The organism is Williamsia maris, from assembly GCF_024171815.1.
GTDB classification, from domain to species: Bacteria; Actinomycetota; Actinomycetes; order Mycobacteriales; family Mycobacteriaceae; genus Williamsia_A; species Williamsia_A maris.
In genome coordinates this window covers 850,718-1,081,403 of sequence record NZ_JAMTCJ010000002.1, presented here as the reverse complement: position 1 = coordinate 1,081,403, position 230,686 = coordinate 850,718, and the positions used below count along the sequence as shown (strand labels likewise).

The window sequence follows — 230,686 nt, the reverse complement described above, 5'->3', positions numbered from 1 at the left end:
GGTGGTGGAGCCGGAATCGGCTGCTGCGCTGGCGATCCTGCTGAACCTGCACGGTGGTGATCTCGGTGGGGCGCAGGCGGTGCTCAACCGTGTCCACGAGACCAACGACGGTTACGTGGTACGTCTGGACCTGCTGCGTGCCTGGACCGCGATGATGGCCGGCGATCTCGCCGAGGCCACCGCCGTTGCGACCGCTGCGACCGCGCGGTCACACCGGGATCTGCTGCTGCGTCACGCACTCGCGGTCGGTATCGCCCGACGTCGTGGCGATTCGGGGGCGCTGAACAATGCCTGGCGCGACGCCCAGGCGGTCGTCGCCGAGGCCGAGGTCGACCTCTTCGCACTGCTCCCACTCGGCGAGTTGTGGCTCGCCGCCATCCGATGCGGCGACGTCGCGCGGGTGGCGCATCTGGCCGCCGACGCGGGCCGGTTGCTCACCGATCTCGGCGATCCGTCGGTGTGGTCGGCGGCGTGGCACTGGTACGGCGTCCAGGCCGCGATCCTCTCCGACGACCCCGTCACGCTCGTCCCGCATGCACGCGCTCTCGGGGAGGCGTCCGAATCCAGCTCGTACGCGGCCGTTCTCGCGCAGGCCGGCCGTGTGTGGCTGAAGGTCCTGCAGGGTGAGGACGCGCAGACACCGGTCGTCGCGGCCGACATCGACGTGGCGGCGCGCAGCCTGCAACGGGTCGGACACGCATTCGACGGTGCCCGACTGGCCGCCGAAGGGGCACTGCGAATCGGCGACACCCGATCAGCCACCGCCCTGCTGCAGACGGCCCGGACCATCGGTCCGACCGCGACCACCGCGCCGGTCGGCGCCGGCGATGTCGGTACACAGTCGGCGCTGTCCGACCGCGAGGCCGAGGTCGCCGAACAGCTCGTCCTGGGGCTCACGTACCGCGAGATCGGTGCAACGCTGTACATCTCGGCCAAGACCGTCGAACACCACGTGGCACGGATCCGTCGCCGCCTCGGTGTCGGGTCGCGGTCGGAGTTGATGTCGGCGTTGCGCGCCGCGGGATACGGAGCAGGCGCGAGCTAGGCATTCCCCCGTTGGTTGGGCAGATACGGACGTTGGTTGGGCACTGTGGGCATCGGCGCAACGACCACCGATGTCGGATCCATGTGCCCCATGACGCCCGCGGGCGTTCGCAACCGCCTAGTCGTAGTCCACAACTGCCCACTCGATGGGTTCACGTGCCCAACTGACGGCTGTACGTGCCCAACTGACGGCTGTACGTGCCCAACTGGTGGCTGCACGTGCCCACTGGCGGGTCAGGTGCGCTTACGGCGTGGTTGCCACACCACCAGTGCGCTCGTACGGGGCACGGGCACCAGCTCGGTCCCGCGCCGTCCGCGCGCGGCTCGCTCGGCGACCAACTCGTTCTCGAGCTCACGCACCCGCTGGGCGAGCGCGTCGACGTGATTGGTCAGGTCGATGATGCGCTTGATGCCCTCGAGGTTGACGCCCTCGTCCTGCGACAGCCGCTGCACCTCGCGCAGCAACTCGACGTCGTGGGACGAGTAGCGTCGGCCGCCGCCTGCGGCGCGCTGCGGACTGACCAGCCCGAGCCGGTCATAGGTGCGCAGTGTCTGGGCGTGCATGCCCGCGAGCTCGGCCGCGACCGAGATCATGAACATCTCCTCGCGACCCTCCATCACGCACCGCCCCAACCGGCGCGGGGCGCGAATCCACCGGCGCGCTCGGCTTCTGCGTACTCACGCAACTTCTCGGTGGCGTTCTCGTCGAGCTTCGACGGGACCGACACCCGCACCGTCACCAGCAGGTCGCCGGATCCGCCGGATCGCTTGGTGACGCCGCGGCCACGGACCCGCAGAGTCCGCCCGTCGGAGGTGTTCGGCGGGATCTTGACGCCGACGTTGCCGTCGAGAGTCGGCACCGACACCGTCGCGCCGAGCACGAGTTCACCGAAGCTGACCGGCAATTCGACCTTGAGGTCGTTGCCGACGCGGGTGAACACCGAGTCCGCGCGGACGTGGACGACCACGTACAGATCGCCCGACGGCGCTCCGCGCAGGCCGGCCTCACCCTGGCCCGCGAGCCGGATCCGTTGTCCGTCCTCGACTCCCACGGGGATACGAACGTTGATGGTGCGGGTACGCACGGTGACACCGTTGCCCGAGCAGTCGGGGCAGGGATCGTCGATCCGCGAACCGGTGCCCTGGCAGTCGGTGCACGGCTCGCTGAAGCCGAACGCGCCCTGGTTACGGCTGACGACACCGGCGCCGTTGCAGGTGGAGCACACCCGGGGACTGGTCCCCGGCTTCGCGCCGCTGCCATGACAGGTCGTGCAGGGAGCCGGACTGGTCAGCGACAGCGACACCGTCGTGCCGAGCGCGGCATCCCGGAAGCCCAGGGTCGTCTCGGTCTCGAGGTCGTTGCCGCGCTTGGGGCGTGAGCCACCGCGCGGCGCGCGGTTGAACAGCCCGCCGAACAGGTCGCCGAAGTTGCCCGCGTCGGCGCCGCCGCCCGCGTTGCCGAACAGGTCGCCGACGTCGAACTGCTGACCGCCCGCGGGACCGCGTCCGGTGGTGTAGCCGCCGGGGCTCGAACCGTAGGGGAAACCACCGCCCGTGCTGTTGCCACCGCCTCGGAAACGACCGCCCGCGAACATGCTCCGCGTCTCGTCGTACTCCTTGCGCTTGGCGGCGTCGGACAGCACGCTGTGCGCCTCCGACACCCGCTTGAAACGCTCTTCGGCCGCGGCGTCACCGGGGTTGGCGTCGGGATGCAGTTCCCGCGCCAGCTTGCGGTAGGCCTTCTTGATCTCGTCGGCCGAGGCGTCCGAAGCGACGCCGAGGTCCTTGTAGAAGTCCTGTTCGAGCCATTCGCGTTGGGGAGCCATCAGGCGTCACCTCCTCACGTGAGAAACATCGTCATGAGATCCAGACGGACCGCACATCGTCGGCACGAACCATTGTCGCAGTTCGCGCCGACGATGTGCGGCGTCCGTCGGGGTGGGTCGCGGGCCTAGGACCCGGCGTCCGCGTCGGCCGCGTCGGTCACGGTGACCATCGCGGTCCGCAGCAGTCGCTCGCCGAGGCGGTAACCCTGCCGGTACACATCGCCGATGACCGGGTTCGCGCCGTCACCGTCGTGCTGCACGGCCTCGTGCAACGCGGGGTCGAAAGCATCGCCCTGCGCACCGAAGGTGTTGAGCCCCTGCGACTTCAGCGTGTCGACGATCTTGTCGGCAACACCACGCAGCGGCCCCGCCTCGAGATCGCCGTGTGCACGCGCGCGGTCGAGGTCGTCGAGCACCGGCAGCAGCGAGCTGATCAGCGTCGCCTTGCCGGTCTCGACCGCACCCTGACGCTCGCGGTCGGCACGCCGTCGGTAGTTGGCGTACTCGGCCTGCAGTCGCTGCAGGTCCGCGAGCAACTCGGCCTCCTTGGCCGATTGCGCCTCCTCCGGCGTGAGCTCGGTCGCGGCGGGACCGTCGGCCTCCCCCGCCTCTGCGGGTTCGGCGTTCGCGGCCGCCTCGGCCGCTGCGGACACGTCCTCCGGGTTCACCTCCCCGAGGTCGACCGGATCGCCCGGCTCCTCGGGTGTGCCCGGCTGATCAGCCGTCACTTCTTCTCACCGGAATCGGCGTCGGTGGGCTCATCCACGACCTCGGCGTCGACCACGTCGTCGGCCCCGTCAGACGAACCGGGTGCACCGTCGGCGCCGGCCTCGGCCGCGGAGTTGGCGTAGATCGCCTGCCCCAGGGCCTGCGACTCGGTGGACAGGGTCTCCACCGCGGACTTGATCGCGGCGAGATCGGTGCCCTTGAGCGCCTCGTTGGCGCCGGCGATGGCGGCTTCGACCTTCTCCTTGGCGTCGGCGGGGACCTTGTCCTCGCTCTCCTTGAGGAACTTCTCGGTCTGGTTCACCAACGACTCCGCCTGGTTGCGGGTCTCGGCCTCTTCCTTGCGCTTGCGATCCTCGTCGGCGTGCGCCTCGGCATCCTTGATCATGCGGTCGATCTCGTCCTTCGAGAGGCCCGAGCCGTCCTGGATCCGGATGGTGTTCTCCTTGCCGGTGCCCTTGTCCTTCGCGGTGACGTGCACGATGCCGTTGGCGTCGATGTCGAAGGTCACCTCGATCTGCGGGACACCCTGCGGCGCAGGCGCGATGCCGGCCAGCTCGAACGAACCGAGCAGCTTGTTGTGCGACGCGATCTCACGCTCACCCTGGTACACCTGGATCTGCACCGACGGCTGCGAGTCCTCGGCCGTGGTGTAGGTCTCCGACCGCTTGGTCGGGATGGTGGTGTTGCGCTCGATCAGCTTGTGCATGACGCCACCCTTGGTCTCGATACCGAGGCTCAGGGGCGTGACATCGAGCAGCAGAACGTCTTTCACCTCACCGCGCAGCACACCGGCCTGCAGTGCGGCACCCACGGCGACGACCTCGTCGGGGTTGACGCCCTTGTTGGGTTCCTGTCCGCCGGTGAGCTCCTTCACGAGCTCGCTGACGGCGGGCATACGGGTGGAACCACCGACGAGCACGACGTGGTCGATGTCGCCGACCGCGACACCCGCGTCCTTGATCACGGCCTGGAACGGCGCACGGGTGCGCTCGAGCAGGTCCGAGGTGATCTTCTGGAACTCGCTGCGCGACAACTGCTCGTCGAGGAACAGCGGGTTCTTCTCGGAGTCCACGGTGATGTAGGGCAGGTTGATCGAGGTGCTCTGACCGGACGACAGTTCGATCTTCGCCTTCTCGGCCGCCTCACGCAGACGCTGCAGCGCCATCTTGTCCTTGGTCAGGTCGATGCCGTTCTGCGCCTTGAACTTCTCGACGAGCCAGTCGACGACACGCTGGTCCCAGTCGTCGCCGCCGAGCAGGTTGTCACCGGAGGTCGCACGGACCTCGACCACGCCGTCACCGATCTCGAGCAGCGAGACGTCGAAAGTACCGCCACCGAGGTCGAAGACCAGGATGGTCTGCTCGGACTGGCCCTTGTCGAGGCCGTAGGCGAGTGCGGCCGCGGTGGGCTCGTTGACGATGCGCAGGACGTTGAGGCCGGCGATCTGGCCGGCTTCCTTGGTCGCCTGGCGCTGCGAGTCGTTGAAGTACGCGGGGACGGTGATGACCGCCTCGGTCACCTCGTCACCGAGGTAGCTCTCCGCGTCACGCTTGAGCTTCATCAGCGTGCGGGCGCTGATCTCCTGCGGGGTGTAGTCCTTGTCGTCGATCTTCTGCGACCACTCGCCCTCGCCCATGTGGCGCTTGACGGAACGGATGGTGCGATCGACGTTGGTGACCGCCTGGTTCTTGGCGGGCTGGCCGACGAGGACCTCGCCGTTACGGGCGAATGCGACGACCGACGGGGTCGTGCGCGATCCCTCGGCGTTGGCGATGACGGTGGGTTCTCCACCCTCGAGGACGGCGACCACCGAGTTGGTGGTGCCGAGGTCGATACCGACAGCACGAGCCATATCTTCTTACCTCCTACGTTTGCGACGCCGGCCGGATGTTTGGCTGGCCAGACCACTGACTTCTCGAACCTCAGTGGAGTCCACTCAACTACTACGCGAGGATGTCGGTCCCGTCAAATCAGTTGAGTGGATCACGCTCAAGGTTCTCGAGGTGTTCAACTCGCGACCTCACGAATCTGTTCCCGGTGACCTCGGAGCTTCTCCCCGGGCACCGCGCGTCCCGCGCGGTTATAGTCGGCGGCGATGACTCGCAGACTGTCTCGTCGCACGATTGCGCTGGTCACGGCGGTTCTGGTGCTCATCGTCGCGGCCGGTGTGGCCGTGGGCGTGCGGCAGGCGACGCGCCCCGCAGACCGGGCGACGACGGCGCCGACCTCGACGTCGGAGGATTCCGCGACGCGCGGGACAAGCGTGCACAGATACGCCTATCTCCCCACCGGCGTCGGCGACCCGCGTCAGGACTACGGCGATCTGTACCTCCCGGCGGGCGAGCACGCCGAGGACTCGGTGCCCCTGGTGGTGCTCGTCCACGGCGGTGGGTGGACCGCCCGTTACGGCGCCGGCCTGTTCGACCCGATCGCTCGGGCGTTGGCGGCCCAGGGGGTCGCCGCCTACAACATCGAGTACCGGCGCATCGGCTCCGGCGGCGGTTGGCCGACCACGTTCAGCGACGTGGCCGCGGCCGTCGACTACGTGCCGACGCTCGATCGACTCAACCCGGAGATCGACACCGCCGACTCCACCCTGGTCGGACACTCGGCCGGGGCGCAGCTCGCGGTGTGGGCGGGCACCCGCAATGCCGCCACCCCGCCCGAGTTCGGCGACCCGAGGTCGCGGTGGAGGCCCACACGGATCATCTCGCTGGCCGGTCCGCTGAACCTCGAGCGGGCCGCGGACACCGGCGACACCCGGGTCACCCGAATCCTCGGCGGCACGCCCGCGCAGGTCCCCGACCGGTACCGCGCCGTGGACCCGATCGAGAACATCGACCCGACCATGCCGATCACCGCCGTGCACGGCACGGCCGACCGCGTCGTCTCCCCGTCGCAGTCCATGTCCTTCGTGGCGGCCGTCCAGCGGGCGCGCGGAGAGGCCCGTCTCGTCCTGTTGCGAGGTCAGTCCCACTCGGCCCTCGTGTCGCCGCGGTCGTCGGTGTTCCTGCAGATCATCCGCATGATCACGGCGTCCACCCGCCCCTCGGCCTGACCCCACCGGCCGCCGCCTCCCCTGCGCGATGACAGCGCACCGACAGGTTCTTCACAGGAACACACGCGATGCTGGGGGTCATGTCGACGTCGCGTACCCACGGCCAGTGGCCCAGGTCACAGCGCTGGGGGTCGACGACGGGGGCTGGTACCGTCGCCCCGATGCTGACCGCGACCCCGGGAGCAGGCCGATGACGACGTCCCTCGCCACCTCATCGGCCACCGGTGTCTCCGCAGCAGCGCCGACCACGGCGCGGCGGGGGCATCTGCACCAGCTGGACTTCGTCCGCGGCAGCACCTTCCTGATGGTGATCTTCTGCCACGTGCTGACCAACACGAACAACTCCGACACCAGCGTGCTGACCAACGCCCTGGGCATGTGGGGCCACTTCACCCGCAACGCCTTCTTCTTCCTCACCGGGTTCGTGCTCATGTTCGGCAACTTCGACAAGCCCGACTTCAAGGCCACCCAGTTCTGGCCGCGCCGCCTCAAGCTCGTGGTGATCCCCTACCTGATCTGGTCCGTCGTCTACTGGGGCTACTCGGTGGTGGCGAACGGCGGGTGGTCGGACATGGGCTTCTGGTTCGAGCAGCTCCGCAACGGGTTGCTGTGGGGCACAGCCGGTTTCCAGCTGTACTTCATCTTCGTGATCATCCAGTTCTATCTGCTGTTCCCGGCGATCCTGTGGATCGTCCGGAAGACCCGCAACCACCACATAGCGCTGCTGGCGACGAGCCTGGTCATCCAGCTCGGCATCCTCTACACGCTCAACCACCTCCACGCCCCCGAGGGCAGCTGGCTCTACAACAACTGGTGGCACGCCTACTCGACGTTCCTGCCGTACCAGTTCTTCGTGTTCCTGGGTGCGGTCGCGGCCGTGCACCGGGAGCGGGTCGACGAGTGGATACGTGGACGCGGCTGGTGGATCCTGGGCGGGCTGATCGCCGGCGGCGTGTTCGCCTACGTCACGTTCTCCGAGCGTCTGGCCGACGGCCAGACGCCGGCGCTGGCCGGGTTCGCGCTCAACCCCACCCTGCAGCCGTTCATCTTCATGGCGATCCTCGCGTTGTACGCGACGGCGTTGCGGTGGTCGGACCGCCGCGACCGCACGCCGCGGTTCAACAAGGTCGTCACCTACGCGTCGAACCGGTCGTTCGCGATCTTCCTCGCGCACGTGTTCGTCCTGCAGCTGCTCATCCTGCCGCGGCTCGACAGCCCGACGACCCGGGGCTGGTTCGAGCAGCACCTGGGTGCGCCGTGGGCCACGATCGTCGTCTATCTGCTGACCGTGTCGATCACGCTCGTGATCGCCGAGGGCCTCCGGCGGGCACCGTTCGCGCTGTATCTCACCGGGCGTCCGAGAATTCCGGTTCGGGTGAAGAAGACCGCCGAGTCGAGCGTCACATCCGACGCGTCGCGGCAGGTCGAACCTACTCGCGGGTAACCAACATCACCCCAGGTGGCGACTTAGGTCTACCTTCCATGCGAGCACCCGCGTCCAGGCCTTACGGTCTATGTAAGGACACCTGGGCGTCGGCTGTCGTTCGCCCTGGATAGAAAGGCCCCAACGCCTTGAGCGCCACCACCATCACCATCGGCACCATCGCAGCCCTCATCAGTCTCGGATGCTGGGCCCTGTTCTTCTCCGGCGTGTGGAAAATGCTCCGCACGATCGCCCAGGGACAGCGCGACACCACTCGACTCACCCCGGTCATCCCGCGTTTCAAGCAGATGATGATCGAGTTCGTCGCCCACACCAGGATGGTCAAGTTCCGCACCGTCGGCTGGGCGCACTGGCTCGTCATGATGGGCTTCGTCGTCGGCTCGCTGCTGTGGTTCGAGGCGTACGGGCAGACGTTCAACCCCGAGTTCCACTGGCCGATCTTCGGCGACACCTTCGTGTGGCACCTGCTCGATGAGCTGCTGGGTATCGGCACGGTCGTCGGCATCGTGACGCTGATGATCATCCGCCAGCTCAACCACCCGCGACGCCCGGAGCGTCTGTCGCGCTTCGCCGGATCGGGGTTCCTGGCCGCCTACTTCGTCGAGATCGTCGTCCTGCTCGAGGGCCTGGGCATGATCTTCGTCAAGGCGGGCAAGATCGCGACCTACCACGACGGCCACGTCGGCTCGGACTTCTTCACGATGCAGGTCGCGCACATCCTGCCGGAGAGCCCGCTGCTCGTGTCGATCTTCGCCGCCATCAAGCTGCTCTCGGGCATGGTGTGGCTGGCCGTCGTCGGCCGCCGCATCACCTGGGGTGTCGCATGGCACCGCTTCGCCGCGTTCTTCAACATCTACTTCAAGCGCGAGCTCGGTTCGAAGGTCGCCCTGGGCGCCGCCAAGCCGATGATGTCGAACGGCGAGGTCCTCGTCATGGAGGAGGCCGACCCCGACGTCGACGCGTTCGGCGCGGGCAAGATCGAGGACTTCAGCTGGAAGGGCTGGCTCGACTTCACCACCTGCACCGAGTGCGGTCGCTGCCAGAGCCAGTGCCCCGCGTGGAACACCGGAAAGCCGTTGTCGCCCAAGCTGTTGATCATGTCGCTGCGTGACCACGGATACGCGAAGGCGCCCTACCTGCTCGCCGGCGGTCGCACCGACGCCGCGGGCGACGAGGTCGGACTCGTCGACGCCGAGGGCAACGTCGACCAGGCCGCTCTGGACAAGATCCCGGCCGCGGCACGCGCCGAGGCCGCCCGCCCGTTGGTCGGCCCGAGCGAGGGTGCCACCGGCGGCGGCATCATCGACGCCGACACCCTGTGGAGCTGCACCAACTGCGGCGCGTGCGTCGAGCAGTGCCCCGTCGACATCGAGCACGTCGACCACATCATCGACATGCGCCGCTACCAGGTCCTCATCGAGTCGGACTTCCCGTCCGAGCTCGCCGGCCTGTTCAAGAACCTCGAGAACAAGGGCAACCCCTGGGGTCAGAACTCCAAGGACCGCACCAACTGGATCAACGAGATCGACATCGACATCCCGGTCTACGGCCAGGACGTCGACACCTTCGAGGGCTTCGAGTACCTCTTCTGGGTCGGTTGTGCCGGCGCCTACGAGGACCGCGCGAAGAAGACCACCAAGGCCGTCGCCGAGCTCCTCGACATCGCCGCGGTGAACTTCCTCGTCCTCGGTGAGGGCGAGACCTGCACCGGCGACTCCGCTCGCCGCTCGGGCAACGAGTTCCTGTTCCAGATGCTGGCGCAGCAGAACATCGACACCCTCGGCGAGCTGTTCGCCACCGCACCGCAGCAGCGCAAGAAGATCGTCGTGACCTGTGCGCACTGCTTCAACGCGTTGGGCAACGAGTACCCGCAGGTCGGTGGCGATTACGAGGTCGTGCACCACACGCAGTTGCTGAACCGTCTCGTGCGCGACAAGCGCCTGATCCCGGTCGCGCCGGTCGCGGAGAACGTGACCTACCACGACCCCTGCTTCCTCGGCCGTCACAACAAGGTCTACGAGGAGCCCCGCGAGCTCATGTCCGCGTCGGGGTCGGCGTTGCGTGAGATGCCGCGTCACGGCGAGCGGTCCATGTGTTGTGGCGCCGGTGGCGCCCGCATGTGGATGGAGGAGTCCATCGGCAAGCGGATCAACCTCGACCGGGTCGACGAGGCGTTGAGCACGCTCGACGACTCCGGCGACCAGCCCCAGAAGATCGCGACCGGCTGTCCCTTCTGCAAGGTGATGCTCAGCGACGGCACCACCGCCAAGACCAGCGGCACCGACCTGGAGAACAAGGTCGAGGTCGTCGACGTGGCCCAGCTGCTCTTCGAGTCGGTGACCCGCGGGGCCGCCGAGATCAAGCGCGGCGGACGATTCCTCGGCCCGGCGACCGTCGGGACCGCGACTCTCGACAAGACCGACGTCAAGGCAGAGCAGGTCACCGAGACCACGAAGTCGTCGGCTCCCGCCGAGGCCGCAGCCGAGGCGACCGGAACCGAGACCACGGCGAAGCCGAAGGTCGGACTCGGCATGGGCGGCGGCATGAAGCGCCCCGGCCAGGCCGCGAAGGCAACCACGGCCGCGCCCGCCAAGGATTCGACCGCCGAGTCGAAGGCGGAGCCCGCGTCGTCGAACTCCGCGGAGGCCGTCGAGGCGACGTCCGCGGCCACCGCGGCGAAGTCGAAGGGCTTCGGCATGGGCGGCGGCATGAAGCGCCCCGGCCAGGCAGCCAAGGCGTCAGCACCGGCCGCCGAGAAGTCCGAGGCACCCGCCGAAGCATCGTCAACCGAGGCGTCCACGCAGGCAGCGGCACCTGCTGCGGAGCCGAAGTCGAAGGGCTTCGGCATGGGCGGTGGCATGAAGCGTCCGGGCCAGGCAGCCAAGGCGTCGGCACCGGCCGCGGAGAAGTCCGAGGCACCCGCGGAGGCATCGTCAGCGGCACCGGCGGAGGCGTCCACCGACGCGGAGGCGGCGGCGCCGGCTCCGGAGCCGAAGGCCAAGGGGTTCGGCATGGGCGGTGCGAAGCGTCCGGGTCAGGCCGCGAAGGCGCCGTCGAAGCCGGCCGCGGCCGCCGAGACCCCGGCTCCCGCCGAGCCGGCCGCCGACGAGGAATCGGCCACCGAGGCGACGGCCTCGGAGTCGGCACCGACCGAGACGGCCGCGACGGAGACCCCGTCCGCGCCCGCTCCGGAGCCGAAGGCCAAGGGGTTCGGGATGGGCGCCGGTAAGCGCCCGGGTCAGGCCGCGAAGGCACCGGCGAAGCCGACCGCGAGCACGCCGGCCGAACCGGAGACCAACGGTTCCGCCGAGTCGGCGTCGACGTCCGAGCCGACCTCGGCGACGTCAGAATCGAACGGTTCGGCCGAGTCCAACGGTGCAGCCGAGTCCAACGGTTCGGCCGAGTCCAACGGTTCGTCGGAGCCGGCGGAGAAGGCCGACACCACCGGGACCGACGACTCCGACACGCAGGCGCGGGTGATCACCGAGACGGGGAATTCCAAGTCCGCCGGTTTCGGAATCGCCGCGGGAAAGAAGCGTCCGGGGTCGTAATCGAGAGCCGGACAATTCGATTGCGGTCGGCGTGAGCCGTGATCGATTCATTGTGACTGCACACAATGAGAAATGTTTCGACCACGCAATTCATTGTCGTCCACACAATGTCGTCGAACAATCGCCGCCGAATTCCTCGCGAATCGGCGGCGATTGTCGTCGGCGAGCCTGTCCACGGCAGTTCACGCAGCGCACACGCCTCCTGTGAGGTCGGGTTCTGACCCCGGACCGACCGCCGACATCGGTCACCTGCGCAGCCGACACCACGCTTTGTCGGGCCCGCCCCGTGGCATGATCAATGTCACGTCATGGTCCCGGTCGACATTTCTTTCGGTTCGGCATCGGGCGACGTGAATCAACTCGCCACGCACGGGAGGGCAGCGGTGACCGAACAGCACGAGTCGCCGAGCCGTCTTCTCACCGCTTTCTCCGACGACGAACTCCGCGCCATCGCAGCCGACATCCCCGCACAGAGCGCGGTGTTCCTGGCCGTCAAACTCGACGGGTCCGACCGCATCGCCGCGGCGTTCGGTCGAGCGATCGCGATGGAGGTCCGCCGCGCCGCGTTGGTCGCGGTGGCCGAGCTCCTGGGCACACGAGCCCGGGTCTTCATCGGCGGTGCCGCGAACGGCGGCGTCATCTTCGACATCAGGCAGCGCGACGCGTCCGAACTCATCCGCGACACCGCGGCGCGATTGTCGTCGACGGTCACCGTCAGCGGCGTCGGGTACTTCATCCAGAACAACATCGGCGTCGCGTTCCCCGAGGACTCGCCGTCGTCCGATCCGGCCGACCTCCTCCAGGCCGCCATCGGGGCGATACACGCATCGGTCACCACCGGCGTCCACATCGCGTACGCCGCCGACGTCTCCATCGCCGACCTGCGCGCGGAGGTGGCACTGGCCGCGGAGTTGGCGTCGTCGGACGACGAGGCCTTCACCCTGCACTACCAACCGATCGTGAAACTCGACACATTCGAGGTCGTCGGTTACGAGTCGCTGCTGCGCTGGACCGTGGACGGCCGACTACGCCTGCCCGGAGAGTTCCTCGAGGCAGCCGAGGAGACATCTCTGATCGTCCCGATCGGACGGTGGGGCGTCACCCAGGCGATCCGACAACTCGGGGCGTGGCGCGAATCCCTGTCCGACACCGACTCATTCTTCATCTCAGTGAACTTTTCGTCGCAACAACTTTACGATCGCGATCTCACCACCCTGGTCCGAGAGTGCCTCATCGCGGAGGGCGTACCCGCGGGAGCCCTGTGGGTGGAGGTCACCGAACGTGACCTGATATCTGCCGATTCCCCGGCGGCACAGACGATCCGGGAGCTCCACGACCTGGGATGCGTCATCTGCGTCGACGACCTGGGCACCGGGTACGCCGCTCTGCGGTACATGATGGACCAACCGATCACGGTCGCCAAGATCGATCGTTCCCTGGTCGACGGCATGGAGCGCGAGGGCGTCAAGCGCCGCATCGTCGAGGCCGTGTGTCATCTCTCCGCGACGCTGGACATCAGCACGGTGGCCGAGGGGGTCGAGCACGACGACCAGGTGGATCTGCTGCGCGAGATCGGCTTCACCCACGGGCAGGGCTTCCTGTTCGGCAAACCCGCACCCGCGAGCGAGATCACCCGCTAGTCCACAGGTCGTCGCCGTGACGACATCCCCGTGGCGACCCGGCGATGTAGTATTCGTAACGGAACAAGGGCCGATCACGAATCTGTGACGGTCGGGGAGCGCGGCGGGGGCCGCGCGGGGGATCGTGTCGCGTACGCACGGCACGGTTGTGTCGCACTGGGGGATCACCATGAGCACGAGAGAAACAGGGCTGCCGTCGTTGCCCGCTTCCGACTCTCTGGCTGTCACCCGTCAGAGACGACTTCGGCTGGGCCGCCAGCGAATAGACATCATGCTCCTGCTGCTCGATCTGATCGCCGTGGCCGCGGCGATCGTGTACGCCACCGATCAACGCTGGCAGGTGCTCGAATCGATTGCGTTCGTCTGCATCCTCGGCACCGGCGGCCTGTACCGCAGTCGCATCACCCTGTCGGCACTGCTGGTACTCCCCCGTCTCGTCGGCTTCTCGATGATCGCGACCCTGGCGTTGGTCATCGTCTTCGATGCCGCCACGCCCCTACAGCGAGCCGTCGCCGAAGCTCTCGCGGTCGCCGCGATGCTGTTCGTCATCCGGGTGTTCTACTTCGGGGTGCAGCGCGCTCGTCGTCGGCGGATCACCACGCGTACGCGCACGGCCATCATCGGCGGCGGCAAGGTGGCCTACAAGCTGATGCAGAGCGCCGGGGAGCAGCGCGCCCTCGGACTCGACGTGATGGTCGTCGTGGACGACAACCCGTTTCCCGAGATCCTCGACAGCGGCGTCGCCGTCGACTCCAGCCGCCGCCCGATCCGCGAGATCGTCGAGGAGTACGGCATCGAGACGGTCATCGTCGCGTACAGCCGCACCGCCGACTCCAACTTCGTGTCACCGCTGCGTGAGTGCGACGACCTCGAATGCGAGATTTTCGTCGTCCCTCGCCTTTTCGAGTTCGTGCACGCCAGCTCGGACATGGACCGCATCCACACCATCCCGCTGATCCACGTCCGGCGCCTCGCACAGCGCACCTGGTACTGGCACGCCAAGCGGGCCTTCGACATCGTCATGGCCGCGTTCGCCATCCTGCTCGTCGCACCGGTGTTGGCGGCCACCGCGTTGGCGGTGTTCCTGACCGACCCGAAGGCGCCGATCATCTTCCGCCAGGAGCGGATCGGACGGGAGGGCCGACCGTTCGACCTCTACAAGTTCCGCTCGATGCGGCCGGTTCCCGCCACGGCATCCGACGTCGACTGGGCACCCGACCGCGCCAATCGTGTGGGCCCGGTGGGCAAGTTCATCCGCAAGACGTCCATCGACGAACTACCGCAGCTGTGGAACGTCGCGCGCGGCGACATGTCCATCGTCGGCCCCCGCCCCGAGCGACCGCATTTCGTCGCCCAGTTCCAGGGCTCGGTGCCGTCGTATCAGGACCGGCATCGCCTGAACGTCGGGCTGACCGGATGGGCCGCGATCAACGGGCTGCGCGGCGACACCAGCATCGACGACCGCGCGGTCTACGACAACTACTACATCGCCAACTGGAGCGTCTGGCTCGACATCAAGATCATCATCCTGACGTTCGGTGCGTTGCTGCGGGGCACGGGCTACTGACCCGCAGCCCGGGGGATCAGCCGGGCGCCGGCAGCGTGACCTCGGCGAGGAACACCGCCATCGCGTGACAGCCGGTGTGCGACAACGTCACCTGCAGATCACGCCACCCACGGAGGCGCGCACGGTCCGCGGTCGTGCCGTGCAGCACGATCCGCGGCACGGATCCGGAACCCAGCACCTCGATCTCGGTCGGGGTCGTCGCGTCGTCGCCCAGCGCGAGCGCCTTGATCACCGCCTCCTTGGCGGCGAACCGCGCCGCGAGGCGCTGGAGATCCCGTCCGTCGTCGCTGGAGCGCAACTCCCCGGGCGTGAAGATCCGTCGCAGGAACCGATCACCGAAGTCCGACACAGATTCGGCCATGTCGTCGATGTCCACCAGGTCGCAACCGATCACGTGGGCGGAGGTCATGTCGCCACCGCGTCGACGACGCGACGCATCGATCGTCGGAACTCCGCGCGGGAGAACGTCCCGGCGTGCGCCGCGATGCGGGTGGCGTCGTAGTCTCCGTCGGCGAACGAACGCATCGCCGCCGCGAGGCCGTCGACCACCTCGTCGTCGGTGCCGGGCGGCACCAGCTGACCGGACAGCCCGGGGACCACCGTGTCGAGTGCGCCCCCCTCCCCCACGGCGATCACCGGGGTACCCGACGCCATGGCCTCCACGGGGACGATCCCGAAATCCTCGACCCCGGGCATGATCAGCGCGCGAGCACGCCGCTGGAGGTCGGTCATCTGCTCGTCGTCGACCCGTCCGAGGAACTCGGTGCCCGGTCCGGCCACCTCCTCGCACAGCTGCTGCCACCGGCCCGATCCCGCCACCATCAGTGGCACTCCGGCCTGCCGGGCGGCGCGCACGGCCAGATCGGGGCGCTTGTAGGGGACCAGTCGCCCGGCCAGGAGGAAGAAGTCCCCCCGGCGGACGTGCGGGTCGACCGTGAACCGCTCGGTGTCCACCGGTGGGTGGACCACGACCGCGTCGCGTCCCCACCACCGACGGATCCGGTCGGCGACCTCGGTGCTGTTGGCTACCACCGTCGTGACCTTCGGCGCCGCCGTGGACTCGGCCCGACGTGCCACCGCGGCCAACGCCGCCAGCGCGGCGCGGCCGGGCAGCCCCGACGCCTCCCCCGCGCGCATCTCCGGATCCCAGGCCCACCGCGCCGGCGAGTGCACATAGGCGATCGTGGGGATGTCGCCCGCGGCGTGTGCCGCCGAGAGCGCGAACGCATGATGGCTGATGATGACGGCGTCGACATCACCGAAATGGCTGCGACGCAGCGCAGTCGGTACGAGGGGCAACAGCGGCGCGTAGGTGCGTCGCCCCAACGCGCGATGCGCGGAGTCGAGGACCGACGCATCGACACGACCGCGCAACACCTCGACCACGGCGCGCTCGTCGGCGATCGGGACCCGTAGACGCGAGTGCGGCCACTCGACGGCCAGCTGCTCGACGACGTGTTCGCTGCCCGCCACCTCGGTGAGGCGCTCGTGGACGAGTGCGACTCGCGAACCACTCATGTCCGCACCTCGATCGTGATCGGAGCGGGATGATCGGGGGTGGTGAGACGCCCACGAGGAGTGCGGTCCGCGTCGTCGGATCGGAGAGCGACCCGGTAGGGCCGTCCCGGCACGAGGTGGAAGACGTTGTCGCCGGGCACGAAATCTTTACAGTCGATCTCGACCCATCGGAGCGCGACGGAGGCGGTGATCTCGAGTTCCCAGCCACCCGCGACCGGGTACGCCGATGCCGTCGGTGGGTCCGCACTCGTTGTCGGTGCCCCGGGACGGACGCAGAGGACCTCGCGCGCCCGCACCTCTGAGCCGACGGTGAGCACGGCCTCCACCGCGTCCGCGGTGCGCGGTCCGAAGCGGTAGGCGTCGGAGAGATCGCGGAACACACCCGTGATCTCGCTGTCGCGCAGGGAGATCGAGCCACGCGCGGGTATCGACACCGCGCGGGTGCCCGACGCGACCATCGCACCGCCGTCGCGGGCGGCATACAGGGTGATCTGCCCGACGAGGGGCGACGGACCGTCGTTGACGGCGTCGACGAGCACACCGTCGAGTCCTCCGTCTCGGACGAACAGCGCGACCGACGCCCACGTTCGCGCCACCATCGCGAGCGGCAGCTTCGCCTCGCCGTCGACGTCGATCAGGCCCCACCCGGCCCCGGGAGCCAGGTCCGACGCCGCGAGGACGAGCGCGCCACCGCAGGCCGGATCGTTCCGCCACTGCGTGAAGCATCGGGACATCGCCTCGCCCACGGCGATCCGACCGAGCTGGAGGTACCGCTCGGGGTCGCGACCGCGTACCGCGGCGGGGTCGACGCCGAACACCTCCTCGACGTACACGTCGCGGACGTCCTCGAAGTCCCACGACGATCCCCGATCGCGCGGGACCCCGGCCTTCCAGACCGGATCGTGGCCGGCGACCAACGCCGAACCGAAGTGCCTCTCGACCGCGGCGGGCGACGGCGGGATCGCGAAAGCCAGTGCCTCGGCGGCGAATCGCACACCGCTTGTCACCACGTCGTGGATGGGGCGGCGGTAGCCCCCGACGCCGAACCAGTGGCTGATGCCCGTGTCGGCGCGCAGGGGGAAGTCGTCGGTGTCCGCCGGCGCACTCGGCGACGACTCCACGTACGGGATGCCCGCGTCGATCGCGGCGGCCGACAACACCGTCTCGATCAGCGGCAGTGACCTCTCCGAGGCGGGAAGACCGAGCATGACCGGCTGTTGCACGGTCTCGCTGCCGCCGCTCACCACCGCCATCGACGGGTTCCCACCGACCTGCGCCAGCACCGTCTCCAGCTCGAGGCGGGTGGTCGCGTCGAGGTCGGCCGGCGGATCGAACGTGGCGACCATCGCGTCCTGCCACACCAGCAGGCCGAGGTGCGCGCATGCCTCCCAGAAGGCGCTGCCCTCGTAGAGCAGGCCACCGGGCAGTCGCACCATCGTGGCGCCGGCGTCGGCGAGCGTCGCCAGTCGTGCACGGACGAGATCGGTGTCGGCGTGCGTCCCGACCCCGTCGACCGCCGTCCACACCGCGCCACGACAGAAGATCCGGGTGTCGTTGACCACCACCCGGAAGCCCCCACCGGCGCGGTCGGCGCCGAGGGTGCGGAAGGCCACCGTTCGGATCACGGCGGTGTCGCCGAGGGTGAGTGTCATCCGGTACAGCGGTTGCGGTCCATACCCGTTCGGCCACCACAGTTGTGGTTCAGCGACGGTGAGGGACAACGAGAAGCGACCTCCGTCGGCGCCGATCGTCGAGCCGGTGGCGACCACGTTCCCGGACGGGTCGGTGAGCTGCGCGCTCACCCGCCGGCCGTCGACCTCGGCCCCGGTCACGTCGACGCACCGGCCGGTCGAGGTCACCGTCGCCCTCGACACGTCGACCTCGACGCGGAGCCCGTCCACGGTGGCGTCGCGCTCGATCGTGACCGGCTTCCACAGGCCCACCGGGGGCGGCGACCCCGCGTACACCGGTGCGCGGCCGAGCAGTGTGGTCCGGGCCCAGCGGAGCCCCTGGGCGGCGACCAGTGACGAACGCCACCGCCCCCGCGGGCGGCGGCGGGCCAGCCACCTCGTGAGGGAACCGAATCGGATCACGACGCGGTGCGGGCCCGCGGTCACGGCCACCGACTGCGGCAGGAACATGGACTCGATCTGCGCCGCGACCTCGCCGTCGACGAACACGGTCGCCGGAAACGTGATGCCGTCGAACCGGATCCGCACCGGGTGGTCGTGGTCGAGGTCGGCGACGAGCCACCAGTCGAGGTCGTCGACGGTTCGGCCCGGACCGACCAACGCCTGCCAGCCGGACACGTCGGTGACGAGTCCGGGCCCGTCGACCTCCAGCCCGCCGGCGAGAACGTCGGCGGTCAGGTCCGCGGGTTTCTCGAACGCGTCGGGTTCACAGGCGACCAGGGTCGCGGTGTCCATGTCACCTCACCGCAGTGCGTCGGCGACGGTATCGAGCGCACCCGCCCAGGCCGACGCCATCGCGATGAGGGTGGCACTCGGGTCGACCGAGCGTCCGCGGGCTGCGCGGGCCATCGCGAACTGGACCGTCTTGGCCCCCGACGCGACCTCCAGCAGCGGTTCCCGTGCTGCGGCAGCACCGTTCACCCCGAACCGATCCAGCCACACCACCAGGTCCGAGGCCAGTTCCGCGGTGGACCCGCACTGTCGCAGGGTCGTGAAGGCCCACCGGTGGAAGGTCTCGAGCCCTGCGTTCGGTAGCCACGCGGTGGCCGCGTGGACCGAGTCCGACAACCGGTCGATCGGATTGCCGACGGGGCGGCGACGCAGATGCGCGGCGACGAGTTCGACCGCACGATCGGGCCGTGCGCGCTCGGGTGCGAAACGTATCTGTTCGACGTAGGGCGGCAGCACGAGTTCGTCGTGCGGGCCGATCCCGAAGACGCCGTCGAAATCGTCGTCGACGAGGCGATGGGCACCGGCGTTGTGCAGGTAGGTCATCCGACGCGCATCGCGATCCACCGACAACGGCACGATCGTGGTCTTGACGTGCGCGGTGCGGTAGTCGCTGCCTGCGGTGTCGGGCAGCCACCAGCTGTCGACCTCGACGGTGTGCAGCAGCCCACGGCCGGGGCCGGCCTCGACGGTGTCGAGGATCGGGCGCCACAGCGCCTCCTCGGTCACCTCGACGCCGTAGACCGTTCTCAGGTCGGCCTGCTCCGGTTTGATGAACGTCCACTGCTGACCGTCGTGGTCAGCGGAGAGCGTCGACATCAACGAGGGCACCGGGTCGTATCCCGATGCATGCAGGATCTCGATCCACAGATCCACGTAACAGTTTGTCTCCGACCAGATCCGGGACTCGTCGGTGTGGATGTGATGGGCCCGGTAGGTGTCGGGATCGAGAACGGCGACATCGTGTGTCTCGTTCGCGAGGGTCATGCCGGGGCCAACCGCCCGACGACCGTCTCGAGGTTCTCCACCGTCGCGAAGGTGGACTTCTTCAGATCCGAGTCCGGGAACTCGATGTCGAACTCGTCCTCAAGCGCCAACATCACATTGACGCTGGCGTGTGACGTGAGACCCAGCTCATAGAGATCCACGGTGCTGCTCACCGACATCGCGTCGGTGGACATCTTCCCGTGTGAGACAAGGATTTTGCGAATGCGGTCCTGCATGTTCTCCCCCTGTGAGATCACTCCCCGCCGACCTCCGGCCGGGAAACAGCCTCGGAACTCCCCAGTCCGGGCTGACGTTTCGCACGAGTGCCGAGTCGATCGACGGAACTACCGTCGGCCAACGATCTGCAACTCGTCAATTCCAAAAGTTTGCGATACCGTACTGAGCAACGTACCGCAGTAATATCGGCTGCGTCCACGCACCAGCTAGTACACAATCGAAGATGCGCGTCCGACCACCCGGGGGGGAAGTTCGGTGACTGTCACCGCTACACATGTGTCCGCAGCCGTTGAGGCTCCGGATCCGACGACGACGATTGCCGTCGCCGCAGACCACGCTGATGACGTGGATCGCAACGCACGGTTCCCGTTCGAGGCCGTCGACGAGATGCGCGCTTCGGGACTCCTGTCCTGCTCACTGCCCGTCGAGTTGGGCGGCCGATCCACCTCCATCACGGATCTGTGTGCGATCGCCCGGAAGCTCGGGGCGGTCTGCAGTTCGACCGCGATGATCTTCGCGATGCATCACACCCAGGCCCTCTCGCTGCGCTTTCACGCGACCTCCGGTGACGCCGCCGACCTGACGCGGGCCATCGCCGAGCAGAACGCGCTCCTGGCGTCGGCGACCACGGAGATCACCACCGGGGGCGACACCGGCAACTCGACCTGCGCGGTCGTCGTCGACGGCGGGACGGTCACGCTGGACAAGAACGCGCCGGTCATCTCCTACGGCGAGTACGCCGACTACATCTGCGCCACGGCCCGACGCACCCCGGACAGTCCCGGCGGTGATCAGGTCCTCGTCGCCTGTCCCCGCGAGGACACCCGGCTCGAGAAGACCGGGACGTGGGACGTGCTCGGCTTCCGCGGCACCTGCAGCCCGGGGTTCCTGCTCCACGCGGAAACCACTGTGGCCAACGTGATCCCGGTCGACTACTCCACGATCTCGGCGACCACGATGTTGCCCGCATCGCACACGTTGTGGGCATCGGTGTGGCTCGGCATCTCCGACGCCGCGATGACCAAGGCCCGTGCTCAGGTCCGGGCCGCGGCGCGCCGGTCGGCGGGTTCCGGACCGCCGCCGCAGGCCGTCAAGTTCGCCGACCTCATCGTGATCCACCAGTCGTTCGAGTCGTCGGTCCGCCGCGAGATCGAGCGGTACGAGGACTTCCTCGCCGGCGGTGAGACCGATCCCACCATCGGCTTCGCCCTGGCCATGAACAATCTGAAACTCGAGGCGTCGACCGTCATCGTCGACGTGGTCGTCGGCGCGCTGCAGCTCTGTGGGATCAGCGGATACCGCGAGGATCACCCCGCCTCCATGGGCCGCCTGCTGCGCGACGCGTTCGGTCCCCAGCTCATGGTGTCCAACGACCGCATCCGTGCCAACAACGCCCAGCTCGTGCTGGCCTACCGGAGCTGACGACATGACCATCACCGCCACCGATTCGGCGTTGCACCGCGCACGCACCCAGTTCCGGGACGACCTCATCGCACGGGGCATCCTCGTCCCGTCGGGCATCGACGGCCTCTACGGTCGCGGCGCGATATTCGAGGACGTCATCGAGCTGATCGACGGTCTCGTCGTCAGCGCCGGTCGCGCCGCGCACGGCGACGACCTCCGACGCCTGCGGTTCCCACCCGTCTTCCCCCGTGAGGCCTTCGAGAAGACCGACTACATCGCGTCGTTCCCCAACCTCACCGGCGCCATCTCCACGTTCACCGGCGACAACCGTGCGCACCGCACGTTGCTGGCCGATCGCGAGGCGGGCAACGACTGGGACCATCACCTCGCCTCGGCGGGCACCATGCTGGTCTCCGCGGCCTGCCACCCGAGCTACTCGACGCTGACCGGCACCCTTCCGTCCGACGGTGTCCTGCTCGACGTGTACGGATACTGCTTCCGTCACGAGCCCGCCGTCGACCCGGCCCGCATGCAGGCGTTCCGGATGCACGAGTTCGTCCGCGTCGGCACCCCTGAGCAGGCCCGTACGCACCGGGAGGACTGGATCCCTCGCGCGTTGGGCGTCCTCGACGAATTGCAGCTGGCCGCCGATGACGTCATCGCGAACGACCCGTTCTTCGGTCGTGCCGGAAAGATGCTGGCGGCCAACCAGATCGACGAGAACCTCAAGACCGAGCTGGTGGTGCGCCTGTACGGCGATCTCGACGAGGGCACCGCCGTGGTCTCGTGCAACTGCCACCAGGACCACTTCGGTTCGACGTTCCAGATATCCACCGCGGACGGCGACGTCGCCCACAGCGCGTGCGTCGGATTCGGCATGGAGCGCATCGCCCTGGCGATGTTCGCCACCCACGGTCTCGATGTCGGCGGGTGGCCGGCACGACTGCGGTCCCTGCTCCCCTGACAGACCATGACGCATGAATTCGACGTGGTCTTCGGCGCTCTCGCCCTGAGGCCCGGGGGCAGTGGTGTCCAGACGTACGCCCGCGAACTCCTCGCCGCCGCCGCGGCGGCCGACACCGACCGGTCGATGGCGGCGATCGTCCAGAGCGACTCGCTGGGCGAACTGCCCGATTCGGTGACCGGACTGGGCAAGCCGGTCACCTCGGGTGTCCGCAGGGCCATCTCGGGTCTGGCGCCGTCGCCGGCGTCGGGTCGGGTGTTCCACAGCCTGGACGTGGACCTGCCGATCAGGGTCGCCGGCCTGACGGTCTCCACCGTCCACGACCTCTCCGTGTTCGACACTCCGTGGGCCTCGAGCGCACTGCGGGCCCGAGGCGAGCGAGCGCTGCTGCGCAGGGCCTTCCGGCGCGCCGACATCCTCATCGCGGTCTCCGAGTTCACCGCCGCACGCGTGCTGGCCCTGTCCGGCCGGCGATCGCACGTCATCCCGTTGGCACCCGCGTCGTGGGCTCTACCGCCCACGGCCGCAGAGGTCGCCGAGGTCCGCGATCGACTCGGGCTGCCGGAGCGATTCGTGCTGCAGGTCGGGACGGTCGAACCACGCAAGGACGTCGCACTGCTGGCGGACGCCTGTGTGGCCGTGGACATCCCGCTGGTCCTCGCCGGGGCCGGCTCGACCGGACCGGACGCACCGAGGCGCGCCCACGGTCTCGGATACGTCGCCACTTCCGACCTGCCCGCGCTGTACGCCGCCGCCACGGTGACCGCGTACTGCTCGCGGTACGAGGGCTTCGGGCTCCCGCCCGTCGAAGCGATGGCGTGCACCGGGGCGGTGGTCGCCAGTGCGGTCGGGGCACTGCCCGACGTCGTCGCCGACGGCGCCCTGCTGGTGCGACACCACACCGTCGAGGCGTGGTCCGAGGCATTGCGTGGCGCGATGGACCCCGAGACGAACTCCGGACTCCGAACCCGTGGACCGCAGGCCGCGGCCGCGTTGAGCTGGAAGGCCGCCGCGGACACGACGCTGGCGCTCTACGGGGGTACGCGATGACCGCGCAGCTCGAGCACCCCACCCAGACCCCGCCGCTGCCCGTCGTCGACGGTCTCGTTCCCGACGACCCCATCGGCACCGAAGAGAAGCGGACCAGTTCGGTGGCCCGCAACATCGGTTCGATGTTGCTCGGCCGCGCCTTCACCGCCGCCCTGGGGTGGATCGGCAGCATCGTGATCGCCCGGGCACTGGGAGCCGAGGAATGGGGCCAGTACTCGTTCGTCTTCGGGCTGCTCGGTGTCCTCAGTGTCATCACCGATCTCGGCGTCGGACGCGTGGTCCTCGCGCGGCTCGTCGGTGACAGCGAGGCCGAGGCGCGTCTGGTGGCGAGTTCGTTCATCGCCCTGCGACTCGTGCTCGGGATGGTCGGGTACCTGGGCGCCGTCGCGTTCGTCGTCCTGGCCGGCTACCCCGGCGAGGTGATCGTCGCGACCCTGGTCGCCGGTCTGGTCGTCGTCGTCGCGACCCCGAGTCATGCGCTCACGGTCCTGTTCCAGAGCCGACTCAAGCTCACGGTCATATCGGTCGTCGAGTCGCTCAGCCAGGTCGTCCAGTTGGCCGCCACCGTGGTGGCCGTCCTCGTCGCCCCGGTCCTGCTGGTGGTGGTCGTCCCCGCCGTCGCGTTCGAGGTCGTGTCCCTGCTCAGCAAGACCTGGATCATCGGGGCGGGCCGACTGTCCTTCCGTCCCGCCAAACGCATCGAGATCTGGCGTTGGTCGGAGATGCTGCGCGAAGCGCTCCCGCTCAGCATCGGCTTCTCGCTGTCGGTGCTGTTGACCAAGATCGACATCCCGATCCTCTCGAAGCTCGATTCCTTCGAGGCGGTGGGCCACTACGCGATCGCGTACAAGTTCTCCGACGTCGTCGCCATGATCGGGATCGCGATCACCACACCGGTCGTCACCGTGTTGGTGGCCTCGTGGCCGAATCGCCTCGTCGAGTTCCGCGCGCGCCTGCACGGTGCCTCGATCCTCACCGTCCTCCTCGCGGGCATGGCGGTGATCGGCGTCTGGCCGGCGGCGACACCGCTGCTGCGACACCTGTACGGGTCGGCCTACGCCGACGCCGACGACGCCACCCGCCTGCTGGTGCTGTCCGCCGGGTTGAGCAGCTTCACCCTGCTGGGGGTCATGACGCTGGTCAGCGCCGGACGCAACCGGGTGTTCCCGCTCGTCGCTCTGACCGGGCTGATCCTGAACGTGACGCTCAACGTCGTCCTGATCCCCAGGCTGTCGTTCAACGGCTCCGCCATCGCCACCATCATCACCGAAGTGCTCGTGTGCGTGGCGATCTGGATCACCGTGGTGCGACAGCTGAGGACCCCCGCCCTGCTCCCGTGGCGGCGCCTCGCCGGCCTCGTCGTGCTGATCGGTCTGATGGTCGTCGCGGTCACCCTGATCAGTCCGTCCGACTCCGTCGTCGGCATCGTCCTGGGCGTGATCGGCGCGCTGGCGCTGCCCGTCGCCGCCCGCGCCTGCCGGATCACCGACTCCGTCGATCCGCGTCGACTGCTCGTCGGTACGGCGAGTGGGGAGATCGACGATCCCGACGAGAAGACCGAGGACGACGACCGGCCGGCGATCGACGTCGGTCACGTCGTGCACACCTACTTCGGACCGGCGGACACACCGTTGTTCGGGACGCTGCACATCCCCTCCACGTCGACCGCACGCGCCGGCGTCGTGCTGTGTTCCTCTCTGGGCAAAGAGCAGATGGACTCCACGAGGGGCGTCCGCATGCTCGGCGAGGATCTGGCCGCCACGGGGATCGTCGCCCTGCGCTTCGACCACCTGAACACCGGTGAGTCCTGGGGCGCACAGGATTCCGCCGACGCGGTGGAGAACTGGATCGCCGGCGTCGCCCACGCCGTCGACCATCTCCGCGGCATGGGGATCACCACGATCAGCGTCGTCGGCCTCCGCGCCGGGGCGCTCATCGCCTCCGCCGCCGTGGCACGCATCGAAGGTGTCGCGGCCGTCGTCTTCTGGGATCCCGTCCTGCGCGGCCGATCCTTCGTCCGCGGCCAGCAGCAGCTGTTCCGTATCGCGGTCGCCGCCGATGCCGGCGGTACGAGTGCACGGCCGACCACCGCCGATGTGGTCGACATCGTCGGCGCCACGTGGCACGCCGACACCGCTGCGCACCTGTCCTCGTTGGCGGTCGACACCGCCGCGCTCGGCGATCTGCCCGTCCTGTTCGCGGTCGCCGACGCCGACGCCTCCTCGGGGGCGCTACGAGCGCAGGTCGACGCCGCTGCGGGATCGGTCGAGGTACGCACCGTCGGCGATCCCACCGGCTTCATCTCACCGCCGAGTTTCTACGTCGAACTGCCGCGGGCCGCGGTGGAGACCATCGGATCGTGGCTCGACGAGCGGATGCCGTCGTCGAGCACGCCGATCGTCGTGACGCCCCGGACGACCGCGGTCATGCAGACCACCGGTACCGGCCAGGAGATCACCACCGAAGTGGTCACCACCGACGGCGGCGCACGCGTCTGGATCACGCGGGCCGGGACGCAACCGAGCTCGGGGATCGTCATGCACTCCACCGCCAACGACGTACGTACCGGACCGGCGAGGCTCTGGCAGTCCGCGGCGCTGCGTGCGGCCGAGATGGGCGCGGTCACGGTGCGGTACGACCGCGTCGGCGTCGGTGAGAGCGGCGCCGTCGTCCGCCGCGGCGACTTCGCCCTGCTGCACTCGGAGGAATCCGTCCGGGATGCGCACGAGGTCACCGCGTTGGCGCGCACCCTGACCACGGGCCAGATCACCCACGCAGGCGTCTGCTCCGGTGCGTGGCTCGCGGCCCGCGTCGCGCTCGACGACGACAACCGCGACCGGGTGATCCTCGTCAACCTGTTGAGCTGGCGCTCCGACGCGCCGTTGGTCGGGGCGGACACCGTCGCATCCTTCGATTCGGGACCGGCCACCACCGCCGCCGCCACCGCGGTCACCACGTCGCGGTCGGCTGCGCTGCGGAGCAGGGTGAAGCCGTTGGCCGCGCGCTACCTGCCCTACGCGGTGTTCGACCTGATCGCGCGAGCCGGTGTCATGCAGAGCCCGCGGTTGCTGATCGGTCCGCTGTCCCGGGCGAACATCGACACCCACCTCGTGTTCGGCGAGGACGACTACGCGCATTTCGTCAGCCAGCGCGGCCTCGGCGCGCTGAGCAGCGTGGCCCGTCGCGGTCCCGCCCCGACCGTGCACGTCGCGGTGGGCGGCGACCACCCCGGGTTCCACCCGAGCGTGCGCGACGCCACCCTCTCCGCGTGTGTGCACGCCATCGCCATCGACAACGCGGGCAGCCGATGACCCCGACACCCGCTCCGGTGCTGTTCGTGTCGCACTCGCCTCAGCGCTCCGGTGCCGAGAAGGTGATGCTGGACCTGGTCGGCGAATGCGCACGCCGCGGCATCCCCGTGGCGGTGGCGTGTCCCGCGGGACCGTTGTCGGAGTCGCTGGGCGTCGGGGTGAGACACGTCCGGATCCCGCATCTGGGCCGGGACCACACGGCCCGGACGCGCGTCGGCGCACTGCTGTCCATGATCGTCGCCTACCTCGGGGCCGCGAGAGTGCTGCGAGCGCAGCGCGATCACCGCATCGTCGCCAACTCCGCGCACGTCCTTCCCGCACTGCGAATCGCACGGGTGGGCGGCACGGCGTGGCTGGTCCACGACCACGTCGTCGACCGCAAGTTCCGACTCTTCATCCGCATCGGCCGCCCCCTGCTGACCCGTGTCGTGGCCGTCTCCCCGACCACGGCGGCAGCCCTCGACGGACTGATCACCGACATCCACGTGGGCCGACTGGGCGTGGACGTCCCGAGCACCCCGCCGCCACCGCCGACCGCCGCGCTGCGGACGGTGGGAACGATGTCGGTGATCACCCAGTGGAAGGGATTGCACGTCTTCCTCGAGGCGATGGCGCGACTGCCCCACCTCGACGCGGAGGTCGCCGGTGAGGCCTTCCCCGGCGACGTCGCCTACGCCGACGGACTCCGACTGCGGGCGACCTCCGACGACCTCGCCGACCGGGTGTCGTTCCCTGGGCGCGTTCGTCCCGGCGAGTCGCTGGCCCGCTGGGCGGTGCACGTGTCGGCGAGCGTCAAACCCGAGGCCGGGCCGCTGACCGTTCTGGAGGCGATGGCCGCCGGCGTGCCGGTGGTGGCCACCGACCACGGCGGACCACAACAGTTCCTGGCCGAGGGTCGCGGGATCCTCGTCGAACCCGACGACCCCGCGGCGATGGCCGCGGGAATCGGCCAGCTGCTCGAGGACCGGACTCTCCGTGAGGACATGAGCCGCGACGCCCACGCGTATGTTGCTCTGCATCACGACCGCAGGACAACGGTCCCGGCGCTGCTCGATCTGGTGCTCGGGCCCGCCGACGACGAGAACGAGCATCGATGAGCACCGTGGAACTCGCACTGGCGGGGATCGTCGCCCTCGCGGGTGCCTGGTGGATCTGGCTGCGCCCGCAGCGCGGTCTGCTGGTGTTCGCGGCCGTCTCGCCGCTGCACTACATCCTCATCTTCTGGTTCGGCGCGAGCTTCCACTCCGGGTGGAAGGAAGCGCTGCTGGGCTACACCGCCGTCTGTGCGCTCGCGCGTGCGCCGTGGAGACGGCTCCCCCGCTTCAACCAACCGTGGGCGTACGTCTTCGTGGCGTTCGCAGCGATCGGCACGATCAGCGCCGTCTCCACCCTGCCCCTGAACGTGGCGCTGTCGCCCATCAAGATCACGTTCTTCTACGGGCTGGTGTTCCCGCTCGTCGTCTGGCTCCGACCACTGGACTCGCGGGATCGCGACCATCTCGTCTCGATCATGATGGTGATGGGGCTGATCACCGGCGTCTACGGCATCTATCAGCAGATCATCGGTCCAGAAGCGCTCGCCGCGCAGGGATTCCAGTACAACACCGACATCCGTACCGCGGGTTCGCTGCTGCGGTCGTTCAGCACCTTCGGTCAGCCCTTCCCCTTCGCGCTGTACGAGATGGTGACGCTGCTGGTGTGTGGCGTCGTGGCCGCCGGTGACCCCCGGCGGCTCCGCAACACCGCCTTCCTGATCCTCACGCCGGTCTACCTCATCGCGATGTCGACAGCGGTGGTCCGGGCGGCCTTCCTGGGGTTGATCGTGGGGCTGCTGTGGATCGGTTTCCTGCGCTACCGCCGGGTTCTGACCGCACTGGGCGTCGCCGCCGTCGCGGCAGCGGTCGGCGCGGCACTCTTCTCCGGGCCGGTGCTCTCGACGTTCCTGTCCTCCAACAGCCTCGGCGAGCGCGGGTCGGGGTGGACCGAATCCATCACGTCTGTCCTGTCGAATCCGTTCGGCATCGGGCTCGGGACGACCGGATCGGCGGCCGAGGTGGTGGCCAAGGCGACCGGCGCCACCTCGGTGCCGTACCAGCCGGACAACTACTTCATGAAGGTCGCCATCGAACTGGGCCCGCTGGGTCTGTGGGCGTTCGTCGGCGTCCTGGTCGTCGCCACCGCGTTCACCGTCCGCGCGATGCGCAGCGCCACCTCCGAATTCGACCGCAGCCTGTGTCTGGGCGTCTCGGCCATGGTCGTCGCGGCCTCGGCGGCGGCGTTGGTCTCGACGTACTTCGAGATCTTCCCCGACGACGCGTACTTCTGGTTGCTGTTGTCCGCGGCCGCATCGACCGTCGCCGCACCGACTCCCACCCGGGACACCACGACGGCCGCCATGGCCGCGGCGCCACGATGAGACGGCGTCTCGCTCGGTTCGGCAGGATCCGGTGGACGCGCAAGCGTGGTGTCATCGCCGTCGTGGTCGGTGTCGTGATCATCGCGGTGGTCGCCGTCTGCGTCACCGTGCCACCCGTGGCACGCATCTTCGGACAGGGCGACACCTCGACCGACCGGTCGTGCATCCCGACCCCGTCGGCCCAACCACTGGGTGTCGCAGCCGGTTCCGGTCTGTCGTCGCTGTCCGACGCCGATCTGGCGCGAACCCTCGACGCGACCGTCGACGGCGGCATGCGCTGGATCCGTTTCGACTTCATGTGGTCGGCCATCGAGCCCCGACCCGGTCAGCTCGACTGGTCGAGTACCGACCGGGTCGTCACGGCCGCGCAGTCCCGCGGTCTGACGATCCTCGGGATCATCGACACCACACCCCAGTGGGCTCGCCCGTCCGCGGCGGCCGATCAGGAGTTCGCCCTGCCCTCCGACCCGGCACAGTTCGGGGCCTTCGCAGGGCTTGCGGCAGCGCGCTACCGGGACAGCGTCGCCAACTGGGAGGTGTGGAACGAGCCCAACATCGCCAAGTTCTCCGCGCCCACACCGGATGTCGGCAGGTATGCCGCCATGCTCTCCGCCGCCTCGGCGGCGATCCGTAGCGCGGGCCCCGAGGGGGTCACCGTGGTGTCCGCCGGCCTCTCACCGGCCGTCGACGGCCCCGATTCCATCGCGCCTGCCACCTTCCTCACCGAGCTGTACCGACGGGGCGACAGGTCGTCGTGGGACGCCGTCGGCATCCATCCGTACAGCTACCCGTATCTCCCACAGGACAAGTCGACCGCCGCCTTCAACACGTTCCTCATGCTGCCCGCCCTCTACGCGATCATGCAGCGCAGCGGCGACGGGGCGAAGAAGCTGTGGGTCACCGAGTACGGCGCGCCGACCGGGGGCAGCACCTCTCAACGAGTGACCGAGAAGTTCCAGGGCGACTCGATCTTCGCTGCGATCATGGCCACGCGGAGCCAGGCCCACTTCGGCCCGTTCTTCGTCTACAGCCTGCGCGACACCGGAACCGACACCTCGGACGCCGAGATGAACTTCGGGATCCTGCGCAACGACTTCACCCCCAAGCCCGCCTACCGCGAGCTGCAGAGGGCAGCCGACTGTCGGTAGGGCAGGTGCTCAGCCGTTGACCGGCTGGCGATCCGCCTCCGGGACATCCGTCGCCGGGCCCGACACCGCGGGTCCGGCTGCGGGCGTGCGGGACCCGGCAGCGTCGGCCACCGCCTCCCCTGCAGGCGCCTCGACTCCGCCGGCCGCGGGCTTGCGGAACGCGAGCGCGAGTCCACCGGGGAGCGACAGGGTTCCGCGCGTGGCGGTCGCGACGACGAGCAGTCGTGCGGGGATGTCCCACGCCGTCAGTGTCTCCATCGCCGCGGCGACCTCGGGGCGGTGCGCCTCGCCCTCGCGTACGACGACGACCGCGAGTCCGTACTGACCATCGGTGATCGCAGGAGCATCCGGTCCCAGGGCCGCCAGTGTGGTCTGCGCGCCCGGGATTCCGGCGAGGTCGGACGCCACGTCGGTGGCACCCGGCGACGACCACACCAGAACGGACGCCGCGCGGGACACGGCCGCCGCGGTCACGGCGGGCAACTGCGTCCCGTCGACGAGCAGATCGACCGGCGTCGAGGTCGTCTCGGCGAGCCGCCGCGCCCACTCGCGGTTGACGGTCTTCCCACGACGAGAGCGTGTCGCGGACAGGATCTCCGCCACCAGGATCATGGCGATGAGACCGATCACGGCCGCGATGGCCGCCGGCGGAATCGTGCCGGCCTTCACAGAGCCGGCCGGTTGGGCGAGCAGGATCAGGCGCTGCGTCGGGGTCGCGTCGGTGGATGCCGCAGTCGTCGAGGTCGCCTGCGACCGGAGCTGGGCGATCTGAGCGGTCAGCGCGGCGATCTCCCGTTGGGCGGTGCCACCCTCCTGGATCACACCGTCGAGTTGATCGGTCAGAGCGGTGAGACGGGTGGACAGGTTGTTGAGTCCGTTGCTGATCGCGGAGTCCGGCGAGCTCGTGGTCGTCACGGCCTGCTGACGGGTCCGGTAGGTGGAGTCGACGGTCGAGACCACCGCCCGGGCGATCGCCGCCGCCTGCTCGCGCGAGTCACCGTCGGCCGAGACGGACACGATGCCGGGCACTTCGCCTGCGCTCACGGTGAACTGGGCGTCCGAGACCCCGGCCGCACGCGAGACGGCGTCGATCACCTGCTGGTCGGTCGACAGCGCGACGAACGGGCCTGCTGCGGTGGCGGCGTCGGTCGAGGTCGCCCCCGACTGACCGGTCGCGGCCGAACCGGGCGTCACGATCTGCGCGACGAGGTCGGCCTGGTAGCGCGTCGACGTACTGGACTGGAATGCGTACACCGCGATGGCGACGACGATCCCCACGATGACCGCGACCGGTAGTACTCGCACCAGACCGCGGACGTGCCCCACGACGTCCACGGTGACCCCGTTTCGGGCACGCGAATCCGACTGACTCATATACGTTCACTTCCCCCTGGCGCCCACGAGTGCGGACGCACGCCACAACCCCCACAGATTGCAGATCCGTACAGAACATTGACGATAGTACTGCACGGTGAGCTGCGGGAGGATGCGCGAGCGACGGCCTGACCCGCACCGATGAGGCCGGGACCGCCGCGGGGTCGCGGCCGTTCCCGTCGCCGCCGACGCGCACGCGTAACCGAAACACCGTCCGAAATGTGTTACCGGCAATTATTCGATCATCATCACAAACTAATTCTTCCTCTTACCGACCACGCACGTCGGAATGGGGCCGAGTAATAACGAACTGATTGCGGTAGGAGAACAAGTCGCATTCTCACCCGACCACCGATATCGACGCCTGCATACTGAGCGCCGGGGTAATCGGAAGGAATGTGGTTGTGCGAACACGCATCACAGCCAGGTGGAATCGCATGGTCGTCATCGTCGCGATGGTTGTCGGAATGGGGATGATCGCGGCCACGCCGGGCGTCTCCCAGGCCGCACAATGTCAGGTGGCCATCGGCGTCTCGCCGGGATCGGCCGTCTTCGACTACTCCGATGCGCAACTGACGCAGTCGTTCTCGGAAACCCGCACGCTGGGCGCGAGCTGGGTCCGGATCGACATCCCCTGGAGCCTCGTCGAGGCCACGCGCGGAACCCTGGCGTGGTCCCGCGTCGACAGGTTGGTCAATGCGGCCCGCGCACGCGGACTGAACGTACTCGGGTTGATCACCTATACCCCGAAATGGGCACGCGTCGCGTCGTCGGTGGATTCCGACAAACTCGTTCCCGCGAACGCGAATGATTTCGGCGTATTCGCCGGACAGGTCGCCCGGCATTATCAGGGTTCTGTAGCCGCGTACGAGATATGGAACGAGCCGAATCTACAACAATTCTTTCTACCTCAGGTGAATCCCACGAAATATGTCTCACTTCTCAAGGCGGCCTCGACGGCCATCCGTCAGGTGTCCCCGCAGACGTACGTCCTCAGCGGAGGCGTGACGGGCGCCTCGAACACCAACGGCAACATGCACCCCACCGACTTCGTCCGGGCCATGTACGCCGCCGGGGCCGCGGGTTCCATGAACGCGGTCGCGATGCATCCGTACACATACCCGCTGGATCCGGCGGACACGCGCCCCAACCAGTACAACTACTTCAACGAGGTCCCGGTCGTGCACGACGTCATGTCGTCCAACGGCGACGGCGGCAAACCCATCTGGATCACCGAGTACGGCGCCCCGACCGGACAGTCACAGGGCTCGCTGTCACCCGCGGCGCAGTCGACGAACATCACCAACGGCATCCGACGAGCGCTCCAACTCGGCTACGTCGGCAACTTCTTCGTCTACTCGATGCGCGACACCGGGACCAACATCTACGACCGGGAACAGAATTTCGGTATGCGTTACAACAACGACACCCCGAAACCCGCGTACACCGACCTCGCGCGGCTCCTCAACGGCTGCTGAGCTACCTCCCGCGGGGAGAACGGCGAGGTCGGAACCCTGTCGGGTACCTGTGACGGGTGGTAACGTCTACTGCTCGTGAGCGACGAAGCCCGAGCACGGCCGACCATTGCGTGGCGTGAGCGCACCGTGACCAGTGCTGACGTGCGGCTGGCGGTGTTCGAGCTCGGCGATCCCAGCGATCCGACCGTCGTCCTGGTGCATGGCTGGCCGGACACGCATCACCTGTGGACGCACGTGGCCCCGCTGCTCGCCGAGGACTTCCACGTCGTCGCCTACGACACCCGCGGCTACGGCGCCACCGACGCACCGTCGGGCGACGCCCCGTACCGACTCGAGGCCCTCGCCGGCGACCTGTTCGCCGTCGCGGCGGCGGTCAGCGACAAGCCGGTGCACGTGATGGCCCACGACTGGGGTTCGGTCCAGACCTGGGAGGCCGTGACCACCCCGGGCGCCTCCGACCGCATCGCCTCGTTCACGTCGGTGTCGGGACCCAATCTCGACCACCTCGGCGTGTGGGCGCGCGGCAAGCTGCGCCGCCCGACCCCGTCCGCCATCGGCACCGCCCTGACACAGGTCGCGTCGTCGGCGTACACGGTGATGTTCCAACTGCCGGTGGTGCCGAAGGTGTTCTTCGGTCTGCTCGGGTACGCCCCGGTGTGGCGGCAGTTCCTGCACCTGGTCGAGGGCACCGCCGCCGGTGACGTGACCGTCTCGCCGACGCTGCACCGCGACATGATCTCCGGTCTGCGGTACTACCGCGCCAACCTGCGGCCCCGACTGTTCCATCCGGACGCCCGCTCGACCGACGTGCCGGTCTTCCAGATCGTGAACCGCCGCGACATCGCGTTGCGGCCCGCGATCTATGACCACACCCACCAGTACGTGCAGGAGCTGTGGCGTCGCGACCTGCCGACCGGACACTGGTTGCCGTATTCGCGTCCGGAGTTGTTGGCCGAGGTGACCCGTGACTTCATCACGTCCCTCGAGAGCGGCACGCCGAGTGCGGCGATCGCCCGCGCCCGCCTGACCGGCACCCCCGCCCCCTTCGCGGGGAAGCTCGCCGTCGTCACCGGTGCCGGCAGCGGGATCGGCCGGGAGACAGCACTGTTGCTGGCCGAGCAGGGCGGTGAGGTGGTCCTCGCCGACATCGACCTCGCCGCGGCCGAGAAGACCGCGAGCATCATCACCGACACCGGTGGCACCGCGCACGCCTATGCCCTCGACGTGGCCGACACCGACGCGTTCGAGGCGTTCGCGTCCACGGTCACCGACTCCCACGGCGTACCCGACATCGTCATCAACAACGCCGGGATCGGCCTGGCCGGACCGCTTCTCGACGCGACCGACGCACAGATCCGACGCCTCGTCGACATCAACCTCGTCTCGGTCGCGACGGGCAGCCGCCTGTTCGGGCGGGCGATGGTCGCGCGCGGACTCGGCGGCCAGATCGTCAACCTGGCCTCGGCTGCCGCGTTCACCCCGCAGCGCGGACTCGGCGCCTACGCCGCCACCAAGGCGGGCGTGCTGCTGCTCAGCGAGTCGCTGCGTGCCGAGTTGGCCGAACACCACATCGGTGTCACGGCCATCTGTCCCGGCATCGTCGACACCAACATCATCTCGGCCACCGAGTTCGCCGGTGCCAGCACAGACGGCCAGGAACAGCTGCGCGACAAGATGAACGGAATGTATCGCCGCCGAGGGTTCACCCCCGATCGGGTGGCGACGGAGATCCTGGGGGCGATCAGTGCAAACCGCGCGGTGGTCCCGGTGACGGTGGAGGCCAAGGTCGGCTACCGCATCTACCGCTTCGTGCCGGGTCTGTCCCGGCGCATGGCCCGCACCAATCTGGTCTGAGGAGATCGTCATGTCACAGTCAACCCACACCTCGAAGGCAGCCCGGGTCACGCCCGGCGAGCACGATCCGGGACCGGTGTCGCTGCACGCGCGCAACGTCGCCTTCGACTTCGAGGCGACACCGCTGCACTGGATCCCGGGCCACCCGATGTCGTCGAACGTCATCAGCATGCTGAACCTCCTGCTGCCCGAGGGCGAGCGGTGGTTCGTCACGACGTACAACGAGGCACTGCCGCTGGTCGCCGACGAGGAACTCGCCGCCACCATGCGCGGGTTCATCGGCCAGGAGGCCATGCACGCCGAAGCCCACGACAAGGTGCTCTGGGACTTCCTCGACCGCCACGGTGTCGACCCGCGCCCGTTCCAGCGGCAGATGCAGTGGTTGTTCCGCAAGGCGTTGTCGCCCAAGCAGTCCTGGTCGGAGGACCGGCGCAAGAAGGATCTCGTCGAGCGCCTCTGGCTGATCGCGGCGATCGAGCACTACACCGCCATCCTGGGCGATTTCGCCTTGAACAACACGTGGCGCGAGCACGGCTCCGATCCGGCGATGACCGACCTGTTCACGTGGCACGGGGCCGAAGAGGTCGAACACCGGTGTGTCGCGCACGATGTCGCGGTCTACTTCGGCGACGGTTACCTCCGACGCGGCCGGGCCATGGCGATCAGCCTCGTCGGACTGTTGATGCTGATCAACCGCGGGAGTCGGTTCATCGCCAAGAGTGACCCCACGATCGAGTACTCGTACTGGCGGATGATCCGCGAGTACGCACGTGGCGCCCGCGCCGGCGTGCTGCCCACGTTGCGGTCGATCATCTTCGCCACCTTCAGCTACTTCAAGCCGACGTTCTATCCCGATCAGATCGGCTCCACCGCACAGGCTGTCGCCTACCTCGCCGCGTCGCCCGCCGCGCGCGCGGCCCATCCGTGAGCACCACCGTGCCGACCGACGAATCGAACATCCCCCCGGTTCCCACGGATGTCGACATGGCTGCCCCGATGGAGATCTACGACGCCGAGGCGACCCCGCCGCACCTCTACGGACGGTTCCGACACGACCCGGCCATGATGTTCGTCGCCGCCGTCACACGGTCCTGGTACCCGCTGCTCGGCCGATTCGTGAAGGCGCCGAAGGACACCCGCATCAACACCGGCGTCACCACGGTCCGGATCGCCGAGCGCACGGTGGTGGCCGAGGACGAGAACGTGGTGTCGCTGACGTTCGTCTCGCTCGACGGCGGGGAGTTGCCGCCGTGGTATCCGGGCGCACACCTCGACCTGCTGCTGCCCTCGGGCCGGATGCGCGAGTACTCGCTCTGCGGTGACCCGACCGACCGGACCTACTACCGCATCGCGGTGCGACGCATCCCCGACGGCGGCGGCGGTTCGGTCGAGGTCCACGAGGGTCTGCGCGTCGGTGACACCATCTCGGTCAAGGGTCCGCGCAACGCTTTCCCGCTCGCGCTCCCGGGCCGCGGCTCACCCGCACAGCGGTTGCGTTTCGTCGCCGGTGGCATCGGCATCACCCCGATCCTGCCCATGGTCGCGGCGGCCGATCGCCTGGATCTCGACTGGTCGATGATCTACACCGGCCGTTCCGAGGACTCCCTCCCGTTCGTCGAGACCCTGCGCTCGCACGGTGATCGCGTCACGGTGCGCACCGACGACAACGGTGGGATCCCCACGGCGGCCGAGCTCCTCGACGGGGTCGAGGCCGGCACCGCGGTGTACTGCTGTGGACCGGTCCCGATGCTCAACGCCATCCGCCGCGAGCTCACCCACATCGACGACGTCGAACTGCACTTCGAACGGTTCAGTCCCCCACCGGTCCTCGACGGTTCGGCGTTCCGGGTCACCCTCGCGGCCACCGGTCGTGAGGTCGAGGTGTCGGCGACCGAGTCGACCCTCGCCGCGGTCCGCAAGACCCAGCCGTCGGTCCCCTACTCGTGCCAGCAGGGGTTCTGCGGGACGTGTCGGGTCCGCGTCCTCGAGGGCGAGGTCGACCACCGGGATTCGCTGCTGACGCCGCCGGAACGCTCGGCCGGGTGGATGCTCACCTGCGTCTCGCGTGCCGCGGCGGGATCCGATCTGCGCCTCGACATCTGAGCGCTCGGGCCCGGCAGGCACTAGGAGTGCGCGCCGATGACCACCTCGGCGATGCCGGAACCCAGAGGGACGGAACGGCAGAGCGGGCGAACGGGATGTGCGGGGTCGACGACGTTGACCAGCAGCTGTTGCGCGTATCGGTCGTAGGGCATCCCGAAGTGGCCGACCATGTCGGCGGCGCACCGATCCGAGATCAGGATGTTCCTCGCGCCCCGTGAGCGGAGCGCGATGTTCGTGTACGGCTGGATCACCTCGTCGTAGCGCGAGCCGATCGTGGTGTAGTCGACACCCGTCACCGTGTCGCCACCGCGGTTGAGTCGGCTGATGAAGTCAGATCCCTCGACCTGCTGCACCAGTGCGGTGCTGACGGGGTCGGGGCCCACCGCCGCGACGAGGCCGGGAACCCGGGCCAGGGGTGAGAGTCCGTAGAAGATGCTGCCGTAGGTGGGTGACGCCAGGCCGATCCATCTGCGCACCCGCGGCGCCGCACCGAGATCGGCGATGACGTAGCGCCCGATCGTGGCGCCCTGCGAGTACCCGATGATGTCGAGGGCCGACGCGCCGGTCGCGGCGAGCACCCGCGGGATGAACGCCGCCACCTGTCGACCGCTGCGGCGGACGTCCTCGGTGCCGAAACTCGTGGTCGACGGGCGGCCGCCGTAGTTGATCGCGAAGACGCAGAAGCCGCGTCGGGCGAGCATAGGGGCTATCTCGCCGAAGTCGGAATAGGCGCTGGAGTCGGTGCCGTGCAGCAGGAGGATCGGGCGCGGGTGTGCGGCGCTCGGTCGGCATCGGAAGTCGTTGGTGCGCGGCGGGGCGGCGTCGGCGTGCTCCTTTGCGTACGCGACCGCCGCGGCCTGGCTCCGGACCACCGGGGCCGCGGCCGTCGGGACCACCGACCGCGACAGTTCGGGCCCGGCGGAGGCGACCCCCGCGGACCCGAACAGCATCACGACCACCACGGTCACCAGCATGCTCACCCGTCCCGCTGACATGTGGGCCAGTGTGAACCTCCCGGACGTATGTCCGTGAGCGTTCGGTCAGATGAATTCCGACCCGACGTCGACCACCGCGGCATCGGCGTGGGTGCGTTCCCGCAATCCCCACCACATGACCGGCGCAGCGAGGCCGGCCGCGGCGACCGCGATCCAGACCGACTGGTGCAGACCGTCGACGAATGCGTCCTGGACCGCGCCGCGGATGGCGTCGCCCATCTGGGCGGGTGCCTGTCGGGCCACCTCGATCCCCGCCATCACCGACGTCTCGGCCGCGGCGCGGGCGGAGTCGGGCAACTCCGCCACGGCCGGCGACCCCGACATCGCCGCCAGGTACACCGAGCTCAACGCGGACCCGAGCACCGCGACACCGAGTGCGCCACCGAACTCGCGGGTGGTGTCGTTGACCGCGGCACCGGCTCCGGCCTGCGCCGGCGGGAGCGCGTTCATCACCACGTGCGTGCAGGGACCCGAGATCAGGCCCAGGCCTCCCGCCATCAGGCTCATCGAGCAGATGATCAGTCCCCAGTAGGACGAGTCGGCGTCGGTGAGCTCGACGAGCGCGAAGCCCGCGGCCATCATCAGCGCCCCGGTCGCCGAGACCGTCGCGACGCCGAGGTACCGGACCAGCGCCATCGCGAGCGGGGAGACGAGTGCGAGCACGACGGCGAAGGGCAGGGTGTGCAGTCCGGCCGACAGGGTTCCGTAGCCCTTCACCGCCTGGAAGTACTGGGTCACCAGGAAGATGAAGCCGAACAGGCAGAAGAACGCGAGCGCGATCAGTGCCGAGGCGGTCGCGAACTGACGATTGCGGAAGACACGGACGTCGAGAATCGGATGCGCCGAACGCATCTCGCGCCGCACGAACACCGCGGCCAACCCCAGGGCGACGATGACCCCGCCGACGGTGCGGGCGTCGGTCCACCCATGGCCGGGCCCCTCGATCACCGAGTAGATGAGCAGTCCCATCGCCGCCACCGACAGCAACAGACCGATCACGTCGAACCCGCCGACATCCTCCTGACGGCCTCCCGAGGGCACGAGCGCCACCACCGCGACGACGACCACCGCGGCGAACGGGAGGTTCACCCAGAACACCGACGCCCACGAGTAGTGCTCCAGCAACCACCCGCCGAGGACCGGACCGATCGCCACCGCGACGCCGGTGGTCGCGGCCCACGCCCCGAAGGCCGCGGCACGCTCGCGGGGATCGGGGAACACGCTGGTCAGCAAGGCCAGGGTGGCCGGGAAGACCAATGCCGCGAACACGCCCAGTCCGACGCGGGAGGCGATGAGCATCGCCAGCGATCCCGACTCCGCGGCGATCACCGAGACGACCGCGAAGCCGATCACCCCGACGAGCAGGGTGCGGCGCCGTCCGAAGCGGTCGCCGAGGTGACCGCCGGTGATCAGCAGGCCCGCGAACGCGAGGGTGTAGGCGTCGACCACCCACTGCAGTCCGGAACTGCTCGCCGCGAGGTCCCGACTGATGGTCGGCAGCGCGACGTTGACGATGGTGTTGTCGATCATCACCATCAACGTCGCGAGGCAGAGGGCGACGAGAGCGAACCATCGCCGGGACGCGGGCGCGCCGGCGGGGATGTCGATCGGCGGGGCGCTGGTCTGGGTCATCGGGGTCTCCCGTTCGGTCTCAGTGGAACAATGTGCCAGTGTTGTAGAACAACGTTCTAAACAAGAAGAACACTGTTCTACTAGGCTGTCAAGGTGGCGACGAAGAGAACACCGGGAACCGATGTCCGCGACGCGTTGGTCAGTGCGGGTCATCGGGTTCTCGCCGCCAAAGGCGTGCGGGGTTTGACCGTTCGAGCGGTCGCGACCGAGGCAGGTGTCGCCCCGATGGGGGTGTACAACCACCTCGACGGCAAGGACGGCCTGGTGGCGGTCATCGTGTCCGACGGGTTCGAACGGCTTCGGGCCACGACGGCCGGCACCCTCGATTCCGATGCGCGCCAACGACTCCGCGAGTCAGGACGACGCTATCGTCGCTTCGCGCTCGAGAACCCGACGCTCTACCGGCTCATGTTCTCCGAGGAGTGCAACCTCGGCGGCGACGCCGGGCTGGCCGCGCTCGGGGCGCTCACCGAGATCGTGCGGTACGCACAGGCCGCCGGCGTCGTCCGCGACGACGACGCGTTCGAGCTGACCCTCGCCATCTGGTCGTGCGTCCACGGCGCGGTGAGCCTGGAACTGGATGGGGCGGCACCGATCCCGGTTGATCGCGATGCGATCTTCGAATCCGTCCTCGATCTCATCGAGAACGGCGTCACCGCGCGCTGAGGGCGCAGGGTCGGCTCAGGGCAGCAGGATCGGCGGTAGACCCGGGATCGGATTGGGGATGCTGCGCGGCCGGGGCCGGGCGCGAGGTGCCGGATTGCTGCGCCGCGGCGCGGCCTGCGCCGTCGGTGGGGCGACGGTGGGCGGCGGCGGTGCCGTGTACTGCGTGGCCGGCGACCGCGCGGCGCCGAGGTCGAGCGGCGGACGCGATTCCTGCGTCGGTGACGGCGTCGACGTCACGCCGCCGGGCGGAACGGCCGTCTGGGCGGCGTTGATCTGACCGCCCATCGCCGGTGGACCCTGGTCTATCCACGGCAGGGTCAGGACCAGGACCCCGAGTGCGGCCGAACTGGCGACCGCACCCGCCCCGACCAGCAGACGACGGTTGTGCACGCGTCGCGCCTCGGGCGACGCCGTGTCGGTGACGAGCGCGGGCGGCGAGTAGTGCCGCGGTCCTCCGGGATCTCTCACATCACGATGATCGTGCACGGAGATCGGTTCCCGCTCACCGCCCGGTCCGAAGAACGCATCGTGCTCGTGGGTGGACGGGAACGATGCGTTCCAGGAGTCGCCGGGGACGATGGGCGCCGCGGTGTCGCGCACCCGTCGCGGCGCCGGCGCGAAGGGCGGTGGCACGAAGGGCTGGGGTGCGAAGGGCTGCGGAACAAAGGGCTGGGGCACGAAGGCCTGCGGCACGACGGGCTGGGGTGCCGGCGGCTGAGGAACGACAGGCTGAGGTGCGAACACCGCGGGAGTGACGGGCGGTACGAACGGCGCGGGCACTGCAACCGGAACCGGCACCGGCGGTGCCACCGGGCTCGGCGGCGGTTCGACGGGTCGCGACATCGACTCGAAGACCGGCGTCGGTTCTGGTGGCGCAGTCGGTTCTGGTGGCGCAGTCGGTTCGAGAGGCGCAGTCGGTTCGGGTGCCACGACCGGCGCCCCGTGTCGGCCACGCGCTCGACCCGGCGCGACGACCTCGTCCCCGACGGCGACCGCCGGAATCGATGAATGCTGCGCGAGCGTGGCGAACAGTCCCGGCCACTGCAGGTGGTCGGGCATGACGACGACGGCACCGACCGGCGGTTCGCGGTCGGACGCAGCCGACTGCCACAGAGCCGCGGCGGCCATCAGGTGCGGGTGCAGTGCGACGACGAGGTCGCGCCGCGAGACCCGGACCAGTCCGACGTGTGCGGTGCCCATCGCGAACGCGCCGTCCGCGGTGGCGAGCGTCGCGCGCAGGCCGGTCACGACGTGGAGCAGCTCGTCGGCCCACTCGTCCGATTCAGGACGGTCCACACGTCCGGTCCGGACCAGGTGGTCGGCGACCGCGAGGTCGAGCATCCGGGGACTGAGCTTGTCGTCGGCCCGTTCGGCCACACGGGCGCCTGTGCCTGCGTCGACCACCGCGGCCAGCAGACCACGCTCGCACAGTTCCACCAGGACGAACGAGGCACAGTCGGCCAGGCCCGCGGCATCGAGACGAGCTCGGATGTCGCGCAGCACGGTGTCGTCGAGGACAACCGGAGCAGAGTCCAGCGCCCGTTCGGCTAAAGACATGTTCCCCCTGGCTACCGGGTCCGATGGCACTCCCCATGCCCCGAACCCTTCCGCCAACATAACATGTCAACGCGTCGTGACAGATGCCTCCAGATCGTCCGGTGCGAGCGCCACGGCGGTGAAATCACGGGTCAGATCGATACCGCGCATCTGTGCGACGTACTGGCTCGCGAAGCCCGGGAACATGGTTGCGTTGAAGCCGTCCTCGGTCAGGTACCAGCTCTTGCAGCCGGAGTTCCACGTCGTCTTCTCCAGTCGGCGCTGGATGTCGGCGTTGTAGTCCGCCTGCGCCGCGGGGTGCACGTCGAGCACGGCCAGGCGACGACGCAGCACCGTGGTGACCGCCATGACGATCGCGTCGATCTGCGCCTCCATGTACACCAGCGCCGAGCTGTGGCCCGGGCCGGAGTTGGGGCCGAACGTGAAGTACAGGTTCGGATAGCCGGAGACGGCAATGCTCTTGTACGCGTAGGCGCCCCGACTCCACTCGTCGCCGAGGACGCGTCCGTCACGGCCGGTGATCGGGATGGGGGTGCCCTGCTTGGAGACCTCGAAGCCGGTGGCGAACACGAGCGCGTCGAACTGGTGCTCGACGCCCTCGACCGTCCGGACCCCCTTCTCACTGATGCGGGCGATGGGCCAGGTGATCAGTCGGCAGTTGTCCTCCTGCAGCGCCGGGTAGTAGGCGCTGGTCATCAGCAGACGCTTGCAGCCGGCCCGGAAGTCGGGCGTGAGCTGACGCCGCATCCACGGGTCCTTCACCTGGGTGCGCATGCTGATCTTGGACACGGCCTCGACGACCCGCGTCAGCGGCGAGTTCCAGACGACACCGAGCGCGACCGACTCATGGCCCCAGAACCAGGCCGCACGGGAGGCCGACTGCAGCAACGGGATCCGCGCGTAGGCCTTCTTGGTGCGCTCGCTGACCGACGGGTTGATGCGCGGGAGCACCCAGCCCGGGGTCCGCTGGAACACCGACACGTGTGCCGCCGAGCGGACCAGTTCCGGGATGACCTGCACCGCACTGGCCCCGGTGCCGATGACACCGACCTTCTTGCCGGTGAAGTCGTAGTCGTGGTCCCAGTCGGCGCTGTGCATGCGCTTGCCCGCGAAGTCGTCGATGCCGGTGATGTCGGGGTACCCCGGCGTCGACAGCGGGCCCGACGCCACCACGACGGTGCGGGCGTACAGCGGTTCGGAGTCGGCGATGGCGCATTCCCACACGCCGTTGGCCTCGTCGAACACGACCCCGGTCACGGTGGCGCCGTAGCGGATCCGCCGATCGAGGTCGTGATCGGCGACCATCGTGTCGATGTAGGAGAGGATCTCGGCGCTGCCCGAGTAGGTCTTGCTCCAGTCCGGGTTGGGCGCGAACGAGTACGAGTACAGCCGCGAGGGGATGTCGCACGCGGCGCCGGGATAGGTGTTGTCGCGCCAGGTGCCACCCGGTCGGGTGTCGCGCTCGAGGAGAACGAAGTCCTCGACCCCGCTCTGCCGCAGCCGGATCGCCGCGCCGATGCCCGCGAATCCGGCTCCGATGATGGCCGTGTCGACCACGGGCTTGTCGCTGAGGTCGGTGCGCGCGTTCGATGTCCCGGTCATGTCATTCTCCTACGGTCGGGGTGAGCGCCGGCACGGCCGACGGTGTCCCCGTCTGGGGCAAGATGCGATTGAGCAGGCCGAGTCCGGCCGTGTAGGTGCGAGGCAGGTGTCGCTTGGCCGACCAGATCGCCTTCGCGTCGAGCTGGGGCACGACGTAGAGCTGTCCGCGGTCGTGGGCGTTGAGCGTGCCCTTGGCGACGCGATCGGGCGAGAGGCCGGTGTACCGCATGAGCGTTCCCGCGAGCTTCGACGCGTCGGCGGTGATGCGGCCGTCGACGGCGACGTTGGTCTTGACGAACGTCGGGCACAGCACGGTGACCGCGAGGTCGGTACCGCCCAGCTCCGCGGCGATCGTCTCCGACAGGGCCAGCACGCCGGCCTTGCCGACGTTGTAGGCGGCCATGCCCGGTGCCGCGGAGAACGCGGCGGTGGAGGCGACGTTGATCAGTCCGCCGCGACCGGCCTCGCGCAGCTGCGGGAGGAACTTCTCCGAGCCGTAGACCATGCCCCACAGGTTGATCCCGAGGGCCCACTGCCAGTCGTCGATCCCGATCTCACCGACCGGCTTGCCACCGATCCCGACGCCGGCGTTGTTGACCATCAGCGACGTGGGCTCGCCGAACCAGTCCTGTGCCTGCGCGGCGAGTTCGTCGACGTCCTCGCTCACCGACACGTCACAGAAGACGGGGTAGGCGCGACCGGAGGTGAGCCGGTCGATCATCGACACGGTCTCCTTGACACGGTCACCGTCGATGTCGGAGCAGACGACGCGCGAGCCGCGGCGGGCCAACTCGAGCGCGAAGGCGCGGCCGATACCGCTGCCCGCGCCGGTGACCACTGCATTCGCGTTCCGGGTCCTGCTGGTTGACTTGCTCATTCATGCACTCCGTTGCTTCGAGGTCTGGGCCGTGGTGTGGAGGGAGACGAAGCGGTCGATCGCGGCGAGAGCGCGATCGGCCTCGGGCACCAGCCGGGGGAAGGCCTGGAACACGTGCATCTGTCCGTCGTAGATCTGCAGTTCGCACGCGCCACCCGCTGCGGTGACCGCGTCGGCGATCGCCTCGGCGTCGGCGCTGAGCATCTCGGCACCGCCGGCCTGAACGAGCATCGGGGGCAGCGTGATGCCCTGCGCCAGTGCCAACTTCAGCCGCGGGGTGTCGTCGGCGAGGCCGTGTGTGTAGTGCGCGACGAGTCGGCGAGCGGCACGCGCGGAGATCATCGGGTCGCGTCTGCGCCGCTCGCGCTCGGCCGCGAGGGAGAAGGTGAGGTCGAACAGGGGCGAGAGCATCACCGCGGCGCCGGGCTGGGCGAATCCGGTCCGGGCGTTCTCGGCGACCAGATCCAGGATGAGATGTCCGCCGGCCGAGTCGCCGGCCAGGATGATGTCCTCCGGGGCGTGACCGGACTCGATGAGCCACAGGTACGCGGCGCGCACGTCGTCGGCGGCGGCGGGGAAGCGGTACTCGGGGGCGAGCCGGTACTCGACGGTGAACGCCTGGACCCCGGTGGTCCGCGAGAGCCTGGCGACCAGGGCGCGGTGCGTGGCGGCCGAGCAGATCGCGTACGCGCTGCCGTGGACGTACAGGACGACCCGGCGCGTGTCGGTGACCGCTGCGTCGGACACCCATTCCCCGCGGATCCGGGCGCCGGCGGCGCTCCTGGTGTCGATCTTCTCGACGCGGGTGCCCCGCGGCGTGGAGGCACCGAGCCGCATGGACCCGGCGACGAGGACGCGGGCGAACTTGACGCCCGATGCGGTGGCGGGCACCCGGTCGGCCAGAGGGCGCAACCACAGCGCCGTGGACGCCACGAGGACACGGGAACGAAGCGAGGGACTCACCCCACGACATCACCACACAGCGTGCCACTTGTCAATGTAACAATGAACGGTGTCAGTGACCTGCGGTTCGGTATGCTCATGGGCTGTTATGACTGAGTATCGGATCGATGACCTGGCGCGGGCTGCCGGCACCACCACCCGCAACGTACGCGGGTATCAGGACCGCGGGCTGTTGCCCCGTCCGGCCAAACGCGGCCGCATCGCCATCTATACCGACAACCACCTCGCGCGCCTCACCCTGATCAACGATCTGCTCAAACGCGGATACAACGCCCGCCACATCGCCGACTTCATCAAGGGCATGCAGCGCGGCGACGGTCTGGCGAAGATCCTCGGGGTCGAGGAGATCCTCGCCGAACCGTGGTCGAAGGCGCCGTCGGAGCGGGTGTCGGCCGCGACTCTGCAATCGATCGTCAGCTCCATCGATCCGCTCGACTTCGAGAAGATGGCCGACATGGGCCTCATCGCACCCGATGACGGCGACTATCTGCTGCTCGACAGCGACACCGTCTACGGCTTCGGCCGTCTCATCGAACTCGGGCTCAGCCTGACGTCACTGCTCAACGTGTTCGGACGCCTCGACGACGACCTGGACGGTGCGGCGACGACACTCATCACCGCCGCCCGCGACGAGTTCGTGACCCGTCGCGGCAAGGGCTGGGTTCCTCGCGGCGACGAGGAATCCGAGTGGGCGGCAATCCTGATGAACGAGATGCGCGCTGTGGCAACCACATCCGCACACAATGCTCTGAACCGGGCCTTGGATCGCACGCTTGCCGACGTGCTGAAGGACTACCTACAGGGGTGAACTCATCGGCTCACCGACGCGGCAGTTCGACCACCCTCGGCGTGCCGCCGAGACCGTGATAGGTCCACCCCGCCGCCATCCAGATGGCCGGGTCGAGGCAGCGCCGTCCGTCGACGATGACCTTGCCGCGCATGACCGGTTCGAGATCGGCGGGCTTGAGTTCGAGGAATTCCGCCCACTCCGTCAGCACCAGGACGACGTCGGCCAGTTCGCACGCCTCGGCCGCCGAATCGGCGTAACCGAGCGTGGGGAACAGCTTGCGCGAGTTGTCCATCGCCTTCGGGTCGTACACGCTGACCGCCGCGCCCTTGAGTTGCAACTGGCCGGCCACGTTGAGTGCGGGTGAGTCCCGGACGTCGTCGCTCTCGGGTTTGAACGCGGCACCCAGTACCGCGATGTTGGAGCCCAACAACTCCCCGCCGCACGCCTTGGTGGTCAGCTCGACCATCGCGGTGCGGCGACGCATGTTGATCGAGTCGACCTCACGCAGGAACGTCAACGCCTGATCGGCACCGAGCTCACCGGCGCGCGCCATGAACGCGCGGATGTCCTTGGGGAGGCATCCGCCACCGAATCCCAACCCCGCGTTGAGGAATCGGCGGCCGATCCGCTGGTCGTAGCCGATGGCGTCGGCCAGGGTGGACACGTCGGCACCCGCGGCCTCACACACCTCGCTGATGGCGTTGATGAACGAGATCTTGGTGGCGAGGAACGCGTTGGCCGAGACCTTCACCAGTTCGGCCGTGGCGAGATCGGTCCGTAGGAACGGGGTGTCCTCGGCCAGGATGGTCGCGTAGATCTCCTCGACCTGGGCGACGACCGCGTCCTGGTCCCCCTCGGGATCGACTCCGAGGACGATGCGGTCGGGACGCAGGGTGTCGGCGACGGCGAATCCCTCGCGCAGGAACTCGGGGTTCCAGGCCACCGAGATGTCCGCCTCGGTTCCCGACTCCTTCAGGCGACGGATGATCTCCACCGACGTACCCACCGGCACAGTCGATTTGCCGATCAGCAGGTGAGATCCCTTCAGGGACGCGGCCAACTCGTCGACGACGGAGAACACGTAGCGGAGATCGGCGGCGTACTCACCCTTCTTCTGCGGCGTACCGACGCCGAGAAAGTGCACGGTCGCGAACGACGCCGCCTCGGCGATGTCGGTGGTGAAGTGCAACCGACCGGAGTCGAGATTGCGTTGCAGGACTTCGGGGAGTCCCGGTTCGTAGAACGGCACCTCGCCGCGCGAGAGCATCTCGACCTTGTTCGCATCGACATCGACGCCGAGCACCTCATGGCCGAGTTCGGCCATGCATGCCGCATGGGTCGCGCCGAGATATCCACATCCGAAGACCGTGACCCTCATGTTCGGCACAGTACGCGGTGGATCCTGTTTCCCACCAACCCGAGATCGGGCCGGAAGACACCCGGTGAACGTCGGCTGACCTGCTGGTTACCGCGCGGTGTCGCCGCGCGTGGGTACCGGGGCGACCGTCAGCGGGGGCCGAAGTTCAGGTATGCCTTCGACGGTGTCGGACCGCGCTGGCCCTGGTACTTCGACCCGATGCCAGCGCTGCCGTAGGGGTTCTCCGCCGGGCTCGAGAGCCGGATGAGGCACAGCTGCCCGATCTTCATCCCCGGCCACAGGGTGATGGGCAGGTTCGCGACGTTGGAGAGCTCGAGGGTGATGTGTCCGGTGAAGCCCGGGTCGATGAAGCCCGCGGTGGAGTGGGTCAGCAGTCCGAGTCGGCCGAGGGACGACTTGCCCTCGAGTCGGCCGGCGAGATCGTCGGGCAGGGTGCAGACCTCCAGTGTCGAGCCGAGCACGAACTCACCCGGGTGCAGCACGAAGGGTTCACCCTCGGCCGGCTCGATGAGGCTGGTCAGTTCGTCCTGGCGCTGCGCCGGGTCGATGTGCGTGTAGCGCGTGTTGTTGAAGACACGGAAGAGGCTGTCGAGACGCACGTCCACGCTCGACGGTTGCACCAACGCCGCATCGTACGGTTCCAGCGCGAGTCGTCCACTGGCGAGTTCGGCGCGGATGTCGCGGTCGGAGAGCAGCATGGGGACGAGGTTAACGCAGCCCTCATCAACCCCACGGATCGCTGCGATCGGGGTGTTCTGAGGTGCGCGCTCGTTCCCACGCCTGTTCGAGGAGTTCCTCGGGGTGGTGGGCGTGGTTGATCCGCGGTTGTCGTTCCGGGTCGATCGAGGCCGGTGGGATCCAGGCACAGCGTCCCTTGTAGCGGCCGTGCTCGACGATGACGGTCTGCCACCGTTCGGGGCCGTCGCCGACCATCGAATGGTGATCGGGACACGCCGGCGTCAATTCGTTGATGTTCGTCAGCCCGCCTTTGGACCAGTCGGTGACGTGATGCGCCTCGGTCCAGCTGAACGGGACCGAGCAGCCCGGATGAGTACAACCGCGGGAGCTGATCCACATCGCGATCCGCTGCGCGGCCGACGCCAGTCTCTTGCTGCGACCGAGGAACATCGGTAGCCCCCGCGCATCGAGGATCGCGAGAAGCAGATTGTTGGCCTTGGCCAACTCGAGAGCGTCCACCACCGGGATCAGGCCACCCGACATCGTGCTCGCCACGCCGGCCATCTCGAGGATCTGCTCGTAGGTCATGGTCACCACGACCTGGGCCGGTGCCCCGCGATGGGAGCCGAGGTTGCCGTTGGCGATGAACCAGGCCGCCATCGCCGACAGCGCGTCATGTCGGCGCTGCGGCGCCGAGCGGGTGTCGCGTTTCGCCGCGGCGTCAGCGAGTTCTCTGTCGGTGCCCGGATCGGAATAGGAGCCCGACGGTGAATCCGGGTCCTCGGGATTGTTCATCCCCGGTTTCGCCCAGGCGTCGAACAACACGTCGAACATCGCCCGCGTCGCCGGATCCAACTCCCCCTTGAGCTTCGACATCATCGACGCATCCTGCCGCGACAACGACAGCCCGCGACGCTTCGCACGATCGACGTCATCGGTCAGCGTGCCGTCGGGATCGAGATAGGCCAGCAGCCGGTCTCCGACCTGTTCGATCTGGCTCGGCGCGAGGTCCCTGGACGCCTCGGCCATCCTGGCCTCGGCCTTCGCGCGTTCGGCGTCGCTCACCGCGACCGGGATCCGGTCCACCACCTTCAGGACCTCATCAGCCCGGTGTTCGGACACCTCGCCGGCGAACAGCGCCATCGACAGATCCCACTGCTGCGGCTCCAGGGGCTGCCCGGTCACCGACCGCTGCCCCACCGTCGCCGCCGCCACCCGAATCCGCCGGGCCGCCTCACCGGCCGAGAGTTTCAACTCACCGATGATCATCTGCGACAGCCGCTTGTATCCCCACCGTTGCTGCGAGCCCCGCTGATTGCACTCGGAGATCACCTCGTGCGAGGCAACCGTGGCCTTGTGGATGACTCGCTCGACACCGTGCAGAAGGGTTCGGAGCTCGGATTCGTCGATCCGCGTCAGATCCGACGAGTTCAGCGCGTCGCATGTCTCGTCGAGCGTCGTGAGGAGGTCCAGCACAGGGCGCGACGTAGGCATCGGCATCGCGGAAACCGTCATCACCGCCCCCTCCCCGAGACCGTCCGAACCAGTGCCCCCAATCTAGAACAGGGGTACGACAATCGCCGAGATCCGTTGCCGGAACTGTGGAGCGGCCGGCAACTGTGGATGAATCGGCCGAAGACCTATCCCGCGGCAGCCCATTCGAGCATGTCGTCCACCGTCCAGGTGGTGACGATGCGCTCGGGGTCTATGCCCAGGCGTTCCGCCCGCTCGCAACCGTAGGCCTTGAAGTCGAGCTGGCCGGGCGCGTGCGCGTCGGAGTCGATGGCGAACAGACACCCGAGATCGTTTGCCAACTCGATCATCTCGTCGGGCGGGTCCACCCGCTCGGGTCGGGAGTTGATCTCGACGGCGGTGTTGTTCTCGGCGCACGCGGCGAAGACCGCCTCGGGGTCGAACTTCGACTGCGGGCGTTCTCCGCGCCCGCCGGCCACCAGTCGGCCGGTGCAGTGGCCGAGGACGTTCACACGTCGATCGCTGACCGCCGTCACCAGCCGACGCGTCATCGGACCGCGATCCATCTTCAGGTTCGAATGCACCGAGGCGGTGACGATCTCGAGACGGTCGAGCATCTCGTCGCTCTGGTCCAGGCTGCCGTCGTCGAGGATGTCGACCTCGATGCCGGAGACGAGACGGAACCCGTCGTCGCGTGCGGAGTTGATGTCGGCCACGACATCGAGTTGATGGGCCAGACGCTCGGCCGACAAGCCGTTCGCGACCCGCAGGCGGGGTGAGTGGTCGGTCAGCGCCATCCACTCCTGTCCGAGTGCGGCTGCGGCGTCGACCATCTCGTCGATGGACGCCCCACCGTCGCTCCAGTTCGAATGCGCGTGCAGATCACCGCGCACCGCGGCGTACAGGTCCTCGCCGCCGACGACCAGTGGACCCACCTCCTCCTGGAGTGTGAACAGGCGGGCGGGCACCTTCCCGCGAACGGCCTCGTTGATGACCGCCGCGGTGGACTTGCCGATGCCGGTGATCTCGCTGATCGCGTGGCGCTCCACCCGGGCGCGGGTCTCGTCGAGTCCCATCTGGGCCACGATGCCTGCGGCCTTACGGAAGGCCTCGACGCGATAAGACCCCTCGCGGGCGCGCTCCATGAGGAACGCGACGCGCAACAGCGCGTCGTACGGGGTCATGGGGGCGGTCAGATCGGACACGGGCCTCATGGGTCCAGTCTCCCACCACCGCGCGGCGAGCCCTTGCTACTCTTGCCTTCGCGACTGCGATCGCGCGCCGATGTAGTTCAATGGCAGAACATCAGCTTCCCAAGCTGAATACGCGGGTTCGATTCCCGTCATCGGCTCCACTCTCTTCCGCTCCCCCTGCCTGCACCCCGACTCCGTCGGACCCCATCGCTACGGTCGAGCGATGTCCCAGCGCCTCGTCCTGCACGCCGATGCGGATGCGTTCTTCGCGTCGGTGGTGCTGCGCGGCCGGCCCGATCTGATCGACACCCCGGTGGCCGTCACGGCGTATGTGTTTGTCGCCAGCGCCAATTACGTCGCGCGCTCCCGAGGTGTCCACGGCGGGATGCTCGCCGCCGAGGCACTCCGACTGTGCCCCGACCTCGTGCTGATCGAGGTCCCGCGGTCCGAGGTCGAGGAGGCGAGCGAGGCGTTGTTCGACCTGTTCGCCGACTGCGCGCTGGCGGTGGAGCCCGGGTCCATGGAGGAGGGCTTCCTCGACGTCGGGGTCACCGACTGGTCCGCCGCGCGGGAAGCCGCCGAGGTCATCCGACATCGGGCCGCCGGCGAGCTCTCGCTACCGATCAGCATCGGAATAGGTCGGACGAAATTGATCGCGAAACTGGCATCGCGGTCGGCAAAGCCCGACGGTGTCCGCATGATCGAACCGGCTGAGGAACAGATACTCCGGGCGACCCTGCGGCTCGACAGGGCGTGGGGTGTGGGCGGTCGCACGCTTGAGCGCCTGACCCAACTGGGCGCGGTGACCCTCGGCGACCTCGACACCGTGTCCGACGACGAACTCGAGCTGGTCTGCGGCGTCGGGATGGCCAAACGTCTGCGCGGGTTCCGCACCGGCACCGACGACTCCGAGGTGCGTTCCGTGGCGACCCGCACCACCCTGTCCTCCGAGGGGGCCATTGCCGGCTTTCGACGGCCCGATCACCTGCCCGCGGATGTGCTGACCGGTTCGGTCGCGCGGGTGTGCCGTCGCGCCATCCGGGCAGGCCTCGTCGGGACCGGCATGACCCTCACCCTGAAGCCCACCGCGGGTGGACCTCCCCTCGTGCGGAGGCAGTCGTTCCCGGATCCGTCTGCCGACGTCGAGCTGTGGTCGGACCGGGCCCGGATGCTCCTCGCCGACCTGCCGCATCCGGAGCTGTCCGGGATCGGCTTCACGTTGACGAGATTGCAACCCGCGACCGATGTGCCCGCGACGCTCTTCTGAGCCGGTGATCACCCATCTGCGGCGACCCCCACGACCAGGACGCTGGCACCCTGGGGGTGAATCCCCGACGAAAGGCGCACCGTGCGTTCCCTGCTCCTCACCTCCGCGGCGACTGCCGCCACCTCGGTCATCGGCGCCCTGGCGTCCAAGGACGCGAACTCGCTGTGGTTCCGCACTCTGTCGAAGCCCGCATTCCAGCCGCCGCCCATCGCGTTCCCGATCGTCTGGACCGCGCTCTACGCCGACATCGCCGTCAGCTCGGCGACCGTGATCGACGACCTCGACGCGGCCGACCGGACCGACGAGTCGACCGCGTTCACGGCCGCGCTGGCCGCGAACCTCGTGCTCAACGGGTCGTGGACGTGGGTGTTCTTCCGAGCGCACCGGCTCGCGGAGGCCACTGTGGTCGCCGGTGCGCTCACCGTGAGCAGCGCCGACCTGGTGCGCCGGTCATCGGCGATCTCGACACCCGCGGCTGCAGCACTGACCCCCTACGCCGCGTGGTGCGCGTTCGCGACCGTGCTGTCCGGCACGTTGTGGTGGCGTAACCGCTGAGCCGACGCGGCACGGGGTCCGTCACATCTCAGGCGACGGTCTTCTCCGGGGTACCGACCTGCTGGATCGGACCGGTGAACCACTTCTTGACGGACAGATGCCAGTAGACCCACAGCAGGATCAGCACGCCACCGACGAGTAGCGGCGTGTAGTTGACGAACTTCCATTCGAAGCTCGGGTCCCAGGGCATGCCGCCCAGCGACGTGGGGAACAGCGCGATGATCGAGGTGATGATGATCTCGACGAGCGCGACCGGCGCCAACCACCTGTGGTGCCCTCGCAGGTTCCACGACCCGACCGCGAAGACGTCGCCGGCCTTCCATCGGTAGTAGATCGGCACGGCGAAGGCGAGATACAGCCCGACGACGCCGATCGACACGACCGCGAAGAACGCGACCGGCACCGGTGCACCGTTGATGTCCACCTTCACCAGGGCGGGCAACGTGATGATCGCGGCGATCACCGCCGAGAGCAGCACCCCGTTGGCAGGCACCTTCTTCGCGTTCAGCGACGACCACAGCCGGTGGCCGGGCACCGCACGGTCCCGACTGAACGCGTAGAGCATCCGCGACGAGCTCGTCATGCACGCCATCGCACAGAAGAACTGGCCGGCCGTCGAGATCAGCAACACCGTGCCCACCCACCCCGAGCTCATTGCCTGGGCGAAGATGACCGACACCGCGCCACCGCCCTTCGACACCCCGTCGGAGTCCTGGACGGCGAACAGGAAGGCCAGCAACAGGATCCAGCCGCCGATCGCGGAGTAGAAGATCGACCGCCAGATCCCCTTGGCCGCACCGTCGGCAGCACTGTGGGTCTCCTCCGACAGGTGAGCGGACGCGTCGTACCCGGTGATCGTGTACTGCGTCAGGATGGCCGAGATCGGCAACACGAAGAACAGCCATCCCACGCCCGACGTCGCGCCGGAGAAGATCCCGCTGTTGTTGACGGTCTTGGCGAACACGTCGGACAGGCTCGCGTGATGCGACGGGACGATCGCGAGGATGAGAATGACCGCGGCTGCACCGAAGACGTGCCACCACACCGAGATGTTGTTGATGATGGCCAGCAGGTTCGACGAGAAGATGTTCACCACCGCGGCGACGACCAGGATGATCACGAAGATGATGAACACCCGCGTCAGGCTGTAGCCGTCGAGCCAACTCTGGCTGAACGTCCCGAGCGTGAGGTCGAGGAACGTCGCGCACCCGTAGGCGACCGACGCGACGATGGCGATCAGGCCGATGAGGTTCAGCCACCCGGTGTAGTAGCCAGCCTTGGCGCCACCGAGTTTGCTTGCCCACCAGTAGATCCCGCCCGACGTCGGATACGCCGAGACCAACTCGGACATGCACAGCCCGATGACCAGGATGAACAGCGAGACGATCGGCCAACCCCACGCGATCGCGGCCGGTCCCCCGTTGTTCCAACCGAGGCCGAACGAGGTGAAGCAGCCGGCCAGGATCGAGATGATCGAGAACGAGATCGCGAAGTTGCTGAACCCCGACCAGGAACGTTGCAACTCCTGCGAATACCCCAGCTCGGCGAGTTGCTTCTCGTCGGCACTCAACTCCGGTACTTCATGACCTTCGGGCACGGTGGCTCCCTCCGACATCAGACAACGCGACCATCTGATCGGAAGGTAGAGCCTCCGAGGTGCGATGGAGCGCTCGATTCGATGACAGTCGTGTTAATCGTGCCGAGGGCTCCGCTGAACACCTACCGCGTCAGCGCCTCCGTCCGGTGACGCGTCGGCACCGGGTCGAGTCCGTAGTGGCCGCGCAACGTGTCCGCGGTGTACTCGCGACGGAACAGTCCGCGGTCCTGCAGGATCGGCACGACGTGGTCGACGAACAGGTCGAGCCCACCCGGCAGTGACGGCGGCATGATGTTGAAACCGTCCGCGGCCCCCGCGAGAAACCACTGCTCGAGGTTGTCGGCCAGCTGCTCGGGCGTGCCGGCGAACGAGCGGTGCCCGCGACCACCGCCGAGCTTGCCGATCAGCTCGCGGACCGTCAGCTCCTCCCCCTGCGCCAGACTCTTGACGAGGGTGAACCTGCTCTTGGCGCCCTCGATCTCGGACTCGTCGGGCAGCGGCGGGAGCGGCTCGTCGAGGGGGTGCCCGGTCAGGTCGATGCCGACCATCCGCGACAGCTGCCCGAGCGCGTGATCCGCCGAGATGAGATCGGTGAACTCCCGCTCCAACGCGATTGCGGCACTCTCGGTCTCGGCGAGATAGGGCACCACACCCGGCAACACCGCCACCTGATCGGGTGTGCGACCGTGCCGTTCCAGCCGACCCTTGAGGTCCCAGTAGAACTGCACCGCCTCCTCGATCGACCGCTGCGCGGTGAAGACGGCCTCGGCGTGCGCGGCGGCGAACTCCTTGCCGCTCTCCGACGACCCCGCCTGGACGAGAAGCGGCCTGCCCTGCGGTCCGCGCGGCGTGTTCAGCGGACCGTGGACCCGAAAGCGTTCCCCCACATGGTCGATGTCGTGCACGCGAGCCGGGTCGGCGAACACACCCTCGGCCGGGTCGAGCACGAGCGCATCGGACTCCCAGCTGTCCCAGAGCGCGGTCACCACATCGAGGAACTCACCGGCCCGCTCGTATCGGCGGGCGTGCTCGGGGATCGACTCGTGCCCGAAGTTGCGCGCCTCGGCCTCGGTGCCGGAGGTGACGATGTTCCATCCCGCCCGCCCGTTGCTGATGTGGTCCAGCGAGGCGAACTCCCGCGCGAGGTTGTAGGGCTCGTTGTACGACGTCGACGCGGTCGAGATCAGCCCGATCCTCTCGGTGACCACCGCGATCGCCGAGAGCAGGGTGACCGGCTCGAACGTCGCGAGCGCATGGCGCTGCACGCGCGGACCGACCGCGACGTTGTCGGCGAAGAAGATCGAGTCGAGTTTGCCGCGCTCGGCGATCCGGGCGAGCTCCTGATAGTGCCGGACGTCGAGGAGACGGCGTTCGTCGGTCGACGGGTGCCGCCACGCCGCCTCGTGGTGCCCGACGCCCATCAGGAACGCGTTGAGGTGCATCTGGCGGGTGGGTTGCGCAGTCATGGAACGCCTTTCAGTTGGCGGGCCGCCAGCGCGAGAAGCGCCGCTCGATGGCCACCAGCAGGTAGTTGAACGCAACGCCGATGGTCGCGACGGTGAGGATGCCCGCGTACATCTGCGGGATCTGGAAGTTGAACTGCGAGCTGCTGATCAGGTAGCCGAGACCGGCCTTCGCCCCGACGAACTCGGTGGTGATCAGCACGAGGATGGACGCGGCCCCGGCCAGACGTATGCCGGTGAAGATCGTCGGCAGCGCCGCAGGCAGGATCACCTTCCGGAACAGCGCCAGGCTGCCGATGTCGAACGAGCGCGCCGACCGGATCAGCAGCGGATCGACGTTCTTGGCGCCGCCGATGGTGTTGTAGAGCACCGGCCAGAAGCCGGCGTAGGCGATGATCGCGATCTTCGATGTCTCGCCGATTCCGAGGACGAGGGTGAACACCGGCAGCAGCGCCACGGCAGCGGTGTTGAGGAAGATCGCGAAGAGCGGGCTGAACACCTCCTCGACGTGTCGATACCAGGCGATGAGCAGACCCACGGGCACCGCGACGACGATGGCGATCGCGAAGCCCGACAGCGAACGCGTCAGACTCGCCTGCACATTGGTCCACAGCTCGCCGGACGTGGCGAGTCCCCACCACGCCTTGATCACCTCGCTGAACGGCGACAGGAACGTCGGATCGACCCAGCCGAGTCTCGGGGCGTACTCCCACAGCAACAGGAAGGCCACGATGGCGATCGAACGCTTGGCGGCCGTTCCCACCGCAACGAGCGGTCGTCGGCGGCGCTTCGGCACGACCGGGGTCGCCTCGGTGATCGGCGCGGATGCGGTGATGGTGCGGGTCGGCGAGGTGAGCGTCATCGGGTGGCCTCCGTCCCGGTCGGGCCGCCGGCGAGAACGGTGGAGCGCAGGACCTCGTCGTGCAGCGATTCCCAGATGCGATGGCGGTGGGCGACGAACTCCGGCGACGACCGGACGTCGGTGGTCGTGTCCACCTCGCCGAGGTCGACCGCGACCGATTCCTTGATCTGCCCCGGTCGCGACGTCATGATCAGCACCCGCTGACCGAGGAAGATCGCCTCCTCGATGCCGTGCGTGATGAACAGGACCGTCGTGGACAGCCGCTGCCCGATCGACCGCAGCTCCACCTGCAGCTGCTCACGTGTCTGGGCGTCGAGTGCGGCGAAGGGCTCGTCCATCAGCAACACCTCGGGCTCGTAGGCGAGGCTCCGGGCGATCGCGACGCGCTGCTTCATGCCACCGGACAGTTCGTGGGGGTAGCGGTCGGCGAACGCCTCGAGTCCGACCAACGACAGCACCTCGCGGGCTCGGCGAGCGCGCTCACGGCGACCGACGCCCTTTGCCTCGAGCCCGAACTCGACGTTGCCCTGCGCGGTCCGCCACGGGAACAGCGCGTACTGCTGGAAGACGATCCCTCGGTCGAGACCCGGCCCGGTGATCGGCCGCCCGTCGATACGCAGCTCGCCCGACGTCGGTTCGGTGAGACCACCGACGAGGTCGAGCAGGGTGGTCTTGCCGCACCCGCTGGGTCCGACGATGGTCACGAACTCGCCTGATGCGACGTCGATGTCGATGTCGTGCAGCGCCGTGAACGCACCGCCGCCCTCGCGGTCGGGAAAGCTCTTGGTGACCCCGCGCAGCGAGATCTTCGGTTGCACGTCCGGTGTTCCGGTCATGGCTTGATCACCCGGCCTTCGCGTCGGATTCAGCGCCCTTGTCGGCGTACGGGTTGAACTCGTTGGTGTAGAACTTCGACGCGTCGAGGTCACCCTTGACTGAACCGGTGTCCTGCAGCCAGCTCTGCCACCGGGTGAAGTCGGAGTCGGAGAGCAGACCACCCTTCGACGGGACCCCCACGCTCAGCCAGTATTTGAGGCTGGAGGTGTCGTCGTTGGGTCGCTTGCGCTGGGTGACGATGTCGGTGAACGTGGCCAGCACCTTCTCCCGCGGGGTGGTGCGTTCCCATTCGATGGCCTTGGCCACGCCCGCGGTGAAGGCCCGCACGCCGTCGGGGTTCTTCTTGATGAGGTCGTTGCGGAAGACGTACGGTCCGCCGTTGAACGGCCCGTAGAGCGACAGGTCGGTGAACACCGCCCGCAGTCCACCGTTGATCACCGCGCGCTGCTGGAACTGTCCCGACAGGCCCGCGGCGTCGATCTGGCCCTTGCGCAGCGCATCCTCGGTGTTCGGCGCCGGGAGGGCCACGAGCTGAACGGTTTTGATCTGCTCCTGGCTCAGCCCGTCCTTCTTGAGCTGATCGTGGATGTCGGCCTCAAGTTGGCCGCCCAGGGTGTTGACACCGATCTTCTTGCCCACCAGGTCGGTCGGCTTCGTGATGGGACTGTCGTCGCGGACGTAGAAGCCGGCGATGGTCTGCTGGTCGGTGCCGTAGTAGTTGATCACCGAGGTGATCGGTGCACCCGAGGTGATCAGCTTGGCCACGGCGCCGGCGAACGCGCCGCCGAAATCGGTCTGTCCGGTGGCCGCGGACTGGATGTCCTGCGGACCGCTGATGGTGTTGCCCACCCAGTCCAGCTTGATCTTCCCGTTGAAGAACCCGAGATGCTCGGCCACCTCTGGGAGGGTGACCTGCCCTGGCCATCCCTGATAGCGCAGGGTCGTCACGCCGTTCTTGTCGACAGCGGCGTCGCCGGTGCAGGCGGTCACACCCACTGCCGTCATCAGCACGGCCACGGCCGCGATGAGTACCCGGGGTGTTCTCACGTCGATCTCCGTTCGTCGGTCACAGTTGACCAACAAGATCGCCCGACACCCGTTGGCGGAACAACCTTTCTGCGCGCCGGGGGCAAAAGTGTTGTCGCCGACGACCTACCGCTGTTGACTTCCCCAGACCATCGCGACGTCGTGGCGATGATTCGAGATCGCGAAAGGGATTGTTGTGACCACAGAATTGACGGTGACCAAGCTCGGCGGACGCATCGGCGCCCGGATCGACGGGATCGCCCTGTCGGGCGACCTGGACCCACGAACCGTCGCCGACATCAACTCCGCGCTGCTCGAGCACAAGGTGATCTTCTTCCGTGATCAGCAGCACCTCGACGACACGTCGCAGCAGGCCTTCGCGAAGTTGTTGGGAGGGTTGACGATCGCACACCCCACCGTGACCTCGCGCGGGGACACGGTGTTGCCCATCGATTCCGAGAACGGCAAGGCCAACAGTTGGCACACCGACGTCACCTTCGTCGATCGGGTGCCCAAAGCGTCGGTACTGCGGGCGGTGACGCTACCGGCGTACGGCGGGACCACGGTCTGGGCGTCGACGGTGGCCGCCTACGAGGCACTCCCGGAGCCGTTGAAGGTGCTGGCCGAGACCCTGTGGGCCACCCACACCAACGTCTACGACTACGCCGCCAACCACGAGGAGACGTCGCGCGCGGTGTCGGACAAGGTCGCCGACTACCGCGCGGAGTTCCGCTCGCAGTACTTCGAGACCGAGCACCCGCTGGTGCGCGTGCACCCGGAGACCGGCGAGCGTGCCCTGCTGCTCGGCCACTTCGTCAAGGGATTCGTCGGTCTCGGCAGCCGGGAGTCGGCGAAACTCTTCGAACTGTTCCAGGAGCGGATCATTCGTCTGGAGAACACGATCCGCTGGGACTGGGCCGAGGGCGATCTCGCGATCTGGGACAACCGCGCGACCCAGCACTACGCCGTCGCCGACTACGACGACCAGTACCGTCGCCTGAGCCGGATCACGCTGGCCGGTGACGTCCCCGTCGACGTCCACGGCAACCACAGCCGCGTCATCAGCGGCGATGCGTCGCACTACTCGGAGATCGTCGAGCCGGCCGCGCACGCCGGCTGAGTCCGACGACCACAGGACCCCGATTTCGCGATCTCTATCTACCCATGACCGTTGTCACGTTATCGTGACCACATGGCAGTCAGTGGAAGCAGCAGCATCGACATCGCGGCACCGATCGCGGACATCCTGGACGCGATCGCGGATCTCGAGAACTACCCGTCGTGGTCCCCGATCCACAAGGAGGTCGAGGTCCTCGAGCGCGACGACAACGGACGTCCCACCAAGGCACGCATGTCCGCATCGTTGATGGGCATCGCCGACGAGCAGGTGCTCACCTACGACTGGAACGACACCGGCGTCACGTGGGACCTGGTCGAGAGCACGCAGCAGAAGGCGCAGCACGCGGAGTACCGGCTCACCGAGACCGCGGACGGCACCCACGTGGACTTCGAGATGAGCCTCGACCCGAAGATCCCCGTCCCGGGATTTCTTCTCAAGAAGGGCAAGAAGACCATCATCGAGATGGCGACCGAGGGCCTGAAGGGTCAGGTCACCGCCTAGGACGTCACGCGCGCCGACACCGGCACGAGCATGATCGGCCACACCACGACGACAAGACCCGCCCCGGGGATCTCCCGGGGCGGGTCTCTTGTCTCGCCTGGTGTCGACCGGCGGCTCAGCCGACCGTTGCGGTCGTCTTCGTCGGTGCGGCGGCGGGAGCGGTCGTCTTCGTCGCGGTCGACGTGGCCGGGGCCTTCGTCGCCGTTGACGTTGTCGCCGTTGACGTCGTCTTCGGGGCGGTCGTCTTCGGCGTGGTCGTGGCCGTCGTCGTCGGACTCGTCGTCGCCGGTGTGGTCGTGACGGGACTCGTCGTGGTCGTCGTGGCCGACCCGGTCGGGGTGACCGGGGCCGTCGTCTTCGCCGCCGTGGTCGGAGCCGTCGTGGTGACCGGTGCCGCGGTGGTCGTCGGGGTGGCCGTGGTCGTCGGAGCCGACGTGGTCGCGGTGGTCGCCGCGGCCGTGGTCGGTGCCGCCGTCGTCGAGGCTGCCGTCGTCGGGACCGTCGTGGTCGGTGCCACTGCGGTCGTTGTGGCTGCTGCCTGCGTCGCGGTGGCGTTCGACGTCGCCGCGACCGGTGCCGCGGGTGCCGCGTTACCGGACAGTGCCGCGGCCAGAGCGGCCGCCAGGTTCGCGAAGTACTGCGCGATGGCCGCGTTCAGGGCTGCGGCCCAGGCTGCCGCCGCCTGCTCGGCCGGGCTGAGCACCGGCGTCGTGGGAGTCGTCGGCGTGGTCGGCGTCGTCGTGCCGGGATGCGCGGCAATCCAGTTCTTGACCACCGTGGCCGCGAGTTTCGCGACCCAGTTGTCACGGAACAGACCGAAAGTGCTCTCCGGGTCGGTGGTGTCCGACGAATTCCGGTCGACGGTCGTGTAGATGAAATTCGGGCCCGCGTACGGGAGGCTGCTCCACTTGTTCAGGAAATCGCTGAGGTAGTCGGCCTGCTGCTGTTCACCGACGAGACCGGTCGGCAGACCGTATTCCGAACTCCAGATGGTCTTGGTGCCGTCACCGTTGGCCTGCATCAGTGCGTAGATCGCGTTGAGCTGGTTCAGCGGCGAATCCGGGTGCGCGTCCAGACCCGTCGAGAACGGAATCGAATTCTGGTACGGGTGGAACGACAGGGCGTCGAAGTAGCCCTTGGCGCCCGACGCGTACATCTGCGTGACGAAATCGATCGGGTTGAGTGCGTAATTACCGAAACTGATCGTCGAGCCGAGGACGCCACCGATGACGGTCGCGTTGGGGTCGGCCGCCTTGATCGCGGTGTAGGCGGCCTTGAGCAGCGCGGTGTAGCCGGCCGGGTCGGGACCGTTCGGGGTGCTGTACGCGAACGCGGCGTTGGGCTCGTTCCAGACCTCGTAGGCGCCGATCTTGCCGGTGTAGCGCGTGGCCAGGGCCGTCATGAAGTTGGCGTACGTCGCGGGGTTGTCCGGCGGCGCATACAGATTCGTGTACTGGCCGCGGGCCCAGGTGGGTGTCGTGTTGACCACGCCGAGGATCCCCATCCCCCTGGCGTCGGCCGCCTGCACCATGTTGTCGATGAGCGTCCAGTCGAACGTCCCGTTCGACGCCTCGACCGCGGCCCACGGGATGGCGATGCGGATGTTGGTGACGCCGAGCGCCTGCAGCTCGTCGAGATGCTTCTTCACCGACGCGGGATCACCCGCGGTCAGGTACAGGTCGTTGTCGGAGATTCCGACGGTCGTGGGCGAATTGCTGATCGACGCTGCGTTCACGATGTCGTACGCCGGTCGCTCGGTCGGCAGCATGGCGCCGGCCGCGAAAGCGATGAACATCGAGAAGGCAATCGAACCGACCGCGACTTGGGTCAATGAAATACGCGGAATGCGTGGGTGTCGGTAGCGCAAGAGTTTCTCCGTCTGTGGCCCCCACAGGGTCGCAATTTAATCACCTTTGAAGTCGAAGTGCGCGTCGAAAACTGGAAATATTTTCGCTGACAGAGAAACTCTCCGAGGGGCGCCGATTTCGATCACCCGACCGAAACCGGTTGTGGCCCTGTTTTGCTCCCACGGAACAGGATCGACGAATCGCCGATCGAACAGAGTCGGGGTGTGCATTGAACATTCCGTACAAACGCACGAGGGATTGAGGGTATTTATCTGCGATTAAATCCAGTTGGTCCGTTTTATGACCACAACATTGCGGAAGCGGGTGCGAACGGGCAATCCGGCCGACGAGAACCGACGAATCCAACGGGTTCGGACATCGTCGCCGGCGGGACGACCGTCAACCGGTGCACGATCCGCCCGCTTGCTTGTGAGTCGACACAAAGGGGCCGCTGGACTTCGCGCGTACGTGAGCGGTGTCATAGGCTCGACGAGTTGTCGGCACAGGTGCCGGTTGTCCGGGGGAAAAGATGGGGAACGAACCAGCATGAGAACGATGTTGAAGTCCACGCTGCGTGTCATCGGTGCGGGGGCAGCGATCGCTGCGGTGGTCGCGACCGGCACCACCGCGGTCGCGAACGCCGCTCCCGAGGTGAGCACGGCGACGCAGTCACCCGCCGACGTCAGTTTCTACACCCCGCCGAGCCCGCTTCCGGCCGGCAACCCCGGCGACCTGATCCGGGTCCAGAATTTCCGCACCATCATCGGCGCACCCAGCGGCAACGGTCGGATCCCGGCGAAGGCCGCTCGCATCCTCTACCGGTCGGTGGACGCCAACGGTGCCCCGATCGCCGTCTCCGGCTACGTGCTGCAGTCGCCCAAGCCGTGGAACGGTCCGGGCCCCCGGCCCGTCGTCGCCTACGCGCCCGGCGCACACGGACAGGGTGACCAGTGCGCCCCGTCGCGACTGCTCCAGTCCGGCGCGACCATCACCCCCGGTGGACCGATGGCCGAGATCGAGTCGGTCATCACCTTCAACCTGCTGGCCAAGGGCTACACCGTGGTCAGCACCGACTTCGTCGGCCTGGGCACGCCCGGCCTGCACACCTTCGGCGTCCGCCTCGACATGGCACACGCCGTGCTCGACTCGGCCCGCGCCGTCCGCCAGATGACCGACGTCGTCGATCCCAAGGCCAAGGTCGCCATCGCCGGCTACTCCGAGGGCGGCGGCGCCGCGGCGGCCGCGGCCGAGGTCGCCTCGACCTACGCCCCGGACCTGCCGCTCGTCGGCGTCTACGCCGGTGGCACCCCGACCGACCTCCGCAAGTTGATGGCCTACCTCGACGGCAACCGTCTCAGCGCCGCACTCGCGTACGCGGTCAACGGTCTCGAGGAGCGCTACCCGGAGTTCAAGGCGGGCTTCGACCCGTTGCTCAACGCGACCGGCAAGTCGGTCAACGCCGGTGTCGCGCGGGAATGCATCGTCGCCACATCGTTCCGAGGGCGTCCGCAGACCAAGACGTGGACGAAGTCGGGCAAGAGCTACAACCAGGTTCTCGCCGAGCGCCCGGATCTGGCGAAGTTCGTCGACGAACAGAACGTCGGCGGCATCAAGCCCGAGGTGCCGGTCTTCCTCTCGGCCAACCCCGACGACCCGACCGTGCCCCCGACCCAGACGCGCGAGCTGTACTCCAAGTGGTGCGCACTCAAGCCCGAGTCCGTGCAGTTCGGCGAGTACCCGTTCCCGGTCCGACTCATCGGCGCCTCGCCGATCGGTCACATCGCCGGCGGCATCACCGGTTTCGAGAAGGCCTTCGACTGGCTGCAGGCCCGCTTCGAGGGCAAGGCCCCCGTGGTCGGCTGCCAGCGGAGCTGACCACCCGCCCTAGATGAAGTCCCGGTCACGGCCGGACGTCAGATCACCGCACTCGACCCCGATCTGGCCTCCGGCCGTCATCGTCTACCCCGGTCACGACCCGAGGCCAGATCACTGCATTCGACGCTGACGACGTCCGGCCGTTGATCTGTGTAGGCCCCGGCGCCCCGGTCCCCGGCGATCGTCGTGAGCACCCCGGCGAGATGGTCGGCACCGAGATACACCGGATGCCCCGGGCGGCCGCCGAACACCGCACGCACCAGGACCGACCGGCGGGCTCCCGCGACCTCGAGGACGCGACGCACGACGGCGGCGTTCGTATCGGGCACGTCAACAACAAGTAACGCCACACCGGTACAACCGGCCCGCCTCGCCTCGATCAGCCCCGACCGCACCGACTCCGAGAGCCCGTCAGCCCAGCCCGGCACGACCAGCGCCCGCGCGGGAGCGGGGACGTCGACGACGGCGGCACCCAACGTGACGACGACCTCGTCACAGCCGCCGTCGGCCAGCGCGGTGACCGCGGATCGCAGCCACTCTCCCTGTTCGGCAAGCACTTTCGGCATCCCGTAGCGGGTACCTGCCCCCGCGGCGAGCACCACCCCGACGACCTTCCCGGCGTCGTGCGGCCCCTCCGACGGTGTCGTCGGCACCGACTCCGACTCCGATCCGTCCGGCCTCGGCCGCCCGTGCGGGAGCCGCTCGTCACCGGTTAACACGGCCTGATGGTCCACCCGATATATCTTGCTGCCCAGGTCGCGGTCGGTGCACATCCGGTTCATCCTCTTTCCCAAGGGGAAGTCACCGATCGAACGGAGGGGCCGCATGAACACGCCCGCGGCATTGAAGAACCTGGGAACGCGAAAGACGGGCAAGGTTCACCCGGTCGACCAGGTACCCCCGACGGGCAAGCTGCTCACCCTCGGTCTGCAACACGTCATCGCGTTCTACGCGGGCGCGGTCCTCGTGCCGCTGCTGATCGCGAACGCCATCGACCTCGACTCCGAGGCGCTGACGATGCTCATCACCGCGGACCTGTTCACCTGCGGCATCGCGTCGCTGCTGCAGTCGGTCGGCATCTGGAAGATCGGCGTGCGGCTGCCGCTGCTGCAGGGCATCACCTTCGCGACGCTGGCGCCGGTCATCAAGATCGCCAACGACAACGGCGGTGGTCGCGTCGGGCTGCTGACCGTCTACGGCGCGGTCATCGCCGCGGGCATCTTCACGTTCCTCATCGCCCCGTTCTTCGCGCGACTCATCCGCTTCTTCCCCGCGGTGGTGACCGGCACGCTGATCACCATCATCGGCATCTGCCTGCTGCCGGTCGGTGCCGGCGACGCCACCCGCGACCCGGCGTCGCACAATCCCGATCCCGGCAACGGTCGGTGGCTGCTCTACGCCATCGGGACCATCGTGCTGATCGTGTTGATGCAGCGCTTCTTCCGCGGGTTCTGGGCCACGATCTCGATCCTCCTCGGCCTGAGCGTGGGCACGATCGTCGCGTGGATCGTCGGCGACACGAACTTCGACAAGGTCGGCGAGGCGAGCTGGGTCGGTTTCACCAACCCCTTCGCGTTCGGCTGGCCCCGCTTCGACGTGATCGCCATCGTCTCGCTGATCGTGGTGCTGCTCGTGGTCGCGGTCGAGTCGACCGGTTCGGTGTTCGCCACCGGCGAGATCGTGGGCAAGCGCATCAAGAAGGAAGACATCGCCGCGACGGTGCGCGCCGACGGACTCGCCACCATCATCGGCGGCGTCTTCAACTCGTTCCCGTACACGGCGTTCTCCGAGAACGTGGGCCTCGTCCGACTCACCGGCGTCAAGAGTCGGTGGGTCGTCGCCGCGGCAGGCGGCATCATGATCGTGCTCGGTCTGCTGCCCAAGACCGCGAAGATCGTCGAGTCCATCCCGTCGCCGGTGCTCGGCGGCGCCGCGCTGATCATGTTCGCGACCGTGGCCATCGTCGGAATCCAGACGCTGACCACCGTCGACTTCACCGACCATCGCAACCTCATCATCGCGAGCACCTCCCTCGCCATGGGCCTCTACGTGCAGTTCTCGCAGGCGGCCGCTCCGGCGACGGTGCTGGAGAACGGGCAGGTGGTGAACGTGCCCGCCCTGCCCGGCGTCGACGAGGCGGTCCCGGGACTCCTGCAGATCCCGTTCAGCACCGGCATCACGATGGGCGCCATCACCGCGATCCTGCTCAACCTGCTGTTCTTCCACACCGGCAGCCGCGGACCCGCCGTGGCCGGACGCGGATCGATCCGGCTCGCCGAGGTCAACGAGATGAGCATCGACACGTTCCGGGAAACCTTCGGCGGCCTGGTCCAGGGTGCACAGTGGGTCGTCGACCGGGCCTACGAGCAGCGCCCGTTCGAGACCGCGCACGACCTGCGGGCGTCGTTCCAGGAGGCCATGCTCACCGGCAGTGATCCCGAGCAACTGGAACTGATCAACTCCTTCCCCGACCTGGGGGCCGAGGACGAGACGGGAGACCCGATGGCCGTCGACCACACGGGGCTGTCGCATCTCGAGGAGGACGAGCACGCCAACGTGGTGTCGCTGGCGTCGGCCTATCGTGAACACTTCGGGTTCCCGCTCGTGATTTTCGCCCGTGAGGCCGAGCGGTACGAGCGGGTCCTGCGCAACGGATGGAGTCGGATGGACAACTCACCGACCAGTGAGCGGGCGTTCGCCCTCATCGAGATCGCGAAGATCGCCAACCGCCGCTTCGACGATCTCGTCGCCGACGCCAATCCCATCGCCACCGCGCGGTTCAGCCGATTCGACGAACTGGTCCGCTGAGGATGCGCCGTCCGAACTGGCGCGGGATCGACAGCTTCAACGAACTGACCGAACGCCAGGCCGTGCACTCGCTGTTCGAGTGCTGCTCGTCGCGGATCTGGGCGGTACGGGTGGCGGCGGCGCGCCCCTTCCCCGACGCCGAGAGTCTCTACGACCGCGCCGATCTCATCCTCGCCGAGCTCACCGAGGCCGATCTGGACGAAGCGCTCGACGGGCACCCGCGGATCGGCGAACGGTCGTCGAGTGCGGCCTCGACCCGGGAACAGTCCGGGGTCAGCGGGGCCGACGAGCTCGTCCTGGCCGAGCTGGCGAAGTACAACGCCGAGTACGAGGACAAGTTCGGGCACGTCTACCTTGTCTTCGCCAACGGCCGCCCCGCCGAGGTCCTGCTCGACATCCTCAAGGAGCGGCTCGACAACGACGCCGCCACCGAACGACGCGTCCTGCGAATGGAACTGGGCAAGATCAACCGCAGCCGACTCGAGCGCATGCTCGGCCCGGCGGCGCAGTACTACGATGATCTCGCACCGGATGGTCACAGGCAGACGGAGGAGCCGGGATGAGTCGAGCTCGATGAGCCACCTGAGCACGCATGTGCTCGACGCGGTGCACGGCACCCCCGCGCACGGGATCGCGGTCCTGCTCGCCGACATCGACGGCATGCCGATCGCCTCCGGCGCAACCGATTCCGACGGACGGATCGCCGACGTCGCGGGCGAACTGGGCGCGGGGACCTACCGGATCCGTTTCGACACCGGCGCGTGGTTCGCCGAGCACGACGTCGAGGGGTTCTACCCGGAGATCACCATCTGCTTCGCCATCACCGACCCGACCCGACACCACCACGTCCCGGTCCTGTTGAGCCCGTTCGCCTATTCCACCTACCGCGGTAGCTGACCGAACACGAGAGGAAGGCCGCTCATGGGGATCACCCTCGGCGAGAACCAGTACGGCAAGGCGGAGAACCGCGTCGTACGGATCTACCGCGACTCACCCCGGCACGAGATCAAGGACATCAACGTCGGGACCGCGCTGCGCGGCGACTTCGCCGCGGCCCACACCTCCGGCGACCAGGGCAACGTGCTGCCGACCGACACCCAGAAGCAGACGGCGTACGCGTACGCCAAGGAGAAGGGGATCGCGACCATCGAGCAGTACGGTCTCGATCTCGCGTACCACTTCGTCGACGGCTACGAGCCCGTGCACGGCGCCCGCATCGAGATCGAGGAATACGCCTGGGAGCGTGCCGTTGTCGACGGCGCCGAGCACGACCACACGTGGGTGCGCAAGGGCCAGGAGGTCCGCACCGCCGACATCTCGGTCGAGGGTGTCGGCGACGATCAGCGGACATGGGTCGTCTGCGGTCTCAAGGAGTTCACCATCCTCAAGTCGACCGGCTCGGAGTTCCACGGCTTCCCGGTCGACGAGTACACGATCCTGCAGCCGACCACCGACCGCGTCATGGCGACCTCACTGGTGGCCAAGTGGCGCTTCACCACCACCGACATCGACTGGGATGCCGTGTACACCGGCGTCAAGGCCATCATCGTCAAAGAGTTCGCGACACTGCAGTCACTCGCTCTGCAGCAGACCCTATACGCGATCGGCTCGGCCGTGCTCGAGGCCTACGGCGAGATCGCCGAGATCCGCCTGTCCGCCCCGAACAAGCACCACTTCGTCTACGACCTGTCACCGTTCGGTCTGGACAATCCCAACGAGGTGTTCAACGCCGACGACCGGCCGTACGGGCTGATCCAGGCGAGCGTGATCCGCGACGACGCCCCGGACGCCGGGCCGGCGTGGACCATGCAGCGCGGCTGGATGGGCTGAGACCAACCCCACCCACCGATCGTCGCCGTGTCCTATGATCACTGCGCAACGCATGTCCCGTGTGCGTGAGTGACGCACGGCGACAACGATTATCGGGGGTGGTACGAATGGCCGACTTACGTGGTGACCTGACCCAACTGCTGCGCATCGCGGTTGTGACGATGACAGCCGCGACGCTGGGGACGGTCGGGGGCGGGGTCGCCCAAGCCGCCCCCGGAGCCGCCATCCCTGCCGCCGGTGTGAGCGAGGCGTTCTACCAGCCCCCGAACCCGCTGCCCGCGGGGTCGCCGGGCGATCTGATCCGCACCGAGAACTTCCCCGTCGCGATCACCGTGCCCACCGTCTGGGGCAAGGTCCCCGCCCGGGGCACCCGGCTGCTCTACCGCAGCACCGACGCGAACGGGCAGCCCGTGGCGGTCTCCGGCTACTACCTCGAACCCACGCGCGCGTGGCCCGGTCCCGGACCGCGGCCGATCATCGACTACGCAGGCGGACTGCACGGACAGGGCGATTCCTGCGCCGCGTCGAAGATGCTGCAGTCGGGTGTCGAGTTCCTCGGGCCGGGCGGCCCGCGTGCGGAGATCGAACGGCTCGCCACCTACAACATGCTCGCCAAGGGATACGGCGTCGTGTCGTCGGACTACATCGGCGGCGGCACGCCCGGCACCCACACCTTCGCCGTGCGGGTCGACCAGGCCAACGCCGTCCTCGACGCCGGCCGGGCGGTGCTCAAGCTCCCCCAGGTCGCGTCGGGCACCAAGATCGGCATCGCCGGGTACTCGCAGGGCGGCGCCGCTGCGGCGGCGGCGGCCGAACTGGCCACGAGCTATGCACCCGACCTGCCGCTGGTCGGCATCTACGCCGGCGGCGCCCCGACCGACCTGCGCGCGCTGCTCGACCACCTCGACGGCGGCCGGCTCGGCGGCATCATCGGCTACGCGCTCAACGGCGTGCTGGCGCGCTACCCCGACGTCGACACCAAGGTCGAGCCGTTGCTCAACGCGAACGGCAAGGCGACGCTGAAACAGATCTCGACCGAGTGCATCGCGGCCACCGCGATCCGGTTCCCGAAGAGCTCTGAGTGGACCGTGTCCGGGAAGACGATCGGCCAGATCATCGACGCGACCCCCGACTTCCAACGCGTCATCGACGATCAGGACGTGGGGAACGGCAAGCCCACCGTCCCGACCTTCCTGTCCGGCAACCCTGACGACCCGACGGTCCCGATCGCCGTGAGCCGCGAACTGCACCGTCAGTGGTGCGCGCAGAACCCGGCCTCGCTCAAGTACGAGGAGATCCCGTTCCCGGTGCGCTTCATCGGCGGCTCCCCGGTCGGACACGTCGCCGGCGGCGTCAGTGGCCTGACACGCGCACTCGACTGGCTGAAGGACCGCTTCGCGGGAACACCCGCTCCCACCGGTTGCTACGGCTGAGTCGACTGACGAGACGGGGACGGGGCGGGCGTCACCCGACGCCCCCGGACCCAGACCTCGGTGATCGCCGGCTCGCGTAGTCCCATCAACAGCGCGAACAGCGTCTGCGCCGTGGCGGTCTCGGAATCGTCGGCCCGGGTGCCGTGCTCGAGGTTGCGGGCCAACGGTTCCCAGCGCTGCGGATCGACGACGATGAAGTCGGCGTCCTTGCCGGCGTCGAGGTTGCCGAAGGTGTCCTCACGGTCCAGCGCCCGGGCACCGGCCAGCGTCGCGGCGAACAGCAACTCGGCCGGATGCAGCGACACCCCCGCGTCCCCGGCCTCGGACATGTGCACCTTGAAACAATCCGCGGCCACCTGCGGGATCAGCCATTGGTCGCCCCCGCCGATGTCGGAACCCAGGGCCACCGTGACACCGGCCGCGGTGGTCCGCCGCCACGGCATGGTCCCCGATCCGAGGAACAGCTGCGACGTCGGGCAGTGCGCTATCGACGTCTGCGTCTCGGCCATTCGGGAGAGTTCGGCGTCGGTGCAGTGGACCGCGTGCGCGAGGACGCTGCGCCGACCGAGCAGTGACGATCCGCCGACCCGCGAACCGGGCAGGAACCGACCGTCGTAGGTGTCGAGGTAGCTGTGGACGTCGTAGGCGGCCAGGGTCGCGGCGATCTCGCCGGTGCCGGAGCGGTTGTTCTCGTTCAGGTGGGTGTGGAAGTACACCCCGCGGTCGCGGACGTCGTCGTAGAGCTCACCGAGCGCGACGAACGTGTCCGGCGTGACCGACAGCGAGAACCGCGGCACCAGGGCCACATCGAGAAGGTCCCGGCCGTGCCACCGGTCGATCTCGTCGACGCAGCGCGCCATGGCGGTGTCGATGTCGGTGATCAGCGGGGCCGCCGACGGCTGGCCGGTGGTCTGGATGCCGCGACCGGACACCATCCGCAGCCCGACGCGTTCGGTCTCGGTGAACAGTGCGTCCTGTGCGGACGGGAAGGCCGAACCGAAGACCATGGCCGCGGTGGTGCCGACCGCCACGCGCCGGCGGCAGAAGTCGACCGCGGCCCGCTGCGCGAAGGCCTCGTCGGCGTAGCGCGCCTCGGACGGGAAGATGCAGTTGTCGAGCCATTCGAGCAGCTGGCCGCCGCCGTAGGAGTCGGTGGCGTAGGTCTGCGGGTAGTGCATGTGGGTGTCGACGAAGCCCGGCAGGATGAATCCGCCGCGGTGGTCGGCGACCGGCCACCCCGCGCAGTCGACGGGCAGCTCGGCGTGCGGTCCGGAGAACGCGATGGTCCCGTCGGCGGCCACCGCCAGCGCGCCGTCCGGGATCGAGATCAGATGTGTGCGTGCGTCGTCGAGCACCGGCGCACCGCCGATGTGGAACAGGTGCGCCCGGTGCACCACGGGAGATCCGGAACCCATTGGGCCCATCCTGCCCGTGCGACCGGTGATCCGCTCGACGTCATGCGTCCGTAACCGATCGAACGTAGCGTGGACGTCCATGGACGGGCAGGCGGTGACGCTGATCGAGCACGCACACGTCGTGACCGTCGACCCAGACGATCGCGAACTCGTCGACGCCACCGTGGTGATCGCCGACGGACGGATCGCTGCGGTCGGTGAGGTGGATCCGGCCGCCCACCCCGGCGCCGAACGCGTCGACGGCACCGGCTGCGTGCTGACGCCGGGCCTGGTCAACACCCATCACCATCTGTACCAATGGATCACCCGCGGACTGGCCGCCGATCACACCCTGTTCGACTGGTTGACCACGCTCTACCCGGTGTGGGCGGGTATCGACGCCGACGGGGTGCGCGCCGCCGCGTCCGGCGGGCTGTCGGTGCTGGCGCGCTCCGGTGCGACCACCACCACCGACCACCACTACGTCTTCCCCACCGACGGCGGCGATCTCCTCGGCGCCGAGATCGACGCAGCCCGATCCATCGGTCTCCGCTTCCACCCCACGCGCGGGTCGATGGACCTGGGCCGCCGCGACGGTGGCCTGCCGCCGGACTCGGTGGTCGAGACCATCGACGACATCCTGGCCGCGAGCGGCGACGCGATCGACCGGTGGCACGACCCGAGCCCGGACTCCATGCTGCGCATCGGTCTCGCGCCGTGTTCGCCGTTCTCGGTCACCGCGGATCTGTTGCGGCAGTCGGCGGCGCTGGCGCGCGAGCGGAACGTCCGGTTGCACACCCACCTCGCCGAGACCGACGACGAGTCCGCCTTCTGCGCCGAGCGGTTCGGCTGCACGCCACTGGAGTACATGAGCGATCTCGGGTGGCTGGGCGACGACGTCTGGTTCGCGCACGGCGTCCATTTCACCGACGACGCCGTCGCCGTGCTCGCCCGCTCCGGAACCGGTGTGGCGCACTGCCCCACGTCCAACGCCCGACTCGGTGCCGGCATCGCGCGCACCCGTGACCTCGTCGCCGCGGGCGTCCCGGTCGGTCTCGGCGTCGACGGCGCGGCCTCCAACGAGTCGTGTCGGATGCTCGAGGAGGCGCACATGGCGGTGATGATGGCGCGAGCGGTCGGCGGACCCACCGCGCTGACCACCCGGCAGTCGCTGCGCCTGGCCACGATGGGCGGCGCGCGTGTTCTCGGTCGCCACGACGATCTCGGTTCCGTCGAACCCGGGAAGCTCGCCGACCTGGTCCTGTGGGATCTGACGACGATGGCGCACAGCGGGATCGCCGATCCGGTCGCGGCCCTGGTTCTCGGCTCCCAACCCCCGATCCGGCGGTCCTGGGTCGGCGGGCAGACCGTCGTCGTCGACGACCAGGTGGTCTCGGTCGACGCCGAGAAGATCGCGCGCGACGTCGAGACCGAACACCGACGCCTTCTCGGGCGCGCAGGCTAGGTCGCGACATGGATCTACACGGGGTGACATCGGTCCTGCGGCCACGGGCGCGGGACGAGTTGGCCGGCCTGGACGGCCACGACGGGCTGCTCGCCGGCGGGACGTCGTTGATGAGCGACCCGAATCCCTCGCTGCGACGGCTGGTCGATCTCACCGCACTCGACTGGCCCGATCTCGTCATCGACGACGACGGCCTCGAGATCGGCGCGACCTGCACCATCGAGCGTCTGATCACCGCCGCGTACCCGGCGCACTGGCGGGCGGCACCGCTGTTCGAGCAGAGCGCGCACACCCTGTTGGCGTCCTACAAGATCTGGCACACGGCCACCGTGGGCGGCAACATCTGCCTGGGTCTACCTGCGGGCGCGATGATCTCGATGTGTTCCGCGCTCGACGCGGAACTGCTGGTGTGGCATGCCGACGGCAGCGACAGCGTGCACAGCACCGCCGAGATCGTCACCGGCAACGCGCAGACCTCCCTGGCGACGGGTGACGTGCTGCGCTCGATCCGGTTCCCGGCGGCGGCACTCGTCCAGCGAACCGCCCTGCGCAAGGCCTCCTATGCCCACCTCGGGCGGTCCGGGGCGGTCGTCATCGCACGACGCACCCCGACCGGCGTCGTGGTGTCGGTGACCGCGGCGACCCGCCGTCCGTACGTGCTCGAGGTCGCCTCCACCGACCCCGCCGTCATCGCGCGACAAGTGCTCGCGGCGATCCCGGCCGACGGTTTCCACACCGATGCGCACGGCACCGCGCCCTGGCGGGTGTCGGTGACGGAGTACCTCGTCGGCGACGCCGTCGCCGAGGTGACGTCGTGAAGGTCAACGGGACGACGGTCGACGACGAGCCGCGGCCGGGGCAGTGTCTGCGCACGTACCTGCGTGAGCACGGCAACGTCGAGGTCAAGAAGGGCTGCGACTCCGGCGATTGCGGCGCGTGTTCGGTGCTCGTCGACGGCCACGTGCAGCATTCGTGTCTGGTGCCCGCGTTCCGGGCGACCGACGCCGAGATCACCACGGTCGCCGGTCTCGGTACCCCGGATCATCTGCACCCGATGCAGGAACGGTTCATCGCGTCCGCCGGCTTCCAGTGCGGGTTCTGCACCGCGGGGATGGTGCTGACCGCCTCGACCTTCGACGCCGATCGTGTCGCCGACCTCGACCGGTCCATCAAGGGAAACCTGTGTCGCTGCACGGGATACCGCGGTATCCGGGAGGCGATCTGCGGCACGGGGACGGCCGACGACTCGGCGCGCGCACCGGCCGGCGCTCGCGTGGTCACCGGGACCGAGCGCTACACGATGGACGAGATCCCGACCGACGCCGGTCATGTCGCGATCCTCGGGAGCCCGCACGCGCACGCGGAGATCTTCTCGATCGACACCACGCGCGCAGAGACGGCACCGGGTGTGCGCGCCGTGCTCACCCATCGCGACGACCCGGGTATCGCGTTCTCCACCGCGCGGCACCACTCGCGCACCGACGATCCCGACGACAGCCGCATCTTCGACCGACGGGTCCGCTACACCGGACAGCGCGTGGCCGCGGTGATCGCCGACAGCCTCACCGAGGCGCACCGGGCCATGGCGCTCATCGACGTGGAGTACGCAGTCCTCGACGCCGTCTTCGACCCCATCGAGGCCTTGGCACCGGAAGCGCCACTCGTCCATGGCGACAAGGGCGCCGAGGCCCGCATCGCCGACCCGGCCCGCAACCTCGTGGCCGAGGTGCACGGCGAGGTCGGGGACGTCGCCGCCGGTGTGGCCGCGGCGGAGGCCGACGGCGCCGTGATCCGCGGATCGTTCCAGACCGCACGCGTGCAGCATGCGCACCTCGAGACCCACGGTGCCGTCGCCTGGCGCGACGAGGACGGACGGTACGTCGTCCGGTCCAGCACGCAGGTGCCGTTCCTCGTCCGCGACGAGCTCAGCCACATCTTCGGCATCGACCGCGACCGGGTGCGGGTCGTCGCCCCGCGGATCGGCGGCGCGTTCGGCGCAAAGCAGGAACTGATCACCGAGGACGTGGTGCTGCTCGGCGTTCTGCGGACCGGTCGCCCGGTGGTCTGGGAGCTGAGCCGCACCGACCAGTTCACGATCGCGCCGTGCCGCCACCCGATGCGGTTGGACGTGACCGTCGCCGCCGGTGTCGACGGGGTCCTGACCGCGCTCGCGGTGGATGTCGTGTCCGACGCGGGCGCCTACGGCAATCACAGCCCCGGCGTGATGTTCCACGGCTGCAACGAATCCGTGGCGCTGTACCGCTGCGCGAACAAGCGGGTGGACGCGCGAACGGCGTACACCAACAACCTCCCGTCCGGAGCCTTCCGCGGATACGGGCTGGGGCAGATCATCTTCGGTATCGAGAGCGCACTCGACGACCTCGCCCGCGCGTTGGACATCGACCCGTTCGACCTCCGCCGGCGCAACGTCGTCGTCCCCGGTGACGATTTCGTCGCGTGGGAGGTCGAGGAGGGCGATCTCGATTTCGGCAGTTACGGGCTCGACCAGTGTCTGACGCTGGCGCAGGACGCCTTGCGGTCGGGCGCCACGGTTCCCGAGCGCAACGGCACCCGCGTCGACGGTGCCGATCTGACCGTTGATCCGCAGTGGCGTGTCGGCGAGGGCATGGCGGCGTCGATGATCGCCACCATCCCACCGCGCGGTCACATCGCCGACGTCCGGGTGGAGCTACTCAGCGGCGGAACGTATCTGGTCTCCGTCGGCACCGCGGAGTTCGGCAACGGCACGACGACGGTGCACGCACAGCTCGCGGCCGACGCCCTGCACACCCGGCCCACCGCCGTCGCGATCCGTGGCGGCGACACCGACGCCGTCGGCCACGACACGGGTGCGTTCGGATCGGCGGGGACCGTCGTCGCCGGGTCGGCTGTCCAGGCCGCGTGCCGGGAGCTCGCCACGCGGATCATCGCGGCCGGCGCTGCGGAACTCGGCGCGGATACCGCCGCCTGCCGCCTCGACGGGGTCGGTGTCCACCACGGCTCGGCGACCGTGGATCTCGCGACGGTCGCCGGCGCCGGGGGCATCGTGGTCGACGGTCACCACGACGGGACGCCGCGGTCGGTGGCGTTCAACGTCCAGGCGTTCCGGGTCGCCGTGCACCTGCCGACGGGTCGGGTGCGGATCCTGCAGTCGATCCAAGCCGCGGACGCCGGCGTGGTTCTCAACCCCCAGCAGTGTCGGGGACAGGTCGAGGGCGGCGTGGTGCAGGCCATCGGGTCGGCGCTCTACGAGGAGATGATCCTGCGCGAGGGGGTCGTCACCACCGACATCTTCCGGAATTACCACATCCCGAGGCTGTCGGATGCGCCCGACACCGAGGTCCTGTTCGCCGACACCTACGACCGGATGGGGCCGTCCGGCGCGAAGTCGATGAGCGAGTCGCCGTACAACCCGGTGGCCCCGGCGTTGGCCAACGCCATCCGGGACGCGTTGGGCGCCAGGGTGTTTCAGCTGCCGATGAACCCGGCCCGGGTGTGGGAGGCCCTGCAGTCCCCGAACCCCTGACACCCCGCCAGTTGGGCACCAAACTCCGCCAGTTGGGCACGTAACCACCGCAGTTGGGCACCTAACTCCGCCAGTTGGGCACGTAACCACCGCAGTTGGGCACGTAACCACCGCAGTTGGGCAGGACCCGTGTGTCAGACCTTGCGGGGCAGGGTCAGCAGGTTCACGACGCTGACGACGATCAGCAGGATCGCGCCGAAGGTGATGAACGTGCCGATGGCGAGGCCGGGCAGGGTGATCACGACGATGCCGGCGATGATCGAGATCGCGCCCGAGAGCACCATCACCCACCGCGGCACGTTGTGTGTGCCGGTGCGATCCGACATCAGGTCGTGGACCCCCTGGAAGATCCATCCGACACCGATCACGATGGCGAGCAGCACCAGTGACTCGGCCGGGTCGAAGAGGCAGAGCACTCCGGCGATGAGGATGATCGCACCGACGACGCCGAACACGACGCGCAGGCCGGTCGGCAAGCCCTTGGCGGAGAACGCGATCGACAGCCGGTAGGCCCCGGTCAGGATGAGTGAGATGCCGAACAGCACGGCGACCACGAGCAGGGTGGGGCCGGGCCACACCAGAGCGATGATGCCGAGCACGATGCCCAGCACCGAGGTGGAGATGAGGCCGGCGCGGACCGCGTTGCGGATCTGGTCGGGAAAGTGCGGGGTGGTGGTGGGCGTGGTCATGGCACCAGCCTATCGCCGACGGGACCGGATCCCACCCGTCGTCAGGTGCCCAACTGGCGAAGTTACGTGCCCAACTGGCGGAGTTACGTGCCCAACTGGCGGAGTTACGTGCCCAACTGGCGGAGTTACGTGCCCAACTGCGGGGTCAGGCGTCGGTGCGGTCGCCGACGGCCACGACGGCGATCAGGTCACCGCCCTCGACCTGCGTCACTCCGCTGATGGCGACGCGGGTGACCGTGCCCGCACGGGGTGCGGTGATCGCGGCCTCCATCTTCATGGCCTCGATGGTCGCGATCGTGGCACCGGCCTCGACGCTGTCGCCGTCACCGACCACGAGGGTCACCACACCGGAGAACGGCGCACCGACGTGCGACGGATCGGTGCGGTCGGCCTTCTCCAGCGTCGGGACGTCGGCGGTGATCGACCGGTCGCGCACCGACACCGGACGCAGCTGACCGTTGAGGATACACATCACCGTGCGCATACCGGCCTCGTCGGGTTCGGAGATGGCCTCGAGTCCGATGAGCAGTTCGACGCCGCGTTCGAGTGACACCCGGTGTTCGTCGCCCTGGCGCAGGCCGTAGAAGAACTGGTTGGCCGACAGCGACGAGGTGTCGCCGTACTGCTCGCGGTGGGCGAGGAACTCCGACGTGGGGCCGGGGAACAGCAGCCGGTTCAACGTCGCGCGGCGGGCCGAGGAGTCGGCGCCGAGCAACTGGGTGTCGTGTTCGGAGAGCTCGACGACCGGGCGGGCGGTACCCCGGCCCTCCAGGGCCTTGGTGCGGAACGGTTCCGGCCACCCACCGGCCGGCGTGCCGAGCTCGCCGCGCAGGAACCCGATCACCGAGTCCGGGATGTCGAAACGACCCGGGTCGGCGGCGAACTCCTCCACCGACACCCCGGCGCCGACGAGGTGCAGGGCGAGGTCGCCGACGACCTTCGACGACGGCGTCACCTTGATGACCCGGCCGAGGAGACGGTCGGCGTCGGCGTAGGCGGACTCGATGTCCTCGAAACGGTCGCCCAGGCCCAGCGCGATGGCCTGCTGACGCAGGTTCGACAGCTGCCCGCCGGGGATCTCGTGGGTGTAGACGCGGCCGGTCGGTGACGGGAGTCCGGACTCGAACGGCGCGTACACCTTCCGCAGCGCCTCCCAGTACGGCTCGAGGTCGCAGACGTTGCGCAGGTCGAGCCCGGTGTCGCGGTCGGTGTGTGCAGCCGCGGCGACGATCGCCGACAGCGCCGGCTGTGAGGTGGTGCCCGCCATCGCAGCACTGGCACCGTCGACCGCGTCGGCACCCGCCTGCCACGCCGCCAGGTAGGTCGCGAGCTGACCGCCGGGGGTGTCGTGGGTGTGCACGTGGACCGGCAGGTCGAACCGGGACCGCAACGCCGACACCAGCGTCGTGGCCGCGGGCGCACGCAGCAGGCCGGCCATGTCCTTGATCGCCAGGATGTGCGCACCGGCGGTGACCGCCTGCTCAGCGAGGCGCAGGTAGTAGTCGAGGGTGTAGAGCTTCTCGCCCGGATTCGACAGGTCACCGGTGTAGCTCATCGCGACCTCGGCGACCGCCGTCCCGGTGTCGCGTACCGCGTCGATGGCGGGTCGCATCTGGTCGATGTTGTTGAGCGCGTCGAATATCCGGAAGATGTCGACGCCGGTCGACGCCGCCTCCGACACGAACGCCGCCGCGACGTCGTCGGGGTAGGGGGTGTAGCCGACGGTGTTGCGGCCACGCAGCAGCATCTGCAGACAGATGTTGGGCACGGCCTCACGCAACGCGGCGAGCCGCTCCCACGGATCCTCGTGCAGGAAGCGCAGCGCCACATCGTAGGTCGCGCCACCCCACGCCTCGATCGACAGTAGTTCCGGGGTCAGGTGGGCGACGTGTCCGGCGACCCCGAGCAGACCCGAGGTCCGTACCCGCGTCGCGAGCAGCGATTGGTGCGCGTCCCGGAAGGTGGTGTCGGTGACCGCGAGCGCCGACTGCTCACGCAGCGAGCGCGCGAACCCCTCGGGGCCGAGCTCCGTCAGCCGCTGCTTGCTGCCCGCAGGCGGGGCCACGGTCAGGTCGATCTCGGGCAGCTTGTCGCGCGGGTACACCGCCGACGGACGTTCCCCGTGCGGCTTGTTGACGGTGACGTCGGCGAGGTAGGTCAGGATCTTCGTGCCGCGGTCGCCGGAGGCGTGCGCGGTCAGCAGCTGCGGACGGTCCTCGATGAACGAGGTCGTCACCTTCCCCGCCCGGAAGTCGGCGTCGTCGAGCACTCCCTGCAGGAACGGGATGTTGGTGGACACACCACGAATACGGAACTCCGCCAACGCCCGTTGCGCCCGGGCCACCGCCATCTCGAAGGTGCGTCCGCGGCAGGTGAGCTTGACCAACATCGAGTCGAAGTAGGCCGAGACCTCCGCGCCCAGGGTGGTCCCGCCGTCGAGTCGGATGCCCGCGCCGCCGGGGGTGCGATACGCCGTGATGCGGCCGGTGTCGGGACGGAACCCGTTGGCGGGGTCCTCGGTGGTGATGCGGCACTGCATCGCCGCACCACGGATCACCATGTCCTCCTGGCGAAGTCCGAGATCCTGGAGCGACTCCCCCGCCGCGATCCGCAGCTGGGACTGCACCAGGTCGACGTCGGTGATCTCCTCGGTCACCGTGTGCTCGACCTGGATGCGCGGGTTCATCTCGATGAACACGTGCCGGCCCTCGCGGTCGACGAGGAACTCCACGGTTCCCGCACACGAGTAGTTGATCTCCTTCGCGAACGCGACTGCGTCGGAACACAACCGGTCGCGCAGCTCATCGGAGATGTTCGGTGCGGGAGCGAGCTCGACCACCTTCTGGTGACGCCGCTGCACCGAGCAGTCACGCTCGAACAGGTGCATCACGTTGCCCTGGGTGTCGGCGAGGATCTGGACCTCGATGTGCCGGGGCTCGATGACCGCCTGCTCGAGGAACACCGTCGCGTCGCCGAACGCCGACTCCGCCTCGCGCGCGGCCGCCTCGATGGCCTCCCGCAGACCGGCCGGATCGGCGACCCGGCGCATACCGCGACCACCACCACCGGCGACCGCCTTGACGAACACCGGGAACGTCATCGACTCCGAGGCGGTCAGCAACGCATCGACATCGGTCGACGGCTCCGACGACGCCAACACCGGAAGGCCCGCCGCCTTCGCCGCCGCGATCGCCCGCGCCTTGTTGCCGGTCAGTTCCAGGATCTCCGACGACGGTCCGACGAAGGTGATGCCGGCCTCGGCGCAGGCCGCGGCCAACTCCGGGTTCTCCGACAGGAACCCGTATCCCGGGTAGATCGCGTCGGCGCCCGTACGGCGAGCGGCGTCGACGATCTCCTCCACCGACAGGTACGTCCGGACCGGATGGCCCTCGTCACCGATCTGGTAGGACTCGTCGGCCTTGGTGCGATGCACCGAGTTCCGGTCCTCGAACGGGTACACCGCCACGGTGGCGACCCCGAGCTCGTACGCCGCTCGGAATGCACGGATGGCGATCTCGCCACGGTTGGCCACCAACACCTTGGAGAACATGAAAACAGAGCCTAGTCCGGCGCCCCGAGGTTCATCTCGTCCGGATGAAGCCCCACCCGCTCACCGTCGTCGAGGCGGGCGATCTCCATCAGATCCTCGTCGTCGAGGGCGAAGTCGAACACGTCGATGTTCTGCGAGATGCGTTCGGCGTGCACCGACTTCGGGATCACGACGAGATCGTTCTGCAGGTGCCACCGGATGATGACCTGCGCGATGGACTTCTCGTACTTCTCGGCGATGGCCGCGAGGATCGGATCGTCGAGCAGGGTGTTCGGCTTGGACGCCTTGCCCCAGCCGGAGTTGCTGGTGCCGCCCAACGGGCTCCACGATTCGATGACGATGTCGTGCTGCGCGGCGAACGAGCGGAGGGCCTGCTGCGGCAGGTGCGGGTGCAGCTCGATCTGGTCGACCGCCGGGACGACCTCGCCGTCGCCGCGGATCACCTCGAGGTGGTGTGGCTCGAAGTTGCACACCCCGATCGTGCGGGCTTTGCCCGACTCGGCGATCTTCTCCATCGCCGACCACGTCTGCTTCATCCGCTCGCTGTCCTGCAGCGGCCAGTGCACGAGGTAGAGGTCGACGTACTCGACACCCAGTTTGCCCAGGCTCGTGTCGATCGCCGCCAGCGTCGAGTCGTGGCCCTGGTCGGCGTTCCACAGCTTGGTGGTCAGGAAGATCTCCTCGCGCGGCACCGACGAACTCGCCAAGCCGCGCCCGACGCCCTCCTCGTTGCCGTAGGCGGCCGCGGTGTCGATGTGGCGGTAGCCGGCCTCGTCGATCGCGTGGGCCACCGCCTTCTCGGTCTCGTCGTTCTCCGCCTGCCACACGCCGAGTCCCAGCTGGGGGATGGAGTGTCCGGAGTTGAGGGTCGTGGTCGGTACCGGAGGAGTCATGATTCAGAGGCTATCGACATCAGCGCGTCCGCGAGCCGGGTCCGCCGACCTGCCACCGATAGCGCACCTGCGGACGCCCCGCGCGTCCGTACTCGGTGCTGCGCGCCACGACACCGTCGTCGGCGAGACGCTCGAGGTAGCGCCACGCGGTCACCCGCGAGACCCCCGCCTGCACCGCGGCCTCACTCGCGGTGAGTCCGTCGTCGCTGTCGCGCACACACCGCGCGACGTTCTCGGTGGTCTGCCCCGACGCACCCGCCGGCGCGCTGGCCCGGTCGTCGGACCCCCGCAGCACCGACATCGCGCGGTCGACCTCCTGCTGACCGGCGGCGTCGGTCCCCGCGGGCAGCGCGTCGCGGTAGCCGCGGTAGCGCTCGAGTTTGTCGCGGAACGCGGCGAAGGTGAACGGCTTGAGCAGGTACAGCAGCACACCGTGGGCGACCGCGGCACGCACCACCGACAGGTCGCGCTCGGAGGTGATGGCGATGATGTCGGGTTCGGGGCGTTGCCCCGACAACGCCGACGCCAGTTCGATGCCGCTCGCGTCGGGCAGACCGATGTCGAGCAGCACGACGTCGATCGGGTTGTCGTCGGCCACGCACGCGGCCACCGTGCGCAGCGCCGCGCGGGCGGTCCCGGCGACACCGGCGACGACGAAGCCGGGGATCCGCTCCACGTACGCCTCGTGGGCCGCGGCGATGAGCGGTTCGTCCTCCACGATCAGCACCCGGATGTCGGGGCGGCGATCCGATGCCGTCACGCGCGCGTCCCGACCACGCCCGGTCGCGGCACGGTCACCAGCACCACCGAGCCGTAGGTGATCTCCGCGGTGATGGTCCCGTCGTGGCGGTCGACGACCTGCGACACCAACGCCAGACCGAGCCCGCGCCCACCCGACATCGCGACGTCGGCGACGGGTTTCGTGGAGTACCCGCGGCGGCGGGCCCGCGCGAACTCATCGGGATCCATCCCGGGTCCGCTGTCGGCCACCCGGATGGTCAACCCGGCGTCGTCCTGGCTCACGGTCACCTCCACCCACGGTTCCGATCGGTCGCATGCATCCAGTGCATTGTCGATGAGATTGCCCGTCACCGTGATCAACTCGGCGCTGCTCAGGATCGCGTCGTCGTCGGCACCGAGCTGGGTGTCCTCGGTGACCGTCAGCTCGACGCCGCGCTCGTTGGCCTGCGCGCTCTTGCCCAGCAGCAACGCGACCAGGGCCGGCTCGCCCACCGCAGCGGTCAACCGGTCGACGAGGTGCTGCGACAGTTCGAGTTCGGTGGTCGCGAAGGCCACCGCGTCCTGTGGCCGCCCCATCTCGACCAGTCCGACCACGGTGTGCAGCCGGTTGGCCGACTCGTGGGCCTGCGACCGCAGCGACTCGGCGAACACCCGCATCGAGTCGAGTTCGCCCAGCGCACCCTGCAGTTCGGTCCGATCACGCAACGTCACCACCGCGCTGCGTGACCCGCGCGGGCCGTCGATGGCGGTGCGGTTGACCACGAGGACCCGGTCGCCGGTCACGTGCACCTCGTCCCGGATGTCGTGCGGGTCCGCCCCGTCGGTCCCGCCCCGCAGGAACTCGGGCAGGGCCGAGCGGTCGACCGGGCCGTCGCCCAGGGTGAGCAACCGGCGTGCCTCGTCGTTGACCACCACCGCGACCCCGTCGTCGACGACGATGAGCCCCTCGGAGATCGCGTGCAGGACGGCGTCGTGGTGTTCGTACATGACGCGCAGCTCGGACGGGGCCAGCCCGTGCGTCTGCCGCAGCAACCGCCGACGGACCAGCAGCGTCCCGCCCATCAACAACGCCAGCGCGATGACCGTCACGATGACGATGATCGGGATCTGTCCGCGCCACCGGTCGGCCAGCGTCGCGACGGTGATGCCCGCCGAGACCAGACCGATGATCCGGCCGGAGCCGTCGCGCACCGGCGACACCGCACGGATCGACGGTCCCAGGGTGCCGGTGTAGGTCTCGGTGAACGTGCGCCCGGCGAGGGCGGGCGCGATGGTCCCGACGAACGGTTGCCCGATCAGCGCCGGGTTCGCGTGGGTGAACCGCGTGCGGTCCGGCGCCATGATCGTGATGAAGGCGAGGTCGGCGTCCGATCGCACCCGCTCGGCGACCGGTTGCAGCCGGGCGGGTGCGGTCCCGGATTCGATCGCCTCGGCGGTCGACGGCGAGTCGGCCAGCGCCACCGCGATCGCCACCACACGGTCCCGCGCGGCTCGATCACCGTCACGGCGGGCGTCGTAGGCGGCCAACGACGCCGCCACCGCGATGATCACCACGATCGCCACCGCCTGGATCGCGAACGCCTGACCTGCGAGGGTGCGCGGCAACCACCGGGCCATCGAGACCTCCTCCGCGCGGGACGACGAGAAAACCGTGAACGTAATGAACGCAACCGTGACGCCAATCACAGTGTCAGGTCATGATCTCAACCAGACACATCGGGCACGCATCGACGCGGCCCGCAGATATCTGGAGGACTCATGACCGCCACCGACGATCGACCACCGACATCGGACGACCGCGTCCCGGACACCGCGGAGCAGCCGCCGAAGAAGGACCGCACGCACTACCTCTACATCGCGGTCATCGTCGCGGTCGTCGCCGGTGTCGCGGTGGGCATCCTCGCCCCGAGCTTCGGCAAGGAGCTCGGCGTCCTCGGCACGATGTTCATCTCGCTGATCAAGATGATGATCTCGCCGATCATCTTCTGCACGATCGTCCTGGGCATCGGTTCGGTCCGCAAGGCCGCGACGGTCGGCAAGGTCGGCGGCCTGGCCTTCACCTACTTCCTCGGCATGTCGACGGCGGCGCTGGGCATCGGCCTGGTGGTCGGCAACCTGATCCAGCCCGGTGACGGCCTCAACATCACCGAGTCCATCGCGGGCAAGGGCTCCGAGCTCGCGGAGACCAGCAAGGAGGCCGGCGGCACGCTGGACTTCATCCAGAGCATCATCCCCGAGACGCTGGTCTCGTCGCTGACGGTCGGCAGCGTCCTGCAGACCCTGTTCGTCGCACTGCTCGTCGGATTCGCCATCCAGGCGCTCGGCACCCAGGGCGAGCCGGTCCTGCGCGGTGTCGCCAGCATCCAGAAGGTCATCTTCAAAGTCCTGTCGATGGTCCTGTGGCTCGCCCCGATCGGCGCGTTCGGCGCGATCGCCAACGTGGTCGGACAGACCGGTTGGAGCGCGGTCACCCACCTGCTCATGTTGATGGGCGCGTTCTACCTGACCTGCCTGGTGTTCGTGTTCGGCATCCTCGGCACCCTCCTGCGGTTCACCGCGGGCGTCTCGATCTTCAAGCTCGTCCGCTACCTCGCGCGGGAGTACCTGCTGATCGTCGCCACCTCGTCGTCGGAGTCGGCCCTGCCGCGCCTCATCGCCAAGATGGAACACCTCGGCGTGGAGAAGTCGACCGTCGGCGTCGTGGTCCCCACCGGGTACTCGTTCAATCTCGACGGCACCGCGATCTACCTGACGATGGCCTCGTTGTTCGTCGCCGAGGCCATGGGCAAGCCGCTCAGCCTGGGCGAGCAGATCAGCCTGCTGGTGTTCATGATCATCGCGTCGAAGGGCGCGGCGGGCGTCTCCGGCGCCGGACTCGCCACCCTCGCGGGCGGACTCCAGTCGCATCGCCCCGAGCTGCTCGACGGACTCGGTCTGATCGTCGGCATCGACCGGTTCATGTCGGAGGCCCGCGCGGTCACCAACTTCTCCGGCAACGCCGTCGCCACCCTGCTGGTGGGTACGTGGACCAAGACGGTCGACGCCGAGAAGGTCAAGTCCGTGCTCGCCGGCGACGATCCGTTCGACGAGCTGAACATGATCGACCCGCACGAGTTCGACAAGACCCCGGCGGTGTCGACCACGAAGGCCACCGCCTGACACACCGTTTCATCCAGGGCCCTGCGGGTAACCTCGAGACCATGTCGATCAGCAAGGGCGACGCGGTCTCCTGGAACACCCCGCAGGGCCCGACCCATGGAAAAGCCGTCGAGAAGCGCACGAAGGAATTCGAGTTCGAGGGCCAGAAGTTCAAGGCCAGTGACGACGAGCCCTACTGGATCGTCGAGTCGGACAAGAGCGGCTCCAAGGCCGCACACAAAGAGTCCACCCTGGACGAGAAGTAGCGGGGCCCGGTCATGGCATCGACACCGTCCGGCCCCAATCCGTTCGGTGACAATCCTTTTGGGGACATCGGCACCGCGAAGTACGTACAACTGACGACCTACACCAAAGCCGGTGTCGCCAAGCCGGTCCCGATCTGGGCGGCCCTGGACGACAAGGGCGAGCTGTTGATGTGGACGCAGGCGAAATCGTGGAAGGTCAAGCGGATCGGGAACACCCCGCGGGTCACGCTGGCCACCTGCGATCGTGCGGGCAAGAACGTCGGCCCCACGATGGAGGCGACCGCCCGCATCCTCGACGACGCGGGCACCGCTCACACCCGCGAGGTCATCAACGCAAAGTACGGCCTCGTCGGACGTTTCGCGACGACGGCCAGCAGCCTGTTCAAGGGCAAGAGTTCCACGGTCGGCATCGCGGTCACCGCGCCGCGCTGACCGCCACCACGGCGAGGTGATGGCGGTCGTCGCGGACGACGACGGATCGCCAGAGGTTCAGATACGGTCGAGGAGCACCGCCGCATTGTGGCCGCCCATGCCCAGCGACGTCTTGATCGTCACGCCCGGTTCCATCGCGGTCAGACCGTCGAGCAGTCGCGGGTGCGCGGCCGACACGTGCGGTGACGCCGGGATGACACCGGCGTCGTAACCGATCGCCGCGACCGCGAGTTCGACCGCCGCTGCCGCCCCCTGGCAGTGCCCGACGAGCGGTTTGACCGAGTACACCTGCGGACCGTCGGCGAAGATCTCGGCCAGGATCGCCGTCTCGGCCGCCGTGCACTGCGCGGTGCCCGGACCGTGCGCGTTCATGTAGCGGACCTCAGCGGGATCGACGCCCGCGATGTCGAGCGCCGATCGCACGCACCCGAAGACCTGTTCGTGCGACGGATCGATCGACACCACGTGGAACGCGTCGTGGCTCATCGCCCCGCCCAGGACCCGGGCGTAGGAGTCGCTGTCCTGGTTCGACACCACCATCGCGACCGATGCCTCACCGAGGCCGAACCCGCGACTGCCCTCCTGGAACGGCCGTGACGCGTCGAGCGGGTCGCTGTCCCCGACCGCGACGCCCATCCGGATGAAACCCTCGATGGTGTCCGGCGTCAGCGACAGGTCGGTCGAGATCAGGACGACGTCGTCGACCAGGCTGGCGTCGAGCCACATCTTCGCGGTGATCATCCCCGCGTTTCCCGACGAGCACATCGACGCCACCGACATCGACGGGCCGTGGAAGCCGAACTCCTTCATCATCAGCGAGATCGAGGTCGACGGCATCTGGGTGATGAAGCCGCGTGCGGTGTGCGTGGACCGATCGGCGCGGTGGAACGTTCGCCACGCCTCCACCTCGGGGTAGACCGTCGCGTGCAGCACGCCGACCCGCGCCCCGGCCCGCCAGCCGCGCGCCCGGGCGTCGTCGATCGCCTCCCGCGCCGCGGTGCGCAGGGCTCGGGTGAACAGGCTGTCGCCGTCACGGGTGTCGCCCCCGTCGGGCACCCGTGCGACCCACGCCTCGTCACATCCGTCCGGCCCCAGGCCGCCGGACAGTTGCGCGGCCGGTTTGCCGCTGAGCAGCCCGTCCCACAGATCCGTGCGCGACCAGCCGTACCCGGTGACCGCACCGACCCCTGCAATCTGAGTTGCAGACCGTGCATAGTGCTCGCTACCCGCAATTCGTGATGTCACTTCGTTAACCTGCTTTCCCTCTTGACGATTCGGCGTGAAACGTCCCTCTTCGATTAAGGGTGGTGGACGGGCCAATAGCCACTGCAGGTCTCTCGAAACAGGTAAAAATGTTGTAATCGACATCGGAATCGCGCCGGATCCGGTGCCCGAACGGACTGAGGTCGTCGAATGGACGCGGAACGCGAACGCGAGGTCGCCGATCTCTCCTCGATCACCGACCGGTCCTACGGGCGTCTCGTCGACTACCCCGATGCGGTCTGCGTGCACTCCGACGGCATCGTCGTCGCGATCAACACCGCGGGCGTCGCGTGGGCAGGCGCGGCCGCCGACAGCGAGATCATCGGCCGACCGATCACCGACTTCGTCCATCCGGACTCGGTGGGCTCCATGCTCGAACGGATCGCGGCGCTGGCGCAGCAGGGCGATTCCTCGGAGCCGTCCGAGGCCACGATGGTGCGGGTGGACGGCACGACGATCGATGTCGAGGCGACGTCGATCCGCGTCACCTGGGACGACCGGCCCGCCTACCTCGTGATCCTGCGGGATGTCGCCGCGCGGGTGGCGGTCCGCGATGCCCTCCGGTATCAGGAGGCGGTCGTCGACCACGTCACCGACGCCGTCATCGCGGTCTCCGACGACGGTCGGATCGCGAGCTGGAACGCCGCTGCCGCGGCCATCTACCGACGGCCGATCGTGGAGGTCATCGGCGCCCCGATCGGCGACGCGCTCGGAGTCGGATTCGATGCGAGTGCGATCGTCGCCGCCGGCGGCACCGCCACGCAGATCCATCGCGCCGCCGACGGGCGTGAGCTGGCCATCTCGGTCGCCGTGACCGCCGTCGACGACGGATACGTGGTGATCTGCTCGGACAAGACCGCGCTGCAGCAGGCCGAACGCTACTTCCGCACCGTCGTCGACTCGATCGCCGAGGGCATCATCGTCGTCGATCGCGGGGGCCGGGTGACCACCGCGAACCCCGCGGCGAAGGCCATCACCGGCGTGGACCTGCCGGTCGGGACCGGCGACGACGCGACGAGATTCCTCGACTTCGAGGTCTTCGACCACGAGGGTCACGCACTGGCCGACGATCAGCACCCCATCTGTCAGGTGATGACAACCGGGATCCCGCTCGCCGGTGTGGTGCTGGGCGTGGACCTGCCGTCGGGGCGTCGCGTCTGGATCTCGACGAGCGTCCGGCTGATGGATCCGGGTTCGCCGTCCACCTCGTCGGCGGTCTGTTCGTTCACCGACATCTCCGAGCAGCAGACCATCCGGGCCGACCTCGAGTTCGCGGCCACACACGACTCGTTGACCGAACTGCCCAACCGTGGCTCGGTGGTCTCCCATCTCGGTGAGGCCCTCGCGGCCATCCCACGCACGGGGTCGGTCGCGGCGCTGTTCATCGACCTCGACCGACTGAAGCTCATCAACGACTCCCTCGGCCACAGCGCGGGCGATCGCGTCCTGCAGGTCGCCGCGCGCCGACTCAAATCGCTGGTGTCGGGTTCCGACCTGATCGGTCGTGTCGGTGGCGACGAGTTCGTCGCCATCGTGTTCGACCGCCCCGACCGCGCGGCCATCGAGCAACTGGCCGACGAGTTGCACCGCACCCTGCGCAAGCCGTTCGTCGTCGACGGGGAACTGGTCGACATCGGCGCCAGCATCGGGGTGGCGCTGATCGGTGAGCGCGACATCCGCACCGCCGACGACATCCTGCGCGACGCCGACATCGCGATGTACGCGGCCAAGACCGAGGGCCGCGGCAGAACCCAGTTCTACGTGCCCGGTCTCCGCGAACGCATGCGCATCAGGATGCGGTCAATCGGGTAGCGAGTGCCGTGATCGACGGGCCGCGGGGGCCTGCGGTTCCGCCGGTCTCGGCGGCTGGGACCTCGGTGGTTGGGACCTCGGCGGGGTCGGCGGGGGCACCGGCCGGTGTCCGCGCTTGCCGTCCGGTCGTTCGTGCCGGTGCACCAGCGCGACCGCGATGGCCGTGGTGAGCGGCACCGACAACGCGATCGCGATGCCGCCGACGAACGACCGGGCGAGTTCGACCGCGACGGTGTCGGTGGTCGCGAGATTCGAGAACGACTGCCCGGCGACGGAGAACAAGAGCAGCAACGGGAGCGCGCTGCCCGCGTAGGCGAAGACGAGCGTGTAGACGGTGCTGGCGATGTGGTCGCGACCCACGCGCATCGCGGCCGCGAACGACGCCCGCCGGGTGCGTCCGCCGCCCGCGAGTTCGAACACCGCCGACGCCTGGGTGATGGTGACGTCGTTGAGGACACCGAGTGCACCGATGATGAAGCCCGCCAACAGGATCCCGTTGGTGGAGATGCCGTTCTGATACACCTGCAGGTTCGTGGTCTGCTCGCCGGACAGCCCGGTGATGTGCATCGTCTCCACCGAGAGATACGACAGCACCGCCGCGACCCCGAGCGACGCCAAGGTCCCCAACAGCGCGGCGCTCGTCCGCAGACTCACCCCGTGCGCCAGGTAGATGACGATCAGCAGGATCGCCGCCGACGACGTGATGGCCACCGCCACCGGCGATTTGCCGTCGAGGATCGCGGGCAGGGTGAACCCGAGCAGCACGACGAACGCGATGACGAGACCGATCACCGACCGCAGGCCGCGCCACGCCGCCACCAGGACGATGGCCGCGACGAACAGCAACGCCCAGATGATGGTCGACGTCCCGCGGCTGTAGTCGTAGAACGCGTACGACGCAGCCCCGTCGGACCCCGGCGACACGACGAGTCGGATCTTGTCGCCGAGACCCAGCGACGGTTGACCGGGTTGGACCTGGTCGAGTTGGGACGGTGTGAAGTTCTGGGCCACCGTGCCCGGCGCTGTCCCCGACTGCGCGCGGTTGGTGGGCACCTCGACGAGGGTGTTGGCGTCGGTGTCCTTGCCGGAGGTGATGCGGACGGTGCTCTGGATGCACGGCCCGTCGTCGGTCGGTGTGACCTGCGCGGCGCCGCCGAACACGGTTCCCGCCTGCCGGTTGAGGCACGCCGACCGGGTCTGCGCGATCACCGTCCCGGTCGCGGTGGCCAGACGGCCGTCGGGGGCCGACGACTGGAACTGCACGGGCACCTCGTGCTGGCGGTGCGACGGCCACAGCACGATCGCGCCGACGACGACGGCCACCGCGGCTGCGATGATCAGTCCGACCACGACGCGGGCGACCGTGGGTTGCATGTGCACGGCGATCGCCGACGGACTGTGCGTGTGACCGTGCCCTGAGGGGGGAGCGTGCGGGTGGTCGTCGCGCGGATCGTCAGGCTCGCTCACCCGGCACACTCTATGCGGCAAACACCGACCCGAACGGTGTGCGGAGGGTCATCATGGAGCGGTGATCGATGAGCTGCAGGACGAGGCGGCGGCGCTGCTCGCGGCGGGTGAGTGGACCCACGCGCTCGCCGAGTTCTCCGTTCTGCGCGAGATCCGTTCGCGACGCGACGGGCCGTACTCGTTGATGTACCTCTCCAACCTGCACGACTCGGTCCGCTGCATGTGCCACCTGGAGTTGTGGTCGGACTCCGAGCCGCTCTGCCGCGAGCTGTACGGCAAGTACCGCCGCACCCACGGCCCCGGTGAGGCCGACACCGTCGACGCCGCCAAGCGCTACGCCTGGGCCCTCGTGCAACTCCACAAGACCGATCCCGCCGTCGCGCTCTACCTCGCGACCGCCGACGCGCTCTGGACGGCCGGTGACCGCGCCGGGTCGCTCGCCCTGCTGGGGGCCGCGGTGGTGCATCGACAGAACGGCGAGTCCGATGCGCCGGCGACGCTGACGTTCGACGGGTTGTGCAACGGGCCGGATCTGCAGACCGCCGCCGTGTCGCTCGCAGCCGGTCTCCCCGCGCCCGACGGGTCGCTCACGATGGACGGCCTTCGCCTCATCCGCTGAGGCCGACCGTTTTGCACTCGCGCACAGGCGCGGGATTGGATGGGGGACGTGTCCGCCACCTCCTCAGTCCCCACCGAACGGACCACCACCGGTCCGACGCGTCGCGGACAGTGGTGGGGCGTAGGCGCAGCGATCTTCGCCATCGCCTGGGGCGGGAACGAGTTCACCCCGCTGCTGGTCATGTACAAGAACAGCCACGGCCTGTCCGGTCCGGTGGTCGACGCCCTGCTGTTCGCCTACGTCGTCGGCATCGTCCCCGCGCTGATGATCGGCGGTCCGTTGTCCGACCGGTTCGGTCGCGCACCGCTGATGCGTCCGGCGCCGATCATCGCCGCGATCGGTTCGATCATCCTGGCGGTCGGCGCCGATCACGTGTCACTGCTGGTCATCGGCCGTATCTGCAGTGGTGTCGCGCTCGGGCTCGCCATGGCGGTCGGCAGCAGCTGGATCAAGGAGCTGTCCGGCCCGCCGTTCGAGGCGGCCGGGTCGGCGACGCGTGGTGCCCGCCGCGCCGCGATGAGCCTGACCGCCGGATTCGGTATCGGGGCCGCAGCCGCCGGTGTCCTCGCGCAGTGGGCGCCGCTCCCCGATTCCCTCGCCTACCTCGTCAACGTCGCCCTCTGCGCCATCGGTGCGATCTGGGTCATGCGGCCGCCGGAGACGGTGGACCCCAGCACCGCGCCGCGGTCGTTGCGTGAGGACCTCACGATCACCGCCGCCGGTCATCGCCGGTTCATCCGGGTCGTCATCCCGGTCGCGCCGTGGGTGTTCGGTGCCGCCGCGGCCGCCTACGCCGTGCTGCCCACCCTGATGGCCCAGAAGGTCGGCGACCTGCAGATCGCCTACGCCGCCCTGGTCACCCTGGTCACGCTGAGCGCAGGATTCGGCGTCCAGTCGGTCGCCCGACGCATCGACCGCCCCGACCGGGCGCGCAGCTCGGTGACCGCGCTCGGTCTGCTGATCGTCGGCATGGCGATGGGCGCCTGGGCGTCGACCGTGCTCAACCCCTGGCTCACCCTCGTCACCGGTGCCGTTCTCGGCTGCGGATACGGCATGGCCCTCGTCGCGGGTCTGGCCGAGGTCGGTCGCATCGCCGAGCCCGCGGATCTGGCCGGTCTGACCGCGGTCTTCTACTCACTGACCTACCTGGGCTTCGCCGCACCGGTCGTCCTCGCCCTCGTGCACGATGCGGTTCCCGCGCTCACCTATCCGGTGCTGTTCGCCTTCGGCGTGGTGCTGGCGATCGCGTCGCTGGTGGCCGTGCTGACCCAGTACCGGGTCCGTGAGACGGCCGACGAATCGGTTAGGACAGGATGAGCCGGTGACGGCGATCCCCTACTTCTTCACCATCGACGACGACGGGCACTACCTGCCGTCGAAATATGCCCTCGGGCGCTGGGCGCCGGACATGCTCAACGGTCCCGCGGTGTGCGCGGCGGTGGCGCGGTCTCTCGAGCACGACTTCGGACTCGACGACTTCGTGCCCGCGCGCATCACGATCGATCTGTTCAAGGCCGCCCGCAACGCCCCCCTCGAGGTCCGCACGCGCGCGGTCCGGGCCGGACGCCGCATCCACATCAGCGAGGCGAACGTCTGCCAGGGCGAGACGGTCGTCGCGCAGGCGACACTGGTGCAGTTGCGTCGCGCGACCGCACCTCCCGGACAGGAATGGCACTCCGAGCACCCGTTCGACCCGCCGGAGACCGAGGGCCACCGCCGCTGGTACGGCAGCACCGACGCCGGGTGGACCCAGACGATGGGTGATCACCAGAACGGCAGCCGGAAGCAGTTGTGGGCGAAGAGCATCCCTGCCGTCCTCGACACGGAGAACACACCGTTCGTACAACTCGTGATGGCCGCCGAGGCCACCAGCCTCGTGACCAACTGGGGCTCGGACGGGATCGGTTACATCAACTGCGATCTGACCGTTGCCATCTCGCGCTTGCCCGCCGGTGAGCGGATCGGCCTGACCGCCGACACCCACATCACCTCCGACGGGATCGCGGTCGGCACCGCGACCCTGTTCGACCACCTCGGGCCGCTGGGCACCGGCATGGTGACCGCGCTGGGCAACGCCGCCGCGCAGATCGACTTCAGCGGGCACTAGAAACACGACGACACCGGGAGCGGGACATGGAGAACATCGACATCGGCAACGGCGTCACCCTCGGGGTGGAACGAGTCGGATCCGGCCCGGCGGTGCTGCTGGTCGGCGGGCTCGGCCAGCCGGCCGGGGTGTGGGAGTTCACCGGGGTGAGCGGCGCGCTGGTCGACGCCGGCTTCGAGGTCATCTCCTACAGCGCCCGCGGCGTCGCACCATCGTCTGCTCCCGAGCCGCCCTACACGGTCGACGACCTGGCCTTCGACGCCCAGTGTCTGCTGCAGACACTGGGTCTCGACGAGATCATCGTCGTCGGGTACTCCATGGGCTGCTACACGACGCAGGCGTTGGTACGCCGACAGCCGGGCATCGTGCGCGCGGCCGTGCTGCTCGCCGGGCTGCAGCCCTCCCCGATCGGCGAGCTGGTCGGACGCATGGAATTGGGTCTGCTCGACAAGTACGGCGAGATCCCCGCCGACGTCATGACCTTCGAGCAGCTGATGACCACCCTGCAGCCCGCACTGCTGCAGGATCCGGCCTCGGTGGTGGGATGGGAGCAGGTACTGGGCGCGAGTTCGGAGGTCTGGACGAACGACGCCGGCATGAGAGGTCAACTGCAGGCGTCGTATTCGTGGATCACCGCGAACGAGCCCCTCCCCGAGCACCTCGCGGCGTTCGACCCGCCCGCCCTCGTGCTGGCCTTCGAGCACGACCTGTTCTTCCCACCGGTGGGATGCCGCGCCGCGGCGTCGAAGATGCCGAACGCCGAGTACGCGCAGATCGACGGCGTCGCCCACGGCGGCCTGTTCACCGGCCAGACCGACACGGTCGCGCGGATCACCACCTTCTGCGAGACCAACCGGCCCGCAGCGAGCTGACCGACCCTAGGACCGCGCGGACGCGAGCACCCGGGCCAGCAGGGCGCAGAAGTCGGTGAGCAGGCCCGGGACGCCCGCCGACCGGGTCGGGTTGATCTCCCCCACCGTCAGCACGCGCCATCTCGGATCGGCGACGAGCACGCTCAGGGCGGCCTCGAGCTGCGCCAGGGACGGACCGATGTTGCGGCCACTGGTGTTCTCCGACAACGGCGCTCGCGTGAAGTCGAGCACGTCGACATCGACGTGCACCACGAACGACACGTCCGGCAACGTGGCGAGCACACCGCGGGCGGACTCCACCGGATCGGCCATGAGATCGGCCTGGGTGGTGACGGGGATGTCCAGGCGGTCGACGTGGTCCCGCTCGAATTGCGTTGACTGCGTGGGGTCGACGCCGAAGAACACGAGCCGGTCCGGCTGCAGGAGCGGTCGGTCACCGAGCACGTCGAGGTAGGAGTCCAGCGCTCCGGGGAGAGCCAACGCGTGACCGACGCCCATCCAGTCGATCGCACCCTCGTTCGTCGTCTCGGGTGTGTTCATGTCGAAGTGGCGGTCGATGTAGACGAGGCCCGGTCGGTCGTCCGACCGCTGCGTCAGTCCGGCAGCGGCGCCCGTGGCGATGGTGCAGTTGCCGCCGATGACCACGACGCGGTGACCGGACCCGAGCAACGTCGCGACCCGCTCGGCCGTCTCCCGCACCGAGTCGACCGCCTGCGCCGCGTTCTGCGCGTGCGGGGCGGACGGGTCCGGTGCCCACACCTGTTCGGTCGCGTCACCCGCGTCGAGGGCTTCGATGCCCGCGTCGGCGAGTGCGTCGAACAGTCCGGCCGCGCGTAACGCCCGCGGCGCCTGGTCTTGTCCGGCGGCGTAACTGGCTGCGCTGCTCGGCACCCCGAGCACGGCAAGGGTCGACATCGGCGATCACATCCCCATCGGTCTGCGCTAGACGGGTTGGCCGTCCCACTCGTGGTCGTGCATGAACGCCTCGGCCAGGCCGACGCGGTACTTGAAGCACATGCGGGCGATGTCGATGTAGGCGACCACCATCATGAACGCCGGCAACCGATCGCGGCGGTTGGTGATGACGTCGTCGTACGCACGGAAGTCGCGCACGAACTCGCGCATGGTGCGGCCACTGCGCGACGCCTTCGTCCACCCGTAGAGGCCCATGCCGAACCCGATCATCTTGCGGGTACCCGGATCCGGGGTGATCAGCTCCGTCGCCTCACCGGTGAACGCCTTGTCGACCCGGTTGTGTGGCTCGAACAGCATGATGCCGCTGGTGCCGCGCGGGTTGCACTCGATGGTGAACAGGTTGCCCTCGGCGTCCTCGATGAAATCGAAGCCGACCTGACCGGTGAAGTTCATCTGCTTCACGAACGAGGTGATCCAGTCCAGGATCCCGGCGTGCTCGATCGCGTCGAATGCGATGCAGGAGCGGCCGTCGATCGCGTAGCCGACCGGATAAACGGTGTGTGCCAACACTTCTCCGTCACGACACACCGAGTAGGAGCAGTAGGGCGTGCCCTTCATCCACTCCTGCGCGATCCAGGGATTCGTGGGCGAGAACTCGATGTCGGTGGGCAGCTCACCCGGGGTGACCTTGTAGACCTTCTGCGACCCGCGGGAGTAGCACTCCTTGAGGGCGAAGGGGGTGTCGAAGTCGAGAGCCTCGAGGTCAGCCTGGCTTCGCACCTGCGCGAACTTGAGGGTCGGGATGCCGCGCTCGGCGAGGACCCGCTGGAACTCGAATTTGTTGTGCAGGTTGTTCTCCACCTCGAAGTCGGAGAGGAACAGCTCGCAGGTGTCGGGGAAATCGGCGCGCAACATCGCGATGATGTCGGTCTCCTCGTGCACCGGGATGAGGAGATCGATCTCGCGTTCGGTGACGATCCGCGCCAGTTCGCGGCAGTAGGCGCGCGGTTCGAACGTGGGCGACGGGACCTTCTCGAAGGCCGAGGTCGCGTTGGAGAACCGGGAGACGGGAAGACTGATGCTGTCGACCACGGTGACATCGTGGCCGGCCGCGGACATCAGCCGTGCGAGGTCAAGGGTGAGGAACGACCGGGCAAACGTGATCAGGACACGTTTGCTCCCTGGGGCTGACATGGAACTCCATTACTCTCACACCGAGATCAAGGACAGAATCTCACCATGGTAGCTTAAGCAACGGTCAGGCACGGTTTCACCGGATCAGCCTGCGCGCGGCCCCATTCGGGGCGCGACCCGGCCGCGGAGGTGTCCACGTGTTCGTCATCGGCATCGTGTTCGCCTGTCTCGCCGCCCTGGGCTACGGCCTCTCGTCCGTTTTGCGCGCTCTCGGGGCGCGTCGTGCCGCGGTCACCGCGCGGGACGCAGGCGGCGCACCGATGACCACCGCGGCCGGCGGCCCCTCGCTCGGATCCACTGCCGCCACCCTGCGCGATCCCGCCTTCCTCATGGGGACAGGTCTGGTCGTGCTCGGCTTCGGAGGGGGCGCGATCGCGGCGCGATTCCTGCCGCTGTTCCTCTCGCAGACCATCGTCTCGGCCAACCTCATCGTCACGGCGTTGCTCGGGACGGCTGTGCTCGGCATCCGGCTGCACACGCGTGACTGGATCGCGATCATCGCGGTCATCGCCTCGCTGTGCATGCTGGGGTTCTCCTCGACGCATCACCCGACCCAGGGTTCGGATTCCTTCTCGTTCCACTGGGCGCTCTTCGCCGCGACCGTAGCCCTGTCGGCGGCCGCGGTCCTCGTCGTCTACAAGCTCGGTGCGCGGGGCTCCCTCATCGGTGGCGCCGCGGCCGGTCTGCTGTTCGGCGTGATCGCCATCGCCGTGCGGATCCTGCGCGGCGTCGATCCGTTCGACCCCGTCACGCTGCTCACCGATCCCGCCGCGTGGACCATCGCCATCGCGGGCGCCATCGGCTTCTACGTGCAGACCGTCGCCCTACAGCTGGGCGCGGTCAACGGTGTGACCGCGGTGCTGGTCGTCGGTGAGACCGCGGCTCCGGGGATCATCGGCGTGCTGTTCCTCGGCGACAAGGCCGAGCCCGGTCTCGGATGGCTGGCCATCGTCGGGTTCATCGGTGCGGTCATCGGCGCCATCGCGGTGGCCTACTACGGATCGGCCGAGGCCGACCACTTCGGCGAGGCGCCACCCACCGAAGGCGGCTGGCGCCGTCGCCCGAAGCAGCACACGGACTCGGCTCACGCCGGCCCGACGAGCTGACGTCGACTCGCCGCGCTCACCGTCCGGGCCGACGATCAGGCCGTCGTCGGCACCCCGGAGTCGTCCGCGCTCTCGGTGACGTCGGCGGTTTTCTTCGCCCGCCTGCGCAGGTACAGGTACTGCACCGCGATGACGGCGGCCGCCAGTCCCCAGCCGGCGAGGATGTCGAACACGTAGTGCTCACCGGTGTAGACGAGCGTGAACGCCATGACCACGGCATAACCCATGAACAGCGTTCGCCCCAGGGCACGGACGCGGGGCCACATGAACAGCGCGAGCAGCATGGTCAGGCCCGCGTGCAGCGACGGGATGGCGGCGACCAGGTTGGCCTTGGACTGCCCCACCGAGATCAGGGTCGAGGCGGCGCGGATGTCGAGCACCTCCCAGCCACGGGCCGAGATGCGCTCCACGTAGGGCTGCGCGCCCGGATGGGTGGTGGTCACCGGTCCGAGGAGTCCACCGGAGGCGTCCGGGATCTCGTTGTACATGCAGGCGGGGTCGCGCGGGTGGTCGACGACCTGCTCGGCCGAACAGCGCGCGGCCGCCCACGGCGGGGCGCCGGGGACCAGCGTGTAGACGACGAGCGCGAGGAACGTCGTGGCCACGAAGGCGACGGCGTAGCGACGCCAGGCGGAGCGGTCCCTGAGCCACAGGACACCGGCCACCACGTAGGGCACGACGAAGTACGAGATGTAGACGACGCTGGTGAAGACCTCCCACCACGGCGGCGAGGCCATCTTGATGTGGCCCTGCAGCCACACCGTGGGGTTGACCCCGAACAGGGCGTGGTCGGCGTCGACGGCGAGATGCCAGTGCGTGGGCATCCCCATCCACTGGGCGACGTTGCGGGTGAGGTCGTAGAGCATCAGGATCCCGACGAACGGCAACCAGTCGATCAGCACGGTGATGACCCGTCGCCTGCCGATGCTCGCGGCTGCCAGTCCCAGGCACATCCAGAGGATCAGCCGGGTGCGGTCGAAGGCCAGGCCGACCTCGATGAACTGCCAGATGAGGACGGCGAGCCACACGGTCAGGGCGAGGTATCGCCACATCCGGAGGTTGCGCAGGAGCGAGCGACTGCCCGATCGTTCGTCGGTCGACGGCTCCGGGGCCTCGACCGCGGCAGAATCGTCCGGCGCAGATGCAGTCCCCCCGGACGACCGGTCGGCCTCGGAAATCGTCACGCAACACCCTTCACCGAGAAAGCCGGTTGTTCACTTCTGTTAAACCATAGTTTGTCCGAGGTTCGGTGCCACGTCATTTCGAGGGCCGTGGCTACGATCGGTTGATGGCCGTCACCCTCGTCGACCGGGCCGCAGGCGGCGTCAGTCGCCTCTTCCGGACCTACCCGACCCACGACGTCCCCGACGGGTCGATGGTCGACCTCCCCGGGCGCGGGACGACGTTCGTCACCGACTCCGACCCGACCGGGACCAAGCCGCCCATCGTCCTGCTGCACGCGGTCGTGACGACGGGGCTGCTGTCCTGGTACTCCGTGATCCCCGCGTTGAGCGAGACGTTCCGGGTGATCACCATGGACCAGCGCTGGCACGGCCGAGGGATCCGATCCGACCACTTCCGCCTGGCCGACTGCGCCGATGACGTGGTCGCGCTGGCCGACGTCCTGGGCCTCGAGACGTTCCTCGTCGGCGGGTTCTCGATGGGCGGCGGGACCTCGCAGCTCACGTGGCGTGCGCATCCCGACCGAGTACGCGGGTTGGTCCTGGCGTCGACCGGCCCGTACTTCGGGACCTCGACCACCGGCCGCCTCGCCATCGACCGGGTGGTCAACGTGGTGGCCACCAAGTTCACCGCCCCGGTGCGGTCGCTGCGCGGACACGTCCTCGACGAGCGCGGGTTGTCCGACGGGGCCTGGGCCCTGCGGCAGGTGCGGTCGACGCGGTTGTCGCACATCAGCGAGATCGGCTACGAGCTCGGCAGGTTCGACTCACGGCCGTGGCTAAGCGAGATCGATGTCCCCACGGCGGTGTGCGTCACCACCCGCGATCGCGTCATACCGATTGCGCGACAGCAGCTCCTGGTCGGCGGCATACCCGGCGCGCGGCGTTTCGACATCGCCGCGGGTCACGCGTGCTGCGTGCTCGAGGCCGACAAGTTCAACCCCGAGTTCGTCGCGGCCTGCACATGGGTCGATCAGACCGCGCGCGACGCCACGACCTGAGCCCGCGCCGCCGAGCGTGCCCAACCTGCCCGCCGACCTCAGGCGTCGCAGGCCTCGAGCAGCAACTTGATGTCGTCCTCGATGGCGCGCATCAGCGGCCACGCGTCGGGCATCTGCTCCTTGCAGGCGATGGCACCGATGTTGAGCTGCCCGTCGCAGGAGAACACGGTGATGTTGAGTCCCATCCCGTGCATCACCGGACCGAGCGGGAACAGTCCCTTGATGCGGGACCCGAGGAAGTACAACGGGAAGGCCGGGCCGGGGACGTTGGAGATGATCACGTTGACCACTGCCGGATGTCGTTCGGCCAGTTCATAATTGGCGTAGACGCGCATCGCGGCGTTGAGCGTGTTCGGCGGGATCAGTTGCGCCCACCCCCGTAGGAGGCTTGCGTCGAGCGACTTGTGGTGCGACTTGGCCTTCACCGACGAGGTCCGCACGGCGTCGATCCGATCGACCGGGTCGTCGAGGTCGGTGGGCAGGCGCATCATCATCGCGGTGACCTTGTTGGTGCCCTGCACCACCAGCTTCCCGTCGTCGCCCTCGTCGTGCGTCGAGACCGGGACGGCCGCGATGAGGCCGCGGTCGGGCAGATCGTCGGTGTCGGCCAGGTACTTTCGCAGACCGCCCGCGCACACAGCCATCACCACGTCGTTGAGCTTGACGTCGAAGTGGCTCTTGATCCGCTTGACGTCGTCCAGCGACACCTGGGTGAACGCGATGGAGCGATGCGGTGTGATCGTGCCGTTGAAGGCGACGCGAGGAGCGCTGAACGGTGTCGGCATCGCCTCGTCGTTGCGTGACCGGTTGAACCACTGGAACGGGACCGCCACCGTCTGGGGCAGCAACCGGGCGACCGAGATGGGCCGGCGGATGGTGAAGTTCACGAGTCCGTCGGCCACCAGGCCCGCGAACGACGAGCCGCCCGCGGACTTGCCGATCATCTGCTCGTCGAGCTCGGGGTTCTCCGGGGTCAGCGAGCACAACTGGTTGAGCAGGTCGGCCGCCGAGACGCCGTCGACGCCCGCGTGGTGCATGCGCAGCATGATCGAGACGTTGTCGTCGGCCCGTCCCTCGATGACCCAGATCTCCCACAGCGGCTTGCTGCGATCGAGCGGGACGCCGGCGATGTGGGAGCAGAACTCGGCCAGTTCGGCGTCGCTGCCGGGCGCAGGCAGTGCGACCCGGTGGACGTGACGCTCGATGTCGAAGGACCGGTCCTCGATCCAGACCGGATGGTCGATGTTGAGGAACGAGTCGTGCAGCTTGCGACGGAAGGTCGGCATGGCCGTGATCCGCCTGCTCATCTCCGTGCGGAGTCGGTCGAAGGAGTAGCCGCCGATCATCGTGCTGGGGTCGAGTTCGATGATCCCGACCACCTGCATCAGCATCGATCGCGATTCCAGGTACAGGAACGACGCGTCCAGACCACTCAACCGCTCCATAGTGCTGCCCTCTCCCGCGACTGTGCTTCCACTCTGGACTACTCCTATCGTGGACGACATGCGATTGGGAGCACATGTACGCGAGGACGCCGATCCGATCGGGACCGCCGAGGCGATGGGGGCGGACCTGCTGCAGATGTTCGTCACCGATCCGCAGGACCGGAAGATGCCCAAGCCCGCGCCGCACCCCGACGCCGAGCGCATCCGGTCCTCGCCGATCGATGTCGTGGTGCACTCCTCCTACATCATCAACGTCGCGAGCCTGAACAACCGGCTACGGATGCCGTCGCGCAAGGCTGTCGAGCAGCAGGCGGCCGCGGCCGCGGAGATCGGCGCCTTCGGCCTCGTCGTCCACGGTGGACACCTCGGCGACGGAGACGACGACGCCAAGGGCTTCGAGAACTGGGCGAAACTCTTCGAGCGCCAGGCCGACAAGGGCGGGTTCGGCGTCCCGATCCTCATCGAGAACACCGCAGGCGGCGACCACGCGATGGCCCGCACCCTCGAATCCATCGAGCGTCTCTGGGACGCCGTCGGCGGGTTCGATCAGGCCGGCTTCTGCCTGGACACCTGCCACGCGTGGGCGGGCGGCGAAGATCTCGTCGGACTGGTCGAACGGATCAAGAACATCACCGGCCGAATCGACCTGATACATCTGAACAATTCGCGCGACGAATTCGATTCGGGTCGCGACCGGCACGCGAATCTCGAATCCGGCCACATCGATGCCGACGTTCTGGTGGAGATCGTGCGGGCCGCCGGTGCACCGGTGATCCTCGAGACCCCGTCCGAGGGCGTGGCCGATGACCTGGCATATCTCCGCTCGACGCTCTCCTGAACGGCGGCTCGTGAGTCCACGTCACAGTGGCCTCCGGCTATGGCGCACATCTCCGAATCGTGAGTTGTTCCACAGCGGATCCGAAGGTATATTCGGCGTTATTACTGGCGAGTAACTTACTGGAACAACGGAGTGCCCGGGGTTTCGCATGTGGTCTCGCTGAAGCAGCCTCGATCCAGCCCCGCAACAAAGGAACGCCATCATGGGCCATTACAAGAGCAATCTGCGCGACCTGCAGTTCAACCTCTTCGAGCTGTTCCAGCTCGACAAGGTCCTGGAGAGCGGCGACTTCGGCGATCTCGACCACGAGACCGCGGTGGACATGCTCAAGGAGGTGCGCACCCTCGCCGAGGGGCCCATCGCCGAGTCGTTCACCGATTCCGATCGCAACCCGCCCGTCTTCGACCCCGACGAGCACTCCGTCACCCTCCCCGAGCCCTTCAAGAAGTCCTACAAGGCCTTCATGGACGCCGGCTGGGACAAGGTCGGTATCGCCGAGGAGCTCGGCGGCATGCCCGCCCCGCGGTCGCTGTTCTGGGCGATCAGCGAGATGGTCCTCGGCGCCAACCCGGCACTGTTCATGTACGGCGCCGGCACCGGCTTCGCCGAGATCTTCTGGCGCAACGGCACCGACGAGCAGAAGAAGTGGGCGCAGATCTGTGCCGAGCGCGGCTGGGGCGCCACCATGGTGCTCACCGAGCCCGACGCCGGATCCGACGTCGGCGCGGCCCGCACCAAGGCAGTGCAGCAGGACGACGGCACCTGGCACATCGACGGCGTGAAGCGCTTCATCACCTCCGCCGACCAGGACATGACCGAGAACATCTTCCACCTGGTTCTCGCCCGTCCCGAGGGTGCCCGCGCGGGCACCAAGGGTCTGTCGCTGTTCTTCCTCCCCAAGTTCCACTTCGACCACGAGACCGGCGAACTGGGCGAGCGCAACGGCGTCTTCGTCACCAACGTCGAGCACAAGATGGGCCTGAAGGTCTCGGCCACCTGTGAGGTCACCTTCGGCCAGCACGGCATCCCGGCCAAGGGCTGGCTCGTCGGCGAGGTCCACGACGGCATCGCGCAGATGTTCGACGTCATCGAGCACGCCCGGATGATGGTGGGCACCAAGGCCATCGCCACCCTGTCCGCCGGTTACCTGCAGGCCCTGGACTACGCCAAGCTGCGCATCCAGGGTGCCGACATGACCCAGATGACCGACAAGACCGCCCCGCGCGTGTCGATCACCCACCACCCCGACGTACGTCGCGCACTGCTCACGCAGAAGGCGTACGCCGAGGGCCTGCGTGCGGTGTACCTGTTCACCGCGTCGCACCAGGACGAGGCCGCGGCGAAGATCGTCTCCGGCGCCGACAAGGACCTCGCGTTCCGCGTCAACGACCTGCTGCTCCCGATTGTCAAGGGCGTCGGCTCCGAGCGCGCCTACAGCGTCCTCACCGAGTCGCTGCAGACGCTCGGCGGATCCGGCTTCCTGCAGGACTACCCGATCGAGCAGTACATCCGCGACGCCAAGATCGACTCGCTGTACGAGGGCACCACCGCGATCCAGGCGCAGGACTTCTTCTTCCGCAAGATCATCCGCGACAAGGGCCAGGCCCTGGCCCACATCGCCGGCCAGATCAGCTCGTTCATCGACTCCGAGGCGGGCAACGGTCGCCTCAAGGCCGAGCGCGCGCTGCTCAAGACCGCTCTCGACGACGTCCAGGGCATGGCGGCGACGCTGACCGGGTTCCTCATGGGAGCCCAGGAGGACTCGACCCAGCTCTACAAGGTCGGCCTCGGCTCGGTCCGCTTCCTGCTCTCGGTCGGCGACCTGGTCATCGGCTGGCTCCTGCTGCGTCAGGCCGAGGTCGCACTCGCGGCTCTCGACGCCGGCGCCGAGGGCACGGACAAGCCGTTCTACGAGGGCAAGATCGCGGTCGCATCGTTCTTCGCGAAGAACATGCTCCCGCAGCTGACCTCCACCAAGGCCATCATCGACAACATCGACAACGATCCGATGGAGCTCGACGAAGCCGCGTTCTGATCTGAACTGATCCACCCACTCAGCCCGGTCGCCCGTAGGGAGGCCGGGCTGAGTGCTGTCCGGACCATCAGCGCGCGCCCACCGTTCAGACGCGCGCCGACCTGCGCGCGCGGGCGAACGGGAGACGCGCGTTCACGCTGTGTCGGCGGCGAGGTACTCGCGGACGAAGTCCTCGAACGATCTCGGCGCTCGACCGGTGACCCGCTCGACGGTGTCGGTGACGCGGTTCTCCGACCCGTTGCGGATGTCGAGGTCGAGTCCCGCCAGGATCGGGGCGTACTCGGCGGGCAGACCGTGCTCGACGTGCTGGGCGGCGAGTTCATCCACCGTGACCGACCGGTGGGTGACCGGCGTGCCCGTGACGCGCGTGATGATCTCCGCGGCCTGCGTGTAGGTCAGCGCCTGCGGGCCGGTCAGGACGTGCGCACCCACGTACGGAGTCGGGTCGAGCAGTGCGCGGACACCGACCGCGGCGATGTCGCGTGCGTCGATGAAGGCCACCGGGCCGTCACCGGTCGCCGTGACGATCTCGCCCCGGCGCACGCCGTCGGCGAGAGCGGATTCACCGGCGAAGTTCTGCATGAACCACGACGGCCGCAGCACCGTCCACTCCGGCACCAATTGCTCCGCCAGAGTGTGGATCTCACCGAGACCCGGATCGCCGGCGGACACCGCGGACGCGCTCTGCACGACCACTCGCCGCACTCCCGCGTCACGTGCGGCGCGAAGGAACGGTTCGACGACCACGGCTGGATCGGCAGCGCCGACGGGCGCGATCAGATACACCGCCGACGTCCCGGTCAGCGCGGACGCCCAGGTGTCGGCGTCGAACCAGTCGAATCGGATCTGTCCTGCCGACCGCGGGCTTCGTGTCGCCCGTCGGGCGCCCACCCCCTCCTCGGCGAGCAGCGCCGACACCGAACTGCCCACGGTCCCGGTCGAACCGAGCACCAGAACGGCGCTCACGCCTGCCCGCCCGCGAGCTGGGCGTCGGCACCCACGATGTCGACGACCGCCGCCGAATTCCAGTAGTCGCGGTAGCGGTTTATCGCGTCGTCACGGACGGTGATCACCGCGATGTAGACCATTCGATACGGCCGGTCGGTCGCGACGACCACCCCGTCCACGGTGAACTCGACGATGACCACCTCGGGATCGGTGGTCACGTGCACGGTGCGGTCCAGGGAGCGGATGTCGAGGATCGACGCGTAGTCGTCGAGGTAGTCGTGCAGTGCGAGGTGTCCCCGCACCGCACGTGTCGCGTCGCCGGTCGCCAGCGGGAACTCCATCACCCCGTCCGGGGCGAACATCTCGACGAACGCGTGCATGTCGTGGTCGACGAGAAGGTCAAGGGTCCGATCGACGACGTCAACGGCTCTCATTCAGTTACCTCCTGTTGGACGGAACGGTACCGTCCCGACCACGTTAACAGAACGGAACCGTCTCGTCCGTTGCTACGATCCGACGATGATCCGACGCAGTCCCAGCGGAGCCGCCGTCCTGAACGCCGACACCACGGAATCGATCAACAGCGCAGCGCTCGAGATGCTGGCCGAGGTCGGCATCGGACGACTCTCGATGGAGGCCGTCGCCCGGCGTGCCGGGGTCGGCAAGAGCGCCCTGTATCGGCGATGGCCCTCGAAGACCGCGATGACGATCGCGGTGCTGTCGGAGTTCAGCGTCGAGCTCGCCGCCACGCCGGACACCGGGTCACTCCGTGCTGACATCCGTGAATCGGTCGAGGCGCTTCGACTCTGGCTCGATCACCCGCTCTTCTCGCGGATCCTCCCCGACCTCGTGGCCGAGTCCGGCCGCGATCCCGAACTCGCCGAACTCCACACGAGAATGATCGGGGTCCCCCGACGTGAACGCGCCGCCGCGATCTTCGCCCGCGCCCGCGAACGCGGAGAGGTCGGCGACGACGCCGACATCGAACTCGCGATGGATCTGCTCGCCGGTCCCGTCTACTGGCGGTCGGCGGTGCGCGCACAGCCGGTGGATGCCGCCTACCTCGACTCGGTGACCGACGCGATCGTGGCGCTCGTGACGTCCACCGGACCCGGTGATGACGGAATCGACACACCCGTCCGGTAGCTATCATCGATCGTCATGGACATGTCGATCCCCGGTCTCCGCGTACTCCGCGAGGTCGCAGAGCGAGGCACCTTCACCGCGGCGGCGCACGCCCTGGGGTACACGCAGTCGGGGATCTCACGTCAGGTGGCCGCCCTGGAGAAGGCGGCACACACCCGGCTATTCGACCGCGTGCCCGGCGGTGTGGTCCTGACGCCCGCCGGGTCCCGACTGCTGCCACACGCGGCGCGCGTTCTCGACGAGATGGACGCCGTCGAGCGCACGCTACGTGGGCCGACGCGGACCGAATCCGTGATCCGTCTCGGGATGTTCTTCAGCGCCGGAACGGTTCTCGTGCCACGGGCACTGGCCGCGCTGAGCCGCAACCGGCCGGACATCGCCGTGACCACGCGAGAGGGATCGTCCCCCGCGCTCATCCGGGCCATTCGTGCCGGCTCCCTCGACGCGGCGATCGTGACCTCGCGCCCTCCACACCGGCCGCTCGACTCCGAGTCACCGAGCCTCTCCGTCACCACGATCACCGAGGTGACGCTGATGGTCGCGGTCGCGGCCTCGGGGCCGCTCGGAGATCGCGAATCTGCCACTCGCGCAGAGCTGATGGACCAGCGGTGGATCGTGGCGCCGTCACGCACCGAGGAACCGCTGCTCGGCGCATGGCCGTCTCTTCCGGGACGACCGCACGTCGCGCACGTGGCCCGCGATTGGATGACCAAGTCGGGCCTCGTCGCGGCGGGCCTCGGTGTGACGACGGTGGCGTCGAACATGGCCGACGCCCTGCCCGCCGGCGTCCGACTCCTCCGGGTGGCCGATGGACCGGCCGAGTCGCGGCGCATCGTCCTCGCACATCGCACCGATGACGTCGATCCCGCGATCGGAGCGATGATCGACACGCTCCGAACCACCGCTGCCTGACGCGGACACGTCACCGATCACCGGGCGTGAGAACGGTCCTCGTGAACGGGCCGCCGTGCGCGGCAGCGTGCGCGATGGCCTCGTTGATGTGCGCCAGCGGAAAGGTGTGGACAGAGTCCTGACCGAGGTCGAGCAGCCCGGCCCTGGCCAGTTCGATCAATCGACCGTTCGCGTCGCGCGGATACATCCACTGACCGCGGACCGTGACCGAGTTCCGCATCAGCCACGGGTAGGGCAACGACAGATCGTCGCCACCGAGCATGCCCACCCCGCCCATCAGGACGACGCGTCCGTACTCGCGCACCGTCATCGCCGCGGCACGGACCACGGAGGCATCGACCGACGGCGGGAGAAGATCGAGCACCATGTCGACCGGGCCGCCCGCGGCGGCGAGCATGGCGGCCCGGTCCGCCTCGGCATCTCCCGTCAGCGCAACGGCACGAACGCGGTCGCCGAAGCGCGTACGCAGGTCGTCCAGGACGTGCCGATTTCGGCCCACGGCGACTACCCGACGGGCACCCATCGCGAGGCCCACCGACACCGCCGCGCTACCGAAGTTCCCGGTCGCGCTGCTGACCAGCAGCGACTCGCCCGCCCGGAACTCGGCGGCCAGCAAGCCGCCGTACGGCACGAGGTACACCCCGAGCGCCGCCCACCGTGCCGCGTCGACCGTGTCGACGTCCGACAGGCGGTGGACACATTCGGTCGGTACCGACATCCGCTCGGCGAAGGACCCGTCGTGGAAGTGCCGCGACAACCGCAGTCCCCCGTCGCCTCGCGAACTCCATCCCTGCAACGTGATGTCCGGGGTCGTCGCGTCGTCGCGGGACCGCACCGTTGCGTCACACCAGACCAGTTCCCCGGGAGTCAGGCGCGTGGAGTCGGGTCCTGCCGTCACCACACGCCCGACCCCACCGAGGCCCGGGATCACCGGCGGTTCGAGGGGGTACCGCCGCGCACCTCCGAACACCTCGGACGCGTACGGCAACACGCAGGTGGCCAACACCTCGACCACCACCTCGCCGCCGTGCGCGCCCGGATCGGGCACCTCACGGACATCCAACGGCGTACCGAAATCGTCCATCACCGCGGCCAGCATCACATTCGTCCTCTCGGTTCGTTTCTGTGTCCGACGCTAGCCAGGACACGGGCATGCGAAAAGCGCTGAACAGGCATGTCGGGCATGACTGCGCGGCATGGGCTCGACTCGGCGTCATACCCGTCAGGGTGGGAAACGTAATCGGTGCTCGCCGATCCACGGTCTCGAAGCCCTGGTCGACGCGATCACCGGCGGTCTCGTCTGACGGGGTGGCGTGTGCAGCCGGTAGCGTTGACGTCACAAGCTTTTTCGCGACGGAGAAGTCGTCGCACCGGGAAATCTCACTGGTGAAAGGACCTGCCCCATGTCTGTCGGTTCACTCAACTTCGATCGCCGCGGTAGCGGCACCCCATTGCTGCTGGTCCACGGCCTCGGCGCGAGCTGGCCGTCGTGGTCGCCGATCCTCGATGAGCTGGCGCGCCACCGCGAGGTGATCAGCATCGACCTCCCCGGGTTCGGGGAGACGCCGCCTCTGCCGGGCGAGGTGACCATCGCGTCGCTCACCGACGCGGTCTCCGACTTCATCGACTCCCACGATCTCGCAGGCATCGACACCGTCGGCAGCTCGATGGGCGCGCGCATGGTCCTCGAGCTGGCGCGCCGCGGCGTGGGTGGCGACACCGTCGCGCTGGATCCCGGCGGCTTCTGGAGCCCTGGTGAACTCCGCTTCTTCAGCACCGCACTCAAGGCATCGCTGCCGCTGGTTCTCGGGTTGCAGCCGGTGATGCCCGCGCTCACCGGCAACCCGGTCGGACGCACGGCGTTGCTCACCCAGTTCTCGGCCGCGCCGTGGAAGCTGCCCGCATCGGTGGCCCTGCACGAGATGCGCAGTTTCAAGAAGGCGACGTCGTTGCGCGACGCACTCAACGCGCTCGTCGACGGTCCGCTGCAGGAGGGCGCTCCCGCGGGTACGACGCCCGGCCGGGTCACCATCGGATGGGGTCGGCAGGACCGCGTCACGCTGCCCAAGCAGGCCGCACGTGCGCAGGCGGCGTTCCCGGACTCGGAGTTGCACTGGTTCGACAAGTGCGGGCACTTCCCGATGTGGGATCAGCCGGCCCAGACCGTGGAACTCATCCTCGGCCGAACCGGCTGATCCGGAGTCGCGACCTACTTCGGGGGCATCCGGATGCCGCCGTCGACGCGGACGACCTCGGCGTTCATGTACGAGTTGGTGATGAGCTCGAGAACCATCGAGGCCAGCTCGTCCGGGCTGCCGAGACGGTTCGGGAACAGCACGCTCTGACCGAGGTGCGCCTTGAACTTCTCCGCGTCCTCGCCCTCGCCGTAGATCGGGGTGTCGATGAGGCCGGGGGCGACGGTGTTCACGCGGATCTTCGCGGCAGCGAGGTCACGCGCCACCGGCAGGGTCATGCCCACGACGCCGCCCTTGGACGACGAGTACGCGGCCTGTCCGATCTGACCGTCGAACGCGGCGACGCTGGCCATCGAGACGATGGCACCCTTCTCCCCCGAGGGCAGTTCGTCGCCGCGGGTCATGGCCGTCGCGGCCAGGCGGATGCAGTCGAAGGTGCCGACCAGGTTGATCGCGATGACCTTCTTGTAGGCGTTGATGTCGAAGGCCGAGTCGTATTCGCCGTCGCGACCGATGGTCCTGGTCGCCCAGCCGATGCCGGCCGAGTTGACCAGTGCGCGAAGCGGTCCCAGCTCCAGCGACTTGTCGACGGCGGCCTTGATCTGCTCGGTGTCGGTGACGTCGACGCTGACGAACACGCCGCCGATCTCCTTGGCCAGGGCCTCACCCTTCTCGGCCTGCAGGTCGGCGACGACCACCTTGGCGCCCTTGGCGGCGAGCTGACGGGCGGCGGCTGCGCCGATTCCCGAGGCTCCGCCGGTGACGATTGCACTTGCTCCAGTTATGTCCACCACCGCAGCCTACGATCGTGGGCCGCGACGTATCAACCGGTTGTTGAATCCGCCTTCAGTTCCGCGGGCCGCTAGGGCTTGATGAGCTCGACGAGGTGTCGGCCGGAGATGACGTGCGCGGTGCCCATCTCGAGGCCCGCCCGTTCCGCGATCTCGCGCGTCGAACCGACGCCGGCACGCGCCCACGGGAACCAGGGCCCGGCCACGTGCCGTGACTCCACCCGCACGGCGCCACGCCAGACGTTGTGCACGCCCGCGTCGAGTTCGATCACGACACTGCCGCCCGACGAGACCAACTCGCCGGCGCGTGTGACCGTCTCGTACGGGTCGCCGCCGATGCCGATGTTGCCGTCGATGAGCAGCGCGTGATGCCAACGCCCTTCGGCGGGCATGCGCTCGAAGATGCTGCGGCGCAACGCCACCCCGCCACGGCGACGGGTCATGGCGACCGCACGCTCACTGCGGTCGACGCCCAGCGCCGAGACACCGCTCTCGATCAGCTCGCACACGAGACGACCAGGGCCGCAGCCGAGATCGATGGTGGGGCCGCTGCACAGCCCCGCCACGTGCCGGTCGAACGCGGCGTCGTCGCGGTTGCCGCTGGTACCCAGCCACCGCGTGACGGGCAGACGGGCACGGGTGCCGTCGGCATGTCGCAGCCAGCTGTTCTGCCCACGCAGGGCGTCGAGGAACGCATCGTCGAAATGCGGTTCGTCCTCGGCTGCCGCGTCGGGCTGGAGGTCATCTGGGACGCTCATGGGCGCACCGCCGATCGGAGTTCTGCTGCCGTGGTCGCGAACGCGCTGGTCGGGGCGCACTTCTTCGCCACCTCCGGAACGTCTGCGGGATGATCGACATCGGACAACGAGTCGAGGAGGGCGACGGTCGAACCGTCGGCCCGGAGTGCGTCGAGGGTACGGGCGCCGGTGTCGGGTTGCGACATCTGCACCGACGGCAGTGTCTGCGCGCCGCGCGCACCGACCACGCCGAGGCCCCACCAGCCGCCGTCCGCGGCCAGGCCGAGCGCCGCGTCGTGGACGCCGAGCGCATCGAAACCACTGGTCAACAGTGTGACGGTCAGCTGCGGGGTGTCCATACCGACCTGCATCACCGCGCCACCGTCGACGACCTCGGCGGCATCGACGTGCGCACGATGCAGCCGGTCGCCGAGGGTGTCGCCGACCTGGCCGATCACCGTCGTGCGCGCCAGCCGGGCCGCGATGGCCTCGGCGTCGATCGCGTCGTCGAGGTCGCCGGCGAGCGAGACCACCACCTCGGTGTCCGGGACCGCCAGCGCCACGTCGAGGGTGTCGACGAGCGCGGCTGCGGCCAGTCGCGCCGCGTCGACCGCTGAATAGGCTGCCATCAACCTAGTCTTCACCTGTCCGGGCACCGGCGCCTTGGCGACGACGAGAACTGCGCGACGGGTCACCGCAGCGCACCGAGGAAATCGCGCGCTGCCCGCAGCGATCCCACCAGTGATCCGGACACCTTGGATTCGCCCGCGGTGCGCGGGCTGTACGCCACATCGGTCTCGGCGACCTTCCACCCGGCTGCGCCTGCGAGGGCCAGCAATTCCACCGGATAGCCGAAGCGCATGTCGCTGATCTTCAACTCCAACAGGCGTTCACGGCGAGCGGCCCGCATCGGTCCGATGTCGTGAATGTCCAGCCCGTGTCTGCGGCTCAACCGGCGGGCGGCCGCCCGGCTGCCCAGTTGCGAATGCAACGGCCACACACCACGTTCGACGGGCCGGCGGCGACCGACGGCGAGGTCGGCCCCGTCGGACAGCAATGCGACGAGCTCGATCAGGTCGGTCGGTTCCATCGACCCGTCACCGTCGATCGTGCACACGATGCCCGAGCGCGCGGCGCGGACACCCGCGTCGACGGCGCTGCCGTAACCCGGGATCGGCTGGTGCACAACGTCGGCCCCGTGCGCACGCGCGACGTCGGCGGTACCGTCGGTGCTCCCGTTGTCCACGACCAGCGCGCGGTATCCCTCGGGGATACGCGCCAGCACACCGGGAAGTGCCCCGGCCTCGTCGCGGCACGGGATCACGACAGTGACCTCATCGGTCGGCAGAAGTTGCTCATCACTCACAAGATTATTGTTTCGCCAGGTCGTCTCGCCACGGAAATGCCATGACGGAACCATAACGTGTGGCCCCGCTGCGGCGAGCCATCGTGAATTCACCCTAGGTTGGTGGGGTGACCGAGACGCGCGCCGACAAAACGGACATCGAGGACGACCCGGACGTCGGGCGTCCACGATGGATCCGCGACACCGCCTCCCTGCTCGTGGCGACGGCCCTGTTGCTGGCGGCCATCCTGGTCCCGTTCTACGGATCCGACGAGCTCAAGCTCAAGATCTTCGTGCAGGCGCCGCCGCTGTTCGCGAAGTACGGCCCGCACTGGGACTACGGCACGATCTCCGCGGTCCTGGTCGCGCTGCTGACCATCGCCGTCGGGCCCGCGGTCGCGGCCCGGGTCCGCTGGGGCGGCCTGCTGGCCATCTCGTACGCGACGGGCCTCGGCTGGACGTTCAGCCTCGCCCTGATCGACGGTTGGAACCGGGGTGTCGTCCAGCGACTCCTCCGGCCGGACGAGTACCTGCTGTCGGTGAACCTGGTCCGCAGCATCCCGACCATGCTCGACGAGTTCAGCAGCCGGATCATCGACTACACCCCGATCTCCTGGCCGACGCACGTCGCAGGCCACCCCCCGGGTGCACTGCTGACCTTCGTCTGGCTCAACCGCATCGGTCTCGGTGGCGGCGCCTGGGCGGGCGTGTTCTGCATCCTCGCCGGCATGAGCGCGGTCATCGCGCTGCTGGTGACCGTCCGCCGCCTCGGTGACGAGGCCACCGCCCGCCGCATCGCGCCGTTCCTGGTCCTCACACCGGGTGCGGTGTGGATCGGCGTCTCGGCCGACGGCTACTTCATGGGCGTCGCGGCGTGGGGCATCGCGTTGCTGGCCATCGCCTCGACCTCGACGCAGACCCGATGGAAGGCCACCGCGGGCATCGCGGCCGGCCTCGTCCTGGGGTGGGGCATCTTCCTCAACTACGGACTCACCCTGATGGGGGTGATCGCACTCGCCGTCCTGATCATCGCCCGGCAATGGCGCCCGCTGATCTATGCGATCCCCGCCGCACTCGTGGTGGTGGGCGTCTTCGCGGCCTTCGGGTTCTGGTGGCTCGACGGCTATCACCTGGTCACCGACCGGTACTACCAGGGCATCGCCAGCGACCGTCCGTTCTCGTACTGGGTGTGGGGCAACTTCGCGGCGACACTGTGCGCGGTGGGTCCCGCGGTCGCGATCGGTCTCGGCCGCAGCATGCGCTGGACGCCGATCCGCACACGCAACGCCGTCGTGATCCTCGGACTCGCCGCGCTGCTCGCGATGCTGATCGCCGACCTCAGCGCCCTGAGCAAGGCCGAGACCGAACGCATCTGGCTGCCGTTCAGCATGTGGACGCTGGTGACCACCGCCCTGATCCCGCCGCGCTGGACCCGCGTGTGGCTGGCCGGGCAGGTGGCCACCGCGCTGCTGATCAACCACCTGGTCTTCACGTACTGGTGAGCGACCCCGCCGACGCCCGGCCCTCACGAGTCCTCCTCGCCGATGACAACCCCGTGGTCAGCGACGTCGTCCGGCGTTATCTCGAGCGCGACGGCGTCGAGGTGGAGATGGTCGACGACGGGGCGCAGGCGTTGGAGATCCTCGACCGGGCCGGCGGCGGCGACGCCGAGATCGACCTGGTCATCCTGGACGTGATGATGCCGGTGCTCGACGGTCTCAGCGCGCTGCGCGCGATGCGTTCGGGTGCCCACCGCCACGTGCCGGTCATCCTGCTGACCGCGCTCGGCGAGGAGGAGGACCGGGTCGTCGGATTCGAGGCGGGCGCCGACGACTACGTCACCAAACCCTTCAGTCCGCGCGAACTGGCGTTGCGGGTGGCCTCGGTACTGCGTCGCTCGAACCCCGTCATGCCGAGCGCCGACCCCACCGGCGAGGGTGCGTCCCCGGTGATCCGCGACGGCGCGATCGTGCTCGACCCCGACGCCCGCACGGTGACCGTGGCGGGCCGGGCGATCTCGACCACCAAGCGGGAATTCGACCTGCTCGCGTTCTTCCTGGGCAACCCCGGCGTCGTCTTCAGCCGCGAACAGTTGCTCTCCGAGGTCTGGGAGTGGACATTCGGAGACATGTCCACGGTCACGGTGCACGTCAAACGGCTCCGCGCGAAGCTCGGCGACGCCGCGTCGTTGGAGACGGTGTGGGGCCAGGGGTACCGCTGGGACCGGAGCAGATGATGGACAACGACATCGGATCCATCGTCGTCACGGCGCTGATGTGGTCCACCCCGGTCATCGTGGCCGGCACCGCGGTCCTGATCCTGGTCCGGCGACGTTCGCTGGTCGTGAGCAACGTGATCCTGGTGCTGACGCCGCTGGTCGCGCTGCTCTCCGGACTGATCGGCGTCAGCGGGTTCATGTTCACCAACGACCTCAAACGCACGGTGACCGTCCTGGCGACGGTCTTCCTGGTCGCGATCCCCGCCTCGGTGGCGCTCGCGCGGTTCCAGGCCCGCCGCACGGTGTGGGAGCGCCAGGTCTGGGAACAGGAACGCGCCGCCGAGCACTCACGGCGTGAGCTGATCGCGTGGATCAGTCACGATCTGCGGACCCCGCTCGCCGACATCCGCGCCGTCGCCGAGGCGTTGACCGACAGCGTCGTCACCGACACCACCGAGGTGACCCGCTTCGCCCGGCTGATCGACCAGGACGCGATCCGGCTCTCGGCCATGGTCGACGACCTGTTCGAGATGTCGAAGATCAACTCCGGCGCATTGCGCCTGGACCGTGAGGCTGTGGATCTGCGCGAGGTGGTCGACGAGGTCGCCGCGGCCTCGACCCCGACCGCCGCCCGTGCGGGGGTCGAGTTCGAGTTGTCGGTGCCGCCTGCGGTGGTCCCCGTCTTCGCCGACACCCGTGCGCTCGCGCGGGTGGTGACCAACCTGGTGATCAACGCGATCGCGCACACCCCGGAGGGTGGGACGGTCACCATCGGGATCGAGGTGGTCGCCGACACCGCGGTGGTCCGGGTCGACGACACCGGGCCCGGCATCGAGGACCACGACCTGGCGCGGATCTTCGACGTCGCCTACCGCGGCACCGCGGCCCGAACGCCACCCTCGGAGCGCGGTCTCCCCGCCGGATCGGGCATGGGACTGGCCATCGCCGAGGGGCTCGTCCTGGCACACCAGGGACGGATCTCGGTGAGCAACCGCAACCCGGGCAGCCGCTTCGAGGTCACGCTGCCGCTGCACCGCGATTGAGCGCCGATCAGCGCAGCGGCGCCGTCGCGAACGCAGCGATGCCGTCGGCAGGCGACACCGACGCGGTGAACCCGAGCACCTCGGTGGCGCGGGCCGGGTCGGCGACGATGTGTCGGACGTCGCCGGGCCGGAAGCGACCGGTGGTCACCGGGTCCGGACCGTCGATGGCCTTACACAGCTCCGCCGCCACCTCGCCGATCGTGATCGGTTGTCCGGAGCAGACATTGAACGCGTCGAAGCCCGGCGGGGTGCTCTCGATGGCGGTGACGTTGGCGCGCGCGATGTCGTCGACGTGGACGAAGTCGCGCATCTGACCGCCGTCCTCGAACACCGTCGGCGCCATGCCCGACTCCAGCTGCGACCGGAAGATCGCCGCGACGCCCGCGTACGGGGTGTCGCGGGGCATGTGCGGGCCGTAGACGTTGTGATATCGCAGCGCGGTGACCTGACCGCCGGTCTCCAGGGTCCACGCCTTGGCGAACGCCTCCTGCGCGGCTTTGCTTGCCGCGTAATAGCTTCGGGGCGCGATCGGGGCGCTCTCGGGGGTCAGCGCCCACTGCGCGGGGGTGCCGTCGGCGAGGTAGCGCTCGAAGTGTCCGGCCTCGAGGGCCTCGGTCGTGCGCGCGGGCGGGTCGACCGTGGCACCGACGGCGTCGGTGTAGGTGCCGTCGCCGTAGACCACCATCGACGACGCGAGCACCAGCCTGCTGACGCCCGCCCGGTACATCGCGGCGAGCAGTCGCGCGGTGACGAGGTCGTTGTCGGCGGCGTAGTCGGGAGCGTCCCGGGCGTCGACCCCCGCTCCGACCATCGCGGCCTGGTGGCACACGACGTCGACACCGCGCAGCATCGAATCGATGTCCGCGGTACGGAGATTGGCCACCGCGACACCCTCGGGCGCGATGGCGTCGGGACCGTGTGCGGCCGGGATCATGCCGTCGACGGCGACGACCTCATGGCCGCGTGCCTCGAGTTGCGCGCGGATGTGTGAGCCGATGAACCCGGCGGCGCCGGTCAGCAGGACGGTGCTCATCCGACGCTCCCCAGCAGCGCGTCGACGTCGTGGCCGCCCTGGGCACAGTCACAGTCGGCGATGGCGTCGGCCGCCACCACCGATCGTGCGAGAACGTCCTTGAGCATGTCGAGGCTCTTCTCGAAGACGGCGTAGACCTCGGCCTCCGAGACACCTTCACCCTCACTCACCCCGGCGTCGGTGTCGGTGACGAGAGCGACTGCGGCGTAACACATCTTGAGCTCGCGGGCCAGGACGGCCTCGGGGTGTCCGGTCATGTTGACCAGCGTCCAACCCTGTCGGGCGTACCACTGGCTCTCGGCGCGGGTGGAGAAGCGCGGTCCCTCGATGACGACCATCGTGCCGCCGTCGATCGCCTCCGTCGCCGCACCGCGGGCCGCGGTCCGCAGCTGCGGGCAGTACGGGTCGGCGAAGCTGACGTGCACCGCGGAGGTGTCGAAGAAGGTGTGGACGCGTCCGGACGTGCGGTCGACGAGCTGGTCGGGGATGACCAGCGTCCCGGGCCCGATGTCGGTGGTGAGGCTGCCGACGGCGCACGGGGCGAACACCCGCTGCACGCCGAGCGAGCGCAGCGCCCACATCGTGGCGCGGTAGGGAACGGTGTGCGGCGCGTATTCGTGGTTGCGGCCGTGACGGGGTACGAAGGCGACCTGCACGCCATCGACGGTCCCGACGGAGATCGGTGCGCTCGGCGCACCGAACGGGGTGTCGACGACCACCTCTTCCGATCCCGAGTCGAAGAAGGAGTAGAAGCCGGTGCCGCCGATCACGCCGATCGTTGCGCGGTGCTGCTGGTCGCTCATGGTGACAACACTGCCCGATGACGCCCGGTCCTACAGGTGGCGGGGGTAGCGTCTCGGCGCATGGACGTCCGAGTTCCCTCCTGGATCGAGCTGATGGGCCGTCAATCCGCGGCGGGGGCGTCGTTCCTCAGCGCATCACTGCGGTTCACCGTCGCCGATGACGCAGCGCCTGTCGACGACCGGTTCCGGTTCTGGCACGGTCCGCAGAACCGGTGGCGGATCGAGTCGAACGATGAGGTGGTCTACGTCCGAGGTCCCGACGCGACGGTGCTGCGGGGCAGCGACGGACAGATGAGGCGCCAGGTGGCCGACATCGTTCTACCGCTCCTCGGGCAGGTCAATCCTCTCGACCTCCTGGGCTCGGAGTCGATGCTGATGAAGATGAGTCAGGACGCGTACATCGGGCCCGCGTCGTCGGTGCTCGTCGACGGGCGACCAGGATGGTCGGTGCCGATCGGCACGAGCGACTCCGATGCGATGACGGTCGTACTCGACGACGAGACCGGGATGACGTTGCGGATGGAGTCCGCCGGACAGATCGCCGTCGCCGCGGCCTCCGACATCTCCGTCCACGACGAACTCGCCGATTCGGTGTTCACCTGGGACGGCACACTCGCCGACACCGACGACCGATCACACCGAGGAGATCGCGACGCCGATCGCCACCGAGCGCGCCTCGACATCCTCACCGCCATCCACCGGGCTCTCGATCGCCGAGACGAGGTGTTCGAGGTGATAGCCCGGTCCGCCGAGCCGTCGGAGGCAGCGGACGCGGTCAGCCGCCTGCTGGATGTCGAGCGGACGAGCGCGGAAGCTGTACTGGCCCTGCAACTTCGACGATTCAGCACCTCCGAGCGCGCCAAGGTCAGCACCGAACTCGACGAGATGCGCCGGGACCCACCGCCTGCGGATTGATCTTGAACTGTGGACAACTCCGGAATCCTGCTCTGGCGCAGTCTTTTTGTCAGATGCGACCGATAGTGTGGGGTCATGTTCGCGGGGGTGGATGTCAGCTTGGTCGACGACCAGTTGGCATCGTCGTGTGCCTCCGACGCGGTGCTCCTCCTCCAGGAAGCGGAGCGTTCTGAGTTTCGTTGTGCGGCAGCGAAGGTATTCGCCGCACGTCGCCTGTTCGAGCTCAGGCGCGGTGAGATCGCGATGGAGCGCCACGGGGCGGTGTTCGGCCACATCGGTGACAAGGGCGCCACGATCGAGGTCGCGACCGCGTTGAAGGTCTCGACCGGTGTCGCGTCGGCGTGGATCGAGTTGGCGCTGCAGCTCGATCGGTTGCCGGACCTGCGGGCGGCGTTCTGTCGCGGCGACCTAGACCTCGCTCGGGTTCGCACGATTGCCGACACCACCGCCCATCTCGACGACCTGCCTCGCAAACTCATGGAGTCTGCTGGGCTGACCATGGCAGAGCAGGCGATGTCGACGCGTGAGATGCGCGATCGACTCGACTCGCTGCTGATCGAGATCGACCCGGAACTGGCCGCAGCAGAACGTACGGACTTCGAGCGACACCAGAACGTCAGGATCCGTCCCGACCGCCACGGCCACTCCACGATCGACGGCTGCGTTCCCGCCGATCTCGGTGCGGAGCTCGAAGCCGTCATCACCGGGCTGACCAACCGACTGTGCGACGCCGATCCCCGCACACCGGGGCAGCGTCGGGTCGCCGCGGTGCGGGCGATGACCCGCCGCGAATACTCGCTGGCATGCCACTGCGGACGCGACCAGTGCCCCGATGCAACCGCATCCGGCGACAACACCGAACCGTGCACCGACCTCCTGCCTGCCACCCCGCAGGTGATGGTCCATGTCGATGCCGCAACCCTGGCCGGCCTGACCGGCGCGATGGTTCCCTACATCGACGGCCAGGGACCGATCGATCCCGACTACGCCCGCCTCCTCGCCACCGACGCGACGTGGCAGGGATTGTTCGACGACGCCACCGCCTCTACCCGCACCACTGATGCATACGCGACCGGGTTCCGACGCGGGAAGACCCGCGCCGCCGGGATCATCCGCGATGGCTTCGACACCAATGATGGCCATCACCCGCCGCCCGGGCCACCGGCAGCAGCGTTGAGATACCAACCGACCCAATCGATGCGGGAGTGGATCATCTGGGCTGACGGCACGTGCCGATTCGTCGGCTGCGATCACCCTGGCGAGACCTGCGACATCGACCACGTCATCCCGTTCGATCACACCGACCCGTCCGCGGGTGGCTGGACCGTGCGGATCAACCTGGGTCTTCTGTGCCGCCTGCACCATCACGCCAAGACGACTGGGCTGTGGCGAGCTGTCATGCACGACGACCGCTCGATCACCTGGACCAACACCACCACCGGCGAACAGTTCACCACCTACCCGCGCCACCTCGAGAACTGAACGAGCGACGGTGGGTGAGTCAGAGTCCTAGCTCGGTGTCCCATTCTGATTCTTGGATGCACGCCTCGACGCCGGCCAGGATCGCCGGGTGGTCGCGATAGCGCCTGCGCGCAGTGACGACCGAGGCCACGATGTCATCGGTGGACTGGGAGGCCGCCCCGGCCGGGAACCGCTGATCGGGGTCGAACACCGAGGCCCAACGGAGACCGACGTCTGCGAGCGTGGCACTCACGGTGATCAGTTCGCGCAGGGCCATGTCGACGTCATCAGACGGCACAGCCTCGAAGAATGCGGCCAACGGCGTGTTCCCGAATGCCCGAACCGCGAGCGACGGCGGCCCGTCCGGGCTGCGGAGTGCAGCGGCACAGATGGATTCCCACACGGTGGAGGCGATGAGGGCGAACGTGACCAGGTCGCCGTCGAGTGTCGAGGTGGGTTGACCGATGTTCTCGAAGACGAGGTTGCTGTCGGTGAGGACCCGCAGCAGACCTTCGATGTCCCGATCGGTGAGATCCCGGTCGGGACCGAAAGACTCGCCCTGCTCGTAGATCTCGCCGACGAACGACCCCGTCCGAGCGGCGTCGACGAAGTGCTCGAGGACCCGGTCCGACGCCGCGTCCTCGTCGATCAGGTCGATGGTCCCGTACCGGTCGTAGGTGCCGTGGATCCCGACTGACGTCGGGACGTCGACGCGGTGAGTGCGCCGCAGGATGACCGCCGTCGCCCGCGAATCGGTGAGAGGCAGGCCGGTGATCATGCAGTTGGTGTCGAAGAACCCCATGGCTCGAAGAGGCTAGTGCAGCGGAGAGAAGTCCAGCGGAATCCACATCTCCGAGACCGCATCTCTGATGTGCTCGGGTCCGCCCGGCGGCGGCCACATGTCGTCCTCGACCAGCCGACGGCGGATACCGAGGCGGTCGTCCATCCCGGCGAACGGCCAGATCTGGATGATCCGGTCGGGTCCGTCGACGGCATACATCACCACCGCGATCGGATCCACCCGATGCCGGCCGGGCAGGACCACGCGCCACCCGTCGATCGAGGGCGGTAGGCCGCCGGGGATCAGGTGGTAGTCGCGCATCTCGTAGACCGAGCCATAGTGACCGGGCCGCACGGGCGGCATGAAGGGGAACGGAGCGTAGGTCGTCATCGTGAGGTCGGACAGATGCGGCCCCGCCCCGAACGCGGCACCGCTGCGACGAGCCCGTTCCCGTTCGACGGCGACGTCCTCGGTTGAGGCGAACATCCGTAGGACGTGCGCGCGCCCCAGGACACCGTGTTCGGATTGCCATGCACCCACCAGTGTTCCGCCGGCCGGAGCCGATTCCACCCACGGCGCGATCCCGGCGATCGCTCGCTCGGTGTCGGGTAGCCGATATGCCAGGGTTGCCAGTTCGTAACGGATCGCCTGATCCCGATCCGATACGTCCTCCCCCGAGATCTCCGGCGGGGTGGTCAGATCCATGTTGTCTCCTCGTTCGATGGGCCGGTCATGCATCGGGTGCGGGGAACAGACCCCGGTAGTGCTCCGCGATGTCGCCGGCGGTCGTGAACCACACCCCGTCCGCGTTGGCCGTCATGTGCTCGAGCGCGGCCCGGAACCGACGCAGCCGGTACGGCTGGCCGGTGAGGAAGGTGTGCACCGAGATCGCCAGCACCACCGGTTGCTGCCGTGAGTTCTCCTTGAGTTCGTCGAAGGAGTCGACGATCATCCGCTCGAAATCGGTTGCCGTGCCGTGGTGATGGACGAACACCGGCAGGTCGTTGACCTCGTGGGGATACGGAACGCTGAGCAGCGGCCCGCCATCGGTGCTCAACCAGACGGGTTGATCGTCGATCGGCCAGTCCAGGGTGTAGTCGAACCCGCGCTCGGCGAGCAAGTCCTCGGTGACGCGACTCGGGTTCGCCCCCGGACTCATCCAGCCCCGCGGCGCGATGCCCTCGTGGCGTTCGATGGCGCGGTACACGTCATCGATGGACCGCCGCTCGGCGTCGGGGTCCAGGTGGTTCGGCTGCACCGAGTTCGTCCGACCGTGCGCGACGACGTCGGCGTCGAGCGCCCGGAACGCGTCGAGGAGATCGGGTGCGTGGTCGTAGACCTCGGTGTTGACCAGCAGTGTCGGCCGGATGCCCACCCGTGCCAATGTGTCCGCGATCCGGACGCCGCCGACGCGGTTGCCGTATTCGCGCCACCCCCAGTTGTAGGTGTCGGGTTGGTCCATCCCCGGGGTGTATCCGAGACCGGTGGGCCCGTCGTCGTAGGCGAAGTGCTCGCAGTTGACCGCGACGTACACGGCCAACCGGGCATCATCCGGCCACGAGAACTGCGGACGCGAGGTGATCGCCGAGTGAACGAACCGTCCGGGTGTCGGGAGCGCCATGACCCCCATCATGCTCGCGATACCCTGCGACGGTGACTTCTCCCGACACGACCAGCGCAGACACGACGACCGCGGCCCGACCGGATCGACGCGTCGTCGCCCGCGGACTGTTCGCGGGCACCACACCGGTCGCCAACGAGGCGCTCTACGCCGTGGTGCATCGCGGAAGCGCCGGCCGCACACGTTCGGAGCTGCACCTCGAACGCGGCGCCCGCGCGGACATGAACACCTTCTTCGGCCGCTTCCCGGCCAGCTACTGGCAGCGCTGGACCACCGCGACCGCCGTCACGATCACCGTGCGCGTCGAGGCCTCCGCGCGCGCCCGGGTCGTGGTGATGGCGTCGGACATCGGCGGTCATCAGCGCATCGTCGACGCGACCGACGTCCACGGCACCGAGACGGTCTCGATGACCGCCCCGCTCGTCGCATTCGCCGACGGCGGCGCCATCTGGCCCGCCTTCGAGGCCATCGACGGAACCGTACGGATCGCCGAGGTCGAGTGGTCGGTGGAGACCGCCGCCGCGACACGGCCGATCTCGATCGCCATCTGTACCCACAACCGCGTCCTGCAGTGCGCCGAGACCGTCGCCGCACTGGCGTCGGACCCCGTCGCACTCGCCGACGTGGAATCGGTCTGGGTCGTCGACCAGGGCGACTCCCCTGTCGACGAACACCCCTTGTTCCAGCAGGTCCGCCCCGACCTCGGCGACAAGCTGAACTACCTGCGGCAGGCCAATCTCGGTGGGGCGGGCGGGTTCAGCCGCGGCCTGTACGAGGCGGCACAACGCTTTCCGCACGGGGACGTGATCCTCATGGACGACGACATCCTCTGCGAACCGGAGACCGTCCTGCGGCTCGGCGCCTTCGCCTCGATGACGAGCAACCCGTCCATCGTCGGCGCGCAGATGCTGTTCCTGCACAACCCGACCTACCTGCTCGCCTCGGCCGAAAAGGTGGACCTGGTGACGCTGCGTCGAGGGGTGACCGACGACAAGTTCGTGCAGCAGAACAAGAACATGCTCAAGAAGATCCCCGACCGGCGCGTGGAGGCCGGCTACAACGGCTGGTGGACGTGCCTGATCCCGGCCGAGGTGCTGGCGCGGATCGGGATGCCGCTGCCGCTGTTCTTCCAGTGGGACGACGTCGAATACGGTTTGCGCGCCGCCCGCGCGGGTGTCCCGACGATCACACTGCCGGGCGCCGGGGTGTGGCACGCCGACTTCTACTGGAAGGACGTCGACGGGTTCGGGCACTACTTCGCCACCCGCAACGGCCTCATCACCGCGGCGCTGCAACCCGGTTTCGCCCCCGACGCCGTCGCCAAGGAGATGGGTCGCGCGATCACCCAGTCCATCGTGAGCATGCAGTACGGGTTGGCGCACACCCAGTTACGCGCGTTGGAGGACTTCCTGGTCGGACCGACGATCCTCGACGACGGGGGCGCCGCCGCACTCCGCGACATCAACGACGAACGACGCCGTTTCGCCGACACCGTCGTGGTGCCGATGTCGTCGGTGCCCACCTCGGTCCCGATCCGACGGGCGGCCCCGCCACCGAAGCCCAGCTGGGAGAACGCAGTGCTGGCCAAACGTGCCCTGGCCCATGCCCGGGGGCGCCTGATCGGCGGCCCGGTCGCGATCTCCTACGAGGACGCGAAGTGGTGGCACGTGGCCCAGTTCGACCACGTCTTCGTCACCGACGCCTCCCAGCACGGTTGCCGCGAACGTCGCTACCAGCGCGAGCTGGCCCGGGAGATGTCCGACCGACTCGTCCGAATCACGCTGCGGTTCCGCCGTGAGGCACCCGCGGTCGCCGACCACTACCGGTCGGCGATGCCGCAGCTGACCAGCGTCGAGAACTGGGCACGCCTGTACGGGATCTGACCGATCAGCGGGTGAGTGCGTTCTCCCGCACGATCGCCTCGACGATCTCGCCGCTGCGCACGGCGATGTTCGACAGCAGCGACGACGTCAGGCCGTGCGTGTGCTCGGTGCCGCCCTGCAGATAGATCGCACCGGGGATCTCGCGCGTCGTCTGCAGCTTGTAGTCGCGGTCGACGCCGGGGGTCAGGCCGTCGGCGACCAGGTCCCCGACGATCTCGTCCAACGGCATCGGGGTGAACCCGGTCGCATAGATGACCGCGTCGCACTCGAGCACCTCGGCGGTACGGGTCGGGTGGTGATCCACCGTCACCCGCACACCCGAACCGGTGTCCTCGGCACTGCTGATCCCCGACGCCCCGTGGAAGAACAGCCGCCGCTTCCCGGAGACCCGCTCGGCGTACTCCCGCGTGTAGAGCTCCTCGATGAGAGGCAGGTCGACGCAGGAGTAGTTGGTCGAGCGGTGATAGTCGAGCAGTCGGCGACGCACCGGCTCGTCGGCCGCGTAGAAGTCGTCGACCGCGATCGGGTCGAAAACCCGGTTGGCGTAGGGACTGTCGTCGGCAGGGCTGTAGCCGTACTTCGCGAACACCCCGTGCACCTCGGCGTCAGGGTAGGTCCCGTGCAGGTGGTCGGCGACCTCGGCCGCGCTCTGCCCGGCGCCGACGACGACGAACCGGCGGTGGGTGAGCTCCGGCAGCTCGGCGAGCTTGGTCAGCAGCTGGTGGTTGTGGAACTGCCGCACGGACTCGTCGACACCGTCGGGTAACTGGGCGTGCAGACCGCCGGCCAGGACGACCGTGCGGGCGTGCAGAGTGGTTCGCTCCGCAACCCCGGTCTGGTCGACGCCCACGAGGTCCACCGCGAGGTGATCGCCCTCGTCGCGCACGGCGACCGCGCGGGTGCCCCAGTGCACCGTGGCCTCGACCGTCGAGGCCGCCCAGGACAGGTAGTCGTGGAACTCGAGACGGGTGGGGAAGAACGTCTGGTGGTTGATGAACTCGGTCAGCCGACCACGCTCGGTCAGGTAGTTCAGGAAGCTGTACCGGCTTCGCACGTTGCGTTGGGTGGCGAGGTCCTTGAGGAACGAGATCTGCATGGTGGTCCCGGGGATCAACATCCCGGTGTGCCAACCGAATTGCTGCTGCGACTCCACGAATTCCGCGGAGATCGCGCGGGAGTCGGCGTGCTCGGCGTTGTACTCCTCGATGGCGATGGCCAGGCCGAGGTTCGACGGGCCGAAACCCACGCCGACCACGTCGAGGACGTCACCGCCACCGGAGCGTGCGGACAACACGTCGTTCAACACCAACGACATCAGGCGCTCGCCCACTGATCGACCGCGCCGGGAACCGGCTGCGACGGATCCTTGCCCAGGGCGACGATCCGGTTGTCGGAGTCGACGTGCACCACCCGCGGCTCGTGGCCGGCGAGTTCGGATTCCTCGACCTCACGGAACGACATGATGATCACCAGATCACCCGGACCGACGAGATGTGCTGCGGCACCGTTGATCCCGATGACTCCCGACCCGGCCGCGCCGGCGATCACGTAGGTGGACAACCGCGCACCGTTGGTGATGTCGACGACCTGGACCTGCTCGCCGTCGAGAATGTCGGCGGCCAGCATGAGGTCGTGGTCGATCGTGATCGACCCGACATAGTGCAGGTCGGCCTGGGTCACCGTGGCCCGGTGCACCTTGCCACCCAACATTGTTCGCCGCATCGATTGGCACTCCGCTCTGTTCGGGGCCGTCCGCGGTGGGCGAACGGAATTACAAAGCGTAGGCTAACCTACTTAGAACGGCTCGACAACCGTGTGGTGACGTAGACCACGCCGGTCACCGGCTCGAAAGCAACTGTGCAGCTGTACTTTTCGGCCAGTTCAGGCACCTCGACCGTACGAACGGACAGGTAGCCGGACCTAGGCGAGGTAATGCTACCCTAACGCAATGTCGATGAACATGTTCTCTGTGCGCGGTCGCCGCGCCCTGTCTCTCGTCGCAGCCGTCGTGCTGGGCGTGGGCCTCCTCGCTGCCTGCGGCAGCTCCGACGACGACACCGCGGCGGCGGGGTCGACGATCGCCGTCGAAGGCAAGTTCGGCACCACACAGGTGCCCAAGGACCCCAAGCGCGTCGTGACGGTCGGCTACAACGACCAGGACTTCACGCTCGCCCTCGGCGTCGTGCCGGTCCAGACTCGCGCCTTCTTCGATTCGTACAACGATCTGCCGTGGGTCAAGGCGGCGACCGGCGGCAAGGGCGTCCCGTCGATGGCCGGCGACTCGATCAACCTCGAGGAGATCGCGAAGGCCAAGCCCGACGTCATCTTCGCGATCTACGAGACCATCGACCAGAAGACCTACGACCAGCTGTCGAAGATCGCACCGACGGTCATCCAGTCCAGCCAGTACAAGGACGAGGAGACCCCCTGGGACGTGCAGCTTCTCACCACCGGCAAGGCGCTCGGCAAGGAGCAGCAGGCGCAGGCCCTGGTCGATCAGGTGAAGGCGAAGATCGACGAGGCCAAGGCCGCGCACCCGGAGTTCGCGGGCAAGACGCTCGTCGTCGACTACGGCCCGGAGAACGGTGGGCACTACCTGATCGGCAAGAACGATCCCCGTCGCGCGCTGTTCGACGGCCTCGGCTTCAACGCGCAGGACACCGTCGGCGATGTCTCGGAGGAGAAGCTCTCGCTGCTCGACCGCGACGTGCTGTTCGTCGAGGGTGCGACCAAGTCGCAGATGGCCGCCTCGCCTGCGTTCACGCGGCTCGACGTGGTCCGCGACGACAAGACGCTGTACACGACCTTCGACTCGCCGCTGGCGGGTGCGCTGTCCTACAGCGGACCCAACGCGCTGCTTTACGCGATCAACGTCGTCGTCCCGCAGCTGAGCAACGCGCTCACCGGCAAGCCGGTCGCCGATCTCGCGACCGCATGACCCGGTAACCACCACCAGAACGCACACACAGGAAGAGCGCCGGTTCCGATTCCTCGGGCCGGCGCTCTTCGTGTTCCCGGTGCTGGTGTCGTCAGCGTCTGAGCAGGCCGACGATGATCTCGACGGCGGGTCCGGTGAGCATCTGCGAGTGCGGGACGTCGACGTCGACGACCTCGAGCACGGGCAGCGCCGTCCGCCACCCGGCGGCGGAGTTGCCGTCGAATCCGGCCTCGAGCACCGTCGACTGCAGGAACATCACGGGCTCGGCGTCGAGAGTGGATCCCGAGTCGGCCTGTGCCGCTTCGGCGATGATCCGGTCGCTGTCGAGATAGGTGTCGATCACCGACCGAACGGCATCGTCGCCGAGTGCGGCGAGGAAGTCGTCGTCGTCGGCCACCAGCCGAACCGCGGTGTCCATCGTGACCGACTCGTCCGCGGGCACGTCGATCCCGAGTTCCTGCAGCAGCGTCACGAGGTGACGATCGGCCGGAGGCGCGCCGTCGGGTCGGTACGCGTCGAGCACGATGAGTGGCTCGACGGTGTAGCCGCGGCGGCGGAGCTCACCGACGATCGCGACGGCGACGATGCCGCCGAACGACCAGCCCACCAGGGCGATTCGTGGGCCGACACCGAGCTCGTCGATGCGGTCGCAGTAATCGATCACCACGTCGTCGAACGGGCGACCGAGCACCGACGGATCGGTCAGCGACCGCGACTGCAGTCCGATGACCGGGACGCGGGGTCCGAGGGCCCGCGCCAGTCCCGCGAATTCCCAACACATCCCGCTCGCCGGGGGCAGGCAGATCACCGGTGTCGCCTCGGTGGGCCCTGTGGTGGCGAACCCTGTGTCGGCTCCCCACCGGACGACCGGGTCGAGGGCGTCACCGGTGGACCGGGTCGCGGGATCGTCGATCCGGGCGGCCAGCGCCCCGACGGTGCTGAGGCCGAACAGTTCTCGGACCTCGATGCGCAGATCGAACCGCTCGGCCAGCGATTCGGCGAGCCGCACCAGCAGCAGCGAATGCCCGCCGAGTGCGAAGAAGTCGGCGTGCGCGTCAGTGGCCTGGACGTCGAGGATGTCGCCGAACAGGTCGGCGACCGCCCGTTCGGTGGCCGTCAGGTCGGCTGCCGCGGCACCGTCGGATGCCGCGCCGTCAGATCCGGCGTCGGTCGGCGCCGGCAACGCATTCCGGTCGACCTTGCCGTTGGGCGTCAGCGGCAACGCGTCGAGGATCTCGATGCGCGCGGGCACCATGTGCCCGGGGAGCGACGACCCCAACCGGGTGCGCAGCGCGCTCCCGTCGAGGTCGGTGCCGACGACATGACCGATGAGGCGCAATCCGACCGTGGCGTGGTCATCGGCGACGACGACGGCGTCGGTCACGCCGTCGATCCGCCGCAACGCCGCGGCGACCTCGTCGGGCTCGATCCGGTGACCGCGGATCTTGACCTGGTGATCCGATCGGCCCCGGTACTCGAGGGTGCCGTCACGTCGCACGCGGACCACGTCACCGGTGCGGTACATCCGGGTGCCGTCGGCGGAGAAGGGATCGGCCACAAAGCGTTCCGAGGTCAGACCGAAGCGGTCGTGGTAGCCGCGGGCGACCTGCGCCCCGCCGAGGTAGAGCTCGCCGACGACGCCCGCGGGCACGGGGTGCAGGTCGGCGTCGAGCACGTACCCGTCCACGGTGTCCCACGGCGAGCCGATCGGCGGTCGGGCGGCCGAGTCCGCGTCGATCTGCGCCGAGGTGGCCCAGACCGTGACCTCGGTGGGCCCGTACATGTTGGTCACCTGCGCGGCCCGCTGCACCAATTCGCCTGCCAGGTCCGACGGCAACGCCTCACCGCCGACGGCGACGCGGATCCCGGAGAGGTCGATCGATCGGCCGTCGACGTCGCGGTGTCGGGTCACCATCGCCCACAGCGACGGGGTGGCCTGTGCAACGGTCACGACGTTCGCCGCGATCAACTCGCCGAGGCGACGCGGATCGGCGGCCTCCGACGCTCCCGCCAGCACGACGGTGGCACCGGTGGTCAGCGGGACAATCAGCTCGAGCACCGCGATGTCGAACGACACCGTGGTGACGGCGAGGACGACGTCGTCCGCATCGATCGGGAGGGCCCGGTCCAGCCCGGACCGGAAGGTGTCCAGTGCCCGGTGGGTGATGGTGACGCCCTTCGGCTTTCCCGTCGACCCCGAGGTGTAGATCAGATACGCGGCCAGGTCGGGCGTCGGTGGTGAGCCGGGCACCGCGGACGAGTCGTCACCGTCGGATGCCCACCCGGTGTCGTCGACCGCTCGCACCGGGACCGATGACCAACTCAGGTCGGCGTGCCCGTCGGTCAGTACGAGCACCGGTGCGGCGTCGTCGACGATGTAGGCCAGCCGATCGGTGGGCAACGTCAGGTCGAGCGGCAGGTATGCCGCGTGCAGTCGGTGCACGGCGGCCATCGCGGCCACGAGGTCCGCGGTGCGGTCGATGGCGAGCGCGACGACCGACTCGGCCCCGACTCCTGCGTGCGCCAGTCGGGCCGCGATGACCTGGCTGCGCTCGGTGAGCGCCCGGTAGGACACGTCCTCTCCCCCGGCGACGACCGCCGGTGTGCGCGGGCTGCGGGCTGCGTAATCGTCGAGTTCGGCGTACCAACGGGTGGGCGTCGAGACGGATTCGTCCGGCGCACCCGTGGTCGCCACCACGCCGAGGTCGGCGACACCGGTGTGCGGAGTGGTTGCGGCGGTGTCGATCACCCGTGCCAGGCAGTCGGTCAGATCGCGCATAGTCGCCTCGAGGTAGCGCGACGAGTCGTACTCGAGCACCAGCTCGATCGGGGCGCCGGGACCGTGGTCGATGCAGGTCAGGTTGAGGTCGACCTTGGCCTCGGCGGGGGTGACGTCGACGTCGGCCGTGCCTAGACCGAACATCGCAGCCGCGTCTCCGCCGGACTGCCTGCGGAAGTACCCGAGCATCACCGCGAACAACGGGTTGCGGCCCGGGGACCGGACCGGGTTGAGCGCACCGACCACGTCCGCGAACGGCACGTCGGCATGGTCGAGGGCGGCGAGATCGACTGTGCGCACACGGGTCAACAGCTCGTCGAACGTGGGCCGGCCGGTCAGGTCCGTCCGGAGGACGACGGTGTTGGCGAAGAACCCGACGAGGTCGGCGAGGGCGGCCTCGGTGCGTCCGGACTGCGGGCTGCCGATGACGACGTCGTCGCCGACACCGAACCTGCGCAGCGTGACCGCGAGCGCGGCGTGCACCGCCATGAACACGGTCGCTCCCGCGTCCCCGGCCACCGACCGGAGTCGCTCGGCGACGGCGGTGTCGACGTGTGCGGACACCTCGTCGGCTCGGCCGGGTCGGGTGGACACGAGGTCGGGGCTGACGGTGACCTCCGGCGGGAGATCGGCGAGTTGTGTTCGCCAGTATCCGATCTGCGTGGAGTACGCACTCGAGTCCTCGGCCGGGTCACCCAGCCGGTCGCGGGCCCACTGCGCGTAGTCGCCGTAGGTGACCTCGACCGCGTCCAGGGCCGCAGCCGGGTCCGAGCCGGCGGCCGCCGCGCGGTAGGCGCGGTCGAGATCGCCGAGCAGGACCGCGTCGGACCACTCGTCGGCCGCCAGGTGGTGCAGGCACAGCAGCAGCACCGAGTCGTTCCCGACCTCGATCAGTGTCGATCGGATCGGCAGGTCGGCCGCGGGGTCGATGGGGCGGCTGAGCTCCGACGCGACGACGGTGTCGAGCGCCGACTCGTCGACCCGCTCGATCCGGGACACGAGCTCCGCGTCGACGGCGGACGCGTCGAGCACCTCGGCGACGACGTGTCCGTCACGTTCGACGAATCGGGTGCGCAGCGGTTCGTGCCGAGCGATGACCGCGAGCAGCGCGGCGCGCAGGGCGTCGGCGTCGAGGTGCCCGTGCACCCGGACCGCGAGGGGGTAGAGGTACGAGGTCGACGTCGGGTCGATCCGCGACATCACGAACAGCTGTTGCTGCGGTGGCGCGAGCGGTGCCGGTCCGACGCCCGAGCGCGGCACGAGCGGCTGCCCGGCACCCGCACCCTCCGAGTCGGCCGCGGCGATCCGGCGGGCCACCGCCTCGGGCGACGGGGCGTCGAACAGGTCGCGCACCCGCAGCGACGAACCGAAGCGGTCGTTGATCATGCCGAGCAGACGGGTGGCCAGCAGCGAATGACCGCCGAGGGCGAAGAAGTCGTCCTGCACGCCCACGTCCGGGACGTCGACCGCCACCGCGAACAGCTCGCACAGCGCGCGCTCGGTGTCGTCGGCGGCCGGGCGCGAGCGGGTGGAGATTACCTTCGGCTCCGGGAGTGCCGCGACGTCGAGCTTGCCGTTGATGGTCAACGGCAGCGCGTCGACGATCGCGTACGCGGTCGGCACGAGGTACCCGGGGAGGCTCGACGCCAGCCCGGTACGCACGGAGCCGAGGAAGTCCTCTTCCTGGTGCGCACCGTCCCGGCGTCCATCGTCGAGGATCACGTAGGCGACCAATCGCTTCGTCCCCGAGTCGTCGGCTGCGGCGATCACCGATCCACCGGTCACGCCGGGCAGCGTCAGCATCACCGCGGTCACCTCGCCGGGTTCGACGCGATGGCCGCGGATCTTCACCTGGTCATCCGTGCGACCCAGGTAGTCGATGAGACCGTCCGGGCGTCGGCGGACGAGGTCGCCGGTGCGGTACATCCGCTCGCCGGTGCCCGCGATGTCGGCGACGAACGCGGCCGCGGTCAGTCCCGGTCGGTTCAGGTAGCAGCGGGCGAGACCGGCTCCGCGGATGTACAACTCGCCGCTGACGCCGTCCGGGACCGGCCGCATCCATCCGTCCAGGATGGAGCAGGTGGTGTTGGTGATCGGCGTGCCCACTGCCGACCGATCCGAGTCGTCGGTCCCGACGCCGAGGGTGTTGATGGTGTACTCGGTGGGTCCGTAGAGGTTGTAGCCCAACAGATCCGGGGTGTCGCGCAGCGCCGTCCACAGCTGATCCGACACCGCCTCGCCACCGAGGAGTACGAGTTTCGGGCAGCCCGCACCGCCGTCAGACGACTGCGCGAGCAGTCCCTGCTCGAGGAGTTGCGTGGCGTAGGTGGGGGTCACGTTGATGACGTCGACGCTGTGGTCACGGCAGTAGGCGACCAGTGCGGCCGAGTCGCGACGCAGGTCCTCGTCGCAGATGTGCACGTGGTGGCCCTCGACGAGCCAGAGGAGTTCTTCCCAACTCATGTCGAACGCGAACGAGACCGTGTGGGCGATGGTGAGTGTGGCGCCACCGGCCGCGGCGATCACCGGTGCGAAGATCTCGGTCCGGTGGTTGATCTGCATGTTGGTCAGACCGCGGTACCCGGTGACCACGCCCTTGGGCTTCCCGGTCGACCCGGAGGTGTAGATGACGTAGGCCGGGTGGTCGAGACGCAGGTCCCCGCTGTGACCGGAGGAGGCTGAGGCGAACGCGCCGAGCTCCGCGGCATCGAGCGGGTCACCGGCGTGTCGGGCGGCGTCGGAGATGACAACGTTTGCGGCACCGTCGATCCGGGACCGGGTGTCCTCGGTGACGAGGACCAGCAGCGGTGCGGCGTCGTCGACGAGATCGGCGATGCGCTCGTCGGGCGCCGACAGGTCGAGCGGCAGATAGGCCGCGCCCACCGACAGCACCGCGAACAGCCCGACCACCATGTCCACCGACCGCGGCAACGCGAGGCCGATGATCTGTTCCGGACCCGCGCCGTGGTCGAGCAACAGCCGGGCGGTGCGGTTGACCCGTTCGACGAGTCGGCGGTAGTCGACGTGCTCGCCACCCTGGGTGAGTGCCGGCGCATCGGGGGTCCGACGGGCCTGTTCGGCGAGCATCTCGGCGATGGTCACATCGTCGATGTCGACTGTACGACCGGCGATCTCGACGCCTGCCCCGTCGATCGGTCCGGTGAGGGCGGCGACACCGCGGTCGACGTCGTGCGACGCGGCGAGCAGGATCGTGCGCAGTTCGTCGAGCAGACCGTGTGCCTCGTCGGCGTCGACGACGTCGGGCCGATACTCGAGTTTCAGCCAGAGTCGGCGGCCGGGCATGGCCACCCAGGTGAGTGGATAGTGGGTGGCGTCGACGGCGTCGACCGCGGTGATCCCCTGCGCCCGTTCGAGTTCGGTGAACGTGTCGTCGCCGAGGAAGTTCTGCAGCACGTAGAGACTGTCGAACAGGGCGCCGCCATCGCTGCGTCCCTGACCCTGGGCGGCCTGCCGCTGGACATCCCCCAGCCCCAGGTACTCGTGGTCCATCATCGCGATGCGGTCGTCCTGAACGCGCCGCATGACGTCGGCGGCCCGATCGGACGGCGCCATCGTCACCCGCACCGGGACGGTGTTGAGGAAGACGCCCACGACCCAGTCGATGCCGTCGAGATCGGTGGGACGACCGGCGACGGTGGTCCCGAACACGACGTCGGCGCGCCCGAGACGGCGCGAGAGCAGCAGTGCCAATGCGGTGCTGATGAGTGCGTGGGTCGTCACCCCTGCCCGGCGGGCCGCAGTTCCGAGCTGTTCGGTCTCGGCCTCGGAGAACTCCACGTCGACCCGCCGGGCCAGCACCGGGTCGGTGCCGACCGCGGCCGGGTACAGGATCGAGGTCTCCTCGAGTCCGGCGAAGTGGTCCCTCCACGCCTGCGCCGAGGCGTCGGTGTCCTGCTCGTCCACCCAGCGCAGGTAGTCGGTGAAATCAGCACGCACATCCTCCGGTCGTGCGTCGATCACCGATGGGGTCCGTCCGACGCGCCGGTCGTAGGCCGCGAAGAAGTCGGTGAGCACCAATTCGCGGGACCAGCCGTCCCACAGCAGCAGGTGGTAGGTGAACATCAACCGGTCTCGTCCCTCGGGCAGATGCACCAGGGTGAGCCGTAGCAGCGGCGGCGCGGACAGGTCGAACGGGATCGCCCGATCGGCGTCGGCTATCTCGTCCAGGCGCTCGGCGAGGTCGCGCGCGGCGACGTCGGTCAGGTCGATCTCGGTGAGCGGCACCTCGAGGTCGTCGACGATCACCGTCACGAGTCGCCCGCTCGCCGTGGTGACGAACCCCGATCGCATGGCGCGATGGGTCGCCATCACCTCGCCCATCGCGTCGCGCAGCGCGTCCGCGTCGAGGCGGTTGTCCAGGTCGAAGGCATTGCAGGCGACGTAGACGTCGACGTCGGAGCTGGTGGCCTGGAAGTACAGGCCCTCCTGCAGCGGCGACAGCGGCCAGACGTCGCTCAGGGCGGTTCCGTGGCGATCGGTCAGCGCGGTGCGATCGTCCTCGGGAAGTGAACGCAGAGTGAAGGTCGACGCCGACGCGGCCGCGGAGTCCAGATCGGCCAGGGCGGCGAGCCAGTCGTCGCCCAGTCGGTCGACGTCGAAGCCCGCGATCCCGTCCCGTGGATGGGTGAGGTGGATCCGCAGTTCGGGTCCGTCCGGCCCGTCGATACAGACGGCGTTGATCTCGAGGAGGTACGGGGTGCCGAGATCGGGGTCCGGCGCAGTCCGTAGCGCCGAGGACTCGGCGGCCGGCAGCCAATCACGTTCGCGCCCCTCGGAACTCCGACCCAGATAGTTGAACAGCACCTGCGGTGCCGCACCGCGGGCGAGCAGACCCGCGGTCCGCGGGTTGGCGTAGCGCAACAGCCCGAAGCCGATGCCCCGGGCACCGACACCGCCGTCCGGGACACCGCGCATCGCATCGCGAACCGCGCCCACCGAGGCGGCCACGTCACCGGATGCGGTCACGGCCGGGAGTCGGACCGGGGCGATGGTGGTGAACCATCCCACCGTCCGGGTCAGGTCCATCTCGTCGAGGTCCAGGTCACGACCGTGTCGTTCGAGGTCGATGAGCAGTTCACCCTCGCCGCCGCGGACGCGTGCGGCGGCCAGCGCCAAGCTCGCCACGAGCGTCTCGGTGATGTCGGCCTCGTAGGCCACCGGGATCGAGGTCAGCAGCCGCTCGGTGAGTGCGGTGTCGACGGTGATCGTGCGTTGCACGGTCTGGCCGACGGTCAGCCCGACGGGCACGGGACCGGCCGAGACGTCGAGCAGGAGGTCGGCGCCCGGCTCGATCTGCGCCCGCCAGAACTCGAACTCGCCCAGCAGGTCCGGATGGGCGGCACGCTGTGTGAGCGCGGTGGCGTGGCTGCGCAGCGACGTCGTCGCGGCAGGCAGTTCCGGGGTCCGCCCCTGGGCGACGTCGGTCCATGCGGCGGCGAGATCGTCGAGCAGGATCCGCCAGGACACGCCGTCGACGGCCAGGTGATGGATCACCAGGATCAGCCGGCCACGCGTATCCGGGCCGGCGTCGATCCAGGCCGCCGCGACCATCTGACCGGCGTCCGGGTCGAGCAGACCCGTGAGCTCGTCGGAGTACTCGGCGATCGCCGCGGTCAGGGCGGTGCCGTCGGCGGAGTCGAGACCGGAGGCGGTGCCGTCGACCATGCGCAGGATCGGCGCCGCCGACGCGGTGGGTGCGTCGACCTCGGTCGACCACAACAGCGGGCTGATGCGGATCAACCGCAGGCGCAGCGCGTCATGTCGCCGGACCAGTGCGTCGAGCAGGGCGCGGATCTGCGACTCGTTCGCGCCGGCCGGGGTGTAGAGCACCTCGGCCTGGTTGAGTCGGCTGATGGTCCCGCCGAGTTCGTTGAGTCGGTGCACGATCGGGGTCAGCAGGACATCGCCGTCACGGTCGGGATCGTGGCGGTCGGGATCCACGCTCACGCTCACCGTCGCGGGCTCCACTCCCCCGGCCTCGACGAGGGCGCGTGCCGTGCGGTGGGTGAAGACGTCGCGCGGCGAGAGCGTGACGCCCAACGCCTTCGCCCGGTTGACGAGCGAGATGGCGACGATGCTGTCGCCGCCGAGGCTGAAGAAGTCGTCGTCGGGACCGACGTGGTCGAGTCCCAGCAGGTCGGCGACCACCGCGGCGAGTCCGTCGGCGTCGGTCGGTGCGGCCGCAGCCGAGGTCGGGGCTGCCACCGCGGACTCCGCCGGTGCGGTCGGCTCGACCAACGCCGCACCGACCACGGCCGTCCGATCGATCTTGCCGTTGACGGTGAGCGGGAGGGCCGCCACCGACGCCACCCGCGCCGGGATCATGTAGCCCGGGAGATGCTGCGTCAGTTCTGCTCTGAGGTCGTCGATGTGCGGGACCGGCCCGTTCGGGTCCTGCCCGACGACGACCGCGGTCAACATGCTGCGGCCGGTGCGGTCGTCGCCCACCGCGGCCGCGGCGTCGACGATGCCGTCGATCTGCCGCAACGCGTGTTCGACCTCGCCGAGCTCGATGCGGTAGCCACGCAGCGCGACCTGCTGGTCGGCGCGGCCGAGGTAGACGAGGTCACCTGCGGTGTCGCGGTAGGCGAGGTCGCCGCTGCGGTACATGCGGGTGCCCGACTCGTGCGCGACGAATCGGGTCGACGTCAGCGCCGCCCGACCTGCGTAACCGCGTGCGAGTTGGGTTCCGGACACGTAGATCTCACCGATCAGGCCGGCGGGGACGGGCTGTAGGTGGTGGTCGAGGAGGTGCACGTCGAGGCCGGGAAGCGGCGTGCCGATGACGCTCGCCCGGCCGGCGCCGGAGTCGACTGCGAGGTCGTGATCGGTCACGTGCACGCAGGTCTCGGTGATCCCGTACATGTTGATCAGACGGGTGTTCTCCCGGGCGGGCACCCGGTCGAGATCGAGTGCCTCGCCGCCGAAGACGACGGTCTCCACCGACAGGTCGGCGAACCCGGGCTGATCGACCAGGGGGTAGTACGCCGACGGGGTCTGACTGAGGAGCGTGACGCGCTCGCGGGTGAGCAGGTCGACGAAACGCTCGGGATCGCGGCAGGTCTCACCGTCGACGATCACCAGACGTCCGCCGTGGCACAGAGCACCCCACAGTTCCCACACCGAGAAGTCGAAGGCGATGGAGTGGAACATGGTCCACACCTGGTCGTCGAGCGACATCCGTACCCTCGCCGCGGCGAAGAGGTCGACGACCGACGCGTGCGGCATCTCGACGGCCTTGGGTGCACCGGTCGATCCCGAGGTGTAGATCAGGTACGCCGGGTGCGCGGGCCGCAGCGGGGCGACGCGGTCGGCGTCAGTCATCGGATCGGTTGCTGCGCTGTCGATACGGGCTCGATCGCTCGCGCCGTCGAGCAGGATCGTGGTCGTGACGTCGGAGACGGGCACCGGTTCGGCGAGGGTCTGCGACGTGATGAGGACGGCCAGGCCGGCGTCGCCGGTGATGTACCGCAGTCGTTCCGATGGCGAATCGGTGTCAAGGGGGACGTAGGCCGCACCGGACTTGACCGCGGCGAGGACGGCGACGACGAGGTCGATTCCGCGGGGCAGTGCGACACCGACGCGCGTCTCGGGTCCGGCCCCCGCGTCGATCAGGATGCGAGCCAGTGCATTCGACCGCTCGTCGAGTTCGCGACGGGTCACCGAGGCGCCGTCGAACGTGACGGCGGCAGCGTCGAGATCGCGGGCGTGGGACGCGGCGACGAGATCGAGGAGGGTGGTCTCGGAGCGACCCGTTCCCTGCGAGGTCGCGGCTGTCTGCGTGCTGTCGAGAGCGGTTGCGGCGACCCGACGTTCGGGGTCGGCGGTCCACTGGTCGATCACCGTGGCCACGGCGCGGGTGAGACCGGTGGCGTAGTGCTCGGGGACCAGGGCGCTGTCGTACTTGATCTCCAGCGTCAGCTCGTCGCCGGGGAACGCCACCAGCGACACCGGGTAGTGCGGGGTGTCGGTGCCGGTGAAGCCGGTGACGCGCAGGGCGTCAGGGTCTGCCCCTGGCACGTCCGGGACATCGGGGAAGTTCTCGACGACGACCATCGTGTCGAACAGTGTCGGATGCCCGGTGAAGCGGGCGATCTCGGTGAGCCCCACCTGCTGGGCGTCCATGACGTCGAGCTGGAAGGCCGCCACCCCGGCGACCACGTCGGCCAGCGAGTCGTGGCCCTGCCACGACACCGCGAGCGGGTTGGTGTTGATGAGCAGTCCGACGACACCGGTGACGTCGGGATCGGTGCCCGCGCGACCCGACACGGTCGAGCCGAATACGACGGAGTCGGTGCCGGTCATGCGTCCCAGGACCAGTGCCCACGCGGCGTGGACGACGGCGCCGACGGTGACCCCTCGGGTGCGGGCGGCCGCGATCAGTGCTCCCGTGGCGTCCTCGGACAGGGTGGTCGAGACGTCACGGTGTCCGGTCGCCGCGACCGTCGTCATCGCCGATGGCGGCAGGTGTTCCGCGATCGACGTCGGGCCGTCGACCCCGGACAGCGCCTCGGTCCAGACCGCGCGGGCGTCGTCGATGTCGCCGCGATGGACCGCGGCGACGTGGTCGGCGAGATCCACTGCGACCGGCGGGAGGGACGCGGCTCCGGAGCGGTACGCGGACAACAGGTCCGCGAACATCAGCGGGTACGACCAGCCGTCGGCGAGCGCGTGATGCATCGTCTGCACGAGTCGGTGTTCGGTGTCGGACACGCTCAGCAACGCGAAACGGATCGGTGGCGCGGCGTCGAGATCGAACGGTCGGGCCAGCGCCTGCACCGCCCAGGTGTCGGCGCTCGCAGCCGGATCGGCGTCCGATCGCAGGTCGACCTGCTCGACGTGCACGGGCGAGTGGGACTCGATGCTCGAGTGGGATTCGACGACCTGCACCAGGGCGCCGGATGACGTGGTCGCGAACCGCGCACGCAGCGCCGCGTGGCGGGCGACGACGGCATCGATCGCCGCGGCGAACCGGTCGACGTCGACCCGGCCGGTGATGGCCGCGACCTGTTGCACCACATAGGGATCGGTCACGTCGGCGCCCGCTGCCCGGTCCCCGGCCAGCAGCAACGAGTGGAAGTACATGCCGCTCTGCAGCGGGAGCAGCGGCAGGATGTCGTCGGCCGGCCGGTCGGCCGGGGCAAGGGCGGCGATGTCGTCGGCGGTCAGCTCCACCTGGCCGAAGTCCGACGGTGTGTGCCCGCCGACCTGCGCTCGGCTGAGTCCGGTCAACGCCGCCATCCAGCGGTCCGCCAGGTCCGTCACCGCGGCGTCGTCGAGGATGCCGGTGGGCCAGGTGATCTCGGCGACGAAACGCGCGGCCCCGTTCACGCCACGGCCGTTCGCGTCGATCCGGGCGTTGATCTCGAGTGCCGCGGCGGGGTTGGTCGGATCGACGCCCTCGCGCAGTTCGCCGATCCCGGGGACCGACGCCCAGTCGGGCACGTCCGTCGTCCCGTCGGCGGTGTCGAAGCGACCCAGGTAGTTGAAGAGGATCTCCGGGGTCGGCAGGTCGACGAGCTCTCCGACCTCGTCGACGTACCGCAGGATGCCGTAACCGATGCCCTGAGACGGGGTGGACCGCACCTGTTCCTTGACCGCCTTGAGCGCGCTGTCGAGGACGGGTGCGCCGGCGAGGACGTCGTCCCACTCGACGTCGCCGGCGTCGACCGCGACGGGATGGATGGCCGTGAACCAGCCGAGGGTCTCGGCCAGTCCGACGTGATCACCGACCGCGCCGAGGACCTCGGGGCGTCGACCGTGTCCCTCGAGGTTCACCAGGAGTCGCGCGGTCGGGTCGACGCCGGGATGGCGGTCCGCACGCCACGCTCGGCTCGCCAGCGACAACCCGGCCAGGAGCACGTCGTCCACGCCGCCGAAGATCGCCGACGGCAGTGGTCCCGCGATCACCGCTGTGACGTCGGCGGGCAGGTCCACGGTGATGGTGCGGGTGGTGGCCGCGGTGTCCACGGCGGGGTCGAGTACACGGTCGCCGATGGGTGGGACCGGCTCGAGGGTCGCAGTCCAGTGGTCGATCTCGGCGCGTTGCGCCCCACCCGCCATCGTCGTGGTCAGCAGCTCCGCCCAGCGGCGAAAGGACGTCCCCACGGGCTCGATCCGGGGGTCTTTGCCCGCGCGGACCTGCGCCCACGCCTGCGCGAGGTGCTCGACCACGATGCGCCACGAGACACCGTCGACCACGAGGTGGTGGATGACGAGCAGGAGCTGACCGCTCGTGCCCGGGTCGGTACCCGGGTGCCACGCCGCGGTGAGCATGACCCCGCCACGTGCGTCGAGGGCCGCGGCCCGTTCGGCGATGGCCCCGTCGAGACGACCCGAGCCGAAGTCGGTGTCCGACAGATCGAGACGGTAGCGGTCACGCACGGTGACGTCGGTCGGGACGACGAGCTCCCATGCGTCTGACCCGACCACCTCGGCACGCAGCAGGTCGTGTCGGGTGACCAGCGCGTCGAGGACCGCGGTGAGCTGATCGTGCGTCATGCCGACCGGGGTCCGCAGCACCATCGACTGGTAGAACGCGTCGAGCGATGTCCCGTCCGTGCGGGTCTCGGCGAGCATTGGGGTCGCGGGGATGGTGCCCACACCGACGTCCTCGGTGTCACCCGCTCCCGACACGGTCGTCGCGGCGGCGGCGATCGCGAGGACCGTGCGCCGACGGAAGACGTCGCGGGAGCTGATCCGCAGCCCCTTGGCCGCGGCCCGGCTCGACAGCGAGATCGACGAGATGCTGTCGCCACCGAGCGCGAAGAAGTCGTCGTCGATGCCGACGCGGTCGATGCCGAGGATGGTCTGACACAGCTCGGCGACGATCTGCTCACTGGCCGAGCGGGGGTCACGGGCGTCGGCGCGGGTGGCCGCGACGGGCTCCGGGAGCGACGCGACGTCGAGTTTGCCGTTGACGGTGAGCGGGAGGTCGTCGACGACGCCGTAACGCGTCGGCACCATGTAGGCGGGCAGGACCTGGGCCAGTCGGTCGCGCACGTCGGCGATCAGCTCGGCCGGATCGCGCTCCGCGTCGACCGGGATCACGTAGGCGACCAGGGTCTTCATCCCCGGGACCGCGGCGTCGGATCGGGCGATCACAGCGCACCGTGCCACGGCCTCGATCGTCGACAGCACGCTCTCGATCTCGCCGAGTTCCACGCGGTAGCCACGGATCTTGATCTGGTCGTCGCTGCGGCCGAGGTAGTCGAGGTTGCCGTCGGGTCGGCGACGCACGAGGTCACCGGTGCGGTACATGCGTCCGCCCGCGGTGAAGGGATCGGCGACCATCGCGGCCGCCGTCAGGTCCGGGCGGCGGTGGTAACCGCGCGCCAGACCGACCCCGGCGATGAACAACTCGCCGACCACACCGTCGGGGACCGGGCGCAGGGCGGTGTCGAGGATGTGGCTGCGCGTGTTCCAGATCGCCTGTCCCACGGTGGGTGTGACGCTGTCGGCGGTACCGGCACCGAGGGTGTTGATCGTGTACTCGGTGGGACCGTACAGGTTGTAGCCGTCCACGCCGGGGGCGTCGAGCAGACGGGACCAGACCGTGTCGGTGACGGCCTCGCCGCCGAGCAGGACCAGGGCCGGGTTGTGCTGATCGGTGTCGAGCAGCCCGGCGTCGATCAGGTGGTGCGCGTAGGTCGGTGTGACGTTGATGACGTCGACGGTGTGCGCACGGCAGTACTCGACCAGACCGACCGCGTCGCGACGAAGTTCCTCGTCGCAGATGTGCACCTCGTGGCCGGCGACGAGCCAGAACAGTTCCTCCCAGGACATGTCGAAGGAGAACGACACCGTATGGGCAACGGCGAGAGGCACATCCGTGCCGCGGTCGGCACGCGCGACGGTCGGGTCGAAGATCGCGGTCGCGTGATTGTGATACATGTTCGTCAGACCGACGTAGGGGGTGACGACCCCCTTGGGCTTGCCGGTCGATCCCGAGGTGTAGATCAGGTAGGCCGGGTGGCGCAGGCGATCGGCGCCGAATGCGAAGGCACCCAGCTCGTCGGCGGTCAGAGCACCGGCCGGCGCGGCGGCCATGCCGGCGATCACGTCGGGATCGGCGAGAGCGACGACGTCGCAGCCGCGTTCGGCCGCCGCGGTGGTGAGTTCGGTCCCGCCGAGATCGGTGAGCAGGATGGTGGGTCGGGCGTCGTCGACGATCGCGGCGAGCCGTTCGGTCGGGTACTCGCGTTCGAGAGGGAGATACGCAGCGCCGCTGCGCAGCACGGCGAACAGTGCGACCACCATGTCGACGGATCGCGGCAGGTCGAGTGCGACGATCCGTTCCGGACCGGCACCGTGGGCGAGCAGCAGACGCGCCATCCGGTTGATGCGCGCGTCGAGCTCGGAATAGGTCACGCGCTGTTGTTCATCGCCGGCCGGCCCGAACACCAGCGCGACGGTGTCACCGCGTCGCGCCGACTGATCGGCGAGGAGCTCGGCGACGGTCAGCGGCTCGAAGTCGTGGTCTCCTGCGTGCCGATCGGCCTCGAGGGCCGACTGCTCCGCGGGGGTCACCAACGTGAGCGCACCGATGGCACGGTCGGTGTCGGTGACGATCTGCGACAACACCGTCGTCAGGCGCGTCAGCATGGACTGCGCGAGGTCGGTGTCGATCGACGAGGGCCGGTACTCGAGCTTGACTCCCATCGACGCGCCGGGCGTCAACACCCAGGTCAGCGGGAAGTGAGTGGTGTCGGTGTAGTCGACGCCGGTGATGCCCTGCGCACGTTCGAGATCGGCGAAGGTGTCGTCGTCGAGGAAGTTCTGCAGCACGAACAGCGAGTCGAACAGCGGCGCGTGGCCGGCGATCCGCTGCACCTCGCCCAGACCCACGTGGTCGTGCGGCATCGTCGCCACGCGCTGGTCGGCGACACCGCGGATCACGTCGGCGATGCTCCGCGCGGGTGTCAGGTCGATCCGCGCCGGGACGGTGTTCAGGAACAGACCGATGGTCTCCTCGATGCCGACCAGTTCCCCGGGTCGTCCCGCGACCGTCGTGCCGAGCACCACGTCCGAGGTGCCCGCATGGTGACCGGTGACGACGGCCAGGGCCGTGGTCAGCACGGCGTTGTCGGTGACGCCGAGCCGGTCGGCGGTGGTGCGCACCGCGGCGGTCAGCTCCGCCGGGATCTCGGAGAAGATCTGCAGCGGTGCGGAATCCACGCTGTCCCGTGCCGTACCCGCGACGAGGGTCGGCTCGGTGAGATCAGTCAGGACCTGCGCCCACGTCGCGCGCGAGGTGGCGGGGTCTATCTCGGCCAGCCACCGCAGGTAGTCGGTGAACGGTGCCGATGGCGTCGGCTCGTCTGATCCGTCTGCGCCCGCGCGGGCCGCGTCGTAGAGCGCGAACAGATCCCGCAGCACCAGTTCTCGCGACCAGCCGTCGAACAGGAGGAAGTGATAGGTCAGCAGCATCCGGTCGGTGCCGTCCGGCAGTTCGACGATGCTCAGTCGGATCAGTGGTGGTGCGACGAGATCGAACGGCGCGGTGCGATCGGCGTCGATGATCGCCGCGAGACGCGCGGCCGGTTCGGTGTCCCCGCCGAGGTTGTCTCGTGCGAGGTCGTGGACGGTGATGTCGGTCGGCGGATCCCCGGCGATGACCGCGACGAGTGATGTGTCGGACTCGGCGCCGGTGTCGGTGTCGGTGACGACGGATCGAAAACCCGCTCGCAGCTGGGGGTTGCGGTCGAGCAGGGCGACGAACGCCACACGCATGGCGTCGACGTCGATGCGGTGGTCGAGGGTGAACGTGTTCTGCGCGATGTAGGTGGCGGCGTTCGCGTCGTCGCCGTCGAGGTCGGCGCACTGGAAATAGACACCCTGCTGCAGCGGGGTCATCGCCCAGATGTCGTCGACCCGCGACGGTGACTCGGCGATCACGGCGTCGATAACGCTGCGCGACAGGCGCACCGTGCCGAACCGCTCGACCGGCTCGCGGGGCACCGTATGCGCCCGGCCCACCCGTGCGGCGATGCCGATGGCCGTCCGTCCGCGGAAGACGTCCTCGCCGGTGATGTGATGGCCCAGACGGGTGAGGCGGCCGGTGAGCCGGATCGCGGCGATGCTGTCGCCACCCTGGCGGAAGAAGTCGGCGTCGGCCGAGAGCGTGTCGGTTCCGAGAACTTCGGTCATGACCCCGACGACATCCCGTTCGGTGTCGGTGGTGGGGGCCACGAGGGCCGAGTCGGTGTCGCGTGCGCCGTCGATCCTCGACTCGGCGAGTGCGGCCAGCAGCGACGCCCGGTCGCGTTTACCGTTGGGCAACAACGGGATCGAGTCGACGAACACCACCGACGACGGAACGAGATGGCGCGGCAGCTCGTCGGCGAGTCGGGTGTTGACGGCCTGTGGGGTGAGGTCTGGATCGGACGCGACGACCGCGGCGAGCAGTTCGGTGATCCCCGCGGACTCGTGTGGGACGACCGCGGCGTCGGCGACACCGTCGAGGGCGACGATCGCCGTCTCGACCTCGCGCGGTTCGATGCGGAACCCGTTGATCGCGACCTGGTCGTCGGTGCGGCCGACGTAGAACACCGCACCGGAGGCATCGATCCATCCGAGGTCGCCGGTCCGGTACAGCCGAGAACCGTCCGCCGCACCCGACCGCGGATCGGCGACGAAACGAGTCGCGGTCGCGGTCGGGTTGTCGAGGTACCCGCGGGCGAGCTGGACGCCGCCGACGTGGATCTCGCCGATCACACCGCTCGGCTGGGGCGTGAGGTCGCGGCTCAGGACGACGACGTCGGTGCCCGCGACGGCGTGACCGAGCGAGATGGGCGCGCCGGCATCGACGGCGTGGTCGGCGACGACGTCACCGGCGACCTCGGACGAGCCATAGGAGTTGACGATCGTCGCGGTGGGTGTGGCGGTGCGCAGCGCGGCGACGGTGTCGGCGCCGAGCGCCTCGCCGCTGAGGATCCATCGGCGGACGCCGGAGACCTCGTCGGCGAACTCCTCGGCCAGGACACGGGCGAGTGAGGGGACCGCGAGCACCTGCTCGACCGAGCCGGCGTCGATGAGCCGAGCGAGAGAGGACCCGTCGCGACTCTCCCGGTCGTCGGCGAGGACGACGGTTGCTCCGGCGATCAGGGCGCCGAGCAGTTCGGTGGTGCCGTCGATGAAGGACAGCGAGCTCTTGGCGAGCCGCACCTGGGCGGTCCATTCCCGGCCCGCCCACGCGAGGCGGTTGGCCAGGGCCCCGTGCGTCCCGACGACTCCCCGTGGGGTGCCCGTCGATCCCGACGTGAAGATCACCGACACGGCGTCGGCGCCGGTCAGGGCAACGCGGGGCAGAGTTCCCCCGACATCGGTGGCGTCGGAATCGATCTCGACGACCGGTGTCGAACCGCCCATCGCCTCGACGATCGACCGACCGGTGGCGTCGGCGAGGACGCAGACCGGTGCCGCGGCGTCGAGCATGTGGCCGATCCGGGCGGTGGGATAGGTCGGGTCGATCGGCAGGTACGCCGCGCCCGTGGCGATGATCGCCCACAAACCGGCGACGGTGTCGACCGAGCGTTCCGCGAGCAGAGCGACGACGTCGCCCCGGCCCGCACCAACGTCGATCAGGCGGGCCGCGATCGAGGCGGCGGACGCGGCCAGATCGGCGTAGGTCACCGACGCGGTGCCGATCGTCAGAGCGGTGGCGGCGGCGTGGTGCTCCGCGGCGTCGGCGAGGAGACGGTCCACCGTCCGCGTCTCGAGCGCAGGCGGGCGCGGCGAGGCGGTCGTCCGGGCGGGCGATCCGTCGAGATCGGTGAGGAGTGCGGTGTATTCGTCGATCAGGGTGTCGGCGAACTCATCGCTGATCACCGATCGGTCGTTGGTGACGGTGATCGCGATGTCGTCGTGCAGCGCGATCATCACAGTCACGGGGTAGTGCGGTGCCTCGATGACCCGGACGTCCCCGAAGCGCAATCCGTCGTCGTCGGCGGCCGGTCGGTCGAGGTTCTCGATCACGACGAGGGTGTCGAAGGGGTCGCCGGAACCCGTCAGCTCGTTGATCTCCGAGAGGGGGATGTGGTGATGGTCGATCACACCGAGATCCGCGGCGGCGACCGCCCGGACGGTGTCGGCGACCGCCGATCCCCCGCCGTGACGCACTCGCGTGGGGACGGTGTTGATCAGCAGACCGACGATGTCGTCGATGCCCGGGAGGTCCCCGCCGCGGCCGGAGACCGCGGTGCCGAACACGACATCGGTCCGGCCGGTCAGCCGGCTCAGCAGGATTCCCCACAGCGACGTCACCACGGTGCTCGTGGTGACCGACTGTGTCCGCGCGAACTCGCCGACGCGGGTGCGGGCGCCGACATCGACGGTGCGACGACGACGTCCGTACCGGTCGTCCCCTTCGGCAGCAGCCGAACCGTGGTTGATCGGACCGTCGACGGCAGCGATGCGGGTGGGGCCGTGGACGCCGCGCAGGTAGTCCGACCACGCGGCGCGATCCGCGGGGGCGTCCCGGTCCGACAGCCACCGCAGATAGGTGTCGAAACGCGCTGCGGGCGCTCTGAACCGGGCGCCTCGGTACGCGGTGCGCAGGTCGTCCAGGACGATCGGCACCGACCACCCGTCGGCGATGATGTGATGCACCGTCTGGATCATCGTGTAACCCGCACCCGCGGTGTCCCGCACCATGGTGAAGCGCATGAGCGGCGGGGCGGACAGGTCGAACCGTCGGTCGCGATCCGCGCGTGCGGCGGACTCGACGACGTCGGCGCTGTCGTCCTCGACGCTGTCGGAATGGGCGCTGCTGTCGATCCAGCGGACCTCCGGCGCAGCGGTGCGGCCGTGTACGGCGACCGGTGATCCGTCGGCGACGGTGGTGAACCCGGCGCCGAGACCCTGGTGGCGCCGGATGATCTCGGCGGTCGCCGCCTCGAAGCGTGCCCTGTCGATGTCCCCGTCGATCTCGACGATCTGCTGGACGACGTAGGGGTCGTGGGCGTCGGAGAAGGTGGAGTGGAACCAGATCCCCTGCTGCACCGACGTCAGAGGCAGGATCGCGGTGAGTCCCGGTGTGGACGAGTCGATCTGCCGGACGTCGTCGGCGGTGAGTTCGACGAGGGGAAAGTCCGAGACGCTGTGGCCGGCGATGTGGTCGTTGACGGTGATCGCGGTCAGCGTCTCGACCCAGAGGTCGGCCAGGCGTGAGATGTCCTCGGCGCCCACGGCCCCACGGGGCCAGCTGAAGACCGCGGACAGCTCGGGACCCGCTGCGGTGTCGGCGGTCTCGGCGTTCACCTCGACCAGGCGAGGGAGCGGCATGTCCGGTCCGCGCCCCTCGAGGACGGTGGTCTCGGCGGACCCCATCTCCGGCGCGACCATGGACCACGGCTGCGAGGTGTCGGTGTCGGTGACCGCGAAGCGGCCCAGGTAGTTGAACAGCACCTGGGGTGCGACGGCGAGATCGTCGCGGCCGGCGAGGTGGCGCAGTGCGCCGTAGCCCAATCCGTGCGACGGGACGGCGCGGAGCTGATCCTTCACCGACCGGACCAGCTCACCGAGGCGGGCCGAGCGCAGGTCGGTGTCGGTGACCGGACCGATCGTCAGCTTCGCCGGGTAGAGCGTGGTGAACCACCCGACGGTCCTCGACACGTCGGCGTCGCCGACGAGTTCGCCCTCACGGCCGTGCCCCTCGAGTTCGAGGACCACCGCGTCGGCGTGGTTCGAGCCGGCACCGGCGATCCCCCGCTCGTCGCGCCACCGCTCGATCGCGATGGCCAGCGCCGCGATCATCGGGTCGTCGACCCGACCGTGGATGGAGTCCGGGACGACGGTCAGCAGTCGTTCGGTGACGTCGGTCGGCAGCTGCACCCGCAGTCGGGATTCGGTGGCGACGGTGTCCACCGTCGGGTCCAGCGGGCGATCACCGAGAAGCGCGTCGGCCGTCGAGGCCACCTGCGTCCAGAAATCGATGTCAGGGTCGAAGGCGCCGTCACCGGTGGTCTCGCGCAGGGCGTGGGCCCAGCCACGGAACGAGACCGGGACGTCGTCCACGACGGGAGAGCCGTCGGTCACCAGACGTCGATGCGCGTCGGCGATGTCCTCGGCGAGGATGCGCAGGGAGATGCCGTCGACCACGACGTGGTGTGCGATGACCAGCAGTCGGCGCAGGTCGCGGAGCCAGACGAACGAGACCATCCGGCCGACAGTCGGGTCGAGACGACCCACCGCGGCGTCGATGACGACAGCGAGATCACCCTCCACGGAGGAGTCGACCACCGTCAGCGATGCGTGTGCGTCACCGCTGTCGACGACGAGATCCTTTGCCGGGCCGTCGGTGTGGGCTCGCAGCAACTCGTGCCGGGCGACCACGGCGTCGAGGACCGCCGCCAGCGCCGACTCGGTGAGGTCGTCCGGGGTGACCAGCGTGACGCCCTGGTAGAAGCCGTCCACCGCGTTCCCGACCTCGTCGAGCCAGGCGGTGATGGGCGTGGCGCCGATGGCCCCGGTGGCCTCGACGTCGGTGCGTGGGGTGAGCGACGCGGCGTCACCGAGGACCGGCGCGAGTGCGCGAACGGTGCGGTGGGCGAACATGTCCCGCGGTCGCAGGGTGTAGCCGTGCGCCCGCAACCGGGAGACGACCCGGATGGCCACGATGCTGTCGCCGCCGAGGGCGAAGAAGTCGGCGTCGATGTCACCCCACCCGGGATCGAGGTCGAGGACGTCGGCGAAGACCGCACTGAGCGCGACCTCACGAGGGGTCACCGGCGGCGCCGACTCCCCCGGAACGGCAGGCGTGGGGGCGTTCTCGGCGGTGCGGCGCACCAGCGCGACCCGGTCGACCTTGCCGTTGGCGGTCACCGGCATCGAGACGAGCACGGTGATCACCGACGGGACCATGTACTCCGGCAGCGTCTGCGCCGCCCACGCCAACAGCTCGTCGGTCCCCGTGCCCGACGCCGCGCCACCCGCGACCGTCGTGACGTAGGCGACCAGTGTGGCGCTCGGCTTCTCGCGCACGGTCACGACCGCGGCGTGCACCGACGGGTGATCGGCCAGCGCCGCCTCGATCTCCTCGAGTTCGATGCGGCGTCCGCGGATCTTGACCTGATTGTCGCTGCGTCCCAGGAACTCCAGGGATCCCTCGGGCGTCCACCGGGCGAGGTCACCGGTGCGGTACATCCGGGATCCGTCGGTGTCGAACGGGTTGGCCACGAACCGCGATCCGGTCAGGGCGGGTGCGTTGACGTATCCGCGACCGAGCAGGAACCCGGCCGCGTAGAGCTCGCCACCGACGCCCGGCGGCACCGGAGCGAGGGACTCGTCGAGGACGTAGAGCTGGGTGTGCGGATTGGGCGACCCGATCGAGGTCGCGATGCGCTCGGCGACGTCGCGGTAGATCACATGGGAGACACCGATCGTCGCCTCGGCGGGACCGTAACCGTGGTAGAGCGTGGTCGTGAGCTGATCACGGAAGCGACGGAACAGATCCGGCGTGAGGACCTCACCGCCACACCACACGTGGCGCAGGCCCGCCAGCGACGACGCGTCCCGGCCCCGTTCGGCCACCGAGAGTGCGTCGAGCTGGAGCAGCGCGTCGAGCATCGACGAGACGAGGTAGACGTAGGTGACACCCTCGGACTCGATGAGGTCGAGGAGGTATTCGGGATCCTTCTCGCCGTCCGGCTCGGCGACCACGACCCGGCCTCCGGTCACCAGCGGCAGCAGGATCTCGTTGATGGCGATGTCGAACGCCAACGGCGCCTTGAACAGCGACGCGTCATCGGGCCCGAAGTGCAGGATCTCGTCGCGCTGCCACCGCAGGCGCTCACAGATCGCCTCGTGACGGATCATCGCGCCCTTGGGCGTCCCGGTCGAGCCGGACGTGAAGATCACGTAGGCCAGCCGGCTGGTCTCGATCTCGATGTCGGGCAGTTCGGCGGGCTCGTCGCCGAAGGCCCAGTCCGCCAGCGACACCTCCACGGTCGGGATCGACCACCCCTCGCCCGAATCGGCCCCGCCCCGGCCGGGCTCGACGAGGACGCGTGTCGCCCGTGAATCGGTGAGGACCTGCGCTCTTCGGGCCGCGGGCCACGACGGGTCGACAGGGACGAACGCGCACCCGGCCGCCATGACGGCCAGCACGCCCACCACCATCTCCGCCCCGCGCGGGACCCCGATGGCGATGATGTCCTCGGGGTCGGGATCCTCCGCGCGCAGCTTGTGCGCGAGCTGCGCGACGCGGGCACCGAGTTCGTCGTAGCTCCACCGACGACCCCGGTGGACGAGCGCGATGGCGTCGCCGCCCGCTGCGAACTGCGGGGCGATCATGGCCGGTACGGTGCTCACCGACGGAGGTGCAGACCGATCGTTCCAGGCTTCGAGAAGTTCGGAAACAGATATGTCGGTCACCCGGTAAGGATAGCCTAGCCTGTCGGAGTCACCGCATCGGTCTCCCATGCACGCCAGAGCTGCGCGTACCGTCCGTTCCCATCTCTCAACAGCTCGGAGTGCGGACCGAATTGGATGATCTGTCCATGCTCCATGACCGCGATGGCATCCGCCGCCGCGGCCTGCGTGAGACGGTGTGCGACAACCAGTGTGGTGCGGCCCGCGGTGGCCGCGAGAGCCGCGTCCTCGAGGTCGCGAGCGCTCGCGCTGCCCGCTTCCGCGGTGGCCTCGTCCAGCACGACGACACGGGGGTCGCCGAGGACCAGACGGGCCAGCGCGATGTGCTGTGCCTGCGCGGCGGTCAGCGCCAGGCCGCCTTCGCCGACACGGGTGTCGATGCCCTCGGGCAGGGCGGTGACCCAGTCGAGTGCGCCGACCGCGTCGACCGCGGCGAGGACCTCGTCGCGCGTGGCGTCGGGCGCGACCAACCGGAGATCCTCCATCAGGGGGCCGGCGAAGACGTGCACCTCCTGCGTGATGGTCGCGACGTGTGACCGCAGTCGGGCGGGGTCGATGTCCCCTACGGGTACACCGCCGATGGTCACCGATCCGGAGTCGGCGTCGCGCATGCCGGCGATGATCGCCGCGAGCGTGGTCTTGCCCGCACCGGTCGACCCGACCAGCGCGGTCCGCGTGCCTGCGGGGATGGTCAGTGAGACACCCTGCAGCACCGGGTGATCGGGGTGATAGGCGAAACGGACATCGCGGACCTCGACCCGTGCGTCCCGCGGAACGGCGACACCGGACCGCTTGTCCGACACAGCGATGTCGACGACGCCGACCAGTCGCGAGAGGCTGGCGCCGGCGGCCTGGACCTCGTCGAAGTTGAACATCAGCATGCCGATGGGGTTGAACAGGCGGTGGAAGAGAAGCGCGGCCGCGGTCACCGCACCGACGGTCACCCCGCCACCGCTGTCGTCACTGTCGCGGACCAGCAGGAAGCCGACGACCAGGATGGCGGCGAGGCCGACGAACTCGGCCCGGTTGATCCGCCCGACGAAGCGGGTGAACTGGGTGAACACGGCGATCGACAGATCACGCGCACGAGCCGAGGCGACGCTGATCTCGTCGCGGTGATGCTCGTGCCGCTCGTAGGCGTCGATCGTCTTGATGCCCTGGAGCGATTCCACCATCACCTGCGCGCGCGCTGCGATGGCCATCCGCTCGTCGCGGTACAGCGGCGCCGAGCGCGGCAGATACCACCGCAGCGCGAGGATGTAGGCCGGGATGGCAAGCGCCCCGGCCAGTCCCAGTCGCCAGTCGATCCCCGCCATCCCGACCAGGCTCAGCACGCCGAGGAAGAACGCGTTGATCATCGTGGGCACGACCTGCGACACCGCCTTGCCGACCGCGCCGACGTCGGCACCGACGCGCGAGAGCAGGTCACCGCGTCCGGATTCGTCGATGGTGTCGGCGGGCAGGTCCAGCGCGCGACGGAGCACCGATTCGCGGAGGTCGGCCAGCGTCTGTTCCCCGAGCTTGGTCACCAGGTAGGTCGAGACCCCGGTACCGAGCCCGCCGAGGAGTGCGGCGACGCCGATGACGGCGGCGAGCGGCCACAGGTCGGACACGTCGGCGCCGTCGCGGACGCGGTCGACGAGGGAGCCGAGCAGGTAGATCGGGATGACCGACGCACCGGCCGCGGCGACACCGACGACCAACGTCGCGACGAGGGTGCGCGGGCGATGTGCGAGGTCGGCGCGCAGCCACCGCAGGGTTCGCCGCGACTGCGCGACCGGCAGGATCGGCGCGACATCGGGGATGGTCATCGGGACACCAACTCTCGGTAGTCGTCGCGACCACGGGCGAGCTCGGAGTGGGAACCGACGGCAGCGATCGCACCGTCGACGAGCAGCAGCACGCGGTCGGCGGTGGCGAGCAGGGCGGGGCTGCTGGTGATGACGACGGTCGTCTTCGCAGCACGGCCGCGCACGGCACGGATCCCGTCGGCGATGGCCTGCTCGGTGACCGCGTCGACGGCGGTCGTCGGGTCGTGCAGGACGAGGACGTCGGGGGCGGCGATGAGTGCGCGGGCCAGTGCGAGGCGTTGTCGCTGTCCGCCGGACAGGCTCGCGCCCCGCTCGGTCACCGGGTGATCGAGTCCGGCCGGGTACAGCGCGACCACCTCGTCGGCGGCCGACGCCGCCAGCGACGCCTCGACGTCGCCCGGCCGGGCGCTCGCCGTCGTGCCCCAGTCGATGTTCGATCCCAACGTGCCGGTGAACAGGTGGGCGTCGTGGTGCTCGACGACGATCGCGTGTCGCCGGGTGCCCGCCGGGATGTCCTCGATCCGGCGGCCATCGACGCTGACCGAGCCCGCCGGGGCGGTCGGATCGCCGGCCAGCAATTCGACGAGGGCGGCGGCGTCGCGTGCCGACGGCGCCAGCACGGCCACGTACTCCCCCGGCGCGATGTCGAGGACGAGGTCGGTCAGTCCGCCGTGGGCGGAGCAGTCGATGCGCACCGCACCGCGGGGGCCGGCCGGAGCACGATCGGATCCGGCGACCGACCGTTTTTCCGAAGCGCCGCGCAGCAGCGGTGCCCCGAGCACTGCGGCCACACGATCAGCACTGGCCCGGGCCTCGGCCACCCAGCTCGGCACGATGGCCAGCAACGCGAAGGGGTCGATGAGGAACTGCGCCAGGCCGATGACGGTGATCAGTGCACCGATGCCCATGTCACCGGTCAGCGCGAAGTACACCGCGGCGACCGCGACCCCCATCGCGGCCAATGCGCCGACCGCGGCGGAAGCGCCCGCGTGCACGCTCTGGATCCGCGCGGCCCGCAGCGCGGCGGCCAGCGAGGTGCGGCTGGACCGTCGGTACCGGTCGGACGCGGCTCCCGTGGCCCCGATCCCCTGCAGCGGTCGGAGTCCGCTCACGAGGTCGGTGGCCAGGCCCGAGGTGCGGCCGACCGTGTCCTGCTGCGCCTCGACGCGGCGCGCGATCAGGGGCGCGGTGACCTGCAGACCCAGCACCACGATGGGGATGCCGACGAGCACCATCGCGCCGAGAACGAGGTCGATCGTCAGCAACACCACGCCGCACGCGACCGTCCCGACGACCGCACTGACCACGCGCGGGATGTAGTCGATGACGTACGAGGTGTTGTCGGCGTCGGTGGTCGAGATCGACAGCAGCTCGCCCGACGACCAGGCGTCGTCTCGTCCGGCCGCGACGGCCAGGCCGCCGGGTTCGAGCGCGCGGCCGCTGAGTTCGTCGCGCAGCAGATGCGATTCGCGCGCGATCCCGAACATCAGCTGTCGGGCGCCGAGGCGGTAGAGGACGGTGAGCACGACGAAGACCGCGGCGAGGACAGCGGTCCACACCGCGATCGAGACGTACGACCCGGACGAGACGGCCCGATCGACGATGACGCCGATGAGGATCGGGATCGCGACCTCACACAGCTGATATCCGGCGATGAGGACCGAACCACCCACCAGCCATCGGGTGTTGCGGGTGATGGTCCGGCGCAGGACCCATCCCCCGGTCACGCCTGCATCTGCTCCCGGAGGGAGCGCGGACGCATGTCGGTCCAGGTCTTCTCGATGTGGTCGAGGCAGCTCGCCCGGTCGGTCCCGGTGTCGCCGAACGTCACGGTCCAGCCGCCGGGGACGTCGGAGAACGACGGCCACAGCGAATACTGGTCCTCGGCGTTCACCAGCACCACGAAGGTGCCGTCGGTGTCGTCAAAAGGATTGCCGGACAATCCACTTCCTCTCGTCGAGCGTCGGCACCGGGCGCAGAGACGCGTGGCGTCCGCGATGGGAACGCATTTGATACCTGAACTGGGCGATGGTATCAAAGGCAAGGCTAACCAAATCGGTGGCCAGGCAAGGGGTGACTGTGCGCGTCGTGATGTTGGGCTACCAGACCTGGGGACACAAGACCCTGGAGGCGTTGGTCAAGTCACGTCATCAGGTCGAACTCGTGGTGACCCACCCGCCGAGCGAGCACGCCTACGAGTCGATCTGGGCCGACTCGGTGGAGGACCTCGCCCGCAGCGAGGGGATCGACGTCCACCTCGCCAAGCGACCCACCGACGAGTTGATCGCCGCGGTCCGCGACATCGCGCCCGACGTGATGGTGGCCAACAACTGGCGGACCTGGCTCCCACCGGAGCTGTTCACCATCCCCGAGCACGGCACGTTGAACCTCCACGACTCGCTGCTCCCCGAGTTCACCGGGTTCTCGCCGGTCATCTGGGCACTCATCAGCGGTGCGTCGCAGACCGGTCTGACCGCCCACATGATGGACGACGATCTCGACACCGGCGGCATCATCACCCAGCGCGCCGTGCCGATCACCGACACCTCCACCGGCACCGGTCTGGTCCAGGCGACCATCGACCTCATCCCCGAGGTCCTCGTCGAGGCGCTCGACGCCATCGAGTTCGGGACCGCCGAGCTGACGCCCCAGGACCTGAGCCGACGCACCTTCTTCCACAAGCGCGCCGACATCGACAGCCTGGTCGACTGGACCAAGCCCGCCGGCGAGATCGAGCGGTTCATCCGTGCCCTCCAGGACCCGTATCCCAACGCCTACACGTGGTTTCGCGGCGACCGCCTGCGGATCACCGCGGCACACCTCTCCCGCAGCATCTACGGAGGGACACCCGGCCGGGTGTTCATCGCCGAGGACGACGGCATGGTCATCGTCGCGGGCAGCGAGGCGTACCGCGGCGGCTCGCACGGTCTCGTGATCGACCGGCTGCGCACCGACGATGGCGTCGAGCACGCGGCGCTGGACTACTTCACCCGCGGCGGCGGATACCTCACGAACACCCCCGCCTGAGCCGTCCGCCCCGCGAACGTCGGGGTCGGTTGTCGGTGGTCACTTGTACGGTTCGCTCCATCAAGTTCGTCCGCGTCGCCCCGGCGACTCGTTCTCTGGAGTGCACATGACCGATCCCCAGCTGTCCCTCGTCGCCGCCCTGCTCGACCGTTCCGGCTCGATGCAGTCCATCGCGGACGACACCCGCGGCGGTTTCGACGCGTTCATCGCCAAGGAGCGGGCGTCCGACGGCGAGACCGTCGTGACACTCGCGCAATTCGACGACCGGTACGAACTCGTCTACTCGGCGAAGCCCATCGCGGAGGTGCCGCCGTTGGTCCTCGAGCCGCGTGCCATGACGGCGCTGTACGACGCGATCGGGAAGCTCATCACCGACGTCGGCGCCGATCTGGCCGCGAAGCCGGAGCACGAGCGTCCGGGGTCGGTGACCATCCTGGTGATGACCGACGGTCACGAGAACGCCAGCCGTGAGTGGTCGAACACCGGTGTGCGAGAACTGATCACGCGACAGGAGACGCGCTACGACTGGGACTTCGTGTTCCTCGGTTCCAACATCGACGCCGTCGAGGTGGGGGCCGATCTCGGGTTCGCCCGGGAGAAGTCGATGACCTATGAGTCGTCGCCGATGGGTGTGTCCGCGGCGTTCGAGTCGGTGTCGGGGTACCAGGGTCGCAAGCGGTCGAACCGCATCGCCGGCGAGCCGCCCGCGGACGGTTTCACTCCGCTCGAACGGGAACGCTCGAGCGGGCGGTAACTCATCGCACCGTGCACGGCAGTGATTTCACGCCGTGCACGAACTGGGAGAGCAGCGCATCCGGCCGGCCGGTCGCGTGGAGGTCCGGGAATGCGGCCAGCAATTTCTGCAGGACGACCCGGATCTCCATGCGCGCCAGGTTCGCTCCGAGACAGAAGTGTGGCCCACCCGCACCGAAAGCTATCTGCTTGCTCGCGTTGTACCGGGTGATGTCGAAGGCGTCGGGGTTCTCGAACATCGCCGGATCGCGATTGGCGGCGAGATACCAGATGACGATCTTGTCGCCCTCGGCCACCGCGACGTCGCGGATCGTGGTGTCGCGCGTCGCGGTTCGGCGCATGTGCAGGACGGCGACGACCACCGGAGAATCTCTTCGATCGCGTTGGCCTGGTGTCCGTCGAAGTCGGCGGCGAGCATCCGCTGTTGCTCGGGGTGCTCAGAGAGCAGATGGATCGCCCAGGCGAGCCCGGTGCGGGTGGTGTCGTTGCCCGCCGCGATCATCAGGATCAGGAACGAACCGAACTCCGTCGGCGTCAGCCGCTGACCGTCGACCTCGGCCGACATCAGCAGCGAGGTGAGGTCGTCGCCCGGCGTGGCCTGGCGTTCCTTGCCGAGTTCGATGGCGTATCCGAAGAGTTCGATCACGGCCTCGACGCCCTGTTGCGGTCCACCGAAACTCGGATCGCTCACGCCCAGGACACGATCGACCAGCACCCGCAGGTGCGGACGGTCCGACGCGGGGATCGAGAGCAGGTCGCAGATCACCTGGAGCGGCAGCTTCGAGGCGACCGCGTCGACGAAGTCGAACTCGCCGAGGTCACGCAGCTCGTCGACGATCACGTCGGACAGCGACGCCACGTTGTCGGTCAGCGCCGCGATCGCACGCATGGTGAACGCACCCTGGACCAGCTTGCGCTGCTGCTTGTGTTTGGGGTCGTCCATGCCGATGATCGACGCCATCGTCTCGAGCAGTTGCCGCGACATGTCGTCGAGGGAGAAGCCACGCGCGTTCGAGTACGTCGCGGGATCCTTCGTCACCGCGACCGCGTCCGCGTACGACGTCACCGACCAGAAGCCCTGGCCGCCGGAGTCCATCTCATGGAAGGGCAGGTCGGGCCGAGCCCGCAGGTCGGCGAAGGCGGCGAGTCGCGTGGGCAGGTCCGCCTCCCAGAACGGGCGCAGGACGCCTGGTGACGCTCCGTCCACGTGCAGCGAACTGGTCACAGGGCACCTCCCGGTCAGAACCACTTTCCTGAACCTGACGTTAGCATCAGTTTTCTGTCCGGGGGCCGCTTCGCCGATCCGACCGGTCCTGATCAGCCCAGCAACCTGATCGCCAGGGCCGGACACACCGCCGCCGCCTGCTCCACCTCCGGGATCGATGTCGCTGGCGGATCGGGGTCGACGACGAAGGAGATGCCGTCGTCGTCGCGCTGGTCGAACACCTCGGGCGCCGCGGTGATGCACTGCCCGGATCCGACGCACTTGTCCTGATCGAGGGTCACTCTCATGGGGTCATTCCTTTCGTGAGCAGGGATGGGGTCACCAGCGGACCGGCAACTCGTGGACGCCGTAGACCGCGGCGTCGTCCTTGAACGGGACGTCGGACAGGTCGCAGTCGAGCGCGAGGGTGGGTATCCGGCGGTAGAGCGTGCGGTAGACGATCTGCAGTTCGAGGCGGGCCAGCGGCTGCCCCAGGCACTGGTGCACACCGAAACCGAACGCCACATGACGCCGCGCGTCTCGTGTGATGTCGAGGCGGTCCGGGTCGTCGAACGCGTCGGGATCCCGATTACCGATGTCGTTGGCCATGATCAGTCCCTCGCCGGCCCGCACCGTGGTCTCGCCGATCTCGATGTCCTCCAGCGCGACTCGTGCGCGTCCGTTGTGGGTGATGTTGAGGTAGCGCAGGAGTTCCTCCACCGCCGAGGTGACGACGGCCGGGTCGTCGGAGTCGCGCAGCAGCGCCAGCTGATCCGGGTTGTACAGCAGGGCTGCGGTGCCCAGCGCGATCATGTTCGCCGTGGTCTCGTGACCGGCGAGCAGCAGCAGCGTCCCCATCTCGGCGACGTCACCGCGGGTCAACTCACCGTCGTTGACTCGAACGGCCAACTCCGACAGCAGGTCATCCCCCGGATCAACACACTTCGCACCGACGAGCTCCGTGAGGTAGTCGATGAGCCGCTGATGGCCGGCGGCACTCTCCGACCGCGACACCGCACGACTCACCATCAGTCGACTGTTCTCCTGGAAGAAGTCGTGGTCGGCGTACGGGACCCCGAGCATCTCCGAGATCACCAGCGACGGAACCGGCAGCGCGAACGCCTCCACGAGATCGGCCTGCGGCGGACCGGCGAGCATCGCGTCGATGAGGTCGTCGACGATGGCCTGGATCGTGGGACGGAGTTTCTCGACCCGCTTGATCCCGAACGGCGCGGTGACCATGCGACGCAGACGCAGATGCTCGGGATCGTCCATGGTGATGAAGCTGACCGGACGGGCGTCCTCACCGGAGTGGTACGGATGTCCCGGGGTTCGGATGTCGGAGCTGATCCGCCGGTCGGCCAACACCTGTCGCTGCTCGTGATACTTCGTCACCAGCCAGGGCGTCCGACCATCGGCGAGGCGAACGCGGGTCACCGGCGCGTCTGATTGGAGTTCACCCAGCAGTGGCGGCGGGTCGAACGGGCACCCGGACGCCCGCTTCATCGGAAAGGACGGGATCTCGGCCTGCGAGTCCGTCCGGGTGTCGGTGTCGGTCATGCGAATCCTCCCGGAGGTGAGCGGTGCGACTCACGTGCCGCACCGTCACTCCAGTAGACCGATGGATTTAGTTTAAGTCAAGCGACTGACTTGAGGGTCATGGGCTGACCGGTGCCGTCCACATTCCGACGATGGCGTCGACGAGGTCCTTGCCACACCGATCCCACGTCGCGTCAGCATTCGAATCTGCCTGCGCCAGATAGCGTTCGAATTCGGCGCATCCTTGCGAGACCAATATGCGGGCCATCGAGTTACGGGCGGCGCGGGTGCCGTCGGACAGCTCGGGCGTGCAGACGGCGAGCTGGTTGATCGCGATCCGCAGCGACTGCGAGGTGGTCGCCTCGTCGAGAAGAACCGCCCGCAACTCGGGATCGGTCGACACCTGCGCACCGAAGCGTGCGTACCAGGTCGGACTGCCGAGCGCGGCCAGATGGTCGGTGACCGGGAGGACCATGCACGACACCCACGACCGCACCTCGCTCGAGCCCCGGTGTAGGCGCACCAGCTCCGCACGGCCCTGGTCGATGGCGGCCGAATGCTTGGCGACAATGGCCCTGACCAGGTCGGTCTTCGTTCCGAAGTGATATCCCACCGCGGCGTTGTTGCCCTGCCCGGCGGCCTCGCTCACCTGACGATTCGAGACGGCGGCGATGCCCTGCTCGGCGAACAGTCGCTCCGCCGCGAGCAGGATCGCATCGCGCGTCGCGACGGCCCGCTCGTTCTTCGGCGTCCTGGCTTCCACATCTCCCACTTTCGTTTCTCTACCGATGACGACCACTCAACCATCAGAGACACAGCGATGGCACCTCTTGCCTAAGTCAGTCGATTGACTTAAAGTAGCCGAGCCGCCCACCCCACCGTCCGGAAGGACGCCGCACATGTCCACCACCACACCACCGCGTTCGTCGTCGTCGACGCCGAACGTCACCCTGGTCATCATCTCGCTCGCGTTCGCGGGCATCGTCGTCTCGCTTATGCAGACGCTGCTCATCCCGATCATCCCGCAGTTGCCGACGCTGCTCGACGCGCGTTCGTCGGACACCTCCTGGGTCATCACCGCCACGCTGCTCGCCGCGGCGGTGGCCACCCCGGTCGTCGGCCGCCTCGGCGACATGTTCGGCAAGCGCCGGATGCTGCTCATCAGTGTCGCGATCCTGATCGTCGGCTCGGTGGTCGGTGCACTCAGCGAATCGCTGGCACCGCTCATCGTCGGCCGTGCCCTGCAGGGTCTGTCCGCGGGCGTCGTCCCGCTGGGCATCAGCATCCTGCGCGACGTGCTGCCCAAGGAGAAGCTGGGATCGGCCACCGCCATGATCAGCGCATCCCTGGGCGTCGGTGGCGCTCTGGGACTGCCGATCTCGGCCGTCATCGCCGACAACTGGGACTGGCACATGCTGTTCTGGGTGTCGACGGTGCTCGGTGTCGTCGTGCTGATCTCGATCACCGTGGTTCTGCCGGAATCGAAGGTCCGCACCGGCGGCGCCTTCGACCACGTCGGCGCGATCACCCTGTCGACCGCTCTGGTCGGACTCCTGCTCGCGATCTCGAAGGGCGCCGACTGGGGCTGGACGAGCGGTATGACCGCAGGGATGTTCGCGCTCGCCGTGGTCGCGTTCGCCGTCTGGGGATGGTGGGAGCTCCGGACGACACGTCCGCTGGTCGATCTGCGCGTCAGCGCGGGCCGTCAGGTCCTGCTCACCAACCTCGCCGCGGTCGTGTTCGGCATCGCCATGTTCGCGATGTCGCTGGTCTTCCCGCAGATGCTGCAGTTGCCCGAGTCGACCGGTTACGGCCTGGGCAAGTCACTGCTCGTCGTCGGACTGGTGATGGCCCCGTCGGGCTTCGTGATGATGCTGGTGTCGCCCATCTCGGCGAAGATCAGCGCATCGATGGGCCCGCGGGTCACCCTGATGGCCGGCGCGATCGTGGTGGCGGGCGCCTATGTCCTCGCTGCGTTCACGCTCACCCACCTGTGGGAGTTCATTCTCGTGTCGATCCTCATCGGCGCGGGCATCGGACTGGCCTACGGCGCGATGCCCGCGCTCATCATGGGCGCGGTGCCCGCCACCGAGACCGCGGCCGCCAACAGCCTGAACACCCTGATGCGGTCGGTCGGGACGTCGTTCGCGTCCGCGATCGCCGGTGTCGTGCTCGCGGGCATGACGCTGTCGAACGGGGTGACCCCGTCAAAGAACGCGTTCACGGTCATCCTCCTCATCGCGGCCGGCGGTGCCGTCGCGGCATTCGTGTTCGCCGCATTCCTGCCGGGGCGATCAGATGGGACGGGCGAGGCCGATCACGCCGATCGCGAACTCCAGGCGTCCCAGAGTTCGGCGTAACGGCCGCGCGCGACGAGCAACTCGTCGTGCGTCCCGACCTCGACGACGCGGCCGTGCTCGAGCACCACGATCCGATCCGCGGCGGCGGCCTGCGTGAGTCGATGTGCGACAACGAGAGTGGTGCGTCCACGGGTGGCGGCCGAAGCGGCCTGCTCCAGACCGCGCGCGCCGAGGCTGCCCGCCTCCGCCGTCGCCTCGTCGAGGACGGCGACCGCAGGATCGGCCAGGACCAGCCGGGCCAGGGCGAGCTGTTGCGCCGAGGCTGCGGTCAGTTCGCGGCCCAGTTCGCCGATCACGGTGTCCATCCCGTCGGGAAGGGCGTCGACCCACTCCAGGGCACCGACCACGTCGAGAGCGGCGCGGACCTCGTCCCGCCCCGCCGACGGATGGGCCAGTCGCACGTCGTCGACGAGGGGGCCCGCGAAGACGTGCACCTCCTGACTGACGATGGTGACCTGGCGTCGGAGCTGGTCGACGGTGAGATCGGCGACCGACACCCCGCCGATGCGGGCCGACCCGCGGGTCGGCGCGTACTGACCCGCGGCGATGGCCGCGAGCGTCGTCTTGCCCGCACCGGTGGACCCGACCAGGGCCACCCGTTCGCCGGGTGCGATCCGGATGCTCACCCCGTGCAGTACGGGATGTCCGGGGGCGTACCCGAACTCGACGTCGGACAGCTCCAGGGATGTGTCCGCCGGTTCGGCGAGCGCCGTGGTGGGCCGGGTGGCGTCGTCGGGGATGTCGACGACACCGACGAGACGCGCCAGGCTCGCGCCCGCGGACTGCACCTCGTCGAAGCTGTGCAGGATCGTCGCGATCGGGAAGAAGAGTCGGTGGAACAGCAGGGCGGCCGCGGTGGCCGCGCCCACGCTGACCAGATCTCCGCGCACCAGGAAGAAGCCGGTGATGAGAACGGCGGACAGCCCGACGAACTCGGCACGGTTGGTGCGGCCCACGAAACGGGTGAACAGCGTGACGATCCCGATCGAGATGTCGCGGGCCCGCACGGCGGCGGCGTCGATCTCACCGAGGTGCCGGTCCTCGAGTCCGTAGGCGTGCACCGTCCGTGCGCCGACCATGGCCTCCATCAGCTTCGCCGAGCGCGTGGCGACGGCCCTGCGCTGCACCGCGTATCGCGGCGCCGACCGGGTGAGGTACCACCGGAGGCTGAAGATGTAGAGCGGCGCGGCGAGCAGTCCGGCGAGACCGAGACGCCAGTCCAGACCGGTCATGGCCGCGATGCCGAGCACGGCCATCAGCATCGACGTGATCATCGTCGGCAGCACGTCGGTCACCGCGCGGCCGATGGTGTTGACGTCGTCGCCGATGCGCGACAACAGGTCTCCCTTGCCCGCGCGTTCGATCGTCGTGGTCGGCAGCGTCAGCGACCGCTCGATGACGCGTTCACGCAGCCGCGCCAGCAGTGTCTCGCCCAGCTTGCTGACCAGGTACGTCGACACCCCGGTGGTGACGCCACCGACGACGGCGGCGGCGACGATCACGACCGCGATGACGGTGATCGACGAGACCGGATCGCGGTCACGCACGCGGTCGATCAACTCGGCGAAGACGTAGGTCGGCAGCACCGACGCGGCGGCCGCGATGATCCCGACCAGCAGCATCAGGGAGGTCGACCCGACGTTGCGGCGCAGTTCGACGCGCAGCCATCGCCAGGAGTCCCGGGCGGTCGCGATCGGTAGAAGGGTGTCGGGTGCGTCGGCGGGATCGTCGGTCGCGGTGGTCGAGGAGCCGGCCATCAGCGCAGCACCGCCCGTCGGTAGTCGTCGTCGGTCTCACTGAGCTCGGCGTGCGACCCCGAGGCGACCACCCCACCGGCGGTGAGCACGACGACTCGGTCGACGCCGGCCAGCAGGGTCGGGCTGCTGGTGACCAGGACGGTGGTGAACCCGGTCTCGCCGCGGTGTCGCATCCCGGTGATCCCGTCGGCGACGGTCTTCTCGGTCACCGAGTCGATGGCGGTGGTCGGGTCGTGCAGCACCAGGACCGACGGCTCGACGAGCAGCGCCCTCGCCAGGGCGACGCGCTGGCGTTGGCCGCCGGACAGACTCGAACCGCGCTCGGTGACCGGTGCGTCGAGACCGGCGGCGTGCATGGTCACCACGTCGGTGGCGGCCGAGGAGCGCAGGGCGTCGGTGACGAGTTCGGGGTCGGGATCCGGCGCGCCCGCGGTGATGTTGGACCCAAGGGTGCCGGTGAAGATGTCGGTGATGTGCGGCTCGACGACCATGGCCTCGCGCGCCTGCCGGTGCTCGATCTCGTGCAGGTGGTTCGCCCCGAGGCGCACGGTCCCGCGGTACTCCTCCGGCGGGACCCGACCGGACAGGACCGCGACGAGCGCCTCGGCGTCGGCCGAGTTCGGGGCGACCACCCCGAGGAACTCGCCGGGCGCGACGGTCAGGTCGACATCGTCGAGGGAGCCGTAGCCCAGTCCCGAGAGCTGTAGTCCGTAGGGCGGCTCACCCGGGTCGCGTTCGCCGTCCGGCAGCAGCGACGGCGCCGCGAACACCAGCGACAGCCGGTTGGCCGACGCCCGCGCCTCGGCGACCCAGCTCGGGACCTCGGTGAGTTGGGTGAGCGGCTCGATGAGGAACTGCGCGAGTCCGATGACGGTGACGAACTGTCCGATGCTGATGTGGCCGTCGAGCGCCAGCCAGCCGGAGGCGATCGCGATGCCCGCGGACAGCAGGTTGCTGATGGTGGCCGAGACGCCTGCGAACCCGCGCTGCGTCCGCGCCGCGCGCAGCGTCGCCTGGAGCGAGGACTGGCTGATGTCCCGATAGCGCTGCGCGGCAGCCTGTTGCGCGCCGATCCCCCGCAGCGGGCGCAACCCGGCGATGAGGTCGGTGGCCACCGCGGTGGCCCGCCCCACGGTCTCCTGCTGGTCCTGCACGCGTCGCGTGATCAACGGAGCGCTCAGGTGCAGGACCGCGAGCACGACCGGCGTACCCACCAGGACACCCAGTCCGAGCGGGACGTTGATGATCATCAGCGCGACGGCGCACGCCAGGGTGGCGGTGACGGCTTCGACGATCCGCGGGATGTAGTCGAGCATGTAGGAGGCGTTGTCGGCGTCGCTGCTGGAGATGGTCAGCAGCTCACCCGACCGCAGATCGGTACGAACACCTCTCGGCGACAGGATCTTCGCGGCGACCTCGACGCGCAGGGTGCACCCCTCCCCCGCCTCGGCCCAGGTGAGGATCCGCGCGCCGAACCGCCAGGTGAGCGTCAGCGCCATGAACAGGCCGAACAGCACCGCGATCCACACGACGAGTGCGCCGACGTCGCCGGTGCTGACCGCCTTGTCGATGACCACGCCGATGACGACGGGCACGAGCACCTGTGTGATCTGGTGCAGGCCGTAGAGCAGGGACCCGGTGGTGAGCCAGCGTCGGTTGCGCACCATCCCGAGCAGCAGGATGCGCGACCCGGTCAGCACGGTCGGCGAACGGGTCTCGCCTGATCTGCCGATGTCTGCGGCGCTCATGCCTCGCGCGCGTCGGGGACGGCGGCGAGGTCGCGCCGGGCGCGGGCGGTCCGCGATGCGCGCGGGATCACCAGCGGGGTGTCGGTCTCCGGGTCGTCGATGATCTGGCATCGCAGCCCGTAGACGTCCTCGACCAGCTCGGCGGTGATGACGTCGGCCGGATTGCCCTGCGCGACGATCGATCCCGCCTTCATCGCGATGATGTGGTCGGCGAAGCGGCAGGCGTGGTTGAGGTCGTGCAGCACGGCGACGATGGTCCGGTCCTGCTCTGCGTTGAGCTCGGCGAACAGGTCGAGCAACTCGATCTGGTGGGCGATGTCGAGGAACGTCGTCGGCTCGTCGAGCAGGATCAACGGCGTCTGCTGGGCCAGGACCATCGCCACCCAGACGCGTTGGCGTTGCCCGCCGGAGAGTTCGTCGACCGGACGGCCCGCGATGGACGTCACGCCGGTGGCCTCCATGGCCTGCGCCACCGCCCGCTGGTCGTCGCGCGAGTACTGCCGCATGACCTTCTGGTGCGGGAAGCGCCCCCGGGCGACGAGGTCGGCGACGGTGATGCCCTCGGGGGCGATCGACGACTGCGGCAGCAAACCGAGTCGGCGCGCGACCTCCTTGGTCTTCAGCGAGGTGATGTCGGCACCGTCGAGGATGACGTGTCCGGTCGTCGGCTTGAGCAGGCGGGCGAGTCCGCGGAGCAGCGTCGACTTGCCGCAGGCGTTGGGGCCGACGATCGCGGTGATGGCGCCGGAGGGGATGTCGACACTCAACCCGTCGACGATGGCGCTGCCGCCGTAGCCGAGGGTCAGCGAGCGCGCCCCCAGCCGGACCCCGTCGGTGGCGTCCTGTCCTGTCGTCTCGCCCATCACACCCATTCTCCTGTCGTCGCTCATGCCTGGCGCTTCCGGGCCTGGATCACCAGCAGCCAGATGAGGTAGAGCCCGCCCACCGACACCGTCACCGCTCCGACCGGGAGCTGCGCGGGCGCGACGATCTTCTGAGCGACGAGGTCGCTGAACAACAGCAGGAACGCCCCCATCACGGCCGAGGAGACCATGCCGACGCCGGGTGCGCCCGTGAGTCGGCGGGCCAGCTGCGGTGCTGCCAGCGCGACGAAGGCGATCGGTCCCGCGGCCGCGGTCGCGACGGCCACGAGAACGACCCCGACGACGAAGTAGGCGATGCGGGCCCGTTCGGGGCGGACGCCGAGAGCGCCCGCGGCGTCGTCGCCCATCTGCAGGATCGGCAGCTGCGGTCCGATGGCGACGAGCGCGACCAACGCGACGGCGACGCACACCAGCACCGGGTAGAGCTGTCCCCACTCCAAACCGTTCAACGAGCCCTGCTGCCAGATCGACGCGGTGATCGCCTGCTGCAGTTTGATCTTGATGATGATCCACTGGTTCACCGAGCTCAGCACGGCACCGACCGCGATGCCGACGACGATGAGTCGGAACCCGGCGACACCGTTCTTGTAGGCCAGCGAGTAGACGACGGCCGCGGTGATCAGTCCGCCGACCATCGCCCCGGCGGCGGTCGTGTAGTAACTGCCGCCGAGCATGCCGATGGCCACCAGGGCACCGGTGTAGGCGCCGATCTCGAAGCCGATGACGTCGGGGCTGCCCAGCGGGTTGCGGGTGAGCGCCTGGAAGATCGCACCCGAGATGCCCAGGGCCGCACCGATGACCAGGGCCAACAGGATCCGCGGCATCCGGTACTCCAGGACGACGACCTGGTCGAAGCTGTGGTTCTGACCGGTCAGCACCTCGACCACGCCCGCGGGCGAGACCGGGTACTCCCCGACGCCGAGGGCGAAGACCGCGAGCACCAGGGCGCCGACACCGAGGACGGACAGGACGGTGATGGTGCGCCAGGACGCCCGCATCGACACCCGCGGTCCGCGGCGCAGGACGAACTGCCGTGAGCCGAAATCGACGGGGTCCAGACGTTTCTCGGGCGCGGTCACAGGCCTGTCGCATTCGAGCGGCGGATGAGCCAGATCAGCACGGGCGCCCCGACGAACGCGGTGACGATGCCGACCGGCAGTTCACCCGGCGGGATGATCACACGGCCGACGATGTCGGCGGCGAGCATGAGCGACGGCGCGGCGAACACGCAGTAGGCGCAGATCCAGCGCCAGTCGGGACCGGTGAACCATCGCACGGCGTGCGGGACCATCAGGCCCACGAAGCCGATCGGGCCGGCCGCCGCAGTCGCCGAGCCCGCGAGCAGCGTCACCGCCACGAGTCCGAGCACGCGGGTGCGCTTCACGTTGCCACCCATCGCGGCGGCGAGGTCGTCACCCAACGCGACGGCGTTGAGGGAACGGCTGACGAAGATCGACAGCACCGCACCGACGACAACGAACGGCAGGATCACCCAGACCACCGACATCGGGCGGCCGTCGAAGGCGCCTGCGTCCCAGAACCGCAACTGGTCGAAGGCGCGCGGGTTGCGCAGCCGGATCGTGTATCCGACGCCGTCCATCACGGCACCGATGGCGACACCGGCGAGCAGCACCCGCACCGGGGTGGCCTCGGCGCGGCCGGTCATGCCCACCAGGAAGACGAACACCATCGACACGAGGGCGCCGATGAAGGCGAACCAGATGTAGGACATCACCGAGGTCAGTCCGAGGAACGCGATCGCGGAGACGACGAAGAGGCTTGCGCCCGAGTTGATCCCGAGGATCTGGGTGTCGGCCAGCGGATTGCGGGTGACGCCCTGGATGAGCGCGCCGCACAGACCGAGGGCGAGGCCCACGACGATGCCGAGGATGGTGCGCGGGATCCGCAGATCGTGCACGATCCACTCGTTGCCGGTGTCGGTGTAGTCCGTCAGCGCTCGCCACACCGTGCCGAGTCCGACGGACTCGGTGCCGATGGCGAGACTGAGCACGCACATGACGAGCAGGACCCCGACGACCACGAGGAGACCGGTCCAGCGGCGGCGTCCGAGGTCGGTAGGTGCGCCGCCCGCGGGTGCGGGGGCAGCGAGATCGGACGGACCCAGGGTCGACACCACGCGCGCGGCCTACAGCCCCGCGCGCTCGAGCGCCAGGTCGAATTCCTCCGAGGCGACCTTGTCGCCCTTGCCGTCGGCCAGGGCCCGTTCGTAGACCGCGACCAGCTCGTCGCTCATCGACTCGAACTTGCGGTCCCAGGTCTCGGAGTCGAAGCGCCAGTAGCCGATGATGTCGAACTGGGCGGCGGTGAACCCGTGGTCGGAACGCAGGCGCTTGCGGATCTGCCGCGACGGCAGTGCCTCACCGGCGAACCAGCAGTAGCCGCGGCCCTCGGGATGGACGAAGTCGCCGACCAGGGCGGTGAGCGCACTCTCTGCGTATCCGTTGCCGGTGCCCACCGACATCACCACCTCGACGCCCTCGCGTCGGGGGAGGTAGGCCAGATCGGAGTCGTCACCCACCTCCACGATCGCCGTCGCGGGCGTCCCCGCGGGCAGTTCGTCGAGGATGCGGGCGAGGGCGGGCAGACCCGAGAGGTCGGCGACCAGCAGCTGCCAGTCGGTGTCGGCCGGGGGTCGGTACCAACTGCGCGCGTGCGCGAGGACCACCTGATCACCACGCTCGACCGACCGCACCCAGTCGCTGGCGACCCCTCGTTCGTGCACGACGAAGTCGACGGTGATCTGTCGTGGACCGGGCCCGCGGAGTCGCACGGTGTAGTTGCGGCCGGGTGGTGCCGCGTCGGCATCGAAGTAGGCGAGGACGCCGTCGCGGTGCTCCATCGCGGGCGGACAGTTCTCCCCGCTGCGCGGGAAGTAGATCCCGACGGCGTCATCGCCGGAGTCGGGCAGACCCAGATCGGCGAGGCCCGGCACATCGAACACGACGCGGCGCAGGCGTGGGGTCAGGTCGGTGATGGCCACGACGGCTCCGAACACGGTTCCCATGGAACATAGGCTAGCCTAAGTAGCTGTGCGACCGGTCGGCGGGCGAACCCGGACAATAAAAAGCTTCGACCGAGCTGCCGGGTCGGGGGTCTGGCAGCTCAGCCGAAGCTGTCTTGGATATCGAGTGCCGCCGGTCAGGCGTTACACATTCTCGAAAACTTTTTCTGTGGTGCCGTGACCTGCGCAAACCCCTCGGAAGTCACTTCGCGCAGATCACGGTCACCGGTGTCGATCAGACCTCGACGATGGCGGTGACGCCCTGTCCGCCAGCGGCACAGATGGAGATGAGCGCGCGACCGCCGCCGTTCGCGTGCAGCTGCTTGGCCGTCTGGGCGACGATGCGTCCACCGGTGGCGGCGAACGGGTGCCCGGCCGCGAGCGAGGAGCCGTTGACGTTGAGCTTCGAGCGGTCGATCGAGCCCAGGGCCGAGTCGAGGCCCAGGCGTCCCTTGCAGTACTCGTCGGACTCGAAAGCGGCGAGCGTGCACAGCACGACCGAGGCGAACGCCTCGTGGATCTCGTAGTAGTCGAAGTCCTGCAGGGTCAGGCCGTTGCGCTCGAGCAGACGCGGGATCGCATAGGTGGGCGCCATCAGCAGGCCGTCGGGGCCGTTGATGTAGTCGACCGCTGCGGTCTCTACGTCCACCAGGTGCGCGAGCACAGGCAGGTTCTTCTCCGCGGCCCACTCGTCGCTGGACAGCAGCACCGCCGACGCGCCGTCGGTGAGCGGCGTCGAGTTGCCCGCGGTCATCGTGGCGTCGCCGAGTCCGACACCGAAGACCGGCTTGAGCTTGGCCAGCTTCTCCACCGAGCTGTCCGGACGCAGGTTCTCGTCGCGGGTCAGGCCCAGGAACGGGGTGATCAGGTCGTCGAAGAAGCCGGCGTCGTACGCCTTGGCCATGTTCTGGTGGCTGGCCGCGGCGAGCGCGTCCTGGTCGGCGCGCTTGATGCCGAACTCCTTGGCCGTGATGGCGGCGTGGTCGCCCATCGACATGCCGGTGCGCGGCTCGCCGTTCTTGGGGATCTCGATGCCGATCTTGGGCAGCAGGGCGGCGATCGCCTTGAGGCGGTCGCCGGTGCTGCGCGCCCGGTTGACCTCGAGCAGCGCGCGACGCAGCGGCTCGGAGACGCCGATCGGCGCGTCCGAGGTGGTGTCGACGCCGCCGCCGATGCCGGCGTCGTACTTGCCGGTGGCGATGCCGTCGGCGACCAGCGAGATGGCCGAGAGGCCGGTGCCGCAGGCGTGCTGGACGTCGATGCCCGGGGTGTACGGCGACAGGGCCGAACCGAGGACGGACTCGCGGATGAGGTTGAAGTCGCGCGAGTGCTTGAGGACGGCACCGCCGGCGACCATGCCGAGACGCTCACCCTGCAGTCCGAAACGGCTCACGAGGCCGTTCAGGGTGGCGGTGAACATGTCCTGGTTGCTGGCCTTGGCGTAGGCCTTGTCCTGGCGGGCGAACGGGATGCGGTTGCCGCCGACGATCGCGACCGGCCGAACCGTCTTCGCCTTGGCGGCTCCGGACTTGGCTCGAGTGCTCTTGGATGTTCCTGCTGTTGCCACTGCTGATCTCCCCGGGTGTCGGATGGAAGCTATGGAGTATTCTTACTCGCGAGTAAGTTACTTGTCGAACCCCGCCGGGTGCCAACGCGCAACCGCCGGGTGGGGTGGGGAAAACCAAACCAACAAGGAGTCATGACGTGGCAAACACCGGCCTGTACTCGCAATTCGTTCATTCGCTTCCGGGCGCGTTCATCGCCAAGCAGGCGGGTCTGCCCGTGCCGCCGCCGCTGCGCCGGTACAAGCCGTCGGATCCGGCGCTGACCGGTCCGGTCCTGCTCGGCGGGTCCGGCCGACTGATCGAGCCCCTCCGCGAGCTGCTCGACACCCCTGACTATGAGGTGATTCACAACAACGTCACCGGCAAGTCGGCCGACAAGTTCGGCGCCGTGGTCCTCGACGCCACCGGCATCACCTCCCCGGCCGACCTCAAGGAGCTCTACGAGTTCTTCACCCCGACGCTGCGGTCGGTCACCCCGTCGGCACGTTTCCTGGTCCTGGGCACCACGCCGGAGCTGATCACCGACCCGAACGAGCGCATCGCGCAGCGCGCACTCGAGGGCTTCACCCGCTCGCTGGGCAAGGAGCTCCTCAAGGGCGCCACCGTGCAGCTCGTCTACGTCGCGCCCGACGCCCCGACCGGCCTGTCCGGTCTCGAGTCGACCGTCCGCTTCGTCCTCTCGGCGAAGTCGACGTTCGTCGACGCGCAGGTCATCCGCATCGGAACCGGTGAGGCCACCCCGCCCGCGAACTGGGACAAGCCGCTCGAGGGCCGTGTCGCCGTCGTCACCGGCGCCGCACGCGGCATCGGCGCGACCATCGCCGAGGTCCTGGCCCGCGATGGCGCGCACGTCATCGTCGCCGACATCCCGGCCGCCGGTGAGGCACTGTCGAAGACCGCGAACAAGGTCAAGGGCACCGCGTTCCCCGTCGACGTGACCGCCGCCGACGCGGGTGCGACGCTGGCCGAGCTGGCCAAGGAGCGTTTCGGCGGTATCGACATCATCGTCAACAACGCGGGCATCACCCGCGACAAACTGCTCGCCAACATGGACGCGTCGCGCTGGGACTCGGTCATCGCCGTGAACCTCCTCGCACCGCAGAAGCTGGTCGACGACCTCATCGCCGCCGACGCACTGAAGTCCGGTGGCGCGGTCATCGACGTCTCGTCGATCGCCGGCATCGCGGGCAACCGCGGCCAGACCAACTACGGCACCTCGAAGGCCGGCGTCATCGGCCTGGTCGACGCCTACGCGCCGATCCTCGCCGAGAAGGGCATCACCATCAACGCGGTGGCCCCCGGCTTCATCGAGACCGCCATGACCGCGGCGATCCCGCTCGCCACCCGCGAGGCCGGCCGCCTGATGAGCTCGCTGCAGCAGGGCGGTCAGACCGTCGACGTCGCCGAGACCGTGGCGTACTTCGCGAGCCCGGCGTCGTCCGCGGTGACCGGCAACGTGGTCCGCGTGTGCGGCCAGGCCCTGCTGGGTGCCTGAGATGGCAACCGTCGCACTCACGCGCCTCCCGGCGACCTCGGACGTCTACCGCAGCGCGGTGTTGGGGATGCTCCCCGGCATCGGCAAGAGCGGTCCGGTCCGACCGGACGCATCGCTGCCCGACACCGTTTACACGGTGTCGAACCTGACCACCGACGCCGACCAGGTCCGGGCGTATTGCTCGGCCACCGGTCTGCAGTTCGGCGAGTTCCTGCCGCTGACGTTCCCGTTCGTCGCCCAGTTCCCGCTGATGATGCAGACCATGGTCGCCAAGGCGTTCCCGTTCGGCGCGGTCGGTTCGGTGCATCTGGAGAACCGCATCCACCGACTGCGGCCGATCTCGATCGGTGAGCCGCTCTCGATCGCGACGCACGCGGAGAAGCTGCGCGAGCACCGCAAGGGCATCCTCGTCGACGTGGTCAGCCGCATCAGCGTCGGCACCGAACTGGTGACCGAGCAGGTCTCGACGCTGCTGAGCCAGCAGCGGACCAGCCTGTCCGACGGCGAGCGGTCCGCACCGCCGAAGGATCACCGACCGCCGGCGCCGGATGTCTCGCTCGCGGTGGACCTGGGGCGCATCCGTGCGTACGCCGGGGCCAGCGGCGACCGGAACCCCATCCACATGGCCAACCTGACCGCCAAGGCGTTCGGCTTCCCGCGCGCCATCGCGCACGGGATGTGGACCGCAGCAGCCATTCTCGGCAGCATCGAGGCGCACCTGCCCGACGATGTCGTCTACGAGGCGAAGTTCGGCAAGCCGATCCTGTTGCCCGCCAAGGTCAACGGATACGTCGACGCCGTCGACGGCAGCTCGGGCACGTCGGGCTACGACGTGTCGGTGCTCAACCGCAGCAAGGGCTACCCGCACCTGACCGGAACCCTGCGCGGCGCCTGAACCGATCGATCCACATGAACTCCCCGTCGTGATCTATCTCACGGCGGGGAGTTCGTGCATCTAGGTTGTTCGTTACGACTACACAATCAATGAGCTCGAAGACGTCGGGCCGATCACGAAGGAGTGAGTTCCATGTCTGCAGATTTCATCGACAAGGCACAGAACAAGGCGCAGGAAGTCGCCGGCGAGGCCAAGAAGGCGGTCGGTGACGCCACCGACAACGATGACCTCAAGGCCGAGGGCACCGCCGACAAGGCCGGCGCCAAGACCAAGCAGGCCGGCGCCAAGGTCTCCGATGCCGCCGAGGATGCCAAGGACGCCGCCTCGGACGTCGCCGACGAAGCGAAGGACAAGGCCGAGGATGTCGCGTCTGACGTGAAGGCTCAGGCCAAGGACGTCAAGGCCAAGGCCGAAGACGCCGCCGACGACGCCAAGGCGCAGGTGAAGGACGCCGCGCAGGACGCGAAGGACAAGGCCGACGAGGTCGCCGACAAGGCCAAGGACGCGGCGGCCGACGCCAAGGCCCAGGCCAAGGACGTCGCCCAGAACGCCGAGAAGAAGGCGAACGAGGTGGCCGACAAGGTCGCGTCGAACATCCGCAGCATCGACAGCCGCGACGTCGAGAAGGCCGCGACCAACCCGGCCCTCATCGCCGGTGTCGTGGCGGTCATCGCCGGCATCATCGCGGCGATCGTGATCAAGCGCCGCTGATCTCATCGGCAATCCGCTCCACTTTCATCGAAACGCTCCGGTTGCAACCGGAGCGTTTCGATGTATGTGGAGCGTTTGTGTGTGCCGTAGGCCCGGTACAACGGAGGTATGCGAAAAACGACTCTCGGAGACCTCGAAGTAGGACGAATCGGACTCGGCGCCATGGGCATGTCCCACGGTTACGGCGGATCCGGTGAGGACGACGCCGGATCGATCCGCACCATCCACCGCGCGATCGATCTCGGCGTCACCCTGATCGACACCGCCGAGGTGTACGGGCCGTACATCAACGAGGAGTTGGTCGGGCAGGCGCTGAAGGACCACCGCGACAAGGTGGTCCTCGCGACCAAGTTCGGACTGATCAAGCACTCCGACGGCGACGAGGCCGGGCTCGACAGCAGTCCCGCCAACGTGGCGACCTCGGTGGAGGGCTCGCTGCGACGCCTCGGCGTCGACCACATCGACCTCCTGTACCAACACCGCGTCGACCCGACCGTGCCGATCGAGGACACCGTCGGCGCAATGGCGGAACTGGTGACCGCGGGCAAGGTACGGCACCTCGGCCTGTCCGAGGCCTCGGTGAGCACGATCCGCAAAGCCCATGCCGTCCATCCGATCAGCGCCCTGCAGTCGGAGTACTCGCTGTTCACCCGCGACCCCGAAGACGGCGTCCTGGCCGTGCTGGCCGAGCTGGGAATCGGGTTCGTCCCGTACTCGCCGTTGGGGCGAGGATTCCTGACCGGCCAGATCCGATCGGCCGACCAGATCGGAGCGAACGACATGCGCTCGGACAACCCCCGCTTCGTCGGCGACAACTTCGCCCACAACCTCGAGCTCGTCGGCGTCGTCGAGGCGGTCGCCGAGGAGGTCGGCGCCACGAGCGGCCAGGTCGCGCTGGCGTGGCTGCTGTCGCGCGGTGAGCACATCGCCCCCATCCCGGGCACCAAGCGCATCGCGCGGGTCGAGGAGAACGTCGGCGCAGACGCGATCACACTGTCGGCCGAGCAGCTCGAGCGACTCGATTCACTCCCGCCCGCCGCCGGCGAGCACCACAACGAAGCCCAGATGCAGATGATCGAGCGCTGAGACCAGATCTCACGCACCACATACGAGGAGACGGACGTGACGAACACGGTGTCGGCGCTGTCCGGCGAACCCATCGCGGGGGTTCTGGATCAGCTCTACGAGAAGGCGAACGCGGCGCGGCCCAGCGCTCAGGGGTCGTCGGCACGCCGCCATCACCCCGGGATGAGCCCGCAGGAACGAGCCGACGCCATGTCGGATGTCTACATGACGATCAGCCCGGCCACCGGCCGGATGCTGTACTCACTGGTGCGCGCCGCACGTCCGTCGACGGTGGTGGAGTTCGGGATGTCGTTCGGTCTGTCGACGCTCTACCTCGCCGCGGCTGTGCGCGACAACGGGTTCGGACACATCCACACCACGGAGATGAGTACGGCCAAGATCGCCGCCGCGACGGCCACGTTCGCCGAGGCAGGTGTCGCCGACCTGATCTCGGTGCTCGACGGTGACGCACTCACCACGCTGCCCACCGTGCCCGGGGACATCGACTTCGTGGTTCTCGACGGCTGGAAAGAGCTGTACCTCCCCGTCGTGAATCTCCTGGAGGATCGGTTGGTCCCGGGCACGTTGCTCGTCGCCGACAACGCCGACAGTCCCGACCTGACACCGTATCTCGACCATGTTCGCGATCCGGCCAACGGTTACACGAGTGTCAATCTGCCCGGCAAGGACAACGACACCGTCGAATTGAGTTGCCGCACCTGATCATCCCTCGACACCGCACGCTCGGCGGGTCTTTTCGGCACGCTCGGTAGGTCGTTTCGGCACGCTCGGCGGCGGTTGTGGACAGACGAGAAGGGTTGTCAGACCCTTGTTTTAAACTGCACACATGATCGACGGGGGTTGGGCGGGGGTGTCGGCGGCAGCCACGGGGCTGTTGTCCGAGCCGATCGGCGCGCCGATCAACGCCCTGTTGCTGGACATGAAGCACGCGGCGGCGGGGCAGTCATATCTGGAGTGGGTGCGTCTGCGGAACGCCGCAGAATTGCACGCCCAGCTGGTCGCACCGGAGGAGGCATCCGACAAGCGCAAGCTGGATGCGCTGTCGCGCTGCGCAACCCGTGTCGCGGTACTCCACTCGATGCCGCAGTCGACCGCGGAACGGTTGATCGACACCGGGGTGGCGCTTCGCGACCGGTTACCGATGGTGGCCGAATGCCTGCGGGACGGGCTCATCACCGCCGCGCAGGTGAAGACCATCGTCGAGCGCACGGACCTCGTCACCGACCCCGACCACCAGAGGTCGGTCGACGCGGACATCACCGAATCCCTCCGCCGGGGCGGGTCGTGGTCGGCACACCGGATGCGGGACATGATCGATCGCGTCATCTTCCGGGTCGATCCCGCGGCGGTTCGCGCCCGGCGCAAAGCGGCGGTCGATGCCCGCTCCTTCTGGCTGGACCGCGGCGACGACGGCATGGGCATCATCAGCTCGTCGATGACCGCGGAGAACGCCATCGCGATGTTCCGTCGTGTCGAGACCGTTGCCGAGCACGTCTGCTCGCAGGATCCACGTACGAAGAGCGCCCGCAAGAGCGACGCCCACTTCTGCCTCGTCATGAACGTGGCGTGGGAATGCCAGTGCGGCAACCCCGATTGCGACGCCGAGCCGGTGCCCGACGCGGACGGGCCCGCAGCGCGTGAGATCGCGATGCCGACATCGAAAGCCGTCGTCACCGTGCTCTGCGATCTCGAGACCGCGGCAGGCGACGGCGAGGACCCCGGGTTCATCGACGGCTACGGCGTCGTCTCCGCTGACCACATCCGCGACATCATCGCCCATCCGGCGACCCGGATCCGGCCGATGGGCTTCGACGACGCACCCCTGAAACCGACGCAGCCCGGAGATCCCTACCGTCCGTCGACCGCACTGGACACCGTCATCCGCGCTCGTGGCCTGTACTGCGACATCCCCGGCTGCAACCAACCGGCGTGGCGCTGCGACCTCGACCACACCGACGAGTACGACCACGAGAACCCTGAACGCGGCGGACAGACCTGCCGCGAGGGCATGGGACCCAAATGCCGGTTCCACCACAACATGAAGACGTTCAGCGACTTCCTCGACACCCTGACGATCGATGACAACGGACGCGCCACCACGACGATCGTCACCCCCGAGGGGCTGATCGTCCCCGGCCCGGCGTTCACCGGCGACGACCTGTTCCCGTCGTTGCGTGACATCGAGTTCGAGCGACCGAGCCACGCCCCACCGGATCCCGACTGCACGGCTCCCGACGCCGAACCCACCAGACGCCGAACCCGCCTGGAGGAGAAGCACGCCCGCCGACGCACGGCCCGTGCCGCCAACCAACAACGTCTCGACGACGCCGCGGCCGCGGCCGCAGACGCGCCTGAGCCCGTCATCGAGACACCGCCGCCGCCAACCCGGTTCTCCTGGGAGGGCTTCGGCGACGACCCGCCGTTCTGAGCCGCGTCAGGAACCACCGATGCGAGGATCGCTGATGCCGTGAGCACCCGTTTCGACGCGCCCGGCGAGGGTTCGGACGTGGTCTGCGAGGCGTACTTCGACGCTGTACCAGCCGTGGTCGAGGACGGGCGCGTATCCGGTCCGCCCATCGGCGGGCACCACGACCGATCGGCCCACGCCACCGTGTTCGGTGATCGTCACAGTGAACGGCTCAGCCGTGGAATTGGTGATCGTGAGTCGCAGTGCGGCACCGTCGACCTTCTCGGCGATCGTCATGCCCTTCGCGGTTCCGCGCACCTCACGGAAGAAGCCATTCGGTCCGTGCACCGCGATCTGATTCGCAGGCACCGACGCCCGCAGGGTCGCCCCGGCCCCCACCGTGAAGCTGTGGGGAACCGGCAACGCCGCCGACCGTACCTGGAAGTGCGCACCGAGACTCCCGGCATTGACCACGGTGAGATCCGCGGATCCCGGTGTGACGGCAATGGTCGTCGCGAGTCGATACGCCAGGCCACGCGACGGACGTGAGCCACGCTCCTGCACCGGGACGGCGCCGACCGCAGGGGGTGCCGGGCGGTAGTCGGGATGCTTCACGTGATCGGGGCGGTAGCCCGCGGTCGCAGGCAGGCGCGGAACCGCCGACTTCTGGATCGTGAAGTCGAATGCCGAGGTGAGGTCTCCGCACACGGAGCGCCGCCACGGTGTGATGTTCGGTTCCCTCACACCGAACCGCTTCTCCATCAGACGCAGGATGGACGTGTGGTCGAAGACCTCTGAACACACCCAGCCACCGGAACTCCACGGCGAGATCACCATCATCGGAACCCGTTGACCGAGACCGTAGGCACCGGCGGGATCGGTGCCTCGCCCCGAGAACACCTCGTCGACCGTGCTCACAGTCGAATCGCCCGGGACACCGGCACCGTGGGGATGCGGAGGAACGATGTGATCGAAGAAGCCGTCGTTCTCGTCGTAGGTGATCAACAATGCGGTGCGCGCCCAGGTGTCCGGGTCGGATGTCAACGCGTTGAGCACGTTCGCGATGTACCAGGCGCCGTAGTTGACCGGCCAACTCGGATGCTCGGTGTACGCCTCGGGCGCGACGATCCACGCGATCTTCGGGAGAGAACCGGCTTTCACGTCCCGCCGCAGACCGTCGAACAGCGAAGCGTCACCGCCGGACGCGGCCTGGGTTCCGACGCGCGCCTTCGCATACAGCGCATCTGTCGACGCGGCCGTGCGATATCGGTTGAAGTACAGGAGCGAGTTGTCGCCGTAGTTGCCGACGTACGGGTCCTTTGCGTACCCCCACGACCCGGCTGCGTCGAGCCCGGTACCGCTGTCCTGATAAATCTTCCACGAGACGCCGGCCTTCTCGAGGCGCTCCGGGTAGGTGGACCAGTCGTATCCCTTCTCGGCGTTGTCGATCACGGGACCGCCGCCGCGGCCGTCGTTGCCCACCCATCCGGTCCACATGTAGTACCGGTTCGGGTCGGTGGGTCCGAGCAGTGAGCAGTGATAGTTGTCGCAGACGGTGAATGCGTCCGCCAACGCGTGGTGGAAGGGCATGTCGTCGCGCAGTAGGTGCGCCATGGTGGTCGGCGTCTTCGCCGGGATCCACTGGTCGTAGTGGCCGGAGTTGAACGCTCTGTGCCCGCCGGCCCACGAGTGATCGAGATCCTCGATGAACGTCAGCCCCAGATCGTCGTGGTCCGGGTGAAAGGGTGCGATGTCGCGCGACCCGTCCGACTGGAACCAGACCGACTTCCCGTCCCTGCGCTTCGCCGGATGCGGATCACCGAACCCCCGCACCCCGCGCATCGATCCGAAATAGTGGTCGAAGGATCTGTTCTCCTGCATCAGGACCACGATGTGCTCGACGTCGGCGAGCGTACCGGTGGTGCGCGCTGCGGGGATGTCGGCGGCGCGGGCGATGCTGTCGGACAGGAACGTCGCCGCGGCGACTCCACCGGACAGTTGCAAGAATCTACGACGATCGACTGAGGGCATTCTGCGGACCGTAAGGTGCTCACATTAACGAAGGAATGCGTGTGGACGAACGGTACGACAATGCGCCCGAGCAGTTCGCCCGAATCGGAGATATCCGACTGTGCCACCAAATCTTTGGCGACGAGAGCGATCCGACGGTCGTGCTGATCATGGGACTGGGTCTCGACATGCTGTGGTGGCGCGACGAGTTCTGCGCCGACCTGGTCGGTCGTGGGCTCCGCGTCGTCCGGTTCGACAACCGCGACGTCGGCCGCTCGACGCACCTGACCGGTCCGATCCCCACCGCGTGGCAGTACCTGCGCCGATCGGCGCCGGTGACCTACTCCCTCGAGGACATGGCCGACGACACCGCAGGGCTCATGAGAGCGGTCGCGCCCCGCGGCGCCCACATCGTCGGCGTCTCGCTGGGATCGTTCATCGCGCAGCAGACCGCGATCCGGCATCCGGATCTCGTGCAGTCGCTCGTCTCGATCATGGGCCGCCCGGGCGACCGCCGGAACGGGAAGTCCTCGAAGCGGTATCTGCTGTCCGGGCTGCGCTCTCCGAAGCCGGACCCGGTCGACGAGATGGTCGCCGCGTTCGAGCGGATCGGATCCCGCGACCGGACCGACGCCGACGAGAACGACGTCCGCACGATCATGCCGCGCTCACTGGCCCGGTCGGGCGGCGACGACACCGGCTCCGGCAGGCAGATCGCGGCGATCTTCGCCGAGACCGACCGCACCCGCGGTCTACGGGACCTGCGGATCCCGGCACTGGTGATCCACGGCGACGCCGACCGTGTCATCGCCCCGTCCGGCGGGCGGGCCACCGCGGCCGCGATGACGAGCGCCGAACTGCTGACCATCCCCGGCATGGGTCACGATCTCGCGCGACAGCACTGGGACTCCGTGCTCGACGGGATCGAGCGAACGGTGCGCCGCGCGGAAACGACCACCTCAGCCTGAGGTCAGGCGCTGTTCGTAGGTGCGGACCGCATCGATCAGGATCCCGAACACCCGATGGGCGGTCGCCAGGTCGTCCTCGTCGACGTCGGCGAGGGCGCCGCGGGTCAGTTCGCCCAGCGGACCGAAGAACTCGCGCGCGACCTCCATCCCGTGGTCGTCGTAGCGCAGGATCACCCGGCGGCGATCACCCGGATCGGGCTCACGGCGGATGTGCCCCGAGCTGATCATGCGCTCGACGAGGTAGGTCATGGCCGCCGACGACATCCCCAGCGAGGTGCCCAGCCGCCCTACGGTCAACGGCGTGCCCTCCACATCGGCCACCATGATCCGCAACAGGGCCTGGAAATCGTTGGCACCGAGCTCATGCTGTCCCGCGAACACCCGGCCCAACTGCTCGGACGCGGCCGCCAGCGCACGCATGTCCGCCGCCATCGCCGACTCGAGCTCCGCACGTTCCACGACGGCAGCTTACCCACGACCTCACGATAAGTCTCATTTGCTTAACAGTTCAGTTTCTGAGATTGTCTGGTTCGTGAACAACGCGAGCACGAACAGCACGAGCGTGACGAACACGAGCGCGCGGACCTCCTCCGCCTGGGATCGCCTCGCCTCCGTCGTCAGTGGCCGCCGATCGTGGGCCGTCGGCCTGGTGATCCTGTTCCTGGCCATCGCGTTCATGACCGTGGTCGGCGAGAACGGTTCCGGCGACGACTCGCCGGTGTCGCTGCCCGACTCGGCCCAGTCGGCGCAGATCGATGACATCCTGGCCGCGTTCCCCGACGCGGATGTCACCCCGGCCATCCTGGTGGTCGACCGACCCGACGGTGCCGCCCTCACCGACACCGACCGCTCGGCGATCGACACCGCACGTACGCGGATGCTCGCCGTCAACCGGTCGCTCCCCGCGAGCGAGAACGTCACCGAGGGACCGTCGGTCGTCGTCGCGCCGGACGGGAAGGCCGCGATCGCAACGGTTCCGGTGTCGACAGAGCTGAGTGGCTTCGGCCTGCGCGACACCGTCGACGAGTTGCGGGATGCCGCCGACACCGGTCTGCCGTCGGACCTGCGGACCCACGTCACCGGCGGCCCCGCGTTCGCGGCCGACATCGCCAACTCGTTCTCCGGCGCCAACGTCACGCTGCTCGCGGTCACCGCACTCGTGGTCGCACTGCTGCTGATCGCGACCTACCGCTCCCCCATCCTGTGGTTGGTCCCACTGATCGTGGTCGGTCTCGCCGATCGCATCGCCGCCTCCGCGGGAACCGCACTCGCCGGCGCCACCGGCCTGAGTTTCGACGGCTCGACGTCGGGGATCACCAGCGTCCTGGTGTTCGGCGCGGGCACGAACTACGCGCTGCTGCTGATATCGCGATACCGAGAGGAGCTGCGGCGCTTCCCCGACCACCGCGACGCCCTGCGTGCCGCGGTCCGACGGGCGGGCCCCGCGATCGTCGCCAGCAACCTCACCGTGGTCCTCGCCCTGCTGATCCTGCTGCTCGCCGCACTGCCGAGCACCCGCAGCCTCGGCGCCTTCGCGGCCGTCGGGCTGCTCATCGCCGCGGTGTTCGTCCTGTTCGTGCTGCCACCGGCGCTCGGGCTCTTCGGTCGGAAGTTGTTCTGGCCATTCGTCCCCCGGGCCGAGGCAGGGGAAGCATCCGACCATGACACCGTCGACACCGGCGTGTGGCACCGGGTGGCCACCGGAGTCGTCGGCCATCCCGTCCGGTCGGCGGTCGCCGCCTTCGCACTGCTGATCATCTGCGCCGCAGGACTGTTCGGCACCTCCATCGGACTGTCACAGACCGAGCAGTTCCGTGTCAGTGCCGATTCGGTCGTCGGGTTCGACGTGCTCGACGAGCACTTCCCGGCCGGTCAATCCGATCCCACGACCGTCACCGCGACCACCGCGACGGCCGCAGAGGTCGACGCGGCGCTCACCGCGGCCCCCGGCGTCGAATCGGTCCGACAGACCGGCACCTCCGACACCGGCCAGACCCGGTGGAGCGTCGTCCTGACCTCGCCCCCGGCGTCGAGCGGCGCGTTCGACACCATCTCCTCCATCCGGTCGACCCTGGCCGGCGTCGACTCGGCCGACGCCCTGGTCGGAGGCAGCGACGCCCAGGCCCTCGACACCCGCGACGCCGCGGGCGACGACCGTCTGCTGCTGATCCCGCTGATCCTCGCCATCGTGCTGGCCGTGCTGTTCGTGTTGCTGCGCGCCGTCCTCGCACCGCTGGTCCTGATCGCCGTCACCGTGTCGAGCACCGTCGCCGCGTTGGGACTCGGCAGTTGGGTCAGCGAGCACGTGTTCGGTTTCCCCGCCCTCGACAACAACGTCGTCCTCTTCGCGTTCCTGTTCCTGGTCGCTCTCGGTGTCGACTACACGATCTTCCTGGTCACCCGGGCGCGCGAGGAGAGCGCGGGCCACCGGATCGGCACAGCGATGATCCGCGCCGTCTCCGCGACCGGCGGCGTCATCACCAGCGCCGGCATCGTGCTCGCCGCAGTGTTCTGCGTCCTCGGGATCCTGCCGCTCATCACGCTGACCCAGCTCGGGATCATCGTGGGTCTGGGAATCCTGTTGGACACGTTCGTGGTTCGGACGGTCGTGGTCCCGGCCCTGTTCACCCTCATCGGCGAACGGATCTGGTGGCCCAGTCACCCGGATCAGAACCGATCTCGCACGGACAAGAGTTCTGTCCCGGGCTAATCTTCGCCGGTGGAAGCCTTGACGGTGATGATCCCGGCGCGCAACGCGGCCGCCACGGTCGAGCGCGCCATCACCTCGGTGACGAAGGCCCTGCCCCGCGACGGGCGGGTCCTGGTCGTCGACGACGCCAGCGAGGACGACACCGCGGCCGTCGTGCACCGCGTCGCCCGCCGGGATCGGCGCGTCGGACTGCTGGACGTCGGCGGGAGACGTCTCGGCGTGACCGGAGCCGCCAACGCCCTGCTCGACGCGGCCAAGACCCCGTTGGTGGCCAGGATGGACGCCGACGACGTGAGTCTGCCGTGGCGGTTCCGCTCGCAGCTGTCACTGATGCGCCGTCACGATCTCGATCTGGTGTTCTCGCCCGCGCTGTTCGTCGGCCCCGGGCGTTTCGCCGTCGAACCGCAGCCGCTGCTGCGGGCCGACCCGCGCTCGCTCACCTATGAGCTGTTGCTGAACTGCGCGGTGATGCAGCCGTCGCTCACCGGTCGGCGCAGCGCGATCCTCGACGCGGGCGGATACCGGACAGTGCCGGCCGAAGACTGGGACCTCTGGATGCGGTTGGCGCTGAACGGGACCCGGATGGGACGAACGTCGCTCCCCGGGGTGGCATACCGTAGGCACGACGCGCAGACGTCGTCGCAGCAGTCCTACAAACAGGCCGTGACCGCCGACGCGCCGACGGCACAGGTCCACCGCGACCTGTGTCGTTCGACGTTCGGTCGCGAGTACCGCGCGTACGCCGCGCTCACCGGCGCCGGCGCGCCTCCGGACGAGGTCGCCGACGCCGAACGACTCATCGACGACGTGGCCGAGCGGGCCGCGGATTTCCCTCTGGCCGAGCGGATCTCGATCCGCTCGACCGCGCACGGCCTCCGACTCCGTCTGCGCAGGCGCTACCCGCCTGACTGACCCGCACCCATACCGGGATCGCGCGCCAGATCGTGCGCCGCCGAGGTCAGGGCGGCGATGTAGGCGGTGCGTTCGTCCCGGGTGACGGCCGACCGCAGCGGCCCCATCTGCACTTCGTGGACCGCCTGTCCGCCGACGACGATCGGTGCCGCGAGGTAGCTGACCGGCAGCGACCCGACGTCGTCGAGTTCATCGGCGGTGTACGACCGTGCCGTCAGCGCCGACAACTGCGTCAGCACCTTCGTGCGCAGTCGTGGTCGCAGCAGATCGCCGCCGACGACGTCGAGCAGGTCGGCCAGGACGTCGACCAGCCCCGCGTCCCCCGACGAAGGCCGGAACACCGCGTACCGACGCTGCTCCACCAGGGCGAGGAGGTGTTCAGCGGAATCGTGATCGCCTGCACCGGCGACCCATCCGTCGCGCTCGGCGCCGTCGCGCCAGGGCATGACCGCCGCGCCGGCCGGGTAGGCGAGCGGAACACGCTGTCCCACCGGGACGCCGGGGATGTCCCGGCTGCCGCCGTGGGCTTTCGCCACCACCGTGAGCGCACCGACGTCGATGCGACTCAACGTCACCCCGCACCCGACCTCGGTCGCGAGCGCGTCGAGGCGTTCGGCGACCGAGGCGGGCAGGGCGAGACGCGCACCGATACCGGCCAGCGCCGGGCCCACCGTGTAGCGCCGGTCGGCGTCGCGCGTGACCCACGACGCGTCGGCCAGTTCGCGAACCACCGCGGTGGCGGTCGCCCTGGCGATGCCCAGCGCCGTGGCGATCTCGCCCACCCCCATCGGGCGGTCGGCGGACGCCAGCATCCCCACCACCTCGATGACCCGGCGGGTCGGCGGCGAGGGAGATCGATCGACCACTCGGGGCATCCTCTCGTCGCGGACAGATGCTTGTCAGTTCGCGCGGGCAGTCCCTACACTGAGCCGCGCGTCGAAATAGTAGACCACGTGGCGACGAATATTCGTCATCACCGACTTCGAGGAGTGCCGATGATCCAGGACCGATTCCGACTGGACGGGCAGGTGGCGGTGGTGACCGGAGCGGGTCGTGGGCTCGGGGCGGCCATCGCGATCGCATTCGCCGAGGCCGGCGCCGACATCGTCATCGGGTCGCGCACCGAGTCGCAACTCGACGAGGTCGCCGAGCAGGTCCGCGCCCTGGGGCGCCGCGCCGTGGTGGTCGCGGCGGATCTCAGCGACCCGGAGGTCACCGCAGGGCTGGCCGCGACGGCGAAGAACGAGCTCGGCCGGCTCGACATCGTCGTCAACAACGTGGGCGGCACGATGCCGAGCGCGCTGCTCGACACCAGCGTGAAGGCGCTCGAGGGTGCGTTCCGGTTCAACGTGTCGACCGCACATGCGCTGACCTGTGCAGCGGTGCCGTTGATGCTCGAGAACGCCGACGGCGGATCGATCATCAACATCACCTCGGCGATGGGACGGCTGCCCGGTCGGGCGTTCGCCGCCTACGGCACCGCCAAGGCCGCACTCGCGCACTACACCCGGCTCGCCGCAGAGGACCTGTCGCCGCGGATCCGGGTCAACGCCATCGCACCCGGTGCGATCGCCACCTCGGCGCTGGAGATGGTGACCTCCGACGAGGGCATGCGCACCGGGCTGGAGCAGGCGACCCCACTGCGCCGCATCGGCCACACCGACGAGATCGCAGCAGCCGCACTGTATCTCGCGTCCGCGGCCGGGTCCTACACGACCGGCAAGATCCTCGAGGTCGACGGCGGCATCATCAAGCCCAACATGGACCTGCCGCTACCCGATCTGTGAGGCGTGCTCGCCACTGACCTTCTTGTCGCCGGCCAGACCGTGCCACCCCATGCCGAAGACGAGGTCGGTGGCGCTGTCGAGATCGATGTCGCCCTCGGTGATCCGGTCGGCCACGGCCTCACCGGCTCCGACGAGCGCGACCGCCATCAGTTCGAAGTCGGTCTCGGTCGCGCCCTCGACCGTGGTGCCGCGACGGAGCAGATCGGCGATCATCTCGATGAGCCGCGCGCGGCTGGCGTCGACGATCGCGGTGAAGTTCGACTGCGCGGTGGCCACGCGGTACAGCACCCGCCACGACGAGCGGTTGGTGTCGACGAAGTGCAGGAACTCGTAGATCACGGTGCGGGCCTGATCGCGCTGCTTGAGGTTCGGGTCGAACCCGGTGGTCATGGCCTCGATGAACCGGCTGCCCTCACGGTTCACACAGGCGGCGAACAGCTCGTCCTTGGATCCGTAGTAGAGATACAGCATCGGCTTGCTGATGTTCGCGGCGGCGGCGATGGTGTCCATCGCCGTCTCGCGGAAGCCTTTCTCGGCGAACACCGAGACGGCGGCGTCGAGCATCTGCTGTTCGCGTACCGCGCGGGGAAGCCGCTTCGTGCCACCGGCCATGGTGCACCGCCTTCCGCCGGGTCCGAACTGAAGACCTCAACTTACCAGGCAGTAAGTTACGAACGCTCGACCGTGGCGACGTCGGCCCGACGATAGCCCACCGAATCGAGCGCCGCGGCGACGGTGACCTCGGCGAGATGGGTGTCGACGGCACCGAGGGCGGGCATCAAGGTGCGCAGCAGGAGCGGGCCGGTCAGCAGGTCGCAGATCTCGTCCGGGTCGGCGCCGGCGGTGATGTCGCCGCGACGGGTGGCCTGATCGAGCGCCCGGCGGACGGCCGCGCGACGCGGCGTCATGATGTCGTCGAACAGACGCGAACGCAGGGTGTCGTTGCGCGAGCTCTCCTCGATCAGACCGGGCATGGCCCGGATGACCAGGGGATCGGTGAAGAACGCGATCTGCTGCTTCTGCAATGCGTCCAGGTCAGCGGGCAGATCGCCCGAGTCGGTGCGGGGATCGAACACCACGCGCGAACTCATCGCGGCGGATACGATCTGCGCCAGCGACGCGTACCGGCGGTACACCGCCGGCCGCGTCGTCCCGGCGGCGCGAGCCACCGCGTCGATGGTCGTCGCGCCGTAACCGATCTCGACGATCATTCTCGCTGCCTCATCGAGAATGGCGTCGTCGATCGATGAATCTCGTGGTCTCCCGGTGTTGACCATCATACATTACAAGCTGTAACGTAACGGTGCATGAGGACGACAGTAGCAGTGCGGAGGGACGAATGTCTCGGGGGGCACTGCTCGGTCAATCGGAAGGAAAGTTCCGTTGGGTGACGTGCTGATGTGGACGGTGGTGCTCGTGACGATCATGAGCTCACTGGCCGTTTCGACCGTCACCCTCCTCGTCATTTCGCGGCTTCGGGATATGGGGAGTATTCCCGGGGCCGCGGAGCTCGCGGCGTCGCGTCCCACATCGGGACATCCGGCGCGCACGGACCTGCGGGCACTACGCGATTCCGAACGAATTCTACGTGGGGTACTTCGTTCGGAGACGCATCTATCGTCCTACCGCTTCGGTGGTGACGCGGACAGCTCGTGTCCGGATGCGTACCCGCGTAGTGCCCGCTGACGCCGTCTGAGCCGACGCGTCAGCAGGCACCCGCACCGGTCGCGCGCAGGTTCCGCGCGACCGACCGGTCGACCTGAGCCTGGGGCAGGCGCTTCGCCCGCACCGCCGAGGTGAGCTCGGCCAGCACATCGGGGACCTTGTCCGTGCTGAGCCACAACGCGAGGTCGGCCCCGGCCGTCAACGCGCGCACGACCGCCTCCTCGATCCCGTACCGCGCGCTGATCGCGGCCATCCCACTGAGGTCATCGGTGAAGATCGGACCGTCGAACGGCCTGCCGCCGTAGCCGGTCCCGTTCCGCAACAGCCGCATCGCCGGTGCCGAGATGCTCGCGGGCAGTTCGTCGCCGGTCAGCCCGGGCACGATCAGATGCCCCACCATCACCCCGGCCGTCGGGACCGCGCGGGTCGCCCGCCCCGGCAACAGCGTCCGGTACGGCACGAGATCGCTCTTCATGAGCCGCGACAGCGGCGGCGTCCGCACGGTGCCGGTGTGGGAATCGCCCGAGCCGTGGCCGTGACCGGGGAAATGCTTGAACACCGGCATGACCCCGGCGTCGCGCAGACCGTCGGCGAAAGCGCCCGCATACCGGGCGACGACGGCCGGGTCGTCGGAGAACGACCGGTCGCCGATCACCTCGTCGTCGGACTCGTCGCTCACGTCGGCGTCCGGCGCGAAGTCGACGTTGATCCCGAGACGCTTCAGACCGGCGCCGGTCTTCGCGGCGATGCGGCGCACCTGCGCCGGCGTGGAGGTCTTCACGAGTTCGCGAGCCGACGGGCTGTCGATACCGAGTTCGGACAACCGCGAGACCCGACCACCCTCCTGGTCGACCGTCACCATCAACGGCCGCTTCGACTGCGCGGCGATGGCCTTCAGCCGGCCGTCCGCCAGGATCGAGAAGTCGGTGAAGCTGCCGACGAAGATCCCACCCACGTGATAGGTGTCGACGACGCGACGCGCGTCCTGCGTTCCGCTCACCCCGACCACGAGCATGGCGGCGAGCTTGTCGCGCAACGACATCGACGCCACGATTGCCGACGCACATCCGGCGGCGACCGGGTTCGACGTGCTCGGCGCCGCCGACGTCGCGGAGGCGGACGCCGTCGCGGAGGCGGACGCCGCCGCGGAGGTCGCCGACGCGGCACTGCTCGTCGAGGTCGCGACACCGTCGGCCCCGCTGCCACAACCGGCCAGCACTGCGACCAGACCCATCACGCCGACGGTCACACCATGACGGCGTCGTGCCTCCGGTTTCCACATGACAAGCAGTCTGACACGGTCCGATTCCCGCACGAATGACCAGTCCACGGACTATTCTCGTCCCACACCACAGGTGACGAAGGGGACCATCATGGCAACCACGGACCAGCCGACCTCGGACCTGATCATGATCGCCTACGACGGCACCGAGAACGCGGATCGGGCAATCGATTACGCGGGCCGGTTCCTCGCCGGTCGTCGCGCCGTCGTGGTCACCGCCTGGGAGACCGGGTCGCACCAGACCGCGCGCCTGTCGTCGTTGTCGGGCGGGATGCAGACGATGGTGGGCGTCTCGGTCGACACCGAGGTCGACGAACTCCTGCGCATCGAGGCCGCCACCCTGAACGACCGGGGTGTGCAACGGGCCCGTGCGTGCGGGATGGAGGCCGACGGACGGCTGGCCGAGGTCGACTCGACGGTGTGGGGCGCGTTGGTCGACGCCGCGGACGAACTGGCCGTCGACGTGCTGGTCACGGGCACCCGCGGAGCGTCCGGACTCAAGGCACTGCTGCACAGCAGCGTCGCCGAGGCGGTGCTCAAACACTGCCGCCGACCGGTGCTGGTCGTCCCCGCCCGGTGCACCGCGGACGCCACGGCCGCCGCGCGCTCCTGAGCGGCACCGAAACCGGACGGGGCGGATGGTAGTTTCGACGCGAGCAGTACGACGTCGACCTCAGGAGCACCACACCCATGACCGACAACCGCCTCATCGCCGGAGCCATCGCCGGGATCATGGGCGTCATCGTCGCCATCGCGGTCGTGTTCCTCGGCGGGTACATCTCCTCCGACGACAACCCGTCGACCGACGTCAACAGCTTCAACGCGGACAACGGTTTCGTGAAGGGCTCGGTCGACTACGGCACGCGTGACAACGCCGGAGTGCAGAACTGACGTCCGTCCCCGCTCGGTGGATGATCAGCGTCTGACCCGACGCGGGGTCGCGCTCGCGGCCCTGGCCGCTCTGCTCGTCGCGTTCGCCCAGTCCCCCGGCGCCATCGCCGCGGACACCAAACTCGATCTCACCGCCGACCCCGTCGGCTTCCTCGCCCGCGCCACCCATCTGTGGTCGTCGCAGGCCACGTTCGGCCAGGTCCAGAACCAGGCGTACGGCTACTTCTTCCCGCACGGCGCGTTCTTCGTCCTCGGTGATGTCGTCGGCCTGCCGCCATGGGTCACCCAGCGGCTGTGGTGGGCCGTCCTCGCCTTCGTCGGGTTCCTCGGCATCGTCCGGCTCGCCGAGGCGCTGGGCATCGGCTCACGCGGATCCCGGATCGTCGCCGCGGTCGCCTTCGTCCTCAGTCCCCGCGTGCTGACCACCCTGGGATCGATCTCCTCGGAGACCACGGTCATGATGCTCGCGCCGTGGGTGCTGATCCCGGTCGTCATCGCCCTGGACCACCCGCAGCTACGGTCGTCGTTGCGTCAGTTGGCCTTCCGATCGGCGTGCGCGGTCGCGTTGATGGGCGCGGTCAACGCCGTCGCGACGCTCGCCGCCTGCGCCATCGCCGTGGTGTGGTGGCTGGCGCACGCGCCGGTCGCCATCGGCTCCGCACACGCCGGGCCCGCCGCGCGATGGGTCCGGTTCTCCGGGTGGTGGGCGCTCGGGGTGGCGCTGGCGTGCGCCTGGTGGATCGTCCCGCTGCTGATCCTGTCGCGCGTGAGTCCGCCGTTCCTCGACTTCATCGAGTCGTCACGGGTGACCACGGAGTGGACCTCGCTGACCGAGGTCCTGCGCGGGACGAGTTCGTGGACTCCGTTCGTCTCCCCGGAACGGGTCGCGGGGTCGTTGCTGGTCAACCAGCCGGCGGCTGTGGTCGCGACCGGCGTGGTCGCGGCGGCCGGTCTCGCCGGACTCGCCATGCGCCGCATGCCCGGACGAGGACGACTGGTCACCGCTCTCGTCGTCGGGCTGCTGCTGATGTGCCTGGGGTTCGCCGGGCAGCTCGGCTCCCCGCTGGCCGAACCGATCCGGGTGTTCCTCGACGGCGCGGGCGCACCACTGCGCAACGTGCACAAGTTCGACCCGATGATCCGCATCCCGCTCGTCCTGGGCATCGCGCACCTGCTCGCACGGATCCCGCTGCCGGGCACCGTCTCCTGGCCGCAGGCGGGGCGGGCGGCGGCCCATCCGGAACGGTCGCCTGCACTCGCCGCGACCATCGCGCTGTTGGTCGCCGTGATCGGAGCCGGGTCGCTGGTGTGGACCGGACGCATCGCCCCGCAGGGGACCTACGACGCGATCCCCGACTACTGGTCGCAGACCGCCGACTGGCTGAAGAAGAACTCGGGTCCCGCCGAGCACCCGGAACGCACGCTGGTCGTGCCGGGAGCACCGCTGGCCGACCAGAGTTGGGGCCTGACCCGCGACGAGCCGCTCCAGCCCCTCGCCGATGTGCCCTGGGCGGTCCGCGACGCGATCCCACTGGTCCCTCCCGGCGCGATCCGGGCGCTCGACTCGGTGCAGCGGCTCATCAGCTCCGGTCGGGGGTCGGCGGGGATGGCGGCGACCCTGGCCCGACAGGGCGTGGGCTACGTCGTCCTGCGGGCCGACCTCGATCCGGCCGCATCGCGGTCGGCGCGACCGATCGTCGCGCAACAGGCACTGACGGCGTCGCCGGGGTTGGTCCGCGTCGCGCAGTTCGGTCCCGAGGTGGGGCCACGGACGATCAAGGGCATCGTCGGCGACGACGGGCTGGCGCCGCAGCTGCCCGCGATCCAGATCTTCGCGGTCCGTTCGGCGGGCGCATCCACGGGAGACACCATCCCCGGGGGCACCGGGCCGTCGTTGGTGGATCTCGATGCGATGCCGCGGATCGTCGGCGGTCCGGAATCACTGGCGCGGCTGCAGGATCACGCCGCGCGAACCGGGGAGCCGCCCCTCGGCCCGACGCTGCTCGACGCCGACGCACGACGCGCCGGCGTGGACGAATCGGGCCCGTCCGGCGCGATTGTGACCGACACCCCCACCGATCGGGAGACGGACTTCGGTCGCGTCGACGACCACAGCTCGGCGATCCGCGCGCCCGGGGATCGGCGATCCACCCAGAACGCCGTGCCCGACTACCCCGTCCCGGGCGCCGGTCTGGTCCGCGGGCAGTGGCTGCTCGACGGCGCCCCGGATCAGGTGTCGGTCACCGCCTCCGGGTCCGCTTCGGACGCAACACAGTTGGGACAGACCTCACCGGCGAACTCGACCGCCGCGGCGTTCGACGACGATCCGAACACGTCCTGGATCAGCCGGGGCATCGACTCCGCGGTCGGCCAGTGGCTGCAGGTGGACTTCACCCGACCGCGTTCCGACCTCGCCGTGACCGTCACCCCGGGCAAAGCCCTCGGCGCGCCGGTCACGAGTCTGCTGGTCACCACCGAGGCGGGTAGTTCGGTGGCACAGGGCCTCACGCCCGGCGCGAAGACGACCATCGTCGCGCCGAGCGGACCGACCCGATGGATCCAGGTGCGCGCCATCGGCACCGACAACAACACCGCGGGCAGTCAGTTCGCCATCGCGGAGATGTCACTCACCGACACCCGCGCGGGCGCCGACCTGGCCATCCGCCACCGGGTCATCCTGCCGCCGTTGGTCGCGGGACGGTCGGTGGCCGGGTGGGACCTGGGCACCGAACTCGGCGGGCGGACGGCGTGTGCGGCCGACGCCGACGTCACGCGTTGTTCGGCGGCACTCGCACTGTCGCCCGAGGAGCCCGGCGTGTTCACCCGGGTGCTGTCGGTACCCGAGGCCACCGACGTCACCCCGCGGGTCTGGTTGCGCGCCGCCCCCGGGACCGCCCTGACGCAACTGCTGACCGCCCAGGGAGCCGTTCGCGCACAGGGCGCCTCGTTGGTCGTCGATCCGCGCGGCACGGCGTCGGCGGCCGTCGACGGTGACCCCGGGACGTCCTGGATCGCACCCGAGTCGACCACCACGCCCGGCGCGACGCCCCCGTCGCTGCGGCTGACGCTGCCCGGACCCCAGCGCGTCTCCGCGATGACCATCGCCCGGCCCCGCGGGCTGTATCCCGCTGCGCCGGTCCGGGTCGCGGTCGATCTGGGGACCGGTCGCCAGGTCCGGACCCTGCCCGCGAGCGGGCGGATCACCCTCGACCCGGCGGTGACCGACCGGGTGTCGGTGACGGTGCTGTCGTCGTCCGACCTCATCGACGTCAACAGCCTGGGCTTCGCCAAGCAGGCGCCGGTGGGCATCGCCGAGATCGCCGTCGACGGTGCACCGCCCGCGCCGTCGCCCGACCGTGTCGTCACGGTGGGGTGTGACGCGGGCATCGGGATGGCCGTGGCGGGCCACGTCGTCCCGATGACGGTGACCACCACCGCACGCAGCCTGCTCGACGGCGACCCGGTCCCCGCGGTCCCCTGCGGCGCGGACTCGATCGCCCTGCCCGCCGGCGAGCAGCAGGTGTCCGTCACCCCCGGCGAGGCGTTCACGGTCGACTCGGTGACGCTGCGGCGGTCAGCGGCAGGGTCGCCGAGTGAGAATCGAGCGCAGCGAAGCTCGGAGCGAGAGCGGGCCCTGACGCCAGAGGAATGGGGTGCCGATCACCGCAGTGTTCGGGTCGGCGCTTCCGACTCGGCTCGCGTGCTCGTGGTGCCGGAGTCGCAGAACGCGGGATGGCACGCCCGCGCCGACGGCAAGGATCTGGCCCCGATCGTCGTCGACGGCTGGCAGCAGGGCTGGATCGTGCCCGCGGGGGTCGCCGGGACCATCACGCTGGATTATCCGCTGGACCGGCCCTACCGGTGGTCGCTGCTCATCGGACTGCTCGCCGTCGCGGCGCTGTTCGGCGCCACCCTGATCGGCCGACGACGCCCCACACGCGACGGCCGCCTGCCGGTTGCCACGCCGATCCGCGCGCCGCTGGTCGCCGCGGGGGCACTTCTCGTCGCCCTGACCCTGCTCACCGGATGGCCGGGCGCCCTGGCGGCTCTCGTGACCGCCGCGGCCGGTCAGTGGATCCGACGTCGACGTCCTCGTGCGTTGCCGCTCGTGGTCGCGGCGATGTTCACGCTGGCCGCCGCCGGGTTGTCGCTCGGCCCGTGGCAGTCACCGTCGGGCTACACCGGCTTCAGCTGGTGGGTTCAGCTCCCCGCTCTGGCGGCACTCACGCTGGTGGCCGCCGGCGCGCTGCCCGCGTCGCGATCGGTCGCGGCCTGGCGTCGTTCACTACGGCGGCGCTCGGCGTCCCGCATCGCGCGGCGGGCCGGCTCCTCGATCAAGCCGTAGCTGGCCGCCGCCACCCCGATCGTGATGAGCAGGGTCAGCAGCCACACGGCCCACATCGATCCGCCGAAGACACCGAAACCGAACAGCGAGAACACCGCCGACAGCACGGCCAGGTGCCAGATGAAGATCGCGTACGACCAGCGACCCAGGGCCTGCATCACCGCCGAGTCCAGGAATCGGAACCGGCCCGCCGGACGCAGGACGATCGGGGCCAGCAACCCGAAGCCGACGATCGCACCGAGCACGATCTTGACCGCGAACTGAGCCGACGACACCTCGGCGAGCCCGGTGGGTCCGGCGATCGGGGTGCACGCCGCGGCGTAGGCGAGGACGACCACCACGCTCATCGCCACCCGGTGCCCGGCGATCCACGTCGCGATCCGACCCCGCGTGGGTGCGGCCGCCATCTCGGCCATGACCATCCCCACGACGAACCACGGCAGGTGGCCGGGGAGCCAGTTCTTCGGCGCCACCCCGGCGGCCAGCGGCAGGGCATCGGCGATCCAGCCCCACGACAGGCTGATCGTGGCGGCGGCCAGGAGCAGCGGGATCCGCAGGCGCGCGCGGTCGCCGCGCAACCGGACGACGGCGAACGCGATCAGCGGCAGCAGCGCGTAGAAGCTGACCTCCACCGACAACGTCCACATCTGCGTCATCCCCAGCGTCAGCGACAGCGGGACATAGATCTGGGCGATGAACAGGTTTGCGAGCCAGACCGTCGGTGTCGCGCCGCGGGCGTCCGGGAGCAGGACGAGGACGAAGACCACGACCACCAGGTAGGCGGGCCAGATCCGGACCACGCGGTGGCGCAGATAGCGCCGGAACCCGGGCGCGGCGGGTCCGCCCCGGGCCGCGGCGGCGTGCGGGCGCCACAGCAGGAACCCGGACAGGGCGAAGAAGAGGGCCACGGCCAGGTCGAGGCGCCCCCAGACGGCCCCGAGCACCGAGCCGTCCACCGACCGGGTCTGGAAGGCGACGTGGGTGGTGAGGACGCCGATCGCGGCGAGCGCCCGCATGCCCTCGAGGGCCGGGATGAAGCCGGGACGGTGTGGCGCCGCGCGGAGGCGGTCGTCGGCGCCCGCGCTGGTGACCATGGGCCGAAACTACCCGGGGTCCGGTCAAGGGCGACAAATCGCCGTCTAGCAGCGCCGGAGCGATCGGCCAGGCTGTTAGTCTCGCTCGCAAGGTGGAATGCGCTCGCTCACCACACCGACACGAGAAGTTCTAAAAGGAGTTTGCGCCATGGCGTCAGGCCGAATGTCGGTCCGGGAACTCGTGGGGCCAGTCCTCATCTTCGTGGGTGCACTGCTGGTGGTGGTCGCGATCGCCTCCCCGCTGTACCTCGTGGGCCAACTCGAGAAGACCCCGATGGACACCGACTTCACCACGGTGGCGTCGTCGCAGCGACCCGATGGCGGCACCGGCAGCCAGGCGTTGCCCGCGCAGATCCTCAACCGCTGCTCGCTGTCGGACACCAAACCCGAGGTCTCCGACGCCAACCTCACGCGCCAGCAGCGCGTGGTGGTGGTCAAGCCGGCCAACTCCGAGAAGGTCACCTTCCAGGCCGGCACCTCGACCCGGATCAACCAGGTCCAGATCTCCGGCGAAACCGTCGCCCCCAGTTCGGATTCGACCAGCGGCGGAGGCTGCCTCGGCGCCCTGCTGCTCGCGACCAAGGACCGCGTCACCACCGACCGCAGTTCTGCCCTGCCGGCCCTCGGCGGTGGCGGCAGCTCCGAGGTCCAGCTCGACGCGTCGGACAAGACGGTCACCATCCCCGACCGCACCGGACTGCAGTACCGGTTCCCGTTCGACGTCGACAAGTCCAAGAACTACAACTACTTCGACCTCACGACCCGTACCTCGAGCCCGTTGAAGTACGTCGACTCCTCGGAGATCAACGGTGTCAAGGTCTTCCACTACACCCAGGACGTGCCCGAGGCGAACCTCGCGAGCCTCAAGGACGCCAACGACCAGTCCCCGCAGGGCACCACGCTGAGCCAGGCGTCGTCCTGGTACGGCGGTTTCCCGGACATCGACCGGACCCAGAAGCTCCCGGCCGACCTGTACCACAAGGCAACTCGCGATCTGTACGTCGATCCGGTCAGCGGCACGATCATCAATGCGCGTGAACACGTGCAGGAGTACTTCAAGATCTCCGGCGTCAGCGACGACGCCCCGGCCGCCCTGCGCGACTACAAGCTGACCAACCTCGACGCCACCTTCGTCTACGACCAGAAGACGCAGGAGTCGTTGGCCGACAACGCCAAGGACCTCGCATCGCCGGTCCGCCTGTGGGGTCGTTGGCTGCCGATCGTCTTCGGCGTGCTCGGTGCCATCGCGTTGGTCGCCGGCGTCTTCCTGCTCCTTCGCGGACCGCGCCGCCGCGCCGCCACCGCGGGCGGCGACACCGATCCGTACTACCCCGTCGCCACCCACGACGACGGCGGACCGGACGACTCGGCCTTCCGCGACTCCGACTACCGCGGCAGCGATCACGACGAGGCATCCGACCGTCCGACGACGGTGTTCCCGAATCTGCGCAAGGACACCGGTGGTTCGGGTGGCACCGATGACGATGCGACGCAGAACATCCCGCGCGTCACCGACGAGCCGTCTCAGGGCGGATGGTCCGATCCGGACGGACCCGGATCGGCCGAGACCCGTCGTGACGATCCGTGGCGGGGCCCGGACAACCGCTAGCCAGGCTGCTTCTCCGACGGAGATCGGTTACTTCACCAGCGGAGCCAGTGTCTTGCCTGCGAGCTCGACCACGCCCGGAATGTGCCCGTTCGGAACCAGGTTGATGGTGATGCCGTCAACACCCACGTCGAGCACACGACGCTGGATCTGCTCGGCGACCTCGTCGGGTGAACCGACGAACATCCGGTCGGTGGCCGCGGCGCGCCCTTCGTCGTCGAGGTTGTCGTAGTCGACACCGGTCTTGATCAGGTACTCGCGCTGCATCCGTCGTGCGGCGTCGCCGTCCTCGTCGATCATGGTGAACGCCAGGAAGCTGGTCTCGATGGTGTCGCGGTCGCGGCCGGCCTCCTCGCATCGCTGGGCGAGGGCGTCGAGCTTGCGTGGCAGCTCGCTGGCGTTGCAGATGATGTTGAGGTGATCGGCGTAGCGGGCCGCGAGACCGAACGTCTTCTTCTCGCCGCCTCCGCCCAGCATGATCGGCAGGTCGTCGCGGACCCGCGGCTCGTTGAGTGTGGAATGCGCCTGGTACCACTTCCCGTCGACCTCGGGGTGGCGGCCGCGCAACATCGGTTCGATGATCTGCAGCGCCTCGTCGAGGCGTTCGAAGCGGTCGGTGAAGGTGCCGAACTCGTAGCCCATCTGCTGGTGCTCGAGCTCGTACCAGCCCGCGCCGATGGCCAGGACCGCACGGCCGGCGCTCACGAGGTCGAGCGTCGTGACGGTCTTGGCCAGCATCGCCGGGTTGCGGTAGGTGTTGCCTGTGACCAGCGTCGACAGCTGCACCGACTCGGTGGCGGCGGCGATTGCCGCCAGCAGCGTGTACGCCTCGAGCATCGGCTCCTCCGGCTTGCCGATCCCGGGCAGTTGGTAGAAGTGGTCCATCACGAGGACGGTGTCGAAGCCTCCTGCCTCGGCCTCCCGCGCCTGCGCGAGGACAGTCGGGACGATGTCGGCGGGCGTTCCCGGGTAGGTGAAGTTGGGGATCTGGTAGCCAAGGCGGATGCTCATGCATCCACGCTAAGTCCTGGAGTGCACTCCAGCGCAAGGGTTGGGCAGGAGTTCGCCGGGAGGTTGCTCATCCTTTCGGATGGTCCGCCCGCCCGTCATTCGTACTTCTGACCGTTTCGTTCGATTCGCCGGGCGAGAACACTTCGAGGCATGGGTTTCCACAAGCCGACCGAGACGGTGCTGGGTGTCGACGCGGGCGACCGCAACTGGGCCATCGGATTCGGAGCGGCGATCGGAGTCGCTATCGGCGCCGTGCTCCCGTTGGTCTGGAACTCGATCGACGACTCGGACTGGGTCCCGGCGCACGACCTGGTGTCGGCGATCATGTCGGTCGACATCACCGCCATCGCGTTCTTGCGACCCGCGGCGCTCGCGGTGGTCGGGGCCGCGCTGATGTGGATCTGGGCGGTCACCCAACCGCGCCTGACCATCAGCGACGACGAGATCGTGGTCGAGCACAAGGGGTCCGAGCGGGTGATCCGACGCGACCAGGTGTCGGGTGCCTACCTCGACGGGTCGGCGATCATCATCGACTCCGCCGACGGCCGCCGTCTGTTCGACGAGGATGTCGAAGGCGCGAAGAAGCGTGCGGGCGAGGCCTTCCGGCGGCACGGATACCCCTGGGAGAGCCGGTAGGTGTCCGCCAAAAATCAGCAATCCTTCCCGCTGACCGGGAAACATTGCTGACTCCTGCGACGCTCGGCGTCCTCAGTGCTGGCCGGCGAGCTGGGCCATCATGGCGTCGCGGTTGCCGTTGGTCTCGGAGTGACGTAGCGGCTTGACGTTCTCGACGAGGATCTCGCGCACGGTCGGGTCGTTGTCGATGATCGACACCACCTCGGAGAGGAAGTCGTCGAGCGGCATCGCCCACTCGGCCTCCGCCTGCCCCGGCATGAGATCGGTCTGCACGGCCGGCGGCGCCAGCTCGATCACCTGGATACCGGTGTCGGACAGTTGGATACGGATGGCGTCGGTGAACGCGTGGACGGCCGCCTTGGTGGCGGAGTAGGTCGGGGTGGCGGCCATCGGGGTGAAGGCCAGGCCGGAGGACACCGTCATGATCGTCGCCTCGGACTTGGCGGCGAAGAACTCGGTGAACGCCCCGATGAGCCGGATCGACCCGAGCAGGTTGGTGGTCACCACGTCGACGGCGGTGTCGACGAAATCGCCCGTGTGGACGTCCTCGGGCTTCATCACCCCGGCCATCGCGATGAGGACGTCGAGGTCACCGAACCGCGCCTGGACGTCGGCGGCGACCGCGGTGATCGAGTCGGGATCGCTGACGTCGAGCTCGACGGTGTGGATGCCGGGATGTTCCTCCGCGATCTTCTCCAGCTTCTCGCGTCGACGTCCTGCGACGATGACCGTGTTGCCCGCCTCGTGGAAACGCAGGGCCAATCCGAGTCCGATCCCGGACGTGCCGCCGGGGATGAACATGGTGTTGCCGGTGGTCTTCATGGGAACTCCTGGGTGTCAGGCCGTGGTCGGCGCGTGGTGTGAACTGCCACCGAGTCCACTCCCCCGCGGGCCGGACAACAAGGACGCCCTCATCCAGGGATCGCCGCTCCGGGTCAGACGCGGATATGCGCCAGGTACCGGGAGATCCGCCCGATCGCCTCGGTGAGGGTGGCCACGTCGGGCAGCGTCACCAGTCGGAAGTGGTCGGGGTCGAACCAGTTGAACCCGGTCCCGTGGGTGACGAGGATCTTCTCCGCGTGCAGCAGGTCGATGACGAACTGTTGGTCGTCGACGATCGGGTACATCTCGGGATCGAGTCGGGGGAAGCAGTACAGCGCGCCCTGCGGCTTCACGCAGCTGACTCCGGGGATCTCGTTGAGCAGGCGCCAGGCGGTCATCGACTGCTCGTAGAACCGTCCGCCGGGGACGATGAGCTCGTCGATCGACTGGTAACCACCCAGGGCGGTCTGGATCGCGTGCTGCGCGGGGACATTGGCGCACATACGCATGTTGGCCAGCAGCCGTAGCCCCTCCAGGAAGTCGCTCGCGACGTGCTGCGGACCGGTGACCGCGACCCACCCGCTGCGGTAGCCGCACACCCGGTAGGCCTTCGACAGCCCGCTGAACGTCAGGCACAGGACGTCGTCGCCGGCGAAGGTCGCGGTGTGGTGATGGACCGCGTCGTCGAACAGGATCTTCTCGTAGATCTCGTCGCTCATCAGGACCAGGTCGTGGCGGCGGGCGATGTCGACGAACCCGCGGACGATGTCCTCGCTGTACACCGCGCCGGTCGGGTTGTTGGGGTTGATCAGCACCAGCGCATGGGTGTTCGGCGTGATCTTCGATTCGATGTCGGCGAGGTCTGGGTTCCAGCCGTTGGACTCGTCGCAGCGGTAGTGCACCGGGATGCCGCCGGCGAGGCTGACCGCGCCGGTCCACAGCGGGTAGTCGGGTGCGGGGACGAGGATCTCGTTGCCGATGTCGACGAACGCCTGCAGCACCATGGTGATGAGCTCGCTGACCCCGTTGCCGATGAGGATGTCACCGACGTCGACCGACTTCAGACCGCGGGTCTGGTAGTACTGCGCGACCGCCGTGCGTGCCGACATGATGCCGCGGGCGTCGCTGTATCCCTGCGAGGTGGAGATGTTCTCGACGACGTTGTGCAGGATGGCGCTCGGCGCGTCGAAACCGAACGGCGCCGGGTTGCCGATGTTGAGCTTGAGGATGCGGTGCCCCTGGGCCTCCAGCCGCTCGGCCTCGACGAGGATCGGGCCGCGGACGTCGTAACGGACGTCCCGGAGTCTCTGCGATTGACGGATCTGGCGTGCCATGCGGGTAAGCCTTACACATCGGGGCAACAGGATTTCCCCAGGGGATTTCGCGAGCCAGGGACCCACGAGTCCTGGTTCGGATCGCCCGAACAGACGATCGTGGGGTGCGACACAGGAGGTGTACGCGATGGATCGCGCAGGGTTGGCCGAGTTCCTCTCACGGCGTCGGGATGCGCTGCAACCGGAGGACGTGGGATTGCCCCGGGGTGCCCGACGACGGACCACCGGGCTGCGCCGCGAGGAGGTGGCGCTGCTCGCCGGGATGTCGTCGGACTACTACAGCCGCCTCGAGCAGCAGCGCGGACCGCACCCGTCGGATCAGATGCTGGCCGCGATCGCCCGCGCTCTGCACCTGTCGCTGGCCGAGCGGGATCACCTGTTCCTGCTCGCGGGCCAGAACACGCCCCGGCGCGCGGCGCGGGGTGATCACGTGACCCCGGGCATGATGCGGATCGTGGACCGCCTGGGCGACACCCCCGCGATGGTCGTCAACAGCGCGGGCGAGACGCTGCTGCAGACCCCGCCCGCGATCGCGCTCCTGGGCGACGAGACCGCCCACACCGGCTTCGCGCGCAGCGTCACCTACCGCTGGTTCACCGACGCGGACGCCCGGGCCAAGCACCCCGCCGAGGACCACGCACTGCACGCGCGAGCGCACACCGCGCGGCTGCGGACCGCGGTGACCGCGGAGGGGCCGACGTCGCGGGCCGCCGAGGTCGCCACCGCGCTGCTCGCCGAGAGTCCGGCCTTCGCCGAGCACTGGAGCAGGCACGACGTCGACACCACACTGCCCGATCAGCGAAAGCGCCTGCTGCATCCCGAGCTCGGGTTGATCGAGGTGCACTGCCAGACGCTGCTCGACCCCGACCAGTCGCAGATCCTGTTGGTCTACACCGCCACTCCGGGCAGTGAGAGCCACCAGAAGCTCGCGATGTTGGCCGCGGTGAGCGGCTGAGCCGACTACTCCGCAATCCGCGGCAGTTGCCGACAGGTGCGACGCCTGCAGGTGCCGCATCTGCGATGAACTGCCGCGGATTGCGCCGTCTGCATTGCTGCGTCCGTGGCGCTCAGCGGGTGACGGTCGCGGTCCGCATGGTGGCGGCCACGGTGAGCGTCGCCGCGAGGACGGCTCCGGACGCGGCTGTCACGGCCAGACCGAGGACCGAGTGCGCGACGGTCAGGATCACGACCACCTCGCCGACGACGACCGCCCACGGCACCACCGCGATCCGGGTGCGTTCCCGCGCGATGGCGGCGAGCAGCGCCACCTGCAGGATCGCGAGCGCGCCGCCGGTGATCGCGAACAACCACAGCAGTCCGGCGACCGGTCGGTAGTCGTCGCCGATGACGACCGGTACCAGCGGCCCGCCGACCAGGGCCGCCACTGTCGTCACCCCCGCGAGACCGATGAGGACGCCGACGCCCGTGCGCAACGCGCGCGCGGATCGTTGCGCGTCGGCCAGACGGGGGAACAGGACCAGACCGATCGCCTGGGGCAGCCAGAACGCCACCTTGCTCGCCACCGTCCCCAGCGCGTAGACGCCCGAGTCGTGTTCGCTGAGGACGACGCGGGCGAGCAGCAGGTCCACTGAGGTCGCCGAGATCAGCACCAGCTGCACCTGCGAGGCGTGCAGCACCGTGGTCGGGGACAGCCGCCCGCCCGGATCCCGCGCGCCGACGGAGCCGAGGTCGCGGACCCCGGTCTGCCATCCGACGATGCCCACGGCGACCACCGCGCCGAGCATCGTCGCGACCAGTGCATCGGCCGATCCACCGCCGACGGCCAGCGCGATCAACGGCGGCACGGTGCGCACGACACCGACCATCCCGATCACCCATGCCAGGCGATGGAACTGTCCGCGACCCTGCAGGATCCCCTGGCCCACGCTGATCAGCACCAGCAGCGGTGCGACAGCCATCGCGGCGGCGGTGGCGGTGAACCCGGTGTGGGCGAGCGTCATCACGGGTACGACGGCGAGCGCGGCGAGTATCGCGACGGCCACCGCGGTGATGCCGCCGAGACGCAGCAGCGAACCGATCGGACGACCCGTCACCACCTCGCGCGCGGCCACCGCCTGCAGTGCGAGTGCGGGGACGCCGAGAACGAGCGTGGCCTGCAGAAGGACCGCGAACTCGCCATAGGAACTCGTCGACAACCACGCGCTGGCCGGAAGGTGCACGAGATACGCGCACACGTTGGCCACCATGCTGCCGACGGCGACCTGGCCCATCGACGACGCGAGCGAGCCGCCCGACGACACACGGGGTCCGCCCGCCCGTTGCCCCGTCGCCATGGGGTCGAGTCTGTCAGCCCCCACTAAGGTCGGGTCCCATGACTCGCGTCCGCAGCCTCGGGACGCTGTGGGCGGTCAGTGTCGGGCTGGCGGCGCTGATCCTGGCACCGGTGCTGGGCGGGGTGATCGGCGACGGCGAGGCCCTGCTCTACCGGGACGCGGTGTCGACGCCACGCAGCTTCGTCACCGACACCGCGTTGGGGTTGGGCGAGACCCCGGCACGCGCGGTCCCGCAGGACTGGCTGATCGCGCTCGCAAGCCACGTCGTCGACGGGTCGCTGATCGTCGCCGGGCTGACGTTCGGTGCACTCATCCTGGCCGGGGTGGGCTCGGGCCTGCTGGCGCTGCGCGTCGTCCCCGCCGCCCGCACCCCGGGTGCACTGGCCGCGGCCGCGCTGGCGATCTGGAATCCCTTTGTGGCCGAACGTCTCCTACAGGGACAGTGGAGTCTCCTGGTCGGCTACGGCGCGCTGAGCTGGATGGTCTGGTCGGCACACCGATGCCTCGTCCGGCCGACCCGCGGCACCTGGACGAGCCTGCTCGCGTGGTCGGCGGTCGCCGGTCTCACGCCCACCGGATCGCTGTTCGCCGCGGCCGTGGTCGTCGCGGTCCTGGTGATCCCCGTGCTGCACGAGCGGTCGGCCGCAGCGCGCGACCGCGTGCTGAGCATCGCCGGCGCAGTTGCCGTGATCGTCGCCGCGAGCCTGCCGTGGCTGGTCGCCTCCGCGCTCACCTCGGCGGGCACGACGTCCGACCGCGCCGCGGTCGACGCGTTCGCCGCGCGCGCCGAGACCGGACTGGGCACCCTCGGGTCGCTCGCCGGACTCGGCGGCATCTGGAACGCCGATGCGGTGCCGTCCACCCGCGCCGGTGTGTGGGCACCGGTGGCGACCGTGTGCCTGCTCGCCGTCGTGGCCGTCGGCGGTACGCAGGCCTGGCGCCGACGTCGTCGGATCCCGTTGCTGCGGAACCTGTTCTGGCTAGCCGCGGTGACGGTGGTCCTGGTCACCCTGGCGGCGACCGGGCCCGGACGCGTCGCGCTCGGGTGGATCGTCGACTCCGTGCCGGGCGCCGGACTGTTTCGCGACACCCAGAAGTGGGTCGCGCTGCTGGTGCCGTTCTACGCGGTGACCGCGGCGTTCGCGGTACAGGCCATCGGCCGGTGGGTGCCTCGCGGCCTGGCCGCGGTAATCGCGATCGGACTGATCGCGCTCCCCCTGCCCGACCTGGCGTGGGGGGTGGGCGGATCGGTCGACACCGTCGCCTACCCGCGCGACTGGGCGGCAGTCGCCGGCATCGTGCCCGCGGACGACGGCGATGTCGCCGTCGTCCCGGCCGGGACCAACCGCCGCTACGACTTCACCGGCGGCGTCGTGTCGCTCGATCCCGCGGCGCGGATGCTGCGCGCACCGGTGGTGACCACCGGCGAGTTGAGCGTCGGCGGCCGGAGCGTGGACCGCCCGGACCGCTCACGGGCCACCGAGGTGGCCGACGTGCTCGCCCGCGGTGGCATCTCAGCCCGACTCGCCGAACTCGGGGTCGGGTGGGTGCTCGTCGAGGACGGATCCACACCGACGACGGTCCGCGGGCTCGCCGTGGCGTTCCGCGGATCCGCGCTCACGCTGTACCGGATCCCCGACCCCGACGTCGTCCGGGCGTCGGCCACCGACCGCGTCCTGTCGTGGACCGCCCACGGCGTCTGGCTCGGGATCATCGTGGTCGGATTTCTCGGAGCCGCCGTCGGTGCCGGGCGACGGCTGGTCCAATGGGTCGCGTGACCGCAGACATCACCGAGACCCTGCAGACCATCGCCGACGCCGCGGAGATCCGCGCGCTGAAGTACCGCTACCTGCGCACCCTCGACACCAAGCAGTGGGACGAGTTCACCGGGACCCTGACCGAGGACGTCACCGGCGAGTACGGGGCGTCGTTGAGCTTCTCCGACCGCGACACCCTGGTGACGTTCATGCGGACGTCGCTGGGTACTGCCGACATCATCACCGAGCACCACGTCGGGCACCCGGAGATCGAGGTCACCGGCGACACCGCCACCGGTCGCTGGTACCTGCAGGACCGGGTGATCGCACCGGGCGCCCAGTTCATGCTGTTCGGCGCGGCGATCTACGCCGACACCTATCGACGCACGTCAGACGGCTGGCGGATCAGTTCGACCGGCTACGAACGGACCTACGAGGCGACGCTGTCGCTGGCCGACGTGCCCAGCTTCGCGCTGTCCACCGGCCCGGCGATCCTTCTGCCCGACACCGCGGCGGACGCGACCAGCGCCACGGCGTCGGCGGTCGCCGACCAGGAGTAGCCCTCGACCCGCTCCCGCCCGGCCACGCCGAGCGCCGCCCGCCGATCGTGATCGGAGAGCAGGTCCGCGGTGACCCGGACGAGGTCGTCGCGGTCGGCCGCGAGCACTCCGGTCACCCCGTCGATGACCGAGTCGGTCAGACCGCGTGACGAGCGGTAGCCGATCGTCGGGACGCCGTGCTGGGCCGCCTCGATGACCGCGAGTCCCCAGCCCTCGGTGCGCGAGGGCATCAGGTGCAGGTCCGCGGCGGCGAGGACCGCGTGCTTGGTGGCCTCGTCGACGTAGCCGTGGAAGGTGACGTGGTCGTCGATGCCGAGATCGGAGGCCACCACACGCAGGCGATCACCCCACCACCCGTCACCGACGACGTCGAGGTGGATGCCCGGTCGCGATTCCCGGAGCCGTGCGACGACCTCGAGGGCGTCCTCGATCTGCTTGTGCGGCACCAGCCGTGACACCACGCAGAGCCGATCACCGGGCGACGTCGTCGCGGACGGCCGGGCGTGGGCCGGGATCGGATCGCTGCCCGCGCGGACCACCGCGACCCGCTCGGCCTCGACACCGAGTGCGTGCAGGTCGGTCGCCGACGGGTCGGAGACGGTCAGGTACTGGTTGCGGCGATGTACCCACGGCGAGATACGGGACTCGATGAGCCAGCCGAGGCCACCGAGGAGGCGTCCGGCGACGGGCCACTGGGCGCGGTGGCAGTGGTGCACGAGCACGACGACCGGTGCGCGGGTGACGGCCGCGGCGAAGAACGGGATCCCGTTCTGGGTGTCGATGACGACGTCGGGACGGATTCCGGCCAGCGGGCCCCGACCGAGGCGTCCGGCCAGGATCGCGCCGAGTGCGCGTGGGTACACCGACAGCCGGCCTCCACCGCGCGAGATGCGGATGCCGTCGCGCATCTCCGTCGCGCTCGCACCGGGATAACCGGCGGTGCGCAGCGTGACGGTGACGCCGCGGCGGGCCAGTTCCGCGCCGACCCGCTCGAGGTAACGCTCGCTGCCGCCGCCCTGGGGATGGTCGGTGTCACGCCAGCAGAGCAGCAGCACCTCGCGAGGCAACGTCGCCTCGGCAACCTGCTGTTCCACTCTTCACGACCTCTCCACGAACCTCGCCCTGGCGGGCAGACCTCACCGCGAGGGTAGCGGCCCGACGTCCGGGCGCCGACGATGAGGGCGGTGCCACTAGTGTCGTGGCCGTGCCCGACCGGATCCCTGTGCCCCAGCACGGCGCCCGTCGCTTCGCCCGACGGGCCACCCTGCGGCGGGCAGCGGGACTGCTGAACGACTTCCGGTTCGAGCAGACCGACCCCGACCGCTTCTACTCGGCGCTGGCGCGTGATTCGGTCGAGCTCATCGCCGACCTGTACCCCGACCCGCTCGAGGGCGCGGTCGTCGTCGACGTCGGTGGCGGCCCGGGCTATTTCGCCGACGGCTTCCGGGCCCGCGGCGCGCGGTACGTCTCGGTGGAACCCGACCCGGCCGAGATGCACGCCGCCGCGCTGCCGCACCAGGCGAGCATCCGCGCGTCCGGCATGGACCTGCCGTTCGCCGGCGGTTCGATGGACGTCTGCTTCTCGTCGAACGTCGCCGAACACGTCCCCGACCCGTGGCGGATGGGCTCGGAGATGCTGCGCGTCACGCGATCCGGCGGGATCATGGTGCTGTCGTACACCCTCTGGTACGGGCCGTTCGGCGGGCACGAGATGGGGCTGACGCACTATCTCGGCGGCGCCCGGGCCGCGCGACGCTACACCCGCAGACACGGCCATCCACCCAAGAACCTCTACGGCACCAGCCTGTTCGCGGTGACCGCCGTCGACGGCCTTCGGTGGGCCGCGACCATCGGCGCCGACGAGGCGACCCTGATCGCCGCGTTCCCGCGGTACCTGCCCCGGTGGATGTGGTGGGTCATGCGAGTCCCGGGACTACGAGAGCTGCTGGGCAGCAACCTCGTTCTCGTGTTCCGCCGGACCTGACCGGGGAGACCTCAGCGTGCGGGCGCCTCGCACCGCAGCAGACCGGTCGACGAGGTCGACGTGTCGAGCACGCGGCCGTCGAGGGTGATGGTGCAGGTGACCTGCCCCTGGAGCACCACCGCGGTCAGCGACGCCGTCCCGGACACATCGGTGGCGACCGCCCACGGCGGGTTGATCAGCCGCGGCGACAGCTTGACGGTGCTGCCCGCCGCGTATGTGAGTCCGAGGATCTGGCCGTTCCCGCTCAGCGAGTACAGGATCTGGCCCGGGGCCGCCGACGCCGACGGCTGCGCCGCGGACGTCGGAGGGGGTGACTCCTCGGTGGGGGCCAGGAAGTCGTCGGTGGTCTCGACCGTCGACGTCGCCGCCGGGGTCGCGACGTCGTCGCCGTCACTGTTGCTCACGAGGAAGTAGCCGGCCACCAGGACGATGACCACCAGCAGCGCGACGACCGCGGCGATCAGCCACAGCGTGCGCGACGATCCACCACCGGGAGGCTCTGCGGCGGCCGCGCCGTCACCGGGGTACTGATCGGACGGGTACTGGTTCGGGGGGTAGTTGTTCGGAGGGTACTGCCCGCTGCCGTATCCGCCCTGGTCATAGGGCTGCTGGTAGCCGTAGTTCGTGGGCGGGTACGGGTTCTGCTGATAGGGGTTCTGCTGGTACCCGGTGGCCGGGTAGCCGCCGTCGGCCGGGTCGAAGGACCGGGTCGGCGGGTGCTGCGGGTTCGGATAGCCGGGATCGGGCTGGTACGGGTACACGGGCCCCTGCGGACCGTCGACCGAGGTCCACTGATCGTCGCGTGGTGGCGCCGCCCAGGTGGGGTCGTCGGGCTGCTGTCCCGGCGATGGTTCGCCGTGCCCGCCGTCCGGTCGATCGGTCATCTCATCGGTCCTCTCCGTGGTGCCAGCCACCCAGTCTGCACGGCGGTCCTACGTCTGCGGCGAACTCAGGCACTGCGCGGCCCACGCCCGGATCTCGCCGACGAACAGCTCCGGCTGCTCGAGCGCCGCGAAGTGTCCACCGCGGTCCAGCTCGTTCCAGTAGGCCAACGTCGGGTACCGCTTGCGAGCCCACCGCTCCGAGGTGCGGTAGAGCTCACGGGGGAACATCGACACGCCCACCGGCACCGTGACGTCGGGCTGCGTGCCACCCTGCGCGGCCTCCCAGTAGATCCGCGCCGACGACGCACCGGACGCGGTCAGCCAGTACATCATCACCCCGTCGAGGATCTGGTCCCGCGTGAGGATCGTCGAGAGGTCGCCGTCATGATCGGTCCAGTCCCAGAACTTCTCTGCGATCCAGGCGGCCTGACCGACGGGCGAGTCCACCAGCGCGTAGCCGATGGTCTGCGGCCGCGTCGACTGCTCCTTCTGGTATCCGGTCCGGAACCGCCTGTGCTCCCTCTGGGCCGCGATGATCTCGGCTTCCTGCGCGGTCGGGGTGTCGTCAGGATCCGGCGGCGCCAACGGCATGTTCAGGTGGATGCCCAGCAGGTGGTCGGCGTCGCGTTCGCCGAGCGCGGTGGTGATGATCGCGCCCCAGTCGCCGCCCTGGGCGGCGTAGCGCTCGTACCCCAGGCGCGCCATCAACGTCGCCCACGCGTCGGCGATCCGCTCGATGTTCCACCCCGGCCGCGTCGGCTTGTCGCTGAACCCGAATCCGGGTAGCGACGGGATGACCAGGTGGAACGCCGGTTCGGAGTCGGCGGGTTCGGTGAGCGGCTCGATGACGTCGAGGAACTCGCACACCGAGCCCGGCCACCCGTGGGTCAGCAGCAACGGCGTCGCGTCCGCGTGCGACGACCGCACGTGGATGAAGTGGATGCCCAGTCCGTCGATGTCGGTGCGGAACTGCGGCAGACCGTTCAGCCGCTGCTCGAGGCGACGCCAGTCGTAGCCGTCTGACCAGTACGTGACCAGGTCACGCAGGTAGGCCGCGGGCAGGCCCTGGCTGCGGTCGTCCACCGTCTCCGGCTCGGCCCAGCGAGTGCGGGCCAGTCGGTCGGCGAGGTCGTCGAGATCGGCCTGGCCGATCTCGATCCGGAACGGTTCCACGATGTTGTCTGCGCTCACGTCCTCCAGTGTGCCCTCCGGCATCAGACGTCGGAGATGGCCTCCAGCGGGTTGGTCCGCGCCGCGCGGACCGCGGGCCACAGGGCGGCCAGCACGCCCACGACCGCGGCCCCGACGAGCGTGATGCCGATCAACTCGTAGGGCAGCACCGCCGTGGTGATGCCGAGGTCCTTGAACGTACGGACCACCGCGATGCCCACGACGCTGCCCAGGATGACCCCGAGGACGGCGCCGAAGATGGCGATGAGCACCGACTCGACGTAGATGGTCCGTCGGATCTGTGCGCGGGCCATACCGATCGCACGCAGCATCCCGATCTCGCGTTTGCGCTCGATCACCGACAGCGCCAACGTGTTCACGATGCCGAGGACCGCGATCACCAGCGCGAGACCGAGCATGCCGTAGAGGACGGCGAGCATCTGGTCGATCTGCGACGACGCCTGCCCGACGAACTCGGCCCGATTGTTCACCTGGACGGTGAGGAAGTCTTTCGTGGCCGCGGTCAGCTTGTCGCGCAGCGCATTCACCGAGACACCGTCGGCAGCCTTGATGAGGATCAGTCGGTCGCTCTGGAACCCGGCCGGTACCAGTTTCCCGTAGGCGTCGTCACCCATCTGGAACGGATCGAGAATCTGTGAGTCCTGGAAGATACCGGAGATCGTGACGTCGGCGGGGGTGCCGTCGAAGCTGACGAACCTGATGACCTGACCGCGCTTCCAGCCCTTGGCTTTTGCCGTCTTCTCCGAGATGATCATCCCGTCAGCGGGGATGGATTTCGATGCGCCGTCGATCATCTCGTACGGTGTCACCGCACTGAGATCACCCTTCGGCGAGACGCCGGTGATGGTCTCGTCGCCCACCTTCGCCGCGACGATCCGGAACGAGACGGTCGATGCGACCCCCTCGGTGTTGTTGGCGGCGTTGACCACCGAGGTCGGCAGGGAGCCCTGGTCCGATGTCGCGAGCACCAGATCGGCTGACAACTCCTTGCTGATCGTGTCGTCGATCGACCCCTTGAGGCTCGATCCGAACGTGCCCACCACCGCCACGAGCATCAACCCGAGGGTCAGCGCGAACGCGGTCGCCGCGGTGCGCCGCGGGTTGCGGACGGCGTTGGTGCGGGCCAACTGTCCGATCTTGCCGAACGGTCGGCCGATGACACGGCCGAGCGCACCGACGAACGGGCGCGAGAGTGCGGGCGCGGCGAACACGACGGCGAAGATGAGCACGAGAGCGCCGCCACCCACGGTGGCCGCGAACTTCGCGCCCTGACCCGACGTCCCGACCAGGACCAGTGCGATCCCGATCACCGCGAGCAGCGCGCCGATCGAGGTGCGCATACGCAGCGAACTCGCTCCGTCGGTGGCACTCTCACGCATCGCCTCGACCGGCGAGACCTGCGCGGCGCGGCGGGCCGGCGCGTACGCGCTGACCATGGTCACCACGATGCCGACGGCCATGCACGAGATGATCGCGGTCGGTGTGATCTGGAGCGACGCCGTCGGCAGCCCCGAGGTCGACGAGGTGACCGCCTTGAGTATCGCGGCCAACCCGATGCCGATCCCGAGACCGATCGCGCCACCGAACAGCCCGACCACGAAGGCCTCCAACAGCACCGACCGGGTGATCTGGCGGCGGCTCGCGCCGATCGCCCGCAGCAGGGCGAGCTCGCGCACACGTTGGGCGATGATCATCGAGAAGGTGTTGTAGATGATGAATGTGCCGACGATGAGACCGATTGCGGCGAAGGCCAACAGGATGTAGTTGAAGACGTCGAGGAACTGGTTGACGTTGTCCTTCTCCTCCTGCCGCACCTGCGCACCGGTCTGCGTCTTGTAGTCGTCGCCGAGGGCCGACGAGACGCGGTCGGAGAGCTGTTGCGCGGAAACGCCCGGCACCGCGGACATCTCGACGTAGGCCGCACGGGAACCGTCGGACAGTTCCTGCTTGGCCACCGATTCCTGCAGCTGCACGTTCACGTAGCCGCTGGTGTCTCCGGGGAGGTCGACCAGCCCGACGACCTTCACCGTCTGCGGGGTGCTGTCCCCCCGCGCGACAACGAGTTTGGTCGACGAACCGACCTTCAGACCGGCCTTGTCGGCGGCCGACTTGTTCAGCACGATCTCGCCGGTACCCACGGGCGCGCGTCCACCCGGGTAGAGCTTGCTCTCCGTCGGAGAGAGCACCTGGTCCTGCGGCAGATACGCCGTACCGATGCTCGGCGCCCCGCCGGTCTGCAACGCGGTCCCGTCCGCCTTGGCGATGGTGACCGGCGCGCTGTAGCGCGGCACGACGCGGTTGATGCCCAGTTCCGCCTTGCGGCTGTTCAACTGGTCGACGACGGATTCGTCGATGCCGGTGGACTGACTGTCCTTCGGGCTGAGGCGGGTGTCGACACCGACCGCGACCTTGTCGAAGATGCCGTCGAAGGCACTGGAGATGGTTGCGGTGAAGATGATCGAGCCGGCGACGAACGACGTGCCGAGAACCACCGACAGAACCGTGAGGACGAGACGGACCTTGTGCGCGGCGAGATTTCGCAGGGACACCCGCCGCATGGCCGGAGCCGCCATCAGGAGTCCAGGTTCTTCATGTACGCATACACGTCGTCGGCCGACGGCGACTGCAGTTCCTGCACGATGCGGCCGTCGGCGAGGAACACGACGCGATCTGCCCAGCTCGCCGCCCGCGGATCGTGGGTGACGATGACGACGGTCTGACCGAACTCGTCGACCGCGGCGCGCAAGATGCTCATGACCTCACCGGAGGACCGCGAATCCAGGTTGCCCGTCGGCTCGTCGCCGAAGATGATCTGCGGCTTGCCCACCAGGGCACGCGCACACGCCACGCGCTGCTGCTGTCCGCCGGACAGTTCGCTGGGGCGGTGACCGAGACGCTCCGACAGTCCGAGGCGGCCGATGACCGTGTCGAACCACTCCTGGTCGAGCTCGCGGCCGGAGATGTCGAGCGGCAGGGTGATGTTCTCCCGCGCGGTCAGCGTCGGCACCAGGTTGTAGGACTGGAACACGAAGCCGATGCGGTCACGACGCAGCCGCGTCATGTCCTTGTCGTTCAGGGTGGTGAGATCCGTGTCACCGATGGTGACCGTGCCGCCGGTGGCGTCGTCGAGACCGGCCAGGCAGTGCATGAGGGTCGACTTCCCCGATCCGGACGGTCCCATGATCGCGGTGAACTCGCCTGCGGCGAACGACAGCGACACCCCTTTGAGGGCCTCGACGGTGGTGTCTCCGGAGCCGTAGACCTTCGTCACATCGGTTGCGCGCGCGGCGATCTGCGCCGTCGCGGCGTGTGCGCCGGGTGTCCGACCATCCTGGGGGACGCTCATTGATGCCTTCTCCTCGAACCGTGTGGGGGTCACGCCGTCAATCCTGGCTCGCCAGGATAGTCGCGACCATCGGGGCATCCCCTGATCTTTCCCGCGTTCGACCCCGGTGGCATCGGTCGAGAGGATGAACCCGCCCCACCCGTCGAGTGGGCGGCTACGGACGCCGAGTGGGCGGTTACGGACGCCGCAGCGTCAGAAGGTGAGTGCCAGCGTGTGCAGCTTGGTGTGCTGCGCCGGGTTGTTGAAGTTGTCGTCGCTGATGAGGATCAGCGTGCGACGGCCGCCCGAGATCGTCGGACCCCACGCCATGCCCTCGACGTTGTCGGGACGCAGCATCGGCAGCTTGGCGAAGTCGAACACCAGCCGCTTGGACATCGGCACCTCACGGCCGGACAGCTTGTTCACGCCGGTGACCGAGGTGGCGCCGCGCGTGGTGGCGGCGTAGACCTTGATGCTGTTGCGGTTGGCGACCGGGTCGAATCCGCGCTCGAGCACCAGGTAGTCGGTGCTGCTGATCGACAGGATCTCCGAGACACCGTTGGTGGCGCGGCTGCTCGCGTTCCGGGCGATCGGGTCGGTGCGGTAGACGTACTCGCTGTTGCCGCGGGCGCCGGTGATCAGCAGGCGCGACCGGGTTCCGGCCGCCTTGGTGGGGTCGCCACCGTCCTGGACCAGGGCGGACTCGGTCATCAACGCGACCTGACCGCTGCGGGTCACCGTCAGCCCCTCGAAGCCGTCGTTGGTCTTCAGGCCACGTCCGGGACCGGGCCGGTAGGCGGCCGGGATCGGGATGTCGCGGACATACAGTCCGGGCGGGGTGACGACGCGGACGAACGGCCGGGCGCCCTCACTGCTGACGACGAAGTTGCCGCCGAGTTTGCGGATGCCCTCGAGATCCATCTGACCGGGCAGCAGGGGGATGTTGCCCGGGCCGAGGATGGTGCCGGCGTTGGTCAGCACCGGGGTCCGGGTCGCGAACTGCCCGTTGCCGGTGATCGGCAGTCGGAACTGGAAGTACCGGGCCGGACCGAATTTGCCCGGGTCGTCGCTGACGGCGACGTAGTTGCCGCCACCGATGTTGTCGATGCCGGACAGTCCGCCGAAGCGGAACGGGGTCGGGACGAAGTTGTCGGGCACGGTCATCGTGTCGACGTAACGGGCCGTGGGCCCGTTCGGCGCGGCGTTCGCGGGCGCCGCGGCGACCAGTCCGGACACTGCCACGGCGCCGACGAGGCAGCCGATCTGAACACGCTGGCCGAGACGGCTGAGACCCATGGGTCGGGATGCTACCGAATCAGCGATACGCAGCGCTATCCGAGTGACCACAAGCGTTACTCGTGCGACCGCGAAACGTTATGCGAGTCGCTGCTTGAGCGCGGCGAACTCGTCGGCGATGCCGGTGGGCAACTTGTCCCCGACGAAGGAGAACCACTCCTCGATCGACGGGATCTCCTCGCGCCACTCGTCGACGTTCACCGCGAGCGCCTCGGCGACGTCGTCGATGTCGACGTCGAGTCCGTCGAGATCGAGCGCCTCGGGCGTCGCGACGATGCCGACCGGGGTCTCCACGCCGCCGGCGGTGCCCTCGATGCGCTCGACGATCCACTTCAGGACGCGGCTGTTCTCACCGAAACCGGGCCACAGGAAGCGCTTGTCGGCGCCGCGGCGGAACCAGTTGACGTAGAAGACCTTGGGCAGCTTCGACTCGTCGGCGCTCTTGCCCAGCTCGATCCAGTGCTGCAGGTAGTCGCCCACGTTGTAGCCGAGGAACGGGAGCATGGCCATCGGGTCGCGACGGATCGCGCCGACGGTGCCCTCGGCGGCGGCGGTCTGCTCGGAGCCGACGGTGGCGCCCATGAACACGCCGTGCTGCCAGTCGCGGGCCTCGGTCACCAGCGGGACGGTGGTCTTGCGGCGTCCGCCGAAGAGGATCGCCGAGATGGGCACGCCCTGCGGGTCGTCCCACTCCGGGGCCATGATCGGGCACTGGCTCATCGGCACGCAGTAGCGCGAGTTGGGGTGCGCGGCGGGACCGTCGGACTCCGGGGTCCAGTCCTTGCCCTGCCAGTCGATGAGGTGGTCGTGGCTGCCCTCGAGACCCTCCCACCAGACGTCCTTGTCGTCGGTGACGGCGACGTTGGTGTACATGGTGTTGCCCTGCTTGAGGGTCTCCATGGCGTTGGGGTTCGACGACCAGTTGGTGCCGGGCGCGACACCGAAGAAACCGAACTCCGGGTTGACCGCGTAGAGCCGGCCGTCGTCGCCGAAACGCATCCAGGCGATGTCGTCGCCGAGGGTCTCTGCGCGCCATCCCGGGATGGTCGGCTGGATCATCGCGAGGTTGGTCTTGCCACACGCGCTCGGGAACGCCGCGGCGATGTAGTACGCCTTCTCCTCGGGGCTGATCAGCTTGAGGATCAGCATGTGCTCGGCCAGCCAGCCCTCGTCGTGCGCCATGGCCGAGGCGATGCGCAGCGAGTAGCACTTCTTGCCCAGCAAGGCGTTGCCGCCGTAACCCGAACCGTAGGACCAGATCTCGCGGTCCTCGGGGAAGTGGGTGATGTATTTCTCGGTGTTGCAGGGCCACGGCACGTCGGTGTCGCCGGGCTGCAGCGGTGCGCCCAGCGAGTGCAGTGCCTTGACGAAGAACTTGTCGGTGCCGAGGGTCTCGAGGACCGCGGGTCCGACGCGGGTCATGATGCGCATCGACAACACCACGTACGCGGAGTCGGTGATCTCGACGCCCAGCTTGGGGTCGTCGGCACCGAGCGGGCCCATGCAGAACGGGATGACGTACATCGTGCGGCCACGCATGCTGCCCGTGTAGAGCTCGGTCATGGTGGCGCGCATCTCGGTGGGATCGACCCAGTTGTTGGTCGGTCCGGCGTCGATCTCACGCTTGGAACAGATGAAGGTCCGGGACTCGACGCGCGCGACGTCGGCGGGGTCGGAGTTCGCGGCGAACGAGTTCGGCTGCTTCTCCTCGTCCAGCTTCGTGATGGTGCCGGCCGCGAGGAGCTCGTCGGTGAGCCGCGTCCACTCCTCGTCGCTGCCGTCGGACCACACGACCTGGTCGGGCTGCGTCAGACGAGCGACCTCGGCAACCCACTCCAGCAGCTCTTGATGCCGGGTCGGGGCGCTTCCGGGTTCCAGTCCGGGAATGGTCGCTGACGTCATGATGTGTCTCCTGGGATGGCCGACCAGCGAGCGCCGCGTATCTACCCGCCGTATGTGTTTGACCAGGTTACTGGTTGCGTGTACCGATCCACCAATGGGGGACCGATCGAGCGATCGGGGGTGATCGGGGTCACCGGCTCGACCCCGATCAGTCCAGCCTGCCAATGTCGGTGCGCACCCAGTCGCCGGTCTCGACGTCGAGTCGGCGGGACTCGAACGCCCCGTCGCTGTGCACCTCGGTGATCGCGTCGACGCGTCCGTCGTGGTCGGTGTCGGTGTAGACGGTGACCCCGCCCGGGCCGACGCGGGTGAGGGAATCCGGAATGCCGTCGGCGTCGGAATCGACGTCGGCGGGCCCGAGGTCCCAGACGCGGTCGCCGTCGGCGATCCACAGGTTGTCGTGCGGGTCGTGGACCGGCGCCGACGCGAGCAGCGGCTCGGCCGCGCCGACATGGGTCCCGGACTCGAACCCGTGCAGCGCGTCCGTCGCGTCGTCGTCGGATCCGTCGAACGGTGAACTGACGTCCATGTGTGCTGATCTCCCCTCAGGTCAGGCAGTGCCGAAGCTCAGACAGGGCCCGACGTGTTGGACGCGGCGCGGGCGATCGGGGTTCCATCGCGTGCATCCGCCCGGCGCGCCCGGATCTCGGTGTCGATGCGGGCGACGTCGTCGGCGATCATCCGAGCCCGTCGCTCGTAATGCCGCATCACCTGTCCGGCGACGACCGGTTCGGCCGCGGTGACCGCCCCGACGACGTCGTGTTCGATGCTCGCGCGGGCCTCGGCCAGCGCGTCGGCGGACCAGGACCGCATCTGCGCACGCAGCGCACCGATCCTGCGCAGCCGCACCACCAGCGCCGCGACGCCCACACCCACGATCAGGGCCAGCGGCATGCTGATCCACTGCAGGGTGTGCACCCCGGCGAGCGGCGTGACGACCAGGCGGCCCAGCCCGATGCCGGCGGAGGCCCCGAGGAGGACCACCAGCGCATCCTCGGCCGTGCGGCGTCGTTCGGTGTGCGGTCGCAGGGTGACCGGCGCGCGTTCGGGCACCGGGGCTGGGTCCGGGGACACCGGTTCGACGCCGAGCAGCGCCACCGAACGGATGCGGTCGAGGTCGTCGCGCACCCCCGCGTCGAGCCGGTCCCGCAGCTCGGTCACCGCCGACGCCAGCCAGATCGCGTGCCGGTCGACGTCGGCGCGGCGCAGACCACCGACGGCGTCCCGTGACCGCGCGCCGATGTCGCGGATGCCGGCGTCGAGGTCGGCGACGGCGCCGGACCGCACCCGGTTGAGCCCTCCGCGCAGTGCGCCGAGCCGGTCGGCGCGACCGCGGTCGCGGGAGCGCACCAGACGGGCGCGGGTCGCGACCAACACCTCGGCGGTGACCGGTGTGGCGGTGGACGGACGTCGATCGATCTCCTGGGCGACCGCCGACCGCGCGGCGGCGGTCCGTGCGCTGATCCGCGTCGGGTCGTCGTCGGTGTGCTCCCGGATCCAGCGGGCGAGCTCGTCCACGCCGGACTCGTCGGCGGCTCCGGCGACCGCGGCGGCCCCGGACACGGCGAACACCGGGAGCGCCTCGGTGGGGTCCAGGACGCGTCGGCTGGCCTTGGCGTTCGTCGGCCAGTCCCAGAACGCGTCGACCTTGGTGCAGACGACCGCGGCGACACCGACCGAGGACCGCAGCTCGTCGAGCAGGGCGCGGTCGGAGTCCCCCGCGACCGACGACGGGTCGATGACGAGCAGCCCGACCACCGCGTGGGCGGCGAGGTCCCCGCGATACCGCTCGACGCGCAGACCGGGATCGACCACCGCCAGGGCGTCGATCAGCGTCGCGGCCCCGGATCGGCCGACGCCGGCGACGACCACCCCGCCGCTCACGCGTCGACCCAGACGAGTCGCGACAGGGTGTGTTCGATCTCATCGCGGGCCGTCCCGCTCGCCGCGACACGGTCGAGCAATCCGACGACACCGTGCAGTCGGCGCACACGTACCGCGTCCAGCGTCGCCGCGAGCGGGGCCGCCAGGCCCGGGATCCCGCTCTGTCGGTGCAGCAGGTATTCGAGGGCACGGCGGTCGAGCGGGGTGTCCGCGTCGGCGCCGGCCTCGAGGAGGTCGAGCGCGCTGAGGATGCCGAACTGGTCGAGGCGCCGCAGCAGACCGGTGCGCAGGGTTCGCTCGGCGCGGTCGCCGGTGATGAAGTGCGCGGCCATCGACGGCATGGGCTCGTCGTCACGCAGCATCTGCGCCAGCAGCTCGAATTCCTCGTCGACGAGGTCGGCGCACGCCAGCAGCGGCATCGTCGGATGGACCGATCGGCCCAGGTCACGCGCACAGGCCCGCGCGGTCTCCTCGGCGTCCTCCCACGATCCGAGGGTGTCGGCCTTGCCCAGCGCGAGCACCGTGCGCTCCGGCGGCAGTCGGCGCAGCGCGACGCGGTCGGCGGGACGCGGCCAGCCCACCAGGACGTACAGCCAGACGTCGGCGTCGGTGTCGTCGTCGCCGGGACCGATCGGGGTGACCGCGAGCCGCTCCCGGACCGCGCGCGCCATGGTGTCGCGCCCGGTGCCCGCACGCCCACGCACAGCGACCCGCAGTCGACCGTCGAGCTCACGTGCGGCGCGGTGGAGTTCGGCCGAGTCGGGGAAACGGGTGAGCAGATCGGTCACGAATTCCGACGCGCGATCGAGTTCGGCGCTCGTCACATCCAGCGTCACGACCGTCCCCTCCTGCACGTTCACGCCTGCCCGACACCCGACCCAGCTGTGCACAATCGGCCGGATACGCCACCATGTCAGGGTGGAGAACACCGAGCGACCCGCCGCAACCGCCGATCCGGCACCGCTGACCGCCGAGGATCTGCGGGATCGGGCTCGGTTGTATCCCCGGGTGACCAGTTTCCGGTCGCGACGCGGGTCGCTCACCCCCGCCCAGCAGCACAACTGGGAGACATTGTGGCCGATCGTCGGTCGCGACGCCACGGACACGCGCCTCGATCTCGAGCAGTGGTTCGGGCGCAGCGCGCCGGTGATCATGGAGATCGGATCGGGCACCGGCACCTCGACCGCGGCGATGGCGAAACTCGAACCGGAGATCGACGTGCTGGCGGTGGAGGTCTACAAGCCCGGGCTCGCCCAGCTCCTGGGCTTCATCCAGCGCGAGGACATCGACAACATCCGCATCGTCCGCGGCGACGCCGTCGTGGTGCTGCGCGAGATGGTCCCGACCGCGTTCTTCGCAGGCATCCGCATCTTCTTCCCCGACCCCTGGCCCAAGGCGCGGCACCACAAGCGTCGGCTGATCCAGTCCGGCACGCTGGGACTCATCGCCGACGCGGTCGTCGACGACGGTGTCGTACACATCGCCACCGACCACGCCGACTACGCCGAGTGGATCGCCGAGGAACTCGCCGCGCAGGAACTGTTGGTCCCGCTCGAGGGCGAGGCACCGTTCTCGCTGGATCGACCGACCACCAAATTCGAGGGCCGCGCCGACCGCGAGGGACGCTCGGTCACCGAGTTCGTCCTCCGGCGCATCCCCAGGGCAGGAGACCACTGATGGCCGTCGACGCAGCGTCACCGAACATGGGCGGGTACGGCACCGGGACCGCCGAGGGGCCCGGGGTCGCCCGGACCATCTCGGGCACCAGCCCGGCGTCGCGGGTCCTGCTCGTCTGGGACGCCCCCAACCTCGACATGGGTCTCGGATCGATCCTCGGCGGACGGCCCACCACCGCCCACCGACCACGCTTCGACGCACTCGGGCGGTGGCTGCTCGCGCGCACCGCCGACATCTCGGCCGGGTACGAGGGCGAGGTCGAACCCGAGGCGACCGTGTTCACCAACATCGTCCCCGGCAGCGCCGAAGTGGTCCGGCCGTGGGTCGAGGCGTTGCGTAACGTGGGCTTCGCCGTTTTCGCCAAGCCCAAGCTCGCCGACGACACCGACGTCGATTCGGACATGCTCGACCACATCGAGTTGCGCAGGCACACTGTGGGGCTGGCGGGGCTGATCGTGGCCTCAGCCGACGGTCAGGCCTTCCGAGAGCCGCTCGAGGACGTCGCAGGTGACGGCACCCCCGTCACGGTCCTGGGTTTCCGGGAGCACGCCAGCTGGGCGGTCACCTCCGACATCGTCGACTTCGTCGATCTCGAGGACATCCCCGGGGTGTTCCGGGAACCGCTGCCGCGGATCAACCTCGATTCGCTGCCCGACGACGGTGCCTGGTTGGCCCCGTTCCGTCCGTTGACGGCGCTGCTCTCCGGCCGTCAGAACTAGTCAGGGTCCTTCGGGACCGACAATGTGGGAACGCTAAGGAGTCGCTGGCAGAAGCACCGATCGGCTCGGTGAGCTGAGACAATCGGTGCTGGCAACCCCCGTGTGAGCGATCACGCGCTGCGCTGCGACGACTTCCCCCACGACCTTCGAGAGGATGTAACCGGTGTTCGGAGCCATTGGCACATTCGTGTACCGGATGCGCTTCGCGGTCATCGCCGTGATGATCGTCCTGATGGGCGGCCTCGGCCTCTACGGCCTCGGTCTCGGCAAGAACCTCTCCCAGAGCGGGTTCTTCGACGACGGTTCGCAGTCGGTGAAGGGATCGCAGCTCGCCGACACCACGTTCGGCCGCGACCACAAGTCCGACATCGTCCTGCTGATCACGCCGCCGTCGGGGACCAAGGTCGACGACGCCGCGTTCGGCACCAAGGTCGAGAAGTTCGTCGACGAGATGATCCGCGATCACAGCGACGTCGTCGACCGCAACGACCCGGGCATCATCGACCCGTTCGCGCCTGCCACCAGCACCGCCGCGAAGGCCGCCCAGGACCAGATCCGGGCGCAGACCTTCGACGCGTCCCGCGACCACGCCTTCATCAGCATCGGCGTCCGCGGCGACGACGACACCACCGTCCTCAACAACTACAAGAAGCTCGAACCGGCCTTCGACAACATCGACGGCCGCTACGACCTCCCCGGGGCGAAGTTCCAACTGGCCGGTCTGCAACCGATCGCCAACGCGATCTCCAACGGCACTGCCGAGGACACCACGCGCGCCGAGGTCATCGCGCTGCCGCTGGTCGCGCTGATGCTCTTCTTCATCTTCGGTGGCGTCGTGGCCGCGGTGCTGCCGGTCGTCATCGGTGGCCTCACCATCGCCGGCGCCACCGGCATCCTCAACGCCCTGGCCCAGACCACCGAGGTCAACTTCTTCGCGCAACCGGTCATCTCGCTGATCGGTCTGGGCATCGCCATCGACTACGGGTTGTTCATCGTCAGCAGATTCCGAGAAGAATTGGCGGAGGGTTATCCGCCGAAACTCGCGGTGCGAAGAACGGTGATGACCGCCGGTCAGACGGTGGTGTTCTCGGCGACGATCATCGTCGCGGCCCTGGCGTGTCTGCTCATCTTCCCGCAGGGCTTCCTCAAGTCGGTCGCCTACGGCGCGATCTGCGCGGTCAGTCTCGCGGCGCTGCTGTCGGTGACGGTGCTACCCGGCATCCTCGGGATCCTCGGGACGCGCATCGACATGCTCGGTTTCAAGTTCCTGCGTCGCACCAAGACCAAGAAGGAGATCGAGGACGGCTTCTGGGGCAAGCTCGCCGGCTGGGTCATGCGGCACCCGCTCAAGACCGCGATCCCGACGGTCCTGCTGCTGCTCGTTCTCATCATCCCGTTCAGCAACATCTCGTTCGGCGGCATCACCGAGAAGTACCTGCCGCCGGGCAATGACTTCCGTAGCGCGCAGCAGGATTTCGACCGCATCTTCCCGACGCAGCGCACCGAGGACATCAAGCTCGTCATCCCCTACGACGAGAACAGCAACGACGACGGCACAAAGCTCCAGACCATCGCCGACGAGGCCAACAAGATCCCCGGCTTCACCAAGCAGTTCAGCCTCGACAGCGCCCAGGGTGCGCAGACGGGCAGCATCGAGGGCACGAACACCGGTGTGGTCCAGATGTCGGCGGGTCTCATCGACCGCAACACCGCGGGTGACGCGGTCAAGGCGTTGCGCGCGATCGACACCCAGGGCCTCACGATGTACGTGGCCGGGACGCCCGCGCTGACCCAGGACTCCATCGACGCCCTGCTCGACGACCTGCCGCTCATGGCGGTGATGTTGATCGTGGTGACGTTCCTGTTGATGTTCCTGCAGTTCGGGTCGGTGGTGTTGCCGATCAAGGCGGCCCTGATGTCGGCGCTGGGCCTCGGCTCCACGCTCGGCGTGCTGACCTGGATCTTCATCGACGGACACGGCTCATCGCTGTTCAACTTCACCCCGGGACCGCTGATGTCGGCGGTCCTGGTCCTGATCATCGCGATCATCTACGGGTTGTCCACCGACTACGAGGTGTTCCTGTTGTCTCGAATGGTGGAGGCGAGACAGAAGGGCGCGACGACCACCGAGGCCATCCGCAGCGGTACCGCGCACACCGGTCGCATCATCACCGCGGCCGCGGCGATCCTCGTGGTGGTGGTCGGCGCGTTCGGGTTCTCCGAGATCGTGATGATGAAGTACATCGCGTTCGGCATCATCGCGGCACTGATCCTCGACGCCACGGTCATCCGCATGCTGCTGGTCCCCGCGATCATGAAGCTGCTCGGCGACGACTGCTGGTGGGCACCGAAGTGGATGCAGGCCGTCCAGCGCAAGATCGGTCTCGGTGAGACCATCCTCGACGACGAGCCCGGCCGCGCGACCATCCCGGGTTCGAGTCGGGACGCGGGAACCGTTGTCGCACAGGTCCCCACGATGGCGATGGCCGCAGCAGGCAGTGGTCGCGGCGCCGGAACCCGGCCTGCCGCACCACGTCCGGCCGGTCCGGAACGCGTAACCCCTGACCGTGTCCCGCCGCGGGACGGCCGACCGCTGCCCCCACGACCCGCCGTCGGTCGCGGTGGTCCTCCCTCGCGGGATCAGTCGCCGCACGACGGGCCGGTCCGTCCGAAGGTGCGTCGGGTCGACGCCGACGCACCCGTCGGTCCGCGACGTCCGCCGCCCCCGCCGGACAGCGGGCCCATCGCACCTCCGCGCCCCAGCCGGGAGACCACGACCAGCACCCGACCGCCGGCGCCCGCCGGAACCGGTTCGCCCCGTGGACGCGCGAACAGTTCGCGGCCGGACACCGGCGGCTGGAGCCTCGGCGACAGCGGCATCCGCCTCGGCGGGGCCATCAGTGCCCGGCCCCCGAGCGGCGGCGACCAGCCCCGTTCCAACGGCTCGTCGGCCGTGTCGAACGGCGCTCCCGCATCCGCAGGTCCGGCCACCGGGCGCGGCCCGGAGCCGATGCCGGTGCGGGGTGGACGTCCGGTGCCGCCCGAGCGCACCGGCGCCCGACCCCCCGCCGCACCGTCCGGGTCGGATGACCGTGGCCCGCTGGGTCGGCGTCCGTCCCTGCAGGACCAGCGCAACGATCGTCCGCTGATCGCGTCGTTGAGTCCCGAGGACGATTCGCGCGACGACCCGTCCGACGACCGAACCGACGACCACGATTCCAGTGGCCGTCGGCACGAGCGGGGCGATGATCGCCAGATCAGCGTCCAGGAGCTGCTACGTCGTCGGAACAACAACGGCGAGTAGGTCCTACCGCGCCGCGGGTGACGGGGTGTCGGCCTTCTCGGCCGCATCCCGACCGAGCACGCGGGCGTAGCGGGAACCGATCGTCAGCAGGATCAGTCCGACGACGATGAACGCTCCCACGCGGAACGCCCCGTCGAGGGTGGCGAGGTCGAAGAGCATCAGCTTGCCGACCGCCGCCGCGGCGAGGACGAGTCCGGCTCCGACGGGGACGATCCGCGCCGACCCGGCCGGGACCCGCGTCGCCTGGACCAGGGCCGCCGCGGCTGCGATGACCCAGCAGATCGTCGCCGCCATGTGGCCGGCGAAGAAGCCGGTGTCGACGCCTCCGGTGGCCACGCCCGTGGTGACGCTGACGGTCGTGATCGCGTACAGCGCAACCACACCCGTCAGGGCCCAGAGCCACTGGGCGGCCGGGGCGACGGCCTCCGAACGGACCCAGGCCCACGCCGTGACACCGGCGGTGACCGCGAGCAGGAGACCCGCGACGATCGTCGACGCGGCGAGTGTCGGACGGATGTCGACGGGGTCGATCAGCGTCGACACCGGCGACTGCGCCACGAACGCCAGGCCCCCGATGACGGCGAACGCGAGTCCGACGTACCGACCGACCGTGTCGTGGCGTCCGACGACGGTGATGGTCGCGGCCAGGCCGAGCAGCGCCGGAACCGCCACCGGCGCATCGAACGCCGCGACCACACTGATCAGGGCGGCGACGCCGGCCAGGGCGGCCCACGTGTGTCGGAGCACGACCGTCATCGACGGGATCCTCTCCGCGAGCAGGACCAGCGCCAGCAGCGACAGCGCGAGGAGCGCGATCGCGCCCGCGGCCAGGTGGCGGTCGACGGCGATGCCACACACCAGCAGCGGGATCACCCCGATCACCGAGGTGGCGGCCACGGCGAGGGTGGCGACCCGAGAGGTCAGGCGCGGCAACACCGCGACGGTGGAGCCCAGCGTGAGCGCGGCGTTGACCGCGCAGGCGCCGGCCAGCAACCACATGTCGATGTCGGTGGCCGTGCCCGACAGGGCGGTGGCAGGCACGAGCCAGATGGTCCCGGCGACGACCCGCACGACGTGCAGGTACAGCCAGTCGGTGCCGAGGTGCGCGGGCAGGGCGACCGCGGACAACGCCAGCATGAAACCGACGAGGGTGAGGTTCACGCCGTCGGCGACGAAGGGTGCCAGGACGATCAACGGGACCAGTACCCCGAGCGCGAGGTACTCGGAGTCCCAGCGACGCGCGAGAGCCAGTCCGGCGCCTCCGACCGCTGCGGCGATCGCGAGTCCGGCTGCGGCAGGCAGCCATTCGTAGATCCGGGTGACCGCGATGACGTCGAGGTAGGCGGTGGCGATGCCGGTCGCCGCGAGTGCGAGCGATCCGATCCGGCCCTCGGCTCGGTGGTGCATCCGCCATCCGGCCGCCACGAGGAGGCCGGCCAGGACGGCGCCGGCACCCACCCGGACCTCGGGTCGCAGGATGCCGGCCTGGGCCGCGAGGACCAGGAGCAGCACCACGCCGACCAGGGTCACCGCGACTCCCGCAGCGGCCAGGATCGCACCGACAAGGCGCCCGTCGGCGGCCGACGCGGCCCGCTTCAGCAGACCCGGTCGCGGTGGCGGGGGCGGACCGATCGGGTACTGCGGCATCGGCGGACGCGGGGGCATCGGGCTCTGGGGCATCGATCGCGGTGCCGGCCCCTGCAGCGGTGGACCCTGTGCAGGATGCCGTGGCGGCGGGAACTGCGCCATCGGCGCCTCCAGGCCCGAACCCGGCCGCATCCACTGCGGGAGGTCCGGCGGGTACATCTGCGGTGTGGGGTGCGGCGCCCGGGGTGTCTGCTGGGCCGGTGGAGCAGCGGTCGCCGGAGTCGGGACGGGCGCGGATGTGGGTGGTGCGGCGGTCATCGTCGACTGCATCTCGGTGAGGTGCGACGACATCTGCGCCATCTGGCGCGACAGGGATTCGAAATCCGCAGAGACCCGGGACAGGACGGTCCAGTCCGGGCGATCGGGACGAGCATCTGATTCGGTCATGCCGTCGATCCTCGCCAGGATCGGCCGTAGGCAGATGAGTACGACTACTCAGGCGCCCTGGGGACTTCCCCGGGGCGTTCCACCACTGAAATCGTCCGACATGAGCGTCGCCGAGGGCATATTGCCCTCGAAGGCTCTGTATTCGGACGATTTCAGTCGCATGCCCGCTGACTACTCGTCGAGACCGTGCTCGATGGCGTAGCGGGTGAGTTCGACCCGGTTGGCCAACTGCAGCTTTCGCAACGTGGACTGCACATGGTTCTCGACGGTGCGATGACTCAGCCCGAGCCGGGTGGCGATCTGTCGGGCACTGAGGCCCTTGGCGACGAGGCGCAGCACCTCGGTCTCGCGCTCGGTGATCACCGGCGTCTGCTCGTCGCGACCGGTGTCACCGGCGATGCGGCGGAACTCCCCCAGCACCAGACCGGCGAGACCGGGCGTGAAGACGGCCTGTCCGTCCGCGGTCGCCACCACGGCGTCGACCAGCTCGGTCCGCGACGCACTTTTCACGAGATACCCACTCGCGCCGCTCTTCACGGCCGCGAGCACGTCGTCGCGTTCCGCCGACGCCGACAGCACCAGCACCCTGGTCGTCGGCGATGCCTCGAGCACCGCGAGGGTCGCGTCCACGCCGGTCCCGTCCGGCAGCTGCATGTCCATCAGGACCACATCGGGTCGGACGGCCGCGGCTCGCGCGGCCGCAGCGCGTACGCCGTCGGCGGTGGCGACGACGTCGAATCCGTCCTCGGCCAGATCGCGCGCCACGCCCTCACGCCAGATCGGATGATCATCAACAACCATGATCTTCACAGGAGGGCCCGCCTCGCTCCGGGCCTCGCTACGCTCGATCCTCACTTCGGCGACCCTCCTGTTGACGGCACGGTGAACTCCCACTCGGTCCCGATGTCCGGCCCGGTGTCGAGGACGGCGGTGCCGCCCAATGCCTCGATACGCCCGACGATCGACTGCGAGATGCCCATCCGGCCGGCGGCGACCGCCTCGGGCAGGCGGCCGGGCGCTATCCCGACACCGTCGTCGCGCACGCTCACCACCACCGCATCCGACAGGTCCTCGAGCAGCACGAACGCCTTCGCCCCGACACCGGCGTGGTGAGTGACGTTGTCCAACGCATTGTCCACCGCGGCAAGCATTTCCGACACCCGTAGCGGATCGAGCAGCACCGGGTCGGCGGGAGCACTGACCGTGACGTGGTCGGACGCCCGCGCACGCAGCAACGCCGACAGGTCGCCCATCCCGTCGGCAGCGTTCGCGACGGACGGCCCGGCCTCGCTGATCAGCGACCGCAGCGCCCGTTCCTGGTCGGCGGCCAGCATCGCGAGATCCGCGGTGGGGCCACCTATCTCGCGACCACGACGGCTGATGAGCGCCAGGACCTGGAGGACACCGTCGTGCACGTGGCGCGACAACCGGTCCCGCTCGGCCGTGGCGGCCGTCAGTCGAGCGGCCTCGGCCAGACGTTCCTGCGCACGCCGTGCGGTCACCGCACCCATGCCGATCACCAGTCCCACCGCGAGCAGGATGACCACGGCCGCGTTGCGCCCGAGGTCGACGTTGACGAATCCCTTGGCCACCGTGCTGGAGACGATCACCGCCACCGCGGCCACCCCGCCACCGACCGCGCCGAGCTGGATGGCGGCGGAGATGACGGCGTTGGCCGCCCACAGTGTGGTCGGGATCGACTGGTTCGCCTCCCGCCACTCGGTGGAGGCGATGAACACGGTGGCCATCATCAACAGACAGACGAAGACGACCTCGGCGATCACCCACGAGCGGCGTCGACCGAAGCCGGCGAGGTAGGCGAGGGTGCACACTCCGGTCCACACGGTCAGCACCGCGAACAGCGTCGCCCCCAGTGCGCGGTGCTCGAGATCGTCGTTGACCGCGATCTGGAAACCGAGCGCATAGAGGTAGCTGAGCAACCGGAACGCCTGAGCCGCCCGCCACAGCGGCGCGACGGCGTCGTCGGCCGCTGCATCGGCCAACCGGGCAAGCCGGTTCGGCAGGCGCGAGCGGTCGGCGGCTGTCATGACCGTGGTGTCAGCTGATCGTGTCGGGACGCGTCGGTGGGTCGGACGGCGAGTCTCCGTCGTCGGGATCCGAGTCGTCGACGCCCTCGCCGTCGGCTTTCTCGTCGTCCGGGGCGTCCGGCGGACCGTTGAGGCCCGGCGCGTCCGACGAATCCCACGTGGGCGGGTCGGCCTTCGCGGCGTAGATGCCCATCTGCACCTCGTTGTCGGCGGTCTCGGCCGCCTGCGCGGTCTGCGAGTACATTGACCGCACCGCGGTGTTGAGGAAGGCGATGAGGGGTACGGCCAGCAACCCGCCGATGATCCCCGCGGACACGATGCCCGCCGCGATGCCCAGGACCACCGCCACCGGGTGCAGTCGCACCGACCGGCCCAGCAGGAATGGTTGGAGCACATGACTTTCGATCTGCATGACCGCGACGACGACGGCCAGCGCGATGACCGCCGCGATCCAGCCCTTCGTGACGAGTGCGACCAGGACGGCCAGCGACCCGGTGACCAGCGCTCCGACGATGGGGACGAACGCGCCGATGAACACCAGGGACGCCAGGGGCAGCGCGAGGGGTACCTGGAGGATCGCCAGGCCGGTGCCGATGCCGATCGCGTCGACGAGAGCCACCGCCACCGTCGCGCGGACATAACCGACCAGCGTGCCGAACCCGGCGCGACCGGCCTCCAACACCTTCGGCCGACTGCCCGACGGGACCAGTCGCGTCGTGAACTCCCAGACGTGCCCGCCGCCGAAGAGGAAGAAGATCATCAGGAACAGCAGGAGGACGCCCGCGGTCGCGATCTTGGTGACCACACCGGCGGTCGCGATGGCGCCGCTGGTGATCTTGTCCTGGTTGCGCTGGATCATGGCGATGATGTCGTCGCCGATCTTGTCGATCTGCGCCTGCTTCAACCCGGGCGGGCCGTTGACCAGCCAGTCCTTGACGGAGTTGATCGATTGCGTGGCCTGCGTCGACAGATCCGGGAGTCCGTCGATGAACTGCTGGACGACGAACGTGAGGATCCCGGCCACCGCGCCGAGGAAGACGATGAGTACGAACGCGACCGCCACCCCGCGATTGACCCCGTGTCGATCGAGCCAGTCGACCAACGGGATCAGGAAGGCGGTGCCGAGGATGGCCAGCGCCACCGGGACGATGACCTCTTCGTACCGGTTGGCGACGATCGCGAGCAGGTACAGCGCGACCGCGACGACGATGAGTCGCCACGACCACTCGGCCGCGGCACGGACCAACGGGTGGACCTTCTCGCGGTCGGATGCGGCCGTGGCGGTGTCGCCGGCGGACCGTTTCCGCGCAGCGCCGATGGCCGCCGCGATACCCGATCTACGCTCTGTCACCTCGCAACACTAGCCCGCGGGACAGTCTCACAAGACCGCCGAAATCAGGCTCGGTGCACCCGGGTGCGCAGGCCGGTCGATAGGGTGTGAGTCCATGACGGCCGAGTACAGTGACGCCGCCGACGAGCCCATCGATTCCGGCGACGGAGGATCGGGTCCCTCCGCGGCCCCCGGGCGCCGCCGTTTCTGGTGGTTGCGCTGGGTGGCCATCGCCCTCGTCATCGTCATCCTGACCGTCGAGGCGATCCTGGTCTGGCCGAAGCTCGAAGAGGCCTGGCACAGCATGGACCGCCTGAACTGGCTGTGGGTCCTCGCGTGCATCGTCGCCGCCGGGTTCTCGATGGACAGTTTCGCGCAGGTGCAGCGCACCCTGCTGCGCTCGGCCGGCGTCAAGGTCAAGCAGCTCAAGTCGCTCTCGGTCGTCCTCGCGGCCAACTCGGTCAGTCAGACGATGCCCGGCGGCAACGTGCTCGCACCCGCCTTCACCTATCGCCAGACCCGTAAATGGGGGGCCACCCCGGTCGTCGCGTCCTGGCAGGTGGTCATGTCGGGACTGCTGATGGGTGTCGGTCTCGCGGTCCTCGGACTGGGCGGCGCACTGCTCGCCGGCGCGAAGACCAGCCCGTTCTCGGTGATCTTCTCGATCAGCGGCTTCATCGCCTTCGTCATCGCCGCCCAGTACGTGGCCGGACACCCCGAGTCGATCCAGGGCCTCGGCACCCGACTCCTGCACGTGGTCAACCACTTCCGCGACAAGCCGCAGGATCACGGCGTCACGCGCTGGCACGAGATCCTCGATCAGCTGCGTGCGGTGCAGCTCAACGGTCGCCACACCGGCGAGGCGTTCGCCTGGTCGCTGTTCAACTGGATCGCCGACGTCGCCTGCCTGGCCTTCGCCTGTTACGCCGTCGGCGGCGAGCCGTCGATCTCCGGCCTGGCGGTCGCCTACGCCGCGGGCAAGGCCGTGGGCACCGCGTTCCCGCTGCTGCCCGGCGGACTCGGCGTGGTCGACGCGGTGCTGGTCCCGGCCCTCACCTCGGCCGGCATGGGCGCGGGCGAGGCCGTCACCGCCGTGCTGGTCTACCGCCTGGTCAGCTACCTGTTGGTGTCCCTGGTCGGCTGGGTGGTCATCTTCTTCATGTTCCGGCAGGCGATCGGCGACGTGGAGTCCGACATCGACACCGACACCGACCCGGACGACGACACCTCCCGCGACACCGCCGACGAGCCCGGCCCGGCCACCACGTCGGCGACCGACCCGCCGATCAGCGATCGCCGGGATCCGTCCGAGTCCGGGAGCTGACCGGAGGCCTCACCGGCTACCGTGTGCGCATGAGCCGTCCGTCTGCCACCCCGCGCCGTCGCCGACTCCGACCGGCCGTCGAGGCCGGCGCGTACGACGTGATCGCCATCCTCGTGTTCGTCGTCATCGGTCGCTTCAACCACGACGACGGGTTGAGCGTCGGCGGGATCTTCTCCACCTTCTGGCCGTTCGCGGTCGGCGCCGCCCTGGGCTGGGCCATCGGCTACCTCGTCTCGCACCTGCGGTCCGGCGACCTCGCCGAGCCGGACTTCCGCCCGTCGCGACTCCTCCCCGAGGGTGTCGTGATCTGGCTGTCCACGCTGATCATCGGCATGGTGATGCGGGACCAGTTCGGGCAGGGCATCGCGGTCAGCTTCGTCATCGTCGCGACCATCGTCCTGGGCCTGTTCCTCATCGGATGGCGACTGGTCAGAAAATCGGTCGCGAGGCGCCGGGCGACTCCCTAGCATTGCCCCTCATGTCCACGCGATCGGTCACCCTGTCCGCGCTGGGTTTCCGATTCCCCGACGGCAGTGCGATCTTCGACGACGTGTCGGTGTCGCTGAGCGGCCACCATGTCGGGATCGTCGGTTCCAACGGTGGCGGCAAGTCCACTCTGGTTCGGCTGATCATCGGCGAACTGACACCCACGTCGGGGTCCGTCGACCGGCCGTCCTCCATCGGGTATGTACCGCAGGACATCTCGATGCACCGACACCGACGTGTCGAGGACCTCATCGGGGTCGCGGGGATCCGCGCCGCGCTGGCCCGGATCGAGTCGGGGTCCACAGGCGAGGCCGATCACGAACTGGCCGAGGGCAACTGGGATGTCGACGAGCGCGCGGTCACCCTCTTCGATCAGCTCGGCCTCGGACACCTCGTGACCGGACCGGGCGATCTGACCCGCGTGGTCGACGAGTTGTCCGGCGGGGAGTCGACCCTGATCGCGCTGATCGGCGCGCTCATCGCCGGACCGCAGCTACTCGTCCTCGACGAGCCGACCAACAACCTCGATCCCGCGGCGCGACGTCTCGTGGTGGCCGCCATCGCACGACATCCGGGGCAGGTGCTGACGGTCAGCCACGATCGCGACCTCCTCGACCACGCCGACGCGATCGCCGAGGTGCGCGACGGGACCATCCGCGTCGTCACGGGCAACTACTCCGATTTCATCGACATCGTCACCGCGGAACAGGACCGGGCGCGCGAGGTCCTCGCACACGCGAAAAGTGATGCCGCCAAGCAGAAACGGGAGTTGATCGCCTCGCAGACGGTCATCGCACGGCGGCAGCGGTACGGCCGGAAGATGAACGAGCAGAAGCGCGAGCCGAAGATCGTGATGAACCAGCGCAAGCGGTCCGCTCAGGAGGCGGCGGCCAAGCTGACGGGCGGCCATCAGCGTCGGCTGGACGACGCACGCACACAGGCAGGCGTGGCGGCCGAGGCGATCCGCGACGACCGTGAGGTGCGGGTCGAACTGCCTGACACCGCAGTGCATCCCGGCCAGGTGGTGTTGGCTCCGCGACGGCTCGGACTGCCCGCGGGTGAGATCGAACTGTCGATCGTCGGACCTGAGCGCATCCATCTGCGGGGTCGTAACGGCGCGGGCAAGACGACGCTGATCCGAGCGGTGCTCGCGGCCCCACCCGAGGTGTCCGTCGGCTGTCTCCCGCAGGTGCTCGACGGCCTCGATCCCGAGGCCTCCCCCTACGACCTGGTCGCCGCCGCGAGTCCGTCATCGACCGCGCAGCAGCGACGGGCCGGGCTGGCGCGCATGCTGTTCCGGGCCGATGACGCCGACCGACCGGTCCGCGACCTGTCCGGCGGGGAACGTGTCCGCGCGGCGTTGTCGGCGGTCCTGCTCGCCGACCCGGCACCGCGCCTGTTGATCCTGGACGAGCCCACGAACAACGTCGACATCGTGACCCGCGATCATCTCGCGCAGGCCCTGGCCGACTTCCGCGGGGCGCTCGTCGTCGTCAGCCACGACGACCACTTC

General features: G+C 68.9%; 174 protein-coding genes, 1 tRNA gene and 2 pseudogenes (2 of these 177 cut by a window edge). 83 read left to right on the top strand and 94 right to left on the bottom strand.

The genetic code is table 11. From position 1 onward, the window contains the following. Nucleotides 1–1,045, top strand: the end of a protein-coding gene (locus LX13_RS23485; protein WP_253661513.1) for a LuxR C-terminal-related transcriptional regulator. 1,436 nt of this gene lie to the left of the window's left edge; only the last 1,045 of its 2,481 coding nucleotides appear in the window; its start codon lies beyond the left edge, outside the window; it ends in the stop codon at nucleotides 1,043–1,045. Nucleotides 1,046–1,278: 233 nt separating this feature from the next. On the opposite strand, the gene LX13_RS11860 is transcribed toward LX13_RS23485, so the two are convergent. The 4 genes from LX13_RS11860 to dnaK all read right to left on the bottom strand — a co-directional run bounded on the left by LX13_RS11860 (nucleotide 1,279) and on the right by dnaK (nucleotide 5,451). Further along, nucleotides 1,279–1,662 (bottom strand): heat shock protein transcriptional repressor HspR, encoded by a 384-nt coding sequence (locus LX13_RS11860; RefSeq protein ID WP_253661512.1) that lies wholly within the window; start codon nucleotides 1,660–1,662, stop codon nucleotides 1,279–1,281. Beyond that, complete coding sequence (gene dnaJ, locus LX13_RS11855) at nucleotides 1,662–2,870, bottom strand: molecular chaperone DnaJ (protein WP_253661511.1); 1,209 nt, start codon at nucleotides 2,868–2,870, stop codon at nucleotides 1,662–1,664. Before dnaJ ends, LX13_RS11860 begins: the two co-directional genes overlap by 1 nt. A gap of 125 nt (nucleotides 2,871–2,995) precedes the next feature. Then, nucleotides 2,996–3,598 (bottom strand): nucleotide exchange factor GrpE, encoded by a 603-nt coding sequence (gene grpE, locus LX13_RS11850; protein WP_253661510.1) that lies wholly within the window; start codon nucleotides 3,596–3,598, stop codon nucleotides 2,996–2,998. Continuing rightward, entirely contained in the window at nucleotides 3,595–5,451 is a 1,857-nt protein-coding gene (gene dnaK, locus LX13_RS11845; RefSeq protein WP_253661509.1) for a molecular chaperone DnaK, read from the bottom strand. The genes grpE and dnaK overlap by 4 nt, the downstream gene beginning before the upstream one ends. Before the next feature lie 243 nt (nucleotides 5,452–5,694). Here dnaK and LX13_RS11840 point away from each other — a divergent pair, with 243 nt between their 5' ends. The 5 genes from LX13_RS11840 (at nucleotide 5,695) to LX13_RS11820 (ending at nucleotide 14,859) form a co-directional block, all read left to right on the top strand. Next, the gene (locus LX13_RS11840) at nucleotides 5,695–6,657 is read left to right on the top strand and encodes an alpha/beta hydrolase family protein (RefSeq protein WP_253661508.1); all 963 of its coding nucleotides are present in this window, start codon (nucleotides 5,695–5,697) and stop codon (nucleotides 6,655–6,657) included. A 106-nt stretch (nucleotides 6,658–6,763) separates the two neighbouring features. Then, nucleotides 6,764–8,101, top strand: a complete 1,338-nt coding sequence (locus LX13_RS11835) for an acyltransferase (protein WP_253661507.1) — start codon at nucleotides 6,764–6,766, stop codon at nucleotides 8,099–8,101. A gap of 128 nt (nucleotides 8,102–8,229) precedes the next feature. Continuing rightward, nucleotides 8,230–11,652, top strand: coding sequence for a (Fe-S)-binding protein (locus LX13_RS11830; protein WP_253661506.1), 3,423 nt, complete (start codon nucleotides 8,230–8,232; stop codon nucleotides 11,650–11,652). A 383-nt stretch (nucleotides 11,653–12,035) separates the two neighbouring features. Then, nucleotides 12,036–13,292: an EAL domain-containing protein gene (locus LX13_RS11825; RefSeq protein ID WP_253661505.1), complete on the top strand. Its 1,257-nt coding sequence runs from the start codon at nucleotides 12,036–12,038 to the stop codon at nucleotides 13,290–13,292. 271 nt (nucleotides 13,293–13,563) lie between these two features. Beyond that, a complete protein-coding gene (locus LX13_RS11820) occupies nucleotides 13,564–14,859 on the top strand; it encodes a sugar transferase (protein WP_253661504.1) in 1,296 nt (431 codons plus the stop codon). 16 nt (nucleotides 14,860–14,875) lie between these two features. On the opposite strand, the gene LX13_RS11815 is transcribed toward LX13_RS11820, so the two are convergent. The 5 genes from LX13_RS11815 to LX13_RS11795 are packed head-to-tail and all read right to left on the bottom strand — an operon-like array spanning nucleotide 14,876 to nucleotide 20,020. Then, the gene (locus LX13_RS11815) at nucleotides 14,876–15,268 is read right to left on the bottom strand and encodes a holo-ACP synthase (RefSeq protein WP_253661503.1); all 393 of its coding nucleotides are present in this window, start codon (nucleotides 15,266–15,268) and stop codon (nucleotides 14,876–14,878) included. Continuing rightward, entirely contained in the window at nucleotides 15,265–16,377 is a 1,113-nt protein-coding gene (locus LX13_RS11810; RefSeq protein ID WP_253661502.1) for a glycosyltransferase, read from the bottom strand. Before LX13_RS11810 ends, LX13_RS11815 begins: the two co-directional genes overlap by 4 nt. Next, entirely contained in the window at nucleotides 16,374–18,803 is a 2,430-nt protein-coding gene (locus LX13_RS11805; protein WP_253661501.1) for a glycoside hydrolase family 2 protein, read from the bottom strand. The genes LX13_RS11810 and LX13_RS11805 overlap by 4 nt, the downstream gene beginning before the upstream one ends. A gap of 6 nt (nucleotides 18,804–18,809) precedes the next feature. Next, nucleotides 18,810–19,784: a DUF1839 family protein gene (locus tag LX13_RS11800; RefSeq protein ID WP_253661500.1), complete on the bottom strand. Its 975-nt coding sequence runs from the start codon at nucleotides 19,782–19,784 to the stop codon at nucleotides 18,810–18,812. After that, the gene (locus tag LX13_RS11795; protein WP_301300892.1) at nucleotides 19,781–20,020 is read right to left on the bottom strand and encodes an acyl carrier protein; all 240 of its coding nucleotides are present in this window, start codon (nucleotides 20,018–20,020) and stop codon (nucleotides 19,781–19,783) included. Before LX13_RS11795 ends, LX13_RS11800 begins: the two co-directional genes overlap by 4 nt. Nucleotides 20,021–20,297: 277 nt before the next feature. Between LX13_RS11795 and LX13_RS11790 the strand changes: the two genes are divergently transcribed. The 7 genes from LX13_RS11790 to LX13_RS11760 are packed head-to-tail and all read left to right on the top strand — an operon-like array spanning nucleotide 20,298 to nucleotide 30,314. After that, on the top strand, nucleotides 20,298–21,443 hold the full coding sequence (locus LX13_RS11790; RefSeq protein WP_253661498.1) for an acyl-CoA dehydrogenase family protein: 1,146 nt from the start codon (nucleotides 20,298–20,300) through the stop codon (nucleotides 21,441–21,443). 4 nt (nucleotides 21,444–21,447) lie between these two features. Then, nucleotides 21,448–22,389, top strand: a complete 942-nt coding sequence (locus LX13_RS11785) for an amino acid--[acyl-carrier-protein] ligase (RefSeq protein WP_253661497.1) — start codon at nucleotides 21,448–21,450, stop codon at nucleotides 22,387–22,389. Between the two features lie 6 nt (nucleotides 22,390–22,395). Beyond that, complete coding sequence (locus LX13_RS11780; protein WP_253661496.1) at nucleotides 22,396–23,439, top strand: glycosyltransferase family 4 protein; 1,044 nt, start codon at nucleotides 22,396–22,398, stop codon at nucleotides 23,437–23,439. After that, nucleotides 23,436–26,750, top strand: coding sequence for an oligosaccharide flippase family protein (locus LX13_RS11775; protein ID WP_253661495.1), 3,315 nt, complete (start codon nucleotides 23,436–23,438; stop codon nucleotides 26,748–26,750). The genes LX13_RS11780 and LX13_RS11775 overlap by 4 nt, the downstream gene beginning before the upstream one ends. Then, the gene (locus LX13_RS11770) at nucleotides 26,747–27,847 is read left to right on the top strand and encodes a glycosyltransferase family 4 protein (RefSeq protein ID WP_253661494.1); all 1,101 of its coding nucleotides are present in this window, start codon (nucleotides 26,747–26,749) and stop codon (nucleotides 27,845–27,847) included. Before LX13_RS11775 ends, LX13_RS11770 begins: the two co-directional genes overlap by 4 nt. After that, complete coding sequence (locus LX13_RS11765; RefSeq protein ID WP_253661493.1) at nucleotides 27,844–29,166, top strand: O-antigen ligase family protein; 1,323 nt, start codon at nucleotides 27,844–27,846, stop codon at nucleotides 29,164–29,166. The genes LX13_RS11770 and LX13_RS11765 overlap by 4 nt, the downstream gene beginning before the upstream one ends. After that, nucleotides 29,163–30,314 (top strand): beta-xylosidase, encoded by a 1,152-nt coding sequence (locus LX13_RS11760; protein WP_253661492.1) that lies wholly within the window; start codon nucleotides 29,163–29,165, stop codon nucleotides 30,312–30,314. The genes LX13_RS11765 and LX13_RS11760 overlap by 4 nt, the downstream gene beginning before the upstream one ends. Nucleotides 30,315–30,323: 9 nt before the next feature. Here LX13_RS11760 and LX13_RS11755 read toward each other — a convergent pair whose 3' ends face one another. Next, on the bottom strand, nucleotides 30,324–31,640 hold the full coding sequence (locus LX13_RS11755; protein WP_253661491.1) for a hypothetical protein: 1,317 nt from the start codon (nucleotides 31,638–31,640) through the stop codon (nucleotides 30,324–30,326). Nucleotides 31,641–32,125: 485 nt separating this feature from the next. On the opposite strand from LX13_RS11755, the gene LX13_RS11750 reads away from it, so the two are divergent. From LX13_RS11750 to LX13_RS11735, 4 genes are all read left to right on the top strand, one after another. Continuing rightward, a complete protein-coding gene (locus tag LX13_RS11750) occupies nucleotides 32,126–33,166 on the top strand; it encodes a cellulase family glycosylhydrolase (RefSeq protein ID WP_253661490.1) in 1,041 nt (346 codons plus the stop codon). Nucleotides 33,167–33,241: 75 nt separating this feature from the next. Next, on the top strand, nucleotides 33,242–35,020 hold the full coding sequence (locus tag LX13_RS11745; RefSeq protein WP_253661489.1) for an SDR family oxidoreductase: 1,779 nt from the start codon (nucleotides 33,242–33,244) through the stop codon (nucleotides 35,018–35,020). Between the two features lie 10 nt (nucleotides 35,021–35,030). After that, nucleotides 35,031–35,948 carry a metal-dependent hydrolase gene (locus LX13_RS11740; protein ID WP_253661488.1) on the top strand — a complete coding sequence of 306 codons (918 nt, stop codon included), beginning with the start codon at nucleotides 35,031–35,033 and terminating at the stop codon, nucleotides 35,946–35,948. Nucleotides 35,949–36,004: 56 nt separating this feature from the next. Continuing rightward, nucleotides 36,005–37,123, top strand: a complete 1,119-nt coding sequence (locus LX13_RS11735) for a PDR/VanB family oxidoreductase (RefSeq protein ID WP_253661487.1) — start codon at nucleotides 36,005–36,007, stop codon at nucleotides 37,121–37,123. Between the two features lie 20 nt (nucleotides 37,124–37,143). On the opposite strand, the gene LX13_RS11730 is transcribed toward LX13_RS11735, so the two are convergent. Together LX13_RS11730 and LX13_RS11725 are read right to left on the bottom strand one after the other, a co-directional pair. Continuing rightward, the gene (locus LX13_RS11730; RefSeq protein ID WP_253661486.1) at nucleotides 37,144–38,118 is read right to left on the bottom strand and encodes an esterase/lipase family protein; all 975 of its coding nucleotides are present in this window, start codon (nucleotides 38,116–38,118) and stop codon (nucleotides 37,144–37,146) included. 45 nt (nucleotides 38,119–38,163) lie between these two features. Continuing rightward, a complete protein-coding gene (locus LX13_RS11725; RefSeq protein WP_253661485.1) occupies nucleotides 38,164–39,750 on the bottom strand; it encodes a DHA2 family efflux MFS transporter permease subunit in 1,587 nt (528 codons plus the stop codon). A gap of 93 nt (nucleotides 39,751–39,843) precedes the next feature. Here LX13_RS11725 and LX13_RS11720 point away from each other — a divergent pair, with 93 nt between their 5' ends. Further along, entirely contained in the window at nucleotides 39,844–40,416 is a 573-nt protein-coding gene (locus LX13_RS11720) for a TetR/AcrR family transcriptional regulator (protein ID WP_253661484.1), read from the top strand. A 15-nt stretch (nucleotides 40,417–40,431) separates the two neighbouring features. On the opposite strand, the gene LX13_RS11715 is transcribed toward LX13_RS11720, so the two are convergent. From LX13_RS11715 to LX13_RS11700, 4 genes are all read right to left on the bottom strand, one after another. Then, nucleotides 40,432–41,973, bottom strand: coding sequence for a hypothetical protein (locus tag LX13_RS11715; protein WP_253661483.1), 1,542 nt, complete (start codon nucleotides 41,971–41,973; stop codon nucleotides 40,432–40,434). Nucleotides 41,974–42,039: 66 nt separating this feature from the next. Further along, nucleotides 42,040–43,575 (bottom strand): flavin-containing monooxygenase, encoded by a 1,536-nt coding sequence (locus LX13_RS11710; protein ID WP_253661482.1) that lies wholly within the window; start codon nucleotides 43,573–43,575, stop codon nucleotides 42,040–42,042. Nucleotide 43,576: 1 nt separating this feature from the next. Continuing rightward, nucleotides 43,577–44,452: an SDR family NAD(P)-dependent oxidoreductase gene (locus LX13_RS11705; RefSeq protein ID WP_253661481.1), complete on the bottom strand. Its 876-nt coding sequence runs from the start codon at nucleotides 44,450–44,452 to the stop codon at nucleotides 43,577–43,579. Then, a complete protein-coding gene (locus LX13_RS11700) occupies nucleotides 44,453–45,385 on the bottom strand; it encodes an alpha/beta hydrolase (RefSeq protein WP_253661480.1) in 933 nt (310 codons plus the stop codon). A 118-nt stretch (nucleotides 45,386–45,503) separates the two neighbouring features. Here LX13_RS11700 and LX13_RS11695 point away from each other — a divergent pair, with 118 nt between their 5' ends. Further along, a complete protein-coding gene (locus LX13_RS11695; RefSeq protein WP_253661479.1) occupies nucleotides 45,504–46,223 on the top strand; it encodes a MerR family transcriptional regulator in 720 nt (239 codons plus the stop codon). A gap of 10 nt (nucleotides 46,224–46,233) precedes the next feature. On the opposite strand, the gene LX13_RS11690 is transcribed toward LX13_RS11695, so the two are convergent. The 4 genes from LX13_RS11690 to LX13_RS11675 all read right to left on the bottom strand — a co-directional run bounded on the left by LX13_RS11690 (nucleotide 46,234) and on the right by LX13_RS11675 (nucleotide 50,948). Beyond that, a complete protein-coding gene (locus LX13_RS11690) occupies nucleotides 46,234–47,583 on the bottom strand; it encodes a UDP-glucose dehydrogenase family protein (protein ID WP_253661478.1) in 1,350 nt (449 codons plus the stop codon). Between the two features lie 128 nt (nucleotides 47,584–47,711). Continuing rightward, entirely contained in the window at nucleotides 47,712–48,281 is a 570-nt protein-coding gene (gene dcd / locus LX13_RS11685; RefSeq protein WP_253661477.1) for a dCTP deaminase, read from the bottom strand. 25 nt (nucleotides 48,282–48,306) lie between these two features. Continuing rightward, the gene (locus tag LX13_RS11680; protein WP_253661476.1) at nucleotides 48,307–49,776 is read right to left on the bottom strand and encodes an HNH endonuclease signature motif containing protein; all 1,470 of its coding nucleotides are present in this window, start codon (nucleotides 49,774–49,776) and stop codon (nucleotides 48,307–48,309) included. Between the two features lie 125 nt (nucleotides 49,777–49,901). Further along, the gene (locus tag LX13_RS11675; protein ID WP_253661475.1) at nucleotides 49,902–50,948 is read right to left on the bottom strand and encodes a PHP domain-containing protein; all 1,047 of its coding nucleotides are present in this window, start codon (nucleotides 50,946–50,948) and stop codon (nucleotides 49,902–49,904) included. Between the two features lie 66 nt (nucleotides 50,949–51,014). Here LX13_RS11675 and LX13_RS11670 point away from each other — a divergent pair. The 3 genes from LX13_RS11670 (at nucleotide 51,015) to LX13_RS11660 (ending at nucleotide 52,749) form a co-directional block, all read left to right on the top strand. Further along, nucleotides 51,015–51,088 (top strand) — tRNA-Gly (locus LX13_RS11670). Nucleotides 51,089–51,150: 62 nt separating this feature from the next. Continuing rightward, the gene (locus LX13_RS11665; RefSeq protein ID WP_253661474.1) at nucleotides 51,151–52,194 is read left to right on the top strand and encodes a Y-family DNA polymerase; all 1,044 of its coding nucleotides are present in this window, start codon (nucleotides 51,151–51,153) and stop codon (nucleotides 52,192–52,194) included. 81 nt (nucleotides 52,195–52,275) lie between these two features. Continuing rightward, complete coding sequence (locus LX13_RS11660) at nucleotides 52,276–52,749, top strand: TspO/MBR family protein (RefSeq protein ID WP_253661473.1); 474 nt, start codon at nucleotides 52,276–52,278, stop codon at nucleotides 52,747–52,749. Between the two features lie 28 nt (nucleotides 52,750–52,777). On the opposite strand, the gene LX13_RS11655 is transcribed toward LX13_RS11660, so the two are convergent. From LX13_RS11655 to LX13_RS11635, 5 genes are all read right to left on the bottom strand, one after another. Next, nucleotides 52,778–54,346 (bottom strand): amino acid permease, encoded by a 1,569-nt coding sequence (locus LX13_RS11655; protein ID WP_253661472.1) that lies wholly within the window; start codon nucleotides 54,344–54,346, stop codon nucleotides 52,778–52,780. A 122-nt stretch (nucleotides 54,347–54,468) separates the two neighbouring features. Further along, on the bottom strand, nucleotides 54,469–55,812 hold the full coding sequence (locus LX13_RS11650; protein ID WP_253661471.1) for an LLM class flavin-dependent oxidoreductase: 1,344 nt from the start codon (nucleotides 55,810–55,812) through the stop codon (nucleotides 54,469–54,471). Nucleotides 55,813–55,822: 10 nt separating this feature from the next. Continuing rightward, on the bottom strand, nucleotides 55,823–56,671 hold the full coding sequence (locus LX13_RS11645; protein ID WP_253661470.1) for an ABC transporter permease: 849 nt from the start codon (nucleotides 56,669–56,671) through the stop codon (nucleotides 55,823–55,825). Beyond that, complete coding sequence (locus LX13_RS11640; RefSeq protein ID WP_253661469.1) at nucleotides 56,668–57,507, bottom strand: ABC transporter ATP-binding protein; 840 nt, start codon at nucleotides 57,505–57,507, stop codon at nucleotides 56,668–56,670. Before LX13_RS11640 ends, LX13_RS11645 begins: the two co-directional genes overlap by 4 nt. 7 nt (nucleotides 57,508–57,514) lie before the next feature. Further along, nucleotides 57,515–58,555: an ABC transporter substrate-binding protein gene (locus LX13_RS11635; protein ID WP_253661468.1), complete on the bottom strand. Its 1,041-nt coding sequence runs from the start codon at nucleotides 58,553–58,555 to the stop codon at nucleotides 57,515–57,517. A gap of 175 nt (nucleotides 58,556–58,730) precedes the next feature. On the opposite strand from LX13_RS11635, the gene LX13_RS11630 reads away from it, so the two are divergent. Both LX13_RS11630 and LX13_RS11625 read left to right on the top strand, forming a co-directional pair. Then, nucleotides 58,731–59,654, top strand: coding sequence for a TauD/TfdA dioxygenase family protein (locus tag LX13_RS11630; protein WP_253661467.1), 924 nt, complete (start codon nucleotides 58,731–58,733; stop codon nucleotides 59,652–59,654). Between the two features lie 72 nt (nucleotides 59,655–59,726). Next, on the top strand, nucleotides 59,727–60,155 hold the full coding sequence (locus LX13_RS11625; RefSeq protein WP_253661466.1) for an SRPBCC family protein: 429 nt from the start codon (nucleotides 59,727–59,729) through the stop codon (nucleotides 60,153–60,155). A 115-nt stretch (nucleotides 60,156–60,270) separates the two neighbouring features. Here the strand turns inward: LX13_RS11625 and LX13_RS11620 are convergent, their stop codons facing one another. Then, entirely contained in the window at nucleotides 60,271–61,950 is a 1,680-nt protein-coding gene (locus LX13_RS11620; RefSeq protein ID WP_253661465.1) for an endo-1,4-beta-xylanase, read from the bottom strand. Between the two features lie 598 nt (nucleotides 61,951–62,548). Here LX13_RS11620 and LX13_RS11615 point away from each other — a divergent pair. Next, complete coding sequence (locus LX13_RS11615) at nucleotides 62,549–63,877, top strand: lipase family protein (RefSeq protein WP_253661464.1); 1,329 nt, start codon at nucleotides 62,549–62,551, stop codon at nucleotides 63,875–63,877. 77 nt (nucleotides 63,878–63,954) lie between these two features. Here the strand turns inward: LX13_RS11615 and LX13_RS11610 are convergent, their stop codons facing one another. Continuing rightward, nucleotides 63,955–64,530: a nucleotidyltransferase family protein gene (locus LX13_RS11610; RefSeq protein ID WP_308214746.1), complete on the bottom strand. Its 576-nt coding sequence runs from the start codon at nucleotides 64,528–64,530 to the stop codon at nucleotides 63,955–63,957. A gap of 172 nt (nucleotides 64,531–64,702) precedes the next feature. Here LX13_RS11610 and LX13_RS11605 point away from each other — a divergent pair, with 172 nt between their 5' ends. The 5 genes from LX13_RS11605 (at nucleotide 64,703) to LX13_RS11585 (ending at nucleotide 69,948) form a co-directional block, all read left to right on the top strand. After that, the gene (locus tag LX13_RS11605) at nucleotides 64,703–66,685 is read left to right on the top strand and encodes a solute carrier family 23 protein (RefSeq protein WP_253661463.1); all 1,983 of its coding nucleotides are present in this window, start codon (nucleotides 64,703–64,705) and stop codon (nucleotides 66,683–66,685) included. Nucleotides 66,686–66,687: 2 nt separating this feature from the next. After that, entirely contained in the window at nucleotides 66,688–67,248 is a 561-nt protein-coding gene (gene uraD, locus LX13_RS11600) for a 2-oxo-4-hydroxy-4-carboxy-5-ureidoimidazoline decarboxylase (RefSeq protein WP_253661462.1), read from the top strand. 10 nt (nucleotides 67,249–67,258) lie between these two features. Then, the gene (gene uraH, locus LX13_RS11595) at nucleotides 67,259–67,582 is read left to right on the top strand and encodes a hydroxyisourate hydrolase (protein WP_253661461.1); all 324 of its coding nucleotides are present in this window, start codon (nucleotides 67,259–67,261) and stop codon (nucleotides 67,580–67,582) included. A 24-nt stretch (nucleotides 67,583–67,606) separates the two neighbouring features. Next, a complete protein-coding gene (gene pucL / locus LX13_RS11590; RefSeq protein ID WP_253661460.1) occupies nucleotides 67,607–68,515 on the top strand; it encodes a factor-independent urate hydroxylase in 909 nt (302 codons plus the stop codon). Nucleotides 68,516–68,622: 107 nt separating this feature from the next. Further along, on the top strand, nucleotides 68,623–69,948 hold the full coding sequence (locus LX13_RS11585) for a lipase family protein (RefSeq protein ID WP_253661459.1): 1,326 nt from the start codon (nucleotides 68,623–68,625) through the stop codon (nucleotides 69,946–69,948). On the opposite strand, the gene LX13_RS11580 is transcribed toward LX13_RS11585, so the two are convergent. Next, complete coding sequence (locus LX13_RS11580) at nucleotides 69,939–71,342, bottom strand: guanine deaminase (protein ID WP_253661827.1); 1,404 nt, start codon at nucleotides 71,340–71,342, stop codon at nucleotides 69,939–69,941. The two genes, LX13_RS11585 and LX13_RS11580, sit on opposite strands and share 10 nt — an antisense overlap. A 100-nt stretch (nucleotides 71,343–71,442) precedes the next feature. Here LX13_RS11580 and LX13_RS11575 point away from each other — a divergent pair, with 100 nt between their 5' ends. Genes LX13_RS11575 through LX13_RS11565 form a run of 3 tightly spaced genes read left to right on the top strand, consistent with a single transcriptional unit; the run spans nucleotide 71,443 to nucleotide 76,333 of the window. After that, nucleotides 71,443–72,807, top strand: a complete 1,365-nt coding sequence (locus LX13_RS11575; RefSeq protein ID WP_372499878.1) for an 8-oxoguanine deaminase — start codon at nucleotides 71,443–71,445, stop codon at nucleotides 72,805–72,807. A gap of 8 nt (nucleotides 72,808–72,815) precedes the next feature. After that, nucleotides 72,816–73,625 carry an FAD binding domain-containing protein gene (locus tag LX13_RS11570; protein ID WP_253661458.1) on the top strand — a complete coding sequence of 270 codons (810 nt, stop codon included), beginning with the start codon at nucleotides 72,816–72,818 and terminating at the stop codon, nucleotides 73,623–73,625. After that, the gene (locus tag LX13_RS11565; protein WP_253661457.1) at nucleotides 73,622–76,333 is read left to right on the top strand and encodes a molybdopterin-dependent oxidoreductase; all 2,712 of its coding nucleotides are present in this window, start codon (nucleotides 73,622–73,624) and stop codon (nucleotides 76,331–76,333) included. Before LX13_RS11570 ends, LX13_RS11565 begins: the two co-directional genes overlap by 4 nt. Before the next feature lie 134 nt (nucleotides 76,334–76,467). Here the strand turns inward: LX13_RS11565 and LX13_RS11560 are convergent, their stop codons facing one another. From LX13_RS11560 to LX13_RS11540, 5 genes are all read right to left on the bottom strand, one after another. After that, nucleotides 76,468–77,022, bottom strand: coding sequence for an HdeD family acid-resistance protein (locus tag LX13_RS11560; RefSeq protein WP_253661456.1), 555 nt, complete (start codon nucleotides 77,020–77,022; stop codon nucleotides 76,468–76,470). A gap of 145 nt (nucleotides 77,023–77,167) precedes the next feature. Next, nucleotides 77,168–80,572, bottom strand: coding sequence for a pyruvate carboxylase (locus LX13_RS11555; RefSeq protein ID WP_253661455.1), 3,405 nt, complete (start codon nucleotides 80,570–80,572; stop codon nucleotides 77,168–77,170). Nucleotides 80,573–80,583: 11 nt separating this feature from the next. Continuing rightward, nucleotides 80,584–81,465, bottom strand: coding sequence for an aldo/keto reductase (locus LX13_RS11550; RefSeq protein WP_253661454.1), 882 nt, complete (start codon nucleotides 81,463–81,465; stop codon nucleotides 80,584–80,586). Nucleotides 81,466–81,484: 19 nt separating this feature from the next. Next, complete coding sequence (locus tag LX13_RS11545; RefSeq protein WP_253661453.1) at nucleotides 81,485–82,225, bottom strand: response regulator; 741 nt, start codon at nucleotides 82,223–82,225, stop codon at nucleotides 81,485–81,487. Then, nucleotides 82,222–83,823, bottom strand: a complete 1,602-nt coding sequence (locus LX13_RS11540) for a sensor histidine kinase (RefSeq protein WP_253661452.1) — start codon at nucleotides 83,821–83,823, stop codon at nucleotides 82,222–82,224. Before LX13_RS11540 ends, LX13_RS11545 begins: the two co-directional genes overlap by 4 nt. 141 nt (nucleotides 83,824–83,964) lie before the next feature. On the opposite strand from LX13_RS11540, the gene LX13_RS11535 reads away from it, so the two are divergent. Genes LX13_RS11535 through LX13_RS11525 form a run of 3 tightly spaced genes read left to right on the top strand, consistent with a single transcriptional unit; the run spans nucleotide 83,965 to nucleotide 86,042 of the window. After that, nucleotides 83,965–85,365: a cation:dicarboxylate symporter family transporter gene (locus LX13_RS11535; RefSeq protein WP_253661451.1), complete on the top strand. Its 1,401-nt coding sequence runs from the start codon at nucleotides 83,965–83,967 to the stop codon at nucleotides 85,363–85,365. 41 nt (nucleotides 85,366–85,406) lie between these two features. Then, nucleotides 85,407–85,610 carry a hypervirulence associated TUDOR domain-containing protein gene (locus LX13_RS11530; protein ID WP_253661450.1) on the top strand — a complete coding sequence of 68 codons (204 nt, stop codon included), beginning with the start codon at nucleotides 85,407–85,409 and terminating at the stop codon, nucleotides 85,608–85,610. A gap of 12 nt (nucleotides 85,611–85,622) precedes the next feature. Beyond that, nucleotides 85,623–86,042, top strand: coding sequence for a PPOX class F420-dependent oxidoreductase (locus LX13_RS11525; protein WP_253661449.1), 420 nt, complete (start codon nucleotides 85,623–85,625; stop codon nucleotides 86,040–86,042). A 57-nt stretch (nucleotides 86,043–86,099) separates the two neighbouring features. On the opposite strand, the gene LX13_RS11520 is transcribed toward LX13_RS11525, so the two are convergent. After that, nucleotides 86,100–87,287 carry a beta-ketoacyl synthase N-terminal-like domain-containing protein gene (locus LX13_RS11520; RefSeq protein ID WP_253661448.1) on the bottom strand — a complete coding sequence of 396 codons (1,188 nt, stop codon included), beginning with the start codon at nucleotides 87,285–87,287 and terminating at the stop codon, nucleotides 86,100–86,102. Between the two features lie 168 nt (nucleotides 87,288–87,455). Here LX13_RS11520 and LX13_RS11515 point away from each other — a divergent pair, with 168 nt between their 5' ends. Further along, nucleotides 87,456–89,117, top strand: coding sequence for a diguanylate cyclase domain-containing protein (locus tag LX13_RS11515; RefSeq protein ID WP_253661447.1), 1,662 nt, complete (start codon nucleotides 87,456–87,458; stop codon nucleotides 89,115–89,117). Here LX13_RS11515 and LX13_RS11510 read toward each other — a convergent pair. Beyond that, entirely contained in the window at nucleotides 89,106–90,491 is a 1,386-nt protein-coding gene (locus tag LX13_RS11510) for a YibE/F family protein (RefSeq protein WP_253661825.1), read from the bottom strand. The two genes, LX13_RS11515 and LX13_RS11510, sit on opposite strands and share 12 nt — an antisense overlap. 154 nt (nucleotides 90,492–90,645) lie before the next feature. Between LX13_RS11510 and LX13_RS11505 the strand changes: the two genes are divergently transcribed. Genes LX13_RS11505 through LX13_RS11490 form a run of 4 tightly spaced genes read left to right on the top strand, consistent with a single transcriptional unit; the run spans nucleotide 90,646 to nucleotide 94,182 of the window. Further along, the gene (locus LX13_RS11505; protein ID WP_253661446.1) at nucleotides 90,646–91,203 is read left to right on the top strand and encodes a hypothetical protein; all 558 of its coding nucleotides are present in this window, start codon (nucleotides 90,646–90,648) and stop codon (nucleotides 91,201–91,203) included. 39 nt (nucleotides 91,204–91,242) lie between these two features. Further along, nucleotides 91,243–92,520, top strand: coding sequence for an MFS transporter (locus LX13_RS11500; protein WP_372499875.1), 1,278 nt, complete (start codon nucleotides 91,243–91,245; stop codon nucleotides 92,518–92,520). A gap of 4 nt (nucleotides 92,521–92,524) precedes the next feature. After that, entirely contained in the window at nucleotides 92,525–93,310 is a 786-nt protein-coding gene (locus tag LX13_RS11495) for an acyl-CoA thioesterase domain-containing protein (protein ID WP_253661445.1), read from the top strand. A 26-nt stretch (nucleotides 93,311–93,336) separates the two neighbouring features. Continuing rightward, nucleotides 93,337–94,182, top strand: a complete 846-nt coding sequence (locus LX13_RS11490) for an alpha/beta fold hydrolase (RefSeq protein WP_253661444.1) — start codon at nucleotides 93,337–93,339, stop codon at nucleotides 94,180–94,182. A gap of 6 nt (nucleotides 94,183–94,188) precedes the next feature. Here the strand turns inward: LX13_RS11490 and LX13_RS11485 are convergent, their stop codons facing one another. Both LX13_RS11485 and LX13_RS11480 read right to left on the bottom strand, forming a co-directional pair. Further along, entirely contained in the window at nucleotides 94,189–95,097 is a 909-nt protein-coding gene (locus LX13_RS11485) for an arginase family protein (RefSeq protein ID WP_253661443.1), read from the bottom strand. 27 nt (nucleotides 95,098–95,124) lie between these two features. Next, the gene (locus tag LX13_RS11480; protein WP_253661442.1) at nucleotides 95,125–96,291 is read right to left on the bottom strand and encodes an ATP-grasp domain-containing protein; all 1,167 of its coding nucleotides are present in this window, start codon (nucleotides 96,289–96,291) and stop codon (nucleotides 95,125–95,127) included. Between the two features lie 137 nt (nucleotides 96,292–96,428). Between LX13_RS11480 and LX13_RS11475 the strand changes: the two genes are divergently transcribed. Further along, the gene (locus LX13_RS11475; protein WP_308214736.1) at nucleotides 96,429–97,397 is read left to right on the top strand and encodes an EamA/RhaT family transporter; all 969 of its coding nucleotides are present in this window, start codon (nucleotides 96,429–96,431) and stop codon (nucleotides 97,395–97,397) included. Between the two features lie 35 nt (nucleotides 97,398–97,432). Here the strand turns inward: LX13_RS11475 and LX13_RS11470 are convergent, their stop codons facing one another. Further along, complete coding sequence (locus tag LX13_RS11470; RefSeq protein WP_372499874.1) at nucleotides 97,433–98,581, bottom strand: phosphatase PAP2 family protein; 1,149 nt, start codon at nucleotides 98,579–98,581, stop codon at nucleotides 97,433–97,435. Nucleotides 98,582–98,685: 104 nt separating this feature from the next. Between LX13_RS11470 and LX13_RS11465 the strand changes: the two genes are divergently transcribed. Beyond that, entirely contained in the window at nucleotides 98,686–99,579 is an 894-nt protein-coding gene (locus LX13_RS11465; protein WP_253661441.1) for an alpha/beta fold hydrolase, read from the top strand. A gap of 38 nt (nucleotides 99,580–99,617) precedes the next feature. On the opposite strand, the gene LX13_RS11460 is transcribed toward LX13_RS11465, so the two are convergent. Further along, nucleotides 99,618–101,024, bottom strand: coding sequence for a WS/DGAT/MGAT family O-acyltransferase (locus LX13_RS11460; protein ID WP_253661440.1), 1,407 nt, complete (start codon nucleotides 101,022–101,024; stop codon nucleotides 99,618–99,620). A gap of 58 nt (nucleotides 101,025–101,082) precedes the next feature. Between LX13_RS11460 and LX13_RS11455 the strand changes: the two genes are divergently transcribed. Next, nucleotides 101,083–101,862: a deoxyribonuclease IV gene (locus LX13_RS11455; protein WP_253661439.1), complete on the top strand. Its 780-nt coding sequence runs from the start codon at nucleotides 101,083–101,085 to the stop codon at nucleotides 101,860–101,862. A gap of 202 nt (nucleotides 101,863–102,064) precedes the next feature. Next, nucleotides 102,065–103,897 carry an acyl-CoA dehydrogenase gene (locus LX13_RS11450; protein WP_188486898.1) on the top strand — a complete coding sequence of 611 codons (1,833 nt, stop codon included), beginning with the start codon at nucleotides 102,065–102,067 and terminating at the stop codon, nucleotides 103,895–103,897. A gap of 132 nt (nucleotides 103,898–104,029) precedes the next feature. On the opposite strand, the gene LX13_RS11445 is transcribed toward LX13_RS11450, so the two are convergent. Then, nucleotides 104,030–104,863: an NmrA family NAD(P)-binding protein gene (locus LX13_RS11445; RefSeq protein ID WP_253661438.1), complete on the bottom strand. Its 834-nt coding sequence runs from the start codon at nucleotides 104,861–104,863 to the stop codon at nucleotides 104,030–104,032. Further along, nucleotides 104,860–105,279 carry a nuclear transport factor 2 family protein gene (locus LX13_RS11440; protein WP_253661437.1) on the bottom strand — a complete coding sequence of 140 codons (420 nt, stop codon included), beginning with the start codon at nucleotides 105,277–105,279 and terminating at the stop codon, nucleotides 104,860–104,862. Before LX13_RS11440 ends, LX13_RS11445 begins: the two co-directional genes overlap by 4 nt. 85 nt (nucleotides 105,280–105,364) lie before the next feature. On the opposite strand from LX13_RS11440, the gene LX13_RS11435 reads away from it, so the two are divergent. Together LX13_RS11435 and LX13_RS11430 are read left to right on the top strand one after the other, a co-directional pair. Beyond that, nucleotides 105,365–105,991 carry a TetR/AcrR family transcriptional regulator gene (locus LX13_RS11435; RefSeq protein ID WP_253661436.1) on the top strand — a complete coding sequence of 209 codons (627 nt, stop codon included), beginning with the start codon at nucleotides 105,365–105,367 and terminating at the stop codon, nucleotides 105,989–105,991. Nucleotides 105,992–106,012: 21 nt separating this feature from the next. Then, nucleotides 106,013–106,903: a LysR family transcriptional regulator gene (locus tag LX13_RS11430; RefSeq protein WP_253661435.1), complete on the top strand. Its 891-nt coding sequence runs from the start codon at nucleotides 106,013–106,015 to the stop codon at nucleotides 106,901–106,903. Between the two features lie 10 nt (nucleotides 106,904–106,913). On the opposite strand, the gene LX13_RS11425 is transcribed toward LX13_RS11430, so the two are convergent. After that, nucleotides 106,914–108,002 carry a quinone oxidoreductase family protein gene (locus LX13_RS11425; RefSeq protein WP_253661434.1) on the bottom strand — a complete coding sequence of 363 codons (1,089 nt, stop codon included), beginning with the start codon at nucleotides 108,000–108,002 and terminating at the stop codon, nucleotides 106,914–106,916. A gap of 304 nt (nucleotides 108,003–108,306) precedes the next feature. On the opposite strand from LX13_RS11425, the gene LX13_RS11420 reads away from it, so the two are divergent. Further along, nucleotides 108,307–109,098 carry an alpha/beta fold hydrolase gene (locus LX13_RS11420; protein ID WP_253661433.1) on the top strand — a complete coding sequence of 264 codons (792 nt, stop codon included), beginning with the start codon at nucleotides 108,307–108,309 and terminating at the stop codon, nucleotides 109,096–109,098. A gap of 14 nt (nucleotides 109,099–109,112) precedes the next feature. Here the strand turns inward: LX13_RS11420 and LX13_RS11415 are convergent, their stop codons facing one another. The 4 genes from LX13_RS11415 to LX13_RS11400 form a co-directional block, all read right to left on the bottom strand. Continuing rightward, nucleotides 109,113–109,889 carry an SDR family NAD(P)-dependent oxidoreductase gene (locus LX13_RS11415; RefSeq protein ID WP_253661432.1) on the bottom strand — a complete coding sequence of 259 codons (777 nt, stop codon included), beginning with the start codon at nucleotides 109,887–109,889 and terminating at the stop codon, nucleotides 109,113–109,115. 71 nt (nucleotides 109,890–109,960) lie between these two features. Next, the gene (locus LX13_RS11410) at nucleotides 109,961–110,647 is read right to left on the bottom strand and encodes a class I SAM-dependent methyltransferase (protein ID WP_253661431.1); all 687 of its coding nucleotides are present in this window, start codon (nucleotides 110,645–110,647) and stop codon (nucleotides 109,961–109,963) included. Beyond that, nucleotides 110,644–111,255, bottom strand: a complete 612-nt coding sequence (locus tag LX13_RS11405; RefSeq protein ID WP_253661430.1) for a TIGR04282 family arsenosugar biosynthesis glycosyltransferase — start codon at nucleotides 111,253–111,255, stop codon at nucleotides 110,644–110,646. Before LX13_RS11405 ends, LX13_RS11410 begins: the two co-directional genes overlap by 4 nt. A gap of 62 nt (nucleotides 111,256–111,317) precedes the next feature. Beyond that, entirely contained in the window at nucleotides 111,318–111,992 is a 675-nt protein-coding gene (locus LX13_RS11400) for a glycosyltransferase family 2 protein (RefSeq protein ID WP_253661429.1), read from the bottom strand. A gap of 107 nt (nucleotides 111,993–112,099) precedes the next feature. On the opposite strand from LX13_RS11400, the gene LX13_RS11395 reads away from it, so the two are divergent. Genes LX13_RS11395 through LX13_RS11385 form a run of 3 tightly spaced genes read left to right on the top strand, consistent with a single transcriptional unit; the run spans nucleotide 112,100 to nucleotide 115,232 of the window. Further along, on the top strand, nucleotides 112,100–113,473 hold the full coding sequence (locus LX13_RS11395; RefSeq protein ID WP_253661428.1) for a glycosyltransferase family protein: 1,374 nt from the start codon (nucleotides 112,100–112,102) through the stop codon (nucleotides 113,471–113,473). Further along, nucleotides 113,470–114,207, top strand: a complete 738-nt coding sequence (locus LX13_RS11390) for a response regulator transcription factor (RefSeq protein ID WP_253661427.1) — start codon at nucleotides 113,470–113,472, stop codon at nucleotides 114,205–114,207. Before LX13_RS11395 ends, LX13_RS11390 begins: the two co-directional genes overlap by 4 nt. Beyond that, nucleotides 114,171–115,232, top strand: coding sequence for a sensor histidine kinase (locus tag LX13_RS11385; protein ID WP_308214735.1), 1,062 nt, complete (start codon nucleotides 114,171–114,173; stop codon nucleotides 115,230–115,232). The genes LX13_RS11390 and LX13_RS11385 overlap by 37 nt, the downstream gene beginning before the upstream one ends. A gap of 7 nt (nucleotides 115,233–115,239) precedes the next feature. Here the strand turns inward: LX13_RS11385 and LX13_RS11380 are convergent, their stop codons facing one another. Then, nucleotides 115,240–116,265 carry an NAD-dependent epimerase/dehydratase family protein gene (locus tag LX13_RS11380; protein WP_253661426.1) on the bottom strand — a complete coding sequence of 342 codons (1,026 nt, stop codon included), beginning with the start codon at nucleotides 116,263–116,265 and terminating at the stop codon, nucleotides 115,240–115,242. After that, on the bottom strand, nucleotides 116,262–117,068 hold the full coding sequence (locus LX13_RS11375) for an S-methyl-5'-thioadenosine phosphorylase (protein ID WP_253661425.1): 807 nt from the start codon (nucleotides 117,066–117,068) through the stop codon (nucleotides 116,262–116,264). Before LX13_RS11375 ends, LX13_RS11380 begins: the two co-directional genes overlap by 4 nt. A 60-nt stretch (nucleotides 117,069–117,128) precedes the next feature. Between LX13_RS11375 and LX13_RS11370 the strand changes: the two genes are divergently transcribed. Together LX13_RS11370 and LX13_RS11365 are read left to right on the top strand one after the other, a co-directional pair. Next, nucleotides 117,129–117,983, top strand: a complete 855-nt coding sequence (locus LX13_RS11370) for a hypothetical protein (protein ID WP_253661424.1) — start codon at nucleotides 117,129–117,131, stop codon at nucleotides 117,981–117,983. A 75-nt stretch (nucleotides 117,984–118,058) separates the two neighbouring features. Beyond that, a complete protein-coding gene (locus tag LX13_RS11365) occupies nucleotides 118,059–119,465 on the top strand; it encodes an HNH endonuclease signature motif containing protein (protein WP_253661423.1) in 1,407 nt (468 codons plus the stop codon). Nucleotides 119,466–119,484: 19 nt separating this feature from the next. On the opposite strand, the gene LX13_RS11360 is transcribed toward LX13_RS11365, so the two are convergent. From LX13_RS11360 to LX13_RS11350, 3 genes are read right to left on the bottom strand one after another with little or no spacing between them, the layout of a single operon-like run. Further along, entirely contained in the window at nucleotides 119,485–120,246 is a 762-nt protein-coding gene (locus LX13_RS11360) for a hypothetical protein (protein WP_253661422.1), read from the bottom strand. A gap of 12 nt (nucleotides 120,247–120,258) precedes the next feature. Then, the gene (locus tag LX13_RS11355; protein ID WP_253661421.1) at nucleotides 120,259–120,930 is read right to left on the bottom strand and encodes an NIPSNAP family protein; all 672 of its coding nucleotides are present in this window, start codon (nucleotides 120,928–120,930) and stop codon (nucleotides 120,259–120,261) included. A gap of 25 nt (nucleotides 120,931–120,955) precedes the next feature. After that, on the bottom strand, nucleotides 120,956–121,846 hold the full coding sequence (locus LX13_RS11350) for a polysaccharide deacetylase family protein (RefSeq protein ID WP_253661420.1): 891 nt from the start codon (nucleotides 121,844–121,846) through the stop codon (nucleotides 120,956–120,958). Nucleotides 121,847–121,878: 32 nt separating this feature from the next. Here LX13_RS11350 and LX13_RS11345 point away from each other — a divergent pair, with 32 nt between their 5' ends. Further along, nucleotides 121,879–123,729: a glycosyltransferase gene (locus tag LX13_RS11345; RefSeq protein WP_253661419.1), complete on the top strand. Its 1,851-nt coding sequence runs from the start codon at nucleotides 121,879–121,881 to the stop codon at nucleotides 123,727–123,729. Between the two features lie 4 nt (nucleotides 123,730–123,733). On the opposite strand, the gene LX13_RS11340 is transcribed toward LX13_RS11345, so the two are convergent. Beyond that, on the bottom strand, nucleotides 123,734–125,044 hold the full coding sequence (locus LX13_RS11340; protein WP_253661418.1) for a lysine N(6)-hydroxylase/L-ornithine N(5)-oxygenase family protein: 1,311 nt from the start codon (nucleotides 125,042–125,044) through the stop codon (nucleotides 123,734–123,736). Then, complete coding sequence (gene panD / locus LX13_RS11335; protein WP_253661417.1) at nucleotides 125,044–125,451, bottom strand: aspartate 1-decarboxylase; 408 nt, start codon at nucleotides 125,449–125,451, stop codon at nucleotides 125,044–125,046. The genes LX13_RS11340 and panD overlap by 1 nt, the downstream gene beginning before the upstream one ends. Before the next feature lie 226 nt (nucleotides 125,452–125,677). Here panD and LX13_RS11330 point away from each other — a divergent pair, with 226 nt between their 5' ends. Continuing rightward, on the top strand, nucleotides 125,678–126,667 hold the full coding sequence (locus LX13_RS11330) for an ABC transporter substrate-binding protein (protein ID WP_253661416.1): 990 nt from the start codon (nucleotides 125,678–125,680) through the stop codon (nucleotides 126,665–126,667). Between the two features lie 91 nt (nucleotides 126,668–126,758). Here LX13_RS11330 and LX13_RS11325 read toward each other — a convergent pair whose 3' ends face one another. From LX13_RS11325 to LX13_RS11310, 4 genes are all read right to left on the bottom strand, one after another. Beyond that, entirely contained in the window at nucleotides 126,759–149,759 is a 23,001-nt protein-coding gene (locus LX13_RS11325) for a non-ribosomal peptide synthetase (RefSeq protein ID WP_253661415.1), read from the bottom strand. Between the two features lie 95 nt (nucleotides 149,760–149,854). Beyond that, nucleotides 149,855–151,648, bottom strand: coding sequence for an ABC transporter ATP-binding protein (locus LX13_RS11320; RefSeq protein WP_253661414.1), 1,794 nt, complete (start codon nucleotides 151,646–151,648; stop codon nucleotides 149,855–149,857). Beyond that, on the bottom strand, nucleotides 151,645–153,375 hold the full coding sequence (locus LX13_RS11315) for an ATP-binding cassette domain-containing protein (RefSeq protein WP_253661413.1): 1,731 nt from the start codon (nucleotides 153,373–153,375) through the stop codon (nucleotides 151,645–151,647). The genes LX13_RS11320 and LX13_RS11315 overlap by 4 nt, the downstream gene beginning before the upstream one ends. Beyond that, the gene (locus LX13_RS11310) at nucleotides 153,372–153,590 is read right to left on the bottom strand and encodes an MbtH family protein (RefSeq protein WP_253661412.1); all 219 of its coding nucleotides are present in this window, start codon (nucleotides 153,588–153,590) and stop codon (nucleotides 153,372–153,374) included. The genes LX13_RS11315 and LX13_RS11310 overlap by 4 nt, the downstream gene beginning before the upstream one ends. Nucleotides 153,591–153,727: 137 nt before the next feature. Here LX13_RS11310 and LX13_RS11305 point away from each other — a divergent pair, with 137 nt between their 5' ends. Then, a complete protein-coding gene (locus LX13_RS11305; RefSeq protein ID WP_253661411.1) occupies nucleotides 153,728–154,675 on the top strand; it encodes a methionyl-tRNA formyltransferase in 948 nt (315 codons plus the stop codon). A 106-nt stretch (nucleotides 154,676–154,781) separates the two neighbouring features. Next, nucleotides 154,782–155,429 carry a vWA domain-containing protein gene (locus tag LX13_RS11300; protein ID WP_253661410.1) on the top strand — a complete coding sequence of 216 codons (648 nt, stop codon included), beginning with the start codon at nucleotides 154,782–154,784 and terminating at the stop codon, nucleotides 155,427–155,429. Nucleotide 155,430: 1 nt separating this feature from the next. Here the strand turns inward: LX13_RS11300 and LX13_RS11295 are convergent, their stop codons facing one another. The 5 genes from LX13_RS11295 to LX13_RS11275 all read right to left on the bottom strand — a co-directional run bounded on the left by LX13_RS11295 (nucleotide 155,431) and on the right by LX13_RS11275 (nucleotide 158,943). Further along, complete coding sequence (locus LX13_RS11295; RefSeq protein WP_253661409.1) at nucleotides 155,431–155,724, bottom strand: cytochrome P450; 294 nt, start codon at nucleotides 155,722–155,724, stop codon at nucleotides 155,431–155,433. Continuing rightward, entirely contained in the window at nucleotides 155,610–156,653 is a 1,044-nt protein-coding gene (locus LX13_RS23480) for a cytochrome P450 (protein WP_253661408.1), read from the bottom strand. Before LX13_RS23480 ends, LX13_RS11295 begins: the two co-directional genes overlap by 115 nt. Before the next feature lie 92 nt (nucleotides 156,654–156,745). Further along, nucleotides 156,746–156,940, bottom strand: coding sequence for a ferredoxin (locus tag LX13_RS11285; protein ID WP_253661407.1), 195 nt, complete (start codon nucleotides 156,938–156,940; stop codon nucleotides 156,746–156,748). A gap of 31 nt (nucleotides 156,941–156,971) precedes the next feature. Further along, on the bottom strand, nucleotides 156,972–158,192 hold the full coding sequence (locus tag LX13_RS11280) for a cytochrome P450 (protein ID WP_253661406.1): 1,221 nt from the start codon (nucleotides 158,190–158,192) through the stop codon (nucleotides 156,972–156,974). A 97-nt stretch (nucleotides 158,193–158,289) separates the two neighbouring features. Next, a complete protein-coding gene (locus LX13_RS11275) occupies nucleotides 158,290–158,943 on the bottom strand; it encodes a TetR/AcrR family transcriptional regulator (protein ID WP_253661405.1) in 654 nt (217 codons plus the stop codon). 127 nt (nucleotides 158,944–159,070) lie between these two features. On the opposite strand from LX13_RS11275, the gene LX13_RS11270 reads away from it, so the two are divergent. Further along, the gene (locus LX13_RS11270) at nucleotides 159,071–160,531 is read left to right on the top strand and encodes an MFS transporter (protein WP_253661404.1); all 1,461 of its coding nucleotides are present in this window, start codon (nucleotides 159,071–159,073) and stop codon (nucleotides 160,529–160,531) included. Here LX13_RS11270 and LX13_RS11265 read toward each other — a convergent pair. The 7 genes from LX13_RS11265 to LX13_RS11235 form a co-directional block, all read right to left on the bottom strand. Beyond that, nucleotides 160,489–162,288 (bottom strand): ABC transporter ATP-binding protein, encoded by a 1,800-nt coding sequence (locus LX13_RS11265; RefSeq protein ID WP_253661403.1) that lies wholly within the window; start codon nucleotides 162,286–162,288, stop codon nucleotides 160,489–160,491. The two genes, LX13_RS11270 and LX13_RS11265, sit on opposite strands and share 43 nt — an antisense overlap. Beyond that, entirely contained in the window at nucleotides 162,288–164,036 is a 1,749-nt protein-coding gene (locus tag LX13_RS11260; RefSeq protein WP_253661402.1) for an ABC transporter ATP-binding protein, read from the bottom strand. Before LX13_RS11260 ends, LX13_RS11265 begins: the two co-directional genes overlap by 1 nt. Continuing rightward, entirely contained in the window at nucleotides 164,033–164,899 is an 867-nt protein-coding gene (locus LX13_RS11255; protein WP_253661401.1) for an ABC transporter ATP-binding protein, read from the bottom strand. The genes LX13_RS11260 and LX13_RS11255 overlap by 4 nt, the downstream gene beginning before the upstream one ends. 23 nt (nucleotides 164,900–164,922) lie before the next feature. After that, a complete protein-coding gene (locus tag LX13_RS11250) occupies nucleotides 164,923–165,918 on the bottom strand; it encodes a FecCD family ABC transporter permease (protein ID WP_253661821.1) in 996 nt (331 codons plus the stop codon). A 77-nt stretch (nucleotides 165,919–165,995) separates the two neighbouring features. After that, nucleotides 165,996–166,961 carry a FecCD family ABC transporter permease gene (locus tag LX13_RS11245; RefSeq protein WP_372499904.1) on the bottom strand — a complete coding sequence of 322 codons (966 nt, stop codon included), beginning with the start codon at nucleotides 166,959–166,961 and terminating at the stop codon, nucleotides 165,996–165,998. Between the two features lie 105 nt (nucleotides 166,962–167,066). After that, complete coding sequence (locus LX13_RS11240) at nucleotides 167,067–167,945, bottom strand: siderophore-interacting protein (RefSeq protein ID WP_253661399.1); 879 nt, start codon at nucleotides 167,943–167,945, stop codon at nucleotides 167,067–167,069. A 232-nt stretch (nucleotides 167,946–168,177) separates the two neighbouring features. Continuing rightward, nucleotides 168,178–169,509 (bottom strand): acetyl-CoA C-acetyltransferase, encoded by a 1,332-nt coding sequence (locus tag LX13_RS11235; RefSeq protein ID WP_308214733.1) that lies wholly within the window; start codon nucleotides 169,507–169,509, stop codon nucleotides 168,178–168,180. 137 nt (nucleotides 169,510–169,646) lie between these two features. On the opposite strand from LX13_RS11235, the gene LX13_RS11230 reads away from it, so the two are divergent. From LX13_RS11230 to LX13_RS11205, 6 genes are all read left to right on the top strand, one after another. Beyond that, the gene (locus LX13_RS11230) at nucleotides 169,647–171,002 is read left to right on the top strand and encodes a 3-oxoacyl-ACP reductase (RefSeq protein WP_188486966.1); all 1,356 of its coding nucleotides are present in this window, start codon (nucleotides 169,647–169,649) and stop codon (nucleotides 171,000–171,002) included. 1 nt (nucleotide 171,003) lies between these two features. Further along, complete coding sequence (locus LX13_RS11225; RefSeq protein WP_253661398.1) at nucleotides 171,004–171,897, top strand: MaoC family dehydratase; 894 nt, start codon at nucleotides 171,004–171,006, stop codon at nucleotides 171,895–171,897. A gap of 132 nt (nucleotides 171,898–172,029) precedes the next feature. Further along, a complete protein-coding gene (locus LX13_RS23475) occupies nucleotides 172,030–172,608 on the top strand; it encodes a CsbD family protein (protein ID WP_308214732.1) in 579 nt (192 codons plus the stop codon). 108 nt (nucleotides 172,609–172,716) lie between these two features. Then, the gene (locus tag LX13_RS11215; protein WP_253661397.1) at nucleotides 172,717–173,694 is read left to right on the top strand and encodes an aldo/keto reductase; all 978 of its coding nucleotides are present in this window, start codon (nucleotides 172,717–172,719) and stop codon (nucleotides 173,692–173,694) included. 36 nt (nucleotides 173,695–173,730) lie between these two features. After that, nucleotides 173,731–174,396, top strand: coding sequence for an O-methyltransferase (locus tag LX13_RS11210; protein ID WP_253661396.1), 666 nt, complete (start codon nucleotides 173,731–173,733; stop codon nucleotides 174,394–174,396). A 124-nt stretch (nucleotides 174,397–174,520) separates the two neighbouring features. Further along, nucleotides 174,521–176,122, top strand: a complete 1,602-nt coding sequence (locus tag LX13_RS11205) for a DUF222 domain-containing protein (protein ID WP_253661395.1) — start codon at nucleotides 174,521–174,523, stop codon at nucleotides 176,120–176,122. 6 nt (nucleotides 176,123–176,128) lie between these two features. Here the strand turns inward: LX13_RS11205 and LX13_RS11200 are convergent, their stop codons facing one another. Further along, complete coding sequence (locus LX13_RS11200) at nucleotides 176,129–178,132, bottom strand: phosphocholine-specific phospholipase C (protein WP_253661394.1); 2,004 nt, start codon at nucleotides 178,130–178,132, stop codon at nucleotides 176,129–176,131. Between the two features lie 35 nt (nucleotides 178,133–178,167). Here LX13_RS11200 and LX13_RS11195 point away from each other — a divergent pair, with 35 nt between their 5' ends. Beyond that, a complete protein-coding gene (locus LX13_RS11195; RefSeq protein WP_301300870.1) occupies nucleotides 178,168–179,079 on the top strand; it encodes an alpha/beta fold hydrolase in 912 nt (303 codons plus the stop codon). Here LX13_RS11195 and LX13_RS11190 read toward each other — a convergent pair. Continuing rightward, the gene (locus LX13_RS11190; RefSeq protein ID WP_253661819.1) at nucleotides 179,071–179,511 is read right to left on the bottom strand and encodes a MarR family winged helix-turn-helix transcriptional regulator; all 441 of its coding nucleotides are present in this window, start codon (nucleotides 179,509–179,511) and stop codon (nucleotides 179,071–179,073) included. The two genes, LX13_RS11195 and LX13_RS11190, sit on opposite strands and share 9 nt — an antisense overlap. A gap of 244 nt (nucleotides 179,512–179,755) precedes the next feature. On the opposite strand from LX13_RS11190, the gene LX13_RS11185 reads away from it, so the two are divergent. Then, a complete protein-coding gene (locus LX13_RS11185; protein WP_253661818.1) occupies nucleotides 179,756–181,789 on the top strand; it encodes an MMPL family transporter in 2,034 nt (677 codons plus the stop codon). Between the two features lie 9 nt (nucleotides 181,790–181,798). Continuing rightward, the gene (locus LX13_RS11180) at nucleotides 181,799–182,701 is read left to right on the top strand and encodes a glycosyltransferase family 2 protein (protein WP_253661392.1); all 903 of its coding nucleotides are present in this window, start codon (nucleotides 181,799–181,801) and stop codon (nucleotides 182,699–182,701) included. Here the strand turns inward: LX13_RS11180 and LX13_RS11175 are convergent. Beyond that, nucleotides 182,686–183,567, bottom strand: coding sequence for a helix-turn-helix domain-containing protein (locus tag LX13_RS11175; RefSeq protein ID WP_253661391.1), 882 nt, complete (start codon nucleotides 183,565–183,567; stop codon nucleotides 182,686–182,688). The two genes, LX13_RS11180 and LX13_RS11175, sit on opposite strands and share 16 nt — an antisense overlap. A gap of 129 nt (nucleotides 183,568–183,696) precedes the next feature. On the opposite strand from LX13_RS11175, the gene LX13_RS11170 reads away from it, so the two are divergent. Continuing rightward, the gene (locus tag LX13_RS11170; RefSeq protein ID WP_253661390.1) at nucleotides 183,697–184,488 is read left to right on the top strand and encodes an SDR family oxidoreductase; all 792 of its coding nucleotides are present in this window, start codon (nucleotides 183,697–183,699) and stop codon (nucleotides 184,486–184,488) included. Here the strand turns inward: LX13_RS11170 and LX13_RS11165 are convergent. The 3 genes from LX13_RS11165 to LX13_RS11155 form a co-directional block, all read right to left on the bottom strand. Continuing rightward, nucleotides 184,474–185,100 (bottom strand): TetR/AcrR family transcriptional regulator, encoded by a 627-nt coding sequence (locus tag LX13_RS11165; protein WP_253661389.1) that lies wholly within the window; start codon nucleotides 185,098–185,100, stop codon nucleotides 184,474–184,476. The two genes, LX13_RS11170 and LX13_RS11165, sit on opposite strands and share 15 nt — an antisense overlap. Nucleotides 185,101–185,156: 56 nt before the next feature. Further along, the gene (locus LX13_RS11160; protein ID WP_301301162.1) at nucleotides 185,157–185,765 is read right to left on the bottom strand and encodes a TetR/AcrR family transcriptional regulator; all 609 of its coding nucleotides are present in this window, start codon (nucleotides 185,763–185,765) and stop codon (nucleotides 185,157–185,159) included. Nucleotides 185,766–186,193: 428 nt separating this feature from the next. Beyond that, entirely contained in the window at nucleotides 186,194–187,387 is a 1,194-nt protein-coding gene (locus LX13_RS11155) for a glycoside hydrolase family 3 N-terminal domain-containing protein (RefSeq protein ID WP_253661387.1), read from the bottom strand. 139 nt (nucleotides 187,388–187,526) lie between these two features. Here LX13_RS11155 and LX13_RS11150 point away from each other — a divergent pair, with 139 nt between their 5' ends. The 3 genes from LX13_RS11150 to LX13_RS11140 all read left to right on the top strand — a co-directional run bounded on the left by LX13_RS11150 (nucleotide 187,527) and on the right by LX13_RS11140 (nucleotide 192,671). Further along, the gene (locus tag LX13_RS11150) at nucleotides 187,527–188,048 is read left to right on the top strand and encodes a universal stress protein (protein ID WP_253661386.1); all 522 of its coding nucleotides are present in this window, start codon (nucleotides 187,527–187,529) and stop codon (nucleotides 188,046–188,048) included. 77 nt (nucleotides 188,049–188,125) lie between these two features. After that, a complete protein-coding gene (locus LX13_RS11145) occupies nucleotides 188,126–188,326 on the top strand; it encodes a DUF2613 domain-containing protein (protein ID WP_188486988.1) in 201 nt (66 codons plus the stop codon). A 16-nt stretch (nucleotides 188,327–188,342) separates the two neighbouring features. Then, entirely contained in the window at nucleotides 188,343–192,671 is a 4,329-nt protein-coding gene (locus LX13_RS11140; RefSeq protein WP_253661385.1) for an alpha-(1->3)-arabinofuranosyltransferase domain-containing protein, read from the top strand. 14 nt (nucleotides 192,672–192,685) lie between these two features. Here LX13_RS11140 and LX13_RS11135 read toward each other — a convergent pair. Then, nucleotides 192,686–193,765: pseudogene (locus tag LX13_RS11135) on the bottom strand (acyltransferase family protein); the annotation flags it as partial. Nucleotides 193,766–193,913: 148 nt separating this feature from the next. Here LX13_RS11135 and pgfA point away from each other — a divergent pair. Further along, on the top strand, nucleotides 193,914–195,374 hold the full coding sequence (pgfA, locus tag LX13_RS11130) for a cell envelope lipid trafficking protein PgfA (protein ID WP_253661384.1): 1,461 nt from the start codon (nucleotides 193,914–193,916) through the stop codon (nucleotides 195,372–195,374). 27 nt (nucleotides 195,375–195,401) lie between these two features. Here the strand turns inward: pgfA and LX13_RS11125 are convergent, their stop codons facing one another. Continuing rightward, complete coding sequence (locus tag LX13_RS11125; protein ID WP_253661383.1) at nucleotides 195,402–196,382, bottom strand: TIGR03560 family F420-dependent LLM class oxidoreductase; 981 nt, start codon at nucleotides 196,380–196,382, stop codon at nucleotides 195,402–195,404. Nucleotides 196,383–196,532: 150 nt separating this feature from the next. Here LX13_RS11125 and LX13_RS11120 point away from each other — a divergent pair, with 150 nt between their 5' ends. Continuing rightward, a complete protein-coding gene (locus LX13_RS11120) occupies nucleotides 196,533–197,018 on the top strand; it encodes a YqeB family protein (RefSeq protein ID WP_253661382.1) in 486 nt (161 codons plus the stop codon). 72 nt (nucleotides 197,019–197,090) lie between these two features. Here LX13_RS11120 and LX13_RS11115 read toward each other — a convergent pair whose 3' ends face one another. Then, nucleotides 197,091–197,840: an SDR family oxidoreductase gene (locus tag LX13_RS11115; RefSeq protein WP_253661381.1), complete on the bottom strand. Its 750-nt coding sequence runs from the start codon at nucleotides 197,838–197,840 to the stop codon at nucleotides 197,091–197,093. A 113-nt stretch (nucleotides 197,841–197,953) separates the two neighbouring features. Beyond that, nucleotides 197,954–199,174, bottom strand: coding sequence for a pyridoxal phosphate-dependent aminotransferase (locus tag LX13_RS11110; RefSeq protein WP_253661380.1), 1,221 nt, complete (start codon nucleotides 199,172–199,174; stop codon nucleotides 197,954–197,956). 127 nt (nucleotides 199,175–199,301) lie between these two features. Between LX13_RS11110 and LX13_RS11105 the strand changes: the two genes are divergently transcribed. Then, complete coding sequence (locus tag LX13_RS11105; RefSeq protein ID WP_253661379.1) at nucleotides 199,302–200,129, top strand: helix-turn-helix transcriptional regulator; 828 nt, start codon at nucleotides 199,302–199,304, stop codon at nucleotides 200,127–200,129. 112 nt (nucleotides 200,130–200,241) lie between these two features. Here LX13_RS11105 and LX13_RS11100 read toward each other — a convergent pair whose 3' ends face one another. Next, a complete protein-coding gene (locus LX13_RS11100; protein ID WP_253661378.1) occupies nucleotides 200,242–201,468 on the bottom strand; it encodes a polysaccharide biosynthesis protein in 1,227 nt (408 codons plus the stop codon). Between the two features lie 38 nt (nucleotides 201,469–201,506). Between LX13_RS11100 and LX13_RS11095 the strand changes: the two genes are divergently transcribed. Continuing rightward, entirely contained in the window at nucleotides 201,507–203,246 is a 1,740-nt protein-coding gene (locus tag LX13_RS11095; protein WP_253661377.1) for an MmpA family trehalose lipid delivery protein, read from the top strand. Beyond that, a pseudogene (locus LX13_RS11090) lies at nucleotides 203,243–203,719 on the top strand (nuclear transport factor 2 family protein); the annotation flags it as partial. The gene LX13_RS11095 and the pseudogene LX13_RS11090, both read left to right, overlap by 4 nt. On the opposite strand, the gene LX13_RS11085 reads toward LX13_RS11090, so the two are convergent. After that, a complete protein-coding gene (locus LX13_RS11085) occupies nucleotides 203,656–204,879 on the bottom strand; it encodes a glycosyltransferase family 4 protein (RefSeq protein ID WP_253661376.1) in 1,224 nt (407 codons plus the stop codon). The pseudogene LX13_RS11090 and the gene LX13_RS11085 overlap by 64 nt on opposite strands. A gap of 122 nt (nucleotides 204,880–205,001) precedes the next feature. Between LX13_RS11085 and LX13_RS11080 the strand changes: the two genes are divergently transcribed. Continuing rightward, nucleotides 205,002–205,769 carry a class I SAM-dependent methyltransferase gene (locus tag LX13_RS11080; RefSeq protein WP_372499903.1) on the top strand — a complete coding sequence of 256 codons (768 nt, stop codon included), beginning with the start codon at nucleotides 205,002–205,004 and terminating at the stop codon, nucleotides 205,767–205,769. 11 nt (nucleotides 205,770–205,780) lie between these two features. On the opposite strand, the gene LX13_RS11075 is transcribed toward LX13_RS11080, so the two are convergent. From LX13_RS11075 to LX13_RS11035, 9 genes are all read right to left on the bottom strand, one after another. Beyond that, complete coding sequence (locus LX13_RS11075; RefSeq protein WP_253661374.1) at nucleotides 205,781–206,653, bottom strand: hypothetical protein; 873 nt, start codon at nucleotides 206,651–206,653, stop codon at nucleotides 205,781–205,783. Between the two features lie 48 nt (nucleotides 206,654–206,701). Next, a complete protein-coding gene (locus LX13_RS11070; RefSeq protein WP_253661817.1) occupies nucleotides 206,702–207,826 on the bottom strand; it encodes an epoxide hydrolase family protein in 1,125 nt (374 codons plus the stop codon). Between the two features lie 41 nt (nucleotides 207,827–207,867). Beyond that, entirely contained in the window at nucleotides 207,868–210,417 is a 2,550-nt protein-coding gene (locus tag LX13_RS11065) for an ABC transporter permease (protein ID WP_253661373.1), read from the bottom strand. Then, a complete protein-coding gene (locus LX13_RS11060) occupies nucleotides 210,417–211,190 on the bottom strand; it encodes an ABC transporter ATP-binding protein (protein WP_253661816.1) in 774 nt (257 codons plus the stop codon). The genes LX13_RS11065 and LX13_RS11060 overlap by 1 nt, the downstream gene beginning before the upstream one ends. Before the next feature lie 192 nt (nucleotides 211,191–211,382). Next, nucleotides 211,383–212,465, bottom strand: coding sequence for an esterase-like activity of phytase family protein (locus tag LX13_RS11055; RefSeq protein WP_253661372.1), 1,083 nt, complete (start codon nucleotides 212,463–212,465; stop codon nucleotides 211,383–211,385). Between the two features lie 78 nt (nucleotides 212,466–212,543). Beyond that, the gene (locus LX13_RS11050; protein ID WP_253661371.1) at nucleotides 212,544–214,367 is read right to left on the bottom strand and encodes a phosphoenolpyruvate carboxykinase (GTP); all 1,824 of its coding nucleotides are present in this window, start codon (nucleotides 214,365–214,367) and stop codon (nucleotides 212,544–212,546) included. 148 nt (nucleotides 214,368–214,515) lie between these two features. Beyond that, on the bottom strand, nucleotides 214,516–214,896 hold the full coding sequence (locus tag LX13_RS11045) for a DUF6802 family protein (protein ID WP_253661370.1): 381 nt from the start codon (nucleotides 214,894–214,896) through the stop codon (nucleotides 214,516–214,518). 38 nt (nucleotides 214,897–214,934) lie between these two features. Further along, a complete protein-coding gene (locus LX13_RS11040) occupies nucleotides 214,935–216,251 on the bottom strand; it encodes a hypothetical protein (RefSeq protein WP_253661369.1) in 1,317 nt (438 codons plus the stop codon). Next, entirely contained in the window at nucleotides 216,248–217,087 is an 840-nt protein-coding gene (locus LX13_RS11035) for a hypothetical protein (RefSeq protein ID WP_253661368.1), read from the bottom strand. Before LX13_RS11035 ends, LX13_RS11040 begins: the two co-directional genes overlap by 4 nt. Nucleotides 217,088–217,214: 127 nt before the next feature. On the opposite strand from LX13_RS11035, the gene trmB reads away from it, so the two are divergent. From trmB to LX13_RS11020, 3 genes are all read left to right on the top strand, one after another. Next, a complete protein-coding gene (trmB, locus tag LX13_RS11030; RefSeq protein WP_253661815.1) occupies nucleotides 217,215–217,928 on the top strand; it encodes a tRNA (guanosine(46)-N7)-methyltransferase TrmB in 714 nt (237 codons plus the stop codon). 26 nt (nucleotides 217,929–217,954) lie between these two features. Continuing rightward, nucleotides 217,955–218,647, top strand: coding sequence for an NYN domain-containing protein (locus tag LX13_RS11025; RefSeq protein WP_253661814.1), 693 nt, complete (start codon nucleotides 217,955–217,957; stop codon nucleotides 218,645–218,647). Between the two features lie 163 nt (nucleotides 218,648–218,810). Continuing rightward, a complete protein-coding gene (locus LX13_RS11020) occupies nucleotides 218,811–221,951 on the top strand; it encodes an MMPL family transporter (RefSeq protein WP_253661367.1) in 3,141 nt (1,046 codons plus the stop codon). 3 nt (nucleotides 221,952–221,954) lie between these two features. Here LX13_RS11020 and LX13_RS11015 read toward each other — a convergent pair whose 3' ends face one another. The 4 genes from LX13_RS11015 to LX13_RS11000 all read right to left on the bottom strand — a co-directional run bounded on the left by LX13_RS11015 (nucleotide 221,955) and on the right by LX13_RS11000 (nucleotide 227,363). Next, nucleotides 221,955–223,985, bottom strand: a complete 2,031-nt coding sequence (locus LX13_RS11015; RefSeq protein ID WP_253661366.1) for a DUF2339 domain-containing protein — start codon at nucleotides 223,983–223,985, stop codon at nucleotides 221,955–221,957. A gap of 171 nt (nucleotides 223,986–224,156) precedes the next feature. Next, nucleotides 224,157–224,786, bottom strand: a complete 630-nt coding sequence (locus LX13_RS11010; protein ID WP_253661365.1) for a response regulator — start codon at nucleotides 224,784–224,786, stop codon at nucleotides 224,157–224,159. A 50-nt stretch (nucleotides 224,787–224,836) separates the two neighbouring features. Then, nucleotides 224,837–226,033, bottom strand: a complete 1,197-nt coding sequence (gene macS, locus LX13_RS11005; protein ID WP_253661364.1) for a MacS family sensor histidine kinase — start codon at nucleotides 226,031–226,033, stop codon at nucleotides 224,837–224,839. A 10-nt stretch (nucleotides 226,034–226,043) separates the two neighbouring features. Continuing rightward, on the bottom strand, nucleotides 226,044–227,363 hold the full coding sequence (locus tag LX13_RS11000) for an AI-2E family transporter (RefSeq protein WP_372499902.1): 1,320 nt from the start codon (nucleotides 227,361–227,363) through the stop codon (nucleotides 226,044–226,046). Between the two features lie 115 nt (nucleotides 227,364–227,478). Between LX13_RS11000 and LX13_RS10995 the strand changes: the two genes are divergently transcribed. The 3 genes in view from LX13_RS10995 to LX13_RS10985 are tightly spaced (at most 29 nt apart) and all read left to right on the top strand, a layout consistent with a single transcriptional unit that may run on beyond the window. Continuing rightward, complete coding sequence (locus tag LX13_RS10995; protein ID WP_253661363.1) at nucleotides 227,479–228,687, top strand: lysylphosphatidylglycerol synthase transmembrane domain-containing protein; 1,209 nt, start codon at nucleotides 227,479–227,481, stop codon at nucleotides 228,685–228,687. Nucleotides 228,688–228,716: 29 nt separating this feature from the next. Continuing rightward, nucleotides 228,717–229,154, top strand: coding sequence for a DUF3054 domain-containing protein (locus tag LX13_RS10990; RefSeq protein ID WP_253661362.1), 438 nt, complete (start codon nucleotides 228,717–228,719; stop codon nucleotides 229,152–229,154). 11 nt (nucleotides 229,155–229,165) lie between these two features. Further along, nucleotides 229,166–230,686 carry the 5' portion of an ABC-F family ATP-binding cassette domain-containing protein gene (locus tag LX13_RS10985; RefSeq protein ID WP_253661361.1) on the top strand. The gene runs 84 nt beyond the window's last position, so the window shows 1,521 of its 1,605 coding nt (coding positions 1–1,521); its start codon is at nucleotides 229,166–229,168; its stop codon lies off the right edge, out of view.

What these genes read in the sequence shown, in the direction of transcription:
- LX13_RS11860 (WP_253661512.1), bottom strand. Translation starts at nt 1,662, where the DNA reads ATGGAGGGTCGCGAGGAGATGTTCATGATCTCGGTCGCGGCCGAGCTC.
- dnaJ (WP_253661511.1), bottom strand. Translation starts at nt 2,870, where the DNA reads ATGGCTCCCCAACGCGAATGGCTCGAACAGGACTTCTACAAGGACCTC.
- dnaK (WP_253661509.1), bottom strand. Translation starts at nt 5,451, where the DNA reads ATGGCTCGTGCTGTCGGTATCGACCTCGGCACCACCAACTCGGTGGTC.
- LX13_RS11840 (WP_253661508.1), top strand. Translation starts at nt 5,695, where the DNA reads ATGACTCGCAGACTGTCTCGTCGCACGATTGCGCTGGTCACGGCGGTT.
- LX13_RS11820 (WP_253661504.1), top strand. Translation starts at nt 13,564, where the DNA reads ATGCTCCTGCTGCTCGATCTGATCGCCGTGGCCGCGGCGATCGTGTAC.
- LX13_RS11815 (WP_253661503.1), bottom strand. Translation starts at nt 15,268, where the DNA reads ATGACCTCCGCCCACGTGATCGGTTGCGACCTGGTGGACATCGACGAC.
- LX13_RS11810 (WP_253661502.1), bottom strand. Translation starts at nt 16,377, where the DNA reads ATGAGTGGTTCGCGAGTCGCACTCGTCCACGAGCGCCTCACCGAGGTG.
- LX13_RS11805 (WP_253661501.1), bottom strand. Translation starts at nt 18,803, where the DNA reads ATGGACACCGCGACCCTGGTCGCCTGTGAACCCGACGCGTTCGAGAAA.
- LX13_RS11800 (WP_253661500.1), bottom strand. Translation starts at nt 19,784, where the DNA reads ATGACCCTCGCGAACGAGACACACGATGTCGCCGTTCTCGATCCCGAC.
- LX13_RS11795 (WP_301300892.1), bottom strand. Translation starts at nt 20,020, where the DNA reads ATGCAGGACCGCATTCGCAAAATCCTTGTCTCACACGGGAAGATGTCC.
- LX13_RS11785 (WP_253661497.1), top strand. Translation starts at nt 21,448, where the DNA reads ATGACCATCACCGCCACCGATTCGGCGTTGCACCGCGCACGCACCCAG.
- LX13_RS11780 (WP_253661496.1), top strand. Translation starts at nt 22,396, where the DNA reads ATGACGCATGAATTCGACGTGGTCTTCGGCGCTCTCGCCCTGAGGCCC.
- LX13_RS11775 (WP_253661495.1), top strand. Translation starts at nt 23,436, where the DNA reads ATGACCGCGCAGCTCGAGCACCCCACCCAGACCCCGCCGCTGCCCGTC.
- LX13_RS11770 (WP_253661494.1), top strand. Translation starts at nt 26,747, where the DNA reads ATGACCCCGACACCCGCTCCGGTGCTGTTCGTGTCGCACTCGCCTCAG.
- LX13_RS11765 (WP_253661493.1), top strand. Translation starts at nt 27,844, where the DNA reads ATGAGCACCGTGGAACTCGCACTGGCGGGGATCGTCGCCCTCGCGGGT.
- LX13_RS11760 (WP_253661492.1), top strand. Translation starts at nt 29,163, where the DNA reads ATGAGACGGCGTCTCGCTCGGTTCGGCAGGATCCGGTGGACGCGCAAG.
- LX13_RS11750 (WP_253661490.1), top strand. Translation starts at nt 32,126, where the DNA reads ATGGTCGTCATCGTCGCGATGGTTGTCGGAATGGGGATGATCGCGGCC.
- LX13_RS11740 (WP_253661488.1), top strand. Translation starts at nt 35,031, where the DNA reads ATGTCACAGTCAACCCACACCTCGAAGGCAGCCCGGGTCACGCCCGGC.
- LX13_RS11735 (WP_253661487.1), top strand. Translation starts at nt 36,005, where the DNA reads ATGGCTGCCCCGATGGAGATCTACGACGCCGAGGCGACCCCGCCGCAC.
- LX13_RS11730 (WP_253661486.1), bottom strand. Translation starts at nt 38,118, where the DNA reads ATGTCAGCGGGACGGGTGAGCATGCTGGTGACCGTGGTGGTCGTGATG.
- LX13_RS11725 (WP_253661485.1), bottom strand. Translation starts at nt 39,750, where the DNA reads ATGACCCAGACCAGCGCCCCGCCGATCGACATCCCCGCCGGCGCGCCC.
- LX13_RS11715 (WP_253661483.1), bottom strand. Translation starts at nt 41,973, where the DNA reads ATGTCTTTAGCCGAACGGGCGCTGGACTCTGCTCCGGTTGTCCTCGAC.
- LX13_RS11710 (WP_253661482.1), bottom strand. Translation starts at nt 43,575, where the DNA reads ATGACCGGGACATCGAACGCGCGCACCGACCTCAGCGACAAGCCCGTG.
- LX13_RS11705 (WP_253661481.1), bottom strand. Translation starts at nt 44,452, where the DNA reads ATGAGCAAGTCAACCAGCAGGACCCGGAACGCGAATGCAGTGGTCACC.
- LX13_RS11695 (WP_253661479.1), top strand. Translation starts at nt 45,504, where the DNA reads ATGACTGAGTATCGGATCGATGACCTGGCGCGGGCTGCCGGCACCACC.
- LX13_RS11690 (WP_253661478.1), bottom strand. Translation starts at nt 47,583, where the DNA reads ATGAGGGTCACGGTCTTCGGATGTGGATATCTCGGCGCGACCCATGCG.
- dcd (WP_253661477.1), bottom strand. Translation starts at nt 48,281, where the DNA reads ATGCTGCTCTCCGACCGCGACATCCGCGCCGAACTCGCCAGTGGACGA.
- LX13_RS11680 (WP_253661476.1), bottom strand. Translation starts at nt 49,776, where the DNA reads ATGACGGTTTCCGCGATGCCGATGCCTACGTCGCGCCCTGTGCTGGAC.
- LX13_RS11675 (WP_253661475.1), bottom strand. Translation starts at nt 50,948, where the DNA reads ATGAGGCCCGTGTCCGATCTGACCGCCCCCATGACCCCGTACGACGCG.
- LX13_RS11665 (WP_253661474.1), top strand. Translation starts at nt 51,151, where the DNA reads ATGTCCCAGCGCCTCGTCCTGCACGCCGATGCGGATGCGTTCTTCGCG.
- LX13_RS11650 (WP_253661471.1), bottom strand. Translation starts at nt 55,812, where the DNA reads ATGACTGCGCAACCCACCCGCCAGATGCACCTCAACGCGTTCCTGATG.
- LX13_RS11645 (WP_253661470.1), bottom strand. Translation starts at nt 56,671, where the DNA reads ATGACGCTCACCTCGCCGACCCGCACCATCACCGCATCCGCGCCGATC.
- LX13_RS11640 (WP_253661469.1), bottom strand. Translation starts at nt 57,507, where the DNA reads ATGACCGGAACACCGGACGTGCAACCGAAGATCTCGCTGCGCGGGGTC.
- LX13_RS11625 (WP_253661466.1), top strand. Translation starts at nt 59,727, where the DNA reads ATGGCAGTCAGTGGAAGCAGCAGCATCGACATCGCGGCACCGATCGCG.
- LX13_RS11620 (WP_253661465.1), bottom strand. Translation starts at nt 61,950, where the DNA reads ATGTTCATCGCTTTCGCGGCCGGCGCCATGCTGCCGACCGAGCGACCG.
- LX13_RS11615 (WP_253661464.1), top strand. Translation starts at nt 62,549, where the DNA reads ATGAGAACGATGTTGAAGTCCACGCTGCGTGTCATCGGTGCGGGGGCA.
- LX13_RS11605 (WP_253661463.1), top strand. Translation starts at nt 64,703, where the DNA reads ATGAACACGCCCGCGGCATTGAAGAACCTGGGAACGCGAAAGACGGGC.
- uraD (WP_253661462.1), top strand. Translation starts at nt 66,688, where the DNA reads ATGCGCCGTCCGAACTGGCGCGGGATCGACAGCTTCAACGAACTGACC.
- uraH (WP_253661461.1), top strand. Translation starts at nt 67,259, where the DNA reads ATGAGCCACCTGAGCACGCATGTGCTCGACGCGGTGCACGGCACCCCC.
- pucL (WP_253661460.1), top strand. Translation starts at nt 67,607, where the DNA reads ATGGGGATCACCCTCGGCGAGAACCAGTACGGCAAGGCGGAGAACCGC.
- LX13_RS11585 (WP_253661459.1), top strand. Translation starts at nt 68,623, where the DNA reads ATGGCCGACTTACGTGGTGACCTGACCCAACTGCTGCGCATCGCGGTT.
- LX13_RS11575 (WP_372499878.1), top strand. Translation starts at nt 71,443, where the DNA reads ATGGACGGGCAGGCGGTGACGCTGATCGAGCACGCACACGTCGTGACC.
- LX13_RS11570 (WP_253661458.1), top strand. Translation starts at nt 72,816, where the DNA reads ATGGATCTACACGGGGTGACATCGGTCCTGCGGCCACGGGCGCGGGAC.
- LX13_RS11560 (WP_253661456.1), bottom strand. Translation starts at nt 77,022, where the DNA reads ATGACCACGCCCACCACCACCCCGCACTTTCCCGACCAGATCCGCAAC.
- LX13_RS11555 (WP_253661455.1), bottom strand. Translation starts at nt 80,572, where the DNA reads ATGTTCTCCAAGGTGTTGGTGGCCAACCGTGGCGAGATCGCCATCCGT.
- LX13_RS11550 (WP_253661454.1), bottom strand. Translation starts at nt 81,465, where the DNA reads ATGACTCCTCCGGTACCGACCACGACCCTCAACTCCGGACACTCCATC.
- LX13_RS11540 (WP_253661452.1), bottom strand. Translation starts at nt 83,823, where the DNA reads ATGGCCCGGTGGTTGCCGCGCACCCTCGCAGGTCAGGCGTTCGCGATC.
- LX13_RS11535 (WP_253661451.1), top strand. Translation starts at nt 83,965, where the DNA reads ATGACCGCCACCGACGATCGACCACCGACATCGGACGACCGCGTCCCG.
- LX13_RS11530 (WP_253661450.1), top strand. Translation starts at nt 85,407, where the DNA reads ATGTCGATCAGCAAGGGCGACGCGGTCTCCTGGAACACCCCGCAGGGC.
- LX13_RS11525 (WP_253661449.1), top strand. Translation starts at nt 85,623, where the DNA reads ATGGCATCGACACCGTCCGGCCCCAATCCGTTCGGTGACAATCCTTTT.
- LX13_RS11515 (WP_253661447.1), top strand. Translation starts at nt 87,456, where the DNA reads ATGGACGCGGAACGCGAACGCGAGGTCGCCGATCTCTCCTCGATCACC.
- LX13_RS11510 (WP_253661825.1), bottom strand. Translation starts at nt 90,491, where the DNA reads ATGCAACCCACGGTCGCCCGCGTCGTGGTCGGACTGATCATCGCAGCC.
- LX13_RS11500 (WP_372499875.1), top strand. Translation starts at nt 91,243, where the DNA reads ATGGGGGACGTGTCCGCCACCTCCTCAGTCCCCACCGAACGGACCACC.
- LX13_RS11490 (WP_253661444.1), top strand. Translation starts at nt 93,337, where the DNA reads ATGGAGAACATCGACATCGGCAACGGCGTCACCCTCGGGGTGGAACGA.
- LX13_RS11485 (WP_253661443.1), bottom strand. Translation starts at nt 95,097, where the DNA reads ATGTCGACCCTTGCCGTGCTCGGGGTGCCGAGCAGCGCAGCCAGTTAC.
- LX13_RS11480 (WP_253661442.1), bottom strand. Translation starts at nt 96,291, where the DNA reads ATGTCAGCCCCAGGGAGCAAACGTGTCCTGATCACGTTTGCCCGGTCG.
- LX13_RS11465 (WP_253661441.1), top strand. Translation starts at nt 98,686, where the DNA reads ATGGCCGTCACCCTCGTCGACCGGGCCGCAGGCGGCGTCAGTCGCCTC.
- LX13_RS11460 (WP_253661440.1), bottom strand. Translation starts at nt 101,024, where the DNA reads ATGGAGCGGTTGAGTGGTCTGGACGCGTCGTTCCTGTACCTGGAATCG.
- LX13_RS11455 (WP_253661439.1), top strand. Translation starts at nt 101,083, where the DNA reads ATGCGATTGGGAGCACATGTACGCGAGGACGCCGATCCGATCGGGACC.
- LX13_RS11450 (WP_188486898.1), top strand. Translation starts at nt 102,065, where the DNA reads ATGGGCCATTACAAGAGCAATCTGCGCGACCTGCAGTTCAACCTCTTC.
- LX13_RS11440 (WP_253661437.1), bottom strand. Translation starts at nt 105,279, where the DNA reads ATGAGAGCCGTTGACGTCGTCGATCGGACCCTTGACCTTCTCGTCGAC.
- LX13_RS11435 (WP_253661436.1), top strand. Translation starts at nt 105,365, where the DNA reads ATGATCCGACGCAGTCCCAGCGGAGCCGCCGTCCTGAACGCCGACACC.
- LX13_RS11430 (WP_253661435.1), top strand. Translation starts at nt 106,013, where the DNA reads ATGTCGATCCCCGGTCTCCGCGTACTCCGCGAGGTCGCAGAGCGAGGC.
- LX13_RS11425 (WP_253661434.1), bottom strand. Translation starts at nt 108,002, where the DNA reads ATGCTGGCCGCGGTGATGGACGATTTCGGTACGCCGTTGGATGTCCGT.
- LX13_RS11420 (WP_253661433.1), top strand. Translation starts at nt 108,307, where the DNA reads ATGTCTGTCGGTTCACTCAACTTCGATCGCCGCGGTAGCGGCACCCCA.
- LX13_RS11410 (WP_253661431.1), bottom strand. Translation starts at nt 110,647, where the DNA reads ATGAGCGTCCCAGATGACCTCCAGCCCGACGCGGCAGCCGAGGACGAA.
- LX13_RS11405 (WP_253661430.1), bottom strand. Translation starts at nt 111,255, where the DNA reads ATGGCAGCCTATTCAGCGGTCGACGCGGCGCGACTGGCCGCAGCCGCG.
- LX13_RS11380 (WP_253661426.1), bottom strand. Translation starts at nt 116,265, where the DNA reads ATGAGCACCGTCCTGCTGACCGGCGCCGCCGGGTTCATCGGCTCACAC.
- LX13_RS11375 (WP_253661425.1), bottom strand. Translation starts at nt 117,068, where the DNA reads ATGAGCGACCAGCAGCACCGCGCAACGATCGGCGTGATCGGCGGCACC.
- LX13_RS11370 (WP_253661424.1), top strand. Translation starts at nt 117,129, where the DNA reads ATGGACGTCCGAGTTCCCTCCTGGATCGAGCTGATGGGCCGTCAATCC.
- LX13_RS11365 (WP_253661423.1), top strand. Translation starts at nt 118,059, where the DNA reads ATGTTCGCGGGGGTGGATGTCAGCTTGGTCGACGACCAGTTGGCATCG.
- LX13_RS11360 (WP_253661422.1), bottom strand. Translation starts at nt 120,246, where the DNA reads ATGGGGTTCTTCGACACCAACTGCATGATCACCGGCCTGCCTCTCACC.
- LX13_RS11355 (WP_253661421.1), bottom strand. Translation starts at nt 120,930, where the DNA reads ATGGATCTGACCACCCCGCCGGAGATCTCGGGGGAGGACGTATCGGAT.
- LX13_RS11350 (WP_253661420.1), bottom strand. Translation starts at nt 121,846, where the DNA reads ATGGCGCTCCCGACACCCGGACGGTTCGTTCACTCGGCGATCACCTCG.
- LX13_RS11340 (WP_253661418.1), bottom strand. Translation starts at nt 125,044, where the DNA reads ATGTCGTTGGTGTTGAACGACGTGTTGTCCGCACGCTCCGGTGGCGGT.
- panD (WP_253661417.1), bottom strand. Translation starts at nt 125,451, where the DNA reads ATGCGGCGAACAATGTTGGGTGGCAAGGTGCACCGGGCCACGGTGACC.
- LX13_RS11330 (WP_253661416.1), top strand. Translation starts at nt 125,678, where the DNA reads ATGTCGATGAACATGTTCTCTGTGCGCGGTCGCCGCGCCCTGTCTCTC.
- LX13_RS11325 (WP_253661415.1), bottom strand. Translation starts at nt 149,759, where the DNA reads ATGATCGCCCCGCAGTTCGCAGCGGGCGGCGACGCCATCGCGCTCGTC.
- LX13_RS11320 (WP_253661414.1), bottom strand. Translation starts at nt 151,648, where the DNA reads ATGACCATCCCCGATGTCGCGCCGATCCTGCCGGTCGCGCAGTCGCGG.
- LX13_RS11300 (WP_253661410.1), top strand. Translation starts at nt 154,782, where the DNA reads ATGACCGATCCCCAGCTGTCCCTCGTCGCCGCCCTGCTCGACCGTTCC.
- LX13_RS11285 (WP_253661407.1), bottom strand. Translation starts at nt 156,940, where the DNA reads ATGAGAGTGACCCTCGATCAGGACAAGTGCGTCGGATCCGGGCAGTGC.
- LX13_RS11280 (WP_253661406.1), bottom strand. Translation starts at nt 158,192, where the DNA reads ATGACCGACACCGACACCCGGACGGACTCGCAGGCCGAGATCCCGTCC.
- LX13_RS11270 (WP_253661404.1), top strand. Translation starts at nt 159,071, where the DNA reads ATGTCCACCACCACACCACCGCGTTCGTCGTCGTCGACGCCGAACGTC.
- LX13_RS11265 (WP_253661403.1), bottom strand. Translation starts at nt 162,288, where the DNA reads ATGGCCGGCTCCTCGACCACCGCGACCGACGATCCCGCCGACGCACCC.
- LX13_RS11260 (WP_253661402.1), bottom strand. Translation starts at nt 164,036, where the DNA reads ATGAGCGCCGCAGACATCGGCAGATCAGGCGAGACCCGTTCGCCGACC.
- LX13_RS11255 (WP_253661401.1), bottom strand. Translation starts at nt 164,899, where the DNA reads ATGGGCGAGACGACAGGACAGGACGCCACCGACGGGGTCCGGCTGGGG.
- LX13_RS11250 (WP_253661821.1), bottom strand. Translation starts at nt 165,918, where the DNA reads ATGCGGGCGTCCTGGCGCACCATCACCGTCCTGTCCGTCCTCGGTGTC.
- LX13_RS11240 (WP_253661399.1), bottom strand. Translation starts at nt 167,945, where the DNA reads ATGGGAACCGTGTTCGGAGCCGTCGTGGCCATCACCGACCTGACCCCA.
- LX13_RS11225 (WP_253661398.1), top strand. Translation starts at nt 171,004, where the DNA reads ATGGCAACCGTCGCACTCACGCGCCTCCCGGCGACCTCGGACGTCTAC.
- LX13_RS23475 (WP_308214732.1), top strand. Translation starts at nt 172,030, where the DNA reads ATGTCTGCAGATTTCATCGACAAGGCACAGAACAAGGCGCAGGAAGTC.
- LX13_RS11215 (WP_253661397.1), top strand. Translation starts at nt 172,717, where the DNA reads ATGCGAAAAACGACTCTCGGAGACCTCGAAGTAGGACGAATCGGACTC.
- LX13_RS11205 (WP_253661395.1), top strand. Translation starts at nt 174,521, where the DNA reads ATGATCGACGGGGGTTGGGCGGGGGTGTCGGCGGCAGCCACGGGGCTG.
- LX13_RS11200 (WP_253661394.1), bottom strand. Translation starts at nt 178,132, where the DNA reads ATGCCCTCAGTCGATCGTCGTAGATTCTTGCAACTGTCCGGTGGAGTC.
- LX13_RS11195 (WP_301300870.1), top strand. Translation starts at nt 178,168, where the DNA reads ATGCGTGTGGACGAACGGTACGACAATGCGCCCGAGCAGTTCGCCCGA.
- LX13_RS11190 (WP_253661819.1), bottom strand. Translation starts at nt 179,511, where the DNA reads ATGGCGGCGGACATGCGTGCGCTGGCGGCCGCGTCCGAGCAGTTGGGC.
- LX13_RS11185 (WP_253661818.1), top strand. Translation starts at nt 179,756, where the DNA reads ATGACCGTGGTCGGCGAGAACGGTTCCGGCGACGACTCGCCGGTGTCG.
- LX13_RS11170 (WP_253661390.1), top strand. Translation starts at nt 183,697, where the DNA reads ATGATCCAGGACCGATTCCGACTGGACGGGCAGGTGGCGGTGGTGACC.
- LX13_RS11165 (WP_253661389.1), bottom strand. Translation starts at nt 185,100, where the DNA reads ATGGCCGGTGGCACGAAGCGGCTTCCCCGCGCGGTACGCGAACAGCAG.
- LX13_RS11160 (WP_301301162.1), bottom strand. Translation starts at nt 185,765, where the DNA reads ATGGTCAACACCGGGAGACCACGAGATTCATCGATCGACGACGCCATT.
- LX13_RS11155 (WP_253661387.1), bottom strand. Translation starts at nt 187,387, where the DNA reads ATGGGTCTGGTCGCAGTGCTGGCCGGTTGTGGCAGCGGGGCCGACGGT.
- LX13_RS11150 (WP_253661386.1), top strand. Translation starts at nt 187,527, where the DNA reads ATGGCAACCACGGACCAGCCGACCTCGGACCTGATCATGATCGCCTAC.
- LX13_RS11145 (WP_188486988.1), top strand. Translation starts at nt 188,126, where the DNA reads ATGACCGACAACCGCCTCATCGCCGGAGCCATCGCCGGGATCATGGGC.
- pgfA (WP_253661384.1), top strand. Translation starts at nt 193,914, where the DNA reads ATGGCGTCAGGCCGAATGTCGGTCCGGGAACTCGTGGGGCCAGTCCTC.
- LX13_RS11125 (WP_253661383.1), bottom strand. Translation starts at nt 196,382, where the DNA reads ATGAGCATCCGCCTTGGCTACCAGATCCCCAACTTCACCTACCCGGGA.
- LX13_RS11120 (WP_253661382.1), top strand. Translation starts at nt 196,533, where the DNA reads ATGGGTTTCCACAAGCCGACCGAGACGGTGCTGGGTGTCGACGCGGGC.
- LX13_RS11115 (WP_253661381.1), bottom strand. Translation starts at nt 197,840, where the DNA reads ATGAAGACCACCGGCAACACCATGTTCATCCCCGGCGGCACGTCCGGG.
- LX13_RS11110 (WP_253661380.1), bottom strand. Translation starts at nt 199,174, where the DNA reads ATGGCACGCCAGATCCGTCAATCGCAGAGACTCCGGGACGTCCGTTAC.
- LX13_RS11105 (WP_253661379.1), top strand. Translation starts at nt 199,302, where the DNA reads ATGGATCGCGCAGGGTTGGCCGAGTTCCTCTCACGGCGTCGGGATGCG.
- LX13_RS11100 (WP_253661378.1), bottom strand. Translation starts at nt 201,468, where the DNA reads ATGGCGACGGGGCAACGGGCGGGCGGACCCCGTGTGTCGTCGGGCGGC.
- LX13_RS11095 (WP_253661377.1), top strand. Translation starts at nt 201,507, where the DNA reads ATGACTCGCGTCCGCAGCCTCGGGACGCTGTGGGCGGTCAGTGTCGGG.
- LX13_RS11075 (WP_253661374.1), bottom strand. Translation starts at nt 206,653, where the DNA reads ATGACCGATCGACCGGACGGCGGGCACGGCGAACCATCGCCGGGACAG.
- LX13_RS11065 (WP_253661373.1), bottom strand. Translation starts at nt 210,417, where the DNA reads ATGGCGGCTCCGGCCATGCGGCGGGTGTCCCTGCGAAATCTCGCCGCG.
- LX13_RS11060 (WP_253661816.1), bottom strand. Translation starts at nt 211,190, where the DNA reads ATGAGCGTCCCCCAGGATGGTCGGACACCCGGCGCACACGCCGCGACG.
- LX13_RS11055 (WP_253661372.1), bottom strand. Translation starts at nt 212,465, where the DNA reads ATGGGTCTCAGCCGTCTCGGCCAGCGTGTTCAGATCGGCTGCCTCGTC.
- LX13_RS11050 (WP_253661371.1), bottom strand. Translation starts at nt 214,367, where the DNA reads ATGACGTCAGCGACCATTCCCGGACTGGAACCCGGAAGCGCCCCGACC.
- LX13_RS11045 (WP_253661370.1), bottom strand. Translation starts at nt 214,896, where the DNA reads ATGGACGTCAGTTCACCGTTCGACGGATCCGACGACGACGCGACGGAC.
- LX13_RS11025 (WP_253661814.1), top strand. Translation starts at nt 217,955, where the DNA reads ATGGGCGGGTACGGCACCGGGACCGCCGAGGGGCCCGGGGTCGCCCGG.
- LX13_RS11015 (WP_253661366.1), bottom strand. Translation starts at nt 223,985, where the DNA reads ATGACCGAATCAGATGCTCGTCCCGATCGCCCGGACTGGACCGTCCTG.
- LX13_RS11010 (WP_253661365.1), bottom strand. Translation starts at nt 224,786, where the DNA reads ATGGTTGTTGATGATCATCCGATCTGGCGTGAGGGCGTGGCGCGCGAT.
- macS (WP_253661364.1), bottom strand. Translation starts at nt 226,033, where the DNA reads ATGACAGCCGCCGACCGCTCGCGCCTGCCGAACCGGCTTGCCCGGTTG.
- LX13_RS10995 (WP_253661363.1), top strand. Translation starts at nt 227,479, where the DNA reads ATGACGGCCGAGTACAGTGACGCCGCCGACGAGCCCATCGATTCCGGC.
- LX13_RS10990 (WP_253661362.1), top strand. Translation starts at nt 228,717, where the DNA reads ATGAGCCGTCCGTCTGCCACCCCGCGCCGTCGCCGACTCCGACCGGCC.